General features: G+C 60.6%; 217 protein-coding genes and 2 pseudogenes (1 of these 219 running past the window's edge). 126 read left to right on the plus strand and 93 right to left on the minus strand.

The genetic code is table 11. The features are described from left to right. A protein-coding gene (argF, locus tag ACP7CJ_RS01230; protein ID WP_247396301.1) for an ornithine carbamoyltransferase crosses the window boundary here: on the minus strand, window positions 1-688 show its 5' portion. The gene continues 233 nt to the left of window position 1, outside the view; the window shows 688 of its 921 coding nt (coding positions 1-688); it begins with the start codon at window positions 686-688; the stop codon falls past the left edge of the window. Window positions 689-1,121: 433 nt separating this feature from the next. On the opposite strand from argF, the gene ACP7CJ_RS01235 reads away from it, so the two are divergent. Continuing rightward, window positions 1,122-3,230 carry a molybdopterin oxidoreductase family protein gene (locus tag ACP7CJ_RS01235; RefSeq protein WP_426099612.1) on the plus strand — a complete coding sequence of 703 codons (2,109 nt, stop codon included), beginning with the start codon at window positions 1,122-1,124 and terminating at the stop codon, window positions 3,228-3,230. 86 nt (window positions 3,231-3,316) lie between these two features. Beyond that, window positions 3,317-3,655 carry a Grx4 family monothiol glutaredoxin gene (grxD, locus tag ACP7CJ_RS01240; RefSeq protein ID WP_247396293.1) on the plus strand — a complete coding sequence of 113 codons (339 nt, stop codon included), beginning with the start codon at window positions 3,317-3,319 and terminating at the stop codon, window positions 3,653-3,655. An 80-nt stretch (window positions 3,656-3,735) separates the two neighbouring features. Here the strand turns inward: grxD and bfr are convergent, their stop codons facing one another. Together bfr and ACP7CJ_RS01250 are read right to left on the minus strand one after the other, a co-directional pair. Further along, a complete protein-coding gene (gene bfr / locus ACP7CJ_RS01245; RefSeq protein WP_276196709.1) occupies window positions 3,736-4,206 on the minus strand; it encodes a bacterioferritin in 471 nt (156 codons plus the stop codon). A 201-nt stretch (window positions 4,207-4,407) separates the two neighbouring features. Then, the gene (locus tag ACP7CJ_RS01250; protein ID WP_128587021.1) at window positions 4,408-4,626 is read right to left on the minus strand and encodes a bacterioferritin-associated ferredoxin; all 219 of its coding nucleotides are present in this window, start codon (window positions 4,624-4,626) and stop codon (window positions 4,408-4,410) included. Between the two features lie 245 nt (window positions 4,627-4,871). On the opposite strand from ACP7CJ_RS01250, the gene ACP7CJ_RS01255 reads away from it, so the two are divergent. Then, entirely contained in the window at window positions 4,872-5,474 is a 603-nt protein-coding gene (locus ACP7CJ_RS01255; protein WP_247396286.1) for a peroxiredoxin, read from the plus strand. Window positions 5,475-5,539: 65 nt separating this feature from the next. Here ACP7CJ_RS01255 and rnt read toward each other — a convergent pair whose 3' ends face one another. Further along, complete coding sequence (gene rnt, locus ACP7CJ_RS01260; protein WP_247396283.1) at window positions 5,540-6,211, minus strand: ribonuclease T; 672 nt, start codon at window positions 6,209-6,211, stop codon at window positions 5,540-5,542. Then, window positions 6,208-7,254, minus strand: a complete 1,047-nt coding sequence (gene pyrC, locus ACP7CJ_RS01265) for a dihydroorotase (RefSeq protein WP_426099611.1) — start codon at window positions 7,252-7,254, stop codon at window positions 6,208-6,210. Before pyrC ends, rnt begins: the two co-directional genes overlap by 4 nt. 156 nt (window positions 7,255-7,410) lie before the next feature. Here pyrC and ACP7CJ_RS01270 point away from each other — a divergent pair, with 156 nt between their 5' ends. From ACP7CJ_RS01270 to ACP7CJ_RS01280, 3 genes are all read left to right on the plus strand, one after another. Continuing rightward, window positions 7,411-8,319, plus strand: a complete 909-nt coding sequence (locus ACP7CJ_RS01270; RefSeq protein ID WP_276196711.1) for a flagellar protein MotY — start codon at window positions 7,411-7,413, stop codon at window positions 8,317-8,319. A 129-nt stretch (window positions 8,320-8,448) separates the two neighbouring features. Continuing rightward, a complete protein-coding gene (locus ACP7CJ_RS01275; protein ID WP_276196712.1) occupies window positions 8,449-9,666 on the plus strand; it encodes an argininosuccinate synthase in 1,218 nt (405 codons plus the stop codon). A 613-nt stretch (window positions 9,667-10,279) separates the two neighbouring features. Further along, window positions 10,280-10,912, plus strand: a complete 633-nt coding sequence (locus tag ACP7CJ_RS01280) for a response regulator transcription factor (RefSeq protein WP_017844627.1) — start codon at window positions 10,280-10,282, stop codon at window positions 10,910-10,912. A gap of 87 nt (window positions 10,913-10,999) precedes the next feature. On the opposite strand, the gene ACP7CJ_RS01285 is transcribed toward ACP7CJ_RS01280, so the two are convergent. The 8 genes and pseudogenes from ACP7CJ_RS01285 to metG form a co-directional block, all read right to left on the minus strand. After that, window positions 11,000-11,179: a PA3496 family putative envelope integrity protein gene (locus ACP7CJ_RS01285; protein WP_247396274.1), complete on the minus strand. Its 180-nt coding sequence runs from the start codon at window positions 11,177-11,179 to the stop codon at window positions 11,000-11,002. Between the two features lie 106 nt (window positions 11,180-11,285). Continuing rightward, window positions 11,286-11,924: an endonuclease III gene (nth, locus tag ACP7CJ_RS01290; RefSeq protein ID WP_247396271.1), complete on the minus strand. Its 639-nt coding sequence runs from the start codon at window positions 11,922-11,924 to the stop codon at window positions 11,286-11,288. Window positions 11,925-11,949: 25 nt separating this feature from the next. After that, window positions 11,950-12,444: an Rnf-Nqr domain containing protein gene (locus ACP7CJ_RS01295; protein WP_276196713.1), complete on the minus strand. Its 495-nt coding sequence runs from the start codon at window positions 12,442-12,444 to the stop codon at window positions 11,950-11,952. Continuing rightward, window positions 12,437-13,021: an RnfABCDGE type electron transport complex subunit G gene (locus tag ACP7CJ_RS01300; RefSeq protein WP_426099610.1), complete on the minus strand. Its 585-nt coding sequence runs from the start codon at window positions 13,019-13,021 to the stop codon at window positions 12,437-12,439. Before ACP7CJ_RS01300 ends, ACP7CJ_RS01295 begins: the two co-directional genes overlap by 8 nt. Further along, window positions 13,018-13,977, minus strand: coding sequence for an RnfABCDGE type electron transport complex subunit D (locus ACP7CJ_RS01305; RefSeq protein ID WP_426099609.1), 960 nt, complete (start codon window positions 13,975-13,977; stop codon window positions 13,018-13,020). Before ACP7CJ_RS01305 ends, ACP7CJ_RS01300 begins: the two co-directional genes overlap by 4 nt. A gap of 556 nt (window positions 13,978-14,533) precedes the next feature. Further along, window positions 14,534-14,905 (minus strand): annotated as a pseudogene (gene rsxB / locus ACP7CJ_RS01310) (electron transport complex subunit RsxB); the annotation flags it as partial. Window positions 14,906-14,922: 17 nt separating this feature from the next. Continuing rightward, window positions 14,923-15,495, minus strand: a complete 573-nt coding sequence (locus tag ACP7CJ_RS01315) for an Rnf-Nqr domain containing protein (protein WP_247396257.1) — start codon at window positions 15,493-15,495, stop codon at window positions 14,923-14,925. 102 nt (window positions 15,496-15,597) lie between these two features. Beyond that, window positions 15,598-17,649 carry a methionine--tRNA ligase gene (gene metG / locus ACP7CJ_RS01320; protein ID WP_426099608.1) on the minus strand — a complete coding sequence of 684 codons (2,052 nt, stop codon included), beginning with the start codon at window positions 17,647-17,649 and terminating at the stop codon, window positions 15,598-15,600. 173 nt (window positions 17,650-17,822) lie between these two features. Here metG and apbC point away from each other — a divergent pair, with 173 nt between their 5' ends. Beyond that, window positions 17,823-18,917, plus strand: coding sequence for an iron-sulfur cluster carrier protein ApbC (gene apbC, locus ACP7CJ_RS01325; protein ID WP_276196718.1), 1,095 nt, complete (start codon window positions 17,823-17,825; stop codon window positions 18,915-18,917). A 695-nt stretch (window positions 18,918-19,612) separates the two neighbouring features. Here the strand turns inward: apbC and ACP7CJ_RS01330 are convergent. The 3 genes from ACP7CJ_RS01330 to mutS all read right to left on the minus strand — a co-directional run bounded on the left by ACP7CJ_RS01330 (window position 19,613) and on the right by mutS (window position 23,981). Beyond that, window positions 19,613-20,359 carry a sulfite exporter TauE/SafE family protein gene (locus ACP7CJ_RS01330; RefSeq protein WP_276196719.1) on the minus strand — a complete coding sequence of 249 codons (747 nt, stop codon included), beginning with the start codon at window positions 20,357-20,359 and terminating at the stop codon, window positions 19,613-19,615. Between the two features lie 563 nt (window positions 20,360-20,922). Then, the gene (gene fdxA / locus ACP7CJ_RS01335) at window positions 20,923-21,246 is read right to left on the minus strand and encodes a ferredoxin FdxA (protein ID WP_003222178.1); all 324 of its coding nucleotides are present in this window, start codon (window positions 21,244-21,246) and stop codon (window positions 20,923-20,925) included. A 143-nt stretch (window positions 21,247-21,389) separates the two neighbouring features. After that, the gene (gene mutS, locus ACP7CJ_RS01340; RefSeq protein ID WP_426099607.1) at window positions 21,390-23,981 is read right to left on the minus strand and encodes a DNA mismatch repair protein MutS; all 2,592 of its coding nucleotides are present in this window, start codon (window positions 23,979-23,981) and stop codon (window positions 21,390-21,392) included. Window positions 23,982-24,178: 197 nt separating this feature from the next. On the opposite strand from mutS, the gene ACP7CJ_RS01345 reads away from it, so the two are divergent. The 24 genes from ACP7CJ_RS01345 (at window position 24,179) to recX (ending at window position 39,378) form a co-directional block, all read left to right on the plus strand. Next, complete coding sequence (locus ACP7CJ_RS01345) at window positions 24,179-24,913, plus strand: LexA family transcriptional regulator (protein WP_078833449.1); 735 nt, start codon at window positions 24,179-24,181, stop codon at window positions 24,911-24,913. Window positions 24,914-25,508: 595 nt separating this feature from the next. After that, entirely contained in the window at window positions 25,509-25,853 is a 345-nt protein-coding gene (locus ACP7CJ_RS01350; RefSeq protein WP_426099606.1) for a phage holin family protein, read from the plus strand. A gap of 20 nt (window positions 25,854-25,873) precedes the next feature. After that, entirely contained in the window at window positions 25,874-26,389 is a 516-nt protein-coding gene (locus ACP7CJ_RS01355; RefSeq protein WP_426099605.1) for a hypothetical protein, read from the plus strand. Window positions 26,390-26,392: 3 nt separating this feature from the next. Continuing rightward, on the plus strand, window positions 26,393-27,004 hold the full coding sequence (locus ACP7CJ_RS01360) for a phage baseplate assembly protein V (protein WP_426099604.1): 612 nt from the start codon (window positions 26,393-26,395) through the stop codon (window positions 27,002-27,004). Window positions 27,005-27,013: 9 nt separating this feature from the next. Continuing rightward, window positions 27,014-27,346 (plus strand): phage baseplate protein, encoded by a 333-nt coding sequence (locus ACP7CJ_RS01365; protein ID WP_276196776.1) that lies wholly within the window; start codon window positions 27,014-27,016, stop codon window positions 27,344-27,346. After that, entirely contained in the window at window positions 27,343-28,338 is a 996-nt protein-coding gene (locus ACP7CJ_RS01370; RefSeq protein WP_276196777.1) for a baseplate J/gp47 family protein, read from the plus strand. The genes ACP7CJ_RS01365 and ACP7CJ_RS01370 overlap by 4 nt, the downstream gene beginning before the upstream one ends. Further along, window positions 28,335-28,973: a phage tail protein I gene (locus ACP7CJ_RS01375; protein WP_426099603.1), complete on the plus strand. Its 639-nt coding sequence runs from the start codon at window positions 28,335-28,337 to the stop codon at window positions 28,971-28,973. The genes ACP7CJ_RS01370 and ACP7CJ_RS01375 overlap by 4 nt, the downstream gene beginning before the upstream one ends. Continuing rightward, entirely contained in the window at window positions 28,970-29,500 is a 531-nt protein-coding gene (locus ACP7CJ_RS01380) for a hypothetical protein (protein ID WP_426099602.1), read from the plus strand. The genes ACP7CJ_RS01375 and ACP7CJ_RS01380 overlap by 4 nt, the downstream gene beginning before the upstream one ends. Window positions 29,501-29,547: 47 nt before the next feature. Next, complete coding sequence (locus ACP7CJ_RS01385; protein WP_426099601.1) at window positions 29,548-30,330, plus strand: phage tail protein; 783 nt, start codon at window positions 29,548-29,550, stop codon at window positions 30,328-30,330. A 12-nt stretch (window positions 30,331-30,342) separates the two neighbouring features. After that, the gene (locus ACP7CJ_RS01390) at window positions 30,343-30,645 is read left to right on the plus strand and encodes a hypothetical protein (RefSeq protein WP_426099600.1); all 303 of its coding nucleotides are present in this window, start codon (window positions 30,343-30,345) and stop codon (window positions 30,643-30,645) included. 87 nt (window positions 30,646-30,732) lie between these two features. After that, window positions 30,733-30,906, plus strand: a complete 174-nt coding sequence (locus ACP7CJ_RS01395; RefSeq protein WP_426099599.1) for a hypothetical protein — start codon at window positions 30,733-30,735, stop codon at window positions 30,904-30,906. 2 nt (window positions 30,907-30,908) lie between these two features. Next, window positions 30,909-32,075 carry a phage tail protein gene (locus tag ACP7CJ_RS01400; RefSeq protein ID WP_426099598.1) on the plus strand — a complete coding sequence of 389 codons (1,167 nt, stop codon included), beginning with the start codon at window positions 30,909-30,911 and terminating at the stop codon, window positions 32,073-32,075. Then, on the plus strand, window positions 32,075-32,581 hold the full coding sequence (locus ACP7CJ_RS01405) for a phage major tail tube protein (protein ID WP_017844651.1): 507 nt from the start codon (window positions 32,075-32,077) through the stop codon (window positions 32,579-32,581). The genes ACP7CJ_RS01400 and ACP7CJ_RS01405 overlap by 1 nt, the downstream gene beginning before the upstream one ends. 50 nt (window positions 32,582-32,631) lie before the next feature. After that, window positions 32,632-33,204: a phage tail assembly protein gene (locus ACP7CJ_RS01410; protein ID WP_321850748.1), complete on the plus strand. Its 573-nt coding sequence runs from the start codon at window positions 32,632-32,634 to the stop codon at window positions 33,202-33,204. Further along, the gene (locus ACP7CJ_RS01415; RefSeq protein ID WP_260473885.1) at window positions 33,201-33,326 is read left to right on the plus strand and encodes a hypothetical protein; all 126 of its coding nucleotides are present in this window, start codon (window positions 33,201-33,203) and stop codon (window positions 33,324-33,326) included. The genes ACP7CJ_RS01410 and ACP7CJ_RS01415 overlap by 4 nt, the downstream gene beginning before the upstream one ends. A 6-nt stretch (window positions 33,327-33,332) precedes the next feature. Further along, window positions 33,333-34,499: a hypothetical protein gene (locus ACP7CJ_RS01420; RefSeq protein ID WP_426099597.1), complete on the plus strand. Its 1,167-nt coding sequence runs from the start codon at window positions 33,333-33,335 to the stop codon at window positions 34,497-34,499. Beyond that, window positions 34,499-34,882: a phage tail protein gene (locus ACP7CJ_RS01425; protein WP_276196786.1), complete on the plus strand. Its 384-nt coding sequence runs from the start codon at window positions 34,499-34,501 to the stop codon at window positions 34,880-34,882. Before ACP7CJ_RS01420 ends, ACP7CJ_RS01425 begins: the two co-directional genes overlap by 1 nt. Beyond that, window positions 34,875-35,087, plus strand: a complete 213-nt coding sequence (locus tag ACP7CJ_RS01430) for a tail protein X (protein ID WP_017844656.1) — start codon at window positions 34,875-34,877, stop codon at window positions 35,085-35,087. The genes ACP7CJ_RS01425 and ACP7CJ_RS01430 overlap by 8 nt, the downstream gene beginning before the upstream one ends. A gap of 12 nt (window positions 35,088-35,099) precedes the next feature. Continuing rightward, the gene (locus tag ACP7CJ_RS01435; RefSeq protein ID WP_426099596.1) at window positions 35,100-36,110 is read left to right on the plus strand and encodes a phage late control D family protein; all 1,011 of its coding nucleotides are present in this window, start codon (window positions 35,100-35,102) and stop codon (window positions 36,108-36,110) included. A gap of 22 nt (window positions 36,111-36,132) precedes the next feature. After that, entirely contained in the window at window positions 36,133-36,690 is a 558-nt protein-coding gene (locus ACP7CJ_RS01440; RefSeq protein WP_426099595.1) for a glycoside hydrolase family 19 protein, read from the plus strand. Then, window positions 36,678-37,178 carry a lysis system i-spanin subunit Rz gene (locus ACP7CJ_RS01445; RefSeq protein ID WP_426099594.1) on the plus strand — a complete coding sequence of 167 codons (501 nt, stop codon included), beginning with the start codon at window positions 36,678-36,680 and terminating at the stop codon, window positions 37,176-37,178. Before ACP7CJ_RS01440 ends, ACP7CJ_RS01445 begins: the two co-directional genes overlap by 13 nt. Before the next feature lie 81 nt (window positions 37,179-37,259). Then, window positions 37,260-37,760, plus strand: coding sequence for a CinA family protein (locus ACP7CJ_RS01450; protein WP_426099593.1), 501 nt, complete (start codon window positions 37,260-37,262; stop codon window positions 37,758-37,760). 83 nt (window positions 37,761-37,843) lie between these two features. Next, the gene (gene recA, locus ACP7CJ_RS01455; RefSeq protein WP_247408227.1) at window positions 37,844-38,902 is read left to right on the plus strand and encodes a recombinase RecA; all 1,059 of its coding nucleotides are present in this window, start codon (window positions 37,844-37,846) and stop codon (window positions 38,900-38,902) included. 8 nt (window positions 38,903-38,910) lie between these two features. Further along, on the plus strand, window positions 38,911-39,378 hold the full coding sequence (gene recX, locus ACP7CJ_RS01460; RefSeq protein ID WP_276196791.1) for a recombination regulator RecX: 468 nt from the start codon (window positions 38,911-38,913) through the stop codon (window positions 39,376-39,378). A gap of 59 nt (window positions 39,379-39,437) precedes the next feature. On the opposite strand, the gene ACP7CJ_RS01465 is transcribed toward recX, so the two are convergent. Further along, window positions 39,438-40,550: a TIGR00730 family Rossman fold protein gene (locus ACP7CJ_RS01465; RefSeq protein ID WP_276196792.1), complete on the minus strand. Its 1,113-nt coding sequence runs from the start codon at window positions 40,548-40,550 to the stop codon at window positions 39,438-39,440. Window positions 40,551-40,926: 376 nt separating this feature from the next. Further along, entirely contained in the window at window positions 40,927-41,367 is a 441-nt protein-coding gene (locus ACP7CJ_RS01470) for a PA3611 family quorum-sensing-regulated virulence factor (protein WP_276197905.1), read from the minus strand. A 198-nt stretch (window positions 41,368-41,565) separates the two neighbouring features. On the opposite strand from ACP7CJ_RS01470, the gene ACP7CJ_RS01475 reads away from it, so the two are divergent. The 3 genes from ACP7CJ_RS01475 to ACP7CJ_RS01485 all read left to right on the plus strand — a co-directional run bounded on the left by ACP7CJ_RS01475 (window position 41,566) and on the right by ACP7CJ_RS01485 (window position 43,626). Beyond that, on the plus strand, window positions 41,566-42,285 hold the full coding sequence (locus ACP7CJ_RS01475; protein ID WP_276196793.1) for a tRNA-uridine aminocarboxypropyltransferase: 720 nt from the start codon (window positions 41,566-41,568) through the stop codon (window positions 42,283-42,285). A gap of 252 nt (window positions 42,286-42,537) precedes the next feature. Then, window positions 42,538-43,188, plus strand: a complete 651-nt coding sequence (gene erdR / locus ACP7CJ_RS01480; RefSeq protein ID WP_247402905.1) for a response regulator transcription factor ErdR — start codon at window positions 42,538-42,540, stop codon at window positions 43,186-43,188. A gap of 75 nt (window positions 43,189-43,263) precedes the next feature. Further along, window positions 43,264-43,626 carry a diacylglycerol kinase gene (locus ACP7CJ_RS01485; protein ID WP_247402908.1) on the plus strand — a complete coding sequence of 121 codons (363 nt, stop codon included), beginning with the start codon at window positions 43,264-43,266 and terminating at the stop codon, window positions 43,624-43,626. Between the two features lie 3 nt (window positions 43,627-43,629). Here the strand turns inward: ACP7CJ_RS01485 and ACP7CJ_RS01490 are convergent, their stop codons facing one another. Continuing rightward, window positions 43,630-44,556 carry a LysR family transcriptional regulator gene (locus tag ACP7CJ_RS01490; protein ID WP_247402911.1) on the minus strand — a complete coding sequence of 309 codons (927 nt, stop codon included), beginning with the start codon at window positions 44,554-44,556 and terminating at the stop codon, window positions 43,630-43,632. A 124-nt stretch (window positions 44,557-44,680) separates the two neighbouring features. Here ACP7CJ_RS01490 and fpr point away from each other — a divergent pair, with 124 nt between their 5' ends. Continuing rightward, a complete protein-coding gene (gene fpr / locus ACP7CJ_RS01495; RefSeq protein ID WP_010563456.1) occupies window positions 44,681-45,460 on the plus strand; it encodes a ferredoxin-NADP reductase in 780 nt (259 codons plus the stop codon). 117 nt (window positions 45,461-45,577) lie between these two features. On the opposite strand, the gene tsaA is transcribed toward fpr, so the two are convergent. The 5 genes from tsaA to rimO all read right to left on the minus strand — a co-directional run bounded on the left by tsaA (window position 45,578) and on the right by rimO (window position 49,520). Beyond that, on the minus strand, window positions 45,578-46,273 hold the full coding sequence (gene tsaA / locus ACP7CJ_RS01500) for a tRNA (N6-threonylcarbamoyladenosine(37)-N6)-methyltransferase TrmO (protein WP_426099592.1): 696 nt from the start codon (window positions 46,271-46,273) through the stop codon (window positions 45,578-45,580). A 3-nt stretch (window positions 46,274-46,276) separates the two neighbouring features. Beyond that, window positions 46,277-46,738 (minus strand): DUF1456 family protein, encoded by a 462-nt coding sequence (locus tag ACP7CJ_RS01505; RefSeq protein ID WP_247402920.1) that lies wholly within the window; start codon window positions 46,736-46,738, stop codon window positions 46,277-46,279. Window positions 46,739-46,806: 68 nt separating this feature from the next. After that, window positions 46,807-47,517 (minus strand): rRNA pseudouridine synthase, encoded by a 711-nt coding sequence (locus ACP7CJ_RS01510; RefSeq protein ID WP_426099591.1) that lies wholly within the window; start codon window positions 47,515-47,517, stop codon window positions 46,807-46,809. A gap of 71 nt (window positions 47,518-47,588) precedes the next feature. Beyond that, window positions 47,589-48,062, minus strand: a complete 474-nt coding sequence (locus ACP7CJ_RS01515; RefSeq protein ID WP_276196796.1) for a GNAT family N-acetyltransferase — start codon at window positions 48,060-48,062, stop codon at window positions 47,589-47,591. Between the two features lie 117 nt (window positions 48,063-48,179). Then, window positions 48,180-49,520 (minus strand): 30S ribosomal protein S12 methylthiotransferase RimO, encoded by a 1,341-nt coding sequence (gene rimO / locus ACP7CJ_RS01520; protein ID WP_426099590.1) that lies wholly within the window; start codon window positions 49,518-49,520, stop codon window positions 48,180-48,182. Window positions 49,521-49,833: 313 nt separating this feature from the next. On the opposite strand from rimO, the gene ACP7CJ_RS01525 reads away from it, so the two are divergent. The 3 genes from ACP7CJ_RS01525 (at window position 49,834) to ACP7CJ_RS01535 (ending at window position 53,525) form a co-directional block, all read left to right on the plus strand. Beyond that, complete coding sequence (locus ACP7CJ_RS01525; RefSeq protein WP_426099589.1) at window positions 49,834-51,735, plus strand: potassium transporter Kup; 1,902 nt, start codon at window positions 49,834-49,836, stop codon at window positions 51,733-51,735. A 225-nt stretch (window positions 51,736-51,960) separates the two neighbouring features. Then, complete coding sequence (locus tag ACP7CJ_RS01530) at window positions 51,961-53,067, plus strand: NADH:flavin oxidoreductase/NADH oxidase (RefSeq protein WP_276196798.1); 1,107 nt, start codon at window positions 51,961-51,963, stop codon at window positions 53,065-53,067. A gap of 272 nt (window positions 53,068-53,339) precedes the next feature. Continuing rightward, window positions 53,340-53,525 (plus strand): hypothetical protein, encoded by a 186-nt coding sequence (locus tag ACP7CJ_RS01535; RefSeq protein ID WP_276196799.1) that lies wholly within the window; start codon window positions 53,340-53,342, stop codon window positions 53,523-53,525. 12 nt (window positions 53,526-53,537) lie between these two features. On the opposite strand, the gene ACP7CJ_RS01540 is transcribed toward ACP7CJ_RS01535, so the two are convergent. The 9 genes and pseudogenes from ACP7CJ_RS01540 to ACP7CJ_RS01580 all read right to left on the minus strand — a co-directional run bounded on the left by ACP7CJ_RS01540 (window position 53,538) and on the right by ACP7CJ_RS01580 (window position 65,126). Then, window positions 53,538-54,698 carry a J domain-containing protein gene (locus ACP7CJ_RS01540; RefSeq protein WP_426099588.1) on the minus strand — a complete coding sequence of 387 codons (1,161 nt, stop codon included), beginning with the start codon at window positions 54,696-54,698 and terminating at the stop codon, window positions 53,538-53,540. A gap of 153 nt (window positions 54,699-54,851) precedes the next feature. Next, window positions 54,852-56,477, minus strand: a complete 1,626-nt coding sequence (locus ACP7CJ_RS01545; RefSeq protein WP_276196801.1) for a glucan biosynthesis protein D — start codon at window positions 56,475-56,477, stop codon at window positions 54,852-54,854. Window positions 56,478-56,836: 359 nt separating this feature from the next. Further along, complete coding sequence (locus ACP7CJ_RS01550) at window positions 56,837-58,261, minus strand: gamma-aminobutyraldehyde dehydrogenase (protein ID WP_426099587.1); 1,425 nt, start codon at window positions 58,259-58,261, stop codon at window positions 56,837-56,839. A gap of 171 nt (window positions 58,262-58,432) precedes the next feature. Then, window positions 58,433-59,242, minus strand: coding sequence for an ABC transporter permease (locus tag ACP7CJ_RS01555; RefSeq protein ID WP_276196803.1), 810 nt, complete (start codon window positions 59,240-59,242; stop codon window positions 58,433-58,435). Further along, window positions 59,232-60,161, minus strand: a complete 930-nt coding sequence (locus tag ACP7CJ_RS01560) for an ABC transporter permease (protein ID WP_426099586.1) — start codon at window positions 60,159-60,161, stop codon at window positions 59,232-59,234. The genes ACP7CJ_RS01555 and ACP7CJ_RS01560 overlap by 11 nt, the downstream gene beginning before the upstream one ends. Window position 60,162: 1 nt before the next feature. Beyond that, complete coding sequence (locus ACP7CJ_RS01565; protein WP_426099585.1) at window positions 60,163-61,197, minus strand: ABC transporter ATP-binding protein; 1,035 nt, start codon at window positions 61,195-61,197, stop codon at window positions 60,163-60,165. A 202-nt stretch (window positions 61,198-61,399) separates the two neighbouring features. After that, window positions 61,400-62,551, minus strand: a pseudogene (ydcS, locus tag ACP7CJ_RS01570) (putative ABC transporter substrate-binding protein YdcS). Window positions 62,552-62,624: 73 nt separating this feature from the next. Continuing rightward, entirely contained in the window at window positions 62,625-64,082 is a 1,458-nt protein-coding gene (locus ACP7CJ_RS01575) for a gamma-aminobutyraldehyde dehydrogenase (protein ID WP_426099584.1), read from the minus strand. A 132-nt stretch (window positions 64,083-64,214) separates the two neighbouring features. Further along, entirely contained in the window at window positions 64,215-65,126 is a 912-nt protein-coding gene (locus ACP7CJ_RS01580; RefSeq protein ID WP_276196807.1) for a LysR family transcriptional regulator, read from the minus strand. A gap of 168 nt (window positions 65,127-65,294) precedes the next feature. On the opposite strand from ACP7CJ_RS01580, the gene ACP7CJ_RS01585 reads away from it, so the two are divergent. Next, the gene (locus ACP7CJ_RS01585; RefSeq protein ID WP_276196808.1) at window positions 65,295-66,005 is read left to right on the plus strand and encodes a tellurite resistance TerB family protein; all 711 of its coding nucleotides are present in this window, start codon (window positions 65,295-65,297) and stop codon (window positions 66,003-66,005) included. A 54-nt stretch (window positions 66,006-66,059) separates the two neighbouring features. On the opposite strand, the gene ACP7CJ_RS01590 is transcribed toward ACP7CJ_RS01585, so the two are convergent. Both ACP7CJ_RS01590 and ACP7CJ_RS01595 read right to left on the minus strand, forming a co-directional pair. Next, window positions 66,060-66,674 carry a hypothetical protein gene (locus tag ACP7CJ_RS01590; RefSeq protein WP_276196809.1) on the minus strand — a complete coding sequence of 205 codons (615 nt, stop codon included), beginning with the start codon at window positions 66,672-66,674 and terminating at the stop codon, window positions 66,060-66,062. Further along, on the minus strand, window positions 66,671-68,131 hold the full coding sequence (locus ACP7CJ_RS01595) for a PAAR domain-containing protein (protein ID WP_426099583.1): 1,461 nt from the start codon (window positions 68,129-68,131) through the stop codon (window positions 66,671-66,673). The genes ACP7CJ_RS01590 and ACP7CJ_RS01595 overlap by 4 nt, the downstream gene beginning before the upstream one ends. Before the next feature lie 217 nt (window positions 68,132-68,348). Between ACP7CJ_RS01595 and ACP7CJ_RS01600 the strand changes: the two genes are divergently transcribed. From ACP7CJ_RS01600 to ACP7CJ_RS01670, 15 genes are all read left to right on the plus strand, one after another. Continuing rightward, entirely contained in the window at window positions 68,349-69,971 is a 1,623-nt protein-coding gene (locus tag ACP7CJ_RS01600; protein ID WP_276196810.1) for a methyl-accepting chemotaxis protein, read from the plus strand. Continuing rightward, a complete protein-coding gene (locus ACP7CJ_RS01605; RefSeq protein ID WP_276196811.1) occupies window positions 69,971-70,483 on the plus strand; it encodes a chemotaxis protein CheW in 513 nt (170 codons plus the stop codon). Before ACP7CJ_RS01600 ends, ACP7CJ_RS01605 begins: the two co-directional genes overlap by 1 nt. After that, complete coding sequence (locus ACP7CJ_RS01610; RefSeq protein ID WP_426099582.1) at window positions 70,480-71,739, plus strand: CheR family methyltransferase; 1,260 nt, start codon at window positions 70,480-70,482, stop codon at window positions 71,737-71,739. The genes ACP7CJ_RS01605 and ACP7CJ_RS01610 overlap by 4 nt, the downstream gene beginning before the upstream one ends. Then, window positions 71,732-72,433, plus strand: a complete 702-nt coding sequence (locus ACP7CJ_RS01615) for a chemotaxis protein CheW (RefSeq protein ID WP_276196813.1) — start codon at window positions 71,732-71,734, stop codon at window positions 72,431-72,433. Before ACP7CJ_RS01610 ends, ACP7CJ_RS01615 begins: the two co-directional genes overlap by 8 nt. After that, window positions 72,430-74,715 carry a hybrid sensor histidine kinase/response regulator gene (locus ACP7CJ_RS01620; protein WP_276196814.1) on the plus strand — a complete coding sequence of 762 codons (2,286 nt, stop codon included), beginning with the start codon at window positions 72,430-72,432 and terminating at the stop codon, window positions 74,713-74,715. The genes ACP7CJ_RS01615 and ACP7CJ_RS01620 overlap by 4 nt, the downstream gene beginning before the upstream one ends. After that, a complete protein-coding gene (locus tag ACP7CJ_RS01625; protein ID WP_426099581.1) occupies window positions 74,712-75,722 on the plus strand; it encodes a chemotaxis response regulator protein-glutamate methylesterase in 1,011 nt (336 codons plus the stop codon). Before ACP7CJ_RS01620 ends, ACP7CJ_RS01625 begins: the two co-directional genes overlap by 4 nt. Window positions 75,723-75,773: 51 nt before the next feature. Continuing rightward, window positions 75,774-76,775, plus strand: coding sequence for a response regulator (locus tag ACP7CJ_RS01630; protein ID WP_247402806.1), 1,002 nt, complete (start codon window positions 75,774-75,776; stop codon window positions 76,773-76,775). Between the two features lie 240 nt (window positions 76,776-77,015). Then, window positions 77,016-78,111 (plus strand): peptide chain release factor 2 gene (gene prfB / locus ACP7CJ_RS01635; RefSeq protein ID WP_247402803.1). Its coding sequence is split into 2 segments (ribosomal slippage): window positions 77,016-77,087 and window positions 77,089-78,111, totalling 1,095 coding nucleotides; the frame shifts between segments, so codons are not numbered across the junction. Window positions 78,112-78,181: 70 nt separating this feature from the next. Then, complete coding sequence (lysS, locus tag ACP7CJ_RS01640) at window positions 78,182-79,684, plus strand: lysine--tRNA ligase (protein WP_247402801.1); 1,503 nt, start codon at window positions 78,182-78,184, stop codon at window positions 79,682-79,684. Window positions 79,685-79,790: 106 nt separating this feature from the next. Beyond that, complete coding sequence (locus tag ACP7CJ_RS01645) at window positions 79,791-80,507, plus strand: TetR/AcrR family transcriptional regulator (protein ID WP_276196816.1); 717 nt, start codon at window positions 79,791-79,793, stop codon at window positions 80,505-80,507. 15 nt (window positions 80,508-80,522) lie between these two features. After that, complete coding sequence (locus ACP7CJ_RS01650) at window positions 80,523-81,071, plus strand: hypothetical protein (RefSeq protein WP_276196817.1); 549 nt, start codon at window positions 80,523-80,525, stop codon at window positions 81,069-81,071. A gap of 21 nt (window positions 81,072-81,092) precedes the next feature. Further along, the gene (locus ACP7CJ_RS01655; protein ID WP_276196818.1) at window positions 81,093-82,370 is read left to right on the plus strand and encodes a flavohemoglobin expression-modulating QEGLA motif protein; all 1,278 of its coding nucleotides are present in this window, start codon (window positions 81,093-81,095) and stop codon (window positions 82,368-82,370) included. Between the two features lie 167 nt (window positions 82,371-82,537). Continuing rightward, window positions 82,538-83,443: an alpha/beta hydrolase gene (locus ACP7CJ_RS01660; protein WP_426099580.1), complete on the plus strand. Its 906-nt coding sequence runs from the start codon at window positions 82,538-82,540 to the stop codon at window positions 83,441-83,443. Then, complete coding sequence (locus ACP7CJ_RS01665; RefSeq protein ID WP_247402792.1) at window positions 83,440-83,766, plus strand: hypothetical protein; 327 nt, start codon at window positions 83,440-83,442, stop codon at window positions 83,764-83,766. Before ACP7CJ_RS01660 ends, ACP7CJ_RS01665 begins: the two co-directional genes overlap by 4 nt. Before the next feature lie 119 nt (window positions 83,767-83,885). Further along, complete coding sequence (locus ACP7CJ_RS01670; RefSeq protein WP_247402790.1) at window positions 83,886-84,170, plus strand: hypothetical protein; 285 nt, start codon at window positions 83,886-83,888, stop codon at window positions 84,168-84,170. A 54-nt stretch (window positions 84,171-84,224) separates the two neighbouring features. Here the strand turns inward: ACP7CJ_RS01670 and ACP7CJ_RS01675 are convergent, their stop codons facing one another. From ACP7CJ_RS01675 to ACP7CJ_RS01685, 3 genes are all read right to left on the minus strand, one after another. Beyond that, entirely contained in the window at window positions 84,225-85,010 is a 786-nt protein-coding gene (locus tag ACP7CJ_RS01675; RefSeq protein ID WP_426099579.1) for an OmpA family protein, read from the minus strand. A gap of 56 nt (window positions 85,011-85,066) precedes the next feature. Next, complete coding sequence (locus tag ACP7CJ_RS01680; protein WP_247402785.1) at window positions 85,067-85,492, minus strand: DUF4398 domain-containing protein; 426 nt, start codon at window positions 85,490-85,492, stop codon at window positions 85,067-85,069. Window positions 85,493-85,776: 284 nt separating this feature from the next. Next, window positions 85,777-86,121, minus strand: coding sequence for a pilin assembly protein (locus ACP7CJ_RS01685; RefSeq protein WP_276196820.1), 345 nt, complete (start codon window positions 86,119-86,121; stop codon window positions 85,777-85,779). Between the two features lie 197 nt (window positions 86,122-86,318). Here ACP7CJ_RS01685 and ppc point away from each other — a divergent pair, with 197 nt between their 5' ends. The 6 genes from ppc to ACP7CJ_RS01715 all read left to right on the plus strand — a co-directional run bounded on the left by ppc (window position 86,319) and on the right by ACP7CJ_RS01715 (window position 92,931). Further along, window positions 86,319-88,964, plus strand: a complete 2,646-nt coding sequence (ppc, locus tag ACP7CJ_RS01690; protein WP_276196821.1) for a phosphoenolpyruvate carboxylase — start codon at window positions 86,319-86,321, stop codon at window positions 88,962-88,964. Window positions 88,965-89,244: 280 nt separating this feature from the next. After that, entirely contained in the window at window positions 89,245-89,892 is a 648-nt protein-coding gene (gene adk / locus ACP7CJ_RS01695; RefSeq protein WP_276196822.1) for an adenylate kinase, read from the plus strand. An 89-nt stretch (window positions 89,893-89,981) separates the two neighbouring features. After that, a complete protein-coding gene (gene tsaB / locus ACP7CJ_RS01700; RefSeq protein WP_276196823.1) occupies window positions 89,982-90,665 on the plus strand; it encodes a tRNA (adenosine(37)-N6)-threonylcarbamoyltransferase complex dimerization subunit type 1 TsaB in 684 nt (227 codons plus the stop codon). A gap of 248 nt (window positions 90,666-90,913) precedes the next feature. Continuing rightward, complete coding sequence (locus ACP7CJ_RS01705) at window positions 90,914-91,216, plus strand: hypothetical protein (protein ID WP_247407821.1); 303 nt, start codon at window positions 90,914-90,916, stop codon at window positions 91,214-91,216. Further along, window positions 91,216-92,076 (plus strand): DUF72 domain-containing protein, encoded by an 861-nt coding sequence (locus ACP7CJ_RS01710; RefSeq protein ID WP_426099578.1) that lies wholly within the window; start codon window positions 91,216-91,218, stop codon window positions 92,074-92,076. Before ACP7CJ_RS01705 ends, ACP7CJ_RS01710 begins: the two co-directional genes overlap by 1 nt. Window positions 92,077-92,103: 27 nt before the next feature. Next, the gene (locus ACP7CJ_RS01715; protein WP_276196825.1) at window positions 92,104-92,931 is read left to right on the plus strand and encodes an isocitrate lyase/PEP mutase family protein; all 828 of its coding nucleotides are present in this window, start codon (window positions 92,104-92,106) and stop codon (window positions 92,929-92,931) included. Window positions 92,932-92,972: 41 nt separating this feature from the next. On the opposite strand, the gene ACP7CJ_RS01720 is transcribed toward ACP7CJ_RS01715, so the two are convergent. Next, window positions 92,973-93,593 (minus strand): energy transducer TonB, encoded by a 621-nt coding sequence (locus tag ACP7CJ_RS01720; RefSeq protein WP_276196826.1) that lies wholly within the window; start codon window positions 93,591-93,593, stop codon window positions 92,973-92,975. 96 nt (window positions 93,594-93,689) lie between these two features. Between ACP7CJ_RS01720 and ACP7CJ_RS01725 the strand changes: the two genes are divergently transcribed. After that, complete coding sequence (locus ACP7CJ_RS01725) at window positions 93,690-94,472, plus strand: class I SAM-dependent methyltransferase (protein ID WP_426099576.1); 783 nt, start codon at window positions 93,690-93,692, stop codon at window positions 94,470-94,472. A gap of 18 nt (window positions 94,473-94,490) precedes the next feature. On the opposite strand, the gene ACP7CJ_RS01730 is transcribed toward ACP7CJ_RS01725, so the two are convergent. Then, window positions 94,491-95,150 carry a TetR/AcrR family transcriptional regulator gene (locus tag ACP7CJ_RS01730; protein WP_276196828.1) on the minus strand — a complete coding sequence of 220 codons (660 nt, stop codon included), beginning with the start codon at window positions 95,148-95,150 and terminating at the stop codon, window positions 94,491-94,493. Between the two features lie 93 nt (window positions 95,151-95,243). Between ACP7CJ_RS01730 and ACP7CJ_RS01735 the strand changes: the two genes are divergently transcribed. Genes ACP7CJ_RS01735 through ACP7CJ_RS01745 form a run of 3 tightly spaced genes read left to right on the plus strand, consistent with a single transcriptional unit; the run spans window position 95,244 to window position 100,012 of the window. After that, window positions 95,244-96,344 carry an efflux RND transporter periplasmic adaptor subunit gene (locus ACP7CJ_RS01735; protein ID WP_276196829.1) on the plus strand — a complete coding sequence of 367 codons (1,101 nt, stop codon included), beginning with the start codon at window positions 95,244-95,246 and terminating at the stop codon, window positions 96,342-96,344. A gap of 6 nt (window positions 96,345-96,350) precedes the next feature. Further along, window positions 96,351-99,416: an efflux RND transporter permease subunit gene (locus ACP7CJ_RS01740; RefSeq protein WP_276196830.1), complete on the plus strand. Its 3,066-nt coding sequence runs from the start codon at window positions 96,351-96,353 to the stop codon at window positions 99,414-99,416. 2 nt (window positions 99,417-99,418) lie between these two features. Beyond that, window positions 99,419-100,012 (plus strand): LysE family translocator, encoded by a 594-nt coding sequence (locus tag ACP7CJ_RS01745; RefSeq protein ID WP_276196831.1) that lies wholly within the window; start codon window positions 99,419-99,421, stop codon window positions 100,010-100,012. Between the two features lie 474 nt (window positions 100,013-100,486). On the opposite strand, the gene ACP7CJ_RS01750 is transcribed toward ACP7CJ_RS01745, so the two are convergent. The 3 genes from ACP7CJ_RS01750 to plsB are packed head-to-tail and all read right to left on the minus strand — an operon-like array spanning window position 100,487 to window position 104,175. After that, the gene (locus tag ACP7CJ_RS01750; RefSeq protein WP_247397911.1) at window positions 100,487-101,176 is read right to left on the minus strand and encodes a DUF4197 domain-containing protein; all 690 of its coding nucleotides are present in this window, start codon (window positions 101,174-101,176) and stop codon (window positions 100,487-100,489) included. A 27-nt stretch (window positions 101,177-101,203) separates the two neighbouring features. Beyond that, on the minus strand, window positions 101,204-101,605 hold the full coding sequence (locus ACP7CJ_RS01755; protein WP_247397912.1) for a YbaY family lipoprotein: 402 nt from the start codon (window positions 101,603-101,605) through the stop codon (window positions 101,204-101,206). Window positions 101,606-101,664: 59 nt separating this feature from the next. Further along, a complete protein-coding gene (gene plsB, locus ACP7CJ_RS01760) occupies window positions 101,665-104,175 on the minus strand; it encodes a glycerol-3-phosphate 1-O-acyltransferase PlsB (protein ID WP_426099575.1) in 2,511 nt (836 codons plus the stop codon). Window positions 104,176-104,355: 180 nt separating this feature from the next. On the opposite strand from plsB, the gene ACP7CJ_RS01765 reads away from it, so the two are divergent. Further along, complete coding sequence (locus tag ACP7CJ_RS01765; protein ID WP_017844724.1) at window positions 104,356-104,565, plus strand: cold-shock protein; 210 nt, start codon at window positions 104,356-104,358, stop codon at window positions 104,563-104,565. A gap of 82 nt (window positions 104,566-104,647) precedes the next feature. Here the strand turns inward: ACP7CJ_RS01765 and ACP7CJ_RS01770 are convergent, their stop codons facing one another. The 4 genes from ACP7CJ_RS01770 to ACP7CJ_RS01785 all read right to left on the minus strand — a co-directional run bounded on the left by ACP7CJ_RS01770 (window position 104,648) and on the right by ACP7CJ_RS01785 (window position 109,759). Next, a complete protein-coding gene (locus ACP7CJ_RS01770; RefSeq protein WP_276196836.1) occupies window positions 104,648-105,025 on the minus strand; it encodes a hypothetical protein in 378 nt (125 codons plus the stop codon). A 71-nt stretch (window positions 105,026-105,096) separates the two neighbouring features. Continuing rightward, entirely contained in the window at window positions 105,097-105,906 is an 810-nt protein-coding gene (locus ACP7CJ_RS01775) for a putative RNA methyltransferase (protein WP_426099574.1), read from the minus strand. Then, entirely contained in the window at window positions 105,906-107,057 is a 1,152-nt protein-coding gene (gene dapE, locus ACP7CJ_RS01780; RefSeq protein ID WP_426099573.1) for a succinyl-diaminopimelate desuccinylase, read from the minus strand. The genes ACP7CJ_RS01775 and dapE overlap by 1 nt, the downstream gene beginning before the upstream one ends. Before the next feature lie 110 nt (window positions 107,058-107,167). Further along, complete coding sequence (locus ACP7CJ_RS01785; protein ID WP_276196839.1) at window positions 107,168-109,759, minus strand: glycosyltransferase; 2,592 nt, start codon at window positions 109,757-109,759, stop codon at window positions 107,168-107,170. Between the two features lie 218 nt (window positions 109,760-109,977). Between ACP7CJ_RS01785 and tcdA the strand changes: the two genes are divergently transcribed. Then, window positions 109,978-110,787 (plus strand): tRNA cyclic N6-threonylcarbamoyladenosine(37) synthase TcdA, encoded by an 810-nt coding sequence (gene tcdA / locus ACP7CJ_RS01790; RefSeq protein ID WP_426099572.1) that lies wholly within the window; start codon window positions 109,978-109,980, stop codon window positions 110,785-110,787. 122 nt (window positions 110,788-110,909) lie between these two features. On the opposite strand, the gene ACP7CJ_RS01795 is transcribed toward tcdA, so the two are convergent. The 4 genes from ACP7CJ_RS01795 to ACP7CJ_RS01810 all read right to left on the minus strand — a co-directional run bounded on the left by ACP7CJ_RS01795 (window position 110,910) and on the right by ACP7CJ_RS01810 (window position 114,012). After that, complete coding sequence (locus tag ACP7CJ_RS01795) at window positions 110,910-111,317, minus strand: SufE family protein (RefSeq protein WP_247399533.1); 408 nt, start codon at window positions 111,315-111,317, stop codon at window positions 110,910-110,912. Beyond that, window positions 111,314-112,519: an aminotransferase class V-fold PLP-dependent enzyme gene (locus ACP7CJ_RS01800; RefSeq protein WP_426099571.1), complete on the minus strand. Its 1,206-nt coding sequence runs from the start codon at window positions 112,517-112,519 to the stop codon at window positions 111,314-111,316. The genes ACP7CJ_RS01795 and ACP7CJ_RS01800 overlap by 4 nt, the downstream gene beginning before the upstream one ends. Before the next feature lie 63 nt (window positions 112,520-112,582). Beyond that, on the minus strand, window positions 112,583-113,617 hold the full coding sequence (gene dapD / locus ACP7CJ_RS01805; RefSeq protein ID WP_247399528.1) for a 2,3,4,5-tetrahydropyridine-2,6-dicarboxylate N-succinyltransferase: 1,035 nt from the start codon (window positions 113,615-113,617) through the stop codon (window positions 112,583-112,585). A gap of 32 nt (window positions 113,618-113,649) precedes the next feature. Further along, the gene (locus ACP7CJ_RS01810; protein ID WP_276196841.1) at window positions 113,650-114,012 is read right to left on the minus strand and encodes an ArsC family reductase; all 363 of its coding nucleotides are present in this window, start codon (window positions 114,010-114,012) and stop codon (window positions 113,650-113,652) included. Window positions 114,013-114,224: 212 nt separating this feature from the next. Here ACP7CJ_RS01810 and ACP7CJ_RS01815 point away from each other — a divergent pair, with 212 nt between their 5' ends. Continuing rightward, window positions 114,225-115,868: a Na+/H+ antiporter gene (locus ACP7CJ_RS01815; protein ID WP_276196842.1), complete on the plus strand. Its 1,644-nt coding sequence runs from the start codon at window positions 114,225-114,227 to the stop codon at window positions 115,866-115,868. Window positions 115,869-115,919: 51 nt separating this feature from the next. Here the strand turns inward: ACP7CJ_RS01815 and ACP7CJ_RS01820 are convergent, their stop codons facing one another. The 5 genes from ACP7CJ_RS01820 to map form a co-directional block, all read right to left on the minus strand. After that, the gene (locus ACP7CJ_RS01820) at window positions 115,920-116,537 is read right to left on the minus strand and encodes a M12 family metallopeptidase (RefSeq protein WP_426099570.1); all 618 of its coding nucleotides are present in this window, start codon (window positions 116,535-116,537) and stop codon (window positions 115,920-115,922) included. Window positions 116,538-116,828: 291 nt separating this feature from the next. Then, window positions 116,829-117,542, minus strand: coding sequence for a M12 family metallopeptidase (locus ACP7CJ_RS01825; protein ID WP_276196844.1), 714 nt, complete (start codon window positions 117,540-117,542; stop codon window positions 116,829-116,831). Window positions 117,543-117,631: 89 nt separating this feature from the next. Beyond that, window positions 117,632-118,831, minus strand: a complete 1,200-nt coding sequence (gene dapC / locus ACP7CJ_RS01830; protein WP_426099569.1) for a succinyldiaminopimelate transaminase — start codon at window positions 118,829-118,831, stop codon at window positions 117,632-117,634. A 39-nt stretch (window positions 118,832-118,870) separates the two neighbouring features. Beyond that, window positions 118,871-121,573 carry a [protein-PII] uridylyltransferase gene (locus ACP7CJ_RS01835; protein WP_426099568.1) on the minus strand — a complete coding sequence of 901 codons (2,703 nt, stop codon included), beginning with the start codon at window positions 121,571-121,573 and terminating at the stop codon, window positions 118,871-118,873. Window positions 121,574-121,637: 64 nt separating this feature from the next. Continuing rightward, the gene (gene map, locus ACP7CJ_RS01840) at window positions 121,638-122,420 is read right to left on the minus strand and encodes a type I methionyl aminopeptidase (RefSeq protein ID WP_017844739.1); all 783 of its coding nucleotides are present in this window, start codon (window positions 122,418-122,420) and stop codon (window positions 121,638-121,640) included. Window positions 122,421-122,807: 387 nt separating this feature from the next. Between map and rpsB the strand changes: the two genes are divergently transcribed. From rpsB to ispD, 23 genes are all read left to right on the plus strand, one after another. Beyond that, window positions 122,808-123,545 carry a 30S ribosomal protein S2 gene (gene rpsB, locus ACP7CJ_RS01845; protein ID WP_048719953.1) on the plus strand — a complete coding sequence of 246 codons (738 nt, stop codon included), beginning with the start codon at window positions 122,808-122,810 and terminating at the stop codon, window positions 123,543-123,545. 191 nt (window positions 123,546-123,736) lie between these two features. After that, entirely contained in the window at window positions 123,737-124,600 is an 864-nt protein-coding gene (gene tsf, locus ACP7CJ_RS01850; protein ID WP_247399514.1) for a translation elongation factor Ts, read from the plus strand. 210 nt (window positions 124,601-124,810) lie between these two features. Then, window positions 124,811-125,554 carry a UMP kinase gene (pyrH, locus tag ACP7CJ_RS01855; RefSeq protein WP_095077480.1) on the plus strand — a complete coding sequence of 248 codons (744 nt, stop codon included), beginning with the start codon at window positions 124,811-124,813 and terminating at the stop codon, window positions 125,552-125,554. Continuing rightward, window positions 125,551-126,108 carry a ribosome recycling factor gene (gene frr, locus ACP7CJ_RS01860; protein ID WP_276196847.1) on the plus strand — a complete coding sequence of 186 codons (558 nt, stop codon included), beginning with the start codon at window positions 125,551-125,553 and terminating at the stop codon, window positions 126,106-126,108. The genes pyrH and frr overlap by 4 nt, the downstream gene beginning before the upstream one ends. Window positions 126,109-126,124: 16 nt before the next feature. After that, window positions 126,125-126,880 carry a polyprenyl diphosphate synthase gene (gene uppS / locus ACP7CJ_RS01865; protein WP_276196848.1) on the plus strand — a complete coding sequence of 252 codons (756 nt, stop codon included), beginning with the start codon at window positions 126,125-126,127 and terminating at the stop codon, window positions 126,878-126,880. After that, a complete protein-coding gene (locus ACP7CJ_RS01870) occupies window positions 126,881-127,687 on the plus strand; it encodes a phosphatidate cytidylyltransferase (RefSeq protein WP_276196849.1) in 807 nt (268 codons plus the stop codon). After that, window positions 127,684-128,874 carry a 1-deoxy-D-xylulose-5-phosphate reductoisomerase gene (ispC, locus tag ACP7CJ_RS01875; RefSeq protein WP_276196850.1) on the plus strand — a complete coding sequence of 397 codons (1,191 nt, stop codon included), beginning with the start codon at window positions 127,684-127,686 and terminating at the stop codon, window positions 128,872-128,874. Before ACP7CJ_RS01870 ends, ispC begins: the two co-directional genes overlap by 4 nt. A gap of 53 nt (window positions 128,875-128,927) precedes the next feature. Beyond that, a complete protein-coding gene (rseP, locus tag ACP7CJ_RS01880) occupies window positions 128,928-130,280 on the plus strand; it encodes a sigma E protease regulator RseP (protein ID WP_276196851.1) in 1,353 nt (450 codons plus the stop codon). Between the two features lie 74 nt (window positions 130,281-130,354). Beyond that, window positions 130,355-132,742: an outer membrane protein assembly factor BamA gene (gene bamA, locus ACP7CJ_RS01885; RefSeq protein WP_276196852.1), complete on the plus strand. Its 2,388-nt coding sequence runs from the start codon at window positions 130,355-130,357 to the stop codon at window positions 132,740-132,742. Window positions 132,743-132,787: 45 nt separating this feature from the next. Continuing rightward, on the plus strand, window positions 132,788-133,291 hold the full coding sequence (locus tag ACP7CJ_RS01890) for an OmpH family outer membrane protein (RefSeq protein WP_003172279.1): 504 nt from the start codon (window positions 132,788-132,790) through the stop codon (window positions 133,289-133,291). Window positions 133,292-133,294: 3 nt separating this feature from the next. Further along, window positions 133,295-134,350, plus strand: a complete 1,056-nt coding sequence (lpxD, locus tag ACP7CJ_RS01895) for a UDP-3-O-(3-hydroxymyristoyl)glucosamine N-acyltransferase (protein ID WP_276196853.1) — start codon at window positions 133,295-133,297, stop codon at window positions 134,348-134,350. 110 nt (window positions 134,351-134,460) lie between these two features. Next, a complete protein-coding gene (gene fabZ, locus ACP7CJ_RS01900) occupies window positions 134,461-134,901 on the plus strand; it encodes a 3-hydroxyacyl-ACP dehydratase FabZ (RefSeq protein ID WP_003172281.1) in 441 nt (146 codons plus the stop codon). After that, entirely contained in the window at window positions 134,898-135,674 is a 777-nt protein-coding gene (gene lpxA, locus ACP7CJ_RS01905) for an acyl-ACP--UDP-N-acetylglucosamine O-acyltransferase (RefSeq protein ID WP_247403883.1), read from the plus strand. The genes fabZ and lpxA overlap by 4 nt, the downstream gene beginning before the upstream one ends. 2 nt (window positions 135,675-135,676) lie before the next feature. Beyond that, complete coding sequence (lpxB, locus tag ACP7CJ_RS01910; protein WP_426099567.1) at window positions 135,677-136,816, plus strand: lipid-A-disaccharide synthase; 1,140 nt, start codon at window positions 135,677-135,679, stop codon at window positions 136,814-136,816. Continuing rightward, window positions 136,813-137,445 (plus strand): ribonuclease HII, encoded by a 633-nt coding sequence (gene rnhB / locus ACP7CJ_RS01915; RefSeq protein WP_426099566.1) that lies wholly within the window; start codon window positions 136,813-136,815, stop codon window positions 137,443-137,445. The genes lpxB and rnhB overlap by 4 nt, the downstream gene beginning before the upstream one ends. A 76-nt stretch (window positions 137,446-137,521) precedes the next feature. Then, window positions 137,522-141,043: a DNA polymerase III subunit alpha gene (gene dnaE, locus ACP7CJ_RS01920; RefSeq protein WP_426099565.1), complete on the plus strand. Its 3,522-nt coding sequence runs from the start codon at window positions 137,522-137,524 to the stop codon at window positions 141,041-141,043. A 138-nt stretch (window positions 141,044-141,181) separates the two neighbouring features. Beyond that, entirely contained in the window at window positions 141,182-142,129 is a 948-nt protein-coding gene (locus tag ACP7CJ_RS01925; RefSeq protein WP_276196856.1) for an acetyl-CoA carboxylase carboxyltransferase subunit alpha, read from the plus strand. A gap of 160 nt (window positions 142,130-142,289) precedes the next feature. Continuing rightward, window positions 142,290-143,609 (plus strand): tRNA lysidine(34) synthetase TilS, encoded by a 1,320-nt coding sequence (gene tilS, locus ACP7CJ_RS01930; RefSeq protein WP_426099564.1) that lies wholly within the window; start codon window positions 142,290-142,292, stop codon window positions 143,607-143,609. Window positions 143,610-143,882: 273 nt separating this feature from the next. Continuing rightward, window positions 143,883-145,514 carry a CTP synthase gene (locus tag ACP7CJ_RS01935; RefSeq protein ID WP_276196858.1) on the plus strand — a complete coding sequence of 544 codons (1,632 nt, stop codon included), beginning with the start codon at window positions 143,883-143,885 and terminating at the stop codon, window positions 145,512-145,514. A 5-nt stretch (window positions 145,515-145,519) separates the two neighbouring features. Beyond that, window positions 145,520-146,365, plus strand: coding sequence for a 3-deoxy-8-phosphooctulonate synthase (gene kdsA / locus ACP7CJ_RS01940; protein ID WP_010563535.1), 846 nt, complete (start codon window positions 145,520-145,522; stop codon window positions 146,363-146,365). Window positions 146,366-146,522: 157 nt separating this feature from the next. Next, window positions 146,523-147,812: a phosphopyruvate hydratase gene (gene eno / locus ACP7CJ_RS01945; protein ID WP_276196860.1), complete on the plus strand. Its 1,290-nt coding sequence runs from the start codon at window positions 146,523-146,525 to the stop codon at window positions 147,810-147,812. A gap of 171 nt (window positions 147,813-147,983) precedes the next feature. Then, window positions 147,984-148,262, plus strand: coding sequence for a cell division protein FtsB (gene ftsB, locus ACP7CJ_RS01950; RefSeq protein ID WP_276196861.1), 279 nt, complete (start codon window positions 147,984-147,986; stop codon window positions 148,260-148,262). Continuing rightward, entirely contained in the window at window positions 148,259-148,966 is a 708-nt protein-coding gene (ispD, locus tag ACP7CJ_RS01955; protein WP_276196862.1) for a 2-C-methyl-D-erythritol 4-phosphate cytidylyltransferase, read from the plus strand. Before ftsB ends, ispD begins: the two co-directional genes overlap by 4 nt. A 130-nt stretch (window positions 148,967-149,096) precedes the next feature. Here ispD and ACP7CJ_RS01960 read toward each other — a convergent pair whose 3' ends face one another. Then, entirely contained in the window at window positions 149,097-149,993 is an 897-nt protein-coding gene (locus ACP7CJ_RS01960; RefSeq protein WP_247402482.1) for a LysR substrate-binding domain-containing protein, read from the minus strand. Window positions 149,994-150,102: 109 nt separating this feature from the next. On the opposite strand from ACP7CJ_RS01960, the gene ACP7CJ_RS01965 reads away from it, so the two are divergent. The 8 genes from ACP7CJ_RS01965 (at window position 150,103) to rpoS (ending at window position 157,221) form a co-directional block, all read left to right on the plus strand. Then, entirely contained in the window at window positions 150,103-151,215 is a 1,113-nt protein-coding gene (locus ACP7CJ_RS01965; protein ID WP_247402481.1) for an S-(hydroxymethyl)glutathione dehydrogenase/class III alcohol dehydrogenase, read from the plus strand. A gap of 8 nt (window positions 151,216-151,223) precedes the next feature. Then, the gene (gene fghA, locus ACP7CJ_RS01970; protein ID WP_276196863.1) at window positions 151,224-152,069 is read left to right on the plus strand and encodes an S-formylglutathione hydrolase; all 846 of its coding nucleotides are present in this window, start codon (window positions 151,224-151,226) and stop codon (window positions 152,067-152,069) included. 54 nt (window positions 152,070-152,123) lie between these two features. Next, a complete protein-coding gene (ispF, locus tag ACP7CJ_RS01975; RefSeq protein ID WP_025855145.1) occupies window positions 152,124-152,597 on the plus strand; it encodes a 2-C-methyl-D-erythritol 2,4-cyclodiphosphate synthase in 474 nt (157 codons plus the stop codon). Then, window positions 152,594-153,652 carry a tRNA pseudouridine(13) synthase TruD gene (gene truD, locus ACP7CJ_RS01980; RefSeq protein ID WP_276196864.1) on the plus strand — a complete coding sequence of 353 codons (1,059 nt, stop codon included), beginning with the start codon at window positions 152,594-152,596 and terminating at the stop codon, window positions 153,650-153,652. The genes ispF and truD overlap by 4 nt, the downstream gene beginning before the upstream one ends. Beyond that, complete coding sequence (surE, locus tag ACP7CJ_RS01985; RefSeq protein WP_276196865.1) at window positions 153,640-154,389, plus strand: 5'/3'-nucleotidase SurE; 750 nt, start codon at window positions 153,640-153,642, stop codon at window positions 154,387-154,389. The genes truD and surE overlap by 13 nt, the downstream gene beginning before the upstream one ends. A 41-nt stretch (window positions 154,390-154,430) precedes the next feature. Then, a complete protein-coding gene (locus tag ACP7CJ_RS01990; protein WP_247402496.1) occupies window positions 154,431-155,066 on the plus strand; it encodes a protein-L-isoaspartate(D-aspartate) O-methyltransferase in 636 nt (211 codons plus the stop codon). A 208-nt stretch (window positions 155,067-155,274) separates the two neighbouring features. Then, window positions 155,275-156,111: a peptidoglycan DD-metalloendopeptidase family protein gene (locus ACP7CJ_RS01995; protein ID WP_426099563.1), complete on the plus strand. Its 837-nt coding sequence runs from the start codon at window positions 155,275-155,277 to the stop codon at window positions 156,109-156,111. Window positions 156,112-156,216: 105 nt separating this feature from the next. Beyond that, window positions 156,217-157,221 carry an RNA polymerase sigma factor RpoS gene (gene rpoS, locus ACP7CJ_RS02000; RefSeq protein WP_276196867.1) on the plus strand — a complete coding sequence of 335 codons (1,005 nt, stop codon included), beginning with the start codon at window positions 156,217-156,219 and terminating at the stop codon, window positions 157,219-157,221. A gap of 201 nt (window positions 157,222-157,422) precedes the next feature. Here rpoS and ACP7CJ_RS02005 read toward each other — a convergent pair whose 3' ends face one another. Beyond that, a complete protein-coding gene (locus ACP7CJ_RS02005) occupies window positions 157,423-157,632 on the minus strand; it encodes a cold-shock protein (RefSeq protein ID WP_002554837.1) in 210 nt (69 codons plus the stop codon). A gap of 400 nt (window positions 157,633-158,032) precedes the next feature. Here ACP7CJ_RS02005 and dcd point away from each other — a divergent pair, with 400 nt between their 5' ends. Both dcd and ACP7CJ_RS02015 read left to right on the plus strand, forming a co-directional pair. Then, complete coding sequence (dcd, locus tag ACP7CJ_RS02010; RefSeq protein WP_058412395.1) at window positions 158,033-158,599, plus strand: dCTP deaminase; 567 nt, start codon at window positions 158,033-158,035, stop codon at window positions 158,597-158,599. A 107-nt stretch (window positions 158,600-158,706) separates the two neighbouring features. Then, window positions 158,707-158,913, plus strand: a complete 207-nt coding sequence (locus tag ACP7CJ_RS02015; protein WP_247407568.1) for a hypothetical protein — start codon at window positions 158,707-158,709, stop codon at window positions 158,911-158,913. 247 nt (window positions 158,914-159,160) lie between these two features. On the opposite strand, the gene ACP7CJ_RS02020 is transcribed toward ACP7CJ_RS02015, so the two are convergent. The 10 genes from ACP7CJ_RS02020 to ACP7CJ_RS02065 all read right to left on the minus strand — a co-directional run bounded on the left by ACP7CJ_RS02020 (window position 159,161) and on the right by ACP7CJ_RS02065 (window position 167,886). Next, window positions 159,161-159,925 carry an ABC transporter ATP-binding protein gene (locus ACP7CJ_RS02020; protein WP_010563548.1) on the minus strand — a complete coding sequence of 255 codons (765 nt, stop codon included), beginning with the start codon at window positions 159,923-159,925 and terminating at the stop codon, window positions 159,161-159,163. 13 nt (window positions 159,926-159,938) lie between these two features. Next, a complete protein-coding gene (locus tag ACP7CJ_RS02025; protein WP_276196869.1) occupies window positions 159,939-161,057 on the minus strand; it encodes a succinylglutamate desuccinylase/aspartoacylase family protein in 1,119 nt (372 codons plus the stop codon). Window positions 161,058-161,066: 9 nt separating this feature from the next. Continuing rightward, on the minus strand, window positions 161,067-161,777 hold the full coding sequence (locus tag ACP7CJ_RS02030; RefSeq protein ID WP_017844772.1) for an ABC transporter permease: 711 nt from the start codon (window positions 161,775-161,777) through the stop codon (window positions 161,067-161,069). Further along, window positions 161,774-162,502 carry an ABC transporter permease gene (locus ACP7CJ_RS02035; RefSeq protein ID WP_247407180.1) on the minus strand — a complete coding sequence of 243 codons (729 nt, stop codon included), beginning with the start codon at window positions 162,500-162,502 and terminating at the stop codon, window positions 161,774-161,776. Before ACP7CJ_RS02035 ends, ACP7CJ_RS02030 begins: the two co-directional genes overlap by 4 nt. A 57-nt stretch (window positions 162,503-162,559) precedes the next feature. Further along, the gene (locus tag ACP7CJ_RS02040) at window positions 162,560-163,339 is read right to left on the minus strand and encodes a transporter substrate-binding domain-containing protein (RefSeq protein ID WP_276196870.1); all 780 of its coding nucleotides are present in this window, start codon (window positions 163,337-163,339) and stop codon (window positions 162,560-162,562) included. 324 nt (window positions 163,340-163,663) lie between these two features. Beyond that, window positions 163,664-166,105: a penicillin acylase family protein gene (locus tag ACP7CJ_RS02045; protein ID WP_276196871.1), complete on the minus strand. Its 2,442-nt coding sequence runs from the start codon at window positions 166,103-166,105 to the stop codon at window positions 163,664-163,666. Window positions 166,106-166,206: 101 nt separating this feature from the next. Continuing rightward, on the minus strand, window positions 166,207-166,413 hold the full coding sequence (locus tag ACP7CJ_RS02050) for an SEC-C metal-binding domain-containing protein (protein ID WP_034137262.1): 207 nt from the start codon (window positions 166,411-166,413) through the stop codon (window positions 166,207-166,209). Further along, the gene (locus ACP7CJ_RS02055) at window positions 166,410-166,892 is read right to left on the minus strand and encodes an LEA type 2 family protein (protein ID WP_426099562.1); all 483 of its coding nucleotides are present in this window, start codon (window positions 166,890-166,892) and stop codon (window positions 166,410-166,412) included. Before ACP7CJ_RS02055 ends, ACP7CJ_RS02050 begins: the two co-directional genes overlap by 4 nt. A 21-nt stretch (window positions 166,893-166,913) precedes the next feature. Continuing rightward, window positions 166,914-167,384 carry a YchJ family protein gene (locus ACP7CJ_RS02060; protein WP_276196873.1) on the minus strand — a complete coding sequence of 157 codons (471 nt, stop codon included), beginning with the start codon at window positions 167,382-167,384 and terminating at the stop codon, window positions 166,914-166,916. Between the two features lie 4 nt (window positions 167,385-167,388). After that, window positions 167,389-167,886 (minus strand): DUF6231 family protein, encoded by a 498-nt coding sequence (locus tag ACP7CJ_RS02065; protein WP_426099561.1) that lies wholly within the window; start codon window positions 167,884-167,886, stop codon window positions 167,389-167,391. A 190-nt stretch (window positions 167,887-168,076) separates the two neighbouring features. Here ACP7CJ_RS02065 and ACP7CJ_RS02070 point away from each other — a divergent pair, with 190 nt between their 5' ends. Both ACP7CJ_RS02070 and ACP7CJ_RS02075 read left to right on the plus strand, forming a co-directional pair. Beyond that, the gene (locus tag ACP7CJ_RS02070) at window positions 168,077-168,772 is read left to right on the plus strand and encodes an OmpA family protein (protein WP_276196875.1); all 696 of its coding nucleotides are present in this window, start codon (window positions 168,077-168,079) and stop codon (window positions 168,770-168,772) included. Between the two features lie 171 nt (window positions 168,773-168,943). Beyond that, entirely contained in the window at window positions 168,944-169,702 is a 759-nt protein-coding gene (locus ACP7CJ_RS02075) for a collagen-like protein (RefSeq protein WP_276196876.1), read from the plus strand. A gap of 102 nt (window positions 169,703-169,804) precedes the next feature. Here ACP7CJ_RS02075 and ACP7CJ_RS02080 read toward each other — a convergent pair whose 3' ends face one another. Continuing rightward, window positions 169,805-170,269, minus strand: a complete 465-nt coding sequence (locus ACP7CJ_RS02080) for a CopD family protein (RefSeq protein WP_276196877.1) — start codon at window positions 170,267-170,269, stop codon at window positions 169,805-169,807. A 98-nt stretch (window positions 170,270-170,367) separates the two neighbouring features. On the opposite strand from ACP7CJ_RS02080, the gene dinG reads away from it, so the two are divergent. The 5 genes from dinG (at window position 170,368) to pdxH (ending at window position 178,173) form a co-directional block, all read left to right on the plus strand. Further along, the gene (gene dinG, locus ACP7CJ_RS02085) at window positions 170,368-172,512 is read left to right on the plus strand and encodes an ATP-dependent DNA helicase DinG (RefSeq protein WP_247403958.1); all 2,145 of its coding nucleotides are present in this window, start codon (window positions 170,368-170,370) and stop codon (window positions 172,510-172,512) included. Between the two features lie 97 nt (window positions 172,513-172,609). Beyond that, the gene (locus ACP7CJ_RS02090) at window positions 172,610-174,907 is read left to right on the plus strand and encodes a beta-galactosidase (protein ID WP_426099560.1); all 2,298 of its coding nucleotides are present in this window, start codon (window positions 172,610-172,612) and stop codon (window positions 174,905-174,907) included. Window positions 174,908-174,989: 82 nt separating this feature from the next. Beyond that, on the plus strand, window positions 174,990-176,135 hold the full coding sequence (locus ACP7CJ_RS02095; protein ID WP_276196879.1) for a serine hydrolase domain-containing protein: 1,146 nt from the start codon (window positions 174,990-174,992) through the stop codon (window positions 176,133-176,135). Window positions 176,136-176,277: 142 nt separating this feature from the next. Continuing rightward, window positions 176,278-177,498 carry an OmpA family protein gene (locus tag ACP7CJ_RS02100; protein WP_426099559.1) on the plus strand — a complete coding sequence of 407 codons (1,221 nt, stop codon included), beginning with the start codon at window positions 176,278-176,280 and terminating at the stop codon, window positions 177,496-177,498. A 27-nt stretch (window positions 177,499-177,525) separates the two neighbouring features. Continuing rightward, on the plus strand, window positions 177,526-178,173 hold the full coding sequence (pdxH, locus tag ACP7CJ_RS02105; RefSeq protein WP_276196881.1) for a pyridoxamine 5'-phosphate oxidase: 648 nt from the start codon (window positions 177,526-177,528) through the stop codon (window positions 178,171-178,173). A 54-nt stretch (window positions 178,174-178,227) separates the two neighbouring features. Here the strand turns inward: pdxH and ACP7CJ_RS02110 are convergent, their stop codons facing one another. Continuing rightward, window positions 178,228-178,470, minus strand: coding sequence for a hypothetical protein (locus ACP7CJ_RS02110; protein WP_276196882.1), 243 nt, complete (start codon window positions 178,468-178,470; stop codon window positions 178,228-178,230). A gap of 157 nt (window positions 178,471-178,627) precedes the next feature. Between ACP7CJ_RS02110 and ACP7CJ_RS02115 the strand changes: the two genes are divergently transcribed. Beyond that, window positions 178,628-179,092 (plus strand): glycine zipper 2TM domain-containing protein, encoded by a 465-nt coding sequence (locus tag ACP7CJ_RS02115; protein ID WP_276196883.1) that lies wholly within the window; start codon window positions 178,628-178,630, stop codon window positions 179,090-179,092. A 75-nt stretch (window positions 179,093-179,167) separates the two neighbouring features. Here ACP7CJ_RS02115 and nhaA read toward each other — a convergent pair whose 3' ends face one another. Beyond that, on the minus strand, window positions 179,168-180,343 hold the full coding sequence (gene nhaA / locus ACP7CJ_RS02120; protein WP_276196884.1) for a Na+/H+ antiporter NhaA: 1,176 nt from the start codon (window positions 180,341-180,343) through the stop codon (window positions 179,168-179,170). Window positions 180,344-180,558: 215 nt separating this feature from the next. On the opposite strand from nhaA, the gene ACP7CJ_RS02125 reads away from it, so the two are divergent. Then, window positions 180,559-181,653: a PLP-dependent cysteine synthase family protein gene (locus tag ACP7CJ_RS02125; RefSeq protein WP_276196885.1), complete on the plus strand. Its 1,095-nt coding sequence runs from the start codon at window positions 180,559-180,561 to the stop codon at window positions 181,651-181,653. 58 nt (window positions 181,654-181,711) lie between these two features. Here ACP7CJ_RS02125 and ACP7CJ_RS02130 read toward each other — a convergent pair whose 3' ends face one another. The 3 genes from ACP7CJ_RS02130 to ACP7CJ_RS02140 form a co-directional block, all read right to left on the minus strand. Continuing rightward, window positions 181,712-183,325, minus strand: a complete 1,614-nt coding sequence (locus ACP7CJ_RS02130) for an NAD(P)/FAD-dependent oxidoreductase (RefSeq protein ID WP_276196886.1) — start codon at window positions 183,323-183,325, stop codon at window positions 181,712-181,714. Window positions 183,326-183,431: 106 nt separating this feature from the next. After that, on the minus strand, window positions 183,432-184,103 hold the full coding sequence (locus tag ACP7CJ_RS02135) for a COG3650 family protein (protein WP_276196887.1): 672 nt from the start codon (window positions 184,101-184,103) through the stop codon (window positions 183,432-183,434). Window positions 184,104-184,199: 96 nt separating this feature from the next. Next, a complete protein-coding gene (locus tag ACP7CJ_RS02140) occupies window positions 184,200-184,799 on the minus strand; it encodes a short chain dehydrogenase (protein ID WP_276196888.1) in 600 nt (199 codons plus the stop codon). A gap of 105 nt (window positions 184,800-184,904) precedes the next feature. Between ACP7CJ_RS02140 and ACP7CJ_RS02145 the strand changes: the two genes are divergently transcribed. Continuing rightward, complete coding sequence (locus ACP7CJ_RS02145) at window positions 184,905-185,813, plus strand: LysR family transcriptional regulator (protein ID WP_276196889.1); 909 nt, start codon at window positions 184,905-184,907, stop codon at window positions 185,811-185,813. Here ACP7CJ_RS02145 and ACP7CJ_RS02150 read toward each other — a convergent pair. From ACP7CJ_RS02150 to ACP7CJ_RS02190, 9 genes are all read right to left on the minus strand, one after another. After that, the gene (locus tag ACP7CJ_RS02150; RefSeq protein ID WP_276196890.1) at window positions 185,810-186,295 is read right to left on the minus strand and encodes a DoxX family protein; all 486 of its coding nucleotides are present in this window, start codon (window positions 186,293-186,295) and stop codon (window positions 185,810-185,812) included. The genes ACP7CJ_RS02145 and ACP7CJ_RS02150 overlap by 4 nt on opposite strands. Next, on the minus strand, window positions 186,292-187,068 hold the full coding sequence (locus tag ACP7CJ_RS02155; protein WP_426099558.1) for a DNA-binding domain-containing protein: 777 nt from the start codon (window positions 187,066-187,068) through the stop codon (window positions 186,292-186,294). Before ACP7CJ_RS02155 ends, ACP7CJ_RS02150 begins: the two co-directional genes overlap by 4 nt. Beyond that, window positions 187,065-187,943: a DUF692 domain-containing protein gene (locus ACP7CJ_RS02160; protein WP_276196892.1), complete on the minus strand. Its 879-nt coding sequence runs from the start codon at window positions 187,941-187,943 to the stop codon at window positions 187,065-187,067. The genes ACP7CJ_RS02155 and ACP7CJ_RS02160 overlap by 4 nt, the downstream gene beginning before the upstream one ends. 23 nt (window positions 187,944-187,966) lie before the next feature. Further along, window positions 187,967-188,272 (minus strand): BufA1 family periplasmic bufferin-type metallophore, encoded by a 306-nt coding sequence (locus ACP7CJ_RS02165; protein WP_276196893.1) that lies wholly within the window; start codon window positions 188,270-188,272, stop codon window positions 187,967-187,969. 243 nt (window positions 188,273-188,515) lie between these two features. Further along, window positions 188,516-189,217 carry an ABC transporter ATP-binding protein gene (locus ACP7CJ_RS02170; protein ID WP_017844798.1) on the minus strand — a complete coding sequence of 234 codons (702 nt, stop codon included), beginning with the start codon at window positions 189,215-189,217 and terminating at the stop codon, window positions 188,516-188,518. Window position 189,218: 1 nt separating this feature from the next. Continuing rightward, on the minus strand, window positions 189,219-189,986 hold the full coding sequence (livG, locus tag ACP7CJ_RS02175) for a high-affinity branched-chain amino acid ABC transporter ATP-binding protein LivG (RefSeq protein WP_276196894.1): 768 nt from the start codon (window positions 189,984-189,986) through the stop codon (window positions 189,219-189,221). After that, complete coding sequence (locus ACP7CJ_RS02180; protein ID WP_276196895.1) at window positions 189,983-191,236, minus strand: high-affinity branched-chain amino acid ABC transporter permease LivM; 1,254 nt, start codon at window positions 191,234-191,236, stop codon at window positions 189,983-189,985. Before ACP7CJ_RS02180 ends, livG begins: the two co-directional genes overlap by 4 nt. After that, window positions 191,233-192,156 carry a high-affinity branched-chain amino acid ABC transporter permease LivH gene (livH, locus tag ACP7CJ_RS02185; RefSeq protein ID WP_003231100.1) on the minus strand — a complete coding sequence of 308 codons (924 nt, stop codon included), beginning with the start codon at window positions 192,154-192,156 and terminating at the stop codon, window positions 191,233-191,235. Before livH ends, ACP7CJ_RS02180 begins: the two co-directional genes overlap by 4 nt. A 228-nt stretch (window positions 192,157-192,384) precedes the next feature. Further along, the gene (locus ACP7CJ_RS02190; protein WP_276196896.1) at window positions 192,385-193,512 is read right to left on the minus strand and encodes a branched-chain amino acid ABC transporter substrate-binding protein; all 1,128 of its coding nucleotides are present in this window, start codon (window positions 193,510-193,512) and stop codon (window positions 192,385-192,387) included. A 341-nt stretch (window positions 193,513-193,853) separates the two neighbouring features. On the opposite strand from ACP7CJ_RS02190, the gene ACP7CJ_RS02195 reads away from it, so the two are divergent. Beyond that, window positions 193,854-194,156 (plus strand): DUF2288 domain-containing protein, encoded by a 303-nt coding sequence (locus ACP7CJ_RS02195; RefSeq protein WP_276196897.1) that lies wholly within the window; start codon window positions 193,854-193,856, stop codon window positions 194,154-194,156. Between the two features lie 221 nt (window positions 194,157-194,377). Here the strand turns inward: ACP7CJ_RS02195 and ACP7CJ_RS02200 are convergent, their stop codons facing one another. Beyond that, window positions 194,378-196,555, minus strand: coding sequence for a hypothetical protein (locus ACP7CJ_RS02200; RefSeq protein WP_276196898.1), 2,178 nt, complete (start codon window positions 196,553-196,555; stop codon window positions 194,378-194,380). A gap of 374 nt (window positions 196,556-196,929) precedes the next feature. Further along, entirely contained in the window at window positions 196,930-197,298 is a 369-nt protein-coding gene (locus ACP7CJ_RS02205) for a YkgJ family cysteine cluster protein (RefSeq protein WP_276196899.1), read from the minus strand. A gap of 254 nt (window positions 197,299-197,552) precedes the next feature. On the opposite strand from ACP7CJ_RS02205, the gene ACP7CJ_RS02210 reads away from it, so the two are divergent. Continuing rightward, window positions 197,553-198,899 (plus strand): spinster family MFS transporter, encoded by a 1,347-nt coding sequence (locus tag ACP7CJ_RS02210; RefSeq protein WP_276196900.1) that lies wholly within the window; start codon window positions 197,553-197,555, stop codon window positions 198,897-198,899. A 168-nt stretch (window positions 198,900-199,067) separates the two neighbouring features. On the opposite strand, the gene rapA is transcribed toward ACP7CJ_RS02210, so the two are convergent. After that, the gene (gene rapA, locus ACP7CJ_RS02215; protein ID WP_276196901.1) at window positions 199,068-201,914 is read right to left on the minus strand and encodes an RNA polymerase-associated protein RapA; all 2,847 of its coding nucleotides are present in this window, start codon (window positions 201,912-201,914) and stop codon (window positions 199,068-199,070) included. 218 nt (window positions 201,915-202,132) lie between these two features. On the opposite strand from rapA, the gene ACP7CJ_RS02220 reads away from it, so the two are divergent. The 3 genes from ACP7CJ_RS02220 (at window position 202,133) to ccoM (ending at window position 203,054) form a co-directional block, all read left to right on the plus strand. Beyond that, window positions 202,133-202,474 carry an aspartate-semialdehyde dehydrogenase gene (locus tag ACP7CJ_RS02220; RefSeq protein WP_426099557.1) on the plus strand — a complete coding sequence of 114 codons (342 nt, stop codon included), beginning with the start codon at window positions 202,133-202,135 and terminating at the stop codon, window positions 202,472-202,474. Between the two features lie 158 nt (window positions 202,475-202,632). Continuing rightward, a complete protein-coding gene (locus ACP7CJ_RS02225; RefSeq protein WP_177091307.1) occupies window positions 202,633-202,794 on the plus strand; it encodes a hypothetical protein in 162 nt (53 codons plus the stop codon). 143 nt (window positions 202,795-202,937) lie between these two features. Continuing rightward, on the plus strand, window positions 202,938-203,054 hold the full coding sequence (gene ccoM / locus ACP7CJ_RS02230) for a cytochrome c oxidase subunit CcoM (protein ID WP_029297086.1): 117 nt from the start codon (window positions 202,938-202,940) through the stop codon (window positions 203,052-203,054). A 166-nt stretch (window positions 203,055-203,220) separates the two neighbouring features. Here the strand turns inward: ccoM and ACP7CJ_RS02235 are convergent, their stop codons facing one another. Continuing rightward, window positions 203,221-204,696 (minus strand): inorganic phosphate transporter, encoded by a 1,476-nt coding sequence (locus tag ACP7CJ_RS02235; RefSeq protein WP_247397969.1) that lies wholly within the window; start codon window positions 204,694-204,696, stop codon window positions 203,221-203,223. A 332-nt stretch (window positions 204,697-205,028) separates the two neighbouring features. Next, a complete protein-coding gene (locus tag ACP7CJ_RS02240; protein ID WP_003172389.1) occupies window positions 205,029-205,229 on the minus strand; it encodes a hypothetical protein in 201 nt (66 codons plus the stop codon). Between the two features lie 541 nt (window positions 205,230-205,770). Here ACP7CJ_RS02240 and pcaR point away from each other — a divergent pair. The 11 genes from pcaR (at window position 205,771) to pcaC (ending at window position 216,468) form a co-directional block, all read left to right on the plus strand. Next, window positions 205,771-206,613, plus strand: coding sequence for a pca regulon transcriptional regulator PcaR (gene pcaR / locus ACP7CJ_RS02245; protein WP_247397971.1), 843 nt, complete (start codon window positions 205,771-205,773; stop codon window positions 206,611-206,613). 144 nt (window positions 206,614-206,757) lie between these two features. Then, window positions 206,758-208,101 (plus strand): MFS transporter, encoded by a 1,344-nt coding sequence (locus ACP7CJ_RS02250; protein WP_276196903.1) that lies wholly within the window; start codon window positions 206,758-206,760, stop codon window positions 208,099-208,101. A gap of 171 nt (window positions 208,102-208,272) precedes the next feature. Next, entirely contained in the window at window positions 208,273-209,130 is an 858-nt protein-coding gene (locus ACP7CJ_RS02255; protein WP_276196904.1) for a CoA transferase subunit A, read from the plus strand. After that, the gene (locus ACP7CJ_RS02260) at window positions 209,127-209,909 is read left to right on the plus strand and encodes a CoA-transferase subunit beta (RefSeq protein ID WP_276197907.1); all 783 of its coding nucleotides are present in this window, start codon (window positions 209,127-209,129) and stop codon (window positions 209,907-209,909) included. The genes ACP7CJ_RS02255 and ACP7CJ_RS02260 overlap by 4 nt, the downstream gene beginning before the upstream one ends. Further along, window positions 209,906-211,111, plus strand: a complete 1,206-nt coding sequence (gene pcaF, locus ACP7CJ_RS02265) for a 3-oxoadipyl-CoA thiolase (protein WP_276197908.1) — start codon at window positions 209,906-209,908, stop codon at window positions 211,109-211,111. Before ACP7CJ_RS02260 ends, pcaF begins: the two co-directional genes overlap by 4 nt. Window positions 211,112-211,128: 17 nt before the next feature. Further along, window positions 211,129-211,833, plus strand: a complete 705-nt coding sequence (gene pcaH / locus ACP7CJ_RS02270) for a protocatechuate 3,4-dioxygenase subunit beta (protein ID WP_276196905.1) — start codon at window positions 211,129-211,131, stop codon at window positions 211,831-211,833. A gap of 1 nt (window position 211,834) precedes the next feature. Continuing rightward, window positions 211,835-212,401, plus strand: coding sequence for a protocatechuate 3,4-dioxygenase subunit alpha (gene pcaG, locus ACP7CJ_RS02275; RefSeq protein ID WP_276196906.1), 567 nt, complete (start codon window positions 211,835-211,837; stop codon window positions 212,399-212,401). Between the two features lie 185 nt (window positions 212,402-212,586). Further along, window positions 212,587-213,882, plus strand: a complete 1,296-nt coding sequence (locus ACP7CJ_RS02280; protein ID WP_247399555.1) for an MFS family transporter — start codon at window positions 212,587-212,589, stop codon at window positions 213,880-213,882. Window positions 213,883-213,892: 10 nt separating this feature from the next. Continuing rightward, window positions 213,893-215,257 (plus strand): 3-carboxy-cis,cis-muconate cycloisomerase, encoded by a 1,365-nt coding sequence (locus ACP7CJ_RS02285; protein WP_426099556.1) that lies wholly within the window; start codon window positions 213,893-213,895, stop codon window positions 215,255-215,257. 10 nt (window positions 215,258-215,267) lie between these two features. Then, window positions 215,268-216,059, plus strand: a complete 792-nt coding sequence (pcaD, locus tag ACP7CJ_RS02290; protein ID WP_276196907.1) for a 3-oxoadipate enol-lactonase — start codon at window positions 215,268-215,270, stop codon at window positions 216,057-216,059. Window positions 216,060-216,069: 10 nt separating this feature from the next. Then, the gene (pcaC, locus tag ACP7CJ_RS02295; RefSeq protein ID WP_276196908.1) at window positions 216,070-216,468 is read left to right on the plus strand and encodes a 4-carboxymuconolactone decarboxylase; all 399 of its coding nucleotides are present in this window, start codon (window positions 216,070-216,072) and stop codon (window positions 216,466-216,468) included. A 28-nt stretch (window positions 216,469-216,496) separates the two neighbouring features. Here pcaC and ACP7CJ_RS02300 read toward each other — a convergent pair whose 3' ends face one another. The 5 genes from ACP7CJ_RS02300 to ACP7CJ_RS02320 form a co-directional block, all read right to left on the minus strand. Next, window positions 216,497-217,396 (minus strand): polysaccharide deacetylase family protein, encoded by a 900-nt coding sequence (locus ACP7CJ_RS02300; protein WP_276196909.1) that lies wholly within the window; start codon window positions 217,394-217,396, stop codon window positions 216,497-216,499. 85 nt (window positions 217,397-217,481) lie between these two features. Then, entirely contained in the window at window positions 217,482-218,732 is a 1,251-nt protein-coding gene (locus tag ACP7CJ_RS02305) for an OprD family porin (protein ID WP_276196910.1), read from the minus strand. Window positions 218,733-218,924: 192 nt separating this feature from the next. Further along, window positions 218,925-220,382 carry an AdeC/AdeK/OprM family multidrug efflux complex outer membrane factor gene (gene adeC, locus ACP7CJ_RS02310; RefSeq protein WP_426099555.1) on the minus strand — a complete coding sequence of 486 codons (1,458 nt, stop codon included), beginning with the start codon at window positions 220,380-220,382 and terminating at the stop codon, window positions 218,925-218,927. Further along, the gene (locus ACP7CJ_RS02315; RefSeq protein ID WP_426099554.1) at window positions 220,379-223,540 is read right to left on the minus strand and encodes an efflux RND transporter permease subunit; all 3,162 of its coding nucleotides are present in this window, start codon (window positions 223,538-223,540) and stop codon (window positions 220,379-220,381) included. Before ACP7CJ_RS02315 ends, adeC begins: the two co-directional genes overlap by 4 nt. 3 nt (window positions 223,541-223,543) lie before the next feature. After that, window positions 223,544-224,689 (minus strand): efflux RND transporter periplasmic adaptor subunit, encoded by a 1,146-nt coding sequence (locus ACP7CJ_RS02320; RefSeq protein WP_426099553.1) that lies wholly within the window; start codon window positions 224,687-224,689, stop codon window positions 223,544-223,546. Window positions 224,690-224,824: the final 135 nt, after the last annotated feature.

Consider the following 224,824-nt stretch of genomic DNA (forward strand, 5'->3'; position numbering starts at 1 on the left):
TTTCGTCTTCCTGGCCCATGGAGGTCCAGACGTCGGTGCTTACCAAGTGGGCGCCGATCACCGCATCTTTTGGATCACGCAGGATTTGTACGCGGCCATCAGCGTTGGCCAGGAATTCGGCGGACGGTTCGAAACCTTCCGGGCAGGCGATGCGCAGGTGGAAGTCGAATTGGATCGCCGCTTCTATATAGCTGTTGCACATGTTGTTGCCGTCGCCGATCCAGGCCACGGTCTTGCCCTGGATCGAACCACGGTGCTCGAGGAAGGTTTGCATGTCGGCCAGCAACTGGCACGGGTGCAGGTCATCGGACAGGCCGTTGATCACCGGTACTCGGGAGTTGGCGGAAAATTCGGTCAGGGTACTGTGGGCGAAGGTACGGATCATCACCGCATCGAGCATGCGCGACATGACAATCGCGCAATCGCTGATCGGCTCGCCACGGCCCAGTTGGGTGTCACGTGGCGACAGAAAGATGGCCTGGCCGCCCAGCTGGATCATGCCGGCCTCGAAGGACAAGCGGGTGCGGGTCGACGACTTCTCGAAAATCATCCCGAGCACGCGGTTTTTCAAAGGCTCGAACAGTACGCCGCGGTTACGCAGGTCTTTAAGCTCAATGCCTCGACGGATCACGCTGACCAGCTCTTCGGGCGTGCAATCCATCAGGGAGAGAAAGTGCCTTGCGCTCATCATTAACTACCTTTTTGCAACAGACCGCAGATACTCAAAGCCTTGTTTATTGTGAAAACGGGCGAGACCTGCGGCGAAAGCCGCACGGGGCGACGAAATAGGGGAAGGCGCGATCTTATAATTAAATGTCGCGTCTTACCAATAGGGCTACGGTGTTTAGGGGTGTTCAGATAGGCGCGATAGCGCTTTTGAGGACGATTTCCTGACAGCAGCGGGCCATTTGTACACTGGCGTTGCGACCTTTTGCAATCCGCGAGGGCGGGCCCAGGCCAGGCTGTGTCGGTTTCAGGGGCTATCCGGCAGGTTTTGAAACACTTTTTTACGTTTGCTCATGGCCTGGCCTAATGCCCCTCAATTCACGCGACGAACGTTGCTGGTGCCCGCTGCGGTCGCGGCCCATAGTCAGGCCAAAGCCCTAATAAAGAGACTGGCCATGACCAAGACTCTCCACCACCGTGCCTGCCATCTGTGCGAAGCCATTTGTGGTCTGACCCTGGAAACCACCCAAGCCGAAGATGGCAGCCTGGCGATCACTTCGATCAAGGGTGACGCACTGGACACGTTCAGTCGTGGGCATATCTGCCCCAAGGCCGTGGCGCTGCAGGATATCCAGAATGACCCGGACCGCCTGCGCCAGCCCATGCTGCGAGTGGGTAGCGAATGGCAACCGATTGCGTGGGAAGAGGCCTTCGCGCTGGTGGCCGAAAAACTGTCGGACATCCAGGCGCGCTACGGACAGAATTCGGTGGCGGTGTATCAGGGCAATCCCAGCGTGCATAACTATGGGCTGATGACCCACAGCAACTACTTCCTTGGCCTGCTCAAGACGCGTAACCGGTTTTCCGCGACGTCGGTCGACCAGTTGCCCCATCACCTCACCAGCCACCTGATGTACGGTCATGGCCTGTTGTTGCCGATTCCGGATATCGACCATACCGACTTCATGCTGATCCTCGGCGGCAACCCGCTGGCGTCCAACGGCAGCATCATGACGGTGCCCGACGTGGAGAAGCGCCTCAAAGCCATCCAGGCCCGGGGCGGTAAAGTGGTGGTGGTCGACCCTCGGCGCAGCGAGACGGCGGCGATTGCCGATCAGCACCTGTTTGTGCGGCCCGGTGGCGACGCCGCGTTGCTGTTCGGACTGCTCAATACCCTGTTCGCCGAAAACCTGACCCGTAACAGTTACTTGCCGATTGACGGCCTGGAGGACGTGCGCCGCGCAATCGCCGGGTTTACCGCCGAGGCCATGAGCCACCAATGTGCGGTGCCTGCTGAACAGATCCGCCAACTGGCGCGGGATTTTGCCGCCGCAGATAAGGCGGTATGTTACGGGCGCATGGGCGTTTCGACGCAGGCGTTCGGCACGCTGTGCCATTGGCTGGTGCAATTGATCAACGTGGTCACCGGCAACCTGGATCGTCCGGGCGGTGCCTTGTGTACTACGCCGGCGGTGGACCTGGTGGCCTCGACTTCCGGCGGGCATTTCAATCGTTGGCAGAGCCGTGTGTCAGGGCGTCCGGAATACGCTGGCGAGTTGCCGGTGTCGGCGCTGGCGGAAGAAATGCTCACCGAAGGTGAAGGGCAGATCCGCGCCCTGGTCACCGTGGCCGGCAATCCGGTCCTATCAACCCCCAATGGCCGCCAGTTGGAGCAGGCCCTGGACGGGCTGGAGTTCATGGTCAGCGTCGATCTGTACATCAATGAGACGACGCGCTATGCCGACTTGATCCTGCCGTCCACCTCGGCCCTGGAAAACGATCACTACGACACCACGTTCAATATGTTCGCGGTGCGCAATGTCAGCCGTTTCAATCGTGCGATCCTGCCTAAGCCTGAAGGCGCGCTGCATGACTGGGAGATCTTCGTTGGCTTGGCCAAGGCGTTTGCGGCGCACACCGGGGTTGCGCTCAAGCCGACCCTGCCACCGGCGCAAATGATCGACTTCGGCCTGCGCGCCGGCGTGTATGGTGATGCTTCCGGCCACAAATTGTCGGTGGCGATGCTCGCTGAGCATCCCCACGGCGTGGACTTGGGCCCACTCAAGCCCAATCTCGCTGCGCGCCTGAACACCGCGAATGGTCGGGTGCAGACGGCACCAGCGGTAATTCTGGCGGACCTGGCGCGTTTCGCGGCGCAACCGCTGCCACAGGCCAACGAATTGCTGTTGATCGGCCGCCGCCATGTGCGCAGCAACAATTCCTGGATGCACAACTATCACCGCTTGGTGAAGGGCAAGCCGCGGCACCAGTTGCACATGCATCCCGACGATCTGGCCAGCCGCCAATTGAGCGACGGGCAGCGGGTGAAGGTCAGCTCGCGCATCGGCATGATCGAGGTGGAGGTGGTCGCCAGCCTGGACATGATGCCTGGCGTGGTCAGCCTGCCGCACGGCTGGGGCCATGGTCGTCCGGGCGTGCAGATGATGATCGCGAGCAGTCAGCCAGGTGCCAGTGCGAACGACCTGACCGACGAACGGCAACTGGATGAGTTGTCGGGCAACGCCGCGCTGAACGGCGTGCCGGTACAGGTCGCTGCGGCATAATGTGCCCGAGCACCGCGCTGGGATTTTGCGTTACAATGCGCCACCGTGCCGACCTGTGAGTCGCAAAGTTCCAGCCGAGGTGTTCCATGGATATCATCGAAACGATCAAAGAGCAGATTGCCAGCAACACCATTCTGCTTTACATGAAGGGCTCTCCCAATGCCCCGCAGTGCGGTTTCTCCGCGAAGGCGTCCCAGGCCATCATGCAGTGTGGCGAGAAATTCGCTTACGTGGATATCCTGCAAAACCCGGAAATTCGCGCCAACCTGCCGAAGTACGCCAACTGGCCGACATTCCCACAACTGTGGGTAGCCGGTGAACTGGTCGGCGGCAGCGATATCATCACTGAAATGGCCGCTGATGGTTCGTTGCAAGCGCTGGTCAAAGACGCAGCAGTAAAAGCGGCAGCTCAGACTGAAGCTTGATGCTTGTGTAAAAAACCGCGCAATAAAAAGCCCCGCTTCTCCTAAGAGAGCGGGGCTTTTTTGTACCTGCCGGCTAAGGGTTATTCGCCCATCTGCGATTGCAGGTAGTTCTCCAGGCTGACCTTGTCGATCAGGCCCAGTTGTGTTTCCAGCCAGTCGATATGTTCTTCCTGGTCTTCCAGGATATCTTCCAGCAGTTCGCGGCTGCCGAAGTCCTGGGTCACTTCGCAGTGAGCGATGGCGGCCTTGAGGTCGCTGTGGCTCTTGCGTTCAAAGCCCAGGTCGCTGCTGATCATTTCCTGGGTGTGCTCGCCGATGTTCAGCTTGCCCAGGTCCTGCACGTTGGGCAGGCCTTCCAGGAACAGGATGCGCTTGATCAGGGCATCGGCGTCCTTCATGGCTTTGATCGATTCCTTGTACTCACGCTTGCCCAGCTTTTCCAGGCCCCAATCGTCATACATGCGCGCATGCAGAAAGTACTGATTGATCGCGACCAGTTCATTGGCAAGGATTTTGTTGAGTTGCTGGATGACTGAGATGTCGCCTTTCATGACTGGGGTCCTGCCCTGTATTCGCTGTATATAGGCCAGAGTTTGAGTGGCGAACCCCTTAGTGTCAAACCTAAGTAATTGAATAATAAATGAAAATTAATCTGAATAAGAATGTTTTAGTTCCGCGTCTTGGCCCTAACTAATTGAATTGCGGGCATAAAAAAGCCGGACACGAAGTCCGGCTCATTAAAATACGTTCATTCAAGCGTGCGTAAATTCTGCTGAATAGGGGCGCGCGGCCTGGGCTGTTTGCAGCTGCGTCAGGGTTTCCCGTACCACTTGTTTGGCGAGGCAAGCACATTTACCGCATTGGCTGGCAACGCCGGTCGTTTCACGCACTTCCTTGTAGCTGCAGCAACCTTCGTAGATTGCTTCGCGGATTTGTCCGTCGGTGACGCCAGTGCAGAGGCAGACATACATAAGGGAGAACCATCGCGGGTTTAAGGCTTAAGTGCGATGGATCTTAATGTTAACGAGAATGATTGTCAAAGTTGTTTTGCAGTGCTGGGCAGTGACTTGGCCTGCGCGCTGACGAACGGTTTTTTCAGTGTATGATGGTCGGTCTTCACGAAGCGTGACTGCGTCACAGGCTTGTCGCTTATGCGCGGCAGACTCAAGGCAGGTCCTTTTACTTCAATCGTCACCCCTACATCAGGAGATATCCAATGAGCGTACTCGTCGGCAAACAAGCCCCGGATTTCGACGTACCTGCCGTTCTCGGCACTGGCGAAATCGTTGACAGCTTCAAGCTGTCTGAAGCCATCAAAGGCAAATACGGCCTGGTGTTCTTCTACCCGCTGGACTTCACCTTCGTCTGCCCTTCGGAGCTGATCGCTCTGGACCACCGCATGGACGATTTCAAGGCGCGTAACGTCGAAGTGGTCGCGGTTTCCATCGACTCCCACTTCACCCATAACGCCTGGCGCAACACGGCCATCAACGATGGTGGCATCGGCAAAGTCAAATACACCATGGCTGCCGACATGAAGCACGACATCGCCAAGGCCTACGACGTTGAGTCCGAAGGCGGCGTGGCATTCCGTGGCGCGTTCCTGATCGACGACAAGGGCGTTGTGCGCTCCCAGATCATCAACGACCTGCCGCTGGGCCGTAACATGGAAGAGCTGATCCGTCTGATCGACGCCCTGCAATTCCACGAAGAGCACGGCGAAGTTTGCCCTGCCAACTGGAAAAAAGGCGACAAAGGCATGAACGCTTCGCCAGAAGGCGTTGCAGCGTACCTGACCGAGAACGCCGGCAAGCTGTAAGCCAAGTTATCGGTACAAAAAAACCGGCCTGAGAAGGCCGGTTTTTTTATACGTGGGATTTCACTTCAGTCGCTGAAGTCTTCCCAGCCGCCCATCTGTTTCCAACGGTTGACGATGCCGCAGAACAGCTCGGCAGTCTTTTCAGTGTCGTAGCGGGCCGAGTGGGCTTCGCGACCGTCAAAGTCGATACCGGCGGCCTGGCAGGCTTTGGCCAATACGGTCTGGCCGTAAGCCAGGCCAGCGAGCGTAGCGGTGTCGAAGCTGGAGAACGGGTGGAACGGGTTACGTTTCATGTCCAACCGCGCCACGGCGGCATTCAGGAAACCCAGGTCGAAACTGCTGTTGTGCCCCACCAGGATCGCGCGTTTGCAGCCATTGGCCTTCAACGCCTTGCGCACGCCACGGAAGATATCGGTCAACGCCGCTTCTTCACTCACCGCCATGCGCAGTGGGTGATCGAGCTTGATCCCGGTAAATTCCAGGGCCGCTGCTTCGATATTGGCGCCTTCGAACGGCTCGACGCGGAAGAAGTGCGTGTGTTCTGCGAACACAAAGCCCTGTTCGTCCATGCCGATGGTCGTCGCGGCGATTTCCAGCAGTGCATCGGTGGCGCAGTTGAAGCCACCGGTTTCTACGTCGATGACAACCGGCAGATAGCCGCGAAACCGCTCGGCCATCGGGTGACGGGAACCGCCACCGCTGTGCTCGTGTTCGTCATCGTAATGGTCTTCACTCACTTGCTTTCCTCCAGCAGGCGCCAGCGCAGTGTTTCACCGGCGCGCAGCGGGATAACAGTCAGCTCGCCAAATGGCAGGCTGGCGGGGGCGGTCCAGTCTTCACGAACCAGGGTGATGCGGTCGGTATTCGCCGGCAGCCCGTAGAAGCGCGGGCCATTGAGGCTGGCGAAGCCTTCGAGTTTGTCCAGGGCGTTGCGCTGTTCGAACGCTTCGGCGTACAGCTCGATCGCCGCATAGGCGGTGTAGCAACCGGCACAACCACATGCAGCTTCCTTGGCATGCTGGGCGTGGGGAGCCGAGTCGGTGCCGAGGAAGAACTTCGGGTTGCCGCTGGTCGCGGCATCCAGCAGGGCCACCTGATGGGTGTTGCGCTTGAGAATCGGCAGGCAATAGAAGTGCGGCCGAATCCCGCCCACCAGCATGTGGTTGCGGTTGTAGAGCAGGTGATGGGCGGTGATGGTCGCGCCGACGTTGGCCGAGGCCTCGGTGACGAACTGCACCGCGTCGGCCGTGGTGATGTGTTCGAACACCACCTTGAGGGCCGGGAACAGCTCGACCACGCGGCGCATATGCTCGTCGATGAAGACTTTTTCGCGATCGAACACGTCGACATCCCCACGGGTGACTTCACCGTGGATCAGCAGCGGCATGCCGACTTCGGCCATCGCTTCGATCGCCGGCAGGATCTTGTCGATACTGGTCACGCCGGAATCGGAGTTGGTGGTCGCACCCGCCGGGTAGAGCTTGGCGGCGTGTACGAAACCGCTGGCCTTGGCCTGGCGGATTTCGTCGGGCTGGGTGCGGTCGGTCAGGTAGAGCACCATCAGCGGTTCGAAGCGGCTGCCGGCCGGCCGCACAGCGAGGATGCGCTGGCGATAAGCGTCGGCTTCAGCGGCATTACGCACCGGAGGTACCAGGTTAGGCATGATGATGGCGCGGCCAAACGTGCGCGCAACATCGGCCACGGTTTGGGGTAACGCAGCACCATCGCGAAGATGAATATGCCAGTCGTCGGGACGCAGCAGGGTCAGGCGGTCGGACATTGGGGATTCCAGGCGGGTCAATCTGGTGGGAATGCTACCGGAAAAGACTCTTGCAGGCACTCGCTATCAAGTTTTGCAGGATGCATCCGATAGCCTTTGGTATGCCTTAACGATGTATGACGCTTTGAAGTGTTGTAGAAACCAGTGGAGCCTCCCGTGCGCCAGCATTATTTAGCCCTGCTCAGTGTGTTTGCCAGCCTGCCTGCGATGGCCCTCACGTTTCAGACACGTCTGGAGAATATTGAGTGGAAGGTGGAGGGCGACAAATTCGAGTGCCGTTTGACCCAGCCGATCACTGATTTCGGCTCGGGCGAGTTCGTGCGCCGGGCCGGTGAGCAGGCGACATTCCGCCTGAAAGCCTATAACGGCTCGCTCGGCGCGGGATCGGCGACCTTGCTGGCGGCTGCTGCGCCTTGGCAACCGGGCCGGGGTGATATCAACCTCGGAGCCGTGCGTGTCGGCAGTGGCGACGTGTTGTTCAACAGTTCCCAGGCCCAGGCCGGGCGGCTGTTCAATGGCCTGCTCGAGGGGCGCAGTCCGACCGTGCGGCATTACGGGCGTGAAGGTGGCTATTCGGAAATTCGCCTGTTGCCGGTGAGATTCAACAAGGCCTACAACGACTATCAACTGTGTACTACCAAGTTGCTGCCGATGAATTACGATCAGGTCAAGCAGACCGAAGTCGGCTTCCCCGGTGGCGGCATCGAGCTGGACGCTTCGGCCAAGAGCAAGCTGGCGGTGATCGTTGAATTCATGAAAGCCGATCCGACGGTCAACCATATCGAACTGAATGGTCACTCCGACAATAGTGGCAATCGCCTGACCAATCGCGATGTCTCGCGCCGTCGCGCATTGGCGGTAATGGACTACTTCAAGGCCAACGGCGTGCAGGAATCGCAGATCACCATGCGATTTCACGGCGAAAGCTATCCCTTGGCGCCCAATACCAACGCCGCTAACCGAGCGCGCAATCGCCGCGTCAATATCCAGCTCGAACGCGTGGCAGCCCCTGAGAAGCCTGCGGCCCAGGCCGCGCGGCCGAGCAACCCCGCGGCCACGTCATAAGCTGCGACCATCGGTCGCCCGCTCGACATAATCTGTCGCTTTATCTTCATTTGCTGTCGCGCCCCTGTAATTTCGCGGTTTTGATCGGTAGAATCGTTGCCTTTCCGTAAAACCCCGTGGAGTGATGGCATGGCCGACGTAAACAAGGTCGTTCTCGCGTATTCCGGCGGCCTGGACACTTCGGTGATCCTCAAGTGGCTGCAGGATACTTATAACTGTGAAGTGGTGACCTTCACCGCTGACCTGGGTCAGGGCGAAGAGGTCGAACCTGCACGTGCCAAGGCGCAAGCCATGGGCGTCAAAGAGATCTACATTGACGACCTGCGCGAAGAGTTCGTCCGCGACTTCGTTTTCCCGATGTTTCGCGCCAACACCGTCTACGAAGGCGAGTACCTGCTGGGTACCTCCATCGCACGTCCGCTGATCGCCAAGCGCCTGATCGAAATCGCCAACGAAACCGGCGCTGACGCCATTTCCCATGGCGCCACCGGCAAAGGTAACGACCAGGTGCGTTTCGAACTGGGCGCCTATGCGCTCAAGCCGGGCGTGAAAGTGATTGCCCCTTGGCGTGAATGGGACCTGCTGTCCCGTGAAAAGCTGATGGATTACGCTGAAAAGCACGCAATCCCGATCGAGCGTCATGGTAAGAAAAAGTCCCCGTACTCGATGGATGCCAACCTGTTGCACATCTCCTATGAAGGCGGCGTGCTGGAAGACACCTGGACCGAGCACGAAGAAGACATGTGGAAGTGGACCGTCTCCCCGGAGAACGCTCCCGACAAGCCGCAGTATCTGGAACTGACCTACCGCAACGGCGACATCGTCGCGCTGGACGGCGTCGAAATGACCCCGGCCACCGTACTGGCGACCCTGAACCGTATCGGCGGCGCACACGGTATCGGCCGTCTCGACATCGTCGAGAACCGTTACGTGGGCATGAAGTCCCGTGGCTGCTACGAAACCCCAGGCGGCACCATCATGCTGCGCGCCCACCGCGCCATCGAGTCGATCACTCTGGACCGCGAAGTGGCTCACCTCAAAGACGAGCTGATGCCCAAGTACGCCAGCCTGATCTACACCGGCTACTGGTGGAGCCCTGAGCGTCTGATGCTGCAACAGATGATCGACGCTTCCCAGGCTCACGTGAACGGTGTTGTGCGCCTGAAGCTGTACAAGGGCAATGTGATCGTCACCGGTCGCAAATCCGACGAGTCGCTGTTCGACGCCAACATCGCCACCTTCGAAGAAGATGGCGGCGCCTACAACCAGGCGGACGCAGCAGGCTTCATCAAGTTGAATGCACTGCGCATGCGCATTGCGGCCAACAAGGGTCGCAAGTTGTTCTGAGTGTTCCAGTCGAAATGAAAAGTGGCCCCTTGTTCAGGGGCCATTTTTTTTGCCCGTAAAAAAGGCACAACGGCCCTGATGTTTAAAGTTGTTTACGGTTGTGTAAAGTCTGTCGAGGGTTCGGCGTTTCAAAAACTTTGATACTTGGCGCGCCGAGGAATGAATTATTTACACCTGAATAGGAACTATGTCTTACAGAAAATTCACTCAAGAAAGTGCGGCGTAGATGTAAGTCGCGGAAAGTTCTGTAGGAAATTTATGGTGTAAATAAATATGTTAAATGGAACTGAAATCATCAGATTTTTTTTACCCGTCCGTCCGTGTGGTAGCGGCATGCAAGGGGCATTTCCTGAAACTGGTGTGCGCTGCGTTTACGACTGGCCCCCTAACCACCGGATATTTCTCTCAAAATATGTACGAGCCCGGAAAGGTCTGAAGGGCTCCATAAAACTCGAAACATCTGAGTTGGTGATTTTTTGTAGGTTAATTCCTATCTCGTTGTGGGTTGGGTCTCTGCTTGCTGTTGCTCGGGGTGGAACGCTATGCCAACTAGGAAACGACTAGGCTATTGTGCTTGCTCTGAATAATTCGAACAGCGAAATTGGACTTTCTCATGAATAAAGTGCTGATCGTGGATGATCATCCCGTCATTCGTCTTGCTGTGCGCATGCTAATGGAGCGTCATGGTTATGAGGTCGTTGCCGAGACCGATAACGGTGTCGATGCGTTGCAACTTGCGCGGGAACATATGCCGGACATTGTCATACTGGATATTGGGATTCCCAAACTCGATGGCCTGGAAGTTATCTGCCGGCTGTCGTCGACCAAGCAGGCCACACCGTTCAAGGTGCTGGTCCTGACTTCCCAGGCCCCGGGTCATTTCTCCATGCGCTGCATGCAAGCGGGGGCGGCCGGGTACGTGTGCAAGCAGCAGGACCTGACGGAATTGCTGAGTGCCATCAAGGCGGTGCTGTCCGGCTACAGCTACTTTCCGAACCAGGCGCTGAATTCGGTGCGTTCCACCATGGGCAATGCCAGCGAGGCCGACATGGTCGAGCGCCTTTCGGGGCGCGAGATGATGGTGTTGCAGCAACTGGCGCGCGGCAAAACCAACAAGGAAATCGCCGACGGCATGTTCCTCAGCAACAAAACTGTCAGCACCTATAAGACGCGGTTGCTGCTCAAGCTCAATGCCCGCTCACTGGTCGATCTGATCGAGTTGGCTCAACGCAATGGACTGGTCTAGAGGAGGGCGCCACCACATGGCTTGATAGCCAGGCGAATCGGCAGAAAAAAGCCTCCGTCAGGGAGGCTTCCGGCCGTTCTCGGCCGATCAGAGGTCGAAGTCGTAATCGGCCAGCTGTTTTTGCAAGCGTCGCTCTTCCAGGAGGTTATCGATGGTGCGGCGTTTGCTTAGATTGGTCTTGGCTACCTCTACAGGTGTTTCCTCTCCACCGTCATCCGACTCAACAAGGTCATCTTCCACTTCCAGTTGTTCTTTGCCAGTGCTCATAAGGTTAACTCCGGGCTAAGACTGCCGTTGGCGCTCCTTATAACGATATTCCATGAGCGGGTAAAAAAGATTTTTTCAATCGATGGATCGAAAAACCAATGATCTCTCAATCGTCCGACGTCTTGTCCTTGTATTCGCACAGGTCTTCGATGCGACAGCTGCCACAGCGCGGCTTGCGGGCTTGGCAAACGTAGCGTCCGTGAAGGATCAGCCAGTGGTGCGAATCGAGCAGATACGGCTTGGGGACAAACTTCATCAGTTGTTTTTCCACTTCCACCACATTCTTGCCGCGGGCAATGCCGGTGCGGTTACTTACGCGGAAAATGTGGGTGTCCACGGCCATGGTCAGTTGCCGGAATGCCGTATTGAGCACAACGTTGGCCGTCTTGCGGCCCACTCCCGGCAGAGCCTCCAGCGCTTCACGAGTCTGCGGCACTTCACCGTTATGCCGTTCGACCAGCAGGCGGCAGGTCTCGATGACATTCTTCGCCTTGCTGTTGTATAGGCCGATGGTCTTGATGTATTCAGACAAACCTTCCACGCCCAAAGCATGGATCGCTGCCGGGGTGTTCGCCACGGGATATAGCTTGGCCGTGGCCTTGTTGACGCCAACGTCTGTGGATTGGGCCGAGAGAATCACCGCAATCAGCAACTCAAACGGCGTTGAGTAAGCCAGTTCGGTTTTGGGTTCCGGATTGTCTTCGTGAAGCCTGCGGAAAATTTCCAGGCGTTTTGCGGCGTTCATGGGGCAGGCGATTCCTTGCTGGAGGTCAGCGTGATTGTGAAAAATGGGCCCAGGCCTGCAACCCAGCGAGCAATAACCCGAGCAGGATAAACCCGGCCGGCATCAATTGGGTGGCGGCAGTGGCGCGTAACACCCCCAGGATGATCATGAGTGCGGCGAACAGAGCGACTAACCGTAGCTGCGCCTTGCGCTGGTCCGCCTCAAAGAAAGCATTATGTTCCAGGACGACGCATTGCACGCTGATCAGCGCGAGGTAGATGCCCAACTGCTGATACATCGGTAGCGCAAATGCCTGTAACAGTAACTGCGCACAGCTGACCAGCGTAGCGGCGACCGTCAGGCTGGCACCCAACCGCAGGGGCGCGCTCAGGCGTGAGCGCAGCGCGCGCATGGCCAGGCCGTAGAGCGTCACGATCAGCGCCGACAACGCCAGGAAACTCAGGGCTTTGGGCAGGGTGTCAGTCACGCCGAGCAACGGTGCCAGCATCGATGCATTGGCCAGGCCAACGGCTCTAGTCATGGGCGTCGGGCTCCAGCAGGGATGAGCGGTGCTCGTCGAAATAGCGCAAAGCGTCGTGGACGGCACTGATCACCGCTCGGGAGGTGAGGGTGGCACCGGCTATTTGATCGAAGGTCGAGCCTTGCATGTCCGTGCGCGAACGCCCCTTGAATGAAGCCAGCCAAGGGTTGCCGGGCTCGCTGATATGCCCACCCAGGCTTGGGGTTTCCGATTGCGCCAGGGTTTTGATTCCCAGCAGCTTGCCGTCGCGGTCGATGGCGATCAGCAGTTCGATCGGCCCAGCGTAGCCGCTGGTCGTCAAACGAAGCAGTACCGCGCGGGGTTGGCCCGACAGGGTCACCCGATAGCCACCCTGCAGTTGGCTCTCGGCGAGGGGCTGTGGGGCGATGGTCAGCGGGTGATCCAGTGGCTGATTGTCATAGCGGTCGGCGGGTAGCAGGTCGCGCAGCGCCTGGCGCTGTAGCGCCTGAACCTGGCGCGCGGCGTGATCGGCGGTCAGGTGCTGAAGGGTGAGGACCAGCGTGCCGCCGCCGATGGCGATCAGCAACGCCAGCAACACACCTCTGCTCGATTTCATCGGCTGACCGCTGGCTGTTTCGCTGCCACCAGGCGTTCCAGTGCCGGCACGGCCAGGTTCATCAGCAGCACCGCAAAGGCTACACCGTCCGGGTAACCTCCCCACGTGCGAATCAGATATGTCAGCACGCCCACGCCCGCCCCGAACAGCAGCCGGGCCGTGGGGCTTTTCGGGCCCGAGACCGGCTCGGTGACGATAAAAAATGCGCCGAGAACGGTGGCGCCGGTCAGCAGATGAAACAGCGGCGAGCCCTGGGAGTCAGAGCCCGAGCCATTCCAGCACAGCAAGCTGATCACAAAGAGGCTGCCCAGCATGCCCAGCGGCGCGTGCCAACTGAATACCCGCTGGCGTAACAGCCACAGACCGCCCACCAGAAACGCCAGGTTCACCCACTCGCTGCCCTTGCCGCCGAAATGCCCAAATGCCGGGCTGCGAGCGAACAGTTCATCGATGGTCAGGCTCTTGTTCAGTCGCAGGGCATCCAGTGCAGTCGCCTGGGCCCAGGCATCGGGCGCGTCGCGTTGCAGGCCGAATACCTGTTGTGCGCCGGCCAGCAGGTCCAGGCCGTGGGTGGCCGGCCAGTGCGTCATGAGTTGCGGAAAGGCCACCAGCATCAACGCATACCCGACCATGGCCGGGTTGAAAGGGTTGCGATGGCCACCGTACAGGTGCTTGCCCAGCAGCAGCCCAGTGGCGACGGCCGCCACGCACAGCCACCAGGGGCAATAGGGCGGCAGTGCCAGGGCGAGCAAGGTGGCGCTGACCAGGCTGCTCAGATCGCTGCCACGCTGCCCCCGCAGGCGTTGCACGCCCGCATCTACCAACAGTGCGCCGCCCGTCGCCAGCAACAGATTGATCAACACGCCCCAACCGTATAACCAGAACATCGCCACCGCACCCGGCAGCGTCGCCAGCAACACCCGTTGCAGGGCTTGCTGAGGCTCAAGCGTGGCCATGGGCATCCACCTGGCGCTGTGCTGCGTCGAGCTTGTCGTGCGCCTCGGACAGCTGCTGTGGATCGGCGTTCTGATCCTGGGCTTTTTTCAATTCGGCGCGACGCATTGCCAGTTGGATCTTGGCGCGCTTGAGATCGGCGTTGCTGTCGGGGGCCGGTGTTGCGGGCGCGAGGTTCACCTCCAGGGCGGTTAGTGCTTGCTCTGCGGCTTCGAACTGTCGTTGCAGGACGATCAATTGCGATTGCTGTTCAAGGGTGGGCGGATGACCGAATGCCTTCAAGGATTTGTGCAACTGCGCACGGCTCATCGCCACGTTGATCTTGGCTTTCTTGATCGCGGCATCCTGGGCTGCCTGGGCCGTATCGATCGGCACGGCGGCCAGCGGCGCGGCACGCTTGGCTCGGGCCAGGCGTTCGGCCTGCTTGTGTTCTTCTTCTCGTTGCAGGCGCGCGTTTCGTTGCTCAAAGCGTCGTCGTGCGCGGTCACGCTTTAAGCCGCGCTCGCGGCGCTCGTGGTCGTTGGTCGCCAGGCCGCCGACAATCGGCAGCACCGTCGCCAGCGGGTGCATTTCGATGCAGTCGACCGGGCAGGGCGCGACGCACAGGTCGCAACCGGTGCATTCGTCGATGATCACGGTGTGCATCAATTTGGCCGCGCCGACAATCGCATCCACCGGGCACGCCTGGATGCATTTGGTACAACCGATGCATTCGGCTTCGCGGATGTAGGCAATCTGTGGCGGCGCTTCGCCGTGGCTGGCGTCCAGCGTCAGCACCGGCACGTTCAGCAACTGCGCGAGTGCGCCGATCGTTTCCGGCCCTCCCGGCGGGCACTTGTTGATGGCTTCGCCTTGGGCAATGCCTTCGGCGTAGGGCTTGCAGCCCGGGTGCCCGCATTTGCCGCATTGGGTTTGCGGGAGCAGCGCGTCGATACGTTGAATCAGGTTCATGCTTTGATCATTGCGTTGAAACCCAGAAAAGCCACCGCCATCAGCCCGGCGCTGATCAGTTCGACCGGCAGGCCGCGGAAGGGCAGCGGAATGTCGTTGTCGGCGATCCGCTGGCGCAAGTCGCTGAACAGGCTCAGCACCAGCCAGAAGCCGAGCCCGGCGCCCAGGCTCAGTGCCGCCATGTGTGCCAGACCCTTGTCGTCTTCAATGCCCAGCAACACCACGCCCAGTACCCCGGCGTTGCCCAGTAGGAGTGGCCATAACCCCTCCGTCGGCAGTGTGGGGCGCAAGCGCGTGAGCAAGCCGAGCACCGGGCGGATCAGCAGCGCGGTCAGCGGTAAAAACACAAACAGTCGCAGGGCGGTCATCGCCAGCGGCTGCAGCAGGTAGTGGTCCAGCAGATAGCCCAGCATGCTGCTGACTGCCATCAACACGGTGGTGGCAATCCCCAATGCATGCACCCGCGAGCGTGAGTGCGCAGCCAACATCGGGTCGACGGCCAACGGCATCTGCAACACGAAGTTGTTGATCAGGGCGGCGCTGACAAGGGTGAGGAGCATATCGGTCATGGGCATGCCGGTTAAGCAAACAGGGCCTGATTATCCGGTAAGCGAGAAGGGGGTACTAGCTGAAAAGCCCTGTCGCCGCGACGACAGGGCTGTTTGCAGGGCTTACTTGATGCGTTGACCCGGCTTGGCGCCGCTGTCAGGGCTCAGCAGGTAGATTTCTTCGCCGCCGGGGCCGGCCGCCATCACCATGCCTTCGGAAATACCGAACTTCATTTTCCGTGGCTTGAGGTTGGCGATCATCATGGTCAGGCGCCCATTGAGCTTGGACGGGTCCGGATAAGCGCTCTTGATCCCGGAGAACACGTTGCGTTGCTCGTCGCCGATGTCGAGGGTCAGGCGCAGCAGCTTGTCGGCACCTTCCACGGCTTCGGCCTTGAGGATCAGCGCAACCCGCAGGTCCACGGCGGCAAAGGCGTCGAACTCGATCTCCGGGGACAGCGGCTCCTTGACCAGTTCGCCGTTGCCGGCCGGCGTCGATTCGCCGGTGTCTGTCGGGCTGGCGACCAGGTCTTCTTTCGAAGCGTCGCTCATGGCCTGGACTTTTACCGGATCGATGCGGGTCATCAACGGCTTGAACTCATTCAACTGATGGTTGCTGAGCAAGGTGGCGTGATCGTTCCAGGTCAGCGGCGCGACGTTGAGGAACGCCTCGGCATCCGCGGTCAGCAACGGCAGCACCGGCTTGAGGAAGATCACCAACTGGCGGAACAGGTTGACGCCGGTGGCGCAGATGGCCTGGACTTCCGCCTGTTTGCCTTCCTGCTTGTTCAGCGACCACGGCGCCTTGTCGGCGATCCACGCGTTGGCGCGGTCGGCCAGGCCCATGATCTCGCGCATGGCGCGGGCAAAGTCGCGGGCCTCATAGGCGTCGGCAATGCTTGGCGCGGCGGCCAGGAACGCGTCAGTCAGTTCCGGCGCGGCATTCTCGGCCACCAGCACACCGGCGTTGCCCTTGTGGATGAAACCGGCGCAACGGCTGGCGATGTTGACGACTTTGCCGACGAGGTCCGAGTTGACCTTCTGTACGAAGTCTTCCAGGTTCAGGTCGAGGTCGTCGACGCCACGGCCCAGCTTGGACGCGTAGTAGTAGCGCAGGTATTCCGGCGACAGGTGATCCAGGTAGGTGCGCGCCTTGATAAAGGTGCCACGGGACTTGGACATCTTCTGGCCGTTGACGGTCAGGTAGCCGTGTACGTTGATGCCGGTCGGCTTGCGGTAGCCCGAACCTTCGAGCATCGCCGGCCAGAACAAGGCGTGGAAGTTGACGATGTCCTTGCCGATGAAATGGTACAGCTCGGCGGTGGAGTCCTTGCCCCAGAACGCGTCGAAGTCCAGCTCCGGCGTGCGGTTGCACAGGTTCTTGAAGCTGGCCATGTAGCCGATCGGGGCGTCCAGCCACACGTAGAAATACTTGCCCGGCTCGCCTGGAATCTCAAAGCCAAAATACGGCGCATCGCGGGAGATGTCCCACTGTTGCAGCCCGGCATCCAGCCATTCGGCGATCTTGTTGGCGACGGCATCCTGCAGGGTGCCGCTGCGCGTCCAGGTTTGCAGCATCTGCTGGAAATCCGGGAGTTTGAAGAAAAAGTGCTGGGAATCCTTGAGCACCGGGGTGGCGCCGGAGATCGCCGACTTCGGGTCCTTCAGGTCGGTGGGTGCGTAGGTGGCACCGCATTTTTCGCAGTTGTCGCCGTACTGGTCCTCGGTGCCGCATTTCGGGCAGGTGCCCTTGATGAAGCGGTCGGCCAGGAACATTTTCTTTTCCGGGTCGAAATACTGGGTGATCGAGCGCGTGGCAATGTGCCCGGCGTCCTTCAACCGCAGGTAGATCTGACTCGACAGCTCACGGTTTTCGTCGGCGTGGGTCGAGTGGAAGTTATCGAAGTCCACCAGGAACTCGGCAAAGTCGGCGCTGTGTTCAGCCTGCACATTGGCGATCAGTTGTTCCGGGGTGATGCCTTCCTTTTCGGCGCGCAACATGATGGCCGAACCGTGGGCGTCGTCCGCGCAGACATAGATGCATTGATTGCCGCGATGCTTCTGGAAGCGCACCCACATATCGGTCTGGATGTACTCAAGCATATGGCCAAGATGGATCGAACCATTGGCATAGGGCAGGGCGCTGGTGACGAGGATCTTGCGTGGCTCGGACATTGGGGCTCGGCTACTTGATGAAACGGAGGTCGGTCACTATAAAGCGCCGGGAAATATATTTCACCCCGTGACGCTGTTTCAGAATCTTCCCGGCCTGCGAAAGCATGCCGTTAAGCCGCTGGAACGGTTAGGATAGCCGCCTGTTTTAGTCAGTCTTTTTTCGGGAGTAGCCCATGAGCGCCGTCAATCGCGCAGCGGTGGAAGCCGTTCTTCGCCAATACACCGACCCCTATTTGAACCAAGACCCGGTCAGCGCCGGCTGTGTACGCGCCATCGAGGTCCAGGGCGACCAGGTGTCGGTCCGGATGGAACTGGGCTACGCCGCTGGCCTGTTCAAGAGCGGCTGGGCGCAGATGCTGCAAATGGCCATCGAAGGCCTGGACGGTGTGCGTTCGGCCAAGGTCGACATTCAATGTGTGATCGCCCCGCACAAGGCCCAGGCGCAGATCCCCGGCCTGGCTAACGTGAAAAATGTGGTGGCCGTGGCCTCCGGCAAGGGTGGCGTGGGTAAATCCACCACGGCGGCTAACTTGGCGCTGGCGCTGGCGCGCGAAGGCGCTCGCGTGGGGATTCTCGACGCGGATATCTACGGCCCAAGCCAGGGCGTGATGTTCGGCATTGCCGAGGGCACTCGCCCGAAAATCAAGGACCAGAAGTGGTTCGTGCCCATCGAGTCGCTGGGTGTGGAAGTGATGTCGATGGCGTTCCTGACCGACGACAACACACCGATGGTATGGCGTGGGCCGATGGTCTCCGGCGCCTTGCTGCAACTGGTCACCCAGACCGCCTGGGGCGATTTGGACTACCTGGTGATCGACATGCCGCCAGGCACTGGTGATATCCAACTGACCCTGGCACAAAAAGTCCCGGTGGCCGGGGCGGTGATCGTCACCACCCCCCAGGACCTGGCGTTGCTGGACGCGAAGAAGGGCGTGGAAATGTTCCGCAAGGTCAACATTCCAGTGCTGGGCGTCGTGGAAAACATGGCGGTACACATCTGCTCCAACTGCGGCCACGCCGAGCATCTGTTCGGCGAGGGGGGCGGCGAGAAACTGGCCACCCAGTATGGTGTCGAGTTGCTCGCCTCGCTGCCGCTGGCAATGGTGATTCGTGAACAGGCCGATGGCGGCAAACCGACAGTGGCTGCCGAGCCCGACGGCCAGATCGCCATGGTTTATCAGGAGCTGGCGCGTCACGTGGGCGCGCGGATTGTGCTGCAGGAAGCGGCTGCTCCGGCCATGCCGACAATTACAGTCAGCGACGACTGAGCCCGTCGTAGGAAACAAGCCTCGAATTTGTCGGGGCTTTTTCTTGTCCGCAGAACGGCCGGGCATTGCTTGCTGCGCTCTTACACCGTTGCTCGTGTAAGCATTTGCTTACTTTCACGTAAGTGTTTGGTTTTTTTAGCGTTGCCGGACGTCTCGAATTGTCTGGCTATATTTCTAAACAATTGAAATATAACAATTATTTATTGGCTTTCGAGCGCGATTGCTCTGCAGGCAGCGGTTTGGGTTGCGTTGTACTTCCGTGGGAACTGGATACTATCAGCCCTGTGTCCACGGATTGACACAGCCATCAAGGAACGATGGTTTGAAGGAACGTCGCAGGATGCGATTCATCAGGATGATGAAAAAGGAATACAGGGACTAGGGAAAAAATGTGGGCGGGTCATACCGCCCCTTTTTTTGCCTGCAGAAAAGTAAAACGCCTGCCCCAGACACAAAAAAGGCCCACAAGGTTATTTCCGTGAATGGGAAATGCATAGGTAGTGTCTTTTTTTGATTCGGGCCCATCTGGCTCTGCACGGGCGTAAGGCCATTGAGTTACCTTATAAGTGCATGCTTATTTATGCCACCGTCTGGATTGAATCAAGTCGTTTCGACTTAATAGTCCCCCTTTGTGCGGCGGCAGTAAGCGTTTCGGGAACACACCTTCCGATGTGGATGGGCTGCGTGATTTCTGCTCACCAGAACAGCATCCTCAATGCCAGCGCGATCACGACGATATTAAAAACGCACTCCATCCACTGGTCACCCTTCTTTAGCGCAAACTTCGCGCCGGCATTTGCACCCAATAGCGTGCCAATAACCAGGCAAAGTCCGTACTGCCAGTTAATGATTCCGCTGACGCCGAAAATTATTAGCGAGCCCACGGAGAGGACGAGTCCGCCGACTTTGCGGGTACCCACCGATTCGCTGATGGTCTTTCTGAAAAAGATAATGAATAAATACGTCGAGAGTTTGGCTTGTCCACCGAATAACCCGCCGATCATTCCTACTGGGATGAAGAGGATATAGCCAAACAGACGCCTGATCGCAGAGGGCGGTGTTTCGCCGCTACGAGGTTTTTTTATAAGGGAGAGTGCCACCAGCAACAATGTCAGCCCGCCAATTATTTTATGCAACAGCGCGGGATCTATTTGAAGAAGAAGGCTCGCTCCTCCCAAAGCCCCGGCGAGCCCCAGTGCCGCAGCTGGCACGGCAAGCGCATAATCGACCTTTCCCTGATTATGGAAGTGCCGCAGTCCGGCAATCATGGTGCCTACCGAGGCCAGGCGTGCGGTGGCGATCGACGACTGAGGCGCAATTCCCAGCCAGATCATCACCGGGACGGTTAAAAACACACTCCCACCGGTGTTGGTCCCGACGAATCCAGTTATTAATCCGAGGAAAACCAGGCCGGCGCCAGTCAGCCACTCATGCCCCATCATGTTGAGATGCTCGCGTAGGATTAACGTGCACGGTTTATTCGCTTAAGTAAGCAGGGTCTACGCAGCGATAGCAATTTCTGTTTCGGGAATTGGCGGTCACATTCATCGCCTTAAATGGCGAAGGCCACCACGCCACGGGCTAGCGCGTCCGGTAAATGATCTGAACGCATAATTTTGGCGTTCGGAAGGCGTGTTTGCCGTTCGCGGACAAGTCGTCAACGGGCGTGGTCGGGCAGTGTTCGAGGTCGGCTTTGCCTGTGCAATTCGTAAGTTGCCGGGAGGCTGATCTCACATCCTCTCCAGGGAGTGGGCATGAGGACCGTGCTATGAATGGGGGCTACCGCGCAGCTTAGAGCTTATGCCACGAACGAATCGAATAATGAGAAAAGCGCCACCCGCGTCGCCGGCGTTTAGAAGCTACGATGCAATCCGATGTGTCTATATATCGCAAGGCTTTTAGACTCAAAAGCCTGCGCCCATTAGGCGTTATGGTCGCTCACGCACGAATTATGTACGCCAGGATATAACGCCTTAGCGGGCCTTTTTATTGGGCAGCGACGCTGTCAGCGCTCGAGATCTTTGATCTTGCCTTTCACACCGTCCCACTCTTCCGCATCCGGCAACGACTCTTTCTTCTCCGTGATGTTCGGCCAGATTTCCGCCAGTTCGACGTTCAACTGGATAAATTCCTGCATATCTTCCGGGACCTCGTCCTCGGAGAAAATAGCGACGGCCGGGCATTCAGGTTCACACAGGGCGCAGTCAATGCACTCGTCCGGGTGGATGACCAGGAAATTCGGGCCTTCGTAGAAGCAGTCCACCGGACAGACTTCTACGCAGTCGGTGTATTTGCACTTGATGCAGTTGTCGGTGACGACGAAGGTCATTTCTAATTTTCTCCTCAGGCGGCGGCAGCGAAACCCCTTATGGTGGGGCCCGCGAGGTTTGAGAGCGATAGTCTGCGGACCAGGCTAAAAAGCCCGCAGCATCCCAAACCGCGCGAGATAATATCAGCTTGCAAGCGTCTGCGTTAGATCCGTGTCTTCAGTGTGTAGAGCATTTCCAGCGCTTTTCGCGGTGTCAAGTCGTCCAGGTCAAGTTTTGCCAACTCATCCAGCACCGGATGGGGCAGGCTGGCGAACATATCACTCTGGTGTGGCGCGCTGGATTTGCTGCTGGCCTTCTTCGGGCTGGCGATCACGGTTTCGTGGGGCAGGGCGGTGGCCTCCAGGCGGCTGAGGTGCTCGCGGGCGCGGGTGATCACGTCGTTCGGCACACCGGCCAACTGCGCCACGGCCAGGCCGTAACTCTGGCTGGCCGGCCCTGGCAACACATGGTGCAGGAACACGATACGCTCGTTGTGCTCGGTGGCATTGAGATGCACGTTGGCCACCAGCGGCTCGCTTTCCGGCAGCACGGTCAGTTCGAAGTAATGGGTGGCGAACAGCGTATAGGCGCGCAGGTGCGCCAGGCGCTCGGCCGCCGCCCAGGCCAGGGACAGGCCGTCGAAGGTGCTGGTGCCGCGGCCCACTTCGTCCATCAGCACCAGGCTGCGCTCGGTGGCGTTGTGCAGGATGTTCGCGGTTTCGCTCATTTCCACCATAAAGGTCGACCGGCCACCGGCGAGGTCATCGCTGGAACCAATCCGCGTGAAGATGCGATCCACCAGGGACAGCTCGCAACTGGCCGCCGGTACAAAGCTGCCGATATGCGCCAGCAACACGATAAGTGCGGTCTGGCGCATGTAGGTGGATTTACCGCCCATATTCGGACCGGTGATCACCAGCATGCGGGTATCGTCATCCAGCGACAGGTCGTTGGCGACGAACGGCGTGGTCAATACCTGCTCCACCACCGGGTGGCGACCCTGAACGATGCGCATGCACGGCTCGCTGACAAACCGCGGGCAGTTCAAGTCAAGGTTCAGCGCACGTTCGGCCAGGTTGCTCAGCACATCCAGTTCCGCCAGTGCGGCGGCGGTGTCTTGCAACGGCGCCAAGCGGCCGATCAAATCTTCGAGCAGCGCTTCATACAGCATCTTTTCCCGCGCCAAGGCACGGCTCTTGGCCGACAGTGCCTTATCTTCGAACGCTTTCAGCTCCGGGGTGATGAAGCGCTCGGCACCTTTTAGGGTTTGACGACGTTGATAGTCGATGGGCGCCTGCTCGGCCTGCTTGCTCGGCAACTCGATGAAGTAGCCATGCACGCGGTTGTAACCGACCTTCAGGTTGGCCAGGCCGGTGCGCGCTTTTTCGCGGGCTTCCAGGTCAATCAGGAACTGCCCGGCGTTCTCGCTCAGGGACTGCAGTTCATCCAGTTCGCTGTCGTAGCCAGTCTTGAGCACGCCGCCGTCACGGATGATCGCCGGCGGGTTGTCGATGATGGCTTTTTCCAGCAGCGCCGCCAGGTCCGGGTAGGTGCCAGCAGTTACTGCGAGTTGTTGCAGGTGTGGCGTGTCCAGTTCGGCCATCGCCACTTGCAGTTGCGGCAGGGCGCTCAAGGCATCACGCAGACGCGCCAAGTCACGGGGCCGCGCGTTGCGCAGGCCGATCCGCGCCAGGATACGCTCGATATCGCCGATTTCTTTCAACTGCGGCTGCAGCTTTTCGAAGCGATAGCCGTCCAGCAGGCAGGTAATCGACGTCTGCCGCGCTTGCAATACCGTTAAATCCCGCAGCGGGCGGTTCAGCCAACGGGTCAGCAAGCGGCTGCCCATGGCGGTCTGGCAACGGTCCACCACCGATTGCAGAGTGTTGTCGCGGCCGCCGGCCAGGTTGGTGTCCAGTTCCAGGTTACGACGGCTGGCGCCATCGAGCACGACGGTGTCGTCCAGGCGCTCATGGCGCAGGCTGCGCAAGTGCGGCAGGGCGGTGCGCTGGGTTTCCTTGGCATAGCTGAGCAGGCAACCGGCGGCGCCGATGGCCAGGGTCAGGGTTTCGCAACCGAAGCCCTTGAGGTCCTGCACGGAGAACTGTTGGCAGAGGCTTTTCAGCGCTGAATCACGCTCGAAATCCCACGGCGCGCGACGCTTGGTCCCACGACGACGTTCCGCCGGCAGGTCCTTTGGCCAATCATCCGGGATCATCAGCTCCACCGGATTGATACGCTCCAGCTCCGCCAGCAGGTTCTCCCAGCCTTTGGTCTCCATCACGCTGAAGTTGCCGCTGGTGATATCCAGTACCGCCAGGCCGAACAAGCGCTCATCGCCGAGCACCGCAGCGATCAGGTTATCGCGCCGCTCATCCAGCAGCGCCTCATCACTCACCGTCCCCGGCGTAATAATGCGCACCACCTGACGCTCCACCGGCCCCTTGCTGGTGGCCGGGTCGCCGATCTGCTCGCAGATCACCACCGACTCGCCCAGCTTCACCAGCTTGACGAGGTAGCCTTCCAACGAATGGTAAGGAATCCCACACATCGGAATCGACTGCCCCGCCGACTGCCCACGCGCGGTCAGGGTAATGTCCAACAACTTGGCGGCCTTCTTCGCGTCTTCGTAGAAGATCTCGTAGAAATCGCCCATGCGATAGAACATCAACTGATCAGGGTGCTGGTTTTTCAGGCGCCAGTACTGCTGCATCATCGGGGTGTGGGAGGACAGATCGGAAGTGTTTTTACTCATCGGATAATTAGCGAATTCGTTAAAAGGAGTGGGGCAAAGGGGCGCTTGGCCCAGCTGATTTTGCGATGGCGGCAAGGTTAACACGCGAGGTCGACCGTTCGCAGGCCCGCTCAGAAGTCACGGAAAATGCATAAAAATGCATAGTCAATGCAAATTAGCATTTGCCAAGCCTGAAATCTGTCGTCACTATCCGCTTTATGCAAAAACGCAACGTTTCTATTGTCTTAAGAGAGCTGCTGGACCGCGACCGGATCTCCCCCACGGAGCTTCACCGGCGTACCGGCGTGCCTCAATCCACGCTGTCCCGGATCCTCAGCGGCAAGATCGTTGACCCCTCGGACAAGCACATCTCCCGCATCGCCGAGTACTTCCGCGTCAGCACCGACCAACTGCGCGGGCGCGCGGCGGTGGGCGTTTCGCGGGATGACGGGCGCGACCCGATGCATTCGGAACTCAAGGACATAAGCCTGTGGGATGACGACACCCCCGTGAATGACGACGAGGTGTCGATCCCCTTTTTGCGTGAGGTTGAATTGGCTGCTGGATCAGGAAGATTCGTCATCGAGGAAAGCGAAAAGGCCAGTCTGCGGTTCGGCAAGCGCAGCCTGCGGCATAACGGCGTGCAGTTCGACCAGGCCAAGTGCGTGACGGTGCGCGGCAACAGCATGTTGCCGGTGCTGCGTGATGGCGCGACGGTGGGGGTGAATGCGGGCAAGAGCGCGATTGGCGACATCGTCGATGGCGACTTGTACGCCATCAATCACAATGGCCAGTTGCGGGTCAAACAGCTCTATCGCCTGCCTTCCGGGATTCGCCTGCGCAGTTTCAACCGCGATGAGCACCCGGACGAGGACTACAGCTTCCAGGACATCCAGGATGAACAGATCAGCATCCTCGGTCACGTCTTCTGGTGGGGCATGTACGCCCGTTAACCTTCTCGCGTAAGACAAAGCCCGCCAATGAGCGGGCTTTTTTTCGTCCGTTGAAAGGCATCAAACCCTTTGCTAGCAAGGCTCTAAATGCATCAGTGCATTTTCATGCTGAAAATAAATGCACTTGTGCATTGACTGTATATGCATACATGCATATTCTTTGTCTCAAGCCGGCCAACAAGGTCCGGTGGAGGCGGCAAGGATGCTGCCAAGGAAGACAAGGAAGGCACGCAACATCGGCACGGACGCCATCGAAGCGATGGCAGGGATGCCAAGCAACACCGGCAAGGATGCCGACGCTCTTTAGTTTCACCGTTTTACAAGAACAGGCAGCGATGAACCGGCCTTAACGGTTCAGAGGGTTGGCAACTGACCCGGGTGTGCAGCGTAAAGCACCAGAAGCAGTTATCCGGCAGACAGGGATCGTGGTCGGAAAAACATCGAGGAAAGATCCGTACCGCGCCAGTAGCGCCGAAAGATTGAGGACCGCATTACTGAAAAGCCCGGGCAACCGGGCTTTTTGGAATGCCTACCTATAAATGGTTTTACCCAAACACCGGCATTCTGCCGGCATTGCTCAGCCAGGAGGCGTGACATGACAAACGAGCAGCAAGCGTTAGCGGAAATGCCTATCTGGCTGGTGATCGTACTGGCGCTGATCGGCGGAGTTTCCGGCGAAATGTGGCGTGCCGACAAGGAGGGCGCCCGTGGTTGGTCGCTGATCCGGCGCCTGGCGCTGCGGTCTGGGGCGTGCATGGTCTGCGGGGTCTCGGCGTTGATGCTGTTGTACGCCGCCGGCATGTCGATCTTGACCGCCGGCGCCCTCGGTTGCCTGACAGCCATGGCCGGTGCGGACGTCGCCATCGGCCTTTATGAACGTTGGGCGGCCAAGCGCATTGGCGTAAACGAGGCCCCGCCCTCCCGCCCGGATCAGCAGTAACCGCTGCAAGGACGCGACTGATGACATTTATCGAAAAACCTTCCCAACTGCCCATCGCAATTGGCGCAGCGCTCAAGGGCGCCTTCCCACAATTGCGCGTGGGCAATCACCAGGACTTCCAGAGCGCCGGGGATAAAACCGGCGTGCTGATTACCGTGGAACGCAACGGCCCCGGCGTTCGATCCCTTGAAGGGCGCAAGGCCCATGCACTGTCGGTGTCACTCATGGCCAGGGTTGCCAGTGGTTCGGCGCCTTACGACGCTTGCGACCTGGCCAGCCAATTGATGGATTTGGCCCTCGATAATCGCTGGGGCCTGCCGGCGGACCAGTGCGACCTGCCAACCGCCATCGTCGCGGCGCCGACCCTACAGGGCAGTACCGAAACGGACTACGACACCTGGACAGTGTCCTTCACCCAAAACATCTACCTCGGCCCGCCATTACTCGAAGATCCCACCGGAAAACCTCTGTTTGCCTGCACGTGGGAAGTCTCGAGTATCGACGATCCTGACCAATACCGACCCTTGCAGGAGTAGTCCATGTTCGATGCGCTGTTACGCATGCAACTGGGACCGATCGTCGAGCGCCTGGCGGAAATGGAGGCCCAGCTCGAAGATCTGTACCGCCGTGCTGAAAGCTACTGTCGGATCGGCATCTGCCAGCAGGTCGACGCCGCCAGCAATACCTGCACCGTCAGCCACGGTGATTTGCTCACTCCAGCGATTCGTTTTTTCAACCCCAGTGCGGGGGCGCAGACTGAAACGCGGATTCCGTCAGTGGGCGAACAATGCTTGCTGCTCAACTATGGCGGCGGGGAAGGCGCTGCGCAGTCGGTGGCGCTTTTCGGGCTCAACAGTAGTCTGTTTCCGCCGGTCTCCAGCGTTGCGTCGGTGACCCGGCGCCGCCATCAGGACGGCACACAAAGTGACTATGACGACGCCAGCCACACGTTCAACTGGACCAACGGACCAACCGTCTTCAGCGGCTCCCGCGAACAGATCGAAGCGAAGATCGGCGCCGCCACGCTGCGGCTGACCGCCAACCACATCACCTTGCAACTCGGCGCCGTCGGCCTGCTATTGGATGCTGGCGGCGTGCATTTGAGCGGCCCGCTGGTGGATCACCAGGGCCGCGTGATCAGCACCGCATAAGGATTTGCCATGATCGGAATCGATAGGAACACCGGGGCAGCCGTCGATGACTGGCTGCAATTCGTGCAGCGCGCCACCCGAGCGCTGACCACCCCCGTGGGCACTCGCCAGAAGCGTCCGTTGTACGGCTCGCTGATCCCCCAACTGCTCGGGCAGAACCTCGGCGACGACCTCTTGATCCTCGCCCAAAGCCACGCCGCCCAAGCGTTCTACAACGTCGAGAACGGCATCGCCGACTTTCAACCCCAAGTCATCGTCGCCACCCGCCAGGGCGCCGGCCTGTTGCTGCGGTTTGCCGGCACCTGGAAAAACCGCCAACAATCCTTCGAGGTCATGACATGAGCATGCTGATCCCTGGCCAGAACCAACTGGCGGAGCCGGCGATCATTACCGTCGACGCGTTCGAGCCGTTGCTGGCGGAGTTCAAGGCGTTTGTCATCGACTACGTCGCCACCCGTGCGCCGCAAAGCGCCGCCAAACTCAAGGTCAGCCTCGACAACGAAAGCGAACTGCTGACCCTGGCCCTGGAAGCGTTTTGCGTGCGCCTGCAAACCCACGAACGCAAGTACAACGCGCGCATCAAGCAGATGCTTGCGTGGTGGGCCACCGGCAGTAACCTCGACGCACGCCTGGCCGATATGGGGCTGGAGCGCCAGGTGCTGGACCCCGGTGACCCGGCGGCCTTCCCGCCGGTGCCGCCGACATTGGAAAGCGACGACGACGCACGGCTGCGCTATTACTTGGCGCCCCACGCGCCGGCGGCGGGTTCGCGCATGCAGTATCGCCGCGAGGTGTTCACCCTCGGCGAACGACCGGCGGTGAACGTGCAAAGCGCGACACCGGGTGTCGTCACGGTCACCTATACCTTCGACCCGGATGGCTATGCGGCGCAGGTCAAGGATGGCAACGGCCGACGCACCGCCCCCGGTGAGGTGAGGGTGACGGTGCTGTCCAGGGACGGTGATGGAACCCCTTCTGCCGATTTGCTTGACGGCGTGCGCAGACATTTCGCACGGCCCGATGTACGGCCGGAAACGGATCTCGTCACGGTCCAAAGTGCGCAGATCCAACGCTACAAGATTCGCGTCGTGGCCAAGATCAACGCCGGCCCGGATTCGGGCCTGACCCAAGTGGCCGCGCAGCAGTTGCTGCAAACCTACGCCGAGTCCTGCCACCGCCTGGAAGGGCGAGTGGACCCGAGCTGGATCGACTACGCCATCCACAGTGCCGGAGCGGCGCAACTGCAAATCCTTGAACCGCTGGCGCCGATTGTCTGCTCGGCGTTCCAGGCACCGTATTGCACGGGCGTCGAGGTGGAGGTGCGCACGCTATGAGTGAACCCAAATCGAGTTTGTTGCCCGCCAATAGCTCACCGTTGGAAAAGGCGTTGGACCTGGGGTTTGGCACGTTGCTCGAGCGGATCATGCCGCCGTTTCCGGCATTGATGAACCCGCTGCAAACACCCTCCGAATTCCTTCCCTACCTGGCCGCCGATCGGGGCGTCAGCGAATGGGACGCGGATGCCAGCGAGGCGGAAAAGCGTCTCACCGTGGGCTTGTCCTGGCAGATCCAGCGCCAGGCGGGCACGCCCAAGGCCTTGAGTTATGCGGTGGAGTCGCTGGGTTTCAGCCCCAACATTAGCGCCTGGTATCAACAGCGGCCGCTGGGCGTGCCTTACACCTTCGATGTGCAGGCGATCATCGGGCGCAGTTGGTCCAGCGGCGACCATAACCGCTTGATCCGCCGTATCAACGCCGCGAAGAGCGAGCGCGATCAGGCGACGATTACCGTGGTTCACCAGACGCAAGCACGCCTTGGCCTGACCGCGATTGTCCACGCCCCGTTTAACGACAGCGAGTTCAGCCTGCAGGGCGTATTACCCGAACTTGCCTTGGGCGCTCGACTTAACAGTGCCGGCGTTGCCCGGCACTACACCATTAACGACTACGACCTCAGGGCGCAGCCATGACAGATGACATTACGCGCCTGGTGCGCTTCACCTCCAAAGGTTTGGATGAAGTGCTGCAGGCAAAGAACCAGGGCTTGAAAGGCGAAATCACCCACATCGGCGCCGGCACCGGCCGCTACAACCCTGACGGCACGGAAGTGGCCTTGCGTGACGAGCGCCAGCGGGTCGCCATTGTGGATTACGAGGATTTGGGCGAGCGCCAACTCAGGATGGCCGCGCTGTTCGATGGCGAAGGCGAGTATGAGATTGGTGAGTTTGGTTTTTACCTCGCCAGTGGGACGCTGTTGGCGGTGTATTCCGTTGCAGGGAAGTTGCTGACGTATAAAGCGGCGGCGGCTCGGGTGCTGCAGAAGTTTACGTTGGATGTTTCGCCGTTGCCGGCGGAGAGCGTGACGATTGTGGTGGGGAGTGAAAACCTGAATGTGTTGCTGGCTGAGGAAATCGCGATTATGGCGGCGGCATCGGTTGGCAATATGTCTCGCCACGTCGACTTGATGCTCAGGGTTATGCACCTCGAAGCTAAATAATTGCACCTGCAAAAGTGCTGAAAAGAAAACATGACAGGGAGTTAATGATGGGGATTGAAGCGACTATTACGAAAGTTGTGGATGCGTGTAACAAACTCACGGAAACGGTTACCAATCAAATTGGGAAAATTGATGCTCGAGTAGATGTCGCATCGAGTCAGTTCACGGCTTGGCGTAATAGTGTGCAGGCGAAGGATATTAACGGGCGTGCGCTTTATAAACAAGAGATTGATCTCACCGGTTTGTCAACGGATGTGTTTTACCCAGTCTGGTGGACGATGCCTGGTAACGAAGCAGGGGAAACCGAGATCACTATATCGAGATATTTTTCGCGAGATAGCCAAAAGGCGCCGTTCGGAGAAGGAGTGGTTCACATTGCTGGCCTAAGTTTGCAACTTGAAGGTATTGGTTACATATGGAGTGGTGACTCAAATTTCATGGCAGTTAAGCGTATCTCGCAAACCTACCGTGAGACTGTACGTGGAATTTCATTTGGTATGATTTGTACTGCTCGAGCTGTAACAGGGCTAAGGCCTATGTACTTGGGGTTGGCCGCAGGGCAGTTGACCAATGCTCCACAATTTTCGGGGGTGTATCTGAGAGGTGGGTTGAGTTATTCGATCACTAAAACATTTGATTATCCAATAAGTTTTAGCAAGGTTGATAGTGAGGTGAGTATGAGCGATGACGTCACCGCTGACTGGGAAGTGCGTTGGGCCGTTAAACCTTATTCTATGGCGCAGGCTGATGCTGTTATTGGTAAGGTATATCCAAATAAGAGTTATGCATATTCTTATGATAATGATGCTCGCTACACGTCTAAAGTCTAGGGAGGATATGACATGGATTTGCTCATTGAGGACGTAATTACCCCCGCTGGTAATGTTCTTATTAATGTTCCAGCTGATATTCAGACGCTAACAGGACTTGGATTTAGTGAGGGTGCCGCACACTTGCTGATTGAGAAAGCCTCCGCAGCGGCGGCCCTAGCGACATTGATTGCTGCTCGTCGTGCCGCTTATGTCAGTGAAGCCGACCCGTTGTATCTCGAGTGGCAATACGACGGTACTGTTGAAAAAGAGAAAGACTGGCGAGCCAAAGTCGCTGAAATTAAGGTGCGTTTTCCTCTAATGGAAAACAACTGACACACAACCGCGAAAGCGGTTTTTTTTTCGCCCCCAAAGCCCCTCCCGCAGGGGCTTTGGCGTTCTACACCCGGAGATTTTCCCACCATGCCTAACCGCCAAACCTACACCGTCCTAATCCCATTCCCCACCGGCGCCGGCCATTGGTCCACCGCCGGCCAGGAATTGGAACTGCTGGACGTCGAAGCATCCGCCCTGCGCACCGCCGGCCGCTTGGAACTGACCAGCGTCCTCAATACCACCCCCAAGGAGGCTGAATAACCATGGCAGAAGTTCTGAACTTCGAGCACAACGGCATCACCGTCAATGCCATCGAATCCCCCGAGGCCATGGGCGGCCTTGGCGACAACGTCATCGGCCTGGTCGGCACCGCGCCGAATGCGCATGCATCGATCCCGAAAAACGCCCCGTTCCGTATCAACAGCTTCACCACCCAGGCGCTGCTGGACCCTACCGGCAGTGAGGCGGGCACGCTGTTTCAGGCGGTGTACCAGATCCTCAAAGTGGTCAAGGTGCCGGTCTACGTGGTGATCGTGGAGGAGGGCGCGACCCCGGCTGACACGCTCAACAATGTGATCGGCGGTAACGAACCGGTCACCGGCCGCAAACTCGGCCTGGCGGCCCTGAGCAGTGTGCCGGAAGACCTGACCATCATCGGCGCCCCAGGCTTCACTGGCACCAAGGCCGTGGCGGGCGAGTTCGCCGCCTTCGGCAAGCGCATCAAGGCCCGCGTGGTGCTGGATGGGAAGGACGCCTCTGTTGCCGATCAGGTGACCTACAGCGGCGAGCTGGGCGGTGCCGATCTTGGCTTCGACCGCTGCCTGCTGGTACACAACATGCCGTCGGTGTACTCCAAGGCCGCGAAGAAGAACGTGTTTCTTTCGCCGTCGTCCCTGGCCATCGCTGCACTGGCCAAGGTCAAGCAGTGGGAAAGCCCGGGCAATCAGGTGACTTTCGCCGAGGACGTTTCCCGCGTGGTCGAGTACAACATCCTCGACACCTCCACCGAAGGCGACCTGCTCAATCGCTACGGCGTGAGCTACTACGCTCGCACCATCCTCGGCGGTTTTTCGCTGCTGGGTAACCGCTCCATCACCGGCAAGTTCATCAGCTACGTCGGCCTGGAAGACGCCATCAGCCGCAAGCTGGTCAAGGCCGGGCAGAAGGCCATGGCCAAGAACCTCACCAAGTCCTTCATGGACCAAGAGGTCAAGCGCATCAACGACTGGCTGCAAACCCTGGTCGCTGACGAAACCATCCCCGGTGGCAGCGTGTACCTGCATCCGGAGTTGAACAGTGTCGAGAAGTACAAGAACGGTACCTGGTTCATCGTTATCGACTACGGCCGCTACGCGCCGAACGAACACATGATTTATCAACTCAATGCCCGCGATGAAATCATCGAGCAGTTCCTGGAGGACGTTCTCTAATGTTTACCAACCGAGTCAGACAGGCCATTGCGGCCACCCTCCAAGGCCTGCCGCTGTCCGCGACCGTGGAAGAATTCACCCCGCCGAAGATCGAGTTCGACATGGAGTCCATGTCCGGCGGGCGCTTCATTGCCGAGGAAATGGCCAAGAGCGGCAAAGTGCTCAATGCCAAGCTGATCCTTCAAGGCGCCGGCCCGGAAATCATGCTGGCCCTGGGCGTGCGGATGGGGGACGACATTCTGCTGAACGTGCGTGAAGCCGGCCAGGACCAGGACGGCAAGACCTACTTCACCTACCACACCGTGGGCGGCAAGCTCAAATCCCTGGAGGAGGCAAAGCTGAAGATGGGCGAGAAGGCCACCACCACGCTGGAGCTGTCTTGCCGCACCTATAACCGCCTGGAAAACGGCATCTCGGTGATCGACATCGACGTGCGTACCCAGAAGTTCGTCCTCAACGGCGTCGACATTCTGGGCGACGCCCGCCGTGCGGTGTTGATGCCGTAAGCCCTCGGGGGCGGGCTCGCTCGCCCCACACTTGACCAAGGAATTGCCCCATGGCCTGGATGCCGCCGCTGCACCTCCTGCTGTCCCCGATCACCGCCGATACCGGCGCGACGATCCAGCAGGTTCAACTCAAACCGTTGTTCTACGCCGCGCAAAAAGACGCGCTGGCCCGGGCCGGTGATGACGAGGACGACCAGTTTTTCGAACTGGCGAAACTCGCCACCGGCCTTTCGGAAAAAGAGCTCGACCAACTCAAGCGCCCGGACTACGTGAGCATCGCCCAGTACGTACACGAAATGTCGACTCGCCCGGCATGGTTCTTCCTGGACCCGCTTGAAGCGCCGACCTTCGACGAGCCTGTTCAATTGTTGCTGCCCCTGGAGGCCGCCGGCCGCACCTTCAGCGCATTGCCCCTGGAAATGCCCGCCCTGCGCGCGACCAAAGTGATGAAAAAACTCGCCACCAACAAAGAGCGCGCCGAGTTCATCACCGCCCACTGCACCGGCCTGATGATCCCCGACCTGGCTGGCCTGACCGTGCCTGACTGGACGGAGTTGCAGGAGCGCATCGATGATTTTTTAAACAAACCGGCGGACTTCTTTCGGAGCGCGACATCGAAGTGATCCTCGACGTGGTGCCGCTGATTTACTCGGTCAATGAAGCGGAAATCCTCGACTGGGACGCCGGAAAAGCACTGCGCCGCTACGACATCGCGATCAATCGCCTTGGCGTCAAACAGGAGTAGAGCGGGATGCAAGAGACTCAATACGAGATCAGGCTCGCCGAGGAAGACAAGCGCTGGATGACCTTTGCGGCCCTGTCCAACGATGCGACGCTCAACAGTGTGCTGACACCCCTTCCCGAAAGTTTTGTCGGGCCTTCCAGCCTGGATGCCGAACCGCAGCCATCGTCGGAACTCGGCCTGGCGCTGGTCACGGTGAGCCTGGATATCAACGCCTTGACCCTGGAGCAAGTGCGGCTGCGCGAGACACTGGAAACGCTCAACAGCACGTTATTCATTACCAGTGATTCACTGGCGCTCAGGACGGTCGATACCGCCTCGCAGGCGCAGAACAGTCAGCCCAAAGAACCGCCGCCGGCAGCCGACTCCTGGGTCGACAAAGGCCTACAGTTCGGGGCCGATGCGGCGAAGACCATTGCCAAGGATGTGGGCTCAAGTTTGTGGGATACGGTCAAGAGCAGGGTCTCGGGCAAGGCCATCGATGCACTGGCGCAAAAATTTCCCAAAGCCGGCAAGTGGCTCAAAGACGACAAAGACAAGGACAAGGACAAGGACTGCTGCTGCCGCGGCGAATCTCTTCGTGGCGCCACCACCCCGAGCATCATCTTGCCGCCTGGCTATGACCGTACTGGAGGGAAAAAGACTTCCGGTAAGAAAACCGGCCAGTCGACGCTGTGGCGGGCGTTGCCCGTTCCCCGTGGCCTTGGCCCGTTAAAGTATGCCGACACCGCCATCAATGTGATCCAGGGTCTACGCGATGGCGACGCGAAAACAGTCGCCACCGGCCTGTCTACTGCCGGTGGTGCCTGGGCCGGCGCCTCCGCCGGTGCGGCCATCGGCACCCTGGTTTTCCCGGGCATCGGCACGGCTGTAGGCGGCGCAATCGGCGGCTTGCTCGGCAGTGAGGCGGGCGCTTGGCTCGGGGACAAACTGTTCAGCCCAGGTGACCGCCTGCCCGCACCCAACGCCGTCAGCAAGGAGCTCAACAGCGCGCGCTCGGACAACGTGCAAGTCACCCTTGCCCCCAGCATCCAGATCACCGGCGTCAACCCTGCCGATGCCCAGCAGGTGGTCAACCAGGTGATCCAGGCCCTGCAATTCCAATGCATGCCGATGCTCTCCGACACCCTCGGGCTCCGGCGCAACGCGGCACTGGCCGATCCAGGAGGTGATTGATGCGACAACAGATGGTGCTGGGCGATTTCATTTTTGGGCTCGCCCGTGGGTTTGCCTATTCCTCGCTGACCCGTAACAGCGACGGCGGCTGGGCTGACCTGACGATTATCGCGAGCAAATCGCAGTCGCGGCAGAACGGCCAGAAACTGGAAAAACTCACCTTCGGCGGCACGGTGATGTACGGCGTGGGGATGCAACGCTTGGACGAGCTGCGCGCCCTGCAAAATCAATGCGTGCCGCTGCCACTGGTGGATGGCATCGGCCGCAACTGGGGCCTGTGGCGGATCAATTCGGTGATGGAAACCCAAAGCAACGTGATCGATGACGGCACCGCCATGCTCATGACCTGGACCCTTGAACTGGAGGAATTCGTCAATGCGTAGAGTGCGAAGTATTGCCGGTGATTCAGTCAACCTGCTGCTCTACCGCGAACTGGGACGTTGCGATGATGCCGCGGAAGAAACCCTCTGGCGCTTGAACCCCACGCTTGCCGAATACGGCCCGGTGCTACCGGCTGGCGTGTGGGTGATCGTGCCGGAAATGGCGTCGCGGCCGGCTGCGCTGCGCCTCGTTTCGGCCTGGGATTAAGAAGGAGGCTACATGGCTCAGGGATTTACGCCCATTGTGGAGTTCTATGGCGCCAACGCGGCGCTGCTCAATCAACGTCTGATGCACTGGAGCCACACCGACGCGGCGGGCATTGAGTCCGACCGCCTTGAACTGACGATCAACATCGAGGGTCTGGAGGGCCTGCCGAGCCTGAGTGGCAAGATCGGTTTGCGCGTCGGTTATAAGGAGTCTGGCTTGGTGGAAAAAGGCGAGTTTGTCATCACCCAGCGCACGCCGGTGCTGTTTCCCATGCGCCTGATGATCGTCGCCACCGCGGCGCCCTTCAGCGCGGGCGATGCCAGTGGTTATCGCCAGCGTCGATCCGCCAGTTATGGACCGATCACCCTGGGCACGCTCTTTCGCCAACTGGTCAGCCGCCACGGCTATTCACCGCGGGTGGCGCCGGCGCTGGAAGGCATTGCGATTGCTCACATCGACCAATCCAATGAAAGCGACATGGCGTTCATCACCCGCCTGGCCAAACGCTATGGCGCCGTCACCAAACCGATCAACGAACTGTACGTGCTCGCCGAGGCCGGGCAGCTCATGTCGCTCTCCGGCCAGCAACTGCCGGACGTGAAACTGTCGGTCACTCAGGACAATCGCCCCGGCAATCAAGCATTCATCACCGCCAAGCTCGACGAAACGTCGCGTTCCAAATACCAGGGCAGCCGCGTCACCTGGTGGGATGCCGCCGCGTGCAGGCAGCGCGTGGTTCAGGTCGGGATTGCGCCGTTCAAAACGTTGCGCCAGCGCTGTCAGAACGAAGCCGAGGCGCGGGCGGTGGCTGAGGGGGAGTTGCGCCGCGTGGGGCGTGAAGACCTCAAGTTGCTGATCGATTGTCCGGGGAACCCGCTGTTGTCGGCCGAAGGGTTGTTGCTGCTGGATGACAGCTGGCCTTCCTACATGCAGGGACGCTGGTCGATTACCAAGGTGACGCACGTAGGCGACCCGGTGACGGGCTATCGCAGTTCGGTCACAGCCGGCGGGTTGTCGGCGTAATGCCTTTTACGGAGTAGGACTCATGCTGATAACACTGCCCCAGTTGCTTTACGTCATGCCGGGTGCTCGCCTTAGCGCGGGCGTTTTTCTATCCTCGTTAAACACGGCATTCGCTCGGTACGCGATCAATACTCCCAAACGCCTCGCCGCTTGCCTCGCCCAGATCGGCCACGAATCCGGCGAGTTGCGCTATGTCCGCGAACTGGGCAGCGATCAATACCTGAGCAAATACGATACCGGCACCCTGGCTGCTCGCCTGGGCAACACCCCCGAAGCGGATGGCGACGGCCAGAAGTACCGGGGCAGGGGGCTGATTCAGATCACCGGGCGTCGCAACTATTTAATCTGTAGCCACGCGCTGTTTGGCGACGAGCGCCTGCTGCTGCAACCGCAATTGCTGGAACAACCGCAATGGGCCGCCGAATCCGCCGCCTGGTTCTGGCACAGCAACGGCCTGAACGAACTCGCGGACAACGACCAGTTCAGCACCATCACCCGGCGCATCAACGGTGGTCTCAACGGCCTGGAGGAGCGTTTGCGATTGTGGGCGCGCGCGAAGGCGGTGCTATGCGTTTCCTAGCGGCCTGGCGCCTGATCGGCGTATGCCTGCTGAGCGCGTTTGTGTGGCAGGTGCAAGCCTGGCGCTATGGCGCGCAGCTTGAGGCGCAATCGGCGGCCCAGGCGCAGGCGCTCAGCCAGCAAAACCAGCTAGCCTTGCGCCAGCAACAGGCGCAGCAGGACCAACGGCGGGCGCTTGAGCAACAACTCAGCGCCAGCGACCAGCAACATGCTCGGGAGTTGAGCGATGCACAACGTAATCAGGCCGCTCTGCGCGATCGCCTGGCCACTGCTGATGTGCGGTTGTCAGTCCTTCTCGACACCGGTGACTGCGCCAGTGGCTGCGCAATGCCAGCCCCCACCACCACCGGCGGCGTGGTTCATGCAGCCCCACGAGCCCGACTTGACCCGGCGCATGCTCAGCGAATTATCGCCATCACCGACGACGGTGATAACGCCGTGATCGCCTTGCGTGGCTGTCAGGCGTATGTGCGGGCCATCGTGCGTTAGTGTCTTGAGGCATGCTGCAACTTGCATGGCTGATGGGCTCCTGTAGGGTAGGCAAACGCCCGCCCACTCCAGGAGACGACCGTGAAAGAAATCACCCCACTTGCCGCTGAACTGGGTCGACGTTTACAGGTGCTCAATGCCCACGTCACCACTGCCGAGTCGTGTACCGGTGGCGGCATAGCCGAAGCCATCACGCGGATACCCGGGAGTTCGGCGTGGTTCGAGGCGGGATATGTCACCTATTCCAACCGGCAGAAGACTCGGCAGTTGGATGTGCCGGAGGCGCTGTTCGGCAAAGTGGGGGCCGTCAGTCGCGAGGTGGTCGAGGCCATGGTCAGGGGCGCCCAGGAAAAAAGCCTGGCGCGCTTTGCCGTGGCGGTCAGCGGCGTGGCCGGCCCCGATGGCGGCTCGCCGGACAAGCCGGTAGGCACGGTATGGCTGGCTTTCGGCGTGGGTGACGAGGTCACGGCCGAGCGCCAGCACTTCCCCGGCAACCGCGACGAGGTCCGCCGACAAACGGTAAAGGCCGCGCTAGAGGGCTTGTTGCGACGAGCTGCAGCAGAAATAGAAAATCAGGGGTAGGCGATCTCCGATCTTTGTGGAACAATACTGTCTACTTATACAGGTATTGGCCGTCAGGCCTTATTGATTACGTGAGGACTTTAATGGACGAGAACAAGAAGAAAGCCTTGGCTGCGGCCCTGGGTCAGATCGAACGTCAATTCGGCAAGGGTGCCGTAATGCGTATGGGCGATCACGACCGTCAGGCGATCCCGGCTATTTCCACTGGCTCTCTGGGTCTGGACATCGCGCTCGGCATTGGCGGTCTGCCAAAAGGCCGTATCGTTGAAATCTACGGTCCTGAATCTTCTGGTAAAACCACCCTGACGCTGTCGGTGATTGCCCAGGCGCAAAAGATGGGCGCCACCTGCGCGTTCGTCGACGCCGAGCACGCCCTGGACCCTGAATACGCTGGCAAGCTGGGCGTCAATGTTGACGACCTGCTGGTTTCCCAGCCGGACACCGGTGAGCAAGCCCTGGAAATCACCGACATGCTGGTGCGCTCCAACGCCATCGACGTGATCGTGGTCGACTCCGTGGCGGCCCTGGTGCCGAAAGCTGAAATCGAAGGCGAAATGGGTGACATGCACGTGGGCCTGCAAGCCCGTCTGATGTCCCAGGCGCTGCGTAAAATCACCGGTAACATCAAGAACGCCAACTGCCTGGTGATCTTCATCAACCAGATACGGATGAAAATCGGCGTCATGTTCGGCAGCCCGGAAACCACCACGGGTGGTAACGCGCTGAAGTTCTATGCTTCGGTTCGTCTGGACATCCGCCGTACTGGCGCGGTGAAAGAAGGTGACGAGGTTGTTGGTAGCGAAACCCGCGTCAAGGTCGTGAAGAACAAAGTGGCCCCGCCATTCCGTCAGGCTGAGTTCCAGATTCTCTACGGCAAAGGCATCTACCTGAACGGCGAGATGATCGACCTGGGCGTGCTGCACGGTTTTGTCGAGAAATCCGGTGCCTGGTATGCCTACAACGGCAGCAAAATCGGTCAGGGCAAGGCCAACTCGGCCAAGTTCCTGGCGGACAACCCGGATATCGCCGCCACGCTTGAGAAGCAGATCCGCGACAAGCTGCTGACTCCTGCGCCGGACGTGAAAGCTGCTGCCAACCGTGCGCCGGTTGACGAAATGGAAGAAGTCGACACTGACGTCTGAACCAAACGATGACCGTTGTGCTGGATACACTCGTCGCCGTTCGGCGCACTGCGATGGACCTACTCGCGCGCCGCGAGCATGGTCGAGTCGAACTGACGCGTAAACTGCGCCAGCGCGGTGCGTCTGCCGAGATGATCGACAGTGCCCTCGACCGCTTGACGGAAGAAGGGTTGCTGTCGGAAGCCCGTTACCTCGAAAGTTTTGTGTCCTACCGAGCGCGCTCTGGTTATGGTCCTGCGCGCATTCGTGAAGAGCTGAGCCAGCGCGGCCTGCAACGCGCCGACATCGACCTCGCCCTGCGCGAGTGCGGTATCAGTTGGCAGTCGCAACTGGAAGATACCTGGCGTCGCAAGTTCTCTGGGCATCTTCCGATTGATGCCAGAGAGCGCGCGAAACAAGGGCGCTTCCTGAGTTATCGCGGGTTTTCGATGGAAATGATCAGCCGCCTCTTCAGCGGTCGGGACATGGACGACTGAACAGAGCAAAAAGCAAAAGGCCCGCTATGAAAATAGCGGGCCTTTTTTTTGTTCAAAAATCACGCGGGCTCCGGCGCCGCCCGTTGTTGCGTCTTACCTTGAGCCTGCGCCCAGTTCTCCGGCAAGTTGATGTAATCCACCAACTCCCGCAACCGGCCCTGATCACGCCCGTTGAAGTTGAACACCAGTCGCGTCAGATGACTGAACTGCGGCTCATCGTGCTCTTCTCCGGTATAGGCGAGCTGCTGGAAGTCTCCGCTCAGCCGCAGGCTGGCGAACTCTTTTTGCACATGAGCCAGCGCCCGATCACTGAGCGGATGATGCATGCGCATCACAAACTCGCGCTTCAGCCAGCGGGTAGAGTGGAAGTTGGCGTAGAACTGGTTGATCTCGTCCACCGCTGCTTCGGCGCTGTACACCAGGCGCACCAGCTTCAGGTCAGTGGGCAGGATATAGCGATTGGCTTCCAGTTGGCTGCGGATAAAGTCCAGGGCGCCTTGCCAGAAACCGCCGCCTGGTGCATCGAGTAACACCACCGGCACCAGCGGGCTCTTGCCGGTCTGGATCAGCGTCAGCACTTCAAGCGCTTCATCCAGGGTGCCGAAACCACCCGGGCACAGCACCAGCGCATTGGCCTCTTTGACGAAGAACAGCTTGCGCGTAAAGAAGAAGTGGAAGGACAGCAGGTTCTCGGTGCCATCGATGGTCGGGTTGGCATGTTGCTCGAACGGCAAGGTAATGTTGAAGCCCAGGCTGTGCTCCAGGCCCGCACCTTCGTGGGCGGCAGCCATGATGCCGCCACCGCCGCCGGTGATCACCATCAGATCGGAGCGCGCCAGCGCCGCGCCCACTTCTCGGGCCAGGGCGTAGAGCGGGCTTTCCACCGGCGTGCGCGCCGAGCCAAACACGGTAACCTTGCGGCGCCCCTTGAACTGTTCCAGCACGCGGAAGGCGTGGTCCAGTTCGCGGATAGCTTGCAAGGTGATTTTGGCGTTCCAGCGGCTGCGGTCGTCTTGGGCCATGCGCAGCGCGGTGAGGATCATGTCGCGATAAAGAGGAATATTCGGGCTGTCGGGGGCGATCAACTGGAGTTGAGCTTCGACCTGCTGCGTGAGGTCGACCCCGTTCGCTTCAAAATGCTGGAGCAGGCGCTCATTCGGTTCGTAAGGCATTCAACTTCTCCTTCTTCACAGAGCCTGGGCTGGCGGCGAGATTCGTCCGTGGCCACGACACGGCATGTGTCGCAGCGTGCCAAGGCATTGCACAGTGTTCGCCAAGCGGCAAAGCGCGGCTCTGTATGTTCCTTGTGATTTAAAAACCTTTGTACTGCACGTGGCAGAAGGACAACTCTGTTTTGCCCTGAAAGTGTTACAGAACAGCGTGGGAATTGGGGCTGGCGGGCTGTCAGGATGAGTCGATCATGGGCCGAAAAACCCTTGGCTGGCAACCGCTTATTGGTCTCACGTCACAACGTGCAGCGCTTGGTGGAAAACGCAAACGAGGGAAGCGCGCGCCACTGGACAGCAGCGCGCGAGGGGCATGTGCGACTTACTTTTTCTTCTTCGCCGCCGCCGGTGCCGGGCAGTCCGCTTCGACGAATTTTACCGATGCCACCGGGCGGTTGGTCTTGTTTTCGGTGATCTCGTAGCGCATCACCGCGCCCTTGGCCATCAGCTCACGGTAACCCTTGTTCAGGCACACGCTTTGCCCCAATTGGAAATACACCGCCTTGGGGTTGGCGCGCATCTGTTCGGCACGATCAGGCTGCACGCTGAGGTGATCGATCAACTGCAGGCCTTCAACGGTGTAGGCCATTTCCAGGGTTTTTTCATCGATTTCCCGGGGCAGGTCCTTGTTGCTTTCAGCCGCGACGCTTTGCAGCTTCTTGTTCATTTGGGCCTCCAGCAGCGAGGCCGCCTGGGCGCCAACAGGCAAGACCAGCGCAAGGGCGACGGATGGGGCGACAAGACGCAGCATGGAACGCAGCATGAAACTCTCCTGATTCGGTTACTGGTGCATAGACCAGCCACTGGGCTGTGCGTTCAGTGGCGCGCAATTATAGGTGAGCCCCGGCCAGTACAGCCAGGCGTATTGCTGGGAAGTGAGTGTGGCTCTGGTAAACTGCGGCCACTTAAGCCTTCCTCGAGTTCCCTCAGTGTCGATTTTCCCTTCCGTGCGGCGCATCCGATGAGCCACGCCGTCTCTCGTCTGCGTACCCAGCGCCTGGCGCGCGCCATCAGGCCTTTCGTCAATCGGGGTTCGCGTGCCGAGCGCTGCCCCGGCTGCCGGGTGATCCCCGCGTATTGCTTGTGTGCCTGGCGGCCCAAGGTCCAGGCCCAGTCTGCGATGTGCCTGTTGATGCACGACGTCGAACCGATGAAGCCCAGCAATACCGGCTGGCTGATCGCCGATGTGATCGATGACACCAGCGCGTTCGCCTGGTCGCGCACCGAGGTTGATCCCGAATTGCTCACCCTGCTGGCTGACCCGCAGTGGCAACCCTACATCGTGTTCCCCGGCGAATTCGTGACGCCGGAACGGGTGGTCAGTGAGGTCAGGGTAGGGGAGGGCAAGCGCCCGCTGTTTATCCTGTTGGACGGCACGTGGAGCGAGGCGCGCAAGATGTTCCGCAAAAGTCCCTATTTGGAGCATTTGCCGGTCCTCAGCCTGGCTCCGGAACAGCTGTCGCGCTACAAACTGCGTCGTTCCAAGCGTGATGATCATTTCTGCACCGCCGAAGTCGCCGCGCTGTGCCTGGAGCTGGCCGACGACTGCGCGGCCAGCGAAGTGCTGGACGCTTACCTCGACGTGTTCAGCACCCATTATCTGGCCGCCAAGTTCCAGTTACCGCTGGACTTGACGGATATCGTCCATACTCGTCTAGCGCCCTACATCCCGGCGGTATAACCAGACGACGTTTGCATGATGGCACTGTGAATCCAACCGCCGCTAAACTGCCCATTGGCGTAGTGCTTGACCACCCAGGCTACGCTGGGCATGCTGGGCGCCGATCAGGGCGCAACCGTGAATTTCCAACGTCGTTTCAGGTGCTTTTGACGTTGAGCATGCCCTGTGGTGATGGCTGCCTGGCCGTTGCCTTGTGTATTGGCGAACCCTGAACCCATCAGGGCTGCCAAAAAAAACAGGATCATTTAATCAATGGCCACATACGAAATCCTGATAGCTGATGACCACCCGCTGTTTCGCAGTGCGCTGCATCAGGCAGTAACGCTGGGCCTGGGCCCGGATGTACGTCTGGTTGAAGTGGCCAGCATTGCCGAGCTGGAAACCCGCCTCACCGAAAAATCCGACTGGGACCTGGTGCTGCTCGACCTGAACATGCCCGGGGCCTATGGATTTTCAGGGCTGGTGCTGTTACGCGGGCAATACCCGCAGATCCCCGTGGTGATGGTCTCGGCCCAGGAAGAAGCCGATGTGGTGGTGCGCTCCAAGGAGTTTGGTGCCAGCGGTTTCATTCCCAAGTCGAGCTCCATGGAAGATATCCAGAAAGCCGTGCGCACGGTGCTGGATGGCGATGTGTCCTGGCCGCCGCAGGCGTTTGAAGAAATCAATGTGTCCGACGAAGCCAAGGCTGCCCGTGATGGCCTGGCCAGCCTGACGCCCCAGCAGTTTCGGGTACTCACCATGGTGTGCGAAGGTTTGTTGAACAAGCAGATCGCCTACGAGTTGAGCGTGTCGGAAGCGACCATCAAGGCCCACGTCACCGCGATCTTTCGCAAGCTGGGGGTGCGCACGCGAACCCAGGCGGCGTTGCTCTTGCAACAACTTGAGTCAATTTCGCAGCATTAAGCTGTTGCCGATTCACGCTTTTTTGACTTTGCGTGATCTAGTTTTCCCACTTCTTTGGTTCAGTTGCCTACATCTATGTCGCCTTTCAAGGGTCAAACCGGTATCAAACGTATCTTTAACGCAGGGGGCTATTCCCTGGACGGCCTGCGCGCAGCCTTCACCGGTGAGGCTGCGTTCCGTCAGTTGGTGTTGCTGAACGTCATCCTGATCCCGCTGAGTTTTTTCCTGCATGTCAGCCGCGTCGAACGGGCGCTGTTGATTGCGGTGTGCCTGCTGGCATTGATCGTCGAGTTGCTCAACTCAGCGGTGGAGGCGGCCATCGACCGCATTTCCCTGGACCGCCACCCGCTGTCGAAAAACGCCAAGGACATGGGCAGCGCCGCGCAATTCGTGGCACTGACCATGATCGCCCTGGTGTGGGCCGTAATCCTGATCTAAGCCTCAGGCAATGCTCGGCAGCACGATTTCGTCGCTGCGCTGAACCCCGGCGGTAAAGGCGCGGCACAGTTCCAAAAACTCGCGCATCGCCGAGGTCTGGTACTTCTGCTTGTGCCAGATGAAGTAGAACTGCCGGGCCAGGTCCAGGTCCGGGGTTTCTACCGGCACCAGGCTGCCACGGCGGAAGGCATCGCGCAGCGCCAGCCGGGAAATGCAGCCAATCCCCAGCCCCGACTCCACCGCACGTTTGATCGCTTCGGTGTGTTCCAGCTCAAGGCGAATATTCAGTGCGCTGCGATGATGACGCATGGCCTGATCAAAGGTCAGCCGCGTGCCCGAGCCTTGTTCGCGCAGAATCCACGCTTCATGGGTCAATTCTTCCATGGTGGCTACGCCGCGCTGGGCCAGGTGATGCTGAGGCGCGCAAAACACCACCAGTTCATCTTCCACCCAGGTTTGCACTTCGATATCCGGGTGGCTGCAGTCGCCTTCGATTAGACCCAGGTCAATTTCGTAATGCGCGACCTGGTGCACGATGTGCGCAGTGTTCTGCACATGCAGCTTCACCTGGCTCTCGGGGTGCTGCTGCATGAAGCTGCCAATCAGCAGCGTGGCCAGGTAATTGCCGATGGTCAGCGTGGCGCCGACGGCCAGCGAGCCGAAACCGGACTTGCCGTTGAGCAGGTCTTCGATCTCCTTGGACTGGTCCAGCAGGGCGACCGCCTGGGGCAACAACTGACGGCCGAGGGCGTTGAGGCTCAGGCGTTTACCCGCCCGATCGAACAATTGGCAGCTGGATTGACGCTCCAGCTCGGTGATTGAGGTGCTGGCGGCGGATTGAGATAAGGCCAGAAGGCCAGCAGCGCGTGAGACGCTTTCCTGCTGGGCGACGGCGACGAAGACTTGCAGTTGACGGAGAGTAAATCGCATATCGATATAACCGATAACCCTTATCTTAATAATCCAGTTAACAGATATTGTCGCCGCGATTAGAATGCTGTGCAATTGCGCACTTATCATTTGGCGCAGACCCATCTCCAGGAGTCCCCCGTACATGAGCAACATGAACCACGAGCGTGTCCTCAGTGTTCATCACTGGAACGACACTCTGTTCAGCTTCAAGTGCACCCGCGATCCGGGCTTGCGCTTCGAGAACGGTCAGTTCGTGATGATCGGCCTGCAACAGCCCAACGGCCGCCCGCTCATGCGCGCTTATTCGATCGCCAGCCCGAACTGGGAAGAGCATCTGGAGTTCTTCAGCATCAAGGTGCCCGATGGCCCGCTGACTTCCCAGTTGCAGCACTTGAAGGAAGGCGATGAGATCATCATCAGCAAAAAGCCGACAGGCACTCTGGTGCTTGACGATTTGAAGCCGGGCAAGCACTTGTACCTGCTCAGCACCGGTACGGGCCTCGCGCCGTTCATGAGCGTGATCCAGGACCCGGAAACCTATGAGCGTTTCGAAAAAGTGATCCTGTGCCACGGCGTGCGTTACGTCAACGAAGTCGCCTACCGCGAATTCATCACCGAGCACCTGCCGCAGAATGAATTCTTCGGCGAAGCCCTGCGTGAAAAGTTGATCTACTACCCCACCGTGACCCGCGAGCCTTTCGAAAACCAAGGTCGCCTGACCGACCTGATGCGCAGTGGCAAGCTGTTCCGCGATATCGGCCTGCCACCGATCAACCCCGAGGACGACCGCGCCATGCTGTGCGGCAGCCCAAGCATGTTGGACGAGACCAGCGAAGTGTTGAACAGCTTCGGCCTGAAAGTTTCGCCACGGATGCGTGAACCGGGTGACTATCTGATCGAACGCGCCTTCGTCGAGAAGTAAACGCGGTCAAAAAAAATGAGGGAGGGGGCTTGCTCCCGATAGCGGTCTGCCAGTTGATACGACTGGCCCTGAACCACCGCTATCGGGAGCAAGCCCCCTCCCTCATTTGTTTCCGGCTTATTTAGCTGCAATCACTTCCAGCACGCAGATGACACCCGCCTCGGGATAGTGCCAACGCACATCCACGTCCCAGAACCGCGCCCCGTATTCACGCTCAGGCCCAGGCGTTTGATAGGCCGGCCGCGGGTCTTGTGCCAAACACTGTTCGATCAACTCCACCAGCGGTTCAGCAAGGCGCTGAGCGTGGCCTTGTGCCTGGTGCAGAGCCGTCTTCAGCCACTGCACGGGAATCAGTTGCGGCGCGTTACTGGCGATGCCGTTGGTGGCGCTGTCGATGATGTCGGCATACGGCACATATGGCTTGATATCCAACACTGGCGTGCCGTCGAGCAGATCGATCCCGGAGATCCACAGCCGGCCCGGTTCGACCTTGTCCAGCTTCACCACCGACTGGCCAATCCCGTTGGGCCGGTGGGTCGCGCGGGTGGCAAACACGCCCATGGACGTGTTGCCGCCCAGGCGTGGCGGGCGCACTTTCAGGCGGGGCTTGTCTTCGAGGGCCTGGTGGAACAGAAACAGCAGCCACACATGGCTGACCTGCTCCAGGCCCTGCACCGCCTCGCCGTGGTCGAACGGCGCGACCAGCTCCAGCACGCCGCGGGCGGCAGGCGCCAGTTGCGGTTGGCGCGGGATGGCGAACTTCTCCTTGAAGCAGGAGCGCACGAAGCCAACGGGCGAGACCTGGTAACTCATGGCTTACGCGCGAACCCGCAGGGTCAGGCCCTTGAGGAAGTTGCGCAGCAACTGGTCGCCGCAGGTGCGGTAATTGGTATGGCCGAACTTGCGGAACAGCGCGCTCAGCTCAGGCTTGGACACCGGGAACTCGGCGGCCTTGAGGATGGCGTGCATGTCGTCTTCCTTCAGTTCGAAGGCCACGCGCAGCTTCTTGAGGATGATGTTGTTGGTCACCGGGGTTTCGATCGGCTGCGGCGCACGGCTGTCGTCCTTGCCGCGCTTGAAAACCACCAGGCCGTCAAGGAAGTGCGCCATGACCTCATCCGGGCAGAATACAAAGCCTTCTTCCTCGTCTTTCTTGAGGTAAGTCAGCAGGTCTTCCTTGGTCACGTCCATGCCGCCGAGTTTGATGAGTTCGACCATCTTGTTGTCACTGATGTCGAGCATGTAGCGCACGCTGCGCAGTACGTCGTTGTGAATCATGGTGGGCAATCCTGGTTTTCAACGGTGGACACCGCCCACGTAGGCGGTGTCAAAAAAAGGGGAGTGGCTTAGAACTTCTCTTTGCCAGACAGGTAGCGCCATTGGCCCACCGGCACCTTGCCGATGGACACACCACCGATGCGGATGCGACGGATGGCGATGACTTTCAAGCCGACGGCTTCGCAGAACAAGGCAATCACCCCAGGTTGCGGGTTTTTCATCGCAAAGCGCAGGCGGTTTTCGTTCTGCCAACTGGCTTTCACCGCCGGCAGCTCTTTGCCTTTGTAGGTCAGGCCGTGGTTGAGGCGGTTCAGGCCGTGAGCAACCATGTCACCTTCGACCTCCACCACGTATTCCTGCTCGATCTTGGCGGCATCGGCGGTCAACTTGCGCAGAATCTTCCAATCCTGGGTAAACACCAACAGGCCGCTGGCCTTGGCTTGCAGGTCGGCGCTGGCGGTCAGGCGCAGGAAGTGGCCCTTGAGTGGGCGCTTGCTGAAGCGGTGTTCTTCCGACAGCGTTTCGGCGCTGATCGAAGCCATCGCCGTCTCGGCATTCATGCCGACAGGCGCGTGCAGCAGGATGGTCACCGGCTCTGGCGCGGTGGCCCTGGCCTCGGGGTCCAGTTCGACCTTCTGGGTGGTGACCTTGAACTGCGGTTCGTCAATCACTTCACCGTCCACCGAGACCCAGCCGCCTTCGATAAACAGCTCAGCCTCCCGACGGGAGCAACCGACCAGTTCGATAAGGCGTTTGGAGAGGCGTATGGGGTCAGTCATGACAAAGGCCGTAGCAAAAGGGGGCCGCTATTGTACCTGTGTGGACGCGGTTAATCCCGGCCCCATTTCATTTAGCCCCGACGCGCCTCTTGCTGCACCTGGCGCAAACGCATGTGTAGCAGCGGATAAGGTTGCCCAAGGCCATCGTGCTCCGTGCGGCCGATGACCTCGAAGCCTTGCTTGAAGTAAAAACCCAGCGCCTGCGGGTTCTGTTCGTTGACGTCCAGCTCATCGGCGTTCATGCGCTCGATTGCATAACGCAGCAATTGTCGGCCCAGGCCCTGGCCACGGTGCTGTGGGTCGATAAACAGCATCTCGACCTTGCCCGCGGCCACCCCGGCGAACCCGGTGATGCGTTGGTGTGTGTCCTTGGTGCAGATCAGCATGACCGCATCCAGGTAGCGGGTCAGCACCAGGTTTTTCAGCAACATGATGTAGCTGTCCGGCAGAAAATCATGGGTGGCACGCACCGAAGCCTCCCAAATACGCGCCAATTCCGTGAAGTCGCTGGTTTTTGGGGTGTGGATAACCGAATGCTGACGCATGCCCGCTGCCCTTTTGTAGATGATCGGTACCGATGGGCAAGACGATAGACCTAAAAAAGCCCCGCATCTTGTCCAGAGGCAGGGCTTTTCGAGTTTTTTTACCGGTGCCTGATGCTATCAGTCGCGCTTTTCAGCCCACAGGTCGTATTCGTCGGCATCGGTCACGGTGCACCAGACCTTGTCACCCGGTTTCAAACCGCTGGCATCGTCGATAAATACGTTACCGTCGATTTCCGGTGCGTCGAAGAAGCAGCGGCCCACGGCGCCTTGCTCGTCGACTTCGTCGATCAGTACTTCGATTTCCTTGCCGATGCGCAGTTGCAGGCGCGCCGAGCTGATTGCCTGCTGGTGCGCCATGAAGCGCTCCCAACGGTCCTGCTTGATGTCATCCGGCACCACGGCCAGGTCCAGCAGGTTGGCCGGAGCGCCTTCCACCGGCGAGTACTGGAAGCAGCCGACGCGGTCCAACTGGGCTTCGGTCAGCCAGTCGAGCAGGTACTGGAAGTCTTCCTCGGTTTCGCCAGGGAAGCCAACGATGAAGGTCGAACGGATGATCAGATCCGGGCAGATCTCGCGCCAGTTCTTGATACGCGCCAGGGTCTTGTCTTCGAAGGCCGGGCGTTTCATGGCTTTGAGCACTTTCGGGCTGGCGTGCTGGAACGGGATGTCCAGGTACGGCAGGATCTTGCCGGCGGCCATCAACGGGATCAGCTCGTCTACGTGCGGGTACGGGTACACGTAATGCAGGCGCACCCACACGCCCAGGCTGCTGAGGGCTTCGCACAGTTCGGTCATGCGGGTTTTCACCGGCGCGCCGTTCCAGAAGCCGGTGCGGTATTTCACGTCGACGCCGTAGGCGCTGGTGTCCTGGGAGATCACCAATAGCTCTTTCACGCCGGATTTGACCAGGCGCTGGGCTTCGTCCAGCACGTCACCCACCGGGCGGCTGACCAGCTTGCCGCGCATCGACGGGATGATGCAGAAGCTGCAGCTATGGTTGCAGCCTTCGGAAATCTTCAGGTATGCGTAGTGGCGCGGGGTCAACTTGATGCCTTGCGGCGGCACCAGGTCGATCAGCGGGTTGTGGTCCTGGCGCGGCGGCACCACTTGATGCACGGCGTTGACCACCTGCTCGTACTGCTGCGGGCCGGTCACGGCCAACACGCTCGGGTGTACCTTGCGGATATTGCCTTCTTCGACACCCATGCAGCCGGTGACGATGACCTTGCCGTTTTCCTTGATGGCCTCGCCGATCACTTCCAGGGACTCTGCCTTGGCCGAGTCGATGAAGCCGCAGGTGTTGACCACCACCACGTCCGCGTCCTGGTAAGTGGACACGACGTCATAACCTTCCATGCGCAGTTGCGTCAGGATGCGTTCGGAGTCGACCAGAGCCTTTGGGCAGCCCAGGGAAACAAAGCCGACCTTGGGGTTGGCTTTTGCGATGGTGGTGGACATGTCTAACCTCGGTATTGAATGACGCCGCCAGTCGGGCACGACAAGGCGGTAGACGGGCACTTAGCGCTCTCGTGAGAGAGGGTGCTTTTGTGCCTCTGATCAAAAAGTGCGCAATTCTAGCGATGGGCAACGCACTTGACCAGCTTTATGCAGGGAAATACGACGAGTGCTGCGCTATGCTTCGCGCCGTTGCTCACGGGTGAAATCCCTGGGTCAATTAAACGTCTGTTACGAGAAGTAAAACAGCGCATGCTAAGGTCAGCTTAGATGCATTGTTTATAAGAGACCTCAGGTCATAGGGCAGGAGTGGTTGATGGGTCAGGCAAGTAGTCAGGCAGCGGGTGCCGAGCATTCCAACGCCAAGCCGATTGGCATGCTGGTGGCAGCGGTCGGGGTGGTTTACGGCGATATCGGGACCAGCCCGCTCTACACCCTTAAAGAAGTGTTCAGCGGTGGTTATGGGGTTCAGGTCAACCATGACGGAGTCTTCGGGATCCTGGCGCTGATCTTCTGGTCGCTGATCTGGGTCGTTTCGATCAAGTATGTGTTGTTCATCCTGCGCGCCGACAACCAGGGCGAGGGCGGCATCATGGCCCTTACCGCGTTGGCGCGGCGGGCGGCGTCGCCGTATCCGAAACTGCGCTCGGTGCTGGTGATTCTCGGTTTAATCGGTGCGGCGCTGTTTTACGGCGACAGCATGATCACCCCGGCAATCTCGGTGCTCTCGGCGGTAGAAGGCCTGGAACTGGCCTTTGATGGGCTGGAACGCTGGGTCGTGCCGTTGTCGCTGGTGGTGCTGGTGGGCCTGTTTCTGATCCAGAAACATGGCACCGACCGCATCGGCAAGCTGTTCGGGCCGGTCATGGTGTTGTGGTTCCTGGTGCTGGCGGGCTTGGGGGTGAATGGCATCAGCCAGCATCCGGAAGTGCTCAACGCGTTGAACCCGGTGTGGGGTGTGCGTTTCTTCATGGTCCACCCTGGCATGGGTGTGGCGATTCTCGGCGCCGTGGTGCTGGCGCTGACCGGTGCCGAAGCGCTGTACGCCGACATGGGCCACTTCGGGCGCAAGCCTATCGCCCGTGCGTGGTTCGCCCTGGTGCTGCCAGCGCTGGTGCTCAACTATTTCGGCCAAGGTGCGCTGCTGCTCGAAAACCCCGAAGCGGCGCGTAACCCGTTCTACCTGCTCGCACCGAGCTGGGCGCTGATTCCGTTGGTGGTGTTGTCCACCCTGGCCACGGTGATTGCGTCCCAGGCGGTGATTTCCGGCGCGTTCTCCCTGACCCGTCAGGCGATCCAGCTGGGTTACATCCCGCGCATGCACATTCAGCATACGTCCAGCGCCGAACAAGGCCAGATCTATATCGGCGCGGTGAATTGGTCGCTGATGGTCGGCGTGATCCTGCTGGTGCTGGGCTTCGAGTCGTCCACCGCACTGGCTTCAGCCTACGGCGTGGCGGTGACCGGCACTATGCTGATCACCAGCATCCTGGTGTCGGCAGTGATGCTGTTGCTGTGGAAATGGCCACCAGTGCTGGCGATTCCGGTGTTGATCGGTTTCCTTTTGGTCGACGGGCTGTTCTTCGCCGCCAACGTGCCGAAAATCGTCCAGGGTGGTGCGTTCCCGGTATTGGCGGGGATCGTGCTGTTTATCCTGATGACAACGTGGAAACGCGGCAAGGAACTGCTGATGGACCGCCTCGACGAAGGCGGCCTGCCGTTGCCGATCTTTATCAGCAGTATCCGCGTGCAGCCGCCCCATCGCGTGCAGGGCACCGCAGTGTTCCTCACCGCACGGCCCGACGCGGTGCCGCATGCGCTGTTGCACAACCTGCTGCATAACCAGGTGCTGCACGAGCAAGTGGTGTTGCTGACGGTGGTCTACGAAGATATTCCCCGCGTTCCCGCCGCACGGCGCTTCGAGGTGGATGCCTACGGCGAAGGGTTCTTCCGCGTGATCCTGCACTTTGGCTTTATCGATGAGCCGGACGTGCCCCAAGCGCTGAAGCTGTGCCACCTGGATGATCTGGATTTCAGCCCGATGCGCACCACGTACTTCCTCAGCCGCGAAACGGTGATCGCCTCGCGTATCAAAGGCATGGCCCGCTGGCGCGAAGGTTTGTTTGCGTTCATGTTGAAGAACGCCAACGGCAACCTGCGTTTCTTCAAACTCCCGGTCAACCGGGTGATCGAGCTGGGCACCCAGGTCGAAATGTAAGCAGAAGTTGAACGGGAGCCGGCAATCGGCTCCCGTTTTACCTTCTGAACCCTGTGCGATCCCTTGTTGTCGACTAGGCTCTAAGCACTGTTGTGTAGGAGCGGGCTTGCCCGCGAAAAACCTTAATAGTAACGCGTCGATCCTGGATAAACGCGGCGCCCATGAGGCTTTCGCGAGCAAGCTCGCTCCTACAGAAGTACCCAAAAAGCCCAGAAGAGGTGCGCCATGAGTCAGTTGCTCGAACCCTACACCCTGCGCCAATTGACCCTGCTCAATCGCATTGCCGTGTCGCCGATGTGCCAATACTCCAGCGTCGATGGCCTGGCCAACGACTGGCACCTGGTCCACCTCGGCAGTCGCGCCGTCGGCGGGGCCGGGCTGATTTTCACCGAAGCCACCGCCGTCACCGCCGATGGCCGTATCACCGCCGAAGACCTGGGCCTGTGGAACGACGCACAGATCGCCCCGCTGCAACGCATCACGCGCTTTATCGCGGCCCAGGGCGCGGTGGCCGGGATTCAACTGGCCCACGCCGGGCGTAAGGCCAGCACCCATCGGCCGTGGATCGGCAAGCACGGCAGCGTCAAGCCGGAAGACGGCGGCTGGGTGCCGGTGGGGCCGTCGCCGATTGCCTTTGACCCGAACCACACGCAGCCCCGTCCACTGGACGACGCGGGGATCGAGCAAGTGATCGCTGACTTTGTCGCCGCTGCCAAGCGCGCGTTGACCGCCGGTTTTGAAGTGGTGGAGATCCACGCCGCTCACGGTTACCTGTTGCATCAATTCCTCTCGCCCATCAGCAATCAGCGTCAGGACCAGTACGGCGGAACCTTTGAAAACCGTATCCGCCTGGTACTGCAAGTCACCGAAGCGGTGCGCGAAGTCTGGCCGCAAGACCTGCCGCTGTTTGTGCGGGTGTCGGCCACCGACTGGGTGGAAGACGGCTGGAACCCCGATGAAACCGTGGAGCTGGCGCGCCGCCTGAAAGACTTGGGCGTCGACTTGATCGACGTGTCCTCCGGCGGCACCGCCGCCAACGCCGAGATCCCCATCGGCCCCGGCTACCAGACGCGGTTTGCCGAGCGTGTGCGCAAAGAGTCGGGTATCGCCACCGGCACCGTGGGCATGATTACCGAGCCGGCCCAGGCCGAACATATCCTGCGCACCTGCCAGGCCGACATCATCTTCCTCGCCCGAGAACTGCTGCGTGACCCTTACTGGCCGTTGCATGCCGACGATGACCTGGGCGGACGCCTGGCGACCTGGCCGGCCCAGTACCAGCGGGCGACCCATCGGGATCAGCCGATTCATGAGTCTGATCTCAGGGATTGATCCTTCATCGGCTCCAACAAAACCCACCCTGACCCGGTGGGTTTTTTTTTGCCGGGAGCTGTGGGATATGGCTGTAGGTATTTATTCCTGAGCCAATTATTTAAGTGAATACTCTAAAAAAATCCCACACGGCACGAGATTGTTTCTACGCTTAGGGTAAGTCTGATTTCTGGCCCAGGGAGTCAGTCGGTTTGTCTACCGAGGCATTGTGCTTCACGGCAGGCGGGTAATGGGCACACGGAGTTTTTGATCGATATCAGGAGAAACAGTCCATGGCCAAGTCCTATGGTGTAGCGGGTGTGGTGGCGTCTTTTCTGAACTGCGGGGTGTCCTTGCGCGCCCGAAGGTTGAGTTCCGATGAAGCTGAATTGCTGGCGCAGTATCGCGCCCTGACCGAGAACGATCAGGTGGCTATGCGCTATCTGATTGGAGCGATGAAGAGTGTGTCGCGGTTCTGAAAGCGAGGGCCGCTACTTGAAACGGTTTGAATCATCAGGGAAGTCTCGATTGTCCGAAAAGTCTGGATCGTCGTAGAAATCGAATTCGCCAAAGGCTGAAAGCAGATCGTCTTCCATTGCGGCGCGTTCTGCTTTGAGCCAGTGCTTCAGGCCTTTCGGACTCTCGATTTCAACCATTAGTTGTTCCAAGTCGCCCAGTTGATGCTGGAGGTCTTTGAGCGCGCGATTGACGTGCGTGCGGCTGTTAGCCAGCGTCACCTCGGCAAAAGGTTGGACATCGAACTGGCGGACAAAATCAAAGGCAATGGCACTGATTTCCATGACCAGTTCGTCGTACTGCTCGCTCAGCACATGGTTGTAGTGGAGCAGTCGCTCATCCGACATATTCTGCAGGGTTGTCGCATCAAGATGCTCCGCCTCCAGTTGCAACTCCAGCAGTGCCAGCAGGTTACGTTCTGCATAGGCCTGATTGGCGCGCTGCATCAGGACGGTTTTGCGCTGGCGCTCAGCATCGTCGGTTTCCCGGTCGGGATGCAGTGCGCTGGCCAGTTTGCGGTACACCTCGCGCATTGACTGACTGGCTTGTCTGGCCTGCTCTTCAAAGCGCTTTTCACGAGCGGTAGAGGTTTTTGGTGAACGCTCATCCTGCTGTTTTTTCTCCTCCATCAGGTGCTCTTGCAGGTGTTGCGCAAGGGCTTCGGGAGAACTGAAGTCGAAATCTTCGCCCAGCTTTATGCCATAGGCTTGCTCCATGGCTTCTTTGATAATCAGGTTTTCCTGGCGTTCGTCGTCATCGAAGTCACCTTGACTGTGCTTGTTATACAGCGCCTTCATCTGCTCACGATGGGTGTCATCCATCAGCGAGGTGGCCAATTCACAGATAACCGCCTGTAAGGTCTTTCGGTCAGCCTTTGCCAGCTTGATACGATCACTGGCTCTATCGAGCGCACTCAATAGAGCAGCCTGGCGCTCAGCGTACTGGACTTTTAGCGGCATGAATTCTTCATGCCAGCGTTGATGGTATAGGGGCAGGGCTGCTTCCCAGGCTTGGAGCGTTAGACGTTGCTTGTCGATTTTTTTCAACAGAGCATTGAATTTACGCTGTGCAGCAGAGAGTTTGGGCGTGGTTTTTGCCGAAATAGTCAGCTGCGAGACGTTTGAATCAGTAGACATGGGCATCACTCGGCAGTCGGGCGCGTGTGGCAAAAATCCTAGCATGCGCCGTAGCTGTGTCTATACATCGACGGATGAGGCGGGTGTCTGGCGTGTCCGATCGTTCCATACCTTGGAAACAATCGGACGGCTTTGGAGCGGTTTATCGTCGAATCAGGTGTACTTACGCTGCTCTGGCGCCGGCGGGAAGTATTGATACAACCAGGTTTCACTCAAGGTGCGGTCCTGGGTGCGGATAAACAGGCGCAGCTCCACCGGCTCCACGCTGTCGCTGGTCGGGTACCAATCGAAGAGGATGCGATAGCCCTTGATGTTGTCCAGCACCAGCACGCTGAAGTCTTTCACTTCACCGTGGGAGCAGGTCACCACCGGCTCGATGCCGGTGCCAGGTGGCAGGCGATCCAGGCCGCCGCCCTTGAAGTCCACAGCAAACCGCCGCGCCCAGACTAGCGGGTAATGCTCGCCCGGTGCCCAGCCCTCGGTGAAACCGCCCATGCCTGAACGCGTGGCATCGACTTGCGCCAACGGTGTGCTCACCGGCGGCAGGGCGCTCCAGTACAATTTGTAGCCATAGTTGAGCGAGTCACCGGCGGCCACGGGTTTTTTCGGGGTCCAGAAGGCCACGATGTTGTCCAGGGTTTCGCCGGTGGTCGGGATCTCCAGCAGGTCGATCGAGCCTTCGCCCCACGCGGTGGTCGGTTCGACCCACAGGCTTGGGCGCTTGCTGTACCAGTCGACGGTGTCCTGGTAGCTGGCAAATTCATGGTCGGTCTGCACCAGGCCGAAGCCTTTCGGGTCGGTGTCGGCGAACGCATTGAATTGCAGCTTGGCCGGGTTGTTCAGCGGACGGCAGATCCACTCGCCGTTGCCGCGCCACATCGCCAGGCGGTCCGAGTCATGGATTTGCGGGTGGAGGGTGTCGCACATGCGTCGTTCGTGGGTACCACAGCTGAACATGCTGGTCATCGCGGCAATGCCCAGTTGTTCGATGGCGGTGCGCGCATTGATGTTCGCGTCGATGGCCATCACCACCTGGTTGGCCTGGCAGTCGATATCGAAACGGTAGGCGCCGGTGGCGCTCGGCGAATCGAGCAGGGCGTAGACCACAAAGCGCGTGGCGTTTTTGTCTGGGGTTTCGAACCAGAACTGCGTGAAGTCGGGGAATTCCTCGCGCTTTTTCGCGTAGGTGTCAATCGCCAGGCCCCGTGCGGAAAGTCCGTACTGCCCGGTGGAATCCACCGCGCGGAAGTAACTGGCGCCGAGAAACGACAACACGTCATGGCGATCCAGCTCCGGCGCCTTGAACAGCTTGAAGCCGGAGAAACCCAGGTCGCCGGTCAGTTGTTGGGTGTCGACCGTGGATTTTTCATAGTTGAACAGCGAAGGGCGGAAATGCACTTCGCGCGCTTCACGGGTCTTGGGGTCGACGCTGTGCATGCGCACGGGCGTCTTGAAGCCCATGCCGACGTGGAAAAACTGCACGTCCAACTGGCCGTTCAATTCTTTCCACAGCGAATGGTTGCCGTCGTAGCCGATGGCATTGAAATTTTGCGGGGTCATTGTCGCGAGGGTGGGCGGCAGCACCTGTTTGGTGTCTTTATACGCGGTCCCGGCGAGTTGCTTGGCCTGGGCCTTCAGCGTTTCGAAATCGAACGCCACGGCCTTGCCGTCGGCGGCGCGGTTCCCGGCCCAGGCCTGCGCGGCCAATAGGCCGCTGGCCGATAAACCGGTGTAAGCCGCAATGGCCATGGACGCTTTGAGCAAATTCCTGCGGTGCATAGAGACAACCTGTCGTGAGCAAATCCCGCGCCGGCCCTGGCACGTGCTGGATCAGAAATTTCGGTTCGGACATGCCTTCGGCCAAACGCAACGGACATTAAACAGACGCCGGATAGCTTAAGCGGTTCGATGACGTAGGAAAAATGATTGATAGCGGGATGATGGCTTGGCAAATGCGACAAGACATTTCCGGGCTGTGACTGAGCACATTACCCAGGAATTATGAAGATCCAATGTGGGAGGGGCTTGCTCCCTCCCACATCGAGACTGTATTCCAGCCCACTTCCCCTACTGCCCGATACGCCGCATCCGGGTTGGCGATGCTCACATGTCTTACAGTCAAGGCATCAGGGCGAGGTTCAGTGCTTGAACATCACATGGCGAACGGTGGTGTAGTCCTCCAGCCCATACATGGACATGTCTTTGCCATACCCCGACAGTTTCTGACCGCCGTGAGGCATTTCGCTGACGAGCATGAAGTGGGTGTTCACCCACGTGCAGCCGTATTGCAAGCGTGCGGCCAAGCGGTGGGCACGTCCGACATCAGCGGTCCACACAGACGATGCCAAGCCGTAGTCCGAATCGTTGGCCCAGCCGAGTACCTGTGCTTCATCACTGAACTTCGTCACCGACACTACCGGCCCGAACACCTCGCGGCGCACGATCTCGTCGTCCTGCTGCGCATCGGCCAAAACCGTCGGTTCAAAGAAGAAACCGTTGCCTTCCACCGCTTTGCCGCCGGTCACCAGGCGGATGTGCGGCTGCGCCACCGCACGTTCGACGAAACCGGCCACGCGCTCGCGGTGTTGCGCGGTGATCAGCGGGCCGAGCTCGGTGGTCGGGTCATCCTGCAAGCCGTACTTGATGCTGGCGACTGCGGCGCCGAGCTTCTCGACGAACGTGTCGTAGATCTCCGCTTGGGCATAGATGCGGCAGGCAGCGGTGCAATCCTGGCCGGCGTTGTAGAAACCGAAGGTGCGAATGCCTTCCACCGCCGCCTCGATGTCTGCGTCGTTGAAAATGATCACCGGCGCCTTGCCGCCCAGCTCCATGTGCATGCGCTTCACGCTGTCGGCGGTGCTGGAGATGATGTTGGCGCCCGTGGCGATGGAGCCGGTCAGCGACACCATGCGCACTTTCGGGTGGTTCACCAACGGGCTGCCCACGGTAGGCCCACGGCCGAAGACCAGGTTGAGTACGCCGGCCGGGAAAATCTCCGACGCCAGTTCAACCATGCGTAGCGCGGTCAGCGGAGTTTGTTCCGACGGCTTGAGCACCACGGTATTACCGGCGGCCAGGGCCGGAGCGATTTTCCAGGCGACCATCATCAATGGGTAGTTCCACGGGGCGATGGAGGCGATCACCCCCACCGGATCGCGGCGGATCATCGAGGTGTGGCCCGGCAGGTATTCACCGCCGGCCGAGCCGCTCATGCAGCGGCTGGCGCCGGCGAAGAAGCGGAACACATCGGCAATCGCCGGGATCTCGTCATTCAGCGCAGCGCTGTAGGGTTTGCCGCAGTTGTCCGACTCCAGCTTGGCGAGCTCTTCGCCGTGGGCTTCGATCACGTCCGCCAGTTTCAACAGCAGCAGCGAGCGATCCTTGGGCGCGGTTTGCGACCAGCTTTCAAACGCCGCATCGGCGGCACGCACGGCGGCGTCGACCTGGGCTTCGCTGGCTTCCTTGATTTCCACCAGCACACGGCCCAACGCCGGGTTGAACACCGCTTGTGCCGGGCCTTCGCCTTCGACCAGTTGGCCGTTGATCAAGAGTTTGGTTTGCATGGTTCACGCCTCCAAAAAATCTATTGTTATTGCCCTGAAGCAACCGGGTCTGAATGTGGGAGGGGGCTTGCTCCCGATAGCGGTGTGCCAGTCAATACAGGTGTGTCTGATGTACTGCTATCGGGAGCAAGCGCCCTCCCACAGTTGAACCCGGTTCCTTCAATGGAAAAGTTATTTACCGCCACTGCCTGCCACGCTTTCACCGCCGCGGGTCAGGTAATAGGCACCCAGAATCGGGAACATCGTCACGATCATCACCAGCATCGCCACCACGTTGGTCACCGGCACATCCCGCGGGCGACTCAACTGGTTGAGCAGCCACAGCGGCAAGGTGCGCTCATGCCCGGCGGTGAAGGTGGTGACGATGATTTCGTCGAACGACAGTGCAAACGCGAGCATGCCGCCGGCCAGCAGCGCCGAGCCCAGGTTGGGCATGATGATGTAGCGGAAGGTCTGCCAGCCGTCGGCGCCCAGGTCCATCGAGGCTTCGATCAGGCTGTGGGAGGTGCGGCGCAAGCGGGCGATCACGTTGTTGTAGACGATCACCACGCAGAAGGTCGCGTGGCCGACGATGATGGTGAACATCCCAGGCTCGATGCCCAGCGTCTTGAAGGTCGCCAGCAGGGCGATCCCGGTGATGATCCCCGGCAGCGCGATCGGCAGGATCAGCATCAGCGACACGCCTTGCTTGCCGAAGAACTCGCGGCGATACAGCGCGGCTGAAGCGAGGGTGCCGAGGACCATGGCGATCAGGGTAGCGATCGCCGCGATCTGCAGCGACAGCTTGATCGCTTCGAGTACGTCGGGGCGCGCGAAGGCCACGCTGAACCACCTCAGAGTGAAGCCCTGGGGTGGAAAGCTGAACGCGGCTTCCTCGGTGTTAAAGGCATAGAGAAAGATGATCAGGATCGGGAAGTGCAAAAACACCAAGCCGCCCCAGGCCGCCATCTTCAAGCCCAGTGATGATTTCTCAGAGTGCATCGAAGGCCCCCAGGCGTTTGACGATGGACAGGTACACCGCGATCAGCACGATCGGCACCAGGGTGAACGCCGCGGCCATGGGCATGTTGCCGATGGCGCTTTGCTGGGCGTACACCATGCCGCCGACGAAGTAACCCGGCGGGCCCACCAGTTGCGGCACGATGAAGTCGCCCAGGGTCAGCGAAAACGTGAAGATCGAACCGGCCGCAATCCCCGGCACCGACAGCGGCAGTATCACCTGCATAAAGGTCTGGCGCGGCTTGGCGCCCAGGTCTGCCGAGGCCTGCAGTAACGACGGCGGCAAACGCTCCAGCGATGCCTGGATCGGCAGGATCATGAACGGCAGCCAGATGTAGACGAACACCATGAACCGCCCCAAGTGCGAGGTGCTCAAGGTGCTGCCGCCCACGCCGGGAATCCCCAGCACGAACTGCAACACCGGCTCCAGGCCCAGGTGTTGCACAAACCATTGCGCCACGCCGCCTTTGGCCAGTAGCAAGGTCCAGGCATACGCCTTGACGATATAGCTGGCCCACATCGGCATCATCACCGCGATATAGAAAAACGCCTTTGTTTTGCCCGTGGTGTAGCGCGCCATGTAGTAGGCGATCGGGAAGGCGACGACGGCGCTGGCGATCGACACCACAATCGCCATGCTCAGGGTGCGCAGGATGATGTCGAAGTTCGACGGCTGGAACAGCGCGGCGAAGTTGGCCAGGGTCAGGTCCGGCGTGACGGCCATGGTGAAGTCGTCGAACGTGTAGAAGCCTTGCCACAGCAGGGTCAGCAACGAGCCCAGGTAGATCGCGCCGAACCAGATCAGCGGCGGTATCAGCAGCATCGCCAGGTAGAGGTTGGGCTTGCGGTACAGCAGGTTGGAAAACCTGCGCATCGGCGGTTGGGTCAGGGCCAGGCTCATGTCACACCTCGCCTGCGTGGTCGGCCAGGGTGGTCATGGCTGCCCGCGCCCAGCGCACGCTGATGGGCTGGCCGACCTGATAGCCGTTGCTGGTGTCCAGCCACTGGTTATTCGCCTGGCTGATGTTCAACGCCTGGCCGTTCGCCAGTTTCAGTTCATAGCGGGTGGCGCTGCCCTGGTACTGGATGTCATGCAGCAGGCCGCTGATTTCCACTTCGCTGGCCGCCAGCGGGCCTTCGGCGAAGCGCACGTGCTCGGGGCGGATCGAGAACGGCTGCGGGCTGCCGCTGAGGCGCTGGGCCAGCTCGCCGCGAATTACGTTGGAGGTGCCGACGAATTCGGCGACGAACGCGGTAGCCGGCTTCATATAGAGGTTGCGCGGGGTGTCGACCTGTTCGATGCGGCCCTTGTTGAACACGGCCACGCGGTCAGACATCGACAGCGCTTCGGTCTGGTCGTGAGTCACGAAGATAAACGTGATGCCGAGCTGGCGTTGCAGCTTTTTCAGCTCGCTTTGCATCTGTTCGCGCAGCTTGAGGTCGAGGGCGCCCAACGGTTCATCGAGCAGCAGGACGCGCGGGCGATTGACCAGCGCGCGGGCCAGGGCCACCCGTTGGCGCTGGCCGCCAGAAAGCTGCACCGGCTTGCGCTCGCCGTAGCCGCCGAGGGCGACCATGGCCAGGGCTTCTTCAGCGCGGTTGAGGCGCTCGGTCTTGCCCACTCCTTTGACTTTCAGGCCGTAGGCCACGTTGTCGCGCACATTCATGTGGGGGAACAGCGCGTAATCCTGGAACACAGTGTTGACGTCACGCTGATACGGCGGCAAGCCGGCGGCTTCCTCGCCATGAATCCGGATCGAGCCGGCGCTCGGCTGCTCGAACCCGGCGATCAGGCGCAGGCAGGTGGTCTTGCCCGAGCCGGAAGGGCCGAGCATGGAAAAGAACTCGCCGTCCTGGATATCGATGGAAACTCGGTCAACGGCTTTCACTTCGCCGAACTGACGGGAAACGTGGGTGAATTGGACTGCAAGCGTCATGGTGCGGTGCTCCCAAAAGGCGCGGGTCGTCGCAGCGGCCCGGCCTGGACTTCTGAAAAAACAGAACATCTGTGAATGCGGTCAACCCTGTGGGAGGGGGCTTGCTCCCGATAGCCGTACATCAGACACACATCTGTCGACTGACACACCGCTATCGGGGGCAAGCCCCCTCCCACAGGGGCCGGCGTCGACTGTAAGGGCCTTAGCGCCCGCCCATGATCGCGATGTAATCCTGGGTCCAGCGGCTGTACGGCACGAACTTGCCGCCTTCAGCCTGCGGGGTTTTCCAGAAGGCGATCTTGTCGAACTGGTCGAAACCGTTGGTCTTGCAGCCCTCGGCGCCGAGCAATTCGCTGCCGGTGCAGGCCGCCGGCACCGCCGGCAGGGAGCCAAACCAGGCGGCGACATCGCCCTGGACCTTCGGCTGCAGCGACCAGTCCATCCACTTGTAGGCGCAGTTCGGGTGCTTGGCCTCGCTGTGCAGCATGGTGGTGTCGGCCCAGCCGGTGGCGCCTTCCTTGGGAATGGTCGAGGCAATCGGCTGTTTCTCGTTGATCAGGCCGTTGACCTGATACGGCCAGGCGCTGGAGGCGACCACGCCTTCGTTCTTGAAGTCACTCATCTGCACGGTGGTGTCGTGCCAGTAGCGGTGGATCAACGGTTGCTGCGCGCGCAGCAGTTCGAGCACGGCTTTGTACTGGGTTTCGGTCAGTTCATAGGGGCTCTGGATGCCCAGTTCCGGCTTGGTCGACTTGAGGTACAGCGCCGCATCGGCGATGTAGATCGGGCCGTCATAGGCTTGCACGCGGCCTTTGTTCGGCTTGCCGTCCGGCAGGTTCTGCGCCTCGAACAGCACGTTCCAACTGGTGGGCGCGGTCTTGAACACGTTGGTGTTGTACATCAGCACGTTTGGCCCCCACTGGTACGGGGTGCCGTAGGTTTGTTGGCCGACCACGTATCACGGCGCATCTTTCAGGCGCGGGTCGATGTTCTTCCAGTTGGGGATCAACGCGGTGTTGATCGGCTGCACCCGCTTGCCGCCGATCAAACGCAGCGAGGCATCGCCTGACGCGGTGACTAGGTCGTAACCGCCCTTGGCCATCAAACTGACCATTTCGTCAGAGGTGGCGGCTGTTTTCACATTGACCTTGCAGCCGGTTTCCTTCTCGAAACCTGTGACCCAGTCGTAGGCTTTGTCGCTTTCGCCACGTTCGATATAGCCGGGCCAGGCGACGATATCCAACTGGCCTTCGCCGGCACCTACCGCCTTGAGCGGTTCGGCGGCCTGCAGGCTGGCGCTGGCCAGCAGCGCGGTGGTCAGGGCACTGAGCAGTGCGGTCTTATGCGCGGACATGGGGAATCCCTCTTCTTTAATTATGGTCGGGGCAGTTTTTTGCAGCCGGTGACGCATGAGCTTAGTTGTTGTTTTAAAGGTGCTGGCCGTGGCGGGCCATGATGTGCCGCACCACGCTGTAGTCCTGTAGCGAATCGCTGGACAGATCTTTGCCATACCCGGAGCGCTTCAAGCCGCCGTGGGGCATTTCGCTGACCAGCATGAAATGGCTGTTGATCCAGGTGCAGCCGTATTGCAGGCGCGCCGCCACCTGCATCGCCTTGTCCAGGTTCTCGGTCCACACCGACGAGGCCAGGCCGTATTCGGAGTCGTTGGCCCAGTCCACCGCCTGTTCCAGTTCGTCGAAGCGGGTCACGGTGACCACCGGGCCGAACACTTCGCGCTGGACGATTTCATCCCTTTGTTTGCAGCCAGCGAGCAAGGTCGGCTGATAAAAGAAACCCGCGCCGGAATGCACGGCGGCGCCGGTGACTCGCTCGATATGCGGCTGGCCGAGGGCGCGTTCGACAAAACTGGCGACGCGGTCGCGCTGGCGCGTGCTGATCAACGGGCCAAGCTCATTGTCGGCGTCGCGCTTGCCGGCAAAGCGCAGGCTGCTGACCGCCGCACCCAGGTCGGCGACCAATTTGTCGTGAATCCCCGCCTGGGCGTAGATGCGGCACGCGGCAGTGCAGTCCTGGCCGGCGTTGTAGTAACCGTAGGTGCGCACGCCTTCGACCACGGCTTGCAGGTCGGCGTCGTTACACACGATCACCGGCGCCTTGCCGCCCAGTTCCAGGTGCGTGCGTTTAAGGGTTTTCGACGCGGCTTGCAGGATTTTTTGCCCGGTGACGATATCGCCGGTCAACGACACCATGCGCACCTTCGGGTGGCTGACCAGATGGCTGCCGACGCCTTCGCCGCCGCCACACAGAATGTTGATCACCCCACGTGGCAACAATTGGCTGAGGGCCGGGGCCAGGGCGAGGATCGACAGTGGCGTGTGTTCCGACGGCTTGAACACCAGGGTATTGCCGGCGGCCAGGGCCGGGGCGATCTTCCACGCGGCCATCATCAGCGGGTAATTCCACGGTGCAATCGAAGCCACCACGCCAATCGGATCACGCCGCACCATGCTGGTGTAGCCCGGCAGGTATTCGCCGCTGAGCTGGCCCGTCTGGCAGCGCACGGCGCCGGCAAAGAAGCGGAACACATCGACGGTGGCGCTCAAGTCATCCTGGCGCGCCAGGTGCAACGGCTTGCCGCAGTTTAGGGATTCGAGGCGGGCCAGGTAGTCGGCTTGGTGCTCGATGGCGTCGGCGATGCCCAGCAGAATGTTTGAACGTTGCTGCGGCGTGGTGCGTGACCAGCCGGCAAATGCGCGGTGGGCCGCGAGGATGGCGGTTTCAACCTGTTCGGTGCTGGCTTCGGCGATCTGGGTCAGCACTTCACCCGTGGCTGGGTTGAGAATCGGTTCGACAACGCCCTGGCCCTGGACCAGTTCGCCGTCGATCAGCAACGCAGTGAGCAGCGGGGTGGGCGCAGCGGACATTTTTCGCGATCTCTTTTCTTGTGTGGTCATGGGCGTTCTCTTACAGGGCGCCCGACCGTCTCTCATGGATGTACCGAGACTAGAGGTCAGACGCGAGGCCAACAAATACTAAATACTGAATGCAGCATTCGATTAAATAGATGGCTTGCGTGGATGGGGCTGTTCCCGTGCCACGGTCAGGAACGGGTCGACCAGCGCCGGCCGTGCGGTGCCACGGCGCCAGGCGAGGCCGACGTCGAGGGTCTGGCTGAGGTCGGCGAGGGGGCGCGCTTCAATAATGTCGCCTTCCAGGGACCAGGGGCGGTAGGTCATGTCCGGCTGGATCGACACGCCCAGGCCCGCGGCCACCAGGCTGCGCACGGCTTCGGTGGAGGCGGTGCGCAAGGTGACGCGTGGTTGCAGGCCGGCTGCGGCCCACATGCGTTGGGCGTTGTCGCCCATTTCGTCGACGTTCAGTTGAATCAACGGCTCACGCGCCACATCGGCCAGGTTGATGCTGTCGTGCTCCAGCAGTGGATGTTGTGCCGGCAGCCACAGGCGGTGGGGCGAGTGGGTGAGTACTTCGGTCTGCAGCGCGTGTCGGTCTTCGAGGTTGGAGAGGATCAACACGCCCACATCGATCTCGCCGCTGACCAGCAAATGCTCGATGTACGGGCGCTCATCTTCCATCACGCGGATTTCCACATTGGGGTAGGCGCGCTGGAAACGGGTGAGCAGGTCGGCCAGGTAATAACCGGCCACCAGGCTGGTTACGCCGATGATCAACTGCCCGGCCACCTGATCGGTGCTCTGCTGCAGGCTGCGCTTGGCGTTGTCGACGGTGGCCAGGATCAAGTGCGCCTGGCGCAAAAACTGATGGCCCTGGTGGGTCAGGGTCATGCCCTTGGCGTGGCGGTTGAACAGGTTGACGCCGATTTCCTGCTCCAGTTGCTGGATCGCCAGGGTCAGGGTCGACTGCGAAATAAACGCGGTTTGCGCCGCCGCGGAGATCGAGCCGGTCTCGGCCACGGCGATGAAGTGCCGGATTTGACGCAAGGTCATCATGCTGGAATTACCAGTGGGGTGTTTTTATCGACTGACTCGAGTGTATATCGATTTAACCGAAGGATAGCCGCGTTACATCTGGAAGCACTCTAGATCGGGGTTTTTTGGCGCTTAGTTTTACGCTGGGAGCCTATTGGTCCTACGAACCCTGGTGTCTGGAGGCTACGCATGAATACCCGTGGATTACTCGATCAACTGCTCAAGTCTGGTCAGGACATGTTGCAGAACAAGGCCGGTGGCCAGCGCAAATCCGACGACCAAGGTGCCCTCGGCGGGTTGCTCGGCAGTGGCGGGCTCGGCAGCTTGCTCGGCGGCGCCGGTGGTGGAGCCCTGGCGGCCGGGGCCATGGGCCTGCTGCTGGGCAATAAAAAAGCGCGCAAGTTTGGCGGCAAGGCCCTGACCTATGGCGGGTTGGCGGCATTGGGCGTGATCGCCTACAAAGCCTACGGTAACTGGCAGGCGCAACAGGCCGGCGCGCCCCAAGGCGAGCCGCAAACCATCGACCGCCTGCCGCCGGCCCAGGTCGAGCAACACAGCCAAGGCATCCTCAAGGCATTGGTGGCGGCGGCCAAGGCCGACGGGCATGTGGATGAGCGCGAGCGCGCGCTGATCGAAGGTGAATTCACCAAGCTGGATAACGACCGCCAATTGCAAAGCTGGCTGCATGGCGAGCTGAACAAACCCCTCGACCCGGCCGACGTGGCGCGGGCGGCAAGCACCCCGGAAATGGCCGCCGAGATGTACATCGCCAGTGTGATGCTGGTGGATGAGGAGAACTTTATGGAGAAGGCGTATCTGGATGAGCTGGCGCGGCAGCTTAAGTTGGAGCCCGGTTTGAAGGTTGAGCTGGAGAAACAGGTACGCCAGGCGACGCTTTAGGGATCGTTCCCACGGATGGGCGCGATCAGGTAGTGATGGGTCTATCGGGTGCGGTTAAGGAGGACCCCATGGCGTGGCCAGTTGCAGCGTCATGAGGTAACGCTCCTCTGTGGGGCGTCTATCGTCCTTGAATCGTCCAACCACCAGCATCACTTGATACTGGTCACTTGCTCGCCAATAGGCTGTGCCGCCTCGGTTCACATTGCGTAGCCGGGCACGCCATTCCGGGGTGTCGGCGAATGGGGGGTTGGACGCGACACGGATGGGCGCCCAACCCGCCTTGCGCCATTGCTCCTGCAAATCCAGTACGACTTTGAGGGTGTCGTCGAGCAATAGTGGCTCGATTTGAGGTGACATACGAATACTGCCAACTCGCTCATCATCGAAGCCTATCGTGAAGAAGCGGGCCAAAGGGGTTACGAATCCGTATTTTGGATCTGTGTAGCGAAGTCGAGCATCGGATTTCGGCATTCTGAACCAGTGGTGTCCGGGAATCGCCGGCCCAATGCTTGCGCTGGAGCGCTGACGCATGTCTTCCCAGGGCTCGCCAAGCATCAGTGCTATTTCCGGATCTTCCGCGCTCAGGCGTATCGCTACCCATATGAGTGATGCTGCAACGACCAGTCCCGTTCCGCCACGTCGCCAACCTAGCTTCGCGATTCGATTCATCGGCCCCCCCGGCTTTCAGCGATGTCTTCTAGCTCGAGTTCGATTCGATACCGCTCAGTGCTATTTAGTAGTGTGTGAAACCGCGCTGCAGCCTTGAGCACGAATGCCATACGCTGGTCGATATCGGCTAGATTGGCGAAGGGGTTGTTGCTGAAATCAATGGTCCGACCGTCATCAGCGGTGCTGCATTGGTTTGCCAGTGTCAGTTCAATGGCTTGAGCGATCCCGGACGGTATACCCGTGACGTATGAAAGATGGTTGCTACGTAGCAGAGCCACTAGTTTTCGATCACCGTACATGGTCGGTTGAAGAATGTTTCGTTGTTCGTGGTCAGCCAGATGCTCAACACTTTTAGCAATGTCTCCATCGTCAATAGCCTTGAATGCATGCAATATTTCCGGGTAATCCCCCCCAAACCTCAACTTATCCTGCCCCACCGGCCACAACACCCGCTGTAGCCCATCCTCAAAAATGTTCTGGCGCGCGGACAGGCAGGTCTCAAGCAACCCCAACCCCTGCTCCTTATAAAACGCATGCAACGGAAACACATCCAAAAACAGCGTGGTATTTCCCATCGCCATCATCTCGTACACATGTTGATAAAGCTGCTGCACGCTCGATAACAGTTCACCCTCGCGCCGCCAATCAACATCAGGCATTGGGTTATTGCGGCTGGCTTGTTCATGGTCCCGCAGGCGCCGCTCATACTCCCGCAGCTTTGCCTGCCGTTCACGTTCCTCGGCGCTGAACAACCCCCAAACCCCTTTCCGGGCACTTCTTCGCAATTGCTCCGCAGCTTCATATTCCGCCTGAATCCTCTCGATGGATTGCGCCGCGTGCAGCAGGCCACAGCCCACTTGCTTGGACGCAAACGCCGCAAGACCGGCCCACTGGAAACGCTGATCCAGGCGCCATAGCTGGGCGTAGGCAGCATTGATGGCACGGTTACGCGCTTTGGGATCGGTAATCATCGCGCCACCCGGTGCCACGATGGCTTCGGCTCGGTTCTGATACTCACGCCAGATGTTCTCGCAGGTTGGTCCCCGTGCTTCGTTGAGACTTGGCGTGAACTGACGGGGCGTAGGTGTGAAGTGGGTAGAGGAGGGCGTACTGGATTCAGTGTATTGGGTGGTGGCTTGCGTGGCGGCTCTGGCTTGGGGTTGAGGCGTGTCTTCGATAATCTGCGAGCTGAGCGTCTGATTGGCAATCAGTCGCGGACGGGGGGTGCACTTGCAGTAACAGAGGTCGCCTTCCAGCGCGAAGTTAACTCCATTTGTTGTGTCTACCAGGCGGGGGCCGTCGCAGACGATCACCCCAATGGTCTCGCAGGTCGGGCAATAAACCTCATCGCCTTCGCGTGCCTGGTCCATTCCGTTAATGCTGCAATTCGTACAGCCGGTGCGCACTGTGCCGTTGGCGGTGGTTTTAGCACCTACGGTGATGTGGTAACGCTCCATCCTAGATGTATCCTTTTGTAATCTTTAGGAAGGAGCACGCTAGATGAGGTGAGAAAAGGCGAGAAGTCAGATGCTTCTTGGTCTGATGTAGGGTGGTTCTTTAATCCCTAGAGGCTGTTTTTGCATTCTATGTACGCCACATCGAAACCCATTGATAAATGAGGGCTTCTGCTCAGCTATACTCCCCCTCATTTGAATGGCCCCTCGAGGAAACACTGTGAAGAATTGGACCTTGCGCCAGCGGATTATGGCGAGCTTTGCGGTCATTATCGCGATCATGCTGCTGATGGTTGTGGTGTCCTACTCACGGTTGCTGAAGATCGAAGCCAGCCAGGAATCGGTCCGTGACGATGCGGTGCCGGGGGTTTACCTCAGTTCGATGATCCGCAGCGCATGGGTCGACAGCTATTTGCTGACCATCGATATCATTGGTCTGCGCGCAGATAAAACCCTTACCAGTGCCGATAAGACCGACTTCAAGTCCTTCGAAGCGCGTATTGAACAGCAGATGGCCAACTACGAAAAAACCGTCAACAGCCAGGCTGATCGCATGGAGTTCGATAACTTCAAGGCGGCGCATATCAACTACAACAAGGCCCTCGTCGAGGTGCTGGCGCGCATCGAAGCCAATGACCTGCCGGGTGCGAACGTCTTGCTCGAAGAGCAATTGACGCCGATCTGGATCGAAGGGCGCATGAAGCTCAATGACATCATCACCGAAAACAAGGGAGTGTCTGACCTCGCCACGGCGGCCATCGACGAGTCGGTGCTGTCGGCCAAGATCAGCATGGCGGTGTCGCTGATCATCGCCATCTTCGCCGCCGGCCTGTGCGGCCTGCTGTTGATGCGCACAATCATCGCGCCGATGAAGCGCATCGTCGAGATCCTCGACACCATGCGTACCGGTGACCTGAGCAAGCGCTTGAACCTTGCGCGCAAGGACGAATTCGGCGCTGTCGAAACCGGCTTCAACGACATGATGACCGAACTGACGGCCCTGGTGTCCCAGGCCCAGCGTTCGTCTGTGCAGGTCACGACCTCGGTCACCGAGATTGCCGCCACTTCTAAGCAACAACAGGCCACGGCCACGGAAACCGCCGCAACTACCACCGAGATCGGCGCCACTTCGCGGGAGATCGCTGCCACTTCCAAAGATTTGGTCCGTACCATGACCGAAGTCTCCACCGCCGCTGACCAGGCCTCGGTCGCCGCCGGTTCCGGCCAGCAAGGCTTGGCACGCATGGAAGAAACCATGCACTCGGTGATGGGCGCTGCCGAATTGGTCAACGCCAAGCTGGCGATCCTTAACGAGAAGGCCGGCAACATCAACCAGGTGGTGGTCACCATCGTCAAGGTCGCCGACCAGACCAACCTGTTGTCCCTCAACGCCGCCATCGAGGCCGAGAAAGCCGGTGAGTACGGCCGCGGCTTTGCCGTGGTGGCCACCGAAGTGCGCCGCCTGGCCGACCAGACCGCCGTCGCCACCTACGACATCGAGCAGATGGTGCGCGAGATCCAGTCGGCGGTGTCTGCCGGGGTGATGGGCATGGACAAGTTCTCCGAAGAAGTGCGCCGGGGCATGTTCGAAGTGCAGCAAGTGGGCGAGCAACTGTCGCAGATCATCCATCAGGTCCAGGCCCTGGCGCCGCGGGTGTTGATGGTCAACGAAGGCATGCAGGCCCAGGCCACCGGTGCCGAGCAGATCAACCACGCGCTGGTGCAATTGGGCGATGCCAGCAGTCAGACGGTCGAGTCCTTGCGCCAGGCCAGCTTTGCCATTGATGAACTGAGCCAGGTTGCGGTCGGTCTGCGCGGCGGCGTGTCGCGCTTCAAAGTCTGATGAGCGACCTCGCGGCTAAACACGGCGCCGTCCCGGCAGCGAAAAAGGCGTTGTTCCTGGTGTTCCACATCGGCGACCAACGTTATGCCCTCAAGGCCACGGAAGTGGCCGAGGTACTGCCGCGCCTGCCGCTCAAACCCCTCGCCCATGCACCGCTGTGGGTGGCGGGCATCTTTGCCCATCGCGGCGCGATGGTGCCGGTTATCGACCTCAGTGCCTTGACCTTCGGCAAGCCGGCCCAGGCGCGGACCAGTACGCGGCTGGTGTTGGTCAACTACAAACCTGAGCCCTGGCTCGAGGCGCGTTGGCTGGGGCTGATTCTGGAGCAGGCCACCGAAACCCTGCGTTGCGACCCGGCGCAATTCAAGCCATACGGTCTGGACAATCCCCAGACGCCCTACCTGGGGCCGGTGCGCGAAGATGCCTTGGGTTTGATGCAATGGATCGGCGTCGCGGATCTGCTCACCAACGAAGTGCGCGCCTTGCTGTTTTCTGCCGAGCCGAGCCTATGAGCAACGACCCGCGCTTCTTTGCCTTCTTGAAAGAACGCATCGGCCTGGATGTGGCCTCGGTGGGCGAAGCCATCATCGAACGCGCCGTGCGCCAGCGCAGTCACGCCGTAGAGGCCCAGACGGCGGATGAGTACTGGCACCATCTGCAGCGCTCCCACGACGAACAGCAAGCGCTGATCGAAGCGGTGATCGTGCCCGAGACCTGGTTTTTTCGTTACCCCGAATCCTTCGCGACCCTGGCCCGCCTGGCCAAGGCGCGTCTGGCCGAGATCAACCAGTTGCGCGCGCTGCGCATTCTCAGCCTGCCCTGTTCCACCGGCGAAGAACCCTATTCGATCGCCATGGCCTTGCTCGATGCTGGCCTGGCGCCGCACCAGTTCAAGGTGCAGGGCATGGACGTCAGCCCGTTGTCGGTGGAGCGTGCCCTGCGTGGCGTGTATGGCCGCAACTCGTTTCGCGGCGGCGACCTTGAGTTTCGCGACCGCCACTTCACCGAGCAGGTCGATGGCTATCGCATCGACGACCGGGTGCGCGAACAGGTGCGCCTGCAAGTCGGCAACCTGCTCGACCCAGGGTTGCTCGCCAATGAGCCGAGCTACGATTTTGTGTTTTGCCGCAACCTGCTGATCTATTTCGACCAGCCGACACAAAAACAAGTGTTCGACGTGCTCAAGAACCTGACTCACGTGGACGGCGTGCTATTTATCGGCCCGGCCGAAGGCAGCCTGTTGGGGCGGCATGGCATGCGCTCGATCGGCGTGCCGCAGTCGTTTGCATTCAGCCGACACACCGAGCCGGTCAAGCCTGAGCCGGTCTTTGTGCCGATGCCCGTGCCCCCGCCTCGGCACAGCGTCGCACCGATCCCGCCCAAGCCGCGCCCGTTCAGTACGCTCAGCGCGCAGGTGGTGCCGATCAGCGCGCCGCCGTCGGATGCTAGCGACCTGCTCAGCCAGATCGCGATCCTGGCCAACGAAGGCAAAAGCGCCGAAGCCCGTGCCGCCTGCGAACGCTATTTAAGCCAACATCCGCCGGCCGCCCAGGTGTTTTACTGGTTGGGGCTGCTCAGCGATGTGGCCGGCAGCGCCCTGGACGCCCAGGGGTTTTACCGAAAAGCCTTGTACCTGGAACCGCAGCACCCGCAGGCCCTGATGCAACTGGCCGGGCTGCTCGAAGCCCAGGGCGACACTGCGGGGGCGCGCCGTTTGCAGGCGCGAGCCGCGCGTAGCGAGCTGACAGTGAGCAAAAACCATGAGTAGCCCCAACGCGCTCGACACTGCAGGCCTGGACCTGACGATAGCCGACGCCCAGGCCATCGACGATTGCTGGAACCGTATCGGTATTCACGGTGATAAGTCCTGCCCGTTGCTGGCGGACCATATCCACTGCCGCAACTGCTCGGTGTACTCTGCCGCCGCCACCCGCTTGCTGGATCGCTATGCGTTGCAGCACGACGATCGGCGCCCGGTCGCCGCTGCCGAAGCGGGCGAAGACATCCTTACCCGTTCCCTACTGATATTCCGCCTCGGCGAAGAATGGCTGGGGATCGCCACCCGCTGCCTGGTGGAAGTGGCGCCGCTGCAACCGATTCATTCCCTGCCACACCAACGTTCCCGCGCATTGCTTGGCGTGGCGAACGTGCGCGGTGCGCTGGTGGCGTGCCTGTCGCTGGTGGAGCTGTTGGGCCTGGACACCACCGGCCACGGGCCCCCCGGCGGGCGTATCATGCCGCGCATGTTGATCATCGCCGCGCAGGACGGCCCGGTGGTGGTGCCGGTGGACGAAGTCGAAGGTATCCATGCCATCGACGAGCGGACGTTGACGGCGGCGTCAGCCTCCGGCACCCAGGCCAGCGGCCGCTTCACCCAGGGTGTGTTGCAGTGGAAGGGCCGCAGCCTGCGTTGGCTGGACGAGGCTCAGTTGCTGTCTGCCGTGACCCGGAGCCTCACATGACCCCCGACCAGATGCGCGATGCCTCGCTGCTGGAGTTGTTCAGCCTGGAAGCCGATGCCCAGACCCAGGTACTGAGCGCGGGCCTGCTAGCCCTGGAGCGTAACCCGACTCAGGCTGACCAGCTCGAAGCCTGCATGCGCGCTGCGCACTCGCTCAAAGGCGCGGCGCGGATTGTCGGGGTGGACGCCGGGGTTAGCGTGTCGCATGTCATGGAAGATTGCCTGGTCAGCGCCCAGGAAGGTCGCCTGTATCTGCAACCGGAGCATATCGACGCGTTGCTGCAAGGCACCGACCTGTTGATGCGCATCGCCACGCCTGGCAATACCGTGGGGCCGGCGGATGTTGAAGCGTATGTGGCATTGATGGAGCGCCTGCTCGACCCGTCGCAGCCAACCGCCAAGGTTGCGCCGCAGTCCGCGCCTGCCCCTACGCCTGCGCCCGCCCCGGTGATCGAAGCGCTGCCCGCCGAACCCGAGCCTGCGCCGCCCCTCGGTAGCGAGCCGCCGCGCCAGAACAAACGCATGACCGAAGGTGGCGAGCGCGTCCTGCGTGTGACCGCCGAGCGCTTGAACAGCCTGCTGGACCTGTCGAGCAAATCCCTGGTGGAAACCCAGCGGCTCAAGCCTTACCTGGCCAGCCTGCAACGCCTTAAACGTATCCAGGGCAACGGTGTGCGTGCGCTTGACCACCTCGACGGCCACCTCAAGACCGCCGGCTTGAGCCTGGAGGCCCAGGAGGCCTTGGCCGATGCCCGCCGCCTGCTGAGCGAAGCCCAGGCCCTGCTGGCGGAAAAAACCGTCGAGCTCGATGAGTTCGCCTGGCAGGCAGGTCAGCGCGCCCAGGTGCTTTACGACACCGCGCTGGCCTGCCGCATGCGCCCGTTTGCCGATGTGCTCGCCGGCCAGGCGCGCATGGTGCGCGACCTCGGCCGCAGCCTGGGCAAGCAGGTACGCCTGGAGATCGAGGGCGAAAAGACCCAGGTCGACCGCGACGTGCTGGAGAAACTCGAAGCGCCGCTCACCCACTTATTGCGCAATGCCGTCGACCACGGCATTGAAGCGCCCGAGCAGCGCCTGCTGGCGGGCAAACCGGCCGAAGGCTTGATCCGCCTGAGAGCCTCCCACCAGGCGGGTTTGCTGGTGCTGGAGCTGAGCGATGACGGTCACGGCGTCGACCTCGAACGCCTGCGTGGCACGATCGTTGATCGGCACCTGTCGACCCAGGAAACCGCTTTGCACCTCAGCGAGGAGGAGTTGCTGACGTTCCTGTTCCTGCCGGGCTTCAGCCTGCGCGACAAGGTCACCGAAGTGTCCGGGCGCGGCGTCGGCCTGGATGCGGTGCAGCATATGGTCCGCCAACTGCGCGGCGCGGTGGTGCTGGAGCAAGCGCCGGGGCAGGGCAGTCGCTTCCATTTGGAAGTGCCGTTGACCCTGTCGGTGGTGCGCAGCCTGGTGGTGGAAGTCGGCGAAGAAGCCTATGCCTTCCCGCTGGCGCATATCGAGCGGATGTGCGACCTGGCGCCCGACGACATTGTGCAGCTCGAAGGCCGCCAGCATTTCTGGCATGAAGGCAGGCATGTCGGCCTGGTCGCCGCCAGCCAGTTGTTGCAGCGCCCGCCGGGGCAAGGAAATGAAGAGACGTTGAAGGTGGTGGTGATCCGCGAACGCGATGCGGTGTATGGCATTGCCGTGGAGCGTTTTATCGGCGAGCGCACGCTGGTGGTGCTGCCGCTGGATGATCGGTTGGGCAAGGTCCAGGATATTTCCGCCGGCGCGCTGCTGGACGATGGCTCGGTGGTGTTGATCGTCGACGTCGAGGACATGCTGCGTTCGGTGGACAAACTGCTCAACACCGGTCGGCTGGAGCGTATAACCCGGCGCAGCCAGCAGGCCGTCGAAGCCCCGCGTAAACGGGTGCTGGTGGTGGATGACTCGCTCACCGTGCGTGAGTTGCAACGTAAATTGCTGCTTAATCGGGGTTATGAAGTGGCCGTCGCCGTCGATGGCATGGACGGCTGGAACGCCTTGCGCTCCGAAGACTTCGACCTGCTCATCACTGACATTGATATGCCTCGTATGGACGGGATCGAATTGGTCACACTCTTGCGCCGTGATACTCGCCTGCAATCGTTGCCGGTGATGGTGGTGTCCTACAAGGATCGCGAAGAAGACCGACGCCGTGGACTCGACGCCGGCGCCGACTACTATTTAGCCAAAGCCAGTTTTCACGATGACGCCCTGCTTGACGCCGTGGTGGAACTGATCGGAGACGCGCGGGCATGAGGATTGCGATCGTCAATGACATGCCCATGGCGGTGGAGGCGTTACGCCGCGCCGTGAGCTTTGAACCCGCGCACCAGGTGGTGTGGGTGGCCAGTAATGGCCTGGAAGCGGTGCAGCGCTGCGCCGAATTGACCCCGGACCTGATCCTGATGGACCTGATTATGCCGGTGATGGACGGCGTGGAAGCCACTCGGCAGATCATGGCCCAGACCCCGTGCGCGATTGTGATCGTCACCGTCGACCGCCAGGCCAATGTCAGCCGAGTGTTCGAAGCCATGGGGCACGGCGCTCTGGATGTGGTGGATACGCCGGCCCTGGGCGTCGGTAATCCCAAGGACGCCGCCGCGCCGTTGTTGCGCAAGATCCTCAATATTGGCTGGCTGATCGGCCAGCGCGGCAGCCGTGTGCGCGCCGAAACCGCGCCGCCGCGCAACACCGGCAAACGCCAGAGCCTGGTGGCGATCGGTTCTTCGGCCGGCGGTCCGGCGGCCCTGGAAATCCTGCTCAAGGGCTTGCCCCGGGACTTTCCCGCCGCCATTGTGCTGGTCCAACATGTGGACCAGGTGTTCGCCGCCGGCATGGCCGAGTGGCTGAGCAGCGCTTCCGGCCTGCCGGTGCGCCTGGCCCGCGAAGGTGAGCCACCACAAAGCGGGGTGGTGCTGCTGGCCGGTACCAATCATCACATCCGCCTGTTGAAAAATGGCACGCTAGCCTATACCGCCGAGCCGGTTAACGAGATTTACCGGCCGTCCATCGACGTATTTTTCGAAAGTGTGGCCAGCCACTGGAATGGTGATGCCGTCGGCGTACTGCTGACCGGCATGGGCCGCGACGGAGCCCAGGGGCTCAAATTAATGCGAGAACAAGGATATCTGACCATCGCCCAGGACCAGCAGAGTTCGGCGGTGTATGGCATGCCCAAAGCGGCGGCGGCGATTGATGCTGCTGTTGAAATTCGCCCACTGGACAGAATTGCGCCCCGGTTGCTGGAGGTATTTTCAAAATGATCGATACCCTCGGCGATGCTGGCTTGCAGGTGGTAATTCAGGTGACTGCACATGAGTGATTTACAGATCGACGGCATCAAGACCGACGAAAATGCCGCCATGGTGTTATTGGTGGACGACCAGGCCATGATCGGCGAAGCCGTGCGGCGCGGCCTGGCCCATGAAGAAAACATCGACTTCCACTTTTGCGCCGACCCGCACCAGGCCATCGCGCAGGCGATCCGCATTAAACCTACAGTGATCCTGCAGGACCTGGTGATGCCCGGCCTGGACGGCCTGACGCTGGTGCGCGAATACCGCAATCACCCGGCCACGCAGAACATCCCGATCATCGTGCTCTCCACCAAGGAGGACCCGCTGATCAAAAGCGCGGCGTTCTCGGCGGGGGCCAACGACTATCTGGTCAAGCTGCCGGACAACATCGAGCTGGTGGCGCGTATCCGCTATCACTCACGCTCCTACATGACCCTGTTGCAGCGTGATGCGGCCTATCGCGCGCTGCGCGTCAGCCAGCAGCAACTGTTGGACACCAATCTGGTGTTGCAACGCCTGATGAACTCCGACGGCCTCACCGGGCTGTCCAACCGCCGTCACTTCGACGAATACCTGGAGCTGGAATGGCGCCGGGCCATGCGTGACCAGGCCCAACTGTCGTTGCTGATGATCGACGTGGACTTCTTCAAGACCTACAACGATAGCTTCGGCCACGTCGAAGGCGATGAAGCCCTGCGCAAAGTCGCGGCCGCCATCCGCGAAGCCAGCAGCCGCCCTTCGGACCTGCCGGCGCGCTACGGCGGCGAAGAATTCGCCTTGGTACTGCCAAACACCTCGCCGGGCGGCGCGCGCCTGGTCGCCGAAAAACTGCGCATGGCCGTCGAAGCCCTGAAAATCCCGCACATCGCCCCGGCTGAGGGGGCGAGCCTGACCATCAGCATCGGCCTGTCGACCATGACGCCGGTGCAGGGCACCGATTGCCGGCAACTGATCATGGCGGCGGACAAGGGGTTGTATACGGCCAAGAACAATGGGCGCAATCAAGTGGGTATCGAGTAATTTGAGGCCCGTGCAGATCCAAATGTGGGAGGGGCGGTGCGACGACTCGACTTGCCCCCCGATGGCGGTGTGACAGTCACCTGGTGTAGGTGTGACACACTGCCATCGGGGGCACGCCCCCTCTCACAGTGGATATTCACTGTTCTTGAACCTGCCTTTTCGCCAAGCGGACTGCCGTTTGCGCCGGTTTGTCGTTATACTCGTCGGCTTTCAAAAGTTCGCCAACGAGTGCTGCCCGCCATGGAAATCAACCCGATCCTTAACACCATCAAGGACCTGTCCGAGCGCTCCGAAACTATTCGGGGGTATCTTTGACTACGATCAAAAGCATGAGCGTCTGACCGAAGTCAATCGCGAGCTTGAAGATCCGAGTGTCTGGAACAACCCTGAATACGCCCAGGAACTGGGCCGCGAGCGCGCGGCGCTGGCGCAGATCGTCGACACCCTTGACGAGTTGAACACCGGTCTGGCCGATTGCCGCGACCTGCTGGACATGGCTGTCGAAGAAAACGACGAAGGTGCAGTAGGCGATGTCGTCGCCGAGCTGGCCCGTCTCGAGGAAAACCTCGCCAAACTTGAATTCCGCCGCATGTTCAGCCACGAAATGGACCCGAACAACGCCTACCTGGACATCCAGGCCGGTTCCGGCGGCACCGAAGCACAGGACTGGGCCAACATCCTGCTGCGCATGTACCTGCGCTGGGCCGACAAACGCGGTTTCGACGCAACCATCATGGAACTGTCGGCCGGTGAAGTCGCCGGCATCAAAGGCGCGACCGTGCACATCAAGGGTGAATACGCCTTCGGCTGGCTGCGTACCGAGATCGGCGTGCATCGTCTGGTGCGCAAGAGCCCGTTCGACTCCGGCAACCGTCGCCACACCTCGTTCAGTGCGGTGTTCGTCTCGCCAGAGATCGACGACAAGGTCGAAATCGAGATCAACCCGTCCGACCTGCGGATCGACACCTATCGCTCCTCCGGTGCCGGTGGTCAGCACGTCAACACCACCGACTCGGCTGTACGTATTACCCACGTGCCGACCAACACCGTGGTCTGTTGCCAGAACGAGCGTTCCCAGCACGCGAACAAGGACACCGCCATGAAAATGCTGCGGGCCAGGTTGTACGAGCAGGAAATGCAGAAACGTAACGCCGCTTCCCAGGCGTTGGAAGACACCAAGTCGGATATCGGCTGGGGTCACCAGATCCGTTCTTATGTTCTGGATGCGTCGCGGATCAAGGATCTGCGTACTAACATCGAGCGCAGCGACTGCGACAAGGTGCTCGACGGCGATATCGACGAATACCTGGAAGCCAGCCTCAAATCGGGGCTGTAAACCGCCAGCCCGACCTCAAGTCCCCCGTCAGTGGCGGGGGCAACGAACCTGTGATGGAAAATTTAAAGACATGAGCGACCAACAACTCGACCCGCAAGCCCTGCAACAGGAAGAAAACTCCCTGATCGCCCTGCGCAAGGAAAAGCTTGCTGCCGAGCGCGCCAAGGGCAATGCCTTCCCCAACGACTTCCGCCGCGATGCCTACTGCGAAGACTTGCAGAAACAGTACGCGGACAAGACCAAGGAAGAGCTGGCAGAGGCTGCGATCCCGGTCAAGGTGGCGGGTCGCATCATGCTCAACCGTGGCTCGTTCATGGTGATCCAGGACATGTCCGGGCGCATCCAGGTCTACGTCAACCGCAAGACCCTGTCGGAAGAAACCCTGGCCGCCGTGAAAACCTGGGACCTGGGCGACATCATCGCCGCCGAAGGCACCCTGGCCCGTTCTGGCAAAGGCGACCTGTACGTTGAAATGACCAGCGTGCGCCTGCTGACCAAATCCCTGCGCCCGCTGCCGGACAAGCACCACGGCCTGTCCGACACCGAGCAGCGCTATCGCCAGCGCTACGTTGACCTGATCGTCAACGAAGACGTGCGCCACACCTTCCGCGTGCGTTCGCAAGTGATTGCCCACACCCGCGCCTTCCTGATGAAGCGCGACTTCCTGGAAGTGGAAACGCCGATGCTGCAGACCATCCCCGGTGGTGCCGCAGCCAAGCCGTTCGAAACCCACCACAACGCGCTGGACATGGGCATGTACCTGCGTATCGCGCCTGAGCTGTACCTCAAGCGCCTTGTTGTCGGCGGCTTTGAGAAAGTGTTCGAGATCAACCGCAACTTCCGTAACGAAGGCGTCTCGACCCGGCACAACCCAGAGTTCACCATGTTGGAGTTCTACCAGGCCTACGCCGACTACGAAGACAACATGGACCTCACCGAAGAACTGTTCCGCGAACTCGCGCAGCTTGTTCTGGGGACTACCGACGTGCCGTATGGCGACAAGGTGTTCCACTTCGGCGAGCCGTTCGTGCGTCTGTCGGTCTTCGACTCGATCCTCAAGTACAACCCTGAGCTGACCGCCGACGACCTGACCGACATCGACAAGGCTCGCGCCATCGCCAAGAAAGCCGGCGCCAAGGTGCTGGGCTTCGAAGGCCTGGGCAAGCTGCAGGTGATGATTTTCGAAGAGCTGGTGGAGCACAAGCTGGAACAGCCGCACTTCATTACCCAGTACCCGTTCGAAGTGTCGCCGCTGGCCCGTCGCAACGATGACAACCCGAACGTCACCGACCGTTTCGAACTGTTCATCGGCGGCCGCGAAATCGCCAACGCCTACTCCGAGCTGAACGACGCGGAAGACCAGGCCGAGCGCTTCATGGCCCAGGTGGCCGACAAAGACGCCGGCGACGACGAAGCCATGCACTACGACGCTGACTTCGTGCGCGCCCTGGAATACGGCATGCCGCCGACCGCAGGTGAAGGTATCGGCATCGACCGCCTGGTGATGTTGTTGACCAACTCGCCGTCGATTCGCGATGTGATCTTGTTCCCGCATATGCGGCCACAAGCGTAAGCGAAGCGAAATCCGAAGCCGCCTTTTATAAGGCGGCTTTTTTATGCGGCGTAAATAAGCGTCAAGCAAACAGCGCCAGGTTTTGATCTTTTCAAGGATGTGTGTCGTGAACCGCGTAATTGCTCAAGAAGGCGCCGCTGGCATTGCCGCTGCCGTGGTTGAAAGCGTCCAGTACCAGGGCCGTAAGGCCAGTCGTCGGGGCAGCGAGCAACGCAGGCAGGACATTCTCGATGCCGCCATGCGCATCGTGGTGCGTGACGGCGTGCGGGCCGTGCGCCACCGCGCAGTGGCGGCGGAGGCTGGGGTGCCCTTGTCGGCGACCACCTATTACTTCAAGGACATCGATGACCTGCTCACCGATACCTTCGCCCAATACGTCGAGCGCAGCGCCGCGTTCATGGGCAAGCTGTGGGTGCGTAACGAAGGCTTGCTGCGCGAGATGGTCGCGTATGGCGACGGCAGCCCGCGGTCGCGTTCGCAACTGGCCGATGACATTGCGCGGCTGACCGCCGATTACGTGCAGCGCCAATTGAGCAATCGTCGCGAGTACCTGATGGCCGAACAGGCCTTTCGCCAGGAAGCCTTGCTCAACCCGCGCCTGGCCGAGCTGGTGCGTTCCCACCAGCAGATCCTGCTGCAGGGCACCGGGCAGTTTTTCCAGGTATTGGGCTCGCGCGAGCCGCAACAGGATGCCAAAGTGTTGACGGCGATTATCGGTCGGATGGAATATCAGGGCCTGCTGGACGGCGCGGAGCCGCTGAGCGCTGACGAAATGCTTGAGATCCTCAAGCGTTACATGCATTTGGTGTTGGCCTCGGTCTGACACCGGGAGTGTCCAATGAAAGCCTGGCGTGTCGCGGTCATCGCCTTGTCGTTCCTTTTACTCAGCGGTTGCCTGGTGACCTTCAAGGAGCCGCTGCCGGCCAGTGAGGCGGCGCCTGCTGCGCTGTTGGGCCAATGGACGAGCAAGAATGCCTGGGGCGAGCCGCTCAACCTGCGGATCAGCCGCGTCGGCGAACACCGCTACAAAGCCGTGAGCTACCCTCAGGCCAAGCCTGGCCAGCGTGATGAGTACGTGTTCAGCGTCTCGCGCCATGGCAATCGCTGGTATCTGTCGGCGCCGTTGCCGGGCAAGTTCGGCGGGCATTACGTCCTGGCGGGGTTCGAGCTCGACGAAACGCACGAATTGGTGGTCTATAACCTCGACCTTGAGCAAATCCACCAGGCCATCGGGCAGCAGGCGTTGCACGGCAGCACCGTAGACACCGTGGAAGGTGCCGGCGTACTGGTCGACAGCCCCATGAACCAGGTGTTTGCCTACCTGGATGACCCGGCCAATGCCGATGTGTTCGTTGAAGCCGTGCGCTACCGGCGTGCGGACAAATAACGTTTAAAGAGGAAGTACCGGGTGGACGATTACCAGCAGACGATACGCAGCTTGTCCGATCGCATTGTGCTGGCGCAAACACCGATCCGCGTCCTCGATGCGGTGAAATGGGACGAGAACATTCGCCAGGGTTTCCTCAAGGGCAAGGGCAAGGTAATGCCGGCGGTGGACCGCGATTACTACCTGAACCGGCCACTGTCGTTCGATTCGAGCGCGGTAAAGCTGGAGTTTCAGAACATCGAGCGCGACATCACCCGCCGCCTCGGCCAGTTCAGTCCCGTGGGCCAGATCATGCGCCGCATGTGCCGGGAGTACCGCATGGTGGTGCGCATGCTCGAAGCACGTGGTACCGAGGATTTCGGCCTGATTTCCCAGGAGCTGTACGGCGCCGCCTCCGATGCCTTCCACGCTGGCGATCCGACCCTGGCGGACCTCGGCCTGATGCTGTCCGACTACTTGAACAATATCGACGGCCGTGGCGACCTGAAGGACGAGGCCAAGACCCTCACCGCCAAGGACGCGGTCAGCCTGCTGCAAACCCGCCTGAACAAGGTGTTTGGCGAGGCCGAGGAAACCATCCGCGTGTTCGAGTCCGACGGGATCGTCGCCGACGCGGCGGCGGGTGCCGACTACATCAAGATCCGCGCCGATGCGATGTTCAACGACCGCGACGTGCGCGCCCTCGAAGTGCATGAAGGCCTGGTGCATGTGGGCACCACCCTCAACGGCCAGAACCAGCCGATCTGCACCTTCCTGTCCAAGGGCCCGCCATCGTCCACCGTGACCCAGGAAGGCCTGGCGATCCTGATGGAAATCATCACCTTTGCCTCCTACCCGAGTCGCTTGCGCAAGCTGACCAACCGCACCCGCGCGATCCACATGGTGGAAGAGGGCGCCGACTTCCTGCAGGTGTTCGACTTCTTCCGTGAACAAGGCTTTGAAATGGCCGAAAGCTACGGTAACGCCAGCCGGGTGTTTCGCGGCTCGGTGCCGAATGGTCTGCCGTTTACCAAGGATTTGTCCTACCTCAAGGGCTTTATCATGGTCTACAACTACATCCAGCTGGCCGTGCGCAAAGGCAAGCTGGAACAAGTGCCGTTGCTGTTCTGCGGCAAGACCACCCTGGAAGACATGCGCACCCTGCGTCAGTTGGTCGACGAAGGCCTGGTGGTGCCGCCCAAGTACCTTCCGGAGCAGTTCCGGGACATGAACGCACTGGCGGCGTGGATGTGCTTCTCCAACTTCCTCAACCATTTGAGCCTGGATCGGATCGAGGCGGATTACTCCAACATCCTGTAAAGGCTGAACTGACCCAACCGGTTCAACAAGGTAGGAGGGGGCTTGCTCCCGATAACGGTGTCAGTAAATGCAACTGTGACTGACCCACCGCCATCGGGGCCAAGCCCCCTTCCACAGTTGGACCTGCACGCGCCTGAACATTTCGACGATCAGCGAGGCTTCAACGGATGAGAATCCTCGGCATTCTTTGCCTGCTACTCACACTGAACGGTTGCAGTTCCCTGCTGTTCTACCCGGAGCCCGGCTTGCCGTTCACGCCGCAAAAGGCGCACCTGGAATATCGCGACGTCACGCTCACCACTGCCGACGGCGTCAAGCTGCATGCCTGGTGGTTGCCGGCCAAACCCGGGGTGCCGCTCAAGGGCACGGTGCTGCACCTGCACGGTAACGGTGGCAACCTGGCCTGGCACCTGGGCGGCAGTTGGTGGTTGCCGGAGCAAGGCTATCAAGTCCTGTTGCTGGATTATCGCGGCTATGGGCTGTCGCAAGGAAAGCCATCGTTACCGGCGATCTATCAGGACGTCGACGCGGCTTTCAGTTGGCTCGACCAGGCGCCTGAAACCCAGGGCCAGCCGTTGATCGTCCTCGGCCAAAGCCTGGGCGGCGCGCTGGCCGTGCATTACCTGGCGACCCACCCGGAGCGGCAGACCCAACTCAAGGCCCTGGTGCTGGACGGCGTGCCCGCCAGTTATCGTGACGTAGGACAATTCGCCCTGAGCACCTCCTGGTTAACATGGCCGTTTCAAGTGCCCTTGTCTTGGCTGGTGCCCGACGCCGACAGTGCGATCAATGCCATGCCCCAGTTGACCGGGGTGCCGAAACTGCTGTTCCACAGCCTGGATGACCCCATCGTGCCGCTGTCCAATGGCATTCGTTTGTATCAGGCCGCGCCTGCACCCAGGGTGTTGCAACTGACCCGTGGCGGCCATGTGCAGACCTTTGCCGACAAGACCTGGCAAACTGTGATGCTGCGTTATCTGGATGACCCGCTGCATTTCAACGGCCTGCGCCGCCTGGGCGAAATTCCGAATTACCCTATTCCTAAAGTTGACTCATCAGAGAGCCCGCAATGAGCGAAGAACGCAACATGATCCCGCTGATCCTCACCGGCATCGGCACCATCATCGGCACCGTCGGTTGCCTGTGGTTTTATGGCTACCTGCATTTCGCCAAACCGGACGATGCGTTGCTGCTCAGCGACTTCACCATGCTCAAGACCGTGCCTGGCGAGGACTACAAGATCTCCCTGACCCCGGCGGCGCAAGTGGCGCAATGCGTCGATGGCGTGCTGGTGATGTTCGATACCGAGCAAAAAGGCCTCAGCGGTGTGCTGGTGAACAACAAAAAGCAGGCCGTGCGTTGCGTGGGCCAGGAAACCCCGCAGTTGCAGCAGTAGCCAGTTGCGGGCAGTACCGTCCGGCTTGAAATTCCTGGAACCGTTTTGCGTAAGACGCCACTGATTGGCTTGTCAGCGTTGCTGATAACAATCCTTACGAAAAAATCCGGGAGAGCGCAATGGCTATCAGTGCAATCGATAGAGCGATGGGCATGGTCAATGGGCAGAACCGCCTTGATCAGGGTGGCTCGCAAGAGGCTGGTCAGCAGCAGGGGAAGATGGAACCTGAGCTGATCAAGAAGCTTCTGGACATGTTGGCAGGTGCTGGTGCCGGCGGTTCTCAGGGCGCTGGCGGTTCCGGCGGACAGCCGGATATGGAGCAACTGAACAAGATGATGGGCGGTCGCCAAGGCATGCAAGCGATGATGCCGGACAGTGATAACGGTCGTAAGATCGGCGGTTGATAGGCAAAAAAACCCCACCGTTCAGGTGGGGCTCTTGTTTCCAGCATCCATCAATCAGTAAGCGACGGACGAACGTGGCTTGACTGGCTGGTTGTCGTTGGAAATGGTCACTTCTACGCGGCGGTTCATGGCGCGGCCCGACACGCTGCCGTTATCGGCAACCGGGTATTCCTTGCCATAGCCCTGGGTCACGATGCGTGAAATGTCCACGCCTTGCTGGGCCAGTGCGCGCTGTACGGAGGCCGCACGGCGCTCGGACAGGCTCTGGTTGTACGAATCGGAACCGGTGCTGTCGGTGTAGCCTTCGACGATCACTTTACGGTCCGGATTATCGCGCAGGAACTGCGCCAGCTTGGCGATATTGACCATGCCGTTGGGGTTCAGGTCGGACTTGTTGGTGGCAAACAGCACGTCACCAAAGGTCACCAGGGTGCCGCGCTCGGTCTGCTTGGCGTTCAGGCTGTCTTGCAGTTGCTTGATCTGCGCATCACGGGCATCGAGCAGGGCGCGGGCGCGCTCGTCACCGGCGTTTTTCAACTTGGCTTCGGATTCGCGCAGCGCGATGGTGTCTTTGGCCAGTTCAACGCGCTGGTTGGTCAGGTACGCCAACTGGTCGACTTTCTTCTGGTCTTCCTTGTCGCGGTAAGCCTTGTCCGCCTTGTCCAGCCATTCGCTGGCGTCCTTGGTTTCCAGGGCCGCTATCTTGGTGGCTTGCGGGTTGGCTTGCAGGGCCGAGAAGTTGGTCCGTGCATTTTCCAGGTTCGCGTTCGGCGGGGTGGAGCAAGCCGCCAGAGCAACGCTTATCGCCAGCAGGGCAGGGATCATCAATTGTTTGCGCATAGTCGTGTCGTCCTTTCAATTCGATATCAGGTGCGATGCAGCCAAGGGGCGGCGCCTTATTTCTGCTGGATAGCGGCCGGGCGCATGCCTTCCTTGCGCAGCTCGTCAACCGCTTTCTGGGAGTCCTTCACCGCCAGTTCGGCCTTGGCGGCCTGGGCCTTACGCTCAGCGACGCGGGCGTCCCACTCGGCTTGCTCGGCCAGGCGACGGGCTTCGTCATAGTTCTTGTCGTGCATGGCGATTTCGGCTTGCTTGAGCTTGTCCTGGGCCGACTTCATTTCCACGGCGGCAAACTCGGTGCCGCCGGCGCTGACGGCGCTGTTGACCGCAGACTGGGTCACGGCGTATTGCTCGGTTGGTGGGTTCCCGGCGCAGCCCGCGAGGACGAAGCTGGTGCCGATCGCCAGCGCGGCCAGTTTGAGCCCGCGCAGGTGGTTAAACGTGGATTTGGCAGTGCTGGTCTTCATCGTTTTCAACTCCATTGGATAACGCCTCAAAAACATCAAAGTCCATCTCACTGGTCAGCGGCTGCGGGCCCGGCGGTAAAGCGCGAAACGCCTATTCAAACGGCCGTTCCAAGTGATGGCTTACTGGCTGTGACCTGGGGATTTTTTCAAAAGTTCAGTGAGGATGGCGATTTGCCAAAAAAAATACCTGACTAAATGGTCAGTACTTTTTGGCTTGAACTTTCGCCGCGCGCAGAGGTACTCCGGGCCCTTGTGAGGCCCGGAAATACGTGGGATGAAGAGTGTTTAAGGACGGTTTGTCAGTGCTTCGGTTCGTCGGCACTGGCCGACATGTCGTGCAGATAGCGGCGCGACAACGTCAGAAAGCGCGGCGTAGGGCCAACGTCTTCATACAGCGGATCGCCCTCTTCGTCGGTGGCAATCACATGCTGGCCCTTGATGTACGGAAAGCTGGCTTCCAGCTCTTCAAGGGCGGCGCCGATCAGCTCGCCGAGCAACTCTTGTGGATGGCGCTTGGGGTACATATCTGCAATGGCCGCCAGCCTGGCGGCGGATTCCACGTCCAGATGGATCGCGTACTCCGTCTTGGTCAGGTGACCCTTGGCGTTTTCTTCCCAATGCTGGGCCAGTTCTCGAATTTTCATGGCAACCTCAATAAAACCCACGGTAACGGGCGGTGATGAGTGACCAGCCGCCTACGTGGATAAACACGGCGGCTCAATATTCAGACTAGCTGTAAGCCACAAGGTTTAACGTCGTTTGTGGTTGGCCTTGTCAGACAGTGACGCGAGCGGCACTCTGAAGGACTGCGCGTCCCGGATTTCTGCCTGGAGATTGGCTGATGAGTGATATCGATGCACGTTTGCGTGAGGATGTTCACCTGCTGGGTGAACTGTTGGGCAACACGATTCGAGAGCAGTACGGCGATGATTTTCTCGACAAGATCGAGCAAATTCGCAAAGGCGCCAAGGCTGACCGCCGTGGCGCGGCGGCCGAGCAGGCGGCGGGCGAGGAACTCAGCGCCAGTCTGAACCAGTTGCAGGAAAACGAACTGCTGCCCGTCGCCCGGGCCTTCAACCAGTTCCTCAATCTGGCCAACATCGCCGAGCAGTATCAGTTGATTCATCGGCGCGATGAGTCGCAACCGGCGCCCTTCGAATCGCGGGTGTTGCCGGAGTTGTTGGCCCGCCTGCAACGCGAAGGCCACAGCAATGAATCCCTGGCCCGTCAGTTGGGGCGCCTGGAGATCGAGCTGGTCCTCACTGCCCACCCCACTGAAGTGGCCCGTCGCACCCTGATCCAGAAATACGATGCGATTGCTGCGCAGTTGGCACTGAAGGATCACCGTGACCTCACCACGGCCGAGCGCGAGCAGATCCGCGAGCGCCTGCAACGGCTGATCGCCGAAGCCTGGCACACCGAAGAAATCCGCCGTACCCGGCCTACGCCTGTGGACGAAGCCAAATGGGGCTTCGCAGTGATCGAGCACTCGTTATGGCAGGCGATCCCGAATTACTTGCGCAAGGCCGACCATGCGCTGTACGCCGCGACCGGCCTGCACCTGCCTTTGGAGGCGGCGCCGATTCGCTTCGCCTCGTGGATGGGCGGCGACCGTGACGGCAACCCGAATGTCACCGCGCCGGTCACCCGCGAAGTCTTGCTGCTGGCGCGCTGGATGGCGGCCGATCTGTACCTGCGCGATATCGATCACCTGGCCTCGGAGCTGTCGATGCAGCAGGCCAGCCCGGCGTTGCAAGCCAAGGTTGGCGACAGCGTCGAGCCATATCGCGCGCTGCTCAAGCAACTGCGTGATCGCCTGCGTGCGACTCGCCAATGGGCCCACGCGTCGTTGAGCGCGGGCATCCCGGCGCCGGCGGATGTGTTGCAAAGCAACCGCGACCTGCTGGACCCGCTGGAGCTGTGCTACCAGTCGCTGCATGAGTGCGGCATGGGCGTGATCGCCGATGGCCCGTTGCTCGATTGCCTGCGCCGTGCGGTCACCTTTGGCCTGTTCCTGGTGCGGCTGGATGTGCGCCAGGACGCCAGCCGCCACACGGCGGCGATGACCGAAATCACCGATTATCTCGGTCTGGGTCGTTACGAAGACTGGAACGAAGAGATGCGCATCAGCTTCCTGATGAAGGAACTGGCCAATCGTCGACCGCTGCTGCCGGGCTATTTCAAACCGTCGGCCGATACCGCTGAAGTATTGAACACCTGTAGGGAAATCGCCGCCGCACCGGCCGCGTCCCTGGGTTCGTATGTCATCTCGATGGCCGGTGCCGCGTCGGATGTGCTCGCGGTGCAACTGCTGCTCAAAGAGTCGGGCGTGCAACGGCCGATGCGTGTGGTGCCGCTGTTCGAAACCCTGGCCGACCTCGACAACGCCGGCCCAGTGATCGAAAAACTGTTGCTGCTGCCGGGTTACCGCGCACGGCTGCAAGGCCCGCAGGAAGTGATGATCGGCTACTCGGACTCGGCCAAGGACGCTGGCACCACCGCCGCAGCCTGGGCGCAGTACCGAGCGCAGGAACGCCTGGTGGATATCTGCCGCGAGCAACAGGTGGAACTGCTGTTGTTCCATGGCCGCGGCGGCACCGTTGGGCGAGGCGGCGGCCCGGCCCACGCGGCGATTCTGTCGCAGCCGCCGGGCTCGGTGGCAGGGCGTTTCCGCACCACCGAACAAGGCGAAATGATCCGGTTCAAATTCGGCCTGCCGGACATCGCCGAGCAGAACCTCAATCTGTACCTGGCGGCGGTGTTGGAAGCGACGCTGTTGCCACCGCCGCCACCGGAGCCGGCCTGGCGCCATTTGATGGATGAATTGGCAGCAGACGGTGTCAGCGCCTACCGCGCCGTGGTGCGGGAAAATCCGCAATTCGTCGAGTATTTCCGCCAGTCCACCCCGGAGCAGGAATTGGGGCGCCTACCTTTGGGCAGTCGCCCGGCCAAACGCCGTGCCGGCGGTATTGAAAGCCTGCGGGCGATCCCGTGGATCTTCGGCTGGACCCAGACCCGCCTGATGCTGCCCGCCTGGCTCGGCTGGGAAGCGGCGCTGAGCAAGGCCCTGGAGCGCGGGGAGGGTGAGTTGCTGGGGCAGATGCGCGAGCAATGGCCGTTCTTTCGCACCCGCATCGATATGCTCGAGATGGTGCTGGCCAAGGCCGATGCCGATATCGCGCGGCTCTATGACGAGCGTTTGGTGCAGCCGGAGCTGTTGCCGTTGGGTGCGCATTTACGCGACCTATTGTCGCAGGCTTGCCAGGTGGTGCTTGGCCTGACCGGCCAGTCGCAACTGCTTGCCCATAGCCCGGATACCCTGGAGTTCATCCGTCTGCGTAACACCTACCTCGACCCCTTGCACTTGTTGCAGGCCGAATTACTGGCGCGCTCGCGTCGCCAGGAAGCGGCGCAAGACAGCCCTCTGGAACAGGCGCTGCTGGTGTCCGTGGCCGGTATCGCGGCCGGCTTGCGCAACACCGGCTGAGGTTTTTTGCATGTTCTCAACGGCTTGCGGATAACCCACGACGGCCGCCCTGAAAAAGGCGGTCGGCGTTTAGAGGGTCGGGTTGCACCCAGGCACACCCCACCTATGACGCACGTGTGGTGCGGGTTTTTCCTACTTTTGGCGGCTTGTGTGGTTAGGGCCTGCTGTGTATCTTGATCAGCCTTTGGCCGTTTGTGCGGCCTGGGCCCACATTTTTACGAGATTGGCCCCACGCGGCGAATCCGAGCGTCATCTCTATAAAAAATTGAGGAGCACATCGATGCGCGTCATTCTGCTGGGAGCTCCCGGGGCCGGTAAAGGTACTCAGGCAAAGTTCATCACTGAAAAGTTTGGCATTCCACAAATCTCCACCGGTGACATGCTGCGCGCTGCGGTAAAAGCAGGCACCGAGCTGGGTATTCAAGCCAAGAGCATCATGGATGCCGGCGGCCTGGTTTCCGATGACCTGATCATCGCACTGGTCCAGGACCGTATCGCACAACCTGATTGCGCCAATGGCTTCTTGTTCGACGGCTTCCCACGCACCATTCCCCAGGCGGAAGCCCTGGTGACGGCGGGTGTCGAGTTGGACGCAGTGGTCGAAATCGCGGTTGAAGATGAAGAGATCGTCCAGCGTATCGCCGGTCGTCGCGTTCACGAGGCCTCGGGTCGCGTGTACCACACCGTCTACAACCCGCCGAAAGTGGAAGGCAAGGACGATGTCACCGGCGAAGACCTGGTGCAGCGTAAAGACGACACTGAAGAAACCGTGCGTCATCGCCTGTCGGTCTACCATTCCCAGACCAAACCGCTGGTGGACTTCTACCAGAAGCTGTCGGCTGCCCACGGCAAGCCGAAGTACAGCCACATCCCTGGCGTCGGCTCGGTGGAAGCGATCACCGGCAAGGTGCTAAAAGCGCTGAGCTGATCGAATGATCGGCTTTACGCACAACGGCCCGCTTGCGGGCCGTTGTTGTTTATACTGGCGCACTTTTTTCGACTTGGACACCGACACCGATGAGCACCCTGCTGGCCCTGGACACTGCGACTGAAGCTTGCTCGGTTGCCTTGCTGCACGATGGCAAGGTAACGAGCCACTACGAGGTGATCCCGCGCCTGCACGCGCAGAAGCTGTTGCCGATGATCAAGCAACTGCTGGAGGACGCCGGCACGAGCCTGTCCGCCGTGGACGCCATCGCCTTCGGCCGTGGCCCGGGCGCCTTTACCGGTGTGCGCATCGCCATCGGCGTGGTCCAGGGCCTGGCCTTTGCGTTGGAGCGCCCGGTGTTGCCGGTGTCCAACCTCGCCGTGCTGGCACAGCGGGCGTTGCGCGAACACGGTACACGGCAAGTGGCGGCGGCGATCGATGCACGGATGGATGAAGTCTATTGGGGCTGCTACCGCGAAACCGACGGCGAGATGCGGCTGGCAGGCGCTGAGGCCGTGCTGCCGCCCGAAGCGGCGGTGTTGCCGAGCGATGCCAGCGGTGACTGGTTCGGTGCCGGCACGGGCTGGGGCTATGGCGAACGCATCGGCGTGTCGCTGGTTGGCCAGGACGCTGCAATGTTGCCGCATGCCGAAGACTTGCTGACCCTGGCGCGCTTTGCGTTCGAGCGTGGCGAGGCGATTGCTGCCGACCTCGCAGCGCCGGTGTACCTGCGCGATAAAGTCGCGCAGACCAAGGCCGAGCGCGGCCTTTGACCTGTGGCGAGGGAGCTTGCTCCCGCTGGGGCGCGAAGCGGCCCCTAAAATCTGGGACCGCTGCGCAGCCCAATGGGAGCAAGCGCCCTCGCCACACCAAGGGCGCCATACCAAAAAACGCGCCAATCGTCAGAATTTGCTCCAGTGTTTAAACCTTTTTCAATTTATGTGTTCTAGTTATCACCAGAGCATTTGCGCGTTATGGATTGCGCCACTAAAATGCCATCACCGATACCGAGTTCGCATCGATGCGTATAGACGGATTTTCCTCACAGTCCTACCCCCTCAAGCGTAAGCCGCGTAAGGCAAACGTCACGGTAGACGAATCCGTCGAGGATTCGCCGGACTTCATCGAGGTCCAGTCCGAAGCGTCGTCCAGCCCCCAAGGCGCCGCAAACGCACGTATCGGCGGTCTTCCCGCCCGTCAGCAAGACATGCTCTTCCCGCGCTCCATGAGCAAAAGCGTCGCCACCGCCCTGGCCAGCTACCTGACCACCGCCGGCTTTGTCGAATGGGATATGGAAGTGCTGGGTCTCGACATCCACATCTGATGCGCCTGCCTTATTTTATCGGTTGCCCGTCCTGGAGTGAAAACGCCTGGCGCGAGTACCTGTACCCCGTCGATGCCCGCTCCAGCGACTACCTCGCGTTGTACTCGCAGGTCTTCAATGCGGTTGAAGGCAATACCACTTTTTATGCGCGCCCGTCGGCTGCCACCGTGCAGCGCTGGGCCGAGATCATGCCCGAGGATTTTCGCTTCACCGCCAAATTCCCCCGTGACATCAGCCACGGCGGCGACCTGCGTGAGCAGTTGCCGGCGGCGCACAGTTTCGTCGGGTTGATGAGCCCGCTGGGTGAGCGCGTCTCACCGCTGTGGCTGCAACTGTCGGCGAGTTTTTCGCCGCAGCGCCTCGGCGAACTGGCCGGGTTTATCGACGGGCTGGAACGCCCCTTGGCTGTGGAAGTGCGTCACCCGGAGTTCTTCGCCAAGGGTGATGCCGAGCGGATGCTCAACCGTCTGCTGCGCGACCGTGGCGTCGAGCGGATCTGCCTCGACCCTCGCGCCCTGTTCAGTTGCACGTCGACCTCGGCGGCCGTGCTGCATGCCCAAGCAAAAAAGCCCAAAGTGCCACCGCGCCCGGCGGCGTTGACCCTGTTTCCCCAAGTGCGGTTTATCGGCCATCCCGAGCTTGAGGCCAACGACCCGTTCCTGATCCCATGGGTGGAAAAGATCGCCGGTTGGATCGAAGAAGGGCGCACGCCCTATGTGTTCCTGCACACCTCGGATAACCGCCTCGCCGCGCAACTGGCGCTGCGTTTCCATGCCAAGTTGATGGCACGTTTGCCCGGCCTACCCGCGTTGCCGACCTTGCACCGCGAACCCGCAGCCGAGCAACTGGGGTTACTCTAAGGCTTCTTTTCCCGCCAGGAGTCAGTCATGGATGCCCAAACCCTTCGCGCCGAAACCTTCAAGGCCCTGCATGAGCGCGATCGTGCGTTCGTAATGCCCAACCCGTGGGACGCCGGCTCAGCGATCATGCTCGCCAGTCTCGGCTTTGAAGCCCTGGCCACCACCAGCGCAGGCTACGCGTTCAGCCTGGGGCGCCCGGATGCCGAAGGGGCGTTGTCCCTGGAAGACACCTTGGTCAATGCCGCAATGATCGCCAAGGCCACGGCGTTGCCGGTGGCCGCCGACCTGGAGAACGGTTTCAGCGACACGCCCGACGGTTGCGCCCAGACCATTTTGCGCGCCGCTGCCTGCGGTATCGTCGGCGGCTCCATCGAAGATGCCACGGGTATCGCCGTCGACCCGATCTATCCCTTTGACCGCTCCGTCGAGCGTGTGGAAGCCGCCGTCGCTGCGGCGCGCAGCCTGCCATTCCGGTTCATGCTGACGGCCCGCGCAGAAAACCTCCTGCATGGTCGCCTGGATTTGCCTGACACTATTCGCCGGCTGCAGGCCTACGCCGAAGCCGGTGCGGACGTGCTCTATGCGCCAGGGCTGCGCAGTGCCGAGGAGGTGCTGGCGCTGGTCAAGGCCGTGGCGCCAAAGCCGGTGAATGTGCTGATGTCCGGCGGTCTGAAGCTCAGCGTGGCGCAGTTGAGCGCGATGGGCGTCAAGCGTATCAGTGTGGGCTCGGCCATGGCGCTGGCGGCGTATGGCGAGTTCTACCGGGCGGCGCAGGAGGTGTACGAGTCTGGCACCTTCACCTTCACCGAACGCTCGATGCCCTACAGTCAGGCCAGTCAATTCTTCAAGGATTAAGCGGTGCGTGTTCTTAAGGCGATGGGGCGCTGTGTTGAGGCTTAAGCAGCCAGGCGCAGGTTGTTGACGACCAGCGGGCGGGCCCAGTGGTAGTCGAAGTCCAGAGCCTTTTGTTGGGCGGCCAGTTCTTCTTGCGGGAACGGTGTGGCGGCCGGTGGCAGCAGGTCCAGTTCGAATTCGGCGATCGGCAAGTGCAGTGGGCGCGGTTGCGGCGCTGGGCCGGGTTCCGGCAGAGGTTGGCCGGCGCTCAGTACGATCGGGCGCACCCAGCCGCTTTCAAAACTCTGCTGGCGCTGCTGGGCAACGATTTCTTCTTGCGGGAACGGCGTGGCGGCCGGTGGCAACAACTCGGTTTCGAATTCGGCGATCGGCAGGAACAGCGGCTCAGGCGGGGCGATCTCGGTGTCTTTCACGTCGCATTCACGTTGGGTGAGGATTTGCGACAGCAGGTCGGCGCCCGCGCTGGGCTCCACTGCTGGGTCCAGCGGCGCCGATGCCTTGGCGGCGAGCGCATCCGGCGTTTCACCGAGCTGCTCGGCCAACGCGCGGGCGAAGAAGTCCTGCCACACATGACTGACTCCGGCCAGCGCTTGAGTATTGCGCAGGCCGTAGTTGTTGTGGGTCGGCAGTACACCGATGGTTAGCGGAAGAATGTCTGACATTTTTCTCGGTCGACGCTCAGCTCTGGCAAAATACCTGATCCTTGTTTCTATCGGCCGTTATTGGCCGATCCTTAATATTTTTGAGCGTAGCGATTCATGAGCGAACAACCAGCGGCCAGCCGCATCCAGGTCGAGGCCTTGGCCGACGGCTTCCAGGCCCGTGCCGAACAGTGGGCTGCGCTGCTTGGCTTGCCGTTACAGCTGACGGATGCGGAATTTTCCCTGCAAGTCGGGGAACAAGGCCTGCAGTTGCAACAGCTCGGGCCTGACGCGCCGGGGCCGGTGCGCGTGGATTTTGTCGAAGGCGGCGCGGCGCACCGGCGTTTGTACGGCGGCGGCAGCGGGCAGATGATCGCCAAAGCCGTCGGTATCGCCCAAGGCGTGCGCCCACGGGTGCTGGACGCCACGGCCGGGCTGGGCAAGGACGCGTTCGTGCTGGCCAGCCTGGGCTGCGAGATGAGCCTGATCGAACGTCAGCCGCTGATCGGCGCGTTGCTCGAGGACGGCCTGGCGCGCGCTGCCGATGATTTTGAGGTGGCACCGATCGTGGCGCGGATGACGCTGCTCAAGGGCAATTCCATCGAGGTGATGCTCAACTGGCAAGGCGAGCCGCCCCAGGTGATCTACCTTGATCCGATGTTCCCGCACCGTGAGAAAACCGCCTTGGTGAAGAAGGAAATGCGCCTGTTCCGGCCATTGGTGGGCGACGACGCGGACGCACCGGCCCTGCTGGCGGCGGCGCTGGCCCTGGCCAGCCATCGCGTGGTGGTCAAGCGCCCGCGCAAGGCGCCGTGTATCGAAGGGCCCAAGCCGAGCCATGCGCTGGATGGTAAGTCCAGCCGCTACGACATCTATCCGAAAAAAGCACTCAAGCCCTAAGCCATACGCTACAAGCGGTCACCCGTTGCCGCTTGCAGCGGGTTCTCTGCGATAGGCCCGCATAAACAATCCCACCACATCCTGCACATGGGCTTCGGCCGCGTCCTCGCTTAACTGCCCGCCACAGCCATACAACAAGCAGAAGTTCGCGGTGCCCTTGAGCAGGCAGAAGAAGTGTTCGGCTGCGGTAAAGGGCTTGTCGATGCTCAGCGCGCCGCTCTGGTCGATGCGCCCAAGTAGACGCTCCATGCCTTGCAACATGCGCATCGGCCCGGCTTCGAAGAAGACCTGTGAGAGTTTTACGTCCTGATTGCCGGTGGTCATCATCAGGCGGTGCAGGCTCAACGATTCCTTGCTGTTGATCAGCCGATGGAAGCGTCGCCCGATATTCAGCAGCACCGTCTCCACAGGCACGCCTTCGGGCAGCTCGAAGTACATCACCGGCAACTGTTCTTCGCACTTGGCCACCACGGCTGCGGTGAACAAGGTCTCTTTGTCGGTGAAGTGGCTGTAGACGGTCAGTTTCGATACGCCGGCCTCAAGGGCCACGGCATCCATGCTGGTATTTGCGTAACCGTTGCTCAAAAACAGGATTTTCGCTGCTTCGAGGATTGCCTGGCGTTTTGCCATGTCCTTGGGACGCCCAGGGCTGTTGGTGTTGACGGGATTGTAGGACATTTCCACCTTTAATACTGGACTGGTGAGTTTGGTATTAATAACATACTGCCCAGTATAATTATTCCAAGCTCCATTTGCGAAAGGTCCTTCAGCATGCGCAGCATTCTCTTGCCCCTTGCGTTGCCTGCCAGTCTGCTGGTTTTACTCGCCGCCTGCGGCCATGAAGAATCGGCCCAGACCACCCTCCGCCCGGCCATGGTGGTGCAACCACAGCCTTCGGCGCAGGCGATGGACAGCTATCCGGGCGAGGTGCGCGCGCGGTATGAGCCGGACCTGGCCTTTCGCATCGGCGGCAAGGTCAGCCAGCGGCTGGTGGAAGAGGGCGCGCGGGTCAAGGCCAATCAACCGTTGGCGGAACTCGACCCGCAGGATGTGCGCCTGCAACTGGAAGCCACTCGCGCCCAGGTGACCGCCGCCGAGGCCAACCTGAGGCTGGTGCGTGCCGAGCGTGACCGCTACAAGACCCTGATGGACCGTCAGATGGTCAGCCGTTCCCAGTACGACAATGCGGAAAATCTCTACCGATCGGGTGAAGCACGCCTCAAGCAGATCAAGGCCGAGTTCGATGTATCCAGCAACCAGGCCGGTTATGCCGTACTCCGCGCCCCGCAGGATGGCGTCGTCGCCAAACGCGCGGTGGAAGTCGGCCAGGTGGTCGCCGCGGGCCAGACCGTGTTCACCCTGGCCACCGATGGCGAGCGTGAAGTGCTGATCAGCCTGCCCGAGCAAGGCTTCGGCCGGTTCAAGATCGGTCAGCCGGTGTCGGTCGAATTGTGGAGCCAGCCGGACCAGCGGTTTGCAGGACGTATTCGTGAACTGTCGCCCGCCGCCGATCCGAAATCGCGCACGTTCGCCGCTCGCATCGCGTTCAGCGGTGGCAAGGTTCCGGCAGAACTGGGCCAGAGCGCCCGCGTTTTCATACAGGCCGACGGCGTTATTCCGCTGTCGGTGCCGCTGTCCGCCCTGAGCGCGGAGAACGGCGCGTCCTACGTCTGGCGCGTGCAGCCGGATAACACCCTTGTGCGTACCCCGGTGCGTATCGGTGCCTTTGGCGAAAAAACCGTACCCGTGCTCGAAGGCTTGAGCCCCACCGACTGGGTGATTGCCGCCGGTGTCCATGTGCTCCATGAGGGCCAACAAGTGCGCCCGGTGGATCGCTCCAACCGGGTGGTGAATCTGGCGGTCAAGGAGTAGTCCCCGATGGGTTTCAATCTTTCCGAATGGGCGTTGCGTAATCGCCAGATCGTACTGTTCCTGATGATCCTGCTGGCGGTGGTTGGGACTCTGTCCTACACCAAGCTGGGGCAAAGCGAAGACCCGCCGTTCACCTTCAAGGCCATGGTGATTAAGACCAACTGGCCCGGAGCCACGGCCCAGGAGGTGTCGCGCCAGGTCACCGAACGCATCGAGAAAAAGCTGATGGAGACCGGCGAGTACGAGCGCATTGTCTCTTTCTCGCGCCCCGGCGAGTCCCAGGTCACTTTCGTCGCCCGCGATGCCATGCGCTCGGCGCAGATTCCCGAGCTGTGGTATCAGGTGCGCAAGAAGATCAGCGATATTCGCCAGACCTTGCCGCCGGATATCCAGGGGCCGTTTTTCAACGATGAATTCGGCACCACCTTTGGCAACATCTACGCCCTGACCGGCGACGGTTTTGACTATGCGGTGCTCAAGGACTACGCCGACCGCATCCAGATTCAACTGCAACGCGTGCCGGATGTGGGCAAGGTCGAACTGCTCGGCCTGCAGGATGAGAAGATCTGGATCGAGTTGTCCAACCTCAAACTCGCCACCCTCGGCTTACCGCTGGCCGCCGTACAACAAGCGTTGCAGGAACAGAACGCCGTCTCCACCGCCGGCTTCTTTGAAACCCCGACTGAGCGCGTGCAACTGCGGGTGTCGGGCAATTTCAAGAGTGTGGAAGAGATCCGTAGCTTCCCGATTCGCGTAGGCGACCGCACCTTTCGTATTGGCGATGTGGCCGATATTCACCGTGGTTTCAATGATCCACCGGCACCGCGCATGCGCTATATGGGCGAAGACGCGATCGGTCTGGCCGTCGCCATGCACGAGGGCGGCGACATTCTGGTGTTGGGCAAAGCCCTCGAAGATGAGTTCGCACGCCTGCAGAAGAACCTTCCGGCGGGCATGCAACTGCGCAAGGTGTCGGACCAACCTGCTGCGGTGAAAACCGGTGTCGGAGAATTCGTCCAAGTGTTGGCCGAGGCGCTGGCCATTGTCTTGCTGGTGAGCTTTTTCTCCCTCGGCGTGCGCACTGGCATGGTGGTGGCTTTGGCGATCCCGCTGGTGCTGGCAATGACCTTTGCCAGCATGTATTACCTCGGCATCGGCCTGCACAAGATTTCCCTCGGCGCCCTGGTGCTGGCCCTGGGCTTGCTGGTGGATGACGCGATCATCGCCGTGGAAATGATGGCGATCAAAATGGAACAGGGTTACGACCGGCTTAAAGCGGCCAGTTTCGCCTGGACCAGTACCGCGTTCCCGATGCTGACCGGTACGCTGATCACGGCGGCCGGCTTCCTGCCGATTGCCACCGCGCAATCGAGTACTGGTGAATACACTCGCTCGATCTTCCAGGTGGTGACCATCGCGTTGCTCGCCTCGTGGATCGCTGCCGTGGTGTTCGTGCCGTATCTGGGTGAAAAACTCCTGCCGGACCTGGCGAAAATTCATGCGGCCAAACACGGTGCCGACGGTCCCGATCCTTACGGCACGCCGTTCTACCAGCGCGTCAGACGTTTGGTGGGGTGGTGCGTCACTCGACGCAAGACCGTGATCGTCCTGACCCTGCTGCTGTTTATCGGCTCGGTCGCACTGTTTCGTTTTGTGCCGCAACAGTTCTTCCCGGCTTCCGGCCGCCTGGAGTTGATGGTCGACCTGAAACTCGCCGAGGGCGCGTCCCTGAGCAACACCGCTGGCCAGGTCAAGCGCCTGGAAGCCCTGCTCAAGGAGCACGCCGGTATCGACAACTACGTGGCCTATGTCGGCACCGGCTCGCCGCGCTTCTATCTGCCTCTCGACCAGCAACTGCCGGCCGCCAGCTTTGCGCAATTTGTGGTGTTGGCCACGTCCATCGAGGAGCGCGAAAGCCTGCGTATCTGGTTGATCCAAACCCTCAACGAGCATTTTCCCGAGTTGCGTTCACGCGTCACACGCCTGGAAAACGGCCCACCCGTGGGTTACCCGGTACAGTTTCGCGTGACCGGCGAGCACATCGACGAAGTCCGTGCGCTGGCGCGGAAAGTGGCGGCCAAGGTGCGCGAAAATACCCACGTGGTGAACGTGCATTTGGACTGGGAGGAGCCGAGCAAAGTCGTCTACCTCAATATTGACCAGGACCGCGCGCGCGCCCTCGGTGTGAGTACCGCCAACCTGTCGAAATTTCTGCAGAGTTCTCTGACCGGTGCCAGCGTCAGCCAGTACCGGGAGGACAACGAGTTGATCGAAATCCTCCTGCGCGGCACCGTTTACGAGCGCACCGAACTGTCGCTGCTGCCCAGCCTGGCCGTACCGACGGACAACGGTAAAAGCGTTGCGCTGTCGCAGATCGCGACCCTCGAATACGGCTTCGAAGAAGGCATCATCTGGCACCGCAACCGCCTGCCCACGGTGACCGTGCGCGCGGACATCTACGGCAAGGAACAGCCGGCGACCCTGGTTCAGCAGATCCTGCCGACCCTCGAAGGCGTGCGCGCCGAACTGCCGGACGGCTACCTACTGGACGTCGGCGGTACCGTCGAGGATTCCGCCCGTGGGCAGAATTCGGTCAAGGCCGGCGTGCCGCTGTTTATCGTGGTGGTGCTGACGTTGCTGATGCTGCAACTACGCAGCTTCTCACGCACGGTGATGGTATTTCTCACGGCGCCCCTGGGCCTGATCGGGGTCACGCTGTTCCTGCTGGTGTTCCGCCAACCCTTCGGCTTCGTGGCCATGCTCGGCACCATCGCCCTGTCAGGGATGATCATGCGCAACTCGGTGATCCTGGTGGACCAGATCGAACAGGACATCAAGGCTGGACTGGCGCCGTGGCAGGCGATTATCGAAGCCACCGTCCGACGCTTCCGGCCGATTGTTCTCACTGCCCTTGCGGCGGTACTGGCGATGATCCCGCTGTCCCGCAGTGTGTTCTTCGGACCGATGGCGGTGGCGATCATGGGCGGGTTGATTGTGGCGACGGCGTTGACCCTATTGTTCCTGCCAGCCCTGTATGCTGCGTGGTTCCGAGTGAGGAAGGACGTCGCATAATCATGCTGGCCACTGTTTCAGCCTTAGTGTTGTTGTTGCTCGCCCCCGGCCCGACCAACACCCTGCTTTTCCGCGCAGGGGTGTTGTTCGGGTTTCGGGCTTCGTGGAAGCTGGCCTTCATCGAGTGCCTGGCGTACCTGTTACAAGTGTCGCTGTGGGGCTCGGCGTTGCTCTACCTTTCGGCATATGCCCCGTGGGCCTTGAAATTGACGCAGTTGGCCGCCGGCGCTTACTTGCTTTTAGTGTCGTATCAGTTGTGGTTACGCAAAAAAGCTCAGGACGTTCCAACCCAGGATCGATTCACCGGGTTGTCCTTTTTCTGGTTGACGGTGATGAATCCCAAGGGGTTGTTGATTGCCTCATTGATCGCGCCGATCAATACCTTTACCACTTGGGCCGGTTACCTGGTTTTCATGAGCGCCCTTGCGCTGGTCGTAGTGCCGGTAGGGGCGGCCTGGATAGCGTTCGGTGCAGGGGTCGTCGGGCGTCAACAGGGTTGGTTGAGTCCGCTTGCGATCAATCGGGTCGCTGCCATCGCCATTGGCTGTTTTGCCACGCTTCTACTGGGTCGCCTGGCTGACTCGATTTTCAACTGAAGCGACGCAGTATTTCACACGCAGGAAGGAACCATTTTTACCCTTGCGTCCACACAGTATTAGCCGACCGAGCCGTTCCCGCGTATGAGATGCGGGGCGGGGAGTTGGCTTTAATCTGAATAGGACGGGGTGTGTATGCTTTTACCTTTGCTGGCGTTACCGATGCAATTCGCGGGCTCGATGCTTGGGCTTGGAAATATGTTTGGACAGAATCAGCCAAACGCCAATCGCGATATCAATATTAATATCAACAACGATAACCATAACGTCAATGCGGCTTCGTCCAGCGCTCATAGCGCGCACATGTCTCACGGGGCCGCCCGACGCGCTTCGCACATCCACTATTGAGCCTATTCGTCAACGCCGCCGGGCGTGAGCGTGGGGCGCTGGGTTCGGGGACTTGATAGACGGTTCGGCGAAAAAAACAAGGCCCTGACGATGTCAGGGCCTTTTTTCAGCTCACGTCGTGTGGCGTTAAAGCGCGCCAAACACCTTCTTCGCCAAACTGGTCGCTGCCGCCGCCGGGTTTTTGCGAATCGTCTCTTCCTGCTGCGCAATCATCTTGAACAAACCATCCAGCGCTTGTTCCGTCACATAGTTTTCGACGGTGGCACTGTTGGCATCGACCGCGCCAAACGCTGCGGCCTTGCCTGCCAGGGCGTTGTACTGCTGGGCCACGCCGACCTTGTCGGTGGCGGCCTTGACGATCGGCAGGAACTTGGCGCGGATGGCTTCGCGGCTGCTTTTGTTCAGGTACTGGGTGGCCGAGTCCTGGCCGCCGGTGAGGATGCCCTTGGCGTCGGTTACACTCATGTTTTTCACCGCGTTGACCAGGATTGGCTGGGCCTGGGTCACGGCGGTTTCAGCGGCTTTGTTCATGCTGGTTTCGAGCTGCTCGACCTGTTCACCCATGCCGAACATCTTCAGCTTGTCGGCGACTTTGCCCAGTTTTCCCGGCAGGCCGATCTTGACTTCGGGGTTGTTGCTGAAACCACCCGGTACACCCAGTTGTTTCACGGCGATCTGCGCGCCTTGGGTCAAAGCATCCTTGAGGCCGCCGGTGGCGTCGCCCTGGGACAGGCTGCCAAGGGACAGCGCCATGGCATTGGCACCGAGCAGCAGGCCAGCGCACAGGGCAGTGAGGCGAAGGGAATTACGGAGCATGGACGCTTCCTTATGATCTGCAAATAATCAGTGTGCGACCGCATCAACCCGCAGGCGCAGCGGTTGGGAGTCTTGACCATTGAGTTGCACGGCGTGCCGCTCGGTGGTGATAAACAGTAGCTTGCCATCCACTTCGATGCGAGCGCTGACCGAGTAACTGTGGCCCGGCTTGACCTGGGCCGGGTCGTAGCTCAAGTGGAACGGCAGCGGCACCTGGCCTTTGACCGGGCCTTTCTGCTCGGCCAGGGTCACGGCCGGAGCGTCCATCAGCGATACGTCCTGCAGGCTGACGCTCAAGATGGCTGTCGGCGGCAGCGCGATGCGTTGCAGGTAGAACACTTCGCCATCAAGGCTGGCCTTGGGCGCGGGGTTCATCGAATGGCAGGCCCCGAGCAGGGCGGTGAGGCCCAGGAGGATGATCTTTTTCATGGTGCAGCTCCTTTTCAACGGCGCCGTAATCCTGCGACGCCTTATTCGATCTAGCGGCTTTATTCCGGTTTGAGGGCTTCAGCTTCGACCGGCGCTTCGGCCGCGCCGTCGACGCGATGCAGCGCGACCTGACGGATCGACAAGCGAATCTCGGCCGGCAGCACCCGTTTCGCCGCGCCTTCAGCCAGTTCACCGAGCTGGTCGTGATAGCTCAACTTGCCGGCTTCGTCGCGGCGCAGCACATCTTGCTCCAGCAACGTCTGAATAAAATGTCGGAAAAGGCTCTTGTCGAAGAACTCCGGGGCGTTGAGTCCATGCAGGATCGATAGGCGCTGGGCCATGATCGTACACAGGTCTTCCAGCTCTTCGGCGCTGATGCTGCTCTGGCCGCTGTTGAGCAACAGCGAGATCGCCATGTAGAAGCGTTGCAGGGTCTGGGCGATGCTTTTGGACAGCAGTGTCAGCAGCACAAAGTGCCGCGAACTTGGCGCCGGGCGTAGGTACACGTTGTTCTCGAAGCGCAGCAGGCCTTGTTCGACAAACGCCTCCAGCCATTGGTCGACCACCGGGTCCAGTTCCTCCAGCGACCAGCGGATAAACAGCTCCGATTGCAGGTACGGGTACAGCGCATGGGTGTAGCGCAGAATCTGCTCGCGGCTCATGCGCGAGCTGCTCTGGAAGAAGCTCGCCAGCAGCGCCGGCAAGGCAAAGATGTGCAGCACGTTATTGCGGTAGTAGGTCATCAGGACGGCGTTTTGCTCGTCCAGGTACAGAATCTTGCCGAGGGCATCGCTCTGTTCCGACAGCAGGTTCATGTCCTTGACGTGCTTGATCAGCGCCATGCCATCACCCTCGGGCAGGGTGGTATGGGGCGAGTAGGGCACACGGCGCAGCAGCGCCAGGTACAGGTCCAACTGGCGGGCCATGGCCTGTTCATCCAGGGCCAGGCGCGTGGTCGACAGCAACGCCAGGGCCACCAGGTTCACCGGGTTGATCGCGGCCGCTTCGTTCAAATGGCGCGCCACCTGTTCGCTGAGGCGGTTGGTGGTTTGGTTGAGCCACGCCGGTTTGTAGTGCGGCCCCAGTTCCTGTGCGCGCCAGCCCGGTTGCTCGGCATCGAGGAATTGCGCCAGTTTGATCGGTTCACCGAAGTTGACGGCGACCTGGCCAAAACGCTGCTTGAGCGCACCGATGACCTTGAAAATATCGAAGATCGACTCTTTCTTCTTGCTCGCGCCGCGCAACTCACCGAGGTAGGTGCGGCCTTCGAGCACTCGCTCATAGCCGATATACACCGGCACGAACACGATCGGCATACGCGAGGAGCGCAGGAAACTGCGCAACGTGATCGCCAGCATGCCGGTTTTCGGTTGCAGCATGCGCCCGGTGCGCGAGCGTCCGCCTTCGACGAAGTACTCCACCGGGAAACCTTTGGTGAACAGGGTGTGCAGGTACTCGTTGAACACCGAGGTGTACAGCGGGTTGCCCTTGAAGGTGCGCCGCATGAAAAACGCACCGCCGCGGCGCAGCAGGCTGCCGATCACCGGCATGTTCAGGTTGATGCCGGCGGCAACGTGCGGCGGTGTCAGGCCGTTCTTGAACAGCAGGTAGGACAGTAGCAGGTAGTCGATGTGGCTACGGTGACAGGGGACGTAGATCACTTCGTAACCCTGGGCAACCTTTTGCACGCCCTCGATGTTGTTGACCTTGATGCCGTCGTAGATTTTGTTCCAGAACCAGCTCAGCACCACTTCCAGGAAGCGGATCGCGGTGTAGGTGTAGTCCGAGGCAATTTCATTGCCGTAGCGCAGCGCCTGGGCCTTGGCTTTTTCCGGGCTGATCTTCTCGCGTTCAGCTTCATCAAGGATGGCCTGGCGCACCAGCGGCATATTCACCAGGCCCTTCACCAGGTTACGGCGGTGGGACAGGTCGGGGCCGATCACTGCGGTTTTCAGGTTACGAAAGTGTACGCGCAGGATGCGTTGGGCCATGCGCACGGTGCGTTCGTGGCCTTTATTGTGCTCGATCAATTCACGCAGGTTGATTGGCGCGGAGAATTGCACGCGGGTCTTGCGCCCTAGAATCAGGATGCTCAGCAGCCGGCGCAGGCGCCCGGTGACGGCCCAGCTGTCGGCGAACAGCAGTTTCCAGGGGCTGGACTCGCTGTCGGGCGACTGCCCCCAGAACACGCTGACCGGAATGATTTGTGCATTCTCTTGTGCGTGTGCGCTGAGGGTGTTGACCAGGCGGGTCAGGGTGGGCGGCGCGCCGCGCTTGTCCTGGCGGCCGAGCCAGTCGGGCTCCGGCGTGAGGTAGAAGAATGCCGCAGGTTCCAGCAACGGGCCGACCGCTACCGGCAGCACCGGGCGCGGCAGGCCGGCCTTGGTGCACTCGGTATCGACCACGGCCAATTCGGTGAGCGAGGGTGATTGCAGGACGTAGAACACCGGCCGGCTGCGGTCGAGGTTAAGGGTAAGGGCCGACTGGTTGATCGTCTCTGAGCGAACCCAGAGGTACAACAGTCGGCGCAAGGTGCCAAACACCAGACGGCGGAACGGGGAGCGGGTCATAGGCGAGCTGCTTCAAGTGGAAAAAACCGAGCAAGTGCTCGGGCGGGTAGTGTGCCGTATTCGCCGAAAATCGGCAAAAAAGCAGCGATGTAAAGTTGAGTTGATCGTTTTTGAGCCTGTCATATACTCGGCAGTTCAACGCGAGCGACTCAACAATAACAATCATGTGGGAGTGAACAGATGACAACGCGCGAAACCGGTAATGTGAAGTGGTTCAACGATGCCAAGGGGTATGGTTTTATTCAGCGTGAAGACGGCAAGGATGTGTTTGTACACTACCGCGCCATTCGCGGTGAAGGTCACCGTTCCCTGGCCGAAGGCCAGCAGGTGGAATACGCCGTGGTGAGCGGCGAGAAGGGCTTGCAGGCGGAGGATGTAGTCGGTTTGTAATGCGGATTTTTGTTACAGCCTAGAAGCCATGTGGGAGGGGGCAAGCCCCCTCCCACATTTTGATTGGGTTCACACATTCAGATCAGGTGGTTTTCCAGGTGATTTGCTCTTCACCGTCTGTGCTGATCCGAATCCAGGTGTCGGCGCTTTCCTCACCTTCTTCCTCTACCCAACTCCCCGGCGCGCAACGCACTTCAACGTTCAGCGCGGCAAAGGCGGCGCGGGCGCAGGCGATGTCGTCTTCCCACGGGGTTTTGTCGCTTTCCAGGAACAGGCTGTTCCATTTGCCTACCGCCTTGGGCAGCCAGGTCACCGGCACGTCGCCGGCTTTGCACTTGTAGGTCTGGCCGCGTTGGACCCAGTCGGAGCAAGGACCCAGGGCGGCGCCCAGCCAGGCGGCGATGGCCTTGTAGTCGACGTCGGCGTCCTTCAGGTAAATCTCGATATCAGGTTGGCGCATGGATGTTCCTCGTTGCGGGATTCGAAAATCCATTCGCGGATTCAGGGTGGGCGTAGTGCCCGAAAAGTCGGTTATTGAAGCACGAAATAGTCGTAGCGCATCGATACGGTGACCAGCAGCGGTTCGACGGCCTCGATCACCTCGGTGCGGCGCTCGGCGCTGGCGCGCCAGCCGTGAGGCGTCATGGCCAGCAGGTTGGCACGGTCCTTCGGCTCCGCCAGGCTCAGCGTGAACTCGAGGGTTTCGCTGTGCTGCAGGCTCATACCGTCCGGCACCAGGGCCAGGTGTTTGTCGTCGGTGTACTCGCGCACTTCGTCGTACAACCGCTCGCGCAGCTCCATCAGGTGGCCGCGGGTCGGGCCGACTTTCATCAAGCCGCCGCCGGGGCTGAGCAGGCGTTTGGCCTCTTGCCAGTCCAACGGGCTGAACACGCTGGCGAGAAACTGGCAACTGGCATCGGCCAACGGCACGCGGGCCATGCTGGCGATCAACCAGGTCAGCGCCGGGTTGCGCTTGCACGCACGCTTGACCGCTTCCTTGGAAATATCCAGGGCATAGCCGTCGGCGTGGGGCAGGGCGTCGGCGATTTGGGCGGTGTAGTAACCCTCGCCACAGCCGATGTCCACCCAGCGCTGCGGTGCTTGTTCCGCGGCCAGTTGTGCCAGGCGCTTGGCCACCGGGGCATAGTGCCCGGCGTTGAGGAAGTCGCGGCGCGCCTCGACCATGGCGAGGTTATCGCCCGGGTCGCGGCTGTTTTTATGCTGCACCGGCAACAGGTTCAGGTAACCCTGGCGCGCGCGGTCGAAACGGTGCCCGGCCGGGCACGCCACGCCATTGTCCACCGCGTTGAGCGGTGCGCTGCAAATGGGGCAGGCTAGCATCAGGCGAGCAACTTGATCAGGGTCTGGTAGTAGATCTCGGTCAGCACGTCGAGGTCGCTGGCCAGAATGCGTTCGTTGACCTGATGGATCGTCGCGTTGACCGGGCCCAACTCGACCACCTGGGTGCCCAGGGTCGCAATGAAGCGCCCGTCGGACGTGCCACCGCTGGTGGACGCCTGGGTCTCGCGGCCAGTGATCGCCTTGATGCTGGCAGACACCGCATCGAGCAAGGCGCCCGGCTCGGTGAGGAACGGCAGGCCGGACAGCGCCCACTCCACGTGCCAGTCCAGGCCGTGCTTGTCGAGGATCGCGGCAACCCGCTGTTGCAGGCCGTCCACGGTGGATTCGGTGGAGAAGCGGAAGTTGAACACCGCCGTCAGCTCGCCGGGGATCACGTTGGTGGCGCCGGTGCCGGCGTTGAGGTTGGAGATCTGAAAGCTGGTCGGCGGGAAGAAGCTGTTGCCGTCGTCCCAATGCTCGGCGGCCAGTTCAGCCAGTGCCGGGGTGGCCAGGTGGATCGGGTTCTTCGCCAGGTGCGGGTAGGCCACGTGACCTTGCACGCCGCGCACGGTCAGGGTGGCGCCGAGCGAGCCACGACGGCCGTTCTTGACCACATCGCCGACCAGGCTGGTGCTTGACGGTTCGCCGACGATGCACCAGTCCAGACGCTCTTTGCGCGCGGCCAGGCGTTCGATCACGGCCTTGGTGCCGTGGTGCGCCGGGCCTTCTTCATCGCTGGTGATCAGGAAGGCCACCGAACCCGTGTGGTCCGGGTAGTCCTGCACAAAGCGCTCCGATGCCACCAGCATCGCCGCCAGGCTGCCTTTCATGTCCGCCGCGCCACGGCCGCAGAGCATGCCGTGGTCGTCGATCAGCGCGTCGAACGGGTCGTTCTGCCAGGCCTGCACCGGGCCGGTCGGGACCACGTCGGTGTGGCCGGCAAAGCACAGCACCGGGCCGTCGTGCTTGCCGTGGGTGGCCCAGAAGTTGTCCACGTTTTCGATGCGCATCGGCTCAAGCTGGAAACCGGCGTCGCCCAGGCGCTGCATCATCAGCTTTTGGCAATCGGCGTCGATCGGCGTCACCGAGGGGCGGCGGATCAGGTCGATGGCAAGTTGAAGGGTCGGCGAAAGGTCGGCATGGGCCGTCATGGGGGGAACTCCGGAGCTTTTATAGGTGAGCAGGCAAGGCACACAAAACGGCCGTTATCTTATAGCAAAACGGCGGCCAGAGGCCGCCGTTTAGTGCATTGCGCAAGTTTTTACAGCGCGGTGGCCGGCTCTGCCTTCGGCGCCGGTTTGGGCAGCGACGACAGGAACGCCATGATCAACGCCGCCACATACGGCAGTGATTGCACCAGCAGCATCACCACCCAGAAGCGCATGTCGGCGCTCGGCAGGCCCTGCACCAGGTAGATGCCCAGCGCAGCGCCCCACAACAGCAGCATGATGAACATCTCTTCGCGGGCTTCGGAAATCGCTACCCAGAAGCCGTGGTTATCCGCGTTTTTCGGTGTACGAAAGAACGGAATGCTGGTGGTGAAGAAGCCATACAGCACCGCTTTGGCGATGGTGTGCGACAACGCCAACCCGGCCAGGGCCGCACAGAACGCATCCTTGAGGTTTACCCCCACGGCGCGGCGGTACAGGAAGATGATCTTGCCCACCTTAAACACGAACAACGCCAACGGCGGGATCGCGAAAATCAGCAGCGGCGGGTCGACCCGGGTCGGCACGATGATCATCGCCGCCGACCACAACAGCGCGCCGACGGTAAAGAAGATGTTCATGCCATCCGCCACCCACGGCAACCAGCCCGCGAGGAAGTGGTAGCGCTGGCCACGAGTCAGCTCGGTGTCCTTGCCGCGCAACAGGCTGGCGGTGTGACGCTTGATGATCTGGATCGCGCCATAGGCCCAGCGGAAACGCTGTTTCTTGAAGTCGATGAAGGTGTCGGGCATCAGGCCTTTGCCGTAGCTGTCGGGGTAATACGCGGCCGACAGGCCTTTCTCGAACACACGCAGGCCAAGTTCGGCGTCTTCGCAGATGCACCAGTCGGCCCAGCCCAGCTCTTCGAGCACCGAGCGACGGGTCATGGTCATGGTGCCGTGCTGGATGATCGCGTCGCGGTCGTTGCGGGTGACCATGCCGATATGGAAGAAGCCTTTGTATTCGGCGTAGCAGAGCTTCTTGAAGGTGCTTTCGTTCTGGTCGCGATAATCCTGTGGCGACTGCACCACGGCGATTTTCGGGTCGGCGAAGTGCGGCACCATGTGCTTGAGCCAGTTCGGCGACACGCAGTAGTCCGAGTCGATCACCGCGATCACTTCGGCATCCTTGGCGGTGTGCGGGATCAGGTAGTTCAGCGCGCCGCCCTTGAACCCGGCCAGGGGCGAAACGTGGAAGAACTTGAAGCGTGGGCCCAGGGTTGCGCAGTAGTCGCGCACCGGTTCCCACACCGCCGGGTCCTTGGTGTTGTTGTCGATGATCAGGACTTCGTAGTCCGGATAGTCGAGGGCGGCCAGGGCATCGAGGGTCTGTTTGACCATCTCTGGCGGCTCGTTGTAGCACGGCACATGGATCGACACTTTCGGACGGTAGTCCGAGTCCCCCACGACCGGCAGGAATTGACGCCGACGCTTGTGGGTCCAGACCGCTTCCGCCAGTTCATGGGCTTCGGCCAGCAGCACGATAAACACGCCCAGGGCGCCGAGTGCCAGGAGGAAACCCACCGTCAGGCTGAACCAGGTGCTGTATTGCTGGCTGTAGTCGTAGCCGATCCACACCAGCACCGAGCCGCACAGGAACGCGGTAAAAGTCAGGAAGGTCCGGCCGCGTTGACGCAGGGCCGAGCCGTCGATCATCAGCAGGGTCAACGACAGCAGTGCAAGCACCACCGAGCCGATGGCCAGCACGCGCCATTGCGGGATCGCGACCACTGGCCCTTCGAAGTTGAATTTTTGCTGGCGTGCGGCGTTGTACACGCCCCAGTAAGCGCCGACCGAGCCTTCGTCGCTGGCTTTCCACGGCTGGTCGAAGGCCTCGATCACGAAGTAGTTGAAGCCCTGGCGGTTGAGCTTGTTGACCAGCGTGCGCAGGTAAATTGCCTGGTCGGCGGGGGACGCATCAGCACCGCCACGCATGCGGCCGTTGCTCGGCCAGCCGACTTCCGACAGCAGCAGCGGCTTTTTCGGGAAGGCCTTCTTCAGATCCCGTGCACGGTCGAGTACGAATTGGCCGGCCTGGGCCACCGGAATGTGTTCCCAGTACGGCAGGATGTGCGCGGCGATCAGGTCGACGTGCTTGGCCAACTGCGGGTTGTGCTCCCAGATGTGCCACTGCTCGGAGGTGGTCACCGGCACCTTGACGGCGGCGCGCACGCGATCCAGCAGCACGATCAGTGCTTCAGGGGTGATTTCTTCACGGAACAGCGCTTCGTTGCCGACCACCACGCGCACGACACTGCGCGAGCTGTTGGCGATCTCGATGGCGCGCTGGATCTCGCGTTCGTTGCGCTCCAGGTCCGGGCTGATCCAGATCCCCAGGGTGACGCGCAGGCCGAACTCTTCCGCCAGCTTGGGGATATCCCCCAGGGTGCCGTCGACCGAGTAGGTACGGATGTTGTCCGTCAGCTTGCTCATGATCGCAAGATCCTGACGCATCTGGTCGTCGGTCGGGTACTGGTCTTTCTGTGGGTACTGGCCTTGCTGAAACGGCGAGTAGGAAAAACCGGAGATCTGTTCAGGCCAGTTGGGGGTGGTGACCGGGCGGTTGATCAGCGCCCAGAAGCCGGTGAACAGTGCGGCAATTGCCAGCACCACCACCAGGTTGAGTCCAAATTTACGCGATGACATGGTGATTTCGGGTTCCAAAAGGTGTGGAACGAAAAGAGGTGTCGGCCTACACCGAACGGCGCGCATCCTACACCGGCCCTTCCCTGAGCGTACAGCAGACTGAGAAAAGCCGGACGTTAGTCCGCGAATGTCCAGCTAAGTTCTTTACTTGTATCGCGAAGTTTCGAACTTGTCGTGGCAAAGCCCTATAATGCGCGCCGGTTTTTGGGGTAATGGTCATGAGTACAGAAGATCCGCGGTTTGCAGGCGTCGCCCGGTTGTATGGCATTGAAGGCCTGGAGCGCTTGAAAGCGGCCCATGTGGCGATCGTTGGCGTCGGCGGCGTAGGCTCATGGGCGGCGGAAGCCATCGCCCGTTGTGGGGTGGGCGAGATCTCGCTGTTTGATTTGGATGATGTTTGCGTCAGCAACAGCAACCGCCAGTTGCATGCCCTGGACAGCACCGTGGGCAAACCCAAGGTCGACGTGATGGCTGAGCGCCTGCGCGGCATCAACCCGGATTGCACGGTGCATGCGGTGGCGGACTTCGTCACCCGCGACACCATGGCCGAGTACATCACCCCCAACATCGACTGCGTGATCGACTGCATCGACGCCGTCAACGCCAAGGCGGCACTGATCGCCTGGTGCAAGCGCCGCAAGATCCAGATCATCACCACTGGCGGTGCTGGCGGGCAGATCGACCCGACGTTGATCCAGGTCTGCGACTTGAACCGCACCTTCAACGACCCGCTCGCCTCGAAAGTGCGCTCCACCCTGCGCCGTGACTATGGTTTCTCGCGCACGGTGACCCGTCATTACAGCGTGCCGTGTGTGTTCTCCACCGAGCAACTGCGCTACCCGAAGCCGGACGGCAGCATCTGTTTGCAAAAGAGTTTTGTTGGCGACGGGGTAAAGCTGGACTGCGCCGGCGGGTTTGGCGCGGTGATGATGGTGACGGCCACCTTCGGCATGGTGGCGGCGACCAAGGCGGTGGACAAGATTGTGGCCGGGGTGCGCCGGCCTTCCGAGCGAGTCAAACCTTCTTAAATCTCAAGGCCTTGCTTCATTCAAATGTGGGAGGAGGCTTGCTCCCGATAGCGGCGGTTCAGTCAATGTATTCAGTGACTGACACTCTGCTATCGGGGGCAAGCTCCCTCCCACATTTGGTTTTATGTACGGCTTAGTTCGCGCATGCGCTGCAGCACGGCATTCAGGCCATTGCTGCGCGACGGCGACAACTGGCGCGACAGCCCCAGTTGATTGAACCAATCCGGCAAGTCGACCGCCTGCAACTCGGCAGCCGAGAGCCCGTTGACCCGCGCCAGCAGCAACGCCACCAGCCCGCGAATCATGCGCGCATCGCTGCTGGCGGCGAACTGCCAATGGCCGTCGGATAAACGCCCCACCAACCACACCAGGCTCTCGCAGCCCTGCACTAGGTGGGTGTCGACTTTGTCTGCATCCGCCAATGCCGGCAGCCGCTCGCCCCATTGCATCAGCAGGCGCGCGCGTTGCTCCCAACTGCCCACCGCCTGAAACGACTCAAGCGCGCTGACTGCCTCGACCGGCAGGCTCATCGCAGCATATCCAGCGCCTGGTCCAGCGCGTCAAAGAAGCGCTCCAGATCATCGGAATCGTTGTACAGCGCCAGGGATACGCGAATCGCCCCCGACAAGTGCATCGCCTTGAGCAGCGGCATTGCGCAATGATGGCCGGCGCGCACGGCAATGCCCTGCTCGGTCAGCAAGTGAGCAAGATCGGCGTTATGCACGCCTTCCACCACGAAACTGACCAACGCCACCTGCGGCGCGCCGAGCACGCGCACGCCATTGCGCGCTTTCAGCCCGCGCAACAGGTAGTCGTGCAGCGCAGCTTCGTGGGCGATGACCGCCGGTTGACCCAGTGAATTCAGGTAATCCAGGCTGGCACCCAGGCCGATCACGCTGGCAATCGGTGGGGTGCCGGCCTCGAACCCCAGCGGCGCAGGGCGGAAGCTGGCGTTGTGGTAATCGGCCTGTTGCACCATTTCGCCGCCGAACTGCCAGTGGCGCAACTGATGCAGGGCTTGGGTGCGGCCATACAGCACGCCGACGCCGTCCGGGCCGTAGAGTTTGTGGCTGGAAAATACGTAGAAGTCGCAGCCCAGGGCTTGCACGTCGTGGCGGCCATGGACGATGCCCTGGGCGCCATCGACCACGCTCAGCGCGCCCTCGGCCTTGGCCATTGCCAGCAGGTGTTCCAGCGGTTGCCAGGTGCCCAGCACGTTGGACAGTTGGCTCACCGCCAGCAGGCGTGTGCGCGGGCCGATCCGCGCGGCGGCGGCCTCAAGGTCGATCATGCCGTCGTCGCCAACGGGCAGGATCACCAGTTCCAGCGCGCGACGTTTGGCCAGTTGCTGCCAGGGCAGCAGGTTGGCGTGGTGTTCCAGGGCGCTGATGACAATTTCATCGCCCGCATTGAATAAGTGCTCGAGGCCATAGGCCAAGAGGTTCAGCGCCGACGTCGCGCCATGAGTGAAGACGATGTGCCCGCTGTCTCCTGCATTCAACCACTGCGCGACCTTGCTGCGACTGTTCTCGAAGGCCTGGGTCGCATGGGCGCCCGGCAAATGTTGGGCACGGTGAACGTTGGCGGCGCCATTGGTGTAGTAATGGCTGATCGCGTCCAGCAGGGCTTGGGGTTTTTGCGCGGTGGCGGCGCTGTCCAGATAGGTCTGGTCTTGCCGTTGCAGGGTGGCGATGGCCGGAAAGTCGACGCGCCAGGGGGAGGGCACAAGCATGGTGTTCAAGACTCGTATAAGCGAGCCCCGGTGCGGGGCTCGCTAGTGGCATCGAGTCGCTGCTTAGTTGTGAGCGTGCAGCGCTTCGTTCAGTTCGATGGCCGATTTGTGGGTTTTGCACTCCACGGCACCGGTCTCGGAGTTACGGCGGAACAGCAGGTCCGGCTGGCCGGCCAGCTCACGCGCCTTGACCACTTTAACCAGTTGGTTGCGCTCGTCGAGCAGCGCAACCTTGGTCCCGGCGGTGACGTACAGGCCCGATTCCACGGTGTTGCGGTCGCCCAGCGGGATACCGATACCGGCGTTGGCGCCGATCAGGCAGCCTTCGCCGACCTTGATCACGATGTTGCCGCCACCCGACAAGGTGCCCATGGTGGAGCAGCCGCCGCCGAGGTCCGAGCCTTTGCCGACAAATACGCCTGCCGAGACACGGCCTTCGATCATGCCCGGGCCTTCGGTGCCGCCGTTGAAGTTGACGAAACCTTCGTGCATCACGGTGGTGCCTTCGCCCACGTAGGCGCCCAGGCGGATACGCGCCGCGTCAGCGATACGCACGCCGCTTGGTACGACGTAATCGGTCATTTTCGGGAACTTGTCCACCGAGAACACTTCCAGCAGCTCGCCACGCAGGCGCGCTTCCAGTTGGCGTTCGGCCAGCTCATTGATGTCGATCGCGCCCTGGCTGGTCCAGGCCACGTTCGGCAACTGCGGGAATACACCGGCCAGGCTCAGGCCGTGGGGCTTGACCAGGCGATGGGACAGCAGGTGCAGCTTGAGGTAGGCCTCAGGCGTGGAGGTCAGTGCGGCGTCTTCGGCCAGCAGGGTGGCGACCAGCGGGGTATGGCTTTCAGCCAGGCGGTTCAGCAGGGCCGCTTGGGTCGCGTCGACGCCTTTGAGTGCGTCCGCCAGTTGCAGGGCTTGGGCGACGGTGAACGTGATCGCCTGGTTGCCTTCGCTGTAACCTAGGATCGGCGCGATGGCTGCGACGATTTCTGCCGACGGGTGGAGCAAGGGTTGTGCGTAAAACACTTCCAGCCAAGCACCTTGGCGGTTCTGAGTGCCGACGCCGAAGCCCAGGCTGAACAGGGAATTGGACATGCTGTTACCTCTACAAAAATGGAATGGCTGGCCTACTTGAGGGCCGCCGAATAAGTGTCTGGCTTGAAGCCAATCAGGGTTCTGTCACCGAGATCAAGCACTGGGCGCTTGATCATCGACGGTTGTGCGAGCATCAATTCAATGGCTTTCGACTGATCGAGATCGGCTTTGCGTTCGTCTTCGAGTTTGCGAAAGGTGGTGCCCGCACGGTTCAAAACCACCTGCCAACCGTGCTCGTTGCACCATTGGGTCAAGTGTTCGCGGTCGATACCGGCCGTTTTGTAGTCGTGGAACGCATAGCTCACGCCGTGCTCGTCGAGCCAGGTGCGCGCTTTTTTCATGGTGTCGCAGGCTTTGATGCCGAAAAGGTGCAACGTTTTGCTTGATACGGTCAAGGAATTGCCCCCCTTTGGACCAATGAAAATGAAAGGTCTCGGATTATGCCACGACCAGCGGGTTTGGGTGCCGCTCGTCTCTAGCGTGGATTGCCCAGTGCGACTATTGTGCGAAAGCCATCGCACAGCATAGGCGGCTAATATGGCACTTCAAGGGTGAGTTGTTGCCTGATGTGCGTCGTTGCAAGTCGATTGTCCGGGAAACCCGCGTTATGCAAACCGCCTACACCGTTCTTATCCTGCTGATGCTGGTCAGCGTTTCGCGTCTGGTCTGGCGAGTCATCCCGCTGCCGTTACCCCTCGTGCAGATTGCCGCCGGGGCCTTGCTGGCCTGGCCCACGCTGGGGCTGCATGTCGCGTTGGACCCGGAGTTGTTCCTGTTTCTGTTCCTGCCGCCGCTGCTGTTCTCCGATGGCTGGCGCATGCCCAAGCGCGAATTGTGGCGCCTGCGCGGGCCGATTCTGACGCTGGCGGTAGGGCTGGTGCTGTTTACCGTGGTCGGCGCCGGCTACTTCATTCATTGGCTATTGCCTTCGATTCCGTTGCCGGTGGCCTTTGCCCTGGCGGCGGTGTTGTCGCCGACGGACGCCGTGGCGGTGTCGGCCATTTCCCAGAACCGTTTACCCACGCCCTTGATGCATATGCTCCAGGGCGAGGCCTTGATGAACGATGCCACGGGCCTGGTGACGTTCAAGTTCGCCCTGGTGGCAGCCTTGACCGGGGTGTTTTCCCTGGCGGATGCCAGCCTGACCTTTGTACTGGTGGCCATGGGCGGTCTGGCGGTTGGGATTGCGTTGAGCTGGCTGGTGGGGCGCCTGCGTGTCTGGATGATTGCGCGAGGGTGGGACGACCCGGCCACCCACGTTGTGTTCATGTTGCTGCTGCCGTTTGCCGCCTATGTTCTGGCCGAACGCCTGGGCGCATCGGGCATTCTCTCGGCGGTGGCGGCGGGCATGATGCAAAGCTGGCTGGACCTGCTGCCCCGCCAGACCAGCACGCGCTTGCTCAATCGCAGTGTGTGGTCGCTGCTGGAGTTTGCCTTCAATGGCTTGATTTTCCTGCTATTGGGTCTGCAACTGCCGGACATTATCAAGGCGGTGGTGAGTCATGAAACCACGCTGTGGCCGACCCTGCTGTATCGCTGCCTGGACGTGATCGCGATCTTCCTGGTGCTGTTGGTATTGCGGTTCATCTGGGTGCAAAGCATCTGGCGTCTGTCGGGTGTGCTCCGGCGCCTGCGTGGGAAAAGCGAGCTTACCCTGGTGCCGACGGCGCGCTCCTGCTGGCTGTTGACCGTTGGCGGCGTGCGCGGGGCGGTGACGTTGGCCGGTGTGATGTCGGTACCCTTGCTGCTGGCGCCGGGCGAGGCATTCCCGCAGCGCGATCTGTTGATCTTTATCGCGGCCGGGGTAATCCTGCTGTCGCTCGTTGCGGCGTGTATTGCGTTGCCGCTGCTGCTGCGAGGCATTGAAAAAAGCCCCGATGAAAAACATCACAATGAAGTGCGCGAGGCTTGGAAAAAGACCGCCGTGGCCGCGATCCATGCGCTTGAGGTCGAAGATCCTACCGAGAGCGCTCCCGCGGACGCCGCTCAGGCCGCACTGGCTACCGAGCTGAAGGCGCGACTGATGTCGGAATATCGGCATCAGTTGGATGTCTTTAACGACTCCGCCGAAGCCCAGGCGCTCGCGTTGCAGATGGACCAACTGGAGCGAAAACTGCGGCTCAAGGCCCTGCGCGCGCAGCGCTTGGAGTTGTATAGCCTGAGCCGTCATCACCGGATTGGGGATGACGTGTTGAGGGAAGTGTTGAGCGAGCTGGATATGAGTGAAGCGAACCTGGGATCGCCGAAGTAGGCAATTGGCTGTCGCTGCGCCCCATGCCCCCGACGCTGAGTGCGCAACGCCTTAAACGGTGCAGTCGAAGTCGGCATCACGAAAGCGTGGATGACGGATCACCGGGGGGGTGGGCGCCGCTTGGGGGGCGGGGTAGGCTTTTTTTGCCCAGGCAATGTCTCCGTCACTCAGTGACCAGTTGTCGATGTGCGCCCGCTTTCCATCGGTCAGGTCCGGGCTGACGGCATAGTGCATGACCGATTCAGGGTCATAAGGCAGCAAGTCATAAGCGCTGCTCCGCGTCAGCGGCAGGATGTTGTCCTGTACCGCATACGGGTTGGTGGTGCCTCGGTAGGCCGCTTGGATATTTTCACGGTTCCAGGGGATGTTGGCATCGGGATGCTGGTGGGCGTGATGGGCGCCCAGCATGTGCCCGAATTCATGGATGACGATGTATTCGAAGCGGGGGTCGTTGTGATTCATGGGCAGGCTCATGGTCGGCATCCAAAACGGTATGTTTCGCGCATCGGTGCCTATGGATGAAGCGCCACCGCCACCGCCGTCGCCCGGCGGGCTCTGTGCGATACGGATATCGCCTCGCTCGCCCGAGACAAAATCAAACTTCAGATTGATGTGGGGCAGCCAATGGCTGGCGGCTTTTTTGACGGCCAGCACGTATTTATCGTCCATTTCATACTCATACATGGCGATCGTGAGGGTCGTGTTTTGGGGCCAGTATTTGCCGGGTTCACCGACATTGCGCCGGCTTCTCGAAAGACTGTGCGTTGGCGTGGCGCTACCGGCGCTTTCGACAGGCGGCCGGAGCGTGCCAGGCGGATAAGAGGATTCAGGCGAGGGATTTATCATTGAACGTTTCCTGCGGCAGGTCGGGACGAGACAGTGGTTAATTCGTCCCAATTGCAGGAAAGTTCCCGGTGGTATTGAGTGAATACGTGAGCCTATGTTTATCCGCTGCGCGCGCTACGTCGGGTTGACCGGGGGGTACAGCCTTCTGATTGCTTGCTGGTCGCCCGCAGAAAGGGTGGTGTTTTTAGGGATGGCCTGCCCGTTGCGCCTCAATTCAGCCGGAATTTCATAATGCATCACGGACTGCGGATCGTATGGGGTGATCTGCAAGCCGGGTCGGTTGTCTGGCTCAAGGATGTGCTCGCGTACCATGGCTTCGCTGAAAGCGTCGCTGGTGTAGTAGTCATACACCTGGGGCCTGTCCCAATCCAGGGTGTTCTGCGGGTGCTGGTGCTCGTGCAATAACCCGAGGGCGTGGCCGAATTCGTGCAGGGCCGTACTGCGGAACTTCTTCGAGTCGTCCGTGCGGTCGAGGTGCATCGTGGGTTGATCTTCATCGATGTGCCTGGCCTGCGTGCCAATGGCGGACCAATTGCCCTTGAGCCCTTCATCGTCAGAAATACGAATATCGCCGGTCTTGCCATCGACGATATTGAAGCGCAGTGCCGGCGTGTGGTGGGCCCATTCGCGGATAGCGTCCACCACCAGCGCTTTGCTTTTTTCGTCCCTCAGGTCGAGCGCAACGGTGATCACGCCGTCCGGCCAGCGCTTGTCGCTGTCGGCGATGCCTCTTTTTGTTCGCCCGGCAGGTTCGGGAGGGGTGATGTCATTATTCGGGGACGGCTGATAAGCGGGGGCAAGGGCGAGGGACTGGCTGATTAGGCTCATAGGCGCTACTCGTCGGAGGTTTGCCTATAGGTGGTGAGCGAATGAGGAAGGTTCCCGCACTGCGTTGCACAGTGCGGAAGTTGAAGAGGTTACTTCCTGCGCTGAATGAAGTCGCGAATCCGCTCAGCCGCTTCCACGCACTCTGCCAACGGCGCAACCAATGCCATGCGCACGCGGCCGGCACCTGGATTGACACCATCTACATCCCGCGACAGGTACGAACCTGGCACTACGGTCACGTGTTCTTGCACAAACAGATCGCGGCAGAAGGCGGCATCGTCACCGTCTACATTCGGCCACAGGTAGAAACCGCCGTCGGGGGCTTGCACGTCCAGTACCGGCTTGAGGATCGCCAGCACCGCGTCGAATTTCTCGCGGTACAGGTCACGGTTGGCCAGGACGTGGGCTTCGTCCTGCCAGGCCGCAACGCTGGCCAGTTGGGTTTGCACCGGCATCGCGCAGCCGTGGTAGGTGCGGTACAGCAGGAAGGCCTTTAGGATGTCGGCGTCGCCGGCCACGAAACCGGAACGCAGGCCCGGCAGGTTGGAGCGCTTGGACAGGCTGTGGAACACGACGCAGCGCTTGAAGTCCTGGCGGCCCAGTTCGACGCAGGCGCTCAACAGACCCGGCGGTGGGCTTTGCTCGTCGAAGTACAGTTCGCTGTAGCACTCGTCGGCGGCAATCACGAAGTCATATTCGTCGGCCAGGGCGATGAGTTTCTTCAAGGTGTCGACCGGGATCAAGGCGCCGGTCGGGTTACCTGGGGAGCACAGGAACAGGATCTGGCAGCGTTTCCAGATGTCCGGCGTCACGGCGTCGAAGTCCGGGTTGAAACCGTTGGCGTCTAGGCACGGTAGGTAGTGCGGCTTGGCCCCGGCCAGGAACGCGGCACCTTCGTAGATCTGGTAGAACGGATTCGGGCTCACCACCAGTGCATCGTCACTGCGATTGACCACTGCTTGGGTGAAGGCGAACAGCGCCTCGCGGGTGCCGTTGACCGGCAGAATGTTACGCGTCGGGTCCAGCCAGCCCTTGGGCACATTGAAGCGGCGTTCGCACCAGGCCGCGATGGCTTCGCGCAGCGCTGGAATGCCCAGGGTGGTTGGGTACACCGCCATCTGGTCGAGGTTATTGCTCAGCGCCTCGGCGACGAATGTCGGTGATTTATGCTTGGGCTCGCCGATGGACAGCGCGATTGGGCGTTTGTCCGGGTTCGGCGTCACGCTGCCGAGCAGCGCGCGCAATTTTTCGAACGGGTAAGGCTGCAACTGGTTCAGGGCGTTGTTCATCGGTGGATCTCATGCAAGGCGTTAAAAACTGGGCGAGTATCAAATCGTCAGGCGCGTCAGTTCGACGCCGGGTTCCTGGGTCACGCTCAGTTGCTGGACGATTGCATCCTGCAGGCGGCGGCACAGCTCGGGGTCGGACAGCGGTTGGTTATCGGCATCGGTAATGAAGAACACGTCTTCCACGCGCTCGCCGAGGGTCGCAATCTTGGCGTTCTGCAGTGACAGGTCGAACTCCAGGAAAATCCCGCCGATCCGCGCCAGCAGGCCCGGGCGATCCGGTGCGCTGAGTTCCAGCACCGTCACCGGGCGCTGGGCGTCATTGGAAATGGTCACCTGCGGCGCAAACGCAAAATGCTTGAGCTGGCGCGGCACGCGGCGTTGGATGATGGTCGGGTAGTCATCCGGGTTGCGCAACGCTTCGGTCAGGCCTTCGCGGATCTTTTTCACCCGCGCCGGGTTATCGCCGATGGACTCGCCTTCGGTGTCGAGCACGATGTAGGTGTCGAGGGTGAACTGGCTGCTGGAGGTGATGACCCGGGCGTCGTGGATGTTCAGGTTGAGCTGGTCCATGGCCGCCACGGTCACGGCGAAGAAGTCATGCTGGTCGGGGGCGTAGATGAAAATCTGCGTGCCGCCTTCGAACTCGCGTTGGGTCGTCTCTTTGATCAGCACCAGCGGGCCGCCATCGGCCGGTTGCTGCAAGATCGCGTCGCTGTGCCAGGCCACATCGCCGGCGGTGTGGCGCAGGAAGTAATCGTCGCCCAGTTGCGACCACAATTGCTCGACGTCGTCTGGGTCGTTGCCGCCGCGCACCAGGATATCCAGGGCCGCGCTTTGGGTGCGGCGGATCTGTTCTTCGCGGTCCACCGGGTTTTCCAGGCCTCGGCGCAGGGCGCGCTTGGTCTCGGTGTACAACTGGCGCAGCAGGCTCGCGCGCCACGAGTTCCACAGTGTCGGGTTGGTGGCGTTGATATCGGAAACCGTCAGCACATACAGGTAGTCGAGGCGGGTCTCATCGCCGACGATCCCGGCGAAGTCGTGGATCACCTGTGGGTCGGACAAGTCCTTGCGTTGGGCGGTGGTCGACATCACCAGGTGGTTCTGCACCAGCCAGACAATCAGGCGGCTGTCCCACAACGGCAACTGGTGGCGCTGGCAGAACGCCTCGGCGTCGACCGCACCGACTTCCGAATGGTCACCGTGGCGGCCTTTGCCGATGTCATGGTACAGGCCGGCCAGGTAGATCAGTTCGGGCTTGGGCAGCTTGGCCATTAGCTTACTGGCCAGCGGGAACTTCTCTGAAACCTGGGAGTACTGCAGCTTACGCAGGTGCTTGATCAGGTTCAGGGTGTGGGCGTCCACGGTGTAGATGTGGAACAGGTCGTGCTGCATCTGCCCGACGATAAAGCCGAACTCCGGCAGGTAACGCCCGAGGATGCCGTAGCGGTTCATCCGCCGCAGGTTGCGGTGGATGCCGATCTTGCACTTGAACAGCTCGATAAACAGGCTGGTGTTACGGATGTCGTTGCGAAAGTCATCGTCGATCAGGTGACGGTTTTCGCGCAGCAGGCGAATCGTGTCGGCGCGCACGCCTTTGATTTCCGGCTGTTGGGCCATCAGCACGAAAACTTCCAGCATGGCGAACGGTGTGCGGCGGAACACGTTGTCGTTGCGCGCCTCGATATAACCGTCATGCAGTTGGAAGCGCGCGTTGATCGGCTGCGGTGGCGCTTCGTCTTCCGGGGCCAGGATCACTTCTTCGAAGTGCTGCATGATCAGGTCGCTGAGCTGGGCAATGCTCATGACCACCCGGTAGTACTGCTGCATGAAACTTTCGATGCTGGTCTTCGCGTCTTCACCTTCGAAACCCAGTAGGGTGGCGATGGACCGCTGATGGTCGAACAGCAGGCGGTCTTCGGAACGCCCGGCGAGCATGTGCAGGGCGTAGCGCACTTTCCAGAGGAATTCCTGGGACGAGGCGAGCAGGGTGTTTTCGCTCTCCACCAGAAAGCCTTCACCGGCCAGGGCGCGCAGGTTCAGGGTGCCGTACTGGCGACGGGCGACCCACAAAATTGTCTGGATATCGCGCAGGCCACCGGGGGAGCCTTTGACGTTGGGTTCCAGGTTGTATTCGGTGTCGTTGTACTTGTGGTGCCGGGCTTTCTGCTCGGCGCGCTTGGCCAGGAAGAAGTGCTTGCTCGGCCACATTTGCGTGGTGCTGGTGACTTCGAGCATGCGCTGACGCAGACGCTCGGGGCCGGCGATGGTGCGGCTTTCCATCAGGTTGGTGATGACGGTGAGGTCGGCGCGGGCTTCTTCGGCGCATTCGGCCACCGAACGCACGCTCTGGCCGACTTCCAGGCCGATGTCCCACAGCAGGGTCAGAAAGCGCTCGATGGAATCGCGAAAGATCTCATGGTCGGCGCTGTCCAGCAGGATCAGCAGATCAATGTCGGAGTAGGGGTGCAGCTCACCCCGGCCGTAGCCGCCGACCGCCACCAGGGCGATATCGGCGTCTTCGCTCCAACTGAACTGTTCCCAGGCCTTTTGCAGGATGTTATCGACGAACCAGGCACGGTCCTCGATCAGCCGACGGATGTCCCGGCCACTGCGAAAGCGCTCGTCGAGCACCTCGCGGGCCTGGCGGATAGCCTTCTTGAAGGCGGCGATAGGGCTGGCCTTCAGCGCCAGTTCGGCCTGGAACTGGCCACGGTCGAAGAGTTCGGGGTCCACCTGGGGCATCGTTCGGCTTTCCTTTCTAGCTATCAGTCAGTCACAACACAGTTTGGGAAAACCAGGGCAGCCGTTACGCCGAAATGCGTGGGATTGTGTCGTCCGCGCGCAGGGTGAAGATTTCGTAGCCGGTGTCGGTGACCAGCAGGGTGTGTTCCCACTGGGCGGAGAGCTTGCGGTCCTTGGTGATGGCGGTCCAGCCGTCGCCCAGTACCTTGGTGTCAGCCTTGCCCTGGTTGATCATCGGCTCAATGGTGAAGGTCATGCCGGCTTTCAGTTCCATGCCCGTACCGGCACGGCCGTAATGCAGGATCTGCGGCTCTTCGTGGAACACCTTGCCGATGCCGTGGCCGCAGAACTCGCGAACCACCGAGAAGCCGTTCTTTTCAGCGTGCTTCTGGATCACTTCACCGATATCGCCCAGGCGGCAGCCGGGTTTGACGATTTCAATGGCCTTGTACATGCATTCCTGGGTCACCTGGGATAGGCGCTCGGCCCAGACCGGCACTGTGCCGACGTGGAACATGCGGCTGGTATCACCGTGGTAGCCGTCTTTGATGACCGTGACGTCGATGTTCAGGGTGTCGCCATCTTTCAGCGGCTTGTCGCCTGGAATCCCGTGGCAGACCACGTGATTGATCGAGGTGCAGATCGACTTGGGGAAGCCCTTGTAGTTCAGCGGGGCAGGGATAGCCTTTTGCACGTCGACTATATAGTCGTGGCAGATGCGGTCCAGTGTTTCGGTGGTGACGCCGGGCTTGACGTGTTCGGCAATCATTTCCAGCACGTCGGCCGCCAGTTTGCCGGCAACGCGCATGCCAGCGATGTCTTCGGCGGTTTTCAAGGTAACAGTCATACAGGCTCTCTCTAGCGCGAGGCGCTGAAATCAATACGGTTTACGGGTGTGCGGCAAAAGGTTACAGAATTCGCACAAGCCCCAAAAAACCTGATTCTACCAGACGCGGGCGGCAAATCATGAGCGTCTGGCCGTCGGTTGTCTCTATAAAGTGGGGTGATAGTGGCGCTATTCAAAGGGTTGCGCAAAAGTCGTTGGCGGCAAATGTGATTGCGGGTTTCGTTTTTGCCCTTCGTGTGGTATAAAATGCGCCGCTTTCCGGGGATACCCCGCAGAGCTTAAATCCACACACGTGTCGACACGATGACCTGGGTGCCGGAGGCCTTGATGCCGCTGGTTGGTCATTGGGATACGTGGAGGCCAAACCCGACTTATTAAGGAACTATCATGTCCCAAGTCAACATGCGCGATATGCTGAAGGCCGGTGTGCACTTCGGTCACCAAACCCGTTACTGGAACCCGAAAATGGGTAAATACATTTTCGGCGCACGTAACAAGATCCACATCATCAACCTTGAAAAAACCCTGCCAATGTTCAACGAAGCTCTGACTTTCGTAGAGCGCCTGGCCCAGGGCAAAAACAAGATTCTGTTCGTCGGCACCAAGCGTTCCGCTGGCAAGATCGTTGCTGAAGAAGCAGCACGTTGCGGTTCGCCGTACGTCGATCACCGCTGGTTGGGCGGCATGCTGACCAACTTCAAAACCATCCGTGCTTCCATCAAGCGTCTGCGTGACCTTGAAGTGCAAGCCGAAGACGGTACTTTCGCCAAGCTGACCAAGAAAGAGGCGCTGATGCGCACTCGCGACCTGGAAAAGCTCGATCGTTCCCTGGGTGGTATCAAGGACATGGGCGGCCTGCCTGACGCACTGTTCGTTATCGACGTTGATCACGAGCGCATCGCGATCACCGAAGCCAACAAACTGGGCATTCCTGTTATCGGCGTAGTCGATACCAACAGCAGCCCTGATGGCGTTGACTACATCATCCCAGGCAACGATGACGCCATCCGCGCTATCCAGTTGTACATGGGTTCGATGGCTGATGCTGTCATCCGTGGTCGCAACCACGTTGCTGGTGGTACCGAGCAGTTCGTTGAAGAAGCTCCGGTAGCCGCAGCTGAGTAATTGACGCCCTGGCGTTGACTCAGTAAGCAAAAAGGGGGCTTGGCCCCCTTTTTGCCCCCTCGAAAACCATTTGTCGGCAGCGCAGCTACATCATCTGTAACGTGCAGCGGCCTACAAGGGAGATTCGGGAAGAATTGATCGCCCGTTTGATCGGGTGGAATGGTTGAAAACCTATCCAAGAGGATTTTGAAATGGCAGAGATTACTGCAGCGTTGGTTAAAGAACTGCGTGAGCGTACCGGCGAAGGCATGATGGATTGCAAAAAGGCCTTGACCAAGGCCGGCGGCGACATCGAAAAAGCCATTGATGACATGCGTGCTTCGGGCGCCATCAAGGCTGCCAAGAAAGCAGGCAACGTAGCTGCTGAAGGTGCTATCGCTCTGGTTGAAGACGGTAAAGTCGCTGTTCTGCTGGAAGTGAACTCGCAGACCGACTTCCTGGCTCTGCAGGATGACTTCAAGGCATTCGTTGCTGCCAGCGTCAAGAAAGCATTCGACGACAAGCTGACCACTGTTGAGCCGCTGATCGCTGCTCAAGAAGCTGATCGCCTGGTTCTGGTCGGCAAGGTTGGCGAAAACGTCAACATCCGTCGCCTGGCTCGCATTGAAGGTGATGTTGTCGGCGGTTACCTGCACGGCAACAAAATCGGCGTTGTGGTTGCCCTTAAAGGCGGCAACGTTGAACTGGCCAAAGACATCGCTATGCACGTAGCGGCCAGCAACCCTGAATTCCTGCTGCCATCGGAAGTGTCTGCTGACGCAATCGAGCGCGAAAAAGCCGTGTTCCTGAGCCTCAACGCTGACAAGATCGCGGGCAAGCCAGAGAACATCGTTGAAAACATGATCAAAGGCCGTATCAGCAAGTTCCTGGCTGAAGCGAGCCTGGTTGAGCAGGCGTTCGTCAAGAACCCTGAAATCAAGGTTGGCGAACTGGCTAAGAAAGCCGGTGCTGAAATCGTTTCCTTCACCTACTACAAGGTAGGCGACGGTATCGAGAAGCCGGTCGACAACTTCGCTGAAGAAGTTGCTGCCCAGCTGGCTGCCGCCAAGCAATAAGACAGTTTTCAACTGTCGCCCGAAAGAGGCTGCCCGCTCACGCGCGCAGCCTCTTTTCAAATGGGAAGGTCGATTTTATTTGGCTTCCCCTCGGAACTGGCTTACAAAGCCGTGTTCCGATGGCGCTGTAGCAGCGTCCAGCTAGAGTGAACGCAAGCCGTAAACGGCTCGCCAAGAATTTTTAAAAATACGCCGCAGGAGAGATTCGCAATGGCTCAGCAGGGCAGTGGTTATCAGGCTCGCTATAAACGCATTCTACTCAAGCTTAGCGGCGAGGCCCTGATGGGCTCGGAAGAGTTCGGGATCGATCCCAAGGTGCTCGACCGCATGGCGCTGGAAGTCGGCCAATTGGTCGGCATCGGCGTACAGGTCGGCCTGGTGATTGGTGGTGGCAACCTGTTCCGCGGTGCAGCACTGAGTGCTGCGGGTATGGATCGGGTCACCGGCGACCACATGGGCATGCTGGCCACTGTGATGAATGCCCTGGCCATGCGCGATGCCCTGGAGCGTGCCAACATCTCGGCGATCGTGATGTCGGCTATTTCCATGGTGGGCGTGACCGATCACTATGATCGCCGCAAAGCCATGCGCCACCTGAACTCCAAAGACGTGGTCATCTTCGCTGCTGGTACGGGCAACCCGTTCTTCACTACCGATTCGGCCGCATGCCTGCGTGCGATTGAAATCGATGCGGACGTCGTGTTGAAAGCCACCAAAGTGGACGGCGTTTACACTGCAGATCCATTCAAAGACCCGCATGCCGAGAAGTTCGATCATCTGACCTACGATGAAGTGCTGGATCGCAAGCTGGGCGTGATGGACCTGACGGCAATTTGCCTGTGCCGCGACCACAAGATGCCGCTGCGCGTATTTAATATGAACAAGCCCGGTGCCCTGCTGAACATCGTACACGGCGGCGCGGAAGGGACTCTGATCGAGGAAGGCCAACAATGATCAACGAAATCAAGAAAGACGCTCAAGAGCGTATGCAGAAATCCCTGGACTCTCTGAACCATGCATTTGGTCAGATTCGTACCGGCAAGGCTCACCCAAGCATTCTGGGTAGCGTGATGGTGCCGTACTACGGCACGGACACCTCCATCACCCAAGTGGCCAATATCACCGTAAAAGACTCGCGCACCCTGCAAGTCGTAGCCTTTGAGCGCAACATGCTCGCGGCGGTCGACAAGGCGATCCAGAGCGCCGGCCTGAACCTCAACCCGACCAACCTGGGCGAGTTGCTGCTGATCTCCATGCCTGCCCTGACTGAAGAAACCCGCAAGGGCTTCACCAAGCAGGCGCGCAGCGCAGCGGAAGATGCACGTGTTGCCGTGCGCAACATCCGTCGCGATGCCCTGGGCGAGCTGAAGAAGCTGGTCAAGGACAAGGAAATCAGCGAAGACGAAGAGCGCCGTGCGGCGGCCGACATCCAGAAGCTGACCGACAAGGCCGAAGCTGATATCGATGCGGCCACCAAGCAAAAAGAAGCGGACTTGATGGCCGTATAAGGGTCAGGGCGCTTTCATGGAAAAGACCAAGCAGACTGTGCCCTCCGCGGTGCCGCGCCATGTCGCGATCATCATGGATGGGAATAATCGCTGGGCGAAAAAACGCTTTTTGCCCGGTGTCGCCGGGCACAAAGCGGGTGTCGATGCAGTGCGGGCAGTGATTGAGGTGTGCGCCGAGGCCAAGGTCGAAGTGTTGACCTTGTTCGCGTTCTCCAGTGAGAACTGGCAGCGTCCGGCCGAAGAAGTCAGTGCCTTGATGGATCTGTTCTTCAGGGCCTTGCGTCGTGAGGCCAAGCGCCTCAACGATAACAACATCACTTTGCGCATCATTGGTGATCGCTCGCGGTTCCATCCGGAGCTGCAAGCGGCCATGCGTGAGGCCGAGGCCATTACTGCTGGCAGTAACCGTTTTGTGCTGCAGATCGCCGCCAACTATGGTGGCCAGTGGGACATCGCCCAGGCTGCGCAACGGCTTGCCCGCGAAGTGCAGGCTGGCCATCTGCGGCCGGACGAAATCACGCCCGAACTGTTGCAAACCTGCCTGGTCACCGGTGATCTGCCGCTGCCGGACTTGTGCATCCGTACCGGTGGCGAGCACCGCATCAGTAATTTTCTGTTGTGGCAGTTGGCCTATACCGAGCTGTATTTCTCCGACCTGTTCTGGCCGGACTTCAAACACGATGCCATGCGTAACGCGCTGGCCGATTTCGCTTCCCGTCAGCGTCGCTTCGGTAAAACGAGCGAGCAGATCGAAGCTGGAGCCCGGGTTTAAATGCTTAAACAACGAATCATCACTGCACTGATTCTGCTGCCGATTGCCTTGTGTGGCTTTTTCCTGCTCGACGGTTCCGGCTTTGCGCTGTTCATCGGCCTGGTCGTAACACTCGGCGCCTGGGAATGGGCGCGCCTGGCGGGCTTCAGCGCCCAGTTGCCGCGCGTGGCGTATGCCGCCATCGTGGCCCTGTTGCTGTTTCTGATGTACATCCTCCCGGATCTCGCTCCTTGGGTGTTGGGCGCAGCGGTGTTGTGGTGGGCGTTGGCGACCTTCCTGGTGCTGACCTATCCGCGTACCAGTAGCCAGTGGTCCAGCGTTGCCTGCAAGCTGGTGATCGGTTTGTTGATTCTGCTGCCGGCCTGGCAAGGGCTGGTGGAAATCAAGCGCTTCCCGATCGGTAATGAGTTGATCCTGGCGGTGATGGTGTTGGTCTGGGGCGCCGATATTGGTGCCTACTTCTCCGGTCGGGCTTTGGGCAAGCGCAAGCTGGCGCCTGCGGTCAGTCCGGGAAAGAGCTGGGAGGGCGTATACGGCGGCCTGGCCTTGACCTTGGTGATCACGCTCGTGGTCGGGGTTGTGCGTGACTGGTCGGTGAAAGAGCTGTGCCTGGCCTTGCTGGGGACGGCCATCGTCGTGTTTATCTCGGTCGTGGGCGACCTCACCGAGAGCATGTTCAAGCGCCAGGCCGGAATCAAGGACAGCAGTAATCTGTTGCCGGGCCATGGCGGCGTGCTGGACCGTATCGACAGTCTGACCGCTGCGATCCCGATTTTTGCCGTGCTGTTGTGGATGGCTGCGTCGTGAGCCGCCTGCAGCAGGTCACCGTGCTGGGTGCGACCGGCTCGGTAGGGTTAAGCGCCCTGGATGTAATCGCTCGCCATCCGGAACGCTATCAAGTCTTCGCATTGACCGGTTTCTCTCGCCTGACTGAGCTGCTGGCGCTGTGCGTGCGCCATGCGCCGCGTTTTGCTGTAGTGCCTGGGGCCGTTGCTGCTCGGGGCTTGCAGGATGACCTGCGCGCCGCTGGCCTTGCCACTCAGGTGCTGGTAGGCGAGCAGGGCTTGTGCCAGGTGTCGGCCGATGCCGAGGTGGACGCTGTGGTGGCGGCCATTGTCGGGGCCGCTGGCTTGCGCCCGACCCTGGCCGCTGTCGATGCAGGCAAGAAAATCCTGCTGGCCAATAAAGAAGCGCTGGTCATGTCCGGCACACTCTTTATGCAGGCTGTGCGCAAGAGTGGCGCGGTATTGCTGCCGCTCGACAGCGAGCACAACGCGATTTTCCAGTGTATGCCCGGTGATTTTGCCCGTGGCTTGAGCCAGGTCGGCGTGCGCCGGATTTTGCTGACAGCGTCCGGTGGGCCTTTCCGTAAAACTCCGTTGGCGGACTTGGAGCATGTGTCTCCGGATCAGGCGTGCGCTCATCCGAACTGGTCCATGGGGCGCAAGATCTCCGTGGATTCGGCCAGCATGATGAACAAGGGCCTGGAGTTGATCGAAGCCTGCTGGTTGTTCGATGCGCGGCCTGATCAGGTCGAGGTGGTGATTCACCCGCAAAGTGTGATTCATTCCCTGGTCGACTATGTGGATGGCTCGGTACTGGCGCAGTTGGGTAACCCCGATATGCGCACGCCGATCGCCAATGCCCTGGCCTGGCCTGAGCGGATTGACTCCGGTGTTGCACCGCTGGACCTGTTCGCTATTGCTCGCCTGGACTTCGAGGCGCCGGACGAGCAACGCTTTCCGTGCCTGCGTTTGGCGCGACAGGCCGCGGAGGCGGGTAACAGTGCGCCGGCGATGCTCAATGCGGCTAACGAAGTGGCTGTGGCAGCGTTTCTCGCACAGCGCATCCGCTTTCCGCAGATCGCGAGTATCATCGAGGATGTTCTGAGTCTTGAGCCCGTAGTGGCTGTGAATGATCTGGGGGCAGTGTTCGAGGCGGATGCCAAGGCCCGCGTCCTGGCCGAGCAATGGTTGGGCCGCAACGCGCGTTAGTCTGTGGGCGCGTTTGCGTCTTCAGGCACTGGATTGGAATGCGGAGAAATTAGATGAGTGCGCTTTACATGATTGTCGGCACCCTGGTTGCTCTGGGTGTGCTGGTTACCTTCCACGAATTCGGCCACTTCTGGGTGGCGCGTCGTTGCGGCGTCAAGGTACTGCGCTTTTCCGTCGGTTTCGGCATGCCGTTGCTGCGTTGGCACGACCGCCGCGGCACCGAGTTCGTGATCGCTGCCATTCCCTTGGGCGGCTACGTCAAGATGCTCGATGAGCGCGAAGGCGAAGTGCCGGCGGATCAACTGGACCAGTCCTTCAATCGTAAGACCGTTCGTCAGCGCATCGCTATTGTCGCCGCCGGCCCGATCGCCAATTTCCTGTTGGCCATGGTGTTCTTCTGGTTCCTGGCCATGCTCGGCAGCGAACAGATACGCCCGGTTATCGGTGCGGTTGAGGCGGACAGCATGGCGGCGAAGGCCGGATTGGTCGCCGGGCAGGAAATTGTTTCCATTGATGGCGAGCCAACCACGGGTTGGGGGGCGGTCAATTTGCAGTTGGTGCGTCGCCTGGGCGAAAGCGGCACTGTCAATGTCGTGGTGCGCGAGCAGGACTCCTCGTCCGAGACCCCGCGTGAACTGGCTCTCGACCATTGGCTCAAGGGTTCCGATGAGCCGGACCCGATCAAGTCCTTGGGGATTCGCCCATGGCGCCCGGCCTTGCCGCCGGTGCTCGCCGAGCTCGATCCGAAAGGCCCGGCCCAGGCCGCAGGCCTGAAAACTGGTGACCGCCTGCTGGCCCTCGATGGCCAGGCGCTGGGCGACTGGCAGCAAGTGGTCGACCTGGTGCGTGTACGGCCTGATACCAAGATTGTGCTGAAAGTTGAGCGTGATGGTGCTCAAATCGACGTTCCCGTGACCCTGGCTGTTCGCGGGGAGGCCAAGGCGGCCGGGGGTTACCTCGGTGCTGGCGTGAAAAGTCCGGAGTGGCCACCATCGATGGTGCGTGAGATCAGTTTCGGGCCGCTGGCAGCAATTGGCGAGGGTGCAAAGCGCACTTGGACCATGAGCGTGCTGACTCTCGAGTCGCTCAAGAAAATGTTGTTCGGCGAGCTCTCGGTAAAAAACTTGAGTGGGCCGATAACCATTGCTAAAGTGGCGGGCGCTTCTGCCCAGTCGGGTGTCGCGGATTTCCTGAATTTCCTGGCTTATCTGAGTATTAGCCTTGGGGTTCTGAATTTGTTGCCCATTCCAGTATTGGATGGGGGGCATCTGTTGTTTTATCTGGTCGAGTGGGTGCGTGGTCGCCCCTTGTCGGATCGGGTGCAGGGTTGGGGGATACAGATCGGTATCAGTTTGGTGGTCGGGGTGATGTTGTTAGCCCTGGTCAACGATCTGGGACGACTGTAACGCTTCGCTGAATTGCGAATCTGCCGCATTTTGCGGCAGTTTGTTTATTGCCAGTTGGAATAAGAAAGGACTTCATGAAACGTCTGCTGCTAACTGCGGTTCTCACCGTATTGATGATCGCCGAAGTTCACGCCGAGTCCTTCACTATCTCCGATATTCGCGTCAACGGCCTCCAGCGGGTTTCCGCGGGTAGCGTCTTTGGTGCCTTGCCGTTGAACGTCGGGGAACAGGCTGATGACCGTCGCCTGGTGGAATCCACTCGTGCGCTGTTCAAAACCGGGTTCTTTCAAGATATCCAACTGGGTCGCGAAGGCAACGTCCTGGTCATCACCGTCGTCGAGCGACCTTCCGTCGCCAGTATCGAGATCGAGGGTAACAAGGCGATCTCCACTGAAGACCTGATGAAGGGCCTCAAGCAATCCGGCCTGGCCGAGGGCGAGATCTTCCAGCGCGCCACCCTTGAGGGTGTGCGTAACGAACTGCAACGCCAGTACGTTGCCCAGGGCCGCTACTCCGCGACCGTGGAAACGGAAGTGGTTCCGCAGCCTCGTAACCGTGTCGGCCTCAAGGTCAACATCAACGAAGGCACCGTGGCGGCCATTCAGCACATCAACGTGGTGGGCAACACCAAGTTCGCTGATGAAGACCTGATTGGCCTGTTCGAGCTCAAGACCACCAACTGGTTGTCGTTCTTCAAGAACGACGACAAGTACGCCCGTGAAAAACTTTCCGGTGACCTGGAGCGTCTGCGTTCCTACTACCTGGACCGTGGCTATATCAACATGGATATCGCTTCGACCCAGGTGTCCATCACCCCTGACAAGAAGCACGTGTACATCACCGTCAACGTCAACGAGGGTGAGAAGTACAAGGTCCGCGACGTCAAACTCAGCGGCGACTTGAAAGTGCCTGAAGACCAGGTCAAGTCCCTGCTGCTGGTGCAGAAAGACCAGGTGTTCTCGCGCAAGCTGATGACCACTACGTCCGAACTGATCACCCGTCGCCTGGGTAACGAAGGCTATACCTTCGCCAACGTCAACGGCGTGCCGACCCCGCATGATGATGACCACACCGTGGACATCACCTTTGTGGTCGACCCAGGCAAGCGTGCCTATGTGAACCGCATCAACTTCCGTGGCAACACCAAGTCTGCGGACGAAGTGCTGCGTCGTGAAATGCGTCAGATGGAAGGTGGCTGGGCGTCGACTTACCTGATCGACCAGTCCAAGACCCGTCTTGAGCGCTTGGGCTTCTTCAAGGAAGTCAACGTCGAAACCCCGGCCGTACCGGGCGTGGACGACCAGGTTGACGTGAACTACGCCGTCGAAGAGCAAGCCTCTGGCTCGATCACCGCCAGCGTCGGTTTCGCACAGAGTGCCGGCCTGATCCTCGGTGGTTCGATCACCCAGAACAACTTCCTCGGTACCGGTAACAAGGTTTCCATCGGCCTGACCCGCAGCCAATACCAGAGCCGCTATAACTTCGGTTATGTCGACCCCTACTGGACCGCTGACGGTGTGAGCCTGGGCTACAACGCCTTCTATCGCACTACCGACTACAAAGACCTCGACGTTAACGTTGCGAGCTATGCGATCGACAGCCTGGGTGCGGGCGTCAACATCGGTTACCCGATCAGTGAGACCTCGCGTCTGACCTTCGGCCTGACCGCGCAACAGGATAAGATCAAGACCGGTGTGTACACCGTGGATGAGATCTTCGACTTCACCCGACGTGAAGGCGACCAGTTCCTGAACTTCAAGGCGTCTGCCGGCTGGTCCGAGTCGACCCTGAACAAAGGCGTACTGGCCACCCGTGGTCACTCCCAGAGCCTGACCCTGGAAGCCACCACGCCGGGCAGCGACCTGTCGTTCTTCAAGCTCGACTACCGTGGCCAGTTGTTCCAACCGCTGAGCGACAACTACACCATGCGCCTGCACACTGAGCTGGGCTATGGTGACGGTTATGGTTCGACCAGCGGCTTGCCGTTCTACGAGAACTACTATGCGGGTGGTTTCAACTCCGTCCGCGGCTTCAAGGACAGCACCTTGGGACCTCGTGGTACCCCTAGCCGTGGCGCTGGCGTGACGGGTAACACCGGAACCGTGGCGGACACGGACACTAGCGCGCTGCCATTCGGTGGTAACGTGCTGATCCAGGGCGGTGCGGAGATCCTTTTCCCACTGCCGTTCGTGAAAGATCAGCGGTCCCTGCGTACTTCGGTTTTCTGGGATGTGGGTAACGTATTCGACTCCAAGTGCGATCAGGTCACTAACCCGACTGGCGTGAAGTCCAATACTCAGTGTAACGAAGTAAGCCTCAGCAACCTGGCGAGCTCCGTAGGTGTTGGCGTGACGTGGGTGACTGCGCTCGGTCCGTTGAGCTTTGCTCTGGCCATGCCGATCAAGAAACCGGATAACGCTGAAACCCAGATTTTCCAATTCTCCCTCGGCCAGACGTTCTAAGCGTCTGACCCAAGATAACGACAACGGATTCTGTAGGAGTACATCGTGCGTAAGTTGACTCAATTGGTTCTGCTGGCAACTGTGCTGGTAACCACCCCGGCCTTCGCCGAGATGAAAATCGCCGTCCTGAACTATCAGATGGCCCTGCTGGAGTCCGATGCGGCCAAGAAGTACGCGGTGGATGCCGAGAAGAAATTTGGTCCGCAACTGACCAAGCTCAAAACGTTGGAAAGCAGTGCCAAGGGCATCCAGGATCGTCTGGTAGCCGGCGGCGACAAGATGCAGCAAGGCGAGCGCGAGCGCCTGGAGCTTGAATTCAAGCAAAAGGCCCGTGACTACCAGTTCCAGTCCAAGGAGCTGAACGAAGCCAAGGCTGTTGCTGACCGCGAAATGCTCAAGCAGCTCAAGCCGAAACTCGACAGCGCTGTGGAAGAAGTCATCAAGAAAGGTGCCTTTGACCTGGTGTTCGAGCGCGGCGCCGTGATTGACGTCAAGCCTCAATACGACATCACCCGCCAGGTGATCGAGCGCATGAACCAGCTGAAGTAAGCCATGACCGCGATTATCAAGCTCGGCGAGTTGGCCGAGTTCCTGGGAGCCACCTTGCGTGGTTCCCCGGAGAAAGAAATCACTGGGCTAGCCACCTTGCAGGAGGCTGGCCCATCTCAGTTGAGCTTCCTCGCAAATCCCCAATACCGTAAATACCTGGCCGACAGCCAAGCCGCAGCCCTGCTGCTGAAGGCTGCCGACGCCGAGGGTTACGCCGGGGATGCGCTGGTGGTGCCTGATCCGTACCTCGCCTACGCGCGGGTATCCCACCTGTTCGATCCGAAACCCAAGGCAGCTGGAGGAATCCATCCGTCGGCGGTCATCGCCGATGATGCCCAGGTTGACCCTGCGGCGAGCATTGGCGCTTTTGCCGTGATCGAAAGTGGCGCGCGCATTGCCGCCGGCGTCACCCTAGGCGCTCACTGCTTTGTTGGTGCGCGCTGTGAAATCGGTGCCGATGGCTGGCTGGCGCCTCGTGTGACCCTGTACCACGACGTGCGTATCGGGCAGCGCGTGGTCATTCAGTCGGGCGCGGTGATTGGTGGGGAAGGCTTCGGTTTTGCCAATTCGAAAGGTGTCTGGCACAAGATTGCCCAGGTCGGCGGCGTATTGATCGGCGACGATGTGGAAATCGGCGTCAATACCGCTGTTGATCGCGGGGCTTTGGCCGATACCGTGATCGGTAATGGCGTGAAGCTCGATAACCAGATCCAGATTGCCCACAACGTACAGATTGGCGATCACACCGCCATGGCGGCCTGCGTAGGCATATCCGGCAGCACCAAGATCGGCAAGCATTGCATGCTCGCCGGTGGCGTAGGGCTGGTGGGCCATATCGATATTTGCGACAACGTCTTCATCACTGGCATGACCATGGTCACCCACTCGATTACCGAGCCTGGTGCCTATTCTTCCGGTACCGCCATGCAGCCTGCGGCTGAATGGCGCAAGAGTGCGGCGCGTTTGAGACACATCGACGACATGGCTCGACGTCTCAAGCAGCTGGAAAAGCGTGTTGGGGACGTGACCCCTGGCGGTAATGCTTCATCAGAAGGCTGATACCATTTCCATATCAAGTGTGCACAGCCGCTAGACTGCCTCCTTGATTTGCTAGCGGGGCGTGCGTTTAGTCGCCCGCCCCCAATCTTTATTACAGGCTTCCCCCCGAAATGATGGACATCAACGAGATTCGCGAATACCTGCCTCACCGTTACCCGTTCCTGCTGGTGGATCGTGTAGTGGACCTGAATGTTGAGGAAAAGCGCATTCGTGCCTACAAGAATGTCAGCATCAACGAACCGTTCTTCAATGGCCACTTTCCCGCGCATCCCATCATGCCGGGCGTGTTGATCATCGAAGCAATGGCCCAGGCTGCCGGTATCCTTGGTTTCAAAATGCTCGACCTCAAGCCTGCCGACGGCACGCTTTACTATTTCGTGGGCTCCGACAAGTTGCGTTTCCGCAACCCGGTCACCCCGGGTGACCAGTTGATCCTGGAAGCCAAGTTCATCAGTTGTAAGCGCCAGATCTGGAAGTTCGAATGCCAGGCCTCGGTGGATGGCAAGCCAGTGTGCTCCGCCGAAATCATCTGCGCGGAACGCAAACTATGAGTTTGATTGACCCTCGCGCAATCATCGATCCGTCGGCCGTACTGGCCGCCGACGTTGAGGTCGGCCCTTGGTCGATCGTCGGCGCAGGTGTGGAAATCGGCGAGGGGACTGTCATCGGGCCGCACGTGATCCTCAAGGGACCGACCCGCATTGGCAAACACAATCGCATCTACCAGTTTTCCTCGGTAGGTGAAGACACCCCCGACATGAAGTACAAGGGTGAAGAAACACGCTTGGTAATCGGTGATCACAACATCATTCGTGAAGGCGTGACCATTCACCGTGGCACCGTGCAGGACCGTGCCGAGACCACGCTGGGTGATCACAACCTGGTCATGGCCTACGCGCACATCGGCCATGACAGCGTGATCGGCAACCACTGTATCCTGGTCAACAACACCGCGTTGGCAGGCCATGTACACGTTGACGATTGGGCGATCCTGTCCGGTTTCACCCTGGTGCATCAGTACTGCCACATCGGCGCCCATAGTTTTTCCGGCATGGGCACTGCCATCGGTAAGGATGTCCCGGCGTTCGTCACGGTTTTCGGTAACCCTGCCGAAGCCCGCAGCATGAACTTCGAAGGCATGCGCCGTCGTGGTTTCAGCGAAGACGCGATCCACGCCCTGCGCCGCGCCTACAAGGTGGTTTACCGCCAGGGCCTGACGGTTGAGCAAGCGTTGACTGAACTGACCGAGCCGGCAGCATTGTTCCCGGAAGTCGCGGTGTTCCGTGACTCGGTCCAGGCGTCGACTCGCGGCATCACTCGCTGATCATGGCCAATCTGCGTATCGCATTGGTCGCCGGGGAAGCTTCCGGCGATATCCTGGGCGCGGGCCTGATGCGGGCGCTTAAGGCCCAGCATTCGGCGGTCGAGTTTATCGGTGTGGGTGGCCCGTTGATGCAGGCTGAAGGCCTCACGTCTTACTTCCCCATGGAACGCTTGTCGGTCATGGGGTTGGTGGAAGTGCTGGGTCGTCTGCGTGAGCTGCTGGCGCGGCGCAAGTTGCTGATTCAGACCCTGATCGAAGAAAAGCCCGACGTTTTCATCGGCATCGACGCGCCGGATTTCACCCTCAATATCGAACTCAGGTTGCGTCAGGCTGGGATCAAGACCGTGCATTACGTCAGCCCGTCGGTCTGGGCGTGGCGGCAGAAGCGCGTGCTGAAGATCCGCGAAGGTTGCGACCTGATGCTAACCTTGCTGCCGTTCGAAGCCCGATTCTACGAAGAGAAGGGCGTGCCGGTGCGGTTTGTCGGGCACACGCTGGCCGACACTATCCCGCTGCACGCCGACCGCGCTGCGGCGCGTGCCGACCTGGGCTTGCCCGACGGCCCGCTTGTCGCGCTGATGCCAGGCAGTCGCGGTGGCGAAGTGGGTCGCCTTGGCGCATTGTTTTTTGACGCCGCCGAACGCCTGCAGGCCTTGAAGCCTGGCGTGCGCTTCGTACTGCCGTGTGCCAGCCCGCAACGTCGCGCACAAATCGAAACATTGCTGCAAGGGCGCAACCTGCCGTTGACCCTGCTCGATGGTCAGTCGCACCTGGCCCTGGCGGCTTGCGATGCGGTGCTGATCGCCTCGGGCACTGCGACCCTGGAGGCGTTGCTGTACAAGCGCCCGATGGTCGTGGCTTACCGCCTGGCGCCGCTGACCTTCTGGATTCTCAAGCGCATGGTTAAAAGCCCCTACATCTCCTTGCCCAACCTGCTGGCCGAGCGCCTGTTGGTGCCGGAATTGTTGCAGGACGATGCTACGCCCGAAGCCCTGGCGCAGACGCTACTCCCCTTGATCGACGGCGGCGAAGAGCAGACTCGCGGTTTTGACGCCATCCACCGCACCTTGCGCCGTGATGCGTCAAACCAGGCCGCCGATGCCGTGCTGACGTTGATCGGCCACAAACAGGACGCCCTATGACGAAGCAAATGGGGCTGGATTTCAGCCAGGTCGCGCAAGCCCACGAACTGGTGGCCGGCGTGGATGAAGTCGGGCGCGGCCCGCTCTGTGGCGCGGTGGTCACGGCGGCGGTGATTCTTGACCCGAACCGTCCGATCCTCGGTCTCAACGACTCGAAAAAACTCACCGAAGCGCGTCGGGAAAAACTCTTCGACGAGATCTGTGAAAAAGCCCTGAGCTGGCATATCGCCCGGGCCGAAGTCGAAGAGATCGACGAACTGAATATCCTCCACGCCACCATGCTCGCCATGCAGCGCGCCGTCGAGGGCCTGCATATCACGCCGAAACTGGCGATGATCGACGGCAACCGCTGCCCGAAACTGGCGATGCCGGCTGAAGCGGTGGTCAAGGGCGATAGCAAGGTGCCTGCCATCGCGGCAGCCTCGATTCTGGCCAAGGTCAGCCGTGACCGTGAAATGGCCGCGTTCGAATTGATCTATCCGGGCTACGGCATCGCGGGCCATAAAGGCTACCCGACGCCCGTTCATCTGGAAGCGCTGGCCCGTCTTGGCCCGACGCCAATCCACCGTCGCTCGTTCGCCCCGGTGCGCCTGGCTTACGAACAGCGCGAGAGCCTCAGCGAGGTTTAGTCGCGAGGCTGATGTTTTTGCCCAGGCCCGGTACAATCCCGGGCCTTGTTGTTTCTACGTTTAAGACAGGATCACTATGCCGGCTTCATTCGTTCATCTACGCCTGCACACTGAGTACTCCCTGGTCGACGGCCTGGTACGGATCAAACCGCTGGTCAAAACCCTGGTGGGCATGAGCATGCCTGCGGTGGCGGTCACCGATCAGAACAACATGTGTTCCCTGGTCAAGTTCTACAAGAACGCCATGGGCGCTGGCATCAAGCCGATCTGCGGCGCCGACCTGTGGCTGTCGAACAAAGACCCGGATAACTCCCTGAGCCGCATCAGCCTGTTGGCGATGAACGGCGTCGGTTATCGCAACCTCACCGAACTGATTTCCCGTGGCTTCATTGATGGCCAGCGCAACGGCTCGGTGATCATCGAGCGCGAGTGGGTGGCCGAGGCCAGCGAGGGCGTGATCATGCTCTCTGCGGCTAAAGAGGGCGAGATCGGCGTCGCACTGCTGGGCGGCAACCCGCAGGAAGCCGAAGTGCTGGCCCGCGAGTGGATGGCGGTGTTCCCCGACCGCTTCTACCTGGAAGTCCAGCGCACCAACCGCCCCAACGATGAAGAACATCTGCACGCCGCCGTGGCCCTGGCCGACAAGCTGGGCGCGCCGCTGGTGGCGACCAACGATGTGCGCTTTATCAAGAAGGAAGATTTCGAAGCCCACGAAACCCGCGTGTGCATCGGTGAAGGCCGGGCCCTGGATGACCCGCGTCGCTCGAAAAACTACAGTGAAGAGCAGTACCTCAAAAGCGCCGAGGAAATGGCCGAGCTGTTCAGCGACCTACCCGAGGCCCTGGAAAACTCCGTCGAAATCGCCAAGCGCTGCAATATCGAAGTGAAGCTGGGCAAGCACTTCCTGCCCAACTTCCCGATTCCCGATGGCATGACCATCGATGAGTATTTCCGCAAGGTGTCGTTCGATGGCCTGGAGGATCGCCTCTCGGTCCTTATGCCCAAGGACACCACCGACGATTACGAAGCCAAGCGCCAGGTCTATATCGATCGGCTGAATTTCGAGCTGGATATCATCATCCAGATGGGGTTCCCCGGTTACTTCCTGATCGTGATGGACTTTATCCAATGGGCCAAGAGCAACGGCGTACCGGTCGGTCCTGGCCGGGGGTCGGGTGCCGGCTCGTTGGTCGCGTATGTGCAGAAGATTACCGACCTCGACCCGTTGGAATATGACCTGCTGTTCGAACGGTTCCTTAACCCGGAACGGGTTTCCATGCCCGACTTCGACGTCGACTTCTGCATGGACGGTCGCGACCGCGTGATCGAGTACGTGGCCGATAAGTACGGTCGCAACGCCGTGAGCCAGATCATCACGTTCGGCTCCATGGCGGCCAAGGCGGTTATCCGCGACGTCGCCCGGGTGCAGGGCAAGTCCTACGGCCTGGCGGATCGCCTGTCGAAGATGATCCCGTTCGAAGTCGGCATGACCCTGGAAAAAGCCTACGAGCAGGAAGAAATCCTGCGCGACTTCATCAAGGTCGATGAAGAAGCCGCCGAAATCTGGGAAATGGCGCGCAAGCTCGAAGGCGTGGTGCGTAACGTCGGTAAACACGCCGGTGGCGTTGTGATCGCGCCGACCAAGCTCACCGACTTTTCGCCGATCTATTGCGACGAAGAAGGCGGCGGCCTGGTGACCCAGTTCGACAAGGACGACGTGGAGGCGGCCGGCCTGGTGAAGTTCGACTTCCTCGGCCTGCGGACGCTGACGATCATCGACTGGGCGCTCAAGACGATTAACCGCGAACGCGCCAAGGTCAATGAAGAACCTCTGGATATCGCGTTTATCCCGCTGGACGACAAACCGACCTACAGCCTGCTGCAAAAAGCCGAAACCACCGCCGTGTTCCAGCTTGAGTCGCGCGGCATGAAAGAGCTGATCAAAAAGCTCAAGCCCGACTGTCTGGAAGACTTGATCGCACTGGTGGCCCTGTTCCGTCCGGGCCCGCTGCAATCGGGCATGGTGGATGACTTTATCAACCGTAAGCACGGTCGCGCCGAACTGGCCTACCCGCACTCGGACTACCAGTACGAAGGCCTCAAACCGGTACTGGCACCGACTTACGGCATCATCTTGTATCAGGAACAGGTGATGCAGATTGCCCAGGTCATGGCCGGATACACCCTCGGTGGTGCGGACATGCTGCGTCGCGCCATGGGTAAGAAAAAGCCCGAGGAAATGGCCAAGCAGCGCGGCGGTTTCATCGAGGGTTGTGCCACCAACAATATCGACGCCGACCTCGCCGGTAACATTTTCGACCTGGTGGAAAAATTCGCCGGTTACGGCTTCAACAAATCCCACTCCGCCGCCTACGGCCTGGTTTCATACCAGACCGCTTGGCTGAAGGCCCACTACCCGGCGCCGTTCATGGCTGCGGTACTCTCGGCGGATATGCACAACACCGACAAGGTCGTGACCTTGATCGAGGAAGTGCGCACCATGAAGCTGCGCCTCGACGCGCCGGACGTGAACGCCTCGGAGTTCAAGTTCACCGTGAACGACGAAGGCCGCATCATTTATGGCCTGGGCGCGATCAAGGGCGTGGGCGAGGGGCCGGTGGAAGCAATCACCGAAGCGCGCCAAAACGGCCCATTCAAAGACCTGTTCGACTTCTGTGCACGGGTCGACCTCAAACGCATCAACAAACGTACCCTCGATGGCCTGATCCGCAGCGGTGCCCTGGACCGTCTCGGCCCGTATTTCCATGATGAACCGAAGGCCTACCAGGCGAATATCGATCGCAATCGGGCGGTGCTGCTGACCGCCATGGAAGAAGCGATCAAGGCCGCTGAACAGACCGCCCGCACCCACGACAGCGGCCACGCCGACCTGTTTGGCGGGTTGTTCGTCGAGGAAGACGCGGATGTGTACGCCAACCATCGCAAGGCCAAGGAGCTGACCCTCAAGGAACGCCTCAAAGGTGAGAAAGACACCCTGGGCCTGTACCTGACCGGTCACCCGATTGACGAATACGAAGGCGAAATCCGTCGCTTCGCCCGTCAGCGCATCATCGACCTGAAACCGGCACGCGACACCCAGACCGTCGCCGGCATGATCATCGCCCTGCGGGTGATGAAAAATAAGAAGGGCGACAAAATGGGCTTTATCACCCTTGATGACCGCTCTGGCCGGATCGAGGCGTCGCTGTTTGCCGACGCGTTCCATTCCGCCCAGTCGCTGTTGCAGACCGACGCCATGGTCGTGGTGGAAGGCGAGGTCAGTAACGACGACTTCTCCGGTGGCCTGCGCCTACGGATCAAGCGGGTGATGAGCATGGAAGATGCGCGCACCAACCTCGCCGAAAGCCTGCGTTTGAAGGTCAAGACCGAGGCGCTCAAGGGCGATCAGCTACGCTGGCTGGGCGACTTGCTCAAACGCCACCGTGGTGCTTGCCCGGTGACCATGGAATACACCGGTAACGACGCCAAGGCCATGCTGCAGTTCGGCGAGACCTGGCGAATTGATCCCGCTGATGGCTTGATTCAAGCATTGCGTGACCAGTTCGGTCGTGACAACGTCTTCCTCCAATACCGTTGACGATCAGGTGGTTGCAAATCGCCTGATCTCGACCAAACATTTAATCTCGACCTAGACGCGCCTCTCCCTTAAGGTAGGGCGCGAACAGACAACCGGCTGGCCAGGCACTCCTTGGCCGTCGACCCAAGACGGACGCTTATGAACCCGAATTTTCTTGATTTCGAACAGCCGATCGCTGACCTGCAAGCCAAGATCGAAGAACTGCGCCTGGTCGGCAATGACAATTCGCTGAATATCGGCGATGAGATCGCTCGCCTGCAAGACAAGAGCAGCACGCTCACCGAAGACATCTTCGGCAAGCTGACCAGTTGGCAGATCGCGCGCCTGGCCCGCCACCCGCGCCGTCCGTACACCCTGGACTACATTCAGCACATCTTCACCGAGTTCGACGAGTTGCACGGCGACCGTCACTTCTCCGACGACGCGGCCATCGTGGGCGGTATCGCTCGCCTGGACGACCAGCCGGTGATGGTGATCGGTCACCAGAAAGGCCGTGAAGTACGCGAAAAAGTTCGCCGTAACTTCGGCATGCCGCGTCCGGAAGGCTACCGCAAGGCCTGCCGCCTGATGGAAATGGCCGAGCGCTTCAAGATGCCGATCCTGACGTTCATCGACACCCCGGGGGCCTACCCAGGTATCGACGCCGAAGAGCGTAACCAGAGCGAAGCGATCGCCTGGAACCTGCGCGTTATGTCCCGCCTGAAAACCCCGATCATCGCCACCGTGATTGGTGAGGGTGGTTCCGGCGGTGCGTTGGCCATTGGTGTCTGCGACCAACTGAACATGCTGCAATATTCGACCTATGCGGTGATCTCGCCGGAAGGTTGCGCCTCGATCCTGTGGAAAACCGCCGAGAAAGCGCCGGACGCTGCCGAAGCGATGGGTATCACGGCCGATCGCCTCAAGGGCCTGGGTATCGTTGATAAAGTCATCGCCGAGCCATTGGGCGGCGCCCACCGCGACCCGGCAGCCGCTGCTGCGAGCATCCGTGCCGAACTGGGTTCGCAACTGGCGATGCTCAAGAAGCTGGATAACGAAGCGCTGTTGGCCCGTCGTTACGAACGCCTGATGAGCTACGGTCTCTAAGTCGCAGCAGTAAAAAATGTGGGAGGGGGCTTGCTCCCGATTGCTGAGTGTCAGTCAATGCATCGGGTGACTGGCCCGCCGCTATCGGGAGCAAGCCCCTCCCACATTTGCTTTGTGTATGCTTGGCCAACGTATTCCAGGTTTGCGGCGGTAACATCTGATGAAACCATTACTGCCCGCCAAAATCCTGCAATCCCTGGCCCCCTGGCGCGACGCCTCGGCCTGGCATATCGCTTTTTCCGGCGGGCTTGATTCCACTGTCCTGCTGCACCTTCTGGCGACGCTGGCCAAAACTGAAAAAATTCCTACGCTTGGCGCGGTTCATGTCCACCATGGCCTGCAGGCGGCGGCTGATAGCTGGCCGAGTCATTGCCAGTCGGTTTGTGACGCCCTTGGGGTCCCCTTGCGAGTCATGCGCGTGCAGGTGCGGGCCGGTGCAAGCCTGGAGCGCGCGGCGCGTGACGCGCGCTATCAGGCGTTCAGTGAGGTGGTCGGGGCAGGGGCGGCGTTGCTCACCGGCCAGCATCGCGACGATCAGGCCGAAACCCTGCTGTTTCGTTTGCTGCGCGGCGCGGGGGTGCAAGGGTTGGCGGCCATGCCGATGCAGCGGCCGCTGGCGGGCGGTCATCTGCTGCGGCCGTTGCTGGGCAGTTCACGTGCCGAGCTGCAGGCCTATGCCCAGGCGCACGAGTTGACGTGGATCGAAGATCCTTCCAACGCCGACCCACGCTTCTCGCGAAATTACCTGCGTCATCGTGTATTCCCGCGGCTGACCGAGCGCTGGCCGCAGGCCGTTGCGAGCCTTGCCCGTGCCGCTGAGCATTTGAGCGAAGCCCAAGGTCTGTTGGATGAGTTGGCGGGTATCGACCTGCAAGCCGCCGACCAGCCTTCGCCTTTTCCGTGGCTGCCCTTGCCGTCATTGGCCCTGGCGCCGTTGTGTGAGCTTTCCGACGCGCGGCAACGCAACGCCCTGCGCCATTGGCTGAACCCGCTGACGCGCTTACCCGACAGTGACCACTGGGCCGGCTGGCATTCCCTGCGCGACGCCAAGCTCGATGCGCAACCCCTGTGGCGCCTTGCCGACGGCGATCTGCATCGTTGCGGCGAGCGTATCTGGTGGCTGCCCTCCAGTTGGTCGGAGTTTTCCGACGCATCGGTGAGCTGGGCGCAGCCGCAAAACCCACTAGAGTTGCCGGGTAATGGCCAACTCCGATTGATCGGCCAGGTGCCCGAGGGCGTTCTGCAGGTTCGCTATCGCCAAGGCGGCGAAATCATCGACATCCCGGGTCGCGGTCGGCGTGATTTGAAGCGCCTGCTCAACGAAAGTAGGCTGCCGGGCTTTATCCGTGGCAGATTGCCGCTGCTGTATCGGGGCGGGCAATTGCTGGCTGCGCCCAGCCTTGCAGGGCTTTGGAATGCGCCGAATGACGGCTGGGAATTACATTGGATGCCACAGACCTGCGATCAAGGTTTGAGCTGATAGCGCCTTTCCGGTAGACTACGCTCCCTTCTTGATACAACTTCTGTGGATTCGCCTGAATCGCAGCAGTTGCCGATTACCAAGCAGTCTTTGCTGGGCGATTCCAAAAAATGTGTAGCGATCAACGTACCGGTGTTTCATTGCTGGTCTGTCACCACGCGGCGGTTTTTTTGAAAGGTGCACTGTGATTAATGCAGGTGATCGGGGGCTTCGGCCTTCCTTCGCTTTCCCCGGCGGCTCGGACCGCTTTAACGCAGACTTCTAGGGTTTTTCATGACGCGCTACATATTCGTCACGGGCGGTGTTGTTTCTTCATTGGGGAAAGGCATTGCCTCCGCTTCATTGGCGGCCATCCTGGAGGCGCGGGGACTTAAGGTCACCATGCTCAAGCTGGACCCGTACATCAACGTTGACCCGGGCACCATGAGCCCGTTCCAGCACGGTGAAGTGTTCGTCACACACGACGGCGCAGAGACCGACCTGGACCTGGGCCACTACGAGCGGTTCATCCGCACGACCATGACCCAGAACAACAACTTCACCACCGGCCGTGTCTACGAACACGTGCTGCGCAAGGAGCGCCGTGGTGACTACCTGGGTGCAACCATCCAGGTGATTCCGCACATCACCGACGAAATCAAGCGCCGCATCATCAAGGGTGCAGGCGATGCCGACGTGGCGATGGTCGAGATCGGTGGCACCGTGGGTGACATCGAATCCCAACCGTTCCTCGAAGCCATCCGCCAGTTGCGTTTCGAAGTCGGCGCCAAGCGCGCGATGCTGATGCACCTGACACTGGTGCCTTACATCGCCACTGCCGGCGAAACCAAAACCAAGCCAACCCAGCACTCGGTCAAGGAACTGCGCTCCATCGGCCTGCAGCCGGACGTGCTGGTGTGCCGTTCCGATCACCCGATCGATATTTCCTCGCGTCGCAAGATCGCGCAGTTCACCAACGTTGAAGAACGTGCGGTGATTGCCCTGGAAGACGCCGACACCATCTACAAGATCCCTGGCATCCTGCATTCCCAGGGCCTGGATGATTTTGTGGTCGAGCGTTTCGGCCTGCAATGCGGCGGCGCGGATCTGTCCGAGTGGGAAGCCGTGGTCGACGCCAAGCTCAACCCTGAGCACGAAGTCACCATCGCCATGGTCGGCAAGTACATGGAGCTGCTGGATGCGTACAAGTCGCTGATCGAAGCGATGAGCCACGCCGGTATCAGCAACCGTACCAAGGTCAACCTGCGCTATATCGATTCCGAAGACATCGAGAACCAAGGCACCGCCCTGCTCGAGGGCGTTGACGCGATCCTCGTTCCAGGCGGTTTCGGCCTGCGTGGCGTGGAAGGCAAGATCACCGCCGTCCAGTACGCTCGTGAACACAAGGTGCCGTACCTGGGGATCTGCCTGGGCATGCAAGTGGCCGTTATCGAGTTCGCCCGTAACGTGCTGGGCTGGAAAGACGCCAACTCCACCGAGTTCGATCATTCCAGCGGCCATCCGGTCGTAGGCCTGATCACCGAGTGGGAAGACGCCACCGGCGCCGTTGAAACCCGTACCGAATCGTCCGACATGGGTGGCACCATGCGCCTCGGCGCGCAAGACTGCCTGCTGGAGACGGGTTCGCTGGTTCACGACTGCTACGGCAAGGACGTGATCGTTGAGCGTCACCGTCACCGCTACGAAGTGAACAACAACCTGCTGCCGCAGATCAAAGCAGCCGGCCTTAAAGTCTCCGGCCGCTCGGGCGATGGCAAGTTGGTCGAAGTGGTCGAGGCGCCGGATCATCCGTGGTTCGTGGCGTGCCAGTTCCACCCTGAATTCACCTCGACGCCGCGCGACGGTCACCCGTTGTTCAGCGGTTTCGTTAAAGCAGCACTGACGCAACATCAGAAGAAGGCGTGAACCTGATGGCCCAGAAGATCATTCGCGTAGGCGACATCGAGATTGCCAACGACAAGCCAATGGTGCTGTTCGGCGGCATGAACGTGCTGGAAAGCCGCGACATGGCGATGCAGGTCTGTGAAGAGTACGTGAAGGTTACCCAGAAACTGGGTATCCCTTATGTGTTCAAGGCCAGCTTCGACAAGGCCAACCGTTCGTCTGTGACGTCCTATCGCGGCCCGGGCCTTGAAGAAGGCATGCGGATCTTCCAGGACATCAAGCAAGCCTTCGGCGTGCCGATCATCACCGACGTCCATGAGCCTGAACAGGCTGCCGTGGTCGCCGAGGTATGCGACATCATCCAGTTGCCGGCCTTCCTGTCGCGCCAGACCGACCTCGTGGTCGCCATGGCCAAGACCGGCGCGGTGATCAATATCAAGAAAGCCCAGTTCCTCGCGCCCCAGGAAATGAAACACATCCTGAACAAGTGCGTGGAAGCGGGTAACGACCAGTTGATCCTCTGCGAGCGCGGTTCGAGCTTCGGCTACAACAACCTCGTGGTGGACATGCTCGGTTTCGGCATCATGAAACAGTTCGAATACCCGGTGTTCTTCGACGTGACCCACGCGCTGCAAATGCCGGGTGGTCGCGCCGATTCCGCTGGCGGGCGTCGTGCCCAGGTCTTGGACCTGGCCAAGGCGGGCATCAGCCAGTCCCTGGCCGGCCTGTTCCTGGAAGCCCACCCGGACCCGGACAACGCCAAATGCGACGGTCCTTGCGCCCTGCGCCTTGACAAACTGGAGCCATTCCTGGCCCAGCTCAAGCAATTGGACGAACTGGTCAAGAGTTTTCCGACGGTAGAGACCGCGTAAGCGCCATTTCTCCGGTAAAGTATCCCACGCTAAATGCTCAGGCCCTGGGGCCTGAGCCTTGTCGTCTGCAAGTCTGCCCCGTTGTTTCCCCCTTGCGGTCGATCAAAAGATTTCCTTCAGCTGCGTCGTTTTCGTCAACTTTGGAGTGTTTACAACAATGGCAAAAATCGTCGACATCAAAGGTCGTGAAGTTCTCGACTCCCGTGGCAACCCCACCGTCGAAGCCGACGTGCTTCTCGATAACGGCATCATCGGCAGCGCCTGCGCGCCGTCCGGTGCTTCCACAGGTTCGCGCGAAGCGCTGGAACTGCGTGATGGCGACAAGAGCCGTTACCTGGGCAAGGGTGTCCTCAAGGCGGTAGCCAACATCAACGGTCCGATTCGTGACCTGTTGCTGGGCAAAGACCCGCTGGACCAGAAAGCCCTGGACCACGCGATGATCAAGCTCGACGGCACTGAAAACAAAGGCAGCCTGGGCGCCAACGCCATCCTCGCCGTGTCCCTGGCTGCCGCCAAGGCCGCCGCCCAGGACCAGGACCTGCCGCTGTACGCCCACATCGCCAACCTCAACGGCACGCCGGGTGTGTACTCGATGCCGGTACCGATGATGAACATCATCAACGGTGGCGAACACGCCGATAACAACGTCGACATCCAGGAATTCATGGTGCAGCCGGTTGGCGCCAAGACCTTCTCCGAAGGCCTGCGCATGGGCACCGAGATTTTCCATCACCTCAAGGCTGTCCTGAAGGCCCGTGGCCTGAGCACTGCCGTGGGTGACGAAGGTGGCTTCGCGCCGAACCTGGCGTCCAACGAAGATGCACTGAAAGTGATCTCCGAAGCCGTGGCCAACGCCGGCTACACCCTGGGCACCGACGTGACCCTGGCCCTGGACTGCGCTGCCAGCGAATTCTACGAAGACGGTAAGTACAACCTGTCCGGCGAAGGCCAGGTGTTCAACTCCGAAGGGTTTGCCGAGTACCTCAAAGGTCTGACCCAGCGCTACCCGATCATCTCGATCGAAGACGGCCTGGACGAGTCCGACTGGGACGGCTGGAAAATCCTTACCGATAAGCTCGGCGAAAAAGTCCAACTGGTTGGCGACGACCTGTTCGTGACCAACACCAAGATCCTGAAAGAAGGCATCGACAAGAAGATCGCCAACTCGATCCTGATCAAGTTCAACCAGATCGGCACCCTGACCGAAACCCTGGAAGCCATCCAGATGGCCAAGGCTGCGGGCTACACCGCCGTGATCTCGCACCGCTCCGGTGAAACCGAAGACTCGACCATTGCCGACCTGGCCGTGGGCACGTCGGCGGGCCAGATCAAGACCGGCTCGCTGTGCCGTTCCGATCGCGTATCCAAGTACAACCAATTGCTGCGTATCGAAGAGCAACTGGGGGGTAAAGCCAAGTACAACGGTCGCGGCGAGTTTCGCGGCTGATCAGTAAATGGTAAAAAGTCGGCGGGTTGTGTCGGAAAAATCACGAGAATGTGAAATTCGACGCTAATCTGATGGCGATCAAGCACAAGCCTGGGTCTTCCAGGCTTCGTGCTATCAGTTACTTTAAAAGTTCTGCATGGCTGTCTTTTTTCACTGGATACCCGATATTCGATGCGCAGTCCCAACTGGTTGTTCCTCGTCTTGCTCTTGTTGCTGGCTGGCCTGCAGTACCGCCTATGGGTGGGTAATGGCAGCTTTGCGCAGGTAGAAGACCTGACCCAGCAAATTGCTGACCAGCACGCCGAAAACGAACGCCTGCTGGAGCGCAATCGTGTCCTCGATGCCGAGGTGCTTGAGCTGAAAAAAGGTACGGAGACCGTCGAAGAGCGGGCTCGTCATGAATTGGGCATGGTCAAGGAGGGCGAAACCCTCTACCAGTTGGCCCAATGAATCACTGTTTGCCGGCCTTCTGGGCCGTGATTCCTGCCGCGGGCGTCGGTGCCCGTATGGCTGCAGACCGTCCCAAGCAATACTTGCAACTGGGCGGGCGCACTGTTCTCGAACACAGCCTTGGCTGTTTTCTCGACCACCCCTCGCTCAAGGGCCTGGTGGTCAGTCTTGCCGTTGATGACCCTTACTGGCCCAGCCTGGCGTGTGCCGCTGACTCGCGTATTCAGCGGGCGGACGGTGGTTTGGAGCGTTCGGGCTCGGTGCTCAATGCGCTGCTGCACCTCAATGCACTGGGCGCCAGCGATGATGACTGGGTGTTGGTACACGATGCCGCGCGGCCTAACCTGAGTCGTGATGACCTCGACAAGTTGCTCGCCGAACTCGCGGATGACCCCGTGGGTGGCTTGCTGGCCGTGCCGGCCCGCGACACCCTCAAGCGCGTCGACAAGCACGGGCGTGTGGTCGAAACCGTCGACCGCAGCCTGATCTGGCAAGCCTACACGCCGCAGATGTTCCGCCTGGGCGCGTTGCATCGCGCGTTGGCCGACAGCCTGGTGGCCGATGCGGTGATCACCGACGAAGCCTCGGCCATGGAATGGTCCGGCCAGGCGCCGCGTTTGATTGAGGGGCGCTCGGACAATATCAAGGTGACCCGGCCTGAGGATTTGGAGTGGCTGCGGTTGCGGTGGGCTAACCGGCGGTAGTCAGTTGCACCGAGTTGATGCTTTCGCGAGCAAGCCCGCTCCCACATTCGATCGCGTTTATCCTGTAGGAACACGGTCGAGTGTGGGAGGTGGCTTGCTCCCGATCGAGGTGGGTCTAAACACTGATTAATCAACGGCTGTACTCCGGCCGCTCGGCCAATCCCTCCTTCAAGAAATCCACCAGCTTCCTGACCTTCGGCGACAAATGCCGCTGCTGCGGATACAACGCCCACACCGCCGTATTCGGCGGCTGATGCGCCTCCAGCAACGACACCAACGCGCCACTGTGCAAATGCTCCAGCACGTAATAGTCCGGCAACTGGCACAAGCCCACCCCTTGTAACGCCGCGTCCAATACCGCTTGCCCACTGTTGCAGCGCCAGTTGCCTTGCACCCGTTGGGAAAATTCGCGCCCATCCTGGGCCAGTTGCCAGATGTCCGAGCTGCCGACCAGGCAGTTATGCCGACTCAATTCCGACAAGCTATGTGGCCGCCCATACCGCGCCAGGTAGGACGGCGACGCGCACAAGTACATGCGTCGCGGCGCCAGGCGGCTGGCGACCATGCGCGAGTCTTGCAGGCGCCCCAGGCGAATTGCCAGGTCGAGGCCTTCGTGGACCAAATCCAACTGGCGATTGCTCAGCTCGATATCCACCCGCAGTTGCGGGTAAAGCCCCATGAACCGCGTCACCAGTGGCACGATAAACCGCTCGCCATACGCCACGGCGCAGGTCATGCGCAGCATACCCTTGGGCTCGCTGGCGAGGTCGCCGACGGCGCGCAGGGCTTCTTCGCGGCCATCCTGCAGGCGCTGGCAGTGCTGTAGAAAGGTCTGGCCGGCTTCGGTCAGGGTCACTTTGCGCGTACTGCGATACAGCAAGCGTGTTTGCAGTCGCTCTTCCAGGCGTGCCACCTGTCGGCTGATGTGGGACGAAGACACCCCAAGGCGTTCCGCCGCCGCCGTGAATTGGCTGCATTCAGCGACGGCGACGAACTCATCGATGCCTTCCCAGCGGTTTTCCAGCATGGCGATTATCCCCGTACAGCAATAAAGTTTTGCTTTTGCCTGGATTATTAATCAGTCAGCCATGTTTTACACTCACCGCCTCAGTTTTTAACTCCCTGGAGAAACCCGGATGATCAAGTCCCGCGCGGCTGTAGCCTTCGAAGCCAAGAAGCCCCTTGAGATCGTAGAAGTGGATGTCGCCATGCCCAAGGCCGGCGAAGTGCTGTTGCGCGTGGTAGCGTCCGGCGTGTGCCATACCGACGCCTACACCTTGTCGGGCGCCGACCCGGAAGGCATCTTCCCGTCGATTCTCGGCCATGAAGGCGGTGCCGTGGTTGAAGCGATCGGCGAGGGCGTGACCTCGGTTGCCGTCGGCGACCATGTGATCCCGCTGTACACCCCGGAATGCGGCAAGTGCAAATTCTGTCTGTCGGGCAAGACCAACCTGTGCCAGGCCATTCGTGCCACCCAGGGGAAAGGCTTGATGCCGGACGGCACCACGCGTTTCTCCTACAAGGGTCAGCCGATTTTCCACTACATGGGCACCTCGACCTTTTCCGAGTACACCGTGCTGCCGGAAATTTCCGTGGCGAAGATTCCTAAAGACGCGCCGCTGGAAAAAGTCTGCCTGCTGGGATGTGGCGTCACCACCGGTATCGGTGCGGTGATCAACACCGCCAAGGTCAAGCCCGGCGACACCGTCGCCATCTTCGGCCTCGGCGGTATCGGCCTGTCGGCGGTGATCGGTGCGGTAAAAGCCAAGGCCGGTCGCATCATCGCCATCGACATCAACCCGGCCAAGTTCGAAATCGCCAAGCAACTGGGCGCCACCGACTGCATCAACCCGAAAGACTACGACCGCCCGATCCAGGACGTGATTGTCGATTTGACTGACGGCGGCGTGGACTTTTCCTTCGAGTGCATCGGCAACGTGCAACTGATGCGCGCCGCCCTTGAATGCTGTCACAAAGGCTGGGGCGAATCGGTGATCATCGGCGTTGCCGGTGCCGGCCAGGAAATTTCCACCCGTCCATTCCAACTGGTGACCGGCCGCGTCTGGCGCGGTTCGGCCTTCGGCGGCGTGCGTGGTCGGACTGAATTGCCCAGCTACGTGGAAATGGCCCAGAGCGGCGAGATCCCGTTGGACACCTTCATCACCCACACCATGGGCCTGGAAGACATCAACAAAGCGTTTGAGCTGATGCATGAAGGCAAGAGCATTCGTACCGTCATCCACTTCTGAGGTCGGCCATGAGTCTGGAAAACCTGTCGTGCCAGAAGAGCTTCGGCGGCTGGCATAAACGCTACAAGCATCATTCTGACGTGCTCGGTTGCGACATGACCTTCGCCGTCTACCTGCCGCCGCAGGCGGAGCAGGGCGGCAAGCTGCCGGTGGTGTACTGGCTGTCCGGGTTGACCTGCACCGATGAAAACTTCATGCAGAAAGCCGGCGCCCAGCGCATGGCGGCCGAACTGGGGCTGATCATTGTCGCGCCGGACACCAGCCCCCGTGGCCCCGGTGTGCCGGGCGATCCGGACAACGCCTGGGATTTCGGTATTGGGGCCGGTTTCTATCTGAATGCCACCCAGGAACCCTGGGCCAAGCATTATCGGATGCATGACTACGTGGTGCAGGAATTGCCGGCGTTGGTTGAAGCGCATTTCCCAGCTTCGGATAAACGCGGTATCAGCGGCCACTCCATGGGCGGTCACGGTGCGCTGGTGTGCGCGTTGCGCAACCCCGGGCGTTACCTATCGGTGTCGGCGTTTTCGCCGATCAACAACCCGATGGATTGCCCATGGGGCCAGAAAGCCTTCTCCCGTTACCTGGGCGAAGAACGCTCGAAGTGGCGCGAGTGGGACGCATGCGTGCTGATCAGCGAAGCCTCGGAAAAACTGCCATTGCTGGTGGATCAGGGCGACCGCGACGACTTCCTTGCGGTGCAGCTCAAGCCCGAAGCCTTGCAGCAAGCGGCGAAAGCGGCCAATCACCCGCTCGAACTGCGCCTGCAACCCGGCTACGACCACAGCTACTTCTTTATCGCCAGCTTCATCGAAGACCATTTGCGACATCATGGTCGTGCTTTGCTCGGTTAATATGCGACAAAAGTAGGTAGAATCACGCCCTGAATTAAATCGGGGCGTTTTTTTATGCGTATTGGCCACGGCTACGATGTGCACCGTTTCGCTGAAGGCGATTTCATCACTTTGGGCGGTGTGCGCATTGCGCACCACCATGGGTTGCTGGCTCATTCCGACGGCGATGTCGTGTTGCACGCCTTGAGCGACGCCTTGCTCGGCGCAGCCGCGCTCGGCGATATCGGCAAGCACTTTCCGGACACCGACCCGACCTTCAAGGGCGCGGACAGCCGCGTATTGCTGCGCCATGTGGTCGGACTGATCCACGCCAAAGGCTGGAAAGTCGGCAACGTCGATAACACCATCGTGGCCCAGGCGCCGAAAATGGCCCCCCACATCGAGTCGATGCGCGCGCTGATCGCCGCGGATCTGCACATTGAATTGGATCAAGTGAACGTGAAAGCCACCACCACCGAAAAGCTCGGGTTTACCGGTCGTGAAGAGGGCATCGCGGTGCACTCCGTCGCCTTGTTGCTGCGCGCATGAACGACCAGCAACTGTTGGGCCCGCGGGCCTATGGCGAGGCTTTGGGCAGCGCCGTATTGAAGGCTACCGCTGAAGATTTCCAGGTCGATGAAGTGCTCGATATCCCGCTGACCGGCGAGGGTGAGCACCTGTGGCTGTGGGTGGAAAAGCGTGGCCTCAACACTGAAGAGGCCGCCCGCCGGATCGCCAAGGCCGCCGGCGTGCCGTTGCGCACCGTCAGTTATGCCGGGCTCAAGGATCGCCAGGCGTTGACCCGCCAGTGGTTCAGTGTGCAACTGCCGGGCAAGGCTGATCCGGACCTGAGCGGCGCGGAAAACGACACCCTCAAGATCCTCAAGACCGGCCGTCACAAGCGCAAGCTGCAACGGGGTGCCCATTCGGCCAACGGCTTTACCTTGCGCTTGACGCAACTGGCGGGGGATCACGCGGCCATTGATGCGCGCCTGCAACTGATCGCCCAGCACGGCATTCCCAATTATTTCGGCACCCAGCGTTTTGGCCACAACGGCGGCAATGTGGTGGATGCGCGTGAGTGGGCGGCCCGCAAGGCCTTGCCGGAGCAGCGCAATGTGCGTTCGCGGTTGCTGTCGACGGCGCGCAGTTTCCTCTTCAACAAAGTGTTGGCAGCGCGTGTCGCGGACGGTTCCTGGCAGCGTGCCCAGGTCGGCGATCTTCTGGCCTTCACCGACAGTCGCAGTTTTTTTCCGGCGGGGGAGGCTGAATGCAGCGACCCGCGCCTGGCGATCCTGGACCTGCACCCCACCGGACCGCAGTGGGGCGAAGGCGATTCGCCGGCTACCGGTGCAACCCATGCACTGGAGCAGGCGGTTGCCGCCGGTGAAGCCGACCTGCGCGATTGGCTGGTGAATGCCGGCATGAGCCAGGAACGTCGCATTCTGCGACTGCCCATTGGCGGGTTGACGTGGCATTATCCCGGGCCTGACATTCTGCAATTGGAATTCGTCCTACCGGCCGGATGCTTCGCCACTGTCTTGGTGCGCGAGCTTGTTGATCTGGTGCCGGTGGGGCAGACGGACAGCCCATGCGTATTCTGATATCAAATGACGACGGTGCCACCGCACCTGGCCTCGCCGCGCTTCATGCTGCGCTGGCGGATTACGCCGAGTGCGTGGTGGTTGCCCCCGACCAGGACAAGAGCGGCGCCAGCAGTTCGCTGACGCTCGACCGTCCGCTGCACGTGCACGTTCTGGCCAATGGCTTTATCAGCGTGAACGGCACCCCCACCGACTGCGTACACCTGGCGATCAACAGTTTGTTGGATCAGGAGCCGGATCTGGTGGTGTCGGGCATCAACCTTGGCGCCAATCTGGGAGATGACGTGCTGTATTCTGGCACCGTGGCGGCCGCCCTTGAGGGGCGCTTCCTGGGTCGGACGTCGTTCGCCTTCTCGTTCGCCTCGCGCCAATTGGATAACCTGCCGACTGCCGCCTATTTTGCGCGCAAGCTGGTGGAAGCCCATGGTTCCCTCGATCTGCCGCCCCGGACGGTGCTTAACGTCAATATCCCCAATTTGCCCATCGAGCATATTCGCGGCATCCAGCTCACGCGCCTGGGCCATCGCGCCCGTGCGGCGGCACCGTTGAAGGTGGTCGACCCACGTGGCAAGGAAGGTTATTGGATCGCCGCCGCAGGCGATGCCGAAGACGGCGGCCCGGGCACCGATTTTCATGCGGTTATGCAAGGCTATGTCTCGATTACCCCGTTGCAACTCGATCGCACCTTCAGTGATGCCTTCAGTAGTCTCGATGGCTGGCTGGAGGGCTTGCGCTGATGGCTCGTGAACAAGACGACCTGCTGCGTCGCGGTATAGGGATGACTTCGCAACGTACCCGCGAGCGTCTGATCCAGCGCCTCTACGAAGAGGGTCTGTCCAATGCCCAGGTGTTGGAAGTGATCCGGCGCACGCCTCGGCACCTGTTTGTCGATGAGGCCCTGGCCCATCGCGCCTATGAAGACACGGCGTTGCCGATCGGGCATAACCAGACCATTTCCCAGCCGTATATGGTCGCGCGCATGAGCGAACTGCTGCTGGAGGCTGGCCCGTTGGACAAGGTGCTGGAGATCGGCACCGGTTCGGGTTACCAGACTGCGGTGCTGTCACAGTTGGTGGAGCGTGTGTTCTCGGTGGAGCGCATCAAGGTGCTGCAGGATCGCGCCAAAGAACGACTGGTGGAACTGAACCTGCGCAACGTGGTGTTCCGCTGGGGCGATGGCTGGGAAGGCTGGCCGGCGCTGGCGCCATACAACGGCATCATCGTCACCGCGGTTGCCACCGATGTGCCGCAGGCGTTGCTCGATCAGCTGGCTCCTGGCGGTCGGCTGGTGATCCCGGTGGGTTCCGGTGAAGTGCAACAATTGATGCTCATTATCCGTGAAGAGGAAGGCTTTTCGCGGCATGTGCTCGGTGCTGTGCGTTTCGTGCCGTTGCTCAATGGCCCGCTCGCCTGATCATTTATTCGCGCGCAGTGAATTCTGTTGGCGGGGATGTGTCTTACGGCGGGGTCTATAGAGTCAACATGATCGGTCGTTGGTTTAAACGCGATGAATTTTTCGTTTCAGTCGTGTGCCAGTAAAAAGCCAATGCCCAGTTATACTTACGACATATTTCAAGCCTGATACAGGCATTCATGTTCAGCCACCACAAAGGGAGCGGCGGGTGAGTCTCACAGGTCTTGCGCAGCGTATGAGTAAAACAAGCTTTCAGCGACTGGTGCTTGGCCTTGTCTTGAGTTCCTTATTGGCGGCTTGTTCGAGCACGCCTTCCGGGGGCGCGAGGGTGGTTGACCGCACCAACGCAGCACCGCAAAAGCCGACCGTGACCACGGGGCAATATGTGGTGCGTAAGGGCGATACGATGTTTTCCATCGCCTTCCGTTATGGCTGGGACTACAAGGCACTCGCCGCGCGTAACAGTATTCCTGCGCCATACACGATACATCCAGGTCAGACCATTCGCTTCGATGGACGCACCGGTTCAACGCCGACGGCAGTTGTGACAAACACCGGATCTTCGCCCTCGTCTTCGAGCAAAACCACGATCATCACCCGGCCTGCAGGCACCGCCGCACCTGCGGTTGCGAGCAAGCCGGCAGCCGCGCCGCTGCCGCCTGCGGGGCCTGCACCGAGCGGTTGGGGATGGCCTTCAAACGGTGTATTAATTGGAAAATTCTCTTCAAACGGCAGTTTGAATAAAGGCATTGATATCGCCGGGGATTTGGGACAGCCTGTTTTAGCTGCGTCTGATGGGACAGTGGTGTACGCCGGGAGTGGTTTGCGGGGCTACGGCGAGCTGGTCATCATCAAACACAGCGATACCTACGTCAGTGCTTACGGTCACAACCGTAGGCTGTTGGTTCGGGAGGGGCAGCAGGTCAAAGTCGGACAGACAATTGCCGAAATGGGGTCAACTGGTACAGACCGGGTGAAACTGCACTTTGAGATTCGCCGCCAAGGGAAGCCTGTAGATCCGCTGCAATTTCTACCCCGTCGTTGATGTGTTGCCAGCCTGTTCCCTCGCGTAGAAGGAACAGGCTCCAGCGTTGCCAAGGATAAAGGCGTCGCTTGAGCTTGAGGTCGAACTCACCAAAGGACTATAACAATGGCTCTCAGTAAAGAAGCGCCGGAGTTTGACATCGACGATGAGGTTCTCCTTATGGAGACCGGTGTCGCTATGGACTCGATGTCGAATGAGGGATCTGCGGTACCTTCAGTTCGCACCAAATCCAAGAACTCCACTGCGTTAAAACAGCACAAGTACATTGACTACACGCGGGCGCTCGATGCGACCCAGCTGTACCTCAATGAGATCGGTTTTTCCCCTCTGCTGACTCCCGAAGAAGAAGTCCATTTTGCGCGCTTGTCGCAAAAGGGTGATCCGGCTGGGCGCAAGCGCATGATTGAAAGCAACCTGCGTCTGGTGGTGAAAATCGCCCGACGCTACGTCAATCGTGGGCTGTCCCTGTTGGACCTGATCGAGGAGGGCAACCTCGGCTTGATCCGGGCGGTGGAGAAATTCGACCCTGAGCGGGGGTTTCGCTTCTCGACCTACGCCACCTGGTGGATTCGCCAGACCATCGAACGGGCGATCATGAATCAGACCCGCACGATCCGCTTGCCGATCCATGTGGTCAAGGAACTCAACGTCTACCTGCGGGCTGCGCGTGAGCTGACCCAAAAACTCGATCATGAACCCTCGCCCGAAGAAATCGCCAACCTGCTGGAAAAGCCGGTAGGCGAGGTCAAGCGCATGCTCGGTCTTAACGAACGCGTGTCCTCGGTCGACGTCTCGCTGGGCCCGGATTCGGATAAAACCCTGCTGGACACCCTGACGGATGATCGCCCGACGGACCCTTGCGAGCTGTTGCAGGACGATGATCTCTCCCAAAGCATTGACCAGTGGCTGTCGGAACTTACAGACAAGCAGCGCGAGGTGGTGATTCGCCGCTTCGGCCTGCGCGGCCATGAGAGCAGTACCCTGGAGGATGTAGGCCAGGAGATTGGCCTGACCCGTGAGCGGGTGCGGCAGATCCAGGTAGAAGGGCTCAAGCGCTTGCGTGAGATCCTGGAGAAGAATGGCTTGTCGAGTGAGTCGTTGTTCCAATAGCGACGCAGTTTGAATGTGGGAGGGGGCTTGCCCCCGATGGCAGTGGTTCAGTCACTGGATGTATCGACTGACCCACCGCTATCGGGGGCAAGCCCCCTCCCACATTTTTGAGCATGGTATTTTATTTATGTATGCCCAAATCCCAGGCATAAAAAAACCCCGCTTTTAAGGGCGGGGTTCTTTCGACTAAGTCAGTACAAGTTAGATAACTTGAACTTCTTCAGCTTGCATGCCTTTCTGACCGCGGGTAGCGATGAAAGAAACCTGTTGGCCTTCTTTCAGGCTTTTGAAGCCGTCGGATTGGATAGCTTTGAAGTGAACGAACAGGTCGTCACCGGATTGTGGAGTGATGAAGCCGAAGCCTTTTTCATCGTTGAACCACTTAACGGTACCAGTTTGGCGATTAGACATGGTGTATCTCCTTGGACAAAGTTAACTGCGACTCAGGAAAAGCCCTGGCCGAGACTGAGTGCAAAGAGCAGGAAAAATTCTTGGAGATGGTTGGATCGAAATTCAACATATCGTGTAGAGATTCTCAGTGACACAAGCAGCACAGTGGCGCCACCTTAACCCTTTTTCCGGAACGTGCCAATGGTATTTCCGAAGGTTTCTCTATTTTCGTGATTGGCGGTGGTATTTACGTTCACTGCGCACGCCGATTTGGGGCCCGGCCCCGCTGGCTGCGGCGTATATAAGGCGGGCATAGATCAAGACATTCATTAACAAAAGCCCCACGCCCTTTGAACCCCAACGCCCACCCCGGTAAGATGCCCAACAGAATTTTTCCACCTCGCTATTCAGGACACCCGCCATGAGCATCAAATCGGACAAGTGGATTCGCCGCATGGCGCAAGAGCACGGCATGATCGAACCGTTCGTTGAGCGCCAGATCCGTGGTGAAGGCGCTGATCGTGTGATTTCGTATGGTGTTTCCAGCTACGGCTACGACGTGCGTTGTGCCGATGAATTCAAGGTGTTCACCAACATCAACTCGGCCACCGTCGATCCGAAAAACTTCGACGAAAAGAGCTTCGTCGACGTCAAGAGCGACGTGTGCATCATCCCGCCCAACTCCTTCGCCCTGGCGCGCACCGTGGAATTTTTCCGTATTCCCCGCGACGTGCTGACCATCTGCCTGGGTAAAAGCACTTACGCGCGCTGCGGCATTATCGTCAACGTAACGCCGCTTGAGCCTGAGTGGGAAGGCCACGTCACCCTGGAATTCTCCAACACCACCACCCTGCCGGCGAAGATCTACGCCAACGAAGGCGTGGCGCAGATGCTGTTCCTGCAGTCCGATGAGGCCTGTGAAGTGTCCTACAAGGACCGTGGCGGCAAGTACCAGGGCCAGCGCGGCGTCACCTTGCCACGCGCCTGATAGAAACGTCCTACGCTTAAAGGGAATTAGTCTGGGGAAAGTGACTCTATTGGGTGTACTGCCTCGGTGCGTGCAAAACGCGCCGAGCCACGCTTGAGGAGTACCTTATGAAGATCGACCCGCGAATCAGCGCCGAACTCGCCCGGCTTGAACCCAACCAGATTGGTGTTCTGGCCTGGTCCCTGATGGCCGACCCTGCCTATGCGGGCGGTATCCCCGGTCAACCTGACCCCGATTTCCCGGACCCTACCGAACCTCGCGAGCCTGGCGAACCGACCCTTCCGGACGAGCCACCACCCGCGCCGATCGCCTGAGGCCTGCAGGTTGGGAAATGGTCAGTTCTCCAACAGACTGGCCAGGTCGCCTGGCGGTCGATCACAGAAGTCCGCCGCTGGTGGTCCTGCTCCACTGAATATCCTCAGCAAAGGCCCCAAACGCCGTCAGCAGGCCGCCTGCGGGGTTTGCCGCGATCAAGCTCATGCGCCGGCTCGGCAGGCCCTCAGAGCGCTCAGGCGGGGCTGGGGGCGAGCAGGGTGTTTGCGGTAACGCTTAGCAAAAAAATTACTTCAAATTGCCACTCAGGAATTGTTGCAGGCGCTCACTCTTCGGGTTGCCCAGCACATCTTCTGGCGTGCCTTGCTCTTCCACCAAGCCCTTGTGCAGGAACAGCACCTGGCTCGACACCTTGCGCGCAAAGCTCATCTCGTGGGTCACCATGATCATGGTGCGGCCTTCCTCTGCCAGGCCCTGGATCACCTTCAGCACTTCGCCCACCAGCTCCGGGTCGAGGGCCGAGGTGGGTTCGTCGAACAGCATCACCTCCGGCTCCATCGCCAAGGCGCGGGCGATGGCCACGCGTTGCTGCTGGCCACCAGAGAGAAATGCCGGGTATTGATCGGCCACGCGGGCCGGCAGGCCGACTTTGTCCAGGTAGCGACGGGCACGGTCCTCGGCGTCTTTCTTACTGCAGCCCAGCACCCGGCGCGGGGCCATGGTGATGTTTTCCAGCACGCTCATGTGGCTCCACAGGTTGAAGTGTTGGAACACCATCGCCAGGCGCGTGCGCAGGCGCTGCAGCTCGGCGTCGTCGGCCACGCGCATGCCGTGGCGGTCGCTGACCATACGGATCGGCTTGTCATCGAGGGTCATCGCACCGTCGTTGGGCGTTTCCAGAAAGTTAATGCAGCGCAGGAAGGTGCTCTTGCCCGAACCGCTGGCGCCGATCAGGCTGATCACGTCACCGGTCTTGGCCTTGAGCGAGACGCCTTTGAGCACTTCATTGTCGCCATAGCTTTTATGCAGGCCTTCAACGGTCAGTTTGTACATGGGGCGTGCATCCTCAAGGCGAAAGTAGGTAGCCGCTGCGGTAGGCCTCTGAGCCTGCAACGTGGCCGATGACCATCCCTGCAGTGGCCATGCGCCGCAGCGAACGGGCGTAAAGCAGGCCGGCGCTTTTGCAATGCACAGGCGTTACGCGGTCAGTAATGGGGTCGATGATTTCGGCGATCAGTTGCCCGGCTTCGAGGTATTCACCGGGCAAGGCGCTGAACACCAGCAAGCCGCCGACCGGCGTCGCTACCGGTTCGACGCCCGCCAGCGGGGTGGCCGGGTAGGGCAGGTCGGGCAGCGGTGCCACGTCGCCGGCAATCGCGCCGAAGTGAATCAGGTAGTCGATGATCGCCTGGCAGTCGAGGCCGGCCAGGCCATGGTTGACGTCGCCCTGGCCGCGCAGTTCGACGGTCACCGAAAAACAGCCCATGGGGATCGGGAAGCGTTCGCCGAAGCGTTGCTGCAACTGCCACCACACCAGGGTGAAGCACTCATCGAAGGATTGCCCGCCGGAATCGGTGGCCAGCAAGTTGGCCTCCGAGCCGATATACCGCGCCAGCGGCTCCACCTGCGGCCAGGCCTCGGGCGTGGTGTACAGGTGCGCCACGGCTTCGAAGTCGCAATGCAGGTCCAGCACCATGTCGGCATCACAGGCCAGGCGTTGCAGCACCAGGCGCTGGGATTGCAACTGGGTCGTGACGGTTTGCTCCGCCAGGGCGCTGGACAGCGCCTCGCGGATCAGTTCGACGTTGCGCTGGGGATCCTCCCCGAGCAAATCCTTGACCTGATCACCCACCTCTTCACTGAGGTCGACAAACAGGCGATTGAAGTTCTGCCCGCTTTCCAACTCATAGCGGCCCAGTGGGATGTCCATCAACACTTGTTCGAGGCCCGCCGGGTTGGCGATGGGTACCAGCACGACTTCGCTGCGCAAGCGCCCGGCGGCGGCCAGTTGCGCCAGGCGTGCCTTGAGGTGCCAGGCCACCAGCATGCCCGGCAGTTCATCGGCATGCAGCGACGACTGGATGTAGATCTTGTGTTCGGCCTGCTCCGGGCCGAAGTGGAAGCTGTGAATCTGCCGCGCCGTGCCTGGCACCGGCGCGATCAGTTCATGGATCTGATGACGCATGAAGGCTCCTTAATGGCTCGGCCCGAGGAAAGCCAGCCAGCGGCGCTCCGCCAGACGAAACAGACCGACCAGGGCAAAGGTCACAGTCAGGTAGATCAGCGCAGCGATGCCGAATGATTGAAAGGTGAGGAAGGTGGCCGAGTTGGCGTCCCGGGCTACTTTGAGAATGTCCGGGATCGTCGCGGTAAACGCCACCGTCGTCGAGTGCAGCATCAAAATCACTTCATTGCTGTAGTACGGCAATGAACGGCGCAGGGCCGACGGCATGATCACATAGGCATACAGCTTCCAGCCGCTGAGGCCGTAGGCTTTGGCCGCTTCGACTTCGCCGTGGGCCATGCTGCGGATCGCCCCGGCGAAAATTTCGGTGGTGTAGGCGCAGGTGTTGAGGGCGAAGGCCAGGACCGTGCAGTTCATCGCGTCGCGAAAGAACGCGTCCAGCACCGGCTGGGCGCGCACGGCGGCAATGCTGTAGATGCCGGTGTAACAGATCAGCAATTGGATATAGAGCGGCGTACCACGAAACAGGTAGGTGTAGAACTGCACCGGCCAGCGCACCAGAGGGTTACGCGACACCCTGGCGATGGACAGCGGGATCGACACCAGAAAGCCGATCACCAATGAGGCGCTGAGCAGCCACATGGTCATGGCCAGGCCGGTGATGTGCTGGCCGTCGCTGTAAAGGAATGGGCGCCAGTATTCCTGCAAGAGTTCGATCATCGCACGGCCTCCCGGGAGCCTGCCGAATAGCGACGTTCAAGACGGCGCAGGACAAAGTTGGACGCACTGGTGATCAGCAGGTAGATCAAGGCGGCAACCACCAGGAAGTAAAACAGTTGATAGGTGCTCTTGCCGGCATCCTGCGCGGCCTTGACCAGGTCTGCCAGGCCGATGATCGACACCAGCGCGGTGGCCTTGAGCATCACCATCCAGTTGTTGCCGATGCCCGGGAGGGCAAAGCGCATCATTTGCGGGAAGGTCACGTAGCGAAACCGCTGCCCGCGTTTGAGGCCATACGCCGTGGCGGCTTCCAGTTGGCCACGGGGCACCGCGAGGATCGCGCCGCGAAAGGTTTCGGTGAAGTACGCACCGTAAATAAAGCCCAGGGTGATCACCCCGGCGCTGAATGGGTCGATTTCGATGTATTCCCATTCCATGAAGTCGGTAAGACCGGTCAGCCAGGTTTGCAGGCTGTAGAAAATCAGCAGCATCAGCACCAGGTCGGGCACGCCACGAATCAGCGTGGTGTAGAGCTGGGCGGGAATGCGCAGGAAGGGCAGGCTGGACAGTTTGGCGCTGGCGCCGAGCAGGCCCAGCAACACGCTGACGGCCAGGGACAGCACCGACAACTTGATGGTCATCCAGGTGCCTTGCAGCAACAGCGGGCCGAAACCCTTCAAACTGAGCGCGCTCAGCCCGAGGGTTTGCAACAGTTCTTCGAACATAAATCAGGACCTATGGCGATAAAAAAGCGCCCCTTGCGGGAAGGGGCGCCCCAGGCATTATTTGCCGCTGTACAGGTTCAGATCGCCAAAGTGTTTCTTCTGGATGCTGGCGTAGGTGCCATCATCATGTAACGCTTTGATACCTTTATCCAAAAAGGCCTTCAGCTCAGTGTTACCTTTTTTGATACCGACCGCCGTTTTCGACGGCAGCAATGGGTCGTCGATGGCCGCGCTGACTTCATAACCGGCACCGGCCGGCGACTTCAGGAAGCCCAGTTCGGCTTGCAGCATGTCCTGCACGGAGGCGTCGAGACGACCGGAGGTCAGGTCAGCGTACACCTGGTCCTGGTTGGCGTAGGCCTTGGTGGTCACACCGGCTTTATCCAATACGGCCTTGGCATAGGCTTCCTGGATGGTGCCTTGCTCGTAGCCCACGGTTTTGCCCTTGAGGGACTCAGGCGTCGAGTAACCGGCGCCCTTCTTGAATACCAGCGAAGTCGGGCCGGAGAACAGCTCGTTGGAGAAGTCGATGGCCTTCATACGGGCTTCGGTGACGGTCATGGACGAAATCACGCCGTCGAATTTGTTGGCTTTGAGGCCTGGAATCATGCCGTCGAAGTCGCTTTCGACCCACTTGCACTTGACCTTCAGCTCGGCGCAGATCGCATTGCCCAGGTCGATGTCGAAGCCCACCAGGCTGCCGTCAGCCGCTTTGGACTCGAACGGTGCGTAGGACGGATCGACACCAAAACGCAATTCCTTGTATTCCTTGGCCAAGGCGGAACCTGCGGCCATGCACAGAGCCAGTGCAGAAAGGGTCAGCAATGCTTTTTTCATTATGTAATCCCTGGAAACCAAGATAAGCGCTTGTGGCGCGTTTAGGACTGTTACTGAACGGTGTCAGACGGATCACAAGTAGCAATTTCTGCACCATAGTTCCGAATGTCGCTCCGAATGATCGTTTTAAAAGGTGGGAAGAGGGAGCTATTAGTATAGGAGATGCCCGAAAGTGGGCATTGAAAATCGGCTGCACCATTTTGGATCGAGCGCAGATTAAAAAATGTGGGAGCAGGCTTGCCTGCGATGAAGCCGTGTCAGTCACTCTTTCAGTGACTGATCCACCGCTATCGCAGGCAAGCCAGCTCCCACCTGTTGGTACGGTTACTTGCCGGGAGTGAGGGTCAACCTGGCTTTCCCATACACCTTGTCAAAGTTCTGCGGCTGCATCGGGAAGCTCAGGTATTGCGCCTTGAGCGACGGATCGATGCCATTGGCATAGTTCGGGCTGGCCGGGTTGCCGGACTGGCCGATGCCGCCCTGGCCCATCATCGGTTCCGCCTGGCCGAAGTCGACAATCATGCGCAGTGCCGGCACTTGGGTGGTGTCGAAACTTTGCCCCCAATTGTACGGGGCCGGGTTCAGGGTGTTGTGGTCGCCGCCGCTAGCCAGCGGGCCGCGAATCACCTGGCCATTACTGTTCTTCCAGGTGGTGCTGTGCAGTTTGCCCCACTGCCAGGCCTTGTGATCGGCACCCAACTGGCTGTCGCCGGCAGTGATCGCGGCGGCCAGGCTGCGGGCGAGGATTGCCGGTTTGTCTTCTTTCTGCGGGGTGCGTACATCGTCCCAGAATGGGCTGTCTTCACGGCCCAGCAGGTGGTCGGCCTGAGCGGCGTATGACAGGTTGGCGTTGCTGATAAAGGCTTTCCAAGTGGCGCTGTTTTCCGGGCCGAGTTCGTCGAGGAAGATCTGTTTGCTGCTTTCCTGCAGGAACAGCTCATAAATCGCCGCGTCGGCTGACGTCGGCGCCAGGCGGCCGTCAAACGCCATCAGGCGATTCAGCGCTTCACGGGCCTTGGTCTGTTCGGCTGCGGGCAGCGCAGCGATCGCCTGTTTCAGCGGCTGCGCCATGCCAGGCGCCTGGAACATGTTCTTGAGCTTGGCGGCGAACGTGGTGGTCTGGTCGTATTGCATGGCGATCATGCTGCGGCTGTCATGCTTGCCGGCATTGGCCAACTGCGCCAGGCGCTCGCTGCGCTCCGGAGCATCCCACGAGTTGGACAGTTGCATGCCATAGCCGCGCGGCGCGGTACGTTGGTTGGCGGTGCCGATCCAGCCTTGGGCCGGGTCCTGGTCATAGGGGTGCAGCATCGCGTCGGCGTAACCGTCCCAGTCAAAGCGCGCATCCCAGCCCGGTGAAGGCAGCAGGCCTTCGCCTTCGCGGCGGTTGGGGAAGCGCCCGGTAACCTGCCAGCCGATGTTGCTGGCGTCGGCGAACACCATGTTCAAGGCGATGGCGCGGATTTCCCGGGTCGCGTCCGAGGCTTTGCCGGCGTTTTGCGCACGGGACAGGTCGAAGAACGCATCCAGGCTCTTGTCGTCCTTGAAGTCCGCCGTTTGCAGGGCCAGACCCAGTCCCGTTGTTAGCGCCTGGCTACTGTTGAGCAGGGCGCCGTGGCGGGTTTCGTACACCACTTCGCGAATCGAGCGTTGGCCTTTGATGAAAAAGGTCTCGTTACGCACACCGGCCGGCAGCCATTTGCCGTTGCTCTCGTAGTACAACGCACTGCCCTGGCGTTTGACCTTTTCCAAGAACAGGTCCTGCGTGTCGCCCTTGACCGTGCTCATGCTCCACGCCACTTTGCCGTTGAAGCCGGACAGCAGGGTTGGCAGGCCGGCAATCGAGGCGCCGACGGCCTGGTATTTCGGGGCGCGGATCTGTACGTAATTCCATGGCGACGGTGCTTGCGGCTGGGCGGCGAGGTCGTTGGCCAGCAGGCTTTTGCCGCTGCGGCTGCGTTGCGGGCCAATCGCCCAGTTGCTCGAGGTGGTGACCGCCAGTGAGTTGAGGCTGCTCAGTTGCTGGCTGACCGTCTCCAGCCCGGCCAGGCCCGTGATCTGGCCCAGGTTCACACCCTTGAGTTTGTCGGCTTCGGCCAGGGGGATCGGTTCATCCGGCGCACTTGGGGTGAGCCAGGCGAGTTTGTCGACGCCGACCTTTTGCCCCAGTACCAGGGACGACAATTCTTCCTGCAGGTTGGCCGACTCGCTGAAATTCAGCAGGCAGAACAACAGCGCCGAATCTTCCGGCTTCCAGTACTCGGGTTTGTAGCCGGTCTGGGCGAGGTCCGGCGGCAGCTTGTCGCGGTAGCGGAACAAGTAGGCGTTGACGCCACGGGCATACACTTCAAAGAAGCGCTTGAGACGTGGCGACGAGGCGTTGTACAGCTCGCCGGCGCTTTTCTTGAGATTGACCGCGCGCATGAATCGGTCGACATCCAGCACCTCGGGGCCGGACATTTCCGCCAGGCGGCCTTGGGCCAGCAAACGCAACGTGACCATCTGCGTAATGCGGTCGCTGGCATGCACATAGCCGAGGCTGAACAGTGCGTCGTGGAAGGTGTTGCTTTCAATCAGCGGCATGCCCTGGGCATTGCGGCGTATCGAAACATTCTGCGCGAGGCCCTTGATCGGCTGTACGCCGGTAACGGGTGGCAGGGTGTCCTGGGTGCTCTGGAGTTGGCAACCAGCCAGGCTTAATGCGCTGGCCACTGCCGCGGCAACGCCGAACCGGGGAAGAAAATGTGAGAGGGCTGGCGAGGCCATGGCAAAGCTCCTGCGGGGGTAGCGTCAGTAAAGGCGCTACGTTAGTGAGCGCGGTGAAACGACGCAAGCAGGAGCTAAGGCTTATTTTCAGGAGCGTGGTATCAAGCGCCGTGGCACTTCTTGAATTTCTTCTCGCTGCCGCATGGGCATGGATCGTTACGGCCAACGTCCTTCAGGGCATTGCGCACCGGCTCCTGGTGAGCATGGCCGCAGTTCGGGCCGTGGACATGGCCGTGGTCGTGATCATGGTGATCGTGATCGTGATCGTGGTTGCAGTCAGGACCATGGACATGGGGTTGCTGAGTCATCGATGTCGCTCCGGAATAAAATCGCCGGGGATTATCTCGCCATTGTGGTCCACGCGCACGTCATTACCGATGAATAATCCGGTTTTCAGCTCGCCTTCCAGCCGATACGGCACGGGCCGCTCGGGTTTTTTCAGCATCTGCACCACATCACGGATTTGCGGCCAGAGGTTGGTGCGCACCGAGATCTTGAAAAAGGCATGGCCACGCGGCGGCACGGTGAGCCATTCGTTGGATTCGCCTTCGGTCAGCAGCAGGTTGCCCAGGGTGACCTTGTAGATCAGGCCCCGCACCGTCAGATCGGCGTCGTCGCGGTTGTCCACGCGAAAATACAGCTTGAACTTCTGCTCCAGTAACTTGGCCCGTATCACTTCGACTTTCACCAGCGAGACGTGGGGCGGGGGCGTGTCGTCCTCGAACCACGAGGCGCAGCCGCTCAAGCCAAGGGTCAACGCCAGCAACAAGCTGTAAATCCGGAGCATGGCGTGATCCCTGTCAGGTGATTAGAGGTAGCTGGAGCAGCACTTCTTGAACTTCTGCCCGCTCCCGCAGAGGCACGCGTCATTGCGTCCGGCCTTCATCTGCACTGTCGGGTCGATGAAGTACCAGCGCGCCTCATTCTGTACGAAAGAAGACTGTTCGCGGTGGCTATGTTCGCCGGTGCTGTCATGCCAGCGTGCAGTAAAGGTCACGAACGCATGTTCCGGCTGGCCGCCGAACACCTCGGAGCTTTCCACCTCCAGGCCGAGCCAGGTGCTCTGGGCACTCCAGGCGGCAATGGCGTCACGGTCCAAGGCGGCCTGTTGCGCGGGCAGGGTGGTGGCCACCAGGTAGTCCACCAGGCCCAGCACGTAGGCGCTGTAGCGCGAACGCATCAGTGCGCTGGCACACGGCGCCGGGTGGCCGGCGTGATAATGGCCGCAGCAGGCATCCAGCAGGTTGCCGCTGCCGCAGGGGCAAATGGCTGTAGTCATTGGGTTACCACCAATACTTTCCGAAGTTTTCCGGGTTGGCCCAGAAGCGGGCGTTGAGCCAGTCCGGCACCTGTTTATAGTCAAGCAGATCATAGGTAAACAGCGTCAGCACCTGCTCATCGCGCTCGAAGCGCTCACCGGCCTGCAGGGCCAGGGAGAAGAAGTCAGTGTCCTTCCAGTCGCAGGCTCCCAGGTCCACCAGCACCGCAATACGGCTGGCATTGAGGTTGCGAATGCCACCCAACAGGGTCAGGCCTTGTGATTTTGACAGGTGCTCCAGGCAATCGACCACCAGCGCCAGGTCAAAACGCTGCGCCGCCAGTTCCGCCGGCAACGCGCCAGGCGCCGCGACGGACACCTGGGTCTCAGGGTGCGCCTTTTGAAAGGCTTGCAGTGCCGGGAACTGGCTGGCACCCAACAGCAACAGGCGTTTGGGCTGCTGCAAATCGAGCAAGGCAGCCAGGGCTTGCTGGGGTGTACGAGAAGAAATACCAGCGGTCATCAGAGATCCTCACATCATGACCCTAGAGACTAGCGCGGCTGAGCGTGCGGGCCTAGAGCGGGTGGCTGAGAAAAGTCCCTCAAGTGCGGCCGGCCTCAATGAATACGGGGGTGTGGCGTACTGGCGCAGTTGAAAGGAGCGGTCTTTACTCCACCCATCGGCCCCCGCCGATCCCCCCAGGAGAAATCAGATGAGCATCATGCGGACAGCTCTACCCTTGGTTCTGCTAACCGGAGTATTGACAGGTTGCGCAGGTTTGCAAAAAACCGATTGGCCCACCTGCGCCGCCGTTGGCGGTGTGACCGGTGCGGCGATCGGTGCGACGGAAAGCTCAGCCTACGCCGGCTACGGCGCGTTGTTGGTCGGCGGCATGGCCGGTGCCTATTGCTGGGTACACGGCGATGGTGACGAAGACGGCGATGGCGTGCCGGACAGCCGTGACAAGTGCCCCGGCACGCCGAAAGGCGTGCAGGTCGATGCCAATGGTTGCCCACCTGCGCCACTCGCCGTTGTGGTTGAAGAGGTGGTTGTGGTCAAGGAAGAAACCATCGTGATTCGCGATGTACACTTCCAGTTCGACTCGGCCAAGCTGACGGCGGCGGACAAAACCAAACTCGACACCATTGCCACCCGCCTGAAACGGGAGGCCCCGAGCGCCCAGTTGCGGGTCAGCGGGCATACCGACAGCGTCGGCAAGGACGTCTACAACCAGAAACTCTCGGAAAAACGCGCCCACTCGGTGACGGAATACCTGATCGGCTCCGGCGTGCCTCGCAGTAACTTTGTATCGGTGACCGGCGCGGGCGAAAGCCATCCGGTGGCTGACAACAAAACCGCTGAAGGACGTGCCCTGAACCGCCGCGTAGAAATCCAGATCAACCGCTGACAGCCCTTGCCCCTGTGGGATTCCACAGGGGCATCGTTGGCGATCCTCGCTGAAACCGACGCCTTCTCAAGTTTTTTGATCCTTCACTGGCAAATCGCCTGTAGAAGTCGTTACTGTGCGCCCAAAGAAAAATTTGAAATAACAAATTCCCCATCACTCAGGAGCCCCATGATGCGTAAGGTTTTTCTGTTGGCCCTGTTGGTCAGCCCCGTTGCCCTGGCCCAGAACGTCAGTGTTGAAACCAATTCGTTGATGCGCTTGCCCAGCAGTACCAGCGTACTGCAGTTGGAACGCCTGGACGTGGCGGACTACGGCACTTTGCTCATCCCGGCCACGATCAGCCAGGTCTCGGTGGAGGTGTTGCACCTGGGCCGCGAAGCACGCATCGCCATCGCTCCCGGTAACACCGTGCTGCAATTGCAGGTGCGTCAGGCGCAACTGGAGCACGGCAGCCAGATCACCTCGCGTGGTGCTCCGGGTACTCATGAAAAACCAGCCAAGGCCGGGCGTGACCTGACCTTGCGCATCAATGCCCTGACGGCGCAAGAGCTGTCGGTGGATGCCCGTGGTGGTACCGGCGCCCAAGGTTATGCCGGGCTGGATGGCGCCAACGGCGAAGACCCGGGTTGCACTTGGGGTTCCGCCGGGCGCGGTGCCAACGGCGATAACGGTGGCGACGGGTTGGCTGGCGCGGCGGGCGCGCAGGTGCGGGTCGAGCTGCCGCAGGACTTTCCGAGCGACAAGATCAAGGTCTGGGTCGATGGCGGCGCGGGCGGCTTGGCAGGGACGGCGGGCAAGCCCGGAAGGGGTGGGCAATCCAAGGGTTGCCTGGTGTACCGCGCCGATGGTGGTGACAAAGGCCGGCCTGGGCTGGAAGGGCAACCGGGGCCGGCTGGTCCTGCTGGCTCTGTAACCGTCCAGCGACTTTGAGTAGTTCGTTCTGACGCCATCGGGAGCAAGCTCCCTCCCACATTTTGAATGCATTTCAAGTGTGGGAGAGGGCTTGCTCCGGATGGCGGTTTAAGGCGCGTCTCAGAACATCGGCCGAGCCGAAGCAATCGCGACCACCACCAACCCCACGATCAGGTTAATGCCCACCAACTTGCGAATCTGCCCCAGTGCAGCCGCACCCGCCGGCCAATCCTCAGCCGCCACCGCTGTGCGCAATTCAGGGAGCTTCAACGCCTGGATGCGGATAAACAGCGCGGTCATCACCACATACAACCCCATCATCACCTGCACGTAACGCGGTGCGGTTTCAAACCCGCTGAAGCGCAGTTGCAACAGGCCGACACCGCTGATCGGCAAAACCAGCACCGCCACCCAGACCCACACGAAAAAACGTTGAAACACATTTACCCACAGCTTGAGCCGGGCAGGGCCCTCAAGCGCCGCCACAGCGGCGGGGCGCAGGATCATCCAGGCGAAAAACATGCCGCCGACCCAGATCAGGGCGGCCAATACATGCAGGGTGTAAACGAGGCTGAACACGGTCATTGCGGTACTCCGTTCTGCGCGGGATTAATTAGCGAGGTATGATAGCTGCCGATCCGAACCACTGAAAATTTATCCAGCGTTTTTGCGCCCGACTATCCATGATCAGCACTGAACTCAAAACCACGATCCAGGGCGCCTATTCGCGTTTTCTCGAAGCCAAGAGCTTGAAACCGCGCTACGGCCAACGCCTGATGATCGCCGAAGTGGCGAAGGTCCTCGGGGATATCGACACCGACGACGAAGGCCGGCGCAGCGGCGACCCTGCGATCGTGGCCGTCGAGGCCGGCACCGGCACCGGCAAGACCGTGGCCTACAGCATTGCGGCGATTCCCACCGCCAAGGCCGCCGGCAAGCGCTTGGTGATTGCTACCGCCACCGTCGCCCTGCAGGAGCAGATCGTCTACAAAGACCTGCCCGACCTGATGCGCAACAGCGGCCTGAACTTCACCTTCGCCCTGGCCAAGGGCCGCGGCCGCTATATGTGCCTGTCCAAGCTCGACGTGCTGCTGCAGGAAGGCCACGCGCAAACCGCCACGGCGTCGCTGTTTGAAGAAGAAGGCTTCAAGATCGAAGTCGATGAAGTCAGCCAAAAACTGTTTACCAGCATGATCGAGAAACTGGCCGGCAATAAATGGGACGGCGACCGCGACAGCTGGCCCACCGCCCTGGAAGACGCCGATTGGGCGCGCCTGACCACCGACCACAGCCAATGCACCAACCGTCATTGCCCCAATTTCGGCCAGTGCGCCTTCTATAAGGCGCGCGAAGGCATGGGTAAGGTCGACGTGATCGTCACCAACCACGACATGGTCCTGGCCGACCTGGCACTGGGCGGCGGCGCCGTGCTGCCGGACCCGCGCGACACCCTTTACGTATTCGACGAAGGCCACCACCTGCCCGACAAGGCCATCGGCCACTTCGCCCACTACACGCGCTTGCGCTCCACCGCCGACTGGTTGGAGACCACCGCCAAGAACCTCACCAAACTGCTGGCCCAGCATCCGCTGCCCGGCGACCTGGGCAAGCTGATCGAGCAGGTACCGGAGCTGGCGCGGGAGATCAAGACCCAGCAGCAGTTCATGTTCAGCGCCTGCGAGCAGGTCGCCGACTTCAAGCCCGGCGAAGACGTCGAAGGCCGCGAGCGCCCGCGCCATCGCTTTGTCGGTGGACTGATTCCCGAGCACATGCGCGAAATGGGCGTCGAGCTGAAGAAGGGCTTTTCGCGCCTAACCGATCTGTTCACTCGCTTGACCGACCTGCTCAAGGAAGGCATGGACGGCGAGGTCAATATCGGCATCGCCAGTAACCAGGCCGAGGAGTGGTACCCACTGTTCGGCAGCCTGTTGTCCCGTGCCCAGGGCAACTGGGAGTTGTGGACCGCCTTCACCGTCGAAGACCCGGAAGACAACCCGCCCATGGCGCGTTGGCTGACCCTGTCGGAAAGCGGTGCGCTGTTTGACATCGAGGTCAACGCCAGCCCGATCCTCGCGGCGGAAATGTTGCGGCGCAACTTGTGGAACGTGGCCTATGGCTGCCTGGTTACCTCGGCCACACTGACCGCCCTGGGCACCTTCGACCGCTTCCGCATGCGTGCGGGTCTGCCGAAAAAAGCCGTCACCGCCGTGGTGCCGAGCCCGTTCCATCACGCCGATGCCGGCGTGCTGCGCGTCCCCGACCTCAAGGCCGACCCCCGGGATGCGCCGGCCCACACGGCGGCGATCATCCGTGACTTGCCGGAGCTGGTGGAAGGTTCGCGCGGCACACTGGTGCTGTTCTCGTCGCGCAAACAGATGCAGGACGTGTTCGACGGCCTTGACCGCGACTGGCGCAAGCAGGTGTTTATCCAAGGCAACCTGTCCAAGCAGGAAACCCTGAACAAGCACAAGGCGCGGGTCGATGGCGGGGATTCCAGCGTGCTGTTCGGCCTGGCGAGCTTTGCCGAAGGCGTGGACTTACCCGGTGCCTACTGCGAACACGTGGTGATCGCCAAGATCCCGTTCTCGGTGCCGGATGATCCTGTCGAGGCCGCCCTGGCCGAGTGGATCGAAGCGCGCGGTGGCAACCCGTTCATGGAAATCTCGGTGCCGGATGCGTCCCTGAAGCTGGTGCAGGCCTGCGGGCGCTTGCTGCGTACCGAAGAAGACCGGGGCACCATCACCTTGCTCGATCGCCGCCTGGTCACCCAGCGCTATGGCAAGGCTATCTTGAATGCCTTGCCGCCGTTCCGGCGCGAAATTTCTTAAGCCTCAGTGGGCGAATTCGCCCACTTCGTGGTCTATCTCACTGCCTCGCTCTATGTCATCAGGCCATTTATCGGCCGTTTGGGAGAACCTTGCTCGTATGATTCGCACGCTGCCCGCCCTTTTTGCCCTGCTGTTCGCCGCGCCCCTGCTGGCCGCACCCGCCGGGCAACAAACGCTGTTCAACTTCGTCCGGCCTGCCGATGTGGTCAAGGTGGCGACCCAGGACGCCAGCCTGCCGCAATACAACGCCGAACAAACCCCTGAAGGCGAAGTGCTGCGCCGCATCACCTTCAACCCGGCCGCCGAACCGAGCCTGGTGCTCAGCCCGCAGACCGGCGCCTGGGACTGGTCGCAATCCAGCGCCATGAGCCTGCGTATCCAGAGCGCCATGGACTGGGCGCTGACCCTGTACGTCAAGGTGCAGAGCAATGACGGCAAGACCCTGGTCAGCCGCATCGACCTGCCAGCCGGTCCGGCCCAGACCCTGTTGATCCCCCTGCAAGCCAACTCGCCGTTGAGCCAGGGCATGAAGGCCGGCCCGCCGATGCCGATCAGCGTCGACGGCCAGCGCGTGTTGCTGGCCAGCAGCGCCGGGGAAATCGACCGCAGCCAGGTGGTGTCGGTGACCCTGTCGATGATCAAGCCGAATGTCGCCCAAAGCATTCTGCTGGAGCGCTTTGGCGTGCAGGACAGCGAGCCGGTGCTCATGGCAGCCTACGGCGAACTGGTGGACGCCTATGGCCAGTCCACCCGCGCGCGCTGGCCGGAAAAGGTCAGCAGCGACGAGCAACTCAAGGCCGCCGCTGCCAAGGAGCAGCAACAACTCAAGGCTTGGCTGGCCGAGCGGGATAAATCCTCCCTGGACCAGTACGGCGGTTGGAGCAAGGGCCCTGCGTTCGACGCCAGTGGCTTTTTCCGCACCGAAAAGCGCGACGGTCGCTGGTATTTGGTGACGCCGGAGGGGCATCCGTTCTATTCCCTGGGCGTCAACACCGTGGCGTCGGATAACAACCAGACTTATGTGGCGGGCCGTGAATGGATGTTCGCGGCGCTGCCCAAGGCCGGTGAACCCCTCGACAAATACTACGGCAGCGCTGACAACCGCACTGGCAACGGCGCGGGCGAAGGGCGCAGCTTTGGCGCGGGGCGTTGGTACGATTTCTACCGCGCCAACCTGCAGCGCACTTATGACACTGAAGGTTTCGACCAGAAGCGCTGGGTCAGCCACACCCTCGACCGCTTGCAGGCCTGGGGTTTCAACACCGTCGGCAACTGGAGCGCTGCGCAACTGGCCAGCGCGGACCGCGTGCCGTACACCTTGCCGCTGTCGATCGTCGGCGATTACGCCAGCATCAGTACCGGCACCGACTGGTGGGGCGGCATGCCCGACCCGTTCGACCCGCGTTTCGCCATGGCCACCGAGCGCGCCGTGGCCATCGCTGCCCGTGATCACCGTGACGATCCGTGGTTGATCGGCTTCTTTGCCGACAACGAACTGGCATGGGCCGGTCCCGGTGAGGATGCAAAATCCCGCTTCGCCTTGGCCTACGGCACCCTGCGCATGACCACCGACGTACCCGCCAAGCGTGCGTTCCTCAAGCAATTGCGCGACAAATACCGCAACGAAGAAGGCCTGTCGAAAGCCTGGGGCATCCACCTGGCGGGCTGGGAGTTGATGGAAGATCCGGGCTTCGAGCCACCGATGCCCAACCCCGAGCATCCGGAAATCGAAGCCGACTTCAAATACTTCCAGAAGACCTTCGCCGATACCTACTTCAAGACCATCTCCGATGCGCTCAAATGGCACGCGCCCAACCAGTTGCTGCTGGGCGGGCGTTACGCAGTGAGTACTCCGGAAGCGGTGGCGTCCTGTGCGCAGTATTGCGACGTGTTGAGCTTCAACATGTACACCCTCAAACCTCAGGACGGCTATGACTTCGCCGCCTTGCGCGCACTGGACAAGCCGGTGTTGATCACCGAGTTCAACTTCGGCTCGGCTGACCGCGGCCCGTTTTGGGGCGGTGTAACGCAATTGGCCAGGGAAGAGGATCGCGGCGCCGCGTATGCCAACTTCCTCAAGCAGGCTATGGCCGAGCCGTCGATTGTCGGTGTGCACTGGTTCCAGTATCTGGACCAGCCGGTGACCGGTCGCTTGCTGGACGGCGAAAACGGCCATTTCGGTCTGGTCGGTATGACCGATGTGCCGTTCCAGGGTTTTGTCGACAGTGTGCGTAGAAGCAACCTGGCGGCGGTCGACCAACTGGGCAAGGAGGCCGAAAAGGCCAAGGCGGCCCGTGCGGTTCGCGAGCATGGAGGCAGCACGCCGGGGCGTGACGGCAAAGATGCGGGGCCGGGCGCCGGACATGCCGGTGGGCATTCCGGAAATGGTCATTGATTCAGCGTTGACGGGTTCACAAATCCTACAAGGGCTGGAACAATGTCGGCCACTTTTTACAGCGTTTTCCGAGGGGGCTTAGGTGCAGGTTCAGGGTCATTACGAGCTCCAGTTTGAAGCGGTACGTGAAGCGTTCGCCGCGTTGTTCGATGACCCGCAAGAGCGTGGTGCGGCGCTGTGCATCCAGATCGGCGGGGAAACCGTGGTCGACCTGTGGGCCGGCACCGCCGACAAGGATGGGGCACAAGCGTGGCACAGCGACACCATTGTCAACCTGTTCTCCTGCACCAAAACCTTCACCGCCGTCGCCGCCCTGCAATTGGTGGCCGAAGGCAAGCTGCAACTGGATGCGCCAGTGGCCAACTACTGGCCGGCGTTTGCTGCGGCCGGTAAAGAAGCCATCACCTTGCGCCAGTTGCTCTGCCACCAGGCCGGGTTGCCGGCGATCCGCGAAATGCTGCCCGCCGAAGCGCTGTACGACTGGCCATTGATGGTCGACACCTTGGCGGCCGAAGCCCCGTGGTGGACGCCGGGCCAGGGCCACGGCTACGAGGCGATCACCTATGGCTGGCTGGTCGGGGAATTGCTGCGCCGTGCCGACGGGCGCGGGCCGGGCGAGTCCATCGTGGCGCGGGTTGCACGCCCGTTGGGGCTGGACTTTCATGTGGGCCTGGCGGATGAAGAGTTTTATCGCGTTGCCCATATAGCACGCAGCAAAGGCAACATGGGCGATGAAGCCGCGCAACGCTTATTGCAAGTAATGATGCGAGAACCTGCGGCCATGACGACACGGGCATTTGCCAATCCGCCGTCTATTCTGACCAGCACTAATAAACCGGAGTGGCGGCGTATGCAGCAGCCAGCGGCAAATGGTCACGGTAATGCGCGCAGCCTGGCGGGTTTTTATAGTGGTTTATTGGACGGTAGTTTGCTGGAAAGCGACATGCTCGAACAGTTGACCCGTGAACACAGTATCGGGCCCGATAAAACCTTATTGACCCAAACCCGTTTCGGCCTGGGCTGCATGTTGGATCAACCGCAACTGCCGAATGCGACCTTCGGCCTTGGCCCGCGTGCATTTGGACATCCTGGTGCGGGTGGTTCGGTGGGGTTTGCCGACCCTGAACATGATGTAGCGTTCGGTTTTGCGACTAATACATTGGGGCCCTATGTACTTATGGACCCGCGGGCGCAGAAGTTGGTCAGAATATTGGCCGGTTGTCTGTAAACCCCTTGCTGTTTCACGTTTTTTTGTTACAAAGGCAAGTATAAGAAGGCGCGAAGCGAAATATTGTAACTTTAATGTTCTGGACGCGTCTGTTTAACGGGTCATTCAGACCCCCGGTTTTTTCTCATTTTGTGGATATCTCATGTTATCGAACAAGTCCTTGGCACTGGCGCTGTGCCTCACTATTACTGGCTGCGCACAAACACCACAAAATGATGCCGAGGGCGGGCATTGGTGGTCATTTGGATCTGACAAGGCTGCTACCAAGGACGCAGTGACCCAAACCGACGCCAAACCGGACGCCAAACCGGACGCCAAACCGGACGCCAAACCCGCCGCCGGGGCCAAGCCTGCCGCGCCGGTAACTGCCGCCGCTAGCGCCAAGCCTGCCGCACCGGTAGCCGCCGCTCCTGCTCCAGCCCCGGTGGTCAAAGCGGATACCGGCTCTAGCTGGTGGCCGTTCTCCTCCAAGAGCACCGACGAAAAGGCCGCCGATGCCAAGGCTGACCTGAAGGCCGACCTTAAGGCTGCAACCCCGGCGCCAGCCGCTGCTCCTGCTGCCCCCGTCATCGCCAAGACCGACTCCGAGACTCACTGGTGGTGGCCGTTCGAAAGCACGTCCAAGCCTAAGCCATTGGCCAAGGTCGACGTGACCAACGTGCCGATGCCCGACCCGAAAATCACCCAAGCCTGGCTGGACGACTATGAGCCGCGCCTGCGCGCCGCCATCAAGGACAGCAACCTGCAACTGGAACGTCGCGACAACGTACTGGTGGTGATTGCCCCGGTAGACGGTTCCTACAACCCGAAACGCCCGACGATGTTGCTGCCGGTTACCTTGGGGCCGTTCACTCGCGTCGCCAAGGCTGTTGAGGCTGACCCGAAGACCGCCGTGCTGGTCCTAGGTCACGTTGACTCCACCGGCAGCGCTCCGGCGAGCCAGGCGTTGACCAAAGAGCGCGCGGTGTCCATCGCATCGATTTTCAGTCTCAGCGGCCTCAAGCAAGACCGTCTGATGTTGCGCGGTATGGGCGACATGATGCCACGTGCCGCCAACGACAGTACCCAGGGCCGTGCGCTGAACCGTCGCATGGAAATTATGTTTACTCAGCGTACAACTATGTTGGCCTTGCTGAGCAAGTACAGCTCGGGCAAGACGCCGCCTGTGGCTGAAATGGTTGCCGTGCAGGACGTTCCCGCTCCGGCCGCAGTCGCAAAGGCCCCAGCGAAAAAGGCGGTTGCGAAGAAATCCGCAGCTAAGCCAGCCGCGAAAAAGGCCCCGGCCAAGCCAGCTGCCAAGAAGCCAGCACCGGCCAAAGCCAAGGCCGCTGCACCAGCTGCGAACGACCAGGCAAAAAACTGATCTGTTGAACCAGAAGGATAAAGCCGCATGACCCAGGCATTGGCGGATATGCGCCGTGACTACACACGGGATGGTTTGAGCGAGGCCCAAGCCCCGAGCGAGCCGTTTGCCTTGTTCCATCAATGGTTTGGCGAGGCGGTGAAGACCGAGCAACCGCCGGTGGAGGCCAATGCCATGACCCTGGCCACGGTCGATGAGGACGGTCGCCCGCACTGTCGCATCCTCCTGCTCAAGGGCCTGGATGCACAGGGCTTTACCTTCTTCACCAACTATCAGAGCGCCAAGGGCGATCAGCTCGCGACGCAGCCTTTCGCGGCTATGACCTTTTTCTGGCCGACCCTGGAGCGCCAGGTGCGCATCGAGGGCCGGGTGGTCAAGGTCACGCTCGAAGAGTCGGACGCCTATTTCCAGGTGCGCCCCTTGGGTAGCCGCCTGGGCGCGTGGGCGTCTCCGCAGAGCAAGGTCATCCGTGACCGTGAAGAATTGCACGACTTGCTCAAGGTCACCGAACAGCGTTTTAGCGACACTCAGCCGCACTGTCCCGAGCACTGGGGCGGCTATCGCTTGTTGCCCGAGCGCATCGAGTTCTGGCAAGGCCGCGCTAGCCGCCTGCATGACCGCCTGAACTACCGCTTGCAAGGGGCCGACTGGACCCGTGAGCGTCTGGCACCCTGATCGTCGTCTTTCGTCACCCCACCTGACTGTTGTCCGTCACCCCGAAGCCTCTCGTCAAGAGGCCTCGGGCGTGTACTGCTGCGCCGCGTTTTTCAACCAGGCCGGCAACTCGCGGCGGTTGATCTTCAGGGTGCGGGCTTTTTCCAGTTGTTGCAGCATAAAGGCCCGCTTGTGCAGGTCGCTGCCCGCCAGGGAGAGCGCCAAGTCGCGGTCGATCCAGCGTCGGATGCGCAGGTACAACCAGCCATGGAAATACAAGCCGGCTACGGTAGTGACTACAATGATGAAATAATCCATGAACGTCCTGTTTACAAGATGAGTGCTACCGTTTGTCGGGTCTTCTGGTGCTGGCACTCTGTACTAGGGCTGAATGAAAGCAATTTTCTGCGGGGCTTGCCGTGACAGGCGTCAAGCCTCAGCGTCTAATGAACACCTGTCCTTTGGAGTTGATGCTATGCGTAAGTCCGTTTTACTAGTTGCCTGCTTTACTACCCTGTCGTTGTTGTTGGGTGGCTGCGCCTCGAGTCTGACCGGCGACTCGTACTCCCGTGACGAAGCGCGTCGTGTGCAGACCGTTCGCATGGGGACCATTGAATCCCTGCGTCCGGTGAAAATCGAAGGCACCAAGACCCCAATCGGCGGCGCAGCCGGCGCCGTCATTGGCGGCGTGGGCGGCAGCGCCATCGGTGGCGGCCGTGGCAGTATCGTGACCGCCGTCATCGGCGCCGTCGCCGGCGGCCTGGTGGGTTCGGCCGCCGAAGAAGGCCTGACCCGTACCCAGGGCGTGGAAATCACCGTCCGTGAAGACGACGGCAGCATGCGCGCCTACGTGCAGGCCGTGCAGGAAAATGAAATCTTCCGCATCGGTGATCGCGTGCGCATCATGACCGTTGATGGTACCAGCCGCGTGACTCGCTAAGCGTTAAGCCGCGAGCAAAGAAAAACCCCAGCCGGGTGACCGGCTGGGGTTTTTTGTGTGCGGTGTTTGTGTGAGTCAGGCTTTCTTGCGACTCGCCATCGCCGTCACCGCATAACCGATACACGCCGCGAGTATCGACCCGGTCAGAATCCCCATTCGATCCTCCCCGGCAAACTCACTGGCGCCCGGCACGAACGCCAGGGAACCGACAAACAGGCTCATGGTAAAGCCGATGCCGCACAGGATTGCGACGCCGAACACCTGGCCCCAGTTGGCGCCGCTGGGCAGCGCGGCGAGGCCGGTCTTGATGGCCAGCCAGGTGAGGCCAAATACGCCGATAGTCTTGCCGATCAACAGGCCGGCAGCGATACCCAGGGGCACGTGGTGGGTGAAGCTCTCGAGGCTGACCCCGGTCAGGGATACACCAGCGTTGGCAAACGCGAACAGCGGCAGGATGCAGTAGGCCACCCACGGATGGAGGGCATGTTCGAGCGTCAACAGCGGAGAGGTTTCGGCGTTTTTGGTGCGCAGCGGTATGCAGAACGCCAGGGTCACGCCGGCCAAGGTGGCATGCACGCCACTTTTCAGCACGCAGACCCACAGGATCAAGCCGATGATCAGGTAAGGCCCGAGCTTGATCACGCCCAGCCGGTTCATCGCAATCAAGGCAATCAAACAGGCGCCCGCGCCCGCCAGGGCTGCGCCGGACAGGTCGCTGGAATAGAACACGGCGATCACGATAATTGCGCCCAGGTCATCGATAATGGCCAGGGTCATCAGGAACAGTTTCAGCGACACTGGCACGCGCTTGCCCAGCAGCGCCAGGACGCCCAACGCGAAGGCGATATCGGTGGCCATGGGGATTGCCCAGCCGGAAAGCGCCGCAGGGTAATCCTTGTTGATTGCCCAGTAGATCAATGCCGGCACCACCATGCCGCCGATCGCCGCAGCGCCTGGCAGGACGACTTGCGAGGGCTTGGACAGGTGGCCGTCGAGCAACTCGCGCTTGACCTCAAGGCCGATCAGCAGGAAGAACAGCGCCATCAGGCCGTCATTGATCCACAACAACGCGGGTTTGGCGATCTTCAACGCGCCAATCTGCGCCACTACGGGCACGTCGAGAAACGCGCTGTAGAGGTGCGACAACGGTGAGTTGTTGACGATCAGCGCCAAGGCGGCTGCGGCGATCAACAACAGACCGCTGGCGGCTTCCAGCTGGAAAAAACGGGTGAACGTGCTACGCAGAGCCAAGGTATGCTCTCCAATCCGGATTCAATAGGTGCGTACCCTAACCCGTACCGTTAGTTGTTAAAACAAAAGTTATATTCTTATTTGTTATAAGAATAGGGCGCGGTCGTGGTTGCGCCAGAACCTAGCAATTGTGTGTCTAATTGAGTCGTTACTGTATCTGTGTGTGGCATAGGAAACATCCTAAGATTGCGACTGAAATCCTTAGAGATTCCCTCATGAGCGACCACCGTCCCTGGGCCCGCGAAGCCATTCGTATTATTGAAGCAGACTTCCAGCGTAGCGCCGACACCCACCTGATCCCTTTAGCGCTGCCGGGCTTGCCGGGTATCGAGTTGTACTTCAAGGATGAGTCCAGCCATCCCACTGGCAGCCTGAAACACCGGCTGGCGCGCTCGCTGTTCCTGTATGCGCTGTGCAATGGCTGGCTGAAGCCGGGGGCGCCGGTGATCGAAGCCTCCAGCGGTTCGACGGCGATCTCCGAAGCCTACTTCGCACGCCTGCTCGGCCTGCCGTTTATCGCGGTGATGCCAGCCACCACTTCCAAGGAAAAGATCGCCCAGATCGCCTTCTATGGTGGCAAGAGTCATCTGGTACAAGATCCGACGCAGATCTACGCCGAGTCCGAACGCCTGGCGCAGGAAAGCGGTGGTCACTTCATGGACCAGTTCACCTACGCCGAACGCGCCACCGACTGGCGGGCGAATAACAACATCGCCGAGTCGATCTTCCAGCAGATGCGCTTCGAGCGTCATCCCGAGCCGAGCTGGCTGATTTCCAGCCCCGGCACTGGCGGCACGACCGCGACCCTGGGGCGCTATGTGCGTTATCGCCAGCATTGCACCCGCGTGTTGTGTGCCGATGCCGAGCGCTCGGTGTTCTTTGACTACTACCTGAGCGGCGATGCCGGCTTGCGCCTGGAGTGCGGTTCGCGGATCGAAGGCATTGGCCGACCCCGGGTCGAAGCGTCGTTTTTGCCCAAGGTCATTGATGCGATGGTCAAGGTGCCGGATGCGCTGTCGCTGGCGGCCATGCATTACCTGGCCGAGCGGCTGGGGCGGCGGGTCGGCGGGTCCAGCGGGACCAACTTGATCGGTGCCTTGATGGCGGCGCAGCAGATGAAAGCCGCGGGGGAGTCGGGGTCGATCGTGGCGATCTTGTGTGATGGGGGCGAGCGGTATGCCACCACCTATTACGATCAGGCGTGGCTGGCGGGGCAGGGGTATGAACTGCCGGGGTTGATCGCTGCGGTGGCGGCCAGCGTCGAGCGCGGTGAGCCACTGCCCGATAACGTCCTGCGCGCGAATATCTGACACGCCATAAAAACCAATGTGGGAGCGTGCTTGCTCCCACATCCGCACGGCGGTTTTTTCAGGCCTCGATACCCAACATATCCCGCGCCAACGCCTCGGCAATCCGAATGCCGTCGACACCCGCCGACAGAATCCCACCGGCATAACCGGCGCCTTCACCGGCTGGGAACAGGCCTTTGACGTTCAAGCTCTGCATCGATTCGTTGCGGGTAATCCGCAGTGGCGATGAGGTGCGCGTCTCGATACCGGTCAAGACTGCATCGTGCAGCGAGTAGCCCTTGATCTGCTTCTCGAACGCCGGCAAGGCTTCACGGATCGCTTCGATGGCGAAGTCCGGCAGCGCCAGGGCCAGGTCGCCCATGGACACCCCAGGTTTGTAGGACGGCTCCACGCTGCCGATGGCCGTGGACGGTTTGCCGGCGATGAAATCGCCCACCAGTTGCGCCGGGGCCTCGTAATTGCTGCCACCGAGGATGTAGGCGTGGGATTCCAGGCGCTCCTGCAACTCGATGCCGGCGAGCGGGCCGCCCGGGTAATCGACCTCAGGCGTGATGCCGACCACGATGCCGGAGTTGGCGTTGCGTTCGTTGCGCGAGTACTGGCTCATGCCGTTGGTCACCACGCGATGCAACTCGGAAGTCGCAGCCACCACGGTGCCGCCGGGGCACATGCAGAAGCTGTAGACCGAGCGGCCATTCTTGGCGTGGTAGACCAGTTTGTAGTCGGCGGCGCCAAGTTTCGGGTGCCCGGCGTATTTGCCCAGGCGCGCGGCATCGATCAGCGACTGCGGGTGTTCGATACGGAAACCCACGGAAAACGGCTTGGCTTCCATGTACACGCCACGGCCGTGGAGCATGCGGAAGGTATCGCGGGCGCTGTGGCCGAGGGCGAGGATCACGTGCTTGGAGAGGATCTGCTCGCCGCCATCGATGACCACGCCGTTCAGTTGACCGTCTTCGATCAACACGTCGGTCACCCGTTGCTCGAAGCGCACTTCACCGCCCAGGGCGATGATTTGCTCGCGCATGTTTTCCACCACGCCGGTCAGACGGAACGTACCGATGTGCGGCTTGCTGACGTAGAGGATTTCTTCCGGTGCGCCGGCCTTGACGAACTCGTGCAGCACTTTGCGCCCGTGGAATTTCGGGTCTTTGATCTGGCTGTAGAGCTTGCCATCGGAAAAGGTCCCGGCGCCGCCCTCACCGAATTGCACGTTGGACTCCGGGTTGAGCACACTTTTGCGCCACAGGCCCCAGGTGTCCTTGGTGCGCGCGCGCACTTCCTTGCCGCGCTCGAGAATGATCGGCTTGAAGCCCATCTGCGCCAGCAGCAGCCCGGCGAAAATCCCGCACGGTCCAAAACCGACCACGACCGGACGTTCAGCCAGGTCCGCAGGCGCCTGACCCACCACCTTGTAGCTGACGTCCGGCGCCGGGTTGATGTTGCGGTCATCGGCAAACTTGAGCAGCAGGGCGGTTTCACCCTTTACGTTCAAGTCGACGGTGTAGATGAAGCACAGCTCCGACGATTTTTTGCGGGCGTCATAGCTGCGCTTGAACAGGGTGAAATCGAGCAGGTCATCACTGGCGATGCCCAGGCGCTGCACAATGGCGGGCCGCAGGTCTTCTTCGGGATGGTCGATGGGCAGCTTGAGTTCGGTGATTCGTAACATGACAGGGTCCGGTGTGCGGCGTTTGGTGGGGCCGGCGGTTTTGCAAACCGGTGATTATAAGCCCCAACGGCGGGTTTCCGTCATGTTAAAACAACGCAGACACGAATCAATCGTCCCGCGAACCACCGAAGGCCGCGCAGCCACGCTGGACTTGACCGTTGACCCGCAACTCGGCGGTCATGTGTTGCAGGCTGCCGCTGACGCTGTCGACGCACCGCTGCGGGGCTGCCCACAGTTCGATGTGCTGGTTATTGGCTTCGGTCATCAGGTTGAAACGCCCGTCACCCAGTTGTTCCTCGACATAGGGAACCGGCAGCGGTGGCTGGCCTTCGCGCTCCAGCACCATGCCCTTGGCGGTGACGTTCAGCGCCCAGGCCGGCTTGTGGCCGCTGGCGCGCAGGATCGTGCGCTTGAAGTCGGGATCATCGCAAGCCGAGACCGAGCGCTCGACGCGGTACAGCTGTTGCAGTTCCACTTCGCCCTGGGTGCCGGCGGCGACGCCGGAGAACTTGCCGCGCAGGTCGGCAAACAGTGCGCCTTGCTGGCCGGCCAGGGAGGCGGCTTCCTGCAGGATGCTGGTACCGCCGGTATCCTTGACCACGTAGTTGCGCTGGTCGTGGCACGGTTGGAACAACAGCTTGCCTGCGACTGCCGTGAGCTCGCCCTGCATGCGGGTCAACCCGACGGTGGACGGTTTGGCCGGCTCGCTTTCGAACAACTGGCAGGCGGTGAACAGCGGGAGCAAGGCAAACAGCATGAGGGTACGGGCGGCACGCATTATCGGGTCTCCTGACAAGTGCCGCCACGTTACGCAGGCTGGCGGTGCATCACAAGCCCACGCGCGAGCTTCAGGCATTTCTTACGGCCTTGAAGTTCAACCTACGCTAAAGGTTTGACCGGTCTGCAAGCCCTCGACGCTTTTCGCGTAGGCCAACGCCACATCAGCGCCCGGGGCCGGCTTGTACCCGCGAAAGTACGGTGCGTAGCTGCCCATGGCTTCCAACAGCACCGTCGGGCTCACGGAGTTGACGCGCAGGCCCCGTGGCAATTCGATTGCCGCGGCTTTCACAAAGGCATCCAGTGCGCCATTGACCAGTGCCGCCGAGGCACCGGTACGAATCGGGTCGCGGTTGAGAATGCCGCTGGTGAAGGTGAACGAGGCCCCATCGTTGGCGTACTCGCGGCCGATCAGCAGCAGGTTGACCTGGCCCATCAGTTTGTCACGCAGGCCCAGTTCAAAATCGGTTTCGCTCATCTCACCCAGCGCGACGAAATTCACATTGCCTGCCGCGCAGACGAGGGCATCGAACCGACCGGTCTGCTCGAACAGCCGGCGGATCGAGGCGCTGTCGCTGATATCCACCTGGAAGTCGCCGCTGCTGCGACCAATACTGATTACCTCGTGACGCTGCGCCAGTTCCGCCTTGACCGCCGAGCCCACGGTGCCGCTGGCACCAATCAATAGGATTTTCATCGTGCTGTTTCTCCAGTGGGGTAAGTGAGGGGTCAGTCTAGTGTGGCTTTTCAGATGGATAAACGTGCTAATAGGCAACCTTTGGTTTTCAAATGGAAACAATCCATGAGCGAGATGGATGACCTGGCGGCGTTTGCCGTATTGATCGAAGCCGGCAGTTTTACCGTAGCGGCTGAGCAGTTGGGTTGCAGCAAAGGGCAATTGTCCAAGCGCATCAGCCAGTTGGAGGCGGGGTACGCGGTGGTGTTGCTGCACCGCACCACGCGCAAGCTCAGCCTGACGGCTGCCGGCGCGGCGTTGTTGCCCCAGGCGCAGGCGTTGGTGGTGCAGGTCGAACGGGCGCGTCAGGCACTGGCCCGGCTCAAGGACGATTTGGCCGGGCCGGTGCGTATGACGGTTCCGGTGTCATTGGGCGAAACCTTCTTCGATGGCTTGTTGCTGGAGTTTTCCGAGCACTATCCGCAGGTACAGATCGAACTGGAGCTGAACAACAGCTACCGCGACTTGGCGCGGGATGGCTTTGACTTGGGGGTACGCTCGGGTGCCATCGAAAATCAGCGCCTGGTGGCCAAGCCGCTGCTGGCCTGGCACGAGATGACCTGTGCCAGCCCGGCCTACCTGGAGCAGCACGGCGAACCGCTGACCCCGGCTGATCTGGCGTCCCACACCTGCCTGCTCAACAGCCACTACAGCGGCCGCGAGGAGTGGCTGTACCACCAGCAGCACGAACTGCTGCGCGTGCGGGTGAGCGGGACCTTCGCCTCCAACCACTACAACCTGTTGAAAAAGGCCGCCCTGGTGGGCGCCGGTATTGCGCGCCTGCCTTCCTACGTTTTACCGGCGGAACTGGCTGACGGTCGATTGCGTTTGCTCCTGCGGGACTATCAGACGCGGAGCCTGCCGATGTACCTGGTGCATCCCTATCAGGGCGGCTTGCCGCGACGCACCCAGGTGTTGGCCGACTACCTGGTGGACTGGTTCAAGCGCAGCGGCGAAGCCCTCGACCGTCTCTAGCGATAACGGCGGGCAATCCAGTGGTCGATGGACAGGCCGCCCGGGCCCTTGGCTACCAACAGCAGCAGTATGGCCAGCCAGGTGCCGTGGGTGGGGTAGGCGTCGGGGTACACGAACAGTTGAATGGTCAGGGTCATGCCAATCAGCGCCAGGGCCGAGAAGCGCGTGGCGAAGCCCAGCAGGATCAGCACCGGGAAGAAGTGTTCGGCAAATGCCGCCATGTGCGCGGCCACTTCCGGTGACAGCCAGGGCAGCCGGTATTCGCTGCGAAACAGCGGCAGCGTCGAGGCGGCGAGTCGCGGTTCGCCCAGTTGGAAGGTGCCGCTGATCAAGTCGATGGCAAAACCTTCGACTTTGGTTTGCCCGGACTTCCAGAACACTGCCGCTATGGAAAAGCGTGCGAGAAAGGCGATCAAGCTGTAGGGGATTTGTTCGAAAAGCTGGATGGCCCGTTTAATCAGGCCCGGTGATTGAGCGTTCATGGCGATACCTTGTGTTCCAGATGCAGGTGAGTGATTGCGGCTTGGTTGATCAGTAGCGCCAGGCATTGGTGCAGGTCGAACTCGGCCGACGTCTCCAGTGCGTGTGTGAGCGCCTCCTCCAGCACCGCGCCCTGGTTCAGGCTGTCGATGAACACCACCGAGCCGCTGTCGATGGCGAACACCTTGACCTCCAGGCCCTGGCGCAACATCAGGGCGCCCTGGGCATGCCAGGGATTTAACGTGGCAATCGCGCCCTCGGTGTGGTGCGCCGCCCACACTGCGACGACGGCGTAGCGGGAGTTCAACGTAGCCAGGGATGGGTGCAATTGCAGGCGCAATGTGCCCAGCTCGGTGTGTGCTTGCAGTTGCTGCAGAACAGCCTGCGGTTCCAGCGCCGGGGCATCCGCCGCGTGATAGGCACGGACCCGCAAGCGTTCCAATCGCGCTACATCCGCCAGGTAAGGCACGCTCGCGGCCGGTTCAAAGCCTTGGATAAAGCTGGAAAATGTAGCGCCGTACGCGCTGATCACCGGGCTGCTGGGCGGGTTCGCCTGTACGTAGCCGCGGGCCATGGCGCGGAAAAACTCATCGCCTACCAGTTGCAACGTCACCGGGTAAGCGCTCGCCAGCGCATTGATCAACGAGCCGTGGACATTGTTGCGATACACGGCAAAGCGGCTGGCCGGGTCGGCGCCGTTACTGCTGAACAGGCCGTCGGGGCAGGCCTGGTCCGGCGCCAGCAGGGCGGCGGCAAAGTCTTCGAGGAGGCTCATGGGCGCACCTGCAACAAATGCCGTTCGGCCTGTTGCGCCTCGGCCAGCAGCACGCTGAAGGCCGGCACCTGGTTATCCCTTTCGATCAACGTCGCCACCGGGCCGGTACGCGCGAGTACCTGCTCGTACAACTGCCAGACGGCGTTATCGATGGGCGCACCGTGATCATCGATCAGCAGGCGCTCGCCCAGGCTGTCGGTGTCTTCGGCAAAGCCTGCCAGATGAATCTCAGCCACGGCGTGCAATGGCAGGGCGTCGATGTAGGCCAACGGGTCACGCTGATGATTGATGCACGACACGTAGACGTTATTGACGTCCAGCAGCAGGCCACAGCCGGTGCGGCGGATGGTTTCGCTGATGAAGTCCGTCTCGTCCAGGGTCGAGCGCTGGAACTGCAGGTAGGTCGATGGATTCTCCAGCAGCATTGGGCGTTTGAGGAAGCTCTGAACCTGATCAACGTGTTCGCACACCCGGTTCAGGCTGTCGACATCGTAGGCCAGCGGCAGCAAGTCGTTGAGAAACACCGGGCCGTGGGTCGACCAGGCCAGGTGTTCGGAAAAGGTGTGGGGTTGATAGCGCTCGATCAGCCTCGCCAGCCGTGCCAGGTGCGCACGGTCCAGCGGGCCTTCGCCGCCGATGGACAGGCCCACGCCGTGCAGCGACAGCGGGTACTGCGCGCGAATCAAACCCAGGTAGTGATGAAACGGGCCGCCGGCCACCATGTAGTTTTCGGCATGCACTTCAAAAAAACCGATATCGGGGCGGGTGTCGAGCACTTCGGCGAAGTGCTCGTGCTTCAGCCCCAGCCCGGCCCGCAGGGGGAGTCCGGGCGCCTGAGCCGCTGAGGGCGTTTGCAGGAACGAAAGCGTCATCATCAGTACTCAGGGTGGGGGCTGTTTCAGGACTTGGCGGTAAAGGCCGCTTCCTGGCCGAAACCGCTCGGCGAGGTGCTGCTTGGGGTTTGGGTGCAGGTGCCAGCCGGGACCAGTTTCCAGGCATTGGCCTGATCCTTGGTTTTGGACGTGCCGGCGCAGGAAGTGCCAGCGCCGGCGGCGCAATCGTTCTTGCCAGCTTCAGCGACGCCGAAGCATTTCTGCATGTCGTCGGCAGCGTGGGCGCTGGTGGTCAGGGCGGACAGGCTCAGCGCGGAACCCAGGGCCAGGACGAGGGAAGCGGCGGACAGCGAACGGGTTTTTACGGTCATGGTGTATCTCCAGCAGTGGGTTGAGTCGGCGGGCATGATTGCCTGCTTGTACCACTAGAGGCTGGACGTTGGAATTCGTTACAAGTCGTTTGAGAAAAATTCTTCAGGGATCACCCGAAACAAATGTGGGAGGGGGCTTGCCCCCGATGACGGTATATCAGTCACATGTTCTGTGCCTGACATGGCGCCATCGGGGGTAAGCCCCCTCCCACATTTGGATCCGGTTCGTCCAGCAACCGCGTGTTAACCGCCGAGGTACGCCTCACGCACCTTAGGATCGGTCAGCAACTGCTCACCCGTGCCCTGCATCACCACCCGGCCGTTTTCCAGCACATAGGCACGGTCAGCGATTTTCAGCGCCTGGTTGGCGTTTTGTTCCACCAGGAACACCGTCACACCGTCCTTGCGCAGTTGTTCGATGATGTCGAAGATCTGCTGGATGATGATCGGTGCCAGGCCCAGGGAGGGTTCGTCGAGCAGCAACAGCTTGGGCTTGCTCATCAGCGCCCGGCCGATGGCGAGCATTTGCTGCTCGCCGCCGGACATGGTGCCGCCGCGCTGGCTGAAGCGTTCCTTGAGCCTGGGGAACAGGTGCAGCACCTTGTCCATCTGCTCCTGGTAGTCGCCCTTGTCGGTGAAGAACCCGCCCATGGCCAGGTTCTCTTCGACGGTCAGGCGCGAAAACACCCGTCGGCCTTCCGGCACCACGGCGATGCTTTTGCGCATGATGTGCGACGACTGCTGGCCCACCAACTCTTCGCCCATGTAGCGGATGCTGCCGCTGTGGGCCTGCGGCGAACCGCAGAGGGTCATCAACAAGGTCGACTTGCCGGCACCGTTGGCGCCGATCAGCGTGACGATCTCACCCTGGCGCACTTCGACGTTGACGCTGTGCAGGGCCTGGATCTTGCCGTAGAAAGTGGAAACGTTTTCGAATTGCAGCATTTTACGCTTCCCCCAGATAGGCTTTGATCACTTCAGGATTGTCGCGGATCTGCTCCGGCGTACCGTCGGCCAGGGGCGTGCCCTGGTTGATCACCACGATGTGGTCGGAAATGCTCATGACCAGTTTCATGTCGTGTTCGATTAACAGCACCGTCGCGTTGTTTTCTTCACGCAACACGCCGATCAGCGCCTTGAGGTCTTCGGTTTCCTTGGGGTTCAAACCGGCGGCCGGTTCGTCGAGCATCAGGATCCGCGGGCGGGTCATCATGCAGCGGGCGATTTCCAGGCGACGTTGCTGCCCATAGGCCAGGGTGCCGGCGGGGCGGTTGGCGAACTCGGTGAGGTTGACCTTGTCCAGCCAATACTCCGCATATTCCATGGCCTCGCGCTCGCTCTTGCGGAACGCCGGGGTCTTGAACAAGCCTGCGAAGAAGTTGGTGTTCAAGTGACGGTGCTGAGCGATCAGCAGGTTTTCGACCGCCGTCATGTCCTTGAACAACCGCACGTTCTGGAAGGTCCGCACCACGCCCTTGCGGGCGATCTCGTGACCGGCCAGGCCCTGGATCGGCAGGCCGTCCAGCAGGATGCTGCCACCGCTCGGCTTGTAGAAACCGGTGAGGCAGTTGAACACGGTGGTCTTGCCGGCGCCGTTGGGGCCGATCAGCGCAACCACTTGTTTTTCTTTGACGGTCAGGGCCACGCCGTTGACCGCCAGCAGGCCGCCGAAGCGCATGCTCAAGTTTTCGACTTTCAGGATCTCGCGGCTCATTTGCGCAGCTCCATGTGTGGACGTTGCATGGGCAGCAGGCCTTGAGGACGCCAGATCATCATCAGCACCATCATGGCGCCGAACATCAACATGCGGTATTCGCTGAACTCACGCATCATTTCCGGCAGCAGGATCATCACGATTGCTGCGAGGATCACGCCCAACTGCGAGCCCATGCCACCCAGTACCACGATGGCGAGGATGATCGCCGACTCGATAAAGGTGAACGACTCCGGCGTCACCAGGCCTTGGCGAGCGGCGAAGAAGCTGCCGGCAAAACCGGCGAACGCAGCGCCCAGGGTGAACGCGGACAGCTTGATGATGGTCGGGTTCAGGCCCAGGGCCCGGCAGGCGATTTCATCTTCGCGCAGCGCTTCCCACGCACGGCCGATCGGCATGCGCAGCAGGCGGTTGATCACGAACAATGCGGCCAGGGCCAGCAACAGCGCCACCAGGTACAGGAACACCACTTTGCTCACCGGGTTGTAGGCAATCCCGAAGTACTCGTGGAAGGTCTGCATGCCTTCGGCCGCGTTTCGCTCGAACGACAGCCCGAAGAACGTCGGCTTGGGAATGCTGCTGATGCCGTTAGGGCCACCGGTGATGTCGGTCAGGTTACGCAGGAACAGTCGGATGATTTCCCCGAAGCCCAGGGTCACGATGGCCAGGTAGTCACCGCGCAGGCGCAGCACCGGGAAGCCCAGCAGGAAGCCGAACGTCGCCGCCATCAGGCCGGCGAGTGGTAGACAGACCCAGAAGCTCCAGCCCAGGTAGTGCGAGAGCAGCGCGTAGGTGTAGGCACCCACGGCATAGAAGCCCACATAACCCAGGTCGAGCAGGCCGGCCAGACCGACCACGATGTTCAGGCCCAGGCCCAGCAACACGTAGATCAGGATCAGGGTGGCGATGTCGACCGCACCGCGTGAGCCGAAGAACGGCCAGATCAGCGCGGCCACGATCAGGCCGATGATGATGTAGCGCTGGGTGCGCGGCAGGGTCAGGAATTGGCTGACCTTGGGCGATACCAGCGGGCCACGGTTGGAGCGCAATAACGCGCCGACCTGCTGGGTGAACAGCACGCGCAGGAACATCAGCACCGAGCACAGGGCAATGATGGTCAGGGTCACGGGACCGGTGCCATGCACTTCCAGATTGATGCCGACAATGCTCAGCTTGAGGCCAAGTACCGGAAAGGCCACGGCCCAAACCAGCAGGGCGCTGAAAAACGCCGATTTAAGATATCTGCTCATACTTTCTCAACCTCCGGACGGCCCAGGATGCCGGTCGGACGGAACAACAGCACCAGAACCAAAAGGCCAAACGCTACGACGTCCTTGTACTGGTCGCCGAAGATATCGGCACCAAACGCTTCGGCCACACCCAGCACCAGCCCGCCGAGCATGGCGCCCGGGATACTGCCGATGCCGCCCAATACCGCTGCGGTAAAGGCCTTGAGGCCGACCAGGAAACCGGCGTTGGGGTTGATCACGCCGTACTGCATGCTCAGCAACACGGCAGCGACGGCCGCCAGCGCGGCACCGATGACGAAGGTCAGGGCGATGATGTTGTTGGTGTTGATGCCCAGCAGGTTGGCCATCTTGATGTCTTCGGCGCAGGCCCGGCAGGCGCGCCCCAGACGGGAGCGGGAAATGAACAGGGTCAGGCCTAGCATGGCCACCAGGGTGACGACGAAGACCAGGATCTGCATGTACGAAATCAGCACTTCTTGTGCGCCGCCTGGGCCGAAGGAGAAGCTCCCCGGGATCAGGTTGGGAATGGACTTATCCTTGGAGTCCTGGGACAGCAATACGGTGTTCTGCAGGAAAATCGACATGCCGATGGCGGAAATCAGCGGGATCAAACGGTTGCTGCCACGCAAGGGACGATAGGCAACCCGTTCGATACTGTAGCCATAGGCACTGGTTACGACGATCGACGCAAGGAACGCGGCGGTCATCAACAGCGGCAGGGAGTGGATACCCATCATGGCCAGCCCGGCAAGGGCGATAAAGGCCACGTAGGAACCAATCATGTACACCTCGCCATGGGCGAAGTTGATCATTCCAATAATGCCGTAAACCATTGTGTAGCCAATGGCTATCAGGGCATAGGTGCTGCCAATGGTCAGGCCATTAACCAGCTGTTGGAAAAAATGATAGATCTCAGGCATTACAACGCTCCTAAAAACCCGATACGCATTTCACTGGTGGAGTCATGTTCCGGCCCTGCGCTGTGTTCTGTGAGCACATTTGCGCAAAGCGTTTGCCAGCGAACCGCTGGTGACGGTTTTAAGATTTTCAGGTGAGCCAGCGCCCGGATCGCGGGTGACAGGCCCATAAACCTCGTAAAACAAAGCCCACTGCTCTCGCAGTGGGCTTGTTGACCAGTAACGCCTGGCTTACTGAGGGGAAACTTCGGTTTTTGGTTTGCCGAAGTGCCATTCGTAGACCACGAACTTGAAGTCCTTCAGGTCGCCCTTGGCGTCGAAGCTCAGCTCGCCGGTAGGGGTCTTGAAGGTGCCCGCGTGGATGGCTGCGGCCACTTTGGCGGTGTCTTCGCTCTTCGCGGCAGTGATACCGCCGGCGATGACTTCAATGGCCGAGTAGGCCGGGAACACGAACGGACCGGTTGGGTCCTGCTTGTTCTTGGCGAACTCTTCAACGATGGCTTTGTTGGCCGGGTCGGTGTCGAAGGATTTCGGCAGGGTCACCAGCAGGCCTTCGGAAGCGCCCTGGGCGATTTGCGAGATGGAGTCGTTGCCGACGCCTTCTGGGCCCATGAACTTGGCGTTCAGGCCTTTTTCCTTGGACTGACGCAGGATCAGGCCCAGCTCTGGGTGGTAGCCGCCGTAGTAGACGAAGTCGACGTTGGCTTGCTTGAGCTTCTGGATGATCGAGGAGAAGTCTTTATCACCGGCGTTCAGGCCTTCGAAGACAGCGACTTTCACGCCTTTCTTCTCGAGGGTCTGTTTAACGGCGGTGGCGATGCCTTCACCGTATTGCTGCTTGTCGTGCAGCACGGCAACGATCTTCGGCTTCACGTGGTCGGCGATGTAGTTGCCGGCCGCTGGGCCTTGGGCGCTGTCCAGGCCGATGGTACGGAAGATCAGCTTGTAGCCACGGGCGGTGATTTCCGGGCTGGTGGCCGCCGGGGTAATCATGATCACGCCTTCGTCTTCATAAATGTCGGACGCTGGCTGAGTGGAGCTGGAGCACAGGTGACCGACCACGAACTTGACGCCGTCGTTGACCACTTTGTTGGCGACCGCAACGGCTTGCTTGGGATCGCAGGCGTCGTCGTATTCCTTGGCTTCGAGCATTTTGCCATCGACGCCGCCTTTGGCGTTGATGTCGGCGATCGCCTGCTTGGCACCCATGAACTGCATGTCGCCATATTGCGTGACAGGACCGGTTTTAGGGCCGGCGATGCCGATCTTGATGGTGTCGGCTGCGAACGAATGGCTGGCAACCCCGGCCAGGACCATAGCGGCAAACAGTTTGGAAATCTGCTTAGTAGCCTTATTCATAGTGCTCCACTCTTACTGTTGTATTTTTTATAGTTCTAGCGGCCTTGTGAGCTGCAGAACCGGATCAGATATCTCGAATATCCCCCCGGCAGTACCCTGGCAACTGTACCGGTACAGTGTAGAGCGCCGGTTGATCGCTTGAAAAGCTGGCTGCTGGGGGCAATACCCGGGTGTGTCGCTTAAATGAAAGAAAAAGACAGAATTGCGGCGGGGGGCTGCCGCAGTGGCGGGCAATCCGTGGCTTTCCTGACGCTTTCAATCGCTCACTCATTTGCAACTGGGTTTTTCTACGAGAGACACGACGTTATGATTGCGCCGATTTTTTCCCAAGGTGAATTCCCATGACGCAAGAACCTAGCACCCTCTATGCCAAGCTGCTCGGTGAAACCGCCGAAATCTCCTGGAAGGAGCTCGAACCGTTCTTTGCCAAGGGTGCCCTATTGTGGGTCGACGCCGGCCTGGATTTGATCGAAGCGGCCGAGGGCATGGCCGAGGACCAGCGCGATAAAGTCTCTGCCTGGCTGGCCTCGGGCAGCCTTGGCGAAGTGTCTGCGACGCGGGCATTGGACCTGCTGGAGCGCGATCCGAGCTTGTGGGCGGTGGTGGTTTCGCCGTGGATTCTGATCCAGGAAAGGGCAGGGTAAGAAACGTCTGCGCGAAAATGGTGCGCTGTTTGCGCCGCTGTAAGTGTGTAGCGGAGTAACCGCAGATGCCGTGATGGCATCTTGCCGTGGAGAAAGGTCACAGGTGAGGGTGACGTGCGCGTCACGGGAACAGTTTTGCTGACCGCGAAATGCTCGGGAAATTGTTTCTGGGTGTGAGCCGATCGCCGTGGCGAGGGAGCAAGCTCCCTCGCCACATAAGCCTAGGCTGTCTTGCCGGTATGGTTATTCAACGAAATAATCTTGGTCTTGCCGATCCGATGACGGTAAATCTCGCGCAGGTACTTGATCGCCTTTTTCACGCAATCCCGTGACAGGCGAATGTCATTGATCGAGACAAACTTCTCTTTGTCATTGATCAGCTCGCGGTACTTCTTCTCATACATCGGCTTGATCGCGTACCAGTTGGTATCGAGGATCTTCGCCGGGTTTTCAAACTCGTTGAGCAGTTCGTCGATACGGTCTTCGTCGAAGTCCTCGTGGATGATGAAGTCCAGGATCGAGTTGTCCAGCGTGTCATCGAAACGATACGGGTTGCGCGCAAAGCAGCGTTTGATAAACGCCACGATCAGCGTCAGGAAATCGTCCGACAGGCACGGGCTCTTGGCGATCAGGGTGGTCAGCGACAGGTTAGCCGACGCACCGATCACCAGGGCGTAGCGCTTGAGCGTGGTGTTGGGGAACAGGCTGTTGAGGTGGGTCTTGAGGCGGTTCAGGTCCATGTAGGACAGTTTGTAGTCCTTGGGCAGCGACACGATCGACACCACCGACGAGCAGTTTTTGAAGAAGTGCAGGTCGTGCAGCGCAGCCGCGTCGTAGCCGGAGTTCTTGTACTGCTCCAGGGAGGCCTTGTAGCGCTTGGACTCGATCGGCAGCAGGCTGATGCCTTCGATGGCCTGGGTGACCTTGTTGAAGTGCGGCAGGTCGATGGAGCGGAAGAACAGGTCGTCGATGTTCAGGCGCTGGGGTTCTTTGTCGAACACCTTGAACTTGTCATTCGACGGCGCCGGGGTTTCCGGGACCACCGATTCGGCGTAGGCAATCGCCACCGGGCCGGCCAGGCTCATGAACAGGTCGTTGGCATCCAGGCGGATGGTTTCGCCGATATCGATCCCGGCGCGACGGAAGTAGTTCTGGTCGTAGTCGGTGGTTACCGCCTGGGCGGTAAGAATGTTGAAGATCTGTTGCGAGATGTACTGGTTGGCGTGCTTTTCCATGGCATTGACATCAATGTTCTGGATGTTGCCGTCATCGCTCTCTTCGGCGTAACGCATGATGTCGTTGGAGATCAGCATCATCGCGTTCCATGGGCGGATACGGCCTTTGACGCTGGCTTCGCTGCTGTCTTCATTGGCGAAGTTGTATGAGAAATCCCATTCTTCCGACAGGTACTTGCACAGCAGCCGCCCGGCGTTGATGTGCAGCGCCTCGGACATTTCGCTGCGGTGATCGGAGATGTTCGGCAGCACGCAGATGCCACTGGTAAAGATCGGTTCGAAGACGAAGGCGTGGCCGCTTTTGCTGTCGTGCTCGTCGGCCGGCTTGGTGTCGAACGTCTTGTTCATGTACGAGTGCTGCTGGGCCAGGCCGAACTCCGAAGCCATGCCCGAGCCGGTGCCGCCGCCCGCGCTGAAGATCGAGAAGTACAGGCGCGACTGGTTGGCCTTGATGCCGCAGGAGTCGATCAGGTACGAATGGATCATCTTCCAGTCAGGGCTGGAAAAACGCTGGGTGTCTTTATTGAGGATGATCTTGGCCAGGTACTGGCCAAGGATCGGCGCGTTACCGGCGCCGCCGGCATGGACTTCCGACAGGTCCATGATTTTCATCTTGCTGTAGTCGCGCAGGAAGCCGCTTTTTTCACCCTTGCGCGAGAAGCGGATGCGCCCGGCGATGTCCTTGTCCAGGTCGCCCAGCATCACCAAGGGTTCCACCAGGAACACCGGTTTGCTGGCTTTGCCGCTGCCCAGGCGCAGGTTGTTGCGAATCCACTGGGCCGGGCTGTAGCCCTTGTCTGTCGACTTGTCTTCGGTACTGAACTCGTTCAAGTAGAACTTGCGTGCGTTGTAGACCAACTCGGCCACGTCCAGCGCAATGTTCGAACCGCAGCGGCCCAGCCCGATCAGGCACACCGAGGGAAATTCCTGCTCGCTGCGCGGCTCGCTGTCGCCTTCCTGGTGGGGCAGGCGCGGGAACACCATGTCGCGCAGGCCGTCGAGGTTGTCGAGGATGCGGTCGGTATTGGTCTCGGTGAAGTATAGGTATTGCTGGGTTGCCGCCGGACGGGGGCTGCTCAATGACTTTGAAGCTGAAGGTTTTTCCGCAGGAGCTGTCGGCAACACATCGGAGACCACGGTGGCAGGGTTATTTTTAGAAGTCATTGTGCGCCATGTACCTGGGCGGATGGCTGTGAAATATTAAAAAGCCATCACTGAGTGGGAGTTCGCGACTTTACAGTGCGTCCGGTCCGGGACGATAGGTTTAACCCTAACGTTTCAAGGGGAAATTTCGGCCCGACTCTGATGAATCGGCCGTTTATCGGCGTTCTTTAGATAAATGATGGCGAAATGCCAAAGATTAGACGTCAGTGACTCGCCTGATGATGCCGGTGGGGCCGCAGTGGCCACGGCCACGCGAAGGGCTTTCGACGATAGCGCCTCCTTGGATCACGCTCATGCTCTCGCCGGCAGGCACTGCAAGGCTCAACAGGTCACCCTGGACGAAATCACCCCCCAGTTTGAGCGCCAGCTTGATGCTAAGCGCTGATGGGCAGGTCCAGCTCGAAGGGCGGTGGCTCCAGCGGCGCCAGGCCGAAGGCTGCGCGCGCGGCATCGCAATCGGTGCTTTGCACGCCTTGGCTCCAGGAGGCGTCGAACTCTCGGCACACACTGGAGCGCTGCTCATAGATGGAGCAACGAGTGCCTTTGCCCACTTCGCCCTCAAGGCTGCAGCAGCGCGCGGGTTTCTGGTCGGTGCCGATCATTGCCACGCGGGTGTGGTTGATCTGCACCACCAGGTCATCGGGCACCGTGCCCCCCGACGAGGCGCACTCACCCCAGAAGAAAGACACACGGAAGTGTGAACAGCAGGCACCGCAATTCAGACACGGACTGGCTTCGGACATGGGCGTCATCGATAAGGAAAGTAAGAGGGGGTTGCTACAGGAAGGCTCGCCATTCTAATCGCGTCGTGGCCGTTGGGAAGAGGGGCGCGCACTTATATCTTTCGTAGGAAAGGCCTCGTGGTTTCGGGTGAAATCATGCCCTATCAGCTTTACGAATCATTACAGACAACCGCTGCCGGCCTGACTATGTTGCAGGGACCTGAGCAGGATGCATCGGGCATCGCAGCGCTCATAACAATAAAAGAGACGGACCCATGCAGAACTCGACCCAAGCGACGAATGCCTGGCGCATTCTGTTCCTGCTGTTCCTCGCCAACCTGTTCAACTTCTTCGACCGCACCATTCCGGCGATCATCATCGAGCCGATCCGCATGGAGTGGCACCTGAGCGACTTCCAGCTCGGCATCATCGGCACCGCCTTCACCATCGTCTACGCCATTGCCGGCCTGCCGCTCGGGCGCCTGGCCGACACCGGTTCGCGCAGCAAACTCATGGGGTGGGGCCTGTTCGCCTGGAGCGGGCTGACGGCGATCAACGGCATGGTCGGCAGCTTCTGGACCTTTCTGCTAGTGCGCATGGGCATCGGCATCGGCGAAGCCAGCTACGCGCCAGCGGCCAACTCGCTGATTGGCGATCTGTTCCCGGCCCACCGTCGTGCGCGGGCCATGGGCATTTTCATGCTGGGCCTGCCGTTGGGCCTGTTGCTGGCGTTCTTTACCATTGGCGCGATGGTCAAGGCGTTCGACAGCTGGCGCGCGCCGTTCTTCATTGCGGCCGTGCCGGGACTGATCCTTGCGGTCTTCATGTTCTTTATCAAGGAACCCAAGCGCGGCGCGGCAGAAACCGTGCAAGTCTCCCAGGAACCCGTCGACCGCCCGATCCGCCGCGTGCTGGCGGTGCCGACCTTCCTCTGGTTGGTGCTGGCCGGGCTGTGCTTCAACTTCGCGACCTACGCCTGTAACTCGTTCCTAGTGCCGATGCTGCAGCGCTATTTCCTGATGCCGTTGCAGGAAGCGGCTGTGGCCACCGGGGTAATCGTCGGGTTGACCGGCCTGGTCGGTCTGACGTTGGGTGGCTGGGTTGCCGACAAGATCCATCAACGGGTTGCCAATGGCCGGCTGCTGTTTGCCGCGTGCAGCCTGATCATTTCCACCGTCACCACCGCCTGGGCCTTACATGCCGGGCGTATCGAGATTGGGGTGTTTGTCGCGTTGTTCAGCGTGGGTTGGTTGTTTGCCTACAACTTCTACACCTGCGTATACACGGCGATCCAGGACGTGGTCGAACCGCGCCTGCGGGCCACGGCGATGGCGCTGTTCTTTGCCGGCTTGTACTTGCTGGGCGGCGGCATGGGGCCGGTGGTGGTGGGGGGATTGTCCGATCACTTTGCCCATTCGGCGATGCATGCCGCCGGGGCGGAGCAGATGACCGAGGCTTATAAAGCGGTGGGGTTGCATGACGCCATGTACCTGATTCCGGTGGCACTGTTCTTGACCATGCTGTTTCTGTTCCAAGCCTCGCGCACCTTCGTGCGCGATGCCACGCGGATGAAGGAGGGGTTGGTGGCTGTGGAGGTGCCGGCGGCGGCTGCGACGGCTTGAAACCGTGTTGACTGCATCGGGAGCAAGCCCCCTCCCACACATTGAAATGCATTCCAATGGTGGGAGGGGGCTTGCTCCCGATGAGGCTCTCGAAGGCAAAGGTATTTTCAAGTGAATAAAAAAGGCCCGCAGTGCGCGGGCCTTCTTTTTAGCAGAGCAGCGCAGCAATCAACCAGCGACCAACACCCGAATCGCTTCCAGTCGCAGCGCGGCCTTGTCGAGCATGGCCAGGCCTTGCTCGCGTTGTTGGCGCAGGGCAACCAGTTCGCTGTCGCGCACGGTTGGGTTGACGGCTTGCAACGCGGTCAGGCGCGCCAGTTCTTCGTCGGTGTCCGCTGCCAGGCGACGCTTGGCCTCGGCCACACGCTCGGCATGGCGCGGCGTGATCTTCTCTTCACCGGCGTTGATGCGCGGCGTCAGTTGGTCGCGCTGGGCCTGGACGAACTTGTTGGCGCTGGCCCGTGGCACGCTTTCCAACTGGTCGTTCAAGGTTTCGAACGACACACGGCCGGACAAGTCATTGCCATTGGCGTCCAGCAGGCAGCGCAGGGCGGCCGGCGGCAAGTAGCGGCCCAGTTGCAGCGAACGCGGGGCGACCACTTCGCTGACGTAGAGCAGCTCGAGCAGCACGGTGCCGGCCTTGAGCGCCTTGTTCTTGATCAGCGCCACGGCGGTGTTGCCCATGGAACCGGACAGCACCAGGTCCATGCCGCCCTGTACCATCGGGTGTTCCCAGGTGATGAACTGCATGTCTTCGCGCGACAGCGCCTGGTTGCGGTCGTAGGTGATGGTCACACCTTCGTCGTCGCCCAGGGGGAAGCTGGCATCGAGCATTTTTTCGCTGGGCTTGAGGATCAGCGCATTTTCCGAATGGTCTTCGCTGTCGATGCCGAACGCATCGAACAGGGTTTCCATGTAGATCGGCAGGGCAAACTGGTCGTCTTGTTCCAGGATGTCTTCCACCAGCGCATCGCCTTCACCCGCGCCGCCTGAGTTGAGCTCCAGCAAGCGGTCGCGGCCGGTGTGCAGTTCCTGTTCCAGGCGTTCGCGCTCGGCACGGGCGTCGTCGATCAGGGCTTGCCACTCGTCGTCGTCGGCGTTTTCCAGCAGCGGCAGCAGGCGCGGGCCGAACTGATGCTGCAAGGCGTTGCCGGTCGGGCAGGTGTTGAGGAACGCGTTCAGCGCTTCGTGGTACCACTGGAACAGGCGCTCTTGCGGGCTGGTTTCCAGGTACGGCACGTGCAGTTCGATCACATGTTTCTGGCCGATCCGGTCCAGACGGCCGATCCGCTGTTCGAGCAGGTCGGGGTGGGACGGCAGGTCGAACAGCACCAGGTGGTGGGAGAACTGGAAGTTACGGCCTTCACTGCCGATTTCCGAACAGATCAGCACCTGGGCGCCAAATTCTTCATCGGCGAAGTAAGCGGCGGCGCGGTCACGTTCGAGGATGTTCATGCCTTCGTGGAACACCGTGGCCGGGATGCCGGAGCGCACGCGCAGGGCGTCTTCCAGGTCCATCGCGGTTTCGGCGTGGGCGCAGATCACCAGGACCTTGGTGCGCTTGAGCATTTTCAGCTGGTCGATCAGCCATTCGACCCGTGGGTCGAAGCGCCACCAGCGATTGTCTTCCTCGATATCCGGCTGCGACTGGAAGCTGACTTCCGGGTACAGCTCGGCGTGTTCGCCCAGCGGCAATTCAAGGTATTCGTCCGGGTTCGGCAGCGGGTAGGCGTGCAGCTTGCGCTCCGGGAAGCCTTGCACTGCGGCGCGGGTGTTGCGGAACAGCACACGGCCAGTGCCGTGGCGGTCGAGCAGCTCACGCACCAGGCGTGCGCTGGCTTCGGTGTCGCCATCATTGACGGCGGTGAGCAGCGCTTCACCTTCGTTGCCGAGGAAACCCTGGATGGTCGTGTGCGCGGCCGGGGAGAGGCGGCCCTTGTCCAGCAGTTCCTGCACCGCTTCGGCCACCGGGCGATAGTTTTCGCTTTCGGCGCGGAAGGCTTGCAGGTCGTGGAAGCGGTTCGGGTCCAGCAGGCGCAGGCGCGCAAAGTGGCTGTCCTGGCCCAGTTGTTCCGGGGTGGCGGTGAGCAGCAGCACGCCAGGGATGACTTCGGCAAGCTGTTCGACCAGCGAGTACTCGGCGCTGGCTTTCTCTTCATGCCACACCAGATGGTGCGCTTCGTCGACCACCAACAGGTCCCAGCCGGCGGCGAACAGCGCATCCTGGGCCTTCTCGTCGTCCACCAGCCACTCCAGGGCCACCAGGGCCAACTGGGTGTCTTCGAACGGGTTGGCGGCATCGCTTTCGATAAAACGTTCTTCGTCGAACAGCGCTACTTGCAGGTTGAAGCGGCGGCGCATTTCTACCAGCCACTGGTGCTGCAGGTTTTCCGGGACCAGGATCAGCACGCGGTTGGCGCGGCCGGACAGCAACTGGCGATGGATCACCAGGCCGGCTTCGATGGTCTTGCCCAGGCCCACTTCGTCGGCCAGCAATACCCGTGGCGCGATACGGTCGGCGACTTCGCGGGCGATGTGCAATTGGTGAGCAATGGGTTGTGCACGCACGCCGCCCAGGCCCCACAGCGAAGACTGCAATTGGCGGCTGGTGTGTTCCAGGGTGTGGTAGCGCAGCGAGAACCAGGCCAGCGGGTCGATCTGCCCGGCGAACAGGCGGTCACTGGCCAGGCGGAACTGGATGAAGTTCGACAGTTGGGTTTCCGGCAGGGTGACCTGCTCGTTCTGCCCATTGAGGCCGTGGTAGACCAGCAGGCCGTCGACATCGTCGACTTCTTGCACGGTCATTTTCCAGCCTTCGAAATGGGTGATGCTGTCGCCCGGCGAGAACCTCACGCGGGTGAGGGGCGCATTCCGTAGCGCATACTGGCGCGTGTCGCCAGTGGCCGGATAGAGCACGGTCAACAAGCGGCCGTCCTGTGCCAGAACGGTGCCTAACCCCAGCTCTGCTTCGCTGTCACTAATCCAGCGTTGCCCCGGTTGATACTGCTGCGCCATGCTGCCTGACTCCCGCCGTGAAAAAGCCGACTATCTTAACGGAACAAGGCCCTCATCCAAAGGACTCTGACAAAAACTACGCGGTTTGCGCAGTGCATCGAGTGCTGAATCGACGGGCGGCCGGCACTTACGAGTGTCGATTGGGTCACACGTTGGCAAGCCTGCGCTCAAGTCGCCGCCCCGCCAGCCGACAGCCTGCTGACAGGAGAACAACTATTATGCTGCCACCCATGCTGCCCGTCAGCGTCGTACCGGTCACGTCGCAACTCGACCCGGTGCGTCAAAAACCCGATATACCGCCCGTGGTGCCCGTACAAGCGAGTTCCAGCGAGAGCACGATCGACCTGAAAAATGGCGATGGCGAGCAGTCGAATCTTTTGCTGCGCGAGGAGCAACGCCGCCAGCAGGAACAGCAGAAACGCCGGCGTGAAGCCGATGACGACCCGGAGCAGCACTTGGCGATCCCGGGCGATGAGCTCAACGCCGACAACACCGTACCCGTGGCGCCGCTGATCGAAGACGCACCGCGCCAGGGGTTGTGGGTGGACGTCGAGGTTTAAGACCCCCGCCAACAAGGCGAAGGGCACCTCGCTGGCCTCGTGGGCAAGGGCGGCGTGCGGCTTTTTGGTGATGACCTGCATTTTTTTGCCCGCTGATTTGCTGTCGGGCAAGTGAGGCCGCATTATTAAGCGATCCCCGCCACGACATAAGCCAAGCCATGAGTGATGACGACAAACTGATCGACCTGAACGCCGAACGCGCTAAACGGGTGCATGACCTCAACGACAAACGCCTGAATGAAGTTCGCCAGGCGTTCGAACAAGCGATGCCGCTTGGAAAAGGTAAGAAAAAGCCGAAAAACAAACCGAAAAAACGTTGAAGTAGCCTGTATCTATTGATGCAGGTCAGTTATTTCCCTTCTTTACGCCCCGTCGCGGGCGACATTGATCCTCGTCAATTTCCCATCCCGCCTTCTCCTTTAACTTAGCCCTATCGCAACAAGGCAAGAGCAGGAGGCCAGTCATGTTTTTCGATAATGTGGTGTTTGCCGGAGTGCTGACGGTTGGCCTCATGGTGCTGTTCTTCGTAGGGTTTGGATTTTTTATCTGGAAAGACGCAAACAAGCGTAAAAAGCCATAGGTTTTTCCAGGTTACATGAGCACGCAAGGCATTTTGGGCGACTTCGGTCGCCCTTTTTTTTGCCTGCGATTTAATCAACACCACGGGATTTATGTGGGCGCGGGGCATCGGCATAAAAAAAGGTGCGACCCTCGCGGATCGCACCTTTTTTATGGCCGATGGGCTATCAACTGCCCAGCGCCTTGGATGCCAACCAGAATAACCCGGCCGACAGGCCTACGGTCGCCGGTAGGGTCAACACCCAGGCCATCAGGATGGTCTTCACTGTGCCGCTTTGCAGGCCGCTCTTGTTGGCAACCATGGTGCCGGCAACGCCGGACGACAGCACGTGCGTTGTCGACACCGGCAGGCTGAAGATGTTGGCCAGGGCGATCATGCTGGCGGTGGTGATTTGTGCCGACATGCCTTGGGCATAGGTCATGCCCTGCTTGCCGATCTTCTCGCCGATGGTCAGTACCACGCGCTTCCAGCCGACCATGGTGCCCAGGCCCAGCGCGAGTGCGACCGCGATAATCACCCAGAACGGTGCGTATTCGGTGGTGGCGGTCAGGTCTTTGCGCAGCTTGTCGAGGTCGGATTTCTCACGGGCTTCCAGGCCTGGCAGCTTGCCGACTTTCTTCGCGGTGTCGTCCAGGCACAGCAGGTAACGGCGTACCTCGATGCGCTGGTCGGACGTTAACGAATGGTAGTCGGAAACACCTTTCAAGGTGTCGAGCAGCGCGTTGATGGTCGGTTCAGTCTGCTGCGGGTTGCAGCGGAACTTGCCCGGCAGGTCGTCCTTCACGCTTTTGCCCAGGGCCAGGAATTCGCCCAGGGTTTCCTGGTTGCGCTGGTAGAACTGGTTCAGGTGCAGGGTGGCGTCGCGGGTACGCTCGATCTGGTAAGTGGTGCTGCCCAGGTCGAGAACGAACTGCGCCGGCACGATACCGATCAGCACCAGCATGATCAGGCCGATACCTTTTTGCCCATCGTTGGAGCCGTGGACGAAACTCACGGCCATGGCGGAAATCACCAGAACCAAGCGGTTCCAGAACGGCGGGCGCTTCTTCTCGTCGACCTTGCGGCGCTCGTCCGGAGTTTTATGCATCTTGGACAGCGGACGCCACCACTTCAGGCCGATCAGCAACAGGGCTGCGACCAGAAAGCCGGCCATGGGCGAGAACACCAGGGACGCCCCGATATCGATCGCCTTCTGCCAGTTCACCCCGTCAGCCAGGGGAATGTCGTTGATCAGCGCATTCGCGAGGCCGACACCCAGGATCGAGCCGATCAGGGTGTGGGAACTGGAGGCGGGAATACCGAAGTACCAGGTGCCCAGGTTCCAGGTGATCGCCGCCGCCAATAACGAGAAGACCATCGCCAGACCATGGCCGGTGTTCACATTGATCAGCAACTCCACCGGCAGTAAATGCACGATGGCGTAGGCGACACCGACACCACCGAGCAACACGCCAAGGAAGTTGAACACCCCGGAGAAGAACACGGCCAGATGCGGCGGCATGGCTTTGGTATAGATGACTGTGGCTACCGCGTTAGCGGTGTCATGAAAGCCATTGATGAACTCGAAGGCGAGGACAAAGGCCAGGGCGAGCAGCAGGCTCACGAGAACCCAAGCATCCAGTCCGCTGAATAAATCGATCATGAAGGTTTTCTGACCCGGTCGTAAGGGGGCGCGATTATGCCAGAAAACCTCGGTAATCGATGCACTAGCTGCTCATCGGTAACAATCTTCACTGAAAAAAAACCGGGCAAAGGCGCGCATCCCAGGGTTTTCGGGGGCTAGGCAAGTCTTTGATTTACAAAGCGCGGTGCCGTAAAGGTGCGGTTTTGTCACCTAAACGTCATGGCTGAAACATTTGTACGAAATTTCGTTGGTCGCAGCTGGACGCTGACTAATGGGTCTACAGGCGAATGCCCTCCGCCGGCGGTGAGCCGGCGGAGACAGCAGAACCCTGAGGCCTCAAACCTGGGTGCTTATGGCTCTTCGGCTTTGAGTTCCTGCTCAATCTTTTGGATTTCCTGGGCAAAGGCCTGATCGAGCAAACTCGCTCGTTTGCGCCATGGCTTGCGTTCTGGCTCAGGCTGGGCGGCGTAGGTGGTGACTTCCCCGCCGTATACGTCCTTGTAACGTTGCTCCTGGCGCTCAAGTTCCGCGCGCAGTTCATCTTTCGTCACAGTGTTACCTAATTTGAGTTGAGTTTAATTAGCGTGCAGCGCCACACCCGAATATCGCCCTCGGCATGTTTTAAGTTGAACAGGTGAACCGCTCAACTTTGAACGAACTGCCAACGATGACTTCCTTGAACCGGTGTTTATAACCGGCAGCATAATCAACATACGCCGCCTGGCGAGCTCCGATCCCGATATTGATACCGGGCTGACCTCCGCACAGATTGCATTATAGCGGCGCATTTTAATAACACTATCATCATAAAGTTAAAAAGCGTCCACTTTGTGTGAGGCTTTTGTTACATGCGCACGTCAGTATTGGCTGTGAAGTGGCCGCCATAAATGCCGCCGTCTGCCTGATCACGTCGTGCGATCCGTTTTTTATGATCGCACTTGCCGAATTGCGATAATCGCATGATCGTCCGATAATCGCCCAACGTTGCTGCTCTAACCTTGTGTATCGCGGTTGGCGTGGCTCTCAATAGCGACCAACTTTCCCGGTTGTCGATAAGCGCCAGCGGTTGAAAATAATAAAGAGGATCTTGAAATGAACGATCAATTGCGCAACTCCTTCGCGTCAGTGGCGCCGCCGATCGTGGCTTCACCGGCCAAACGCATCCAGGCATTTACCGGTGATCCGGACTTCATGACCTCCCTGGCCCGGGGCCTGGCCGTGGTGCAGGCATTCCAGGAGCGCAAGCGTCACCTGACCATCGCCCAAATCAGTCACCGCACCGAAATTCCCCGCGCCGCCGTGCGCCGTTGCCTGCATACCTTGATCAAACTCGGCTACGCCACCACGGACGGGCGCACCTATTCGCTGCTGCCCAAGGTCCTGACCCTGGGCCATGCCTATTTATCCTCGACACCGTTGGCGGTCTCCGCCCAACCGTACCTGGACCGTATGAGCGAGCAGCTTCACGAAGCCTGCAACATGGCCACCCTGGAAGGCGATGACATCCTCTATATCGCCCGCTCGGCCACCACGCAGCGCCTGATTTCCGTGGACCTTTCGGTAGGCGGGCGGTTGCCGGCGTACTGCACCTCCATGGGCCGCATCCTGCTGGCGGCGCTGGACGATGCCTCGCTGCAGGACTACCTCGACCACGTCGACCTGCAAATCAAGACCAGTCGTACCCTCACCACGCCCGAAGCCTTGTTCGAGTGCCTGCAACAAGTGCGTCAGCAGGGCTGGTGCATCGTCGATCAGGAATTGGAGCAAGGCCTGCGTTCCATCGCGGTGCCGGTGTATGACGCGTCCGGCCAGGTGCTGGCTGCGCTCAACGTCAGTACCCATGCCGGTCGTGTCAGCCGCAGCGAACTGGAACAGCGCTTTCTGCCGAGCATGCTCAGTGCCAGCCGTGAGTTGAGTGCGCAACTGTTTGCCTAAGCTGTTCGGTGACCGCACAGATCCCGGCTCGATCAATTGACGTTGTTTCCCTTGGGTTATTACTGTGCGGCAGCGCTCTGAGCGCTGCCCAACAATAATGACGACCCCAGGTCGTTGGCCCGCCATCGGTGTGGAATAACAATAATGAATCAGCCTTCTGTTGTCGGTACCACCCTGGACGTGCAGTCCTTCATCAATGCCCAGCCACTGTCACGCTATCAATGGCGCGTGGTGATCCTGTGTTTCCTGATTGTCTTCCTCGATGGCCTCGACACCGCCGCCATGGGCTTCATCGCGCCCGCACTGTCCCAGGACTGGGGCATTGACCGCGCCAGCCTCGGCCCGGTGATGAGCGCCGCGCTGATCGGCATGGTGTTCGGCGCCCTGGGTTCCGGCCCGTTGGCGGACCGTTTCGGGCGCAAGGTGGTGTTGGTGGGGGCGGTACTGGTGTTTGGTGCCTTCAGCCTGGCCTCGGCCTACAGCAGCAACGTCGACCAGTTGCTGGTGTTGCGCTTTCTCACCGGGCTGGGGCTGGGTGCCGGTATGCCGAATGCCACCACGCTGCTGTCCGAATACACCCCCGAACGCCACAAGTCGTTGCTGGTGACCAGCATGTTCTGCGGCTTCAACCTGGGCATGGCCGGTGGCGGGTTTATCTCGGCCAAATTGATCCCGGCGTTCGGCTGGCACAGCCTGTTATTGATCGGCGGCATCCTGCCGTTGATCCTCACGGTGGTGCTGTGGGGGTGGTTGCCGGAATCGGCGCGCTATCTGGTGGTGCGCAATCGCGGCACCGACAAGGTACGCAAAGCCCTGTCACCCATTGAGCCCGGCATCGTCGCCCAAGCCAGCAGCTTCAGCGTGCCCGAGCAAACAACCGTGAAGGCGCGCAACGTATTCGCGGTGATCTTCTCCGGCACCTACAGCGCCGGTACCTTGTTGCTGTGGCTCACCTACTTCATGGGCCTGGTGATTGTGTACCTGCTGACCAGTTGGCTGCCTACGCTGATGCGCGACAGTGGCGCGAGCATGGAACAAGCGGCGTTTATCGGTGCGTTGTTCCAGTTTGGTGGCGTATTGAGTGCTGTCGGCGTGGGCTGGGCGATGGACCGGTTCAACCCGCACAAGGTCATCGGCACGTTTTACCTGCTGGCCGGGGTATTTGCCTACGCGGTAGGACAGAGCCTGGGCAATATCACCCTGTTGGCGACCTTGGTGCTGATCGCCGGGATGTGTGTCAACGGTGCGCAATCGGCGATGCCGTCCCTGGCCGCACGCTTCTACCCGACCCAAGGCCGCGCCACCGGCGTGTCATGGATGCTCGGCATCGGCCGCTTCGGCGCGATCCTCGGCGCATGGATGGGCGCCACCTTGCTGGGCCTGGGCTGGAACTTCGAGCAGGTGCTCAGCGCACTGGTGATTCCGGCCGCCCTGGCTGCGACCGCCGTGGTGATCAAAGGTATGGTCAGCCATGCCGACGCAACCTGAAGACGAGCGCAATTCCTGCGTAAGCAGGAAAGAATAGCCAGGCAACAATTGGTTCGATAATCGAACACTGTGTCGATTATCGGATTGTTTGCCCCGTTGCCCCGGCTTAACCTTCAAGCACTTCGGCGCCACCCTCGCGCCTTTTTCGATCCATACCGGGAGCCCGACCCCATGGCTGAAATTCTTGCGCTGCGTGACGCGGTGAAGCGATTCGTGAACGACGGCGATACCGTCGCATTGGAAGGCTTTACCCATCTGATCCCTACAGCAGCGGGTCATGAAATCATTCGTCAGGGCAAGAAAGACCTGACGCTGGTGCGTATGACGCCTGACCTGATCTACGACCAGTTGATCGGCGCCGGCTGCGCCCGCAAGTTGATTTTTTCCTGGGGTGGCAATCCCGGCGTGGGCTCCCTGCATCGCCTGCGTGATGCGGTCGAAAAACAATGGCCGCAGCCCCTGGAGATCGAAGAACACAGCCACGCCGACCTGGCCAATGCCTACGTCGCCGGTGCCTCCGGCCTGCCGTTCGCGGTGCTGCGCGCTTACGCCGGCTCCGATTTGCCCAAGGTCAACCCGCTGATCAAAACCGTCACCTGCCCGTTCACCGGCGAAGTGTTGGCGGCGGTGCCATCGGTACGTCCGGACATCAGCGTGATCCACGCGCAAAAGGCCGACCGCAAGGGCAACGTGCTGCTCTGGGGCATTCTTGGCGTGCAGAAGGAAGCGGCCCTGGCGGCCAAGCGTTGCATCGTCACCGTCGAAGAAATTGTCGACGACCTTAACGCGCCGATGAACAGCTGCGTCCTGCCGACCTGGGCCCTGACCGCCGTGTGCCACGTACCAGGCGGCGCGCATCCGTCCTACGCCCATGGCTATAACCAACGCGACAACCGTTTCTACCAGGCGTGGGACGCGATCGCTCGTGACCGTGGGACGTTTACTGCCTGGATCGATGAATACATCCACGGCACTGCCGATTTCAGTGAATTCCAGGCCAAGCTGGCCGCCGCGCAGGAGGCCAAATAATGGCTTACTCGACCAATGAAATGATGACCGTTGCCGCCGCGCGCCGCCTGAAGAATGGCTCGGTGTGTTTTGTCGGTATCGGCCTGCCGTCCAAGGCGGCCAACCTGGCGCGCCTGACCTCGTCGCCGGACGTGGTACTGATCTACGAGTCCGGCCCGATTGGCTCCAAGCCCAGCGTACTGCCGCTGTCCATTGGTGACGGCGAGTTGGCGGAAACGGCCGACACGGTCGTCCCCACTGGTGAGATCTTTCGCTACTGGCTGCAGGGCGGGCGCATCGACGTCGGCTTTCTCGGTGCGGCCCAGGTCGACCGTTTTGGCAATATCAACACCACCGTGGTCGGTGATTATCACCAGCCCAAAGTGCGCCTGCCGGGTGCCGGTGGCGCGCCGGAAATCGCCGGTTCGGCCAAGAGCGTACTGATCATCCTCAAGCAGTCGGCGCGTTCGTTTGTCGACAAGCTGGACTTCATCACCTCCGTCGGCCACGGTGAAGGCGGCGATTCACGCAAGCGCCTGGGCCTGCACGGTGCCGGCCCTGTCGGGATTATTACCGACCTGTGCATCATGGAGCCGGAAGAGGGCACCCATGAATTCGTCGTCACCGCGCTGCACCCCGGCGTAACCCGCGAGCAAGTGGTCGCGGCCACCGGTTGGGCGGTTCGCTTTGCCGACCAGGTCAGTACCAGCGAGGAACCGACGGTGGTCGAGCTGACCGCGCTGCGTGATCTCGAAGCCCGCACCGCGGCCGCCCACGGCCAAGCACCCGGAGAAGCCTGATGCGTGACGTATTTATCTGTGATGCGATTCGTACCCCCATCGGCCGTTTCGGCGGTGGCCTGTCCACCGTGCGCGCCGACGACCTGGCGGCGCTGCCGATCAAGGCACTGATCGAGCGCAACCCGTCGGTGGATTGGCACGCGGTCGATGAAGTGTTCCTCGGCTGCGCCAATCAGGCCGGTGAAGACAACCGCAACGTCGCGCGCATGGCGCTGTTGCTGGCGGGCCTGCCGTCGAGCATTCCCGGCGTGACCCTCAACCGTTTGTGCGCCTCGGGTATGGATGCGATCGGCACCGCTTTCCGTGCGATTGCCAGCGGTGAAATGGAATTGGCGATTGCCGGCGGCGTCGAGTCGATGTCCCGCGCGCCGTTCGTGATGGGCAAGGCTGACGCGGCGTTTTCGCGCAACATGAAGCTGGAAGACACCACCATCGGCTGGCGCTTTATCAACCCGTTGATGCAGGCCCAGTACGGCGTCGACGCCATGCCGCAGACCGCCGATAACGTCGCCGACGACTACCACGTGTCCCGCGCCGATCAGGACGCGTTTGCCCTGCGCAGTCAGCAACGCACCGCCGCCGCCCAGGCCGCCGGCTTCTTCGCCGAAGAAATCGTGCCGGTGCGGGTCGCCCATAAAAAAGGCGAAACCGTGGTCGAGCACGATGAGCATCCCCGGGCCGATACCACCCTGGAAACCCTGGCTCGGCTCAAGCCGGTCAATGGCCCGGACAAGACCGTCACGGCCGGCAATGCGTCGGGCGTGAACGACGGTGCGGCGGCGCTGATCCTGGCGTCTGCCGAGGCCGTGAAAAAACACGGCCTGACCGCCCGCGCGCGCGTGCTGGGCATGGCCAGTGCCGGTGTCGCGCCACGGGTGATGGGCATCGGCCCGGTGCCGGCGGTGCGCAAGCTGGTGGAACGCCTGGGCCTGGCCGTCAGCGATTTTGACGTGATCGAACTCAACGAAGCCTTCGCCAGCCAGGGTCTGGCGGTGCTGCGTGAATTGGGCATTGCCGACGACGCGCCCCAGGTCAACCCGAATGGCGGCGCCATCGCCCTCGGCCATCCCCTGGGCATGAGCGGTGCGCGGCTGGTGCTGACGGCTCTGCATCAACTTGAAAAAACCGGTGGCCGCAAAGGTCTGGCGACCATGTGCGTCGGTGTTGGCCAAGGCTTGGCCCTGGCGATTGAACGCATCTAATAAGAGAGGTCCGCTCCATGAGTGACAAGCCCGGTTACCGGCGCCCGCAAGCGGGCACTCAACCTGATTACCTGCACCCGGCCTACCAGTCGACGAACCTGCGTTCGCCGTCCCAGCCGTTGGTGTTCCTGCCCCATTCCCTGTCGGAAATCACCGGCCCGACCATCGGCGCCGAGCGCATCAACGAGAAGGACAACGACCTGACTGCACAGCACGACGGCGAGCCGCAAGGCGAACGCATCATCGTTCATGGCCGCGTGCTGGATGAAAACGGCCTGCCGGTGCCGGGCATCCTCGTGGAAATCTGGCAGGCCAACGCGGCCGGTCGCTACAACCACGCGCGCGACCTGCACGACGCGCCGCTGGACCCGAACTTCACCGGCACCGGGCGTACCGTCACCGATGCCGAGGGCTGGTACCAGTTCCAGACCATCAAGCCCGGCGCCTACCCGTGGGGTAACCACCACAATGCGTGGCGCCCGGCGCATATCCATTTTTCGCTGTTCGGGCCAAGCGTGCTGACGCGCCTGGTCACGCAGATGTATTTCCCTGGCGACCCGCTGCTCGAATACGACCCGATCTACAACTGCGTGCCGGACACGTCGGCCAAGCAACGCCTGATCGCCTCGTTCGACCTGGAAAAAACCATTCCTTCCTATGCCCTCGGCTACCGCTGGGACATCGTCCTGCGCGGCCGCGACGCCACGCCGATGGAGAAATGAGATGACACTCAATGCGACCACGTCCCACACCGTCGGGCCGTATTACCACATCGGCCTGACCTGGCTGAACCGCGAAGCCTTGGATAACGCCGCCACCCTCGGTGAGCGCGTGGCGATCAGCGGGCAAGTAGTGGACGGTAACGGTGATGTCGTCAACGACGCCATGCTGGAAGTCTGGCAGGCCAATGCCGCCGGCAAGTACGACCACCCGGAGGACGAGCAGGATAAAGCGTTGGACCCGAACTTCGAAGGCTTCGGCCGGGTGCCGGTGGATGGCGAAGGGCGCTTCCGCTTTACCACCATCAAGCCGGGCAGCGTGCCGGGGCTGGCGGGCACGACCCAGGCGCCGCACCTGGTGGTGCTGGTGTTTGCCCGTGGCCTGGTGAAGCACTTGCTCACGCGGATCTATTTTGACGGTGAGGCGCTGAATGCCGATGACCCGTTGCTCGTGTGTGTGCCCACCGCGCGGCGCAGTACCTTGATTGCCAAGCCGGATGCGGACGGTGTGCATCAGTGGAATGTGGTGTTGCAGGGGACAGATAAGGAAACGGTGTTCTTCGATTACTGAGTTGGCTTGAAACCTATCGGGAGCAAGCCCCCTCCCACACTTGAATGTATTCACACATCAAAGGTGGGAGGGGGCTTGCCCCCGATGAGGCCGCTTCAGGCAACACCTGTGTAAATCTCTGCATGCGGAACGTGGCTGTTGCAAAGTATGTCTAGGCTATAACCGTTCCCACTGAGTGAAAAAACATGACAACAACAACGAGTCATTACACCGGAGAAGAACGCAGTAAACGGATTTTTGCGATTGTCGGTGCTTCCTCCGGCAACCTCGTCGAATGGTTCGACTTCTACGTCTACGCCTTCTGCGCCATTTACTTCGCCCCGGCGTTTTTCCCGTCGGACGACCCCACGGTCCAACTGCTCAATACCGCCGGCGTGTTCGCCGCCGGGTTCCTGATGCGGCCCATTGGCGGCTGGCTGTTTGGCCGGGTGGCCGATAAGCATGGGCGCAAAAACTCGATGATGATCTCGGTGCTGATGATGTGCGCCGGTTCCCTGGTCATCGCCTTCCTGCCCACCTACAAAGACATCGGCGCCTGGGCCCCGGCGTTGCTGCTGGTGGCGCGGCTGTTCCAGGGCTTGTCGGTGGGCGGCGAATACGGCACCACCGCGACCTACATGAGTGAAGTGGCGCTCAAGGGCCAGCGTGGGTTCTTCGCTTCCTTCCAGTACGTGACTCTGATCGGCGGGCAATTGCTGGCGGTGTTGGTGGTGGTGATCCTGCAACAGATCCTTACCGAAGACGAACTGCGCGCCTGGGGCTGGCGGATTCCGTTCGTGATCGGCGCCATCGCGGCGGTGATCTCCCTGCTGCTGCGTCGCACCCTGAAAGAAACCACCAGCAAGGAAATGCGCGAAGACAAGGACGCCGGCAGCGTCAAAGCGCTGTTCCGTGACCATAAAGCGGCATTTATCACCGTGCTCGGCTACACCGCCGGCGGCTCGCTGATTTTCTACACGTTTACCACCTACATGCAGAAGTACCTGGTGAACACCGCCGGGATGCACGCCAAGACCGCCAGCTACATCATGACCGGCGCGCTGTTCCTCTACATGTGCATGCAGCCGCTGTTCGGCATGCTGGCCGACAAGATCGGTCGGCGTAATTCGATGCTGTGGTTCGGCGCGCTGGGCACCGTGTGTACGGTGCCGATCCTGCTCAGCCTGAAAACCGTCAGCAGTCCGTTCCTGGCGTTTGTGCTGATCACGCTGGCGTTGGCCATCGTCAGTTTCTACACCTCCATCAGCGGCCTGGTGAAGGCGGAAATGTTCCCGCCCCAAGTGCGCGCCCTCGGGGTGGGCCTGGCGTATGCGGTGGCCAACGCGATCTTCGGTGGCTCGGCGGAATACGTGGCCTTGGGCTTGAAGTCCTTGGGCATGGAAAACACTTTTTACTGGTACGTCACCGGCATGATGGCGGTGGCCTTCCTGTTCAGCCTGCGCCTGCCGAAACAGGCGGCGTACCTGCACCACGATCTATAAGGGAGGCGTTATGACTCTGCGCACGAGCAACCAATTGTTCGACGCTTACTTCAGTGCTGACAGCATGGCCGAGGTGTTCTGCGACCAAGGGCGCTTGCAGGGCATGCTGGATTTCGAAGCCGCGCTGGCGCGGGCCGAGGCCCAGGTCGGGTTGATCCCGCAGGCCGCCGTCGCACCGATTGCTCAGGCGTGCCTGGCGTCTCTGTACGACGTGGATGCCCTCGGCGTGGCGATTGCCACGGCGGGCAATTCGGCGATTCCGCTGGTGAAGGCGCTGGGCAAGCTGATTGCCGACGAAGACGCCAGCGCCGAGCGCTATGTGCATTTGGGCGCGACCAGCCAGGATGTGATGGACACCGGCCTGGTGCTACAGCTACGGCGCGCGATGGTGTTGATCGAAGCCGACCTGGCGCGCCTTGGCGATATTCTGGCGGCCCAGGCCCAGCGCTATTCGGCTGTACCGGTGGCCGGACGGACCTGGTTGCAGCACGCCACGCCGGTCACCCTCGGCATGAAAATCGCCGGTTGGTTGGGCGCGGTAACCCGCAGTCGCCAGCGTTTGATCGAGCTGAAACCGCGCTTGCTGGTGCTGCAATTCGGCGGCGCCTCCGGCACGCTGGCCGCGCTTGGCGAACAGGCAATGCCGGTTGCCCAAGCGTTGGCGGCGCAGCTGCAACTAACCTTGCCCGAGCAACCCTGGCATACCCAACGTGATCGCTTGGTGGAGTTCGCCAGCGTCCTTGGGTTGATCGCCGGCAGCCTCGGCAAGCTGGGCCGCGATATCAGCCTGCTGATGCAGACCGAGGCGGCGGAAGTGTTCGAGCCGGCGGCGCCCGGCAAAGGCGGCTCGTCGACCATGCCGCACAAGCGCAACCCGGTGGGCGCCGCCGTGCTGATCAGCGCCGCTACTCGCGTGCCTGGCCTGGTGGCGACGCTGTTCAGTGCCATGCCCCAGGAACACGAACGCAGCCTGGGCCTGTGGCATGCCGAATGGGAAACCCTGCCGGAGATTTGCCGGTTGGTCTCTGGCGCATTGCAACAGGCGCTGCTGGTGAGCGCGGGGCTGGAAGTCGACCCTGAGCGCATGGCGCACAACCTCGACCTGACCCAAGGCCTGGTGCTGGCCGAAGCCGTCAGCATTGTGCTCGCTCAACGCCTGGGCCGTGACACCGCGCACCACCTGCTGGAACAGTGCTGCAAACGTGCGGTGGCCGAACAGCGCCATTTGCGCGCAGTCCTCGCCGACGAACCGCAGATCACCGCCGAGTTGTCGGCGGCAGACCTGGACCGCCTGCTCGACCCGGCCCACTACCTGGGCCAGGCCCAAACTTGGGTCACCCGCGCTGTAACCGAACACTTTGCACTGACTGCCTGAGGAGATTGCTGTGGCTTTTGTACAACTCGCCGAGGGCGAACTGCATTACCAACTGGATGGCCCCATCGATGCACCGGTGCTGGTGCTGTCCAATTCGCTGGGCACCGACCTGCATATGTGGGACACCCAGATCGCGGCCTTTGCCGAGCATTTTCGCGTGTTGCGCTTCGATACCCGTGGCCACGGCCAATCCCTGGTGACCGAAGGCCCCTACAGCATCGAGCAACTCGGTCACGACGTGATTGCGCTGCTGGACGCGCTGGACATTCCACGCGCGCATTTCTGCGGGCTGTCCATGGGCGGGTTGATTGGTCAATGGCTGGGGATTAACGCGGGGGATCGTTTGCAGCGCCTGGTGGTGTGCAACACCGCGGCCAAGATCGGCACCTCAGACGTGTGGAACCCGCGTATCGAGATGGTCCTGCGCGACGGCGCGGCCGCGATGGTGGCGCTGCGCGATGCGTCGATTGCGCGCTGGTTCACCGCCGATTTCGCGGCGACCGACCCGGATCAGGCCAAGCGCATTACCGACATGCTCGCGGCCACATCGCCCAAGGGTTACGCGGCCAATTGCGCAGCGGTGCGCGATGCGGACTTCCGTGAGCAACTGTCGGCGATCCAGGTGCCGACCCTGGTGATCGCCGGCACTGAAGACGCCGTCACACCGCCCGCCGACTGCCACTTTATCCAGAGCCATGTGCAGGGGGCCGAGTACGCTGAGTTCTACGCCGCTCACCTGTCCAACGTGCAAGCCGGTGCCGCGTTCAGCGACCGGGTCATTCAATTTCTGCTGGCCCACTGAGGAGTCTTTTGTGGACGAGAAACAACGTTACGTCGATGGCCTGCAAGTGCGCCGCGAAGTGCTGGGCGACGCGCATGTCGACCGCAGCCTGAATGCCTTGACCGAGTTCAACAGCGAGTTCCAGGAAATGATCACCCGCCACGCCTGGGGTGATATCTGGACCCGCCCCGGCCTGCCCAGGCATACCCGCAGCTTGATCACCATCGCCATGCTGATCGGCATGAACCGCAACGAAGAACTCAAATTGCACCTGCGCGCCGCCGCCAGCAATGGCGTGACCCGCGCCGAGATCAAGGAAGTGCTGATGCAAAGCGCGATCTACTGCGGGATACCGGCGGCGAATGCGACCTTTCACCTGGCCGAGTCGGTGTGGGATGAGCTGGGGGTCGAGTCCCGCCAACAGGGCTGACTAACAGGGGGCGGCTTTGCACCGGGTGTTAATGGGAATCAGCGTCCCACACCCAATTCCATACCCCCGGCAGATGCACTTCTTCATTTGCGTCCTTCACCGTGCGGGCCAATGCCGCACGTTCCAGCGCGGTGCGGTCGGTGTAGAACGGCTCGGCAGCGGTCTTCAGGCCGTTGTCCCGGGCACTGTCCATCAGGATCTGCAGGTATTCCTGCAGATGCCGGGCGGTGTAGCGGTTGATGTCGTGGAAGGTCACCACCACCGGTATCACGCCGTCCACCGTCGGCAATTGCCCCAAGGCGATGCGTTCGCGCACGACCGACAGCTGTCGGATCAGGTTTGCGCGGCGCCGTGGGCTGGCGTTGAAGCCCCAGATTTTGCCGTCGTTGGCGCTCAGGTCGGTCAACAAGACCTGCATGCCGTGGCGCTGGTAGGCGGCGAAGGTGCGGCGGTCGTAGTTCCAGAAGGGCGGGCGTACCAGCGTCGGCGGCGTGCCGGTGATCGAGGCGATATCCGTCGCGCCCTGGCTGAGGGTACGTTCAAGCTCGGCATCATTCAGCCAGCGATGGTTGGTATGAAACGCCGTGGCCGTATGAAACGCCAGCACATGCCCGCCCGCGAACTCACGCTCCATGGTCTTGCGGCCCCGCGCGCTGCCACCAGAGCGGCTTGCTTCGGTCTGTAAAAAGAACACCGCCTTGATGCCCGGCAATACCGGGTTGTTCGCCAGATCGGCAATCACCGAGCGGCTCGGGTTGTTGTACCCCGACGCACTGGGACCGTCATCGAAGGTCAGCAGAAAGCGGATCGGCGCCTGGTTTTGCAGGCGTTGCTCGGTCTGTGGGGTCAGTGCAATGGGCGCGCTGATGCAGCCGCTGAGGCTCAAGGCGAGGGCAAGCAAGGCGGATGCAATGGGGAAGGATTTCATGATGGGTGCCGGACTCGTCTGGAGGCCGCCGCTGAGTCAGCTCAGCAGCGGCAGGCGCGCACCATACCGCAACTGCGGTGACGGATTACAGCAGACTGATCGGGTAGCTGACGATCAACCGGTTTTCATCGAACTCATTGTTGCTGTAGTCGCGCCTCATGCTGGAATTGCGCAAGCGCAGCGAGAGGTTTTTCAGCGCGCCGCTTTGCAGCGTGTAGCTCAATTCGCTTTCGCGGCCCCACTCCTTGCCGTCGGTGATGGTGCCGGTATGCACGTTGCTACCGCTGATATAGCGGTTCATCAAGGTCAGGCCCGGGACGCCGAGGGCGGCGAAGTTATAGTCGTGACGTACTTGCCAGGATTTCTCCTCGGCGTTGTCGTAGCTGGAGTTGTAACTATCGTTGGCCAGGGTGCCGCCGCTGGTGCCGTTGACGCGCATCCAGGCGCTGTTGCCGGTGAGTTTTTGCAGGCCGACGTAGAAGGTGTTGCCGCCGTACTTGGCCGAGAACAGGCCGGACCAGGTTTTGTTGTCCAGCTCGCCTGCGCGGGCGCTGCCGTCGTCCTTGCCATAGAAGAACCCGAGGTTGGCGCCCAGGGTCCAGTCGCCCACGGGCTGGCTGTGGATCAGGTTGACGAACTGCTGGCTGTAGATGTCCTTGAGCTGGGCATTCCACAGGCCGATCTGGGTGCGTTTGTCATTGAACGCGTATTCAGCGCCCTGGAAGTTGAAGCGGTCAGAGGTGAAGGCTGCTTTGCCGAACATCGACATGTCCGACATGCTGCTGTCGTCCCGCGGGCTGTTGGCGCGGAACTGGCCGCCGTACAGCGTCAGGCCGTCGATTTCCTTCGAGGTGATCTGCCCGCCGCGCAGGGTTTGCGGCAGGGAACGGCCGTCGTCGGCACGCAGGATCGGCAACGCAGGCATCCATTCGCCGACCTTCAGTTCTGTCTTCGAAATCCGCGTCTTGAACGCCACACCCAGGCGCCCGAAATTGTCGGCGGGGCGGCCATCGTGGTCCAGCGGCAATAACTGTGTACCGCCGGTGCCGCGCCCGCCATCAAGCTTGAGCGAGTACATCCCCAGGACATCCACGCCAAACCCCACGGTGCCTTGGGTGAAGCCGGACTTGGCATCGAGGATGAAGCTTTGCGTCCACTCCTGCGCGCCGCCCTGGGCTTTGGTCGGGTTGGTGAAGTTACGGTTGATGAAAAAATTGCGCAGGTTGAGGTTGGCGCTGGCGTCTTCCAGGAAGCCGTGTTCTTCGGCTACGACGGGAAGTGCAAGGCTGGCGACTGCGGTGGCCAGCAATAGCTGGCGAGGGTGAAAAGTGCTCATGGCGTTGGACCTGTTGTTATTGGGGTTATGCAGGTGGCGGCCATGGTGCGGGGCAGTGTGGGGGGGGTTCAATCGGGGGAGGGCGGGTTTTGGGCGATGATCGAACGCAAGTTGTCTTGGTTCGATGGGTACAGGTCAGGCATAAAAAAACCGCTTCCGGTGAGGGAAGCGGTTTGGTTTACAGCGCTGCTGTCAGAACAATTTCAGTTCAGGCGCTTTTTCTTTCAACGGTTCGTTCTTCGCCGTCTGTTCATTCCAGCCACCACCGAGGGCCTTGTACAGGGTGACCTCGCTGGTCAACTGCGCCAGGCGGTCGGTGATCAGCGATTGCTGGGCACTGAACAGTTGGCGCTGGGCGTCGAGGAACGTCAGGTTGCTGTCGACGCCAATGCGGTAGCGACGCTCGGCCAGGCGGTAGTAATCCTGGTTGGCTGCGACGAAACCGCGTTGGGCCTCCAACTGCTCCTTGTAGGTCTCACGTGCGGCGAGGCCGTCGGAAACTTCCTGGAAGCCGGTCTGGATGGCCTTCTCATAGTTGGCCACGTTGATCTCTTTCTGGATCTTCGAGTAGTCCAGGCTGGCGCGCAGGCTACCGGCGTTGAAGATCGGGATGTTGATCTGCGGGGCGAACGACCAGGTGCCCGAGCCGCCTTTGAACAGGCCGCCCAGGTCCGGGCTCATGGTGCCGGCGTTGGCCGTCAGGCTGATGCTCGGGAAGAACGCTGCACGGGCTGCGCCGATGTTGGCGTTGGCCGCCTTGAGGTTGTACTCGGCCTGCAAGATGTCGGGACGACGTTGCAACAGGTCCGATGGCAACCCGGCCGGCACTTCGCTGAGCAGGTCATCCGACAGCGGTTTGCTGGCGATATTCGCCGGCAGGCCCGTGCCGAGCAGCAGGGTCAGGCTGTTTTCGTCCTGGGCCACCTGGCGCTTATAACGCGCCAGGGACACCCGGGCGTTTTCCACCGAGGTGCGCGCCTGGCTCAGGTCGAGGGCCGAGGCCACGCCGACTTCGTTGCTGCGCGAGGTGAGCTTGTAGCTCTGCTCGTATGCGCCCAGGGTTTCCTGGGTCAGCTTGAGCAGTTCCTTGTCGGACTGCCAGGTCAGATAGGCGGTAGCCACACTGGCCACCAGGCTGATCTGGGTACTGCGCCGCGCTTCTTCGGTCGCGAAGTATTTCTGCAGCGCTTCCTCGCTCAGGCTGCGTACACGGCCAAACAGGTCCAGCTCATAGGAGCTGATACCCAGGGTGGCCGAGTACGAACTGCTGATGCCCTCTTTACCGGTCTGCGACGAGCGTGCCGGTACGCGCTGGCGGCTGCCGCTGCCAGTGGCCGACACGGCCGGGAACAGGTCGGCGCGCTGGATGTTGTACTGCGCCGCGTAGGCATCGATGTTCAAGGCTGCGACGCGCAGGTCGCGGTTGTTCTCCAGCGCGGTCTGGATCAGCTGTTGCAGGGCCGGGTCATGGAAAAACTGCTTCCAGCCCTGTTCTGCCGCAGCCTGGCTCGGTGCCTGGGTCGGCGAATACGCCGGGCCCTGCGGGAACTGCGCGGCCACCGGCGCTTCGGGACGCTGATAGTCAGGTATCAGCGAGCAGCCACTGAGCACGAATGCCGTGACGGCTAAGGAAAGTAGCGACTTGCTCATTGGCCAGCCTCTTTAGGAGTTTGCTTGGGTTCAGTCTTTTTACGTTCGCCCATGGCGGACACGGTTGCGAAGAACAGTGGCACCCAGAAGATCGCCAGGACCGTGGCCGTGATCATACCGCCAATAACGCCGGTACCGATCGCATGCTGGCTGCCTGAGCCGGCGCCGGAAGAGATCGCCAGCGGCAATACGCCGAGGATGAACGCCATGGACGTCATGATGATCGGTCGCAGACGCATGCGCGACGCTTCGATCGCCGACTCGACAATGCCTTTGCCTTGTTCGTGAAGCTCTTTGGCGAACTCCACGATCAGGATGGCGTTCTTCGCCGCCAGGCCCACCGTCACCAGCAAGCCCACTTGGAAGAACACGTCGTTGGACAAGCCGCGCAGGCTGGTGGCAATCAACGCACCCACCACACCCAACGGTACGACGAGTACCACCGCGATCGGAATCGACCAGCTTTCGTACAGCGCCGCGAGACAGAGGAACACCACCAGCAGCGACAAGGCGTACAGCGCAGGTGCCTGGGAGCCGGACAGACGTTCTTCATACGACAGGCCCGTCCAGGCGTAGCCGACACCCGCCGGCAATTGCTTGGCGATGCGTTCGACTTCGTTCATGGCTTCACCGGTACTGTAGCCCGGTGCCGGGGTACCGAGGATTTCCATCGCGGCCACACCGTTATAGCGCGAGAGTTTCGGCGAACCGAAGATCCACTTGCCCGAAGCGATGGCCGACAACGGCACCATCTTCCCGGAGTCGCTGCGCACGAACCATTTGTTCAGGTCTTCAGGGGACATCCGGCTGGCGGCGTCACCCTGCACGTACACCTTCTTCACTCGACCACGGTCGATGAAGTCGTTGACGTAGCTGCCACCCAGGGCGATGGCCAGGGTCTGGTTGATGTTCGACAGCGTGATGCCTTGGGCGCTGGCTTTTTCGTCGTCGACGGTGAGCTCGTACTGCGGCTCATCGTTCACGCCATTGGGGCGCACACCGGCGAGGATCTTGCTCTGGGCGGCCATGCCTAGGAACTGGTTGCGCGCAGCCATCAACTTCTCATGGCCGACGCCGCCTTGGTCCTGCAGGAACACGTCGAAACCGGTCGCGTTACCCAACTCCAATACAGACGGTGGCACGATGGCAAACACCATGGCGTCCTGGAACGTCTGCATGAAGTAACCTTGGGCGCGCTTGGCGATCTCGAACACCGAGGTGGAAGCATCACGCTCATCCCACGGTTTGAGCATCACGAATGCCAGGCCCGAGCTTTGACCACGACCGGCGAAGTTGAAGCCGTTTACGGTAAAGACCGATTTCACGCCCTTGCCTTCGCCGGGTTCGCCTTCCTTGTCTTTGAGCAGGAAGATACGCATGTCGTCGATGACTTTCTGCGTGCGCTCGGCCGTTGAGCCGACCGGCGTCTGCACCTGGGCAAAGATCACGCCCTGGTCTTCATCGGGCAAGAACGCTGCCGGGATCCGCATGAACAACCAGATCATGCCGGCAAAGATCAGCACGTAAACGAGGAACGCCGGGATCTTGTGCCTGATCATGTTCCCCACCCCGCGCTCGTAGCTCAGTACGCTACGGTCGAAGGTGCGGTTGAACCAGCCAAAGAAACCACGCTTAGGTTGGCCGTGCTTCTCGGGGTCGATCGGCTTGAGCATGGTGGCGCACAAGGCCGGGGTGAAGATCAGTGCAACCAGTACCGACAACGCCATGGCTGAAACGATGGTGATGGAGAACTGTTTGTAGATCACACCGGTGGAGCCGCCGAAAAACGCCATCGGCAACAGTACGGCCGACAGCACCAGGGCAATACCCACCAGGGCGCCCTGGATCTGGCCCATGGACTTGACCGTCGCCTCTTTCGGCGACAGGTGCTCCTCGGCCATTACCCGCTCGACGTTTTCCACCACCACGATGGCGTCGTCCACCAGCAAGCCGATGGCCAGGATCATGCCGAACATGGTCAGGGTGTTGATGGTGAAGCCGAACGCGGCCAGGATCCCGAAGGTACCCAGCAATACCACCGGTACGGTCATGGTGGTGATGATGGTGGCGCGAAAGTTCTGCAGGAACAGGAACATCACCAGGAACACCAGCACGATCGCCTCGACCAGGGTGTGTACCACACCGGAAATCGATTCGGTCACCACTGGGGTGGTGTCATACGGCACCACCGCCTTCATGCCTGGCGGGAAGAACGGTTCCAGGGACGCGACCGTGGCACGGATTGCCTTGGCGGTGTCCAGGGCGTTGGCGCCGGCAGCCAGCTTGATCGCCATACCGGACGCCGGGTTGCCGTTGAACTGCGCCGCGATGCTGTAGGTCTGGCCGCCCAGTTCGATACGCGCGACGTCCTTCAAGCGAACCTGTGAACCGTCGGTGTTGACCTTCATCAGGATATTGCCGAACTGCTCAGTGGTCTGCAGGCGGGTCTTACCGATGATGGTCGCGTTCAATTGGGTGCCGGGCAGGGCAGGCAGGCCGCCCAACTGGCCGGTGGCCACCTGTACGTTCTGTGCCGAGATCGCGGTGCTGACGTCTACTGGGGTCAACTGGTAGTTGTTCAGCTTGGCCGGGTCGAGCCAGATACGCATGGCGTACTGCGAACCAAATACCTGGAAGTCACCTACACCCGCAGTACGGGAAATCGGGTCCTGGATGTTGGACACGATGTAGTTGGACAGGTCGTCCTTGGTCATGCTGCCGTCTTCCGACACCAGACCAATCACCATCAGGAAGTTCTTCACCGACTTGGTCACGCGGATACCCTGCTGCTGCACTTCTTGCGGCAGCAGTGGGGTCGCCAGGTTCAGCTTGTTCTGTACCTGGACCTGGGCGATGTCCGGGTTGGTACCCTGGTTAAATGTCACGGTGATGGTCATGCTGCCGTCGGAGTTACTGTCCGATGACACATAACGCAAGTTGTCGATACCGTTGAGCTGTTGTTCGATCACCTGCACCACGGTGTCCTGCACGGTCTGTGCGGATGCGCCTGGGTAGGTCACCTGAATATCGATGGCGGTTGGCGCAATGGCCGGGTACTGGTTGATGGGCAATTTCAGGATCGAGAGTGCCCCGACCAGCATGATCACCAGGGCAATTACCCAGGCGAAAATGGGACGGTCGATAAAAAATTTCGACATGGATTACTCCCCTTTGCCAGCAGCGGCAGCAGGAGCAGCAGTACCGGCGGGCTTGGCGTTGTCAGCCTCCTTAACCTTGACCTGAGCGCCCGGCTTGACGTACTGCAAGCCTTCGGTAATCACACGGTCGCCGGGGTTCAAACCCTTTTCCACCAGCCAGTAGGCGCCGGCGGTACGGTTGGCCACCAATTCACGTTGCTCGACCTTGTTGTCGGCGTTGACGATCAGCGCCGTCGGGGTGCCCTTGAGGTCACGGGTCACGCCTTGCTGTGGCGCCAGGATAGCCTTGCTGTTCACGCCGGCTTGCAACTGGGCGTGTACGAACATGCCGGGCAGCAGGGTGTGATCAGGGTTGGGGAACACGGCGCGCAGGGTGACCGAACCGGTGGTCTGGTCAACCGACACTTCGGAGAACTCCAGCTTGCCTTCCAGGCCATAGTTGCTGCCGTCTTCCAGGGTCAGCTTGACCTTGGCGGCGTTGGCGCCGGCTTTCTCCAGTTGGCCGCTTTCCAGGTCGCGGCGCAGTTTCAGCATTTCAGCCGAAGACTGTGTGACGTCGACGTAGATCGGGTCCAATTGCTGGATCACCGCCATGGCATCGGTCTGGCCATTGCTGACCAGCGCGCCTTCGGTGACCGAGGAACGCCCGATACGCCCGGAGATCGGCGCGAACACTTTGGTGTAGCGCACGTTGATCTGGGCGGTTTGCACATTGGCTTCGGCGGTCATGCGGTTGGCTACGGCAGTGTCGTATTCCTGACGGCTGACGGCTTGCTCATCGACCAACTGCTTGTAGCGGTCGGAGATCGACTTGGTCTGGGACAGGCTGGCCTGCGCGCTCTTCAGGGTGGCCTCATAGACCGACGGATCGATCTGATAGAGCTGCTGGCCTTCCTTCACATCCCCGCCTTCCTTGAACAGGCGCTTGAGGATGATGCCATTGACCTGCGGACGGACTTCCGCGATGCGGTAGGCGGTGGTGCGGCCTGGCAGCTCGGACGTCAGGGTAAAGGCTTGCGGTTGAAGGGTGACCACGCCGACCAGAGGAGTTTGAGCGGGCGGAGCCGCTTCTTCCTTTTTACATCCGCTGAGCAGCGATGCCAGGGCGACGGCAGTGACCAGAGCGGTAACAGCTGGCTTAAGTTGCATGAAGATCCTCGGGTCAGGCGCGCAGGGTGCGCACAAGAAGTGTGGAAGGGTAAAAAACAAGCTGTGAGTAGATAAGTAGCTTGCTACGCAATATACTTACGTTCATGGTTGTTTGTAAACTCTTGACAGGCTTCG

The organism is Pseudomonas sp. PSPC3-2 (assembly GCF_049897085.1).
GTDB classification, from domain to species: domain Bacteria; phylum Pseudomonadota; class Gammaproteobacteria; order Pseudomonadales; family Pseudomonadaceae; genus Aquipseudomonas; species Aquipseudomonas paraveronii.

Bases quoted from the DNA above. Each gene is read 5' to 3' on its own strand.
- ACP7CJ_RS02065 (WP_426099561.1), bottom strand. From the start codon at position 167,886: ATGACCGCTGGTATTTCTTCTCGTACACCCCAGCAAGCCCTGGCTGCC.
- ACP7CJ_RS01250 (WP_128587021.1), bottom strand. From the start codon at position 4,626: ATGTATGTCTGCCTCTGCACTGGCGTCACCGACGGACAAATCCGCGAA.
- ACP7CJ_RS01715 (WP_276196825.1), top strand. From the start codon at position 92,104: ATGGATGCCCAAACCCTTCGCGCCGAAACCTTCAAGGCCCTGCATGAG.
- ACP7CJ_RS01705 (WP_247407821.1), top strand. From the start codon at position 90,914: ATGCGTATAGACGGATTTTCCTCACAGTCCTACCCCCTCAAGCGTAAG.
- dapE (WP_426099573.1), bottom strand. From the start codon at position 107,057: ATGACGGCCCATGCCGACCTTTCGCCGACCCTTCAACTTGCCATCGAC.
- ACP7CJ_RS01680 (WP_247402785.1), bottom strand. From the start codon at position 85,492: ATGGAGTTGAAAACGATGAAGACCAGCACTGCCAAATCCACGTTTAAC.
- ACP7CJ_RS02015 (WP_247407568.1), top strand. From the start codon at position 158,707: ATGAAGATCGACCCGCGAATCAGCGCCGAACTCGCCCGGCTTGAACCC.
- ACP7CJ_RS01505 (WP_247402920.1), bottom strand. From the start codon at position 46,738: ATGATTCACAACGACGTACTGCGCAGCGTGCGCTACATGCTCGACATC.
- mutS (WP_426099607.1), bottom strand. From the start codon at position 23,981: ATGAGTAAAAACACTTCCGATCTGTCCTCCCACACCCCGATGATGCAG.
- dinG (WP_247403958.1), top strand. From the start codon at position 170,368: ATGATCAGCACTGAACTCAAAACCACGATCCAGGGCGCCTATTCGCGT.
- ACP7CJ_RS01750 (WP_247397911.1), bottom strand. From the start codon at position 101,176: ATGCTCCGTAATTCCCTTCGCCTCACTGCCCTGTGCGCTGGCCTGCTG.
- apbC (WP_276196718.1), top strand. From the start codon at position 17,823: ATGAGCGCCGTCAATCGCGCAGCGGTGGAAGCCGTTCTTCGCCAATAC.
- ACP7CJ_RS01595 (WP_426099583.1), bottom strand. From the start codon at position 68,131: ATGGAGCGTTACCACATCACCGTAGGTGCTAAAACCACCGCCAACGGC.
- ACP7CJ_RS01435 (WP_426099596.1), top strand. From the start codon at position 35,100: ATGGCTCAGGGATTTACGCCCATTGTGGAGTTCTATGGCGCCAACGCG.
- ACP7CJ_RS02075 (WP_276196876.1), top strand. From the start codon at position 168,944: ATGCGTAAGGTTTTTCTGTTGGCCCTGTTGGTCAGCCCCGTTGCCCTG.
- ACP7CJ_RS01740 (WP_276196830.1), top strand. From the start codon at position 96,351: ATGGGTTTCAATCTTTCCGAATGGGCGTTGCGTAATCGCCAGATCGTA.
- ACP7CJ_RS01835 (WP_426099568.1), bottom strand. From the start codon at position 121,573: ATGCCCCAGGTGGACCCCGAACTCTTCGACCGTGGCCAGTTCCAGGCC.
- ACP7CJ_RS01675 (WP_426099579.1), bottom strand. From the start codon at position 85,010: ATGCGCAAACAATTGATGATCCCTGCCCTGCTGGCGATAAGCGTTGCT.
- ACP7CJ_RS01990 (WP_247402496.1), top strand. From the start codon at position 154,431: ATGACTTCGCAACGTACCCGCGAGCGTCTGATCCAGCGCCTCTACGAA.
- ACP7CJ_RS02050 (WP_034137262.1), bottom strand. From the start codon at position 166,413: ATGACTCAGCAACCCCATGTCCATGGTCCTGACTGCAACCACGATCAC.
- ACP7CJ_RS01825 (WP_276196844.1), bottom strand. From the start codon at position 117,542: ATGAGCCTAATCAGCCAGTCCCTCGCCCTTGCCCCCGCTTATCAGCCG.
- ACP7CJ_RS01820 (WP_426099570.1), bottom strand. From the start codon at position 116,537: ATGGACGATAAATACGTGCTGGCCGTCAAAAAAGCCGCCAGCCATTGG.
- ACP7CJ_RS01585 (WP_276196808.1), top strand. From the start codon at position 65,295: ATGAATACCCGTGGATTACTCGATCAACTGCTCAAGTCTGGTCAGGAC.
- adk (WP_276196822.1), top strand. From the start codon at position 89,245: ATGCGCGTCATTCTGCTGGGAGCTCCCGGGGCCGGTAAAGGTACTCAG.
- livH (WP_003231100.1), bottom strand. From the start codon at position 192,156: ATGCCTGAGATCTATCATTTTTTCCAACAGCTGGTTAATGGCCTGACC.
- ACP7CJ_RS01235 (WP_426099612.1), top strand. From the start codon at position 1,122: ATGACCAAGACTCTCCACCACCGTGCCTGCCATCTGTGCGAAGCCATT.
- frr (WP_276196847.1), top strand. From the start codon at position 125,551: ATGATCAACGAAATCAAGAAAGACGCTCAAGAGCGTATGCAGAAATCC.
- ACP7CJ_RS02080 (WP_276196877.1), bottom strand. From the start codon at position 170,269: ATGACCGTGTTCAGCCTCGTTTACACCCTGCATGTATTGGCCGCCCTG.
- recX (WP_276196791.1), top strand. From the start codon at position 38,911: ATGACCGTTGTGCTGGATACACTCGTCGCCGTTCGGCGCACTGCGATG.
- ACP7CJ_RS02070 (WP_276196875.1), top strand. From the start codon at position 168,077: ATGAGCATCATGCGGACAGCTCTACCCTTGGTTCTGCTAACCGGAGTA.
- rpsB (WP_048719953.1), top strand. From the start codon at position 122,808: ATGTCCCAAGTCAACATGCGCGATATGCTGAAGGCCGGTGTGCACTTC.
- ACP7CJ_RS02030 (WP_017844772.1), bottom strand. From the start codon at position 161,777: ATGATCGAACTCTTGCAGGAATACTGGCGCCCATTCCTTTACAGCGAC.
- fabZ (WP_003172281.1), top strand. From the start codon at position 134,461: ATGATGGACATCAACGAGATTCGCGAATACCTGCCTCACCGTTACCCG.
- ACP7CJ_RS01285 (WP_247396274.1), bottom strand. From the start codon at position 11,179: ATGAGCACTGGCAAAGAACAACTGGAAGTGGAAGATGACCTTGTTGAG.
- ACP7CJ_RS01685 (WP_276196820.1), bottom strand. From the start codon at position 86,121: ATGAAAATTCGAGAACTGGCCCAGCATTGGGAAGAAAACGCCAAGGGT.
- ACP7CJ_RS02035 (WP_247407180.1), bottom strand. From the start codon at position 162,502: ATGTTCGAAGAACTGTTGCAAACCCTCGGGCTGAGCGCGCTCAGTTTG.
- ACP7CJ_RS01385 (WP_426099601.1), top strand. From the start codon at position 29,548: ATGGGGATTGAAGCGACTATTACGAAAGTTGTGGATGCGTGTAACAAA.
- tsaB (WP_276196823.1), top strand. From the start codon at position 89,982: ATGAGCACCCTGCTGGCCCTGGACACTGCGACTGAAGCTTGCTCGGTT.
- ACP7CJ_RS02225 (WP_177091307.1), top strand. From the start codon at position 202,633: ATGAGTGATGACGACAAACTGATCGACCTGAACGCCGAACGCGCTAAA.
- ACP7CJ_RS02155 (WP_426099558.1), bottom strand. From the start codon at position 187,068: ATGAGCCTCCTCGAAGACTTTGCCGCCGCCCTGCTGGCGCCGGACCAG.
- ACP7CJ_RS02100 (WP_426099559.1), top strand. From the start codon at position 176,278: ATGTTATCGAACAAGTCCTTGGCACTGGCGCTGTGCCTCACTATTACT.
- ACP7CJ_RS02160 (WP_276196892.1), bottom strand. From the start codon at position 187,943: ATGATGACGCTTTCGTTCCTGCAAACGCCCTCAGCGGCTCAGGCGCCC.
- fghA (WP_276196863.1), top strand. From the start codon at position 151,224: ATGAGTCTGGAAAACCTGTCGTGCCAGAAGAGCTTCGGCGGCTGGCAT.
- ACP7CJ_RS01615 (WP_276196813.1), top strand. From the start codon at position 71,732: ATGAGTAGCCCCAACGCGCTCGACACTGCAGGCCTGGACCTGACGATA.
- ACP7CJ_RS01445 (WP_426099594.1), top strand. From the start codon at position 36,678: ATGCGTTTCCTAGCGGCCTGGCGCCTGATCGGCGTATGCCTGCTGAGC.
- ACP7CJ_RS01330 (WP_276196719.1), bottom strand. From the start codon at position 20,359: ATGATGGGGCATGAGTGGCTGACTGGCGCCGGCCTGGTTTTCCTCGGA.
- ACP7CJ_RS01605 (WP_276196811.1), top strand. From the start codon at position 69,971: ATGAGCGACCTCGCGGCTAAACACGGCGCCGTCCCGGCAGCGAAAAAG.
- ACP7CJ_RS02125 (WP_276196885.1), top strand. From the start codon at position 180,559: ATGAGCGACCACCGTCCCTGGGCCCGCGAAGCCATTCGTATTATTGAA.
- ACP7CJ_RS02005 (WP_002554837.1), bottom strand. From the start codon at position 157,632: ATGTCTAATCGCCAAACTGGTACCGTTAAGTGGTTCAACGATGAAAAA.
- pyrC (WP_426099611.1), bottom strand. From the start codon at position 7,254: ATGTCCGACCGCCTGACCCTGCTGCGTCCCGACGACTGGCATATTCAT.
- ACP7CJ_RS01960 (WP_247402482.1), bottom strand. From the start codon at position 149,993: ATGCTGGAAAACCGCTGGGAAGGCATCGATGAGTTCGTCGCCGTCGCT.
- ispF (WP_025855145.1), top strand. From the start codon at position 152,124: ATGCGTATTGGCCACGGCTACGATGTGCACCGTTTCGCTGAAGGCGAT.
- ACP7CJ_RS02190 (WP_276196896.1), bottom strand. From the start codon at position 193,512: ATGAATAAGGCTACTAAGCAGATTTCCAAACTGTTTGCCGCTATGGTC.
- rseP (WP_276196851.1), top strand. From the start codon at position 128,928: ATGAGTGCGCTTTACATGATTGTCGGCACCCTGGTTGCTCTGGGTGTG.
- ACP7CJ_RS01360 (WP_426099604.1), top strand. From the start codon at position 26,393: ATGTTCGATGCGCTGTTACGCATGCAACTGGGACCGATCGTCGAGCGC.
- ACP7CJ_RS01535 (WP_276196799.1), top strand. From the start codon at position 53,340: ATGGCCAAGTCCTATGGTGTAGCGGGTGTGGTGGCGTCTTTTCTGAAC.
- ACP7CJ_RS01350 (WP_426099606.1), top strand. From the start codon at position 25,509: ATGACAAACGAGCAGCAAGCGTTAGCGGAAATGCCTATCTGGCTGGTG.
- dapD (WP_247399528.1), bottom strand. From the start codon at position 113,617: ATGTCCAATTCCCTGTTCAGCCTGGGCTTCGGCGTCGGCACTCAGAAC.
- ACP7CJ_RS01490 (WP_247402911.1), bottom strand. From the start codon at position 44,556: ATGCGATTTACTCTCCGTCAACTGCAAGTCTTCGTCGCCGTCGCCCAG.
- pcaG (WP_276196906.1), top strand. From the start codon at position 211,835: ATGACACTCAATGCGACCACGTCCCACACCGTCGGGCCGTATTACCAC.
- ACP7CJ_RS01425 (WP_276196786.1), top strand. From the start codon at position 34,499: ATGCGACAACAGATGGTGCTGGGCGATTTCATTTTTGGGCTCGCCCGT.
- ACP7CJ_RS01620 (WP_276196814.1), top strand. From the start codon at position 72,430: ATGACCCCCGACCAGATGCGCGATGCCTCGCTGCTGGAGTTGTTCAGC.
- ACP7CJ_RS01735 (WP_276196829.1), top strand. From the start codon at position 95,244: ATGCGCAGCATTCTCTTGCCCCTTGCGTTGCCTGCCAGTCTGCTGGTT.
- ACP7CJ_RS01525 (WP_426099589.1), top strand. From the start codon at position 49,834: ATGGGTCAGGCAAGTAGTCAGGCAGCGGGTGCCGAGCATTCCAACGCC.
- ACP7CJ_RS01345 (WP_078833449.1), top strand. From the start codon at position 24,179: ATGCAAAAACGCAACGTTTCTATTGTCTTAAGAGAGCTGCTGGACCGC.
- ACP7CJ_RS02205 (WP_276196899.1), bottom strand. From the start codon at position 197,298: ATGTCCGAAGCCAGTCCGTGTCTGAATTGCGGTGCCTGCTGTTCACAC.
- ACP7CJ_RS01275 (WP_276196712.1), top strand. From the start codon at position 8,449: ATGGCCGACGTAAACAAGGTCGTTCTCGCGTATTCCGGCGGCCTGGAC.
- ACP7CJ_RS01650 (WP_276196817.1), top strand. From the start codon at position 80,523: ATGAAAGCCTGGCGTGTCGCGGTCATCGCCTTGTCGTTCCTTTTACTC.
- ACP7CJ_RS01630 (WP_247402806.1), top strand. From the start codon at position 75,774: ATGAGTGATTTACAGATCGACGGCATCAAGACCGACGAAAATGCCGCC.
- ACP7CJ_RS01430 (WP_017844656.1), top strand. From the start codon at position 34,875: ATGCGTAGAGTGCGAAGTATTGCCGGTGATTCAGTCAACCTGCTGCTC.
- ACP7CJ_RS02045 (WP_276196871.1), bottom strand. From the start codon at position 166,105: ATGGCCTCGCCAGCCCTCTCACATTTTCTTCCCCGGTTCGGCGTTGCC.
- rimO (WP_426099590.1), bottom strand. From the start codon at position 49,520: ATGTCCACCACCATCGCAAAAGCCAACCCCAAGGTCGGCTTTGTTTCC.
- ACP7CJ_RS01625 (WP_426099581.1), top strand. From the start codon at position 74,712: ATGAGGATTGCGATCGTCAATGACATGCCCATGGCGGTGGAGGCGTTA.
- ACP7CJ_RS01575 (WP_426099584.1), bottom strand. From the start codon at position 64,082: ATGTCCGCTGCGCCCACCCCGCTGCTCACTGCGTTGCTGATCGACGGC.
- grxD (WP_247396293.1), top strand. From the start codon at position 3,317: ATGGATATCATCGAAACGATCAAAGAGCAGATTGCCAGCAACACCATT.
- tilS (WP_426099564.1), top strand. From the start codon at position 142,290: ATGAAACCATTACTGCCCGCCAAAATCCTGCAATCCCTGGCCCCCTGG.
- rapA (WP_276196901.1), bottom strand. From the start codon at position 201,914: ATGGCGCAGCAGTATCAACCGGGGCAACGCTGGATTAGTGACAGCGAA.
- ACP7CJ_RS01770 (WP_276196836.1), bottom strand. From the start codon at position 105,025: ATGCGCCAACCTGATATCGAGATTTACCTGAAGGACGCCGACGTCGAC.
- truD (WP_276196864.1), top strand. From the start codon at position 152,594: ATGAACGACCAGCAACTGTTGGGCCCGCGGGCCTATGGCGAGGCTTTG.
- ACP7CJ_RS01665 (WP_247402792.1), top strand. From the start codon at position 83,440: ATGAGCGAAGAACGCAACATGATCCCGCTGATCCTCACCGGCATCGGC.
- ACP7CJ_RS02195 (WP_276196897.1), top strand. From the start codon at position 193,854: ATGACGCAAGAACCTAGCACCCTCTATGCCAAGCTGCTCGGTGAAACC.
- ACP7CJ_RS02300 (WP_276196909.1), bottom strand. From the start codon at position 217,396: ATGAAATCCTTCCCCATTGCATCCGCCTTGCTTGCCCTCGCCTTGAGC.
- ACP7CJ_RS01365 (WP_276196776.1), top strand. From the start codon at position 27,014: ATGATCGGAATCGATAGGAACACCGGGGCAGCCGTCGATGACTGGCTG.
- ACP7CJ_RS02255 (WP_276196904.1), top strand. From the start codon at position 208,273: ATGGCTGAAATTCTTGCGCTGCGTGACGCGGTGAAGCGATTCGTGAAC.
- ACP7CJ_RS01515 (WP_276196796.1), bottom strand. From the start codon at position 48,062: ATGCGTCAGCATTCGGTTATCCACACCCCAAAAACCAGCGACTTCACG.
- ACP7CJ_RS02200 (WP_276196898.1), bottom strand. From the start codon at position 196,555: ATGACTTCTAAAAATAACCCTGCCACCGTGGTCTCCGATGTGTTGCCG.
- ACP7CJ_RS01670 (WP_247402790.1), top strand. From the start codon at position 83,886: ATGGCTATCAGTGCAATCGATAGAGCGATGGGCATGGTCAATGGGCAG.
- ACP7CJ_RS01775 (WP_426099574.1), bottom strand. From the start codon at position 105,906: ATGCTAGCCTGCCCCATTTGCAGCGCACCGCTCAACGCGGTGGACAAT.
- ACP7CJ_RS01530 (WP_276196798.1), top strand. From the start codon at position 51,961: ATGAGTCAGTTGCTCGAACCCTACACCCTGCGCCAATTGACCCTGCTC.
- lpxA (WP_247403883.1), top strand. From the start codon at position 134,898: ATGAGTTTGATTGACCCTCGCGCAATCATCGATCCGTCGGCCGTACTG.
- ACP7CJ_RS01720 (WP_276196826.1), bottom strand. From the start codon at position 93,593: ATGTCAGACATTCTTCCGCTAACCATCGGTGTACTGCCGACCCACAAC.
- ACP7CJ_RS02170 (WP_017844798.1), bottom strand. From the start codon at position 189,217: ATGCTGCAATTCGAAAACGTTTCCACTTTCTACGGCAAGATCCAGGCC.
- ACP7CJ_RS01280 (WP_017844627.1), top strand. From the start codon at position 10,280: ATGAATAAAGTGCTGATCGTGGATGATCATCCCGTCATTCGTCTTGCT.
- lpxB (WP_426099567.1), top strand. From the start codon at position 135,677: ATGGCCAATCTGCGTATCGCATTGGTCGCCGGGGAAGCTTCCGGCGAT.
- ACP7CJ_RS01375 (WP_426099603.1), top strand. From the start codon at position 28,335: ATGAGTGAACCCAAATCGAGTTTGTTGCCCGCCAATAGCTCACCGTTG.
- ACP7CJ_RS01580 (WP_276196807.1), bottom strand. From the start codon at position 65,126: ATGATGACCTTGCGTCAAATCCGGCACTTCATCGCCGTGGCCGAGACC.
- ACP7CJ_RS01725 (WP_426099576.1), top strand. From the start codon at position 93,690: ATGAGCGAACAACCAGCGGCCAGCCGCATCCAGGTCGAGGCCTTGGCC.
- ispD (WP_276196862.1), top strand. From the start codon at position 148,259: ATGAATCACTGTTTGCCGGCCTTCTGGGCCGTGATTCCTGCCGCGGGC.
- ACP7CJ_RS01300 (WP_426099610.1), bottom strand. From the start codon at position 13,021: ATGAAATCGAGCAGAGGTGTGTTGCTGGCGTTGCTGATCGCCATCGGC.
- ACP7CJ_RS01925 (WP_276196856.1), top strand. From the start codon at position 141,182: ATGAACCCGAATTTTCTTGATTTCGAACAGCCGATCGCTGACCTGCAA.
- ACP7CJ_RS01400 (WP_426099598.1), top strand. From the start codon at position 30,909: ATGGCAGAAGTTCTGAACTTCGAGCACAACGGCATCACCGTCAATGCC.
- ACP7CJ_RS02180 (WP_276196895.1), bottom strand. From the start codon at position 191,236: ATGAGCAGATATCTTAAATCGGCGTTTTTCAGCGCCCTGCTGGTTTGG.
- rpoS (WP_276196867.1), top strand. From the start codon at position 156,217: ATGGCTCTCAGTAAAGAAGCGCCGGAGTTTGACATCGACGATGAGGTT.
- fpr (WP_010563456.1), top strand. From the start codon at position 44,681: ATGAGCAACATGAACCACGAGCGTGTCCTCAGTGTTCATCACTGGAAC.
- ACP7CJ_RS01935 (WP_276196858.1), top strand. From the start codon at position 143,883: ATGACGCGCTACATATTCGTCACGGGCGGTGTTGTTTCTTCATTGGGG.
- pyrH (WP_095077480.1), top strand. From the start codon at position 124,811: ATGGCTCAGCAGGGCAGTGGTTATCAGGCTCGCTATAAACGCATTCTA.
- ACP7CJ_RS01545 (WP_276196801.1), bottom strand. From the start codon at position 56,477: ATGCACCGCAGGAATTTGCTCAAAGCGTCCATGGCCATTGCGGCTTAC.
- ACP7CJ_RS02060 (WP_276196873.1), bottom strand. From the start codon at position 167,384: ATGACTACAGCCATTTGCCCCTGCGGCAGCGGCAACCTGCTGGATGCC.
- dapC (WP_426099569.1), bottom strand. From the start codon at position 118,831: ATGAACAACGCCCTGAACCAGTTGCAGCCTTACCCGTTCGAAAAATTG.
- map (WP_017844739.1), bottom strand. From the start codon at position 122,420: ATGACTGTTACCTTGAAAACCGCCGAAGACATCGCTGGCATGCGCGTT.
- ACP7CJ_RS02115 (WP_276196883.1), top strand. From the start codon at position 178,628: ATGCGTAAGTCCGTTTTACTAGTTGCCTGCTTTACTACCCTGTCGTTG.
- ppc (WP_276196821.1), top strand. From the start codon at position 86,319: ATGAGTGATATCGATGCACGTTTGCGTGAGGATGTTCACCTGCTGGGT.
- pdxH (WP_276196881.1), top strand. From the start codon at position 177,526: ATGACCCAGGCATTGGCGGATATGCGCCGTGACTACACACGGGATGGT.
- ACP7CJ_RS02025 (WP_276196869.1), bottom strand. From the start codon at position 161,057: ATGCGTCATCAGATCCATGAACTGATCGCGCCGGTGCCAGGCACGGCG.
- tsaA (WP_426099592.1), bottom strand. From the start codon at position 46,273: ATGAGTTACCAGGTCTCGCCCGTTGGCTTCGTGCGCTCCTGCTTCAAG.
- fdxA (WP_003222178.1), bottom strand. From the start codon at position 21,246: ATGACCTTCGTCGTCACCGACAACTGCATCAAGTGCAAATACACCGAC.
- pcaR (WP_247397971.1), top strand. From the start codon at position 205,771: ATGAACGATCAATTGCGCAACTCCTTCGCGTCAGTGGCGCCGCCGATC.
- ACP7CJ_RS02090 (WP_426099560.1), top strand. From the start codon at position 172,610: ATGATTCGCACGCTGCCCGCCCTTTTTGCCCTGCTGTTCGCCGCGCCC.
- ACP7CJ_RS01555 (WP_276196803.1), bottom strand. From the start codon at position 59,242: ATGCACTCTGAGAAATCATCACTGGGCTTGAAGATGGCGGCCTGGGGC.
- ACP7CJ_RS01255 (WP_247396286.1), top strand. From the start codon at position 4,872: ATGAGCGTACTCGTCGGCAAACAAGCCCCGGATTTCGACGTACCTGCC.
- ACP7CJ_RS01730 (WP_276196828.1), bottom strand. From the start codon at position 95,150: ATGTCCTACAATCCCGTCAACACCAACAGCCCTGGGCGTCCCAAGGAC.
- ACP7CJ_RS01390 (WP_426099600.1), top strand. From the start codon at position 30,343: ATGGATTTGCTCATTGAGGACGTAATTACCCCCGCTGGTAATGTTCTT.
- ACP7CJ_RS01510 (WP_426099591.1), bottom strand. From the start codon at position 47,517: ATGACTGACCCCATACGCCTCTCCAAACGCCTTATCGAACTGGTCGGT.
- ACP7CJ_RS01305 (WP_426099609.1), bottom strand. From the start codon at position 13,977: ATGGCCACGCTTGAGCCTCAGCAAGCCCTGCAACGGGTGTTGCTGGCG.
- ACP7CJ_RS01745 (WP_276196831.1), top strand. From the start codon at position 99,419: ATGCTGGCCACTGTTTCAGCCTTAGTGTTGTTGTTGCTCGCCCCCGGC.
- ACP7CJ_RS02210 (WP_276196900.1), top strand. From the start codon at position 197,553: ATGCAGAACTCGACCCAAGCGACGAATGCCTGGCGCATTCTGTTCCTG.
- rnhB (WP_426099566.1), top strand. From the start codon at position 136,813: ATGACGAAGCAAATGGGGCTGGATTTCAGCCAGGTCGCGCAAGCCCAC.
- ACP7CJ_RS01795 (WP_247399533.1), bottom strand. From the start codon at position 111,317: ATGAGCCTGCCGGTCGAGGCAGTCAGCGCGCTTGAGTCGTTTCAGGCG.
- bamA (WP_276196852.1), top strand. From the start codon at position 130,355: ATGAAACGTCTGCTGCTAACTGCGGTTCTCACCGTATTGATGATCGCC.
- ACP7CJ_RS01565 (WP_426099585.1), bottom strand. From the start codon at position 61,197: ATGACGCTTGCAGTCCAATTCACCCACGTTTCCCGTCAGTTCGGCGAA.
- kdsA (WP_010563535.1), top strand. From the start codon at position 145,520: ATGGCCCAGAAGATCATTCGCGTAGGCGACATCGAGATTGCCAACGAC.
- ACP7CJ_RS02320 (WP_426099553.1), bottom strand. From the start codon at position 224,689: ATGCAACTTAAGCCAGCTGTTACCGCTCTGGTCACTGCCGTCGCCCTG.
- ACP7CJ_RS01710 (WP_426099578.1), top strand. From the start codon at position 91,216: ATGCGCCTGCCTTATTTTATCGGTTGCCCGTCCTGGAGTGAAAACGCC.
- ACP7CJ_RS02150 (WP_276196890.1), bottom strand. From the start codon at position 186,295: ATGAACGCTCAATCACCGGGCCTGATTAAACGGGCCATCCAGCTTTTC.
- ACP7CJ_RS02235 (WP_247397969.1), bottom strand. From the start codon at position 204,696: ATGATCGATTTATTCAGCGGACTGGATGCTTGGGTTCTCGTGAGCCTG.
- ACP7CJ_RS01540 (WP_426099588.1), bottom strand. From the start codon at position 54,698: ATGTCTACTGATTCAAACGTCTCGCAGCTGACTATTTCGGCAAAAACC.
- ACP7CJ_RS02220 (WP_426099557.1), top strand. From the start codon at position 202,133: ATGCTGCCACCCATGCTGCCCGTCAGCGTCGTACCGGTCACGTCGCAA.
- ACP7CJ_RS01815 (WP_276196842.1), top strand. From the start codon at position 114,225: ATGCAAACCGCCTACACCGTTCTTATCCTGCTGATGCTGGTCAGCGTT.
- metG (WP_426099608.1), bottom strand. From the start codon at position 17,649: ATGTCCGAGCCACGCAAGATCCTCGTCACCAGCGCCCTGCCCTATGCC.
- ACP7CJ_RS02040 (WP_276196870.1), bottom strand. From the start codon at position 163,339: ATGAAAAAAGCATTGCTGACCCTTTCTGCACTGGCTCTGTGCATGGCC.
- tcdA (WP_426099572.1), top strand. From the start codon at position 109,978: ATGAGTACAGAAGATCCGCGGTTTGCAGGCGTCGCCCGGTTGTATGGC.
- ACP7CJ_RS01590 (WP_276196809.1), bottom strand. From the start codon at position 66,674: ATGAATCGAATCGCGAAGCTAGGTTGGCGACGTGGCGGAACGGGACTG.
- uppS (WP_276196848.1), top strand. From the start codon at position 126,125: ATGGAAAAGACCAAGCAGACTGTGCCCTCCGCGGTGCCGCGCCATGTC.
- nth (WP_247396271.1), bottom strand. From the start codon at position 11,924: ATGAACGCCGCAAAACGCCTGGAAATTTTCCGCAGGCTTCACGAAGAC.
- ACP7CJ_RS01315 (WP_247396257.1), bottom strand. From the start codon at position 15,495: ATGACCGATATGCTCCTCACCCTTGTCAGCGCCGCCCTGATCAACAAC.
- ACP7CJ_RS02280 (WP_247399555.1), top strand. From the start codon at position 212,587: ATGACAACAACAACGAGTCATTACACCGGAGAAGAACGCAGTAAACGG.
- ACP7CJ_RS01755 (WP_247397912.1), bottom strand. From the start codon at position 101,605: ATGAAAAAGATCATCCTCCTGGGCCTCACCGCCCTGCTCGGGGCCTGC.
- lysS (WP_247402801.1), top strand. From the start codon at position 78,182: ATGAGCGACCAACAACTCGACCCGCAAGCCCTGCAACAGGAAGAAAAC.
- tsf (WP_247399514.1), top strand. From the start codon at position 123,737: ATGGCAGAGATTACTGCAGCGTTGGTTAAAGAACTGCGTGAGCGTACC.
- ACP7CJ_RS01470 (WP_276197905.1), bottom strand. From the start codon at position 41,367: ATGCTGCGTTCCATGCTGCGTCTTGTCGCCCCATCCGTCGCCCTTGCG.
- ACP7CJ_RS02020 (WP_010563548.1), bottom strand. From the start codon at position 159,925: ATGTACAAACTGACCGTTGAAGGCCTGCATAAAAGCTATGGCGACAAT.
- bfr (WP_276196709.1), bottom strand. From the start codon at position 4,206: ATGAAAGGCGACATCTCAGTCATCCAGCAACTCAACAAAATCCTTGCC.
- erdR (WP_247402905.1), top strand. From the start codon at position 42,538: ATGGCCACATACGAAATCCTGATAGCTGATGACCACCCGCTGTTTCGC.
- ACP7CJ_RS02110 (WP_276196882.1), bottom strand. From the start codon at position 178,470: ATGGATTATTTCATCATTGTAGTCACTACCGTAGCCGGCTTGTATTTC.
- ACP7CJ_RS01395 (WP_426099599.1), top strand. From the start codon at position 30,733: ATGCCTAACCGCCAAACCTACACCGTCCTAATCCCATTCCCCACCGGC.
- plsB (WP_426099575.1), bottom strand. From the start codon at position 104,175: ATGACCCGCTCCCCGTTCCGCCGTCTGGTGTTTGGCACCTTGCGCCGA.
- ACP7CJ_RS01420 (WP_426099597.1), top strand. From the start codon at position 33,333: ATGCAAGAGACTCAATACGAGATCAGGCTCGCCGAGGAAGACAAGCGC.
- eno (WP_276196860.1), top strand. From the start codon at position 146,523: ATGGCAAAAATCGTCGACATCAAAGGTCGTGAAGTTCTCGACTCCCGT.
- recA (WP_247408227.1), top strand. From the start codon at position 37,844: ATGGACGAGAACAAGAAGAAAGCCTTGGCTGCGGCCCTGGGTCAGATC.
- pcaH (WP_276196905.1), top strand. From the start codon at position 211,129: ATGAGTGACAAGCCCGGTTACCGGCGCCCGCAAGCGGGCACTCAACCT.
- ACP7CJ_RS02130 (WP_276196886.1), bottom strand. From the start codon at position 183,325: ATGTTACGAATCACCGAACTCAAGCTGCCCATCGACCATCCCGAAGAA.
- ACP7CJ_RS02165 (WP_276196893.1), bottom strand. From the start codon at position 188,272: ATGACCGTAAAAACCCGTTCGCTGTCCGCCGCTTCCCTCGTCCTGGCC.
- ACP7CJ_RS01785 (WP_276196839.1), bottom strand. From the start codon at position 109,759: ATGTCATCGCGTAAATTTGGACTCAACCTGGTGGTGGTGCTGGCAATT.
- ACP7CJ_RS01380 (WP_426099602.1), top strand. From the start codon at position 28,970: ATGACAGATGACATTACGCGCCTGGTGCGCTTCACCTCCAAAGGTTTG.
- ftsB (WP_276196861.1), top strand. From the start codon at position 147,984: ATGCGCAGTCCCAACTGGTTGTTCCTCGTCTTGCTCTTGTTGCTGGCT.
- ACP7CJ_RS02315 (WP_426099554.1), bottom strand. From the start codon at position 223,540: ATGTCGAAATTTTTTATCGACCGTCCCATTTTCGCCTGGGTAATTGCC.
- ACP7CJ_RS02285 (WP_426099556.1), top strand. From the start codon at position 213,893: ATGACTCTGCGCACGAGCAACCAATTGTTCGACGCTTACTTCAGTGCT.
- ACP7CJ_RS01355 (WP_426099605.1), top strand. From the start codon at position 25,874: ATGACATTTATCGAAAAACCTTCCCAACTGCCCATCGCAATTGGCGCA.
- ACP7CJ_RS01610 (WP_426099582.1), top strand. From the start codon at position 70,480: ATGAGCAACGACCCGCGCTTCTTTGCCTTCTTGAAAGAACGCATCGGC.
- ACP7CJ_RS01475 (WP_276196793.1), top strand. From the start codon at position 41,566: ATGAGCCACGCCGTCTCTCGTCTGCGTACCCAGCGCCTGGCGCGCGCC.
- ACP7CJ_RS01405 (WP_017844651.1), top strand. From the start codon at position 32,075: ATGTTTACCAACCGAGTCAGACAGGCCATTGCGGCCACCCTCCAAGGC.
- ccoM (WP_029297086.1), top strand. From the start codon at position 202,938: ATGTTTTTCGATAATGTGGTGTTTGCCGGAGTGCTGACGGTTGGCCTC.
- ACP7CJ_RS02140 (WP_276196888.1), bottom strand. From the start codon at position 184,799: ATGAAAATCCTATTGATTGGTGCCAGCGGCACCGTGGGCTCGGCGGTC.
- ACP7CJ_RS01550 (WP_426099587.1), bottom strand. From the start codon at position 58,261: ATGCAAACCAAACTCTTGATCAACGGCCAACTGGTCGAAGGCGAAGGC.
- surE (WP_276196865.1), top strand. From the start codon at position 153,640: ATGCGTATTCTGATATCAAATGACGACGGTGCCACCGCACCTGGCCTC.
- ACP7CJ_RS01800 (WP_426099571.1), bottom strand. From the start codon at position 112,519: ATGCTTGTGCCCTCCCCCTGGCGCGTCGACTTTCCGGCCATCGCCACC.
- dcd (WP_058412395.1), top strand. From the start codon at position 158,033: ATGAGCATCAAATCGGACAAGTGGATTCGCCGCATGGCGCAAGAGCAC.
- ACP7CJ_RS01465 (WP_276196792.1), bottom strand. From the start codon at position 40,550: ATGCCTTACGAACCGAATGAGCGCCTGCTCCAGCATTTTGAAGCGAAC.
- ACP7CJ_RS01560 (WP_426099586.1), bottom strand. From the start codon at position 60,161: ATGAGCCTGGCCCTGACCCAACCGCCGATGCGCAGGTTTTCCAACCTG.
- ACP7CJ_RS02135 (WP_276196887.1), bottom strand. From the start codon at position 184,103: ATGCGTGCCGCCCGTACCCTCATGCTGTTTGCCTTGCTCCCGCTGTTC.
- ACP7CJ_RS01660 (WP_426099580.1), top strand. From the start codon at position 82,538: ATGAGAATCCTCGGCATTCTTTGCCTGCTACTCACACTGAACGGTTGC.
- ACP7CJ_RS01410 (WP_321850748.1), top strand. From the start codon at position 32,632: ATGGCCTGGATGCCGCCGCTGCACCTCCTGCTGTCCCCGATCACCGCC.
- ACP7CJ_RS02145 (WP_276196889.1), top strand. From the start codon at position 184,905: ATGAGCGAGATGGATGACCTGGCGGCGTTTGCCGTATTGATCGAAGCC.
- dnaE (WP_426099565.1), top strand. From the start codon at position 137,522: ATGCCGGCTTCATTCGTTCATCTACGCCTGCACACTGAGTACTCCCTG.
- ACP7CJ_RS01965 (WP_247402481.1), top strand. From the start codon at position 150,103: ATGATCAAGTCCCGCGCGGCTGTAGCCTTCGAAGCCAAGAAGCCCCTT.
- livG (WP_276196894.1), bottom strand. From the start codon at position 189,986: ATGAGCCGCGAGATCCTGAAAGTCGAAAACTTGAGCATGCGCTTCGGC.
- adeC (WP_426099555.1), bottom strand. From the start codon at position 220,382: ATGAGCAAGTCGCTACTTTCCTTAGCCGTCACGGCATTCGTGCTCAGT.
- ACP7CJ_RS01485 (WP_247402908.1), top strand. From the start codon at position 43,264: ATGTCGCCTTTCAAGGGTCAAACCGGTATCAAACGTATCTTTAACGCA.
- lpxD (WP_276196853.1), top strand. From the start codon at position 133,295: ATGACCGCGATTATCAAGCTCGGCGAGTTGGCCGAGTTCCTGGGAGCC.
- ACP7CJ_RS01870 (WP_276196849.1), top strand. From the start codon at position 126,881: ATGCTTAAACAACGAATCATCACTGCACTGATTCTGCTGCCGATTGCC.
- ACP7CJ_RS01370 (WP_276196777.1), top strand. From the start codon at position 27,343: ATGAGCATGCTGATCCCTGGCCAGAACCAACTGGCGGAGCCGGCGATC.
- ACP7CJ_RS02055 (WP_426099562.1), bottom strand. From the start codon at position 166,892: ATGCTCCGGATTTACAGCTTGTTGCTGGCGTTGACCCTTGGCTTGAGC.
- ACP7CJ_RS02305 (WP_276196910.1), bottom strand. From the start codon at position 218,732: ATGAGCACTTTTCACCCTCGCCAGCTATTGCTGGCCACCGCAGTCGCC.
- ACP7CJ_RS01295 (WP_276196713.1), bottom strand. From the start codon at position 12,444: ATGACTAGAGCCGTTGGCCTGGCCAATGCATCGATGCTGGCACCGTTG.
- ACP7CJ_RS01765 (WP_017844724.1), top strand. From the start codon at position 104,356: ATGACAACGCGCGAAACCGGTAATGTGAAGTGGTTCAACGATGCCAAG.
- ACP7CJ_RS02250 (WP_276196903.1), top strand. From the start codon at position 206,758: ATGAATCAGCCTTCTGTTGTCGGTACCACCCTGGACGTGCAGTCCTTC.
- ACP7CJ_RS01440 (WP_426099595.1), top strand. From the start codon at position 36,133: ATGCTGATAACACTGCCCCAGTTGCTTTACGTCATGCCGGGTGCTCGC.